The sequence below is a fragment of the Streptomyces sp. CB02058 genome, assembly GCF_001905505.1.
Classification (GTDB): domain Bacteria; phylum Actinomycetota; class Actinomycetes; order Streptomycetales; family Streptomycetaceae; genus Streptomyces.
Window position 1 is genome coordinate 171205 of the sequence record NZ_LIPG01000008.1, and the last position, 207411, is coordinate 378615.

Here is a 207411-nt window from a genome sequence, read left to right on the forward strand (position 1 = left end):
GTCCGCGCGCCCGGGCAGCCGGGCGGCGACGGTGGCGGGCAGGGCGCCCGCGAGCACGTCGTCGATCTCCACGGCGACGACGCGGTCGGCCGCCTCCAGCAGGGCCAGGGTCAGTGAGCCCAGGCCGGGCCCGACCTCGACCACCACGTCGTCGGGCCGCACCTCGGCGGTCCGGACGATCCTGCGGACCGTGTTGGCGTCGATGACGAAGTTCTGGCCGCGCTGCTTGGTGGGGCGTACGCCCAGCGCTGCGGCCAGCTCGCGGATGTCTGCGGGGCCCAGGAGGGCGTCGGGCTCTGTGGTGCTCACCCGTCAAGCCTACGGCCGCCACGGGGCCGGGAGTCCGCCGCCCGGCAGCGGCAGGGGCAGGGACCCGTGCGCCTCCCGAAGGACCACGACCTCGTCACCGTCGTCGAGCCCGGTGCCCGGGGCGGGGGCGACGAGGTCGCGGCTGCCGAGCCTGACGCCCTCCGCGTCGAGGAGCTCCCCGACGTCGTCCGCGAAGGTGTGCAGGGTGCGGGAGGTGCCGTCCACGCTGACGCTGACGGCCTTGTCCTGGGCGAGGAAGGCGGCGGTGCCGCCGGCCAGCACGGCGAGGACCAGGGCCCGGGGAACGAGCCGCAGCAGCCCGTCGGGGCGGCTCCGGTGGCGCCGGGCAGCGCGGTGCCCCCCGGGCTGCCCGCGTACGGCCGGCTGCCGGGGCACCAGCGGGGTGTCCAGCACGGTCGGGTCGTGGACCGGCACGCGGCCGGGCCGCAGCCCGGCGACGATCGTCCGCTCCTCGTGCAGGGAGCGCGGCGGCGCCGGGGCCGGGACCCGCGCCGGGGCCTGCCCCGTACGCCGGCCGCCGCGTGCTGCACGGTGACTGCCCTGCGAATGGCCCACGACGCTCCAGAGACTCCGGCTGCCGACCCCGTTGCGCGGGCACGATAGCCGAGGTCCCGTCACCGTCCAAAGTCGTACGATTACCCAACGTGTCGGGCGGGGCGGGCGGCGGAGCTCAGAAGTCGAACGCCCGCGCGGTGTTGTCGTAGACGGCCGCCGCGAGGGTGTCCTCGTCGGTGCCCCGCACCTCGGCCATCGCACGCAGCGTGACCGGGATGAGGTAGGGCGCGTTGGGCCGTCCGCGGTAGGGGGCGGGGGTGAGGAAGGGCGCGTCCGTCTCGACGAGCACCAGCTCGGCCGGGGCGACGGCGAGCGCGTCGCGCAGCGGCTGGGCGTTCTTGAAGGTGACGTTGCCCGCGAAGGACATGAAGTAGCCGGCCGCCGCGCAGATCCGGGCCATCTCGGCGTCCCCGGAGTAGCAGTGGAAGACGGTCCGCTCCGGCGCGCCCGCCTCGGCGAGGATCCGGAGCACGTCCGCGTGGGCCTCCCGGTCGTGGATGACCAGGGCCTTCCCGTGCCGCTTGGCGATCTCGATGTGGGCCCGGAAGGACTCCTCCTGGGCGGCGATGCCCTCGGGGCCGGTGCGGAAGAAGTCGAGGCCGGTCTCGCCGACCGCGCGGACGTGTGCGAGGGCGGCCAGCGCGTCGATCTCGGCGAGCGCCTCGTCCAGTGCCGCCTTCCCGCCCGGCTCCCGGGCCCCCTGGCGGGCCGTGCCCTCCGGGTCGCCGTGCACGATGCGCGGCGCCTCGTTGGGGTGCAGGGCCACGGCGGCGTGGACGGAGGGGTGCGCGGCGGCGGTCTCGGCGGCCCAGTGAGAGCCCTTCACGTCGCAGCCCACCTGGACGACGGCGGTGACATTGACCGCCGCGGCCCTGGCAAGACCCTCCTCGACGGTTCCGTCCTGCATGTCCAGATGGGTGTGGGAATCGGCGACCGGAACCCGGAGGGGTTCGGGGAGCGGCGGGGCGTCGGTACGGCTCATGCCCCGACTCTACGAGGGCACGGGCCTCCTCTCACGGCCGGTGGGGCCGCTCTCACCGGCGCTGGAAGGGGTGGAGCAGATCGGACAGCTGCCAGTGGCGCGTGGCGGGGGCGGGCACGGCGGTCGCCGCGACCTTCTCCGCCTCCGCCTCCGGACGCACGTCCTTCCGGTGCTGGAGCAGCTGCTGGACGGTGGAGACCCGGCCGGCCCGCATGATCCGGACCACATGGCCGCCGCAGTTCGCGCAGGTCGGGGTGGAGAGCGGCGAGGGCACGCGCTCCCCGTCCGCCTTGTAGACCACGAAGGCATGGCCGGAGCCGTCGACGTGGTGCTCTATCTCGTAGGACTGTTCCCAGCCGTACCCGCACCTCATGCAGGCGAAGGCGTACGCCTCGTGGACGGTGGCTGCTGCGATCTCACTCATGCCTGCTCCTCTTGTCCGATGGACAAGCACTCCGGACAAGCACTCCGGATGGTGCGTTCCACCCTCAAGTGGACGCCTCCACCCGGTGGCGGCGCACCAGGTCTGCCGAGTGTTGGAACGGTTTTGGCCGATCCGTGGGCCAAGGGCCCGGTACGCGGCTCGCGCTTTACATTTCAGGCTAGTCCCTTGCCCTGATCCTGGCCGGTCCGAGCAGCGTTCTTTGCCGCCACCACCGCATCGAACACCTCGCGCTTGGGCAGCCCCGCCTCGGCGGCGACCGCGGCGATGGCCTCCTTGCGCCGCTCCCCCGCCTCCTCGCGCACCTGCACCCTGCGCACCAGCTCGGCGGCGTCCAGGCCCTCGTTCCCGGAGTCCGTCGCGCCCTCGACCACGACGGTGATCTCGCCGCGCACGCCCTCGGCCGCCCAGACCGCCAGCTCGCCCAGCGGACCGCGCTTCACCTCCTCGTACGTCTTGGTCAGCTCCCGGCAGACGGCGGCCCTGCGGTCCGCGCCGAACACCTCGGCCATCGCGGCGAGGGTGTCGTCCAGCCGGTGCGGCGCCTCGAAGAAGACCATCGTGCGGCGCTCGTCGGCGACCTCGCGGAGTTTGCCGAGCCGCTCGCCCGCCTTGCGCGGCAGGAAGCCCTCGAAGCAGAAGCGGTCCACGGGCAGCGCGGACAGGGCCAGCGCGGTCAGCACGGCGGACGGCCCCGGTACGGCGGTGACCTTGATGTCCCGCTCCACGGCGGCGGCGACGAGCCGGTAGCCGGGGTCGGAGACGGACGGCATCCCCGCGTCGGTGACGAGCAGGACGCGCGCCCCGCCGGCCAGCGCCTCGACCAGTTCCGGCGTGCGCGCGGACTCGTTGCCCTCGAAGTAGGAGACGACACGCCCCGTCGTGTGGATGCCCAGCGCCTGGGTGAGCCTGCGCAGCCGCCTGGTGTCCTCGGCGGCCACGACATCGGCCGTCTCCAGCTCGGCGGCGAGCCGTGGCGGGGCGTCCGCCACGTCGCCGATGGGGGTCCCTGCGAGTACGAGCGTTCCAGTCGTTCCAGTCACATCGGCCATCCTCCCAGCACCGGACGCACCACTCGCACAGATGCGTTCCCTACGATGGCGCGGTGACGAGTACTGCGCCCGAGGCCCAGCAGGGCAACGACGCCGGGGATCACACCGGCGACCAGCCGCATTCCTGGCAGCAGCGGCTGCGCCGCTTCGGCCATTCCCCCAGGCCGGAGGCGGGGCTGCGCGAGCGCCTGATCCCGCCCTACACCCGGCCGGGCCGCCAGTTCTGGAACGTACTCGCCGTGCCACCGGTCCTCGCCGGTCACCTGGTGCGCTGGTCCGCCTGGGGCGGACCGCTGCTGGTGGCCGCGGTCGCCGGGGTACTGCGGTTCTGGAACCTGGGCAGCCCGAAGGCGGTGATATTCGACGAGACGTACTACGCCAAGGACGCGTGGGCGCTGGTCAACCAGGGGTACGAGGGGTCCTGGCCCAAGGACATCGACAAGCAGATCCTCAACGACCCCTCCTCGGTGGACATCCCCGTGGACCCGGGTTACGTCGTCCATCCACCGGTCGGCAAGTGGATCATCGGGTTCGGCGAGCAGCTCTTCGGGTTCACCCCGTTCGGCTGGCGCTTCATGGTGGCGCTGCTCGGCACCGTCTCGGTCCTGATGCTGTGCAGGATCGGCAGGCGGCTGTTCCGCTCGACGTTCCTGGGCTGCCTGGCCGGCACCCTGCTGGCCGTGGACGGGCTGCACTTCGTGATGAGCCGCACCGCGCTGCTCGACCTCGTGCTGATGTTCTTCGTGCTCGCCTCCTTCGGCTGCCTGCTCGTCGACCGCGACTGGGCGCGCCGCAAGCTGGCCGCCGCCCTGCCGGTGGACGAGGAGGGGATCCTGCGCCCCGACGCCCGGATCGCCGAAACGCTCCGCCTCGGCTGGCGGCCCTGGCGGATCGCGGCCGGTCTGATGCTCGGCCTGGCCTTCGCCACGAAGTGGAACGGCCTCTACATCCTGGCCGCGTTCGGCGTGATGGCGGTGCTCTGGGACGTCGGCGCGCGGCGCACGGCGGGCGCCGTGCAGCCGTACAGGGCGGTGGTCCTGCGGGACCTGCTGCCCGCGTTCGTCTCCACGGTGCCGGTCGCGATCGGGACGTACGTCGTCTCCTGGACCGGCTGGATCGTCACGGACAAGGGCTACTACCGCAACTGGGCCGCCACCGAGGGCAAGGGCGGCAGCTGGACCTGGCTGCCGGACTGGCTGCGCAGCCTGTGGCACTACGAGAACCAGGTCTACGAGTTCCATGTCGGCCTGACCTCCGGCCACACCTACCAGTCCAACCCCTGGAGCTGGATCGTCCTGGGCCGCCCCGTCTCGTACTTCTACGAGGAGAAGACGGGCTGCGCCACGTCCGCGACCGGCAAGTGCGCCCGCGAGGTCCTGGCGCTGGGCACCCCGCTGCTCTGGTGGGCGGCGTGCGTGGCGCTGCTGTACGTGCTGTGGCGCTGGTTCTTCCGCCGCGACTGGCGGGCGGGCGCGATCGCGTGCGGTGTGGCGGCGGGCTGGGTGCCCTGGTTCTTCTACCAGGAGCGGACGATCTTCCTCTTCTACGCGGTCGTGTTCGTCCCGTTCCTCTGTCTGGCGGTCACGATGATGATCGGCGCCCTGCTGGGCCCGGCGGCGGGAACGGGCACCAGACACCGCCTGGGGATGGACAAGGCCGACCCCACGGGCGAGCGCAGACGCACCCTGGGAGCGATCGCGGCGGGCGTGCTGGTGCTGCTGATCGTCTGGAACTTCGTCTATTTCTGGCCGATCTACACGGGCACCTCGATCCCCGAGGACTCCTGGCGCGACCGGATGTGGCTGGACACCTGGGTGTAGCGGGCCGGCCCTCAGGGAGCCCAAAGCCTCCGCGCCCGCGTGTGATTGACTCCTGGCATGGCCCCGTCCCCGCGTCCGACCGCTCGGCCGTGACCGATCCGGTCGCGGCCACGCGGCCCCGTAACCGCAGGCAGCTCATCGTCGAGGCCGCCGGCCGGGTCTTCAGCGAGCACGGCTACCACGCGGCGTCCATGGAGATGATCGCGGCCGGTGTGGGCATCACCGCGGCGGCCCTCTACCGGCACTTCCCCAACAAGTACGCGCTGTTCGCCGAGTGCGCCGACGTCACGGCGGAGCGGCTCGTCACCGCGCTCGACGAGGTGCCCTCCGGGGCGCCCCTGGCCGATGTGGTCACGGCCGTCACCCGGGTCACCGTCGCCCATCGCGCGTCGGGCGGTGTGTACCGGTGGGAGGCCCGCTACCTGAACCGCCAGGACCGCCGGCAGCTCACGGCGAAGTTCGGCCACGTCGTCCGGCGCGTCGAGGAGGCGGTGCAGCGCGCGCATCCGCTGCCCGACGGGCGGCTGCGGGCCCTGGCGGCCCTCGGTGCGATCGGGTCGATCACGATGCACCACACGTCGATCGCCCAGCGCCGGGCCGAGGAACTGCTGTCGGCGTCCGCGCTGCGCGTCGCCGCGACCGATCCCGCGGCGGCCCGGAGGCAGGGCGGGCGCCCCGTCGAACTGCCCGCCCTGCCGGTGCCGCGCACACGGCGCGCGGAGATCCTCGCGGCGGCCGTCCCGCTGTTCGCACGGGACGGGTTCGCCAGCGTCACGAACGGGCAGATCGCGGAGGCGGTGGGGCTGGCCCCCTCCGCGCTCTACCGCCACTACTCGGGCAAGGTCGACATCCTGGCGACGGCATGCCTCCAGGCGGCGCGGCTGCTGGCCCAGGGAGTGGAGCAGAGTCTCCGGGAGGTGGCCGGACCCCACGACGCCGTCGTCGCGCTTGCGGCGACGTATGTGGCGTACAGCTTCGAGTACACCGAGCTCAACAGCGTCGCCGAGGCCGAACTCGCGGGCCTGCCCGCCGACCTGCGGCGGTCCCTGGTCCTCGCACAGCGGGAGCACATCGCCGTCTGGGAACAGCAGTTGCGGCTGGCCCGTCCGGAGCTGGACCCGCGCCAGGCCCGGGCGCTGGTGCACGCGGGCTTCGGCGTGGCGGTCGAGGCGGGACGGGGGCTGCGGTGGCGGGACGGCCAGGAGAACCGCGAGGCCGTCACCACCCTGGTCGTGGGCGCCCTGGGGCTCTGAACGGGCACTGCGCCACGGGTCACGGGCACCCGGGTGCCGTGGACTCGGGGGCACCCGGGTGCCCGCCCCTCGGCACGGCTGCCGGGGCGGGCGCCCGGGGAACCGTCCGGCGGGTCAGCCGGGCCTGTTCCCGGTCGGGATCGTGATCGGGGTGGTGGTGGAGGACGAGCCCTTGTTGAGGAAGAGCATGGCGAGGGCGCGCACGAACTGGTCGAACATGTAGAAGGTGCCCGGCATGACGGGCGACAGCCCCTCACGGAACAGGATGAAGGCCGGCCACACGGTGCGGACCAGGGCCGCCGCCGCGTAGTCGCGCGGGAGTTTCAGCCAGTCGCCGACCTCGTTGCTGAGGACGTAGCGCACGAACTCGTTGAGGAACCCGCGTGTGACGCCGAGATCGATCTCCGCGGTCAGACCGAGCAGCACCTCGGCCAGGTCGAGGCCCTCGGGCGTCGGGGCGAGGATCGGGGTGAGCACCTGCGCCGACTGCGCTTCGGCGGCGGCCCAGGTCTTCGGGATGTACTCCTCCGGCACACCGAGGAGGTAGATGGCGACCTGCCACGAGTGCAGGAACGCCTCCTCGTCCGCGGCCGACATCGGGACCCGCCAGTCGACCAGCTTCTTGTGCACGAAGGTGCCCAGGCTGTGGAAGGTGACCAGGATGTCGGCGACGCTGATCGGGATGTTCTGGTCGGCGCCCGCCTTCCAGTGCGGCGACTGCGGCAGCAGGGTCCGCACCGCGCCGTGCACCAGTCGCGTCTTGTTGGCGGTGACGACGAACTGCCCCGTCGGTTTGAAGGCGTCCAGCTGCGAGAGGTCGTAGCCGAAGGTGAACGTCTTGGCCGCGCGGTCCTTCATGTCGGCGCCACCGAAGGACCAGTAGACGCTCCTGGCCTCCCTCGGGATCACGGTGCTCATGATCCCGCTGCCGAGGCCGTACAGCATGAACAGGTACGTGTCCTTGCGCCGGTTGAAGTCGGCGGCGCGGGTCAGCTTGGTCTGGTCGGCCCACGAGGGCAGTTTGTTGACCGTCCGCAGGTGCGCGGCGAGTTCGGCCGGGAGCCCGCTGGGCAGCGCGTCGCCGTTGTTGACCCAGCTCGCCATCGCGGTGTTGACGGCGGGCACTTGGCCGTTCTTGAGCAGCGAAGCCATCAGAGGGTCCGTCGCGCTGTCCCAGATGTACTCCGGATCGAGCCCCGCGCCCGCGCCCGCCACCGAGTCCGCCGACGCCCACGCCCAGGCCTTGGCGGGGTCGGCCACACCCACGAGGCCGAGTGCGACACCGAGCGACAGAACGCTTCGCCTGTTGAGATTGGTCATTTACTTACCCACTTCCGAGCTGGACCAGAAGGCACTATGGGCCTTTTCTGGCTTGCGAGTTGGGCTACCACCACGTTTCGGATCCTGCTGAGTTATGTGATTCTGAATTAACATAGCGAGCCGCGACACCGTGGGCAATGGTCATGACGGACGCCGCTCCCCAGGCCCTGGACGCGGCGCCTCCGGATCCAGGTCAGGACCGTCCCGGGGTGCATCGCGGTCCGGTAACAACCTCCTCCGGGGGCACTCGCGTCCCGTATGGTGCCGAGGGAAGGCTCTCCTTGAACGTGTTCAAGGAGAGGCGACGGGGAGGGGGACTGCACAGATGCGCAGTGGGGCGAAGGTCGCCATCGTCGGCGGAGTGTTCGTACTGGTGGCCGGAGGACTCGGCTACGGGGTGTACGACGTGGTGCTGGGGGGCGGGGACACCGGGGGGACGGAGACCGCCTCCGCGTCCTCGGAGGTGAGGACGGGCCCGCTCGGCAAGGACGAGATCAAGGAGACCGCGGGGGACTTCCTCAAGGCGTGGGCGTCGGGCGACGCCTCGGCCGCCGCGCTCCTCACGAACAACGAGACCGTGGCGGAGCCGCTGCTGACGGGGTACGCCGAGGACGCCCACGTCACCGAGGCGGTGATCACACCGGGCGTCGCCGTCGGCACGAAGGTGCCGTACACGGTGAAGGCGACGGTGTCCTACGAGGGGAAGACCAAGCCCTGGTCGTACTCCTCCGAACTGAGCGTGGTGCGCGGGCTGACCACCGGCAAGGCCCTCGTCGACTGGCAGCCCACGGTGATCCACCCGGAGCTGACCGAGGGCGCCACGCTGCGGACCGGCGAGTCGGAGACCGCGGCGGTCGAGGCGGTCGACCACAACGGCAAGGTGCTCGACAAGGAGACGTACCCGTCGCTCGGGCCCGTCCTGGACAGCCTGCGCGAGAAGTACGGTGACAAGGCGGGCGGTTCACCGGGCGTCGAGACCTGGATCGAGCCCTCGGACGCGCAGCTTCCGAACACCACGCTGCTGACGCTCGCGAAGGGGAAGCCCGGCAAGCTGCAGACGACGCTCGACGCGGACGCCCAGGCGGCCGCCGAGCAGGCGGTCAAGCAGTTCAGCGGGGCCTCGGTGGTCGCGGTGAAGCCGTCCACGGGCGCGATCCGCGCGGTGGCCAACAACCCGGCGACCGGCTTCAACGCGGCGATGCAGGGGAAGCAGGCGCCCGGTTCCACGCTGAAGATCATGACGGCGGCGATGCTCCTGGAGAAGGGCCTCGTCACGGCGAACGGCCCGACCCAGTGCCCCAAGGACGTCATGTACCAGGGGCGCTCGTTCCACAACCTGGCCAACTTCGACCTCCCCGACTCCAGCAGCTTCACCACCAGCTTCGCCCGCTCGTGCAACACCGCTTTCATCAAGCTGATCGACGACACGCACGACGACGCGGCGCTGTCCAAGGAGGCCCGTGACGTCTTCGGGATCGGCCTCGACTGGAAGACCGGTGTCGTCTCCTTCGACGGGAGCGTGCCCGCGGAGAGCGGCGGCGAGGCCGCGGCCCAGTACATAGGCCAGGGCACCGTCCAGATGAACGCCCTCAACGTCGCGTCCATCACGGCCACCGCCCGCACCGGGACGTTCCGCCAGCCGGTCATCGTCCCGCAGTCCCTGGACGACCGTCCGCTGGCCACCGCGTCCCGCTCGCTCTCGCAGAACGTCACCGGTCAGCTGAACTCCATGATGCGGGCCACCGCCGCCTGGGGCACCGGCCAGAAGGCCATGGCCTCGGTCGGCGGCGACAAGGGCGCCAAGACCGGCTCGGCCGAGGTCGACGGACAGGGCACGTCCAACAGCTGGTTCACTGGCTTCAGCAACGACCTCGCGGCAGCGGCGGTCGTCCAGTCCGGCGGCCACGGCGGCGACGCCGCGGGTCCCGTGGTCGCGGCGGTGCTGCGCGCGGGGTCGTGACCCGCGGGTTCCAGGAACGGATCGACCGGCCGGGCCGGCGGCGGATCACGCCGCCGGCCCGGCCTGCTTCCCGCCGTCGCCCCGCCCGCGCCGCCGGCGCGCCGCGATCGCCTCGGGGTCGATGTCCGGGCGGGACCACTGCGCCGCGAGGGCGAGGCTGGTGGCGCGTCCGTCCGCGACGTGTTCGTGCGCCAGGCGCGCCGCGCGGTCGGCGTCGCGGGCCGCGATGGCCTCGTACATCTGCTCGTGCTCCGCGCACTGCTGGGCCGGGTCCCGCAGCGCGGTCAGCCGGAACAGCCAGTGCATGCGCGCCTCCAGGGGCCGCATCACCCCGCTGAGCAGCGCGTTGGAGGCGAGCTCCACGATGCCGGTGTGGAAGGCCGCGTTGGCGGCGGCGATCGCCGCGCGGTCGTGCGCCCGCGTCGCGGCCCGGGCGGTGGCGAGCCCCTCCGCCAGGCGCGCCAGCCCGTCGTCGTCCGCCCGCTCCGCCGCCAGACGGGCCGCCAAAGACTCCAGTGATTCGCGTACGTCGAAGAGATCGCGCACGTCGCCCGGCGTGAACGGCGCGACGAGCGCGCCCCGGTGCGGCACCAGCAGCACCAGCCCGTCGGCCGCCAGAAGGCGCAGCGCCTCGCGCAGCGGGATGCGCGAGACCTCCAGCTCCGCGGCGAGATCGCGCTCCACGAGCCTCTCCCCCGGCTGGAGTTCGACCTCGATGATGCGTCGCCGCAGGGTCTCGTACGCACGGTCGCGCAGCGAGGGACGCCCCTCGTCGGACGGTCGGGCTGCTGTCACCAAGGCTTTTCCTCCGCTGTCGGACCGGTCCCACCGTAAGCGGACGGCCCGGCGGGGCCCTTACTGCTAACCGCTCGCTAACACGACGGCAACAAACGACCCGGAAACTGGGGCGCCATAGCGGTATACCACTAACTGGCTCGCGGGCCCCGTCTCCTGGAGGCATCCCAGTGGCACCATCCCGAACGCTTCTCTCTCCCGTCACCGTCGCCGCCTCCGTCATGTCGGGGCTGCTCCTGCTGTCCGGCTGCGGCGGCTCCTCCTCGGCCGGGAGCGAGGGCGACGGCGGCAAGCTCAAGGTCGGCGTCCTCTTCCCCGGTTCGCTCTCCGACGACGGCTTCATGGGCTCGGCGTACCTCGGCTACCAGCGCGCGGCGAAGAAGCACGCGGACACGGTGGAGTTCAGCAAGGTCGAGCAGGTGGCGACCGCCGACTACGAGAAGGCGCTGGTCCGCTTCGCCACCGACTCCGACCTCGTGATCTCCCTCGGCGGGCAGACCGACGCCGATGTGCGCAACGTCGCGGCGCGCTTCCCCCAGGTGAAGTTCGCCGAGATCGGGGGCCCGGCCGACGGCAAGCCCCTCGCGAACCTCTCGCTGTACGACCCGCAGCAGGCCGAGGGCGCGTTCCTCGCGGGGGCCGCGTCCGCCCTGCTCTCCAAGACCGGCACGGTCGGCTTCATCGGCGGCGCGGAACTCCCGGCCATCGTGAACGCCGCCAAGGAGTACGACAACGGCGCCCGGGCGGCCGACCCGAAGGTGAAGGTCCTCGCCCCGCAGTACGTCGGCGACTTCAACGACGTCGCCAAGGCCAAGCAGTCCGCACTCGCCGACTTCGGCGCCGGGGCGGACGTCCTGGGCCAGATCCTCAACCTCGGCCACAAGGGGGTCGCCCAGGCCGCCGGCCAGCGCGACGGGGCGCTCATCGGCGGCCCGATCGCCCACAAGTGCGGGTCCGACCCGGCCTACGCCGGATATGTGGAGACGGACATCGGCGCGGAGATCGAGTACGCGGTGGACCACCTGGTCGCCGGGGACTGGAAGGCCGAGGCCGTCCACTTCGGGCTGACCTTCGAGGATCCGCAGAACGACATCGTGCTCTGCGACACCAGCGACCCGGCGGTCACCCAGAAGCTCGACGAGCTGAAGCGGAAGATCACGGCCGGCGAGATCACCACCCGATGAACGCCACCGCTCCCGCACTGGAGATATCCGGACTCACCAAGTCCTTCGGCGCGATGCGCGCCCTGGACTCGGTGGACCTCGTCGTCGGCGCCGGCACCGTGCACTGCGTGCTCGGGGAGAACGGCGCGGGCAAGTCGACCCTCTGCCACATGGTGGGCGGCTCGCTGGTCCCGGACGAGGGCACCCTGCGCCTGTACGGCTCGCCCTACGCCCCCCGCCGGCCCGCCGACGCGCTCGCCGCCGGGATCGCCATGGTCCACCAGCACTTCAGCCTCGTACCGACACTGACCGTCGGCGAGAACCTGCGCCTGCTGCGGCTGCGGGACCTGCCGCGGCGGGTGGCCCGGGTGCGCGAGGAGTACGGGCTCGAACTCGACCTGGACGCGCGGGTGAGCGAGCTGCCGGTCGGGGTGCGCCAGCGCGCCGAGATCGTCAAGGCGCTGCTGCGCGAGCCCCGGCTCCTCGTCCTGGACGAGCCCACCGGGGTGCTCGGGCCCGCCGAGACGGACGCGCTGCTGGAGACCTGCCGCCGGATCGCGGGGGCGGGGCACGCGGTGGTGCTGGTGACGCACAAGCTCGGGGAGGCGGCACGGGCCGGGGACGCCGCGACCGTGCTGCGCGCGGGGCGGGTGTCCGGCGGCGGCCCGCTGTCCGAACTCCCGCCGGAGCGGCTGGTCCCGCTGATGATCGGCAGGCCCGCCGACTCGCTCGGGGCGGGCCTGGCCGGGACGATCGGCCTGGCGCTCGACGGGGACACTCCGGAAGAGGCGTCCGGGGCCGAGGACCTGACCGATGCCGCCGGTGCCGCCCCGGAGCTCAACGGTGTCGTCCGCGAGCCTGCCGATGCCGCCTCGGAACCCGCCGGAGCCGCCCCGGAGCCCGCCGGTGCCGTCCGGGACGGCGCGGCGAAGGCACTGCGCATCCGTGAGGTCAGCGTGCGGCGCCCCGACGGGACCCACGCGCTCGACGCGGTCTCCCTGGACGTCGGCTTCGGCGAGATCGTCGGGATCGCCGGGGTGGAGGGCAACGGGCAGAGCGAGCTCATGGCCCTGCTCGGCGGCTCGCTCGCCCCCGGCTCCGGACAGGTGGAGCTGGACGGTCGCGATGTCACCCGCGCCGCGCCGCGCGAGCGGAGCCGGGCCGGTCTGGGCGTGGTGCCCGAGGACCGGCTGCACGAGGGGTGCGTGCCCCGGCTGCGGGTCTCCGAGAACCTGTTCCTCGGACGGCTCGACCGCTTCCGCCGGTACGGGGCGTTCCTCGACCGGCGGGCCATGGCACGGGCCGCGGAGTCGGTGCTCACCGAGCACGGCATCCGCGCCGACGGCCCGGGCGCGCCGATGTCGTCGCTGTCCGGCGGCAACCAGCAGAAGGTCGTCCTGGCCAGGGAGCTGGCGCTCGACCCGCTGGTCTGCCTCGCCTCGGCGCAGCCGACCCGGGGCCTGGACATCGGGGCGGTGGGCGCCGTGCACTCCCGTATCCGGCAGGCGTCCGCCGCGGGGACCGGGGTGCTGGTGGTCTCCAGCGAGCTGTCCGAACTCCTCGTCCTGTGCGACCGGATCGCCGTGGCCTACCGGGGCAAGCTGCTCGGCCCCATCGACCCGTCGGAACCGGACGCCCGGGAACGGATCGGCGCCCTGATGCTCGGCGCGCACCCCTCGGACTCCGGAGCGGGGAGCGAAGCCGGCGCGGACGGAGGCGTCCCCGTGTCCGCGCTCGGCGACGCACCCGGCCGCTGAAACGGGGCGCCGGAGCGCAACGAGCGCCGGTCCGGGACGAGCGCCGGCAAAGAACGGCGAGCGGGTCCGGGACGAGCACTGACCGGGACCGGCGAGCGCCGGACCGAAAGCACGCCGTACCGAAAAGGGCGCTGCCCGGGCGCTCACCGAGGGCGCGCGCACGCCCTCAGACCCGGCGCCCCCGCACCCCGGCACACGCCCCCGCAGCATCAGCGCACCGGCGCTCTCCCCGGCCCCGGCCGCGCGCCTCCCGACCATCCGCAACCCGTAAGCCCGCAGAACCCGCAAGGAGCCGCCATGCCGCCCCCACCGCCTCCCCCGTCCACCACCTCCCCGGCCCCGGCCCGGACCTCCGCCCCCGCTCCCGCCCCGCGTGGCGCGGGCGCCCGTCTGGTCCCCGTGCTGCGGCACCCCGTCGCCGTCGGCGTGCTGGCCGTCGTGCTCGCCGGACTGGCCGGGCTCGGGCTCGTCATGGGCGCCGGTACCCAGCCCGCGGTCGCCTGGGACGCGCTCGTCGAGGGCATGTTCGGGTCGTCGTACGCCATCGGGAGCTCCCTCAACTCGGCCGCCGTACTGGCCCTCATCGCCACCGGGTTCACCGTCGCCCACCGCGCGGGCCTGGTGAACGTGGGCGGCGAGGGCCAGCTCTGCGCGGGCGGGCTGGCCGCCGCCGCCGTGGGCGGCACCCTGCCCGCCGGGGTCCCGGCCGCGCTCGCCGTTCCGCTCGTCCTGGCCGCCGGCTGCCTGGCGGGCGGCGCCTGGGCCGGGATCGCCGCCTGGCTGCGGACGAAGCGCGGGACCAGCGAGGTCATCACCACGCTGCTCCTCAACTTCATCGGCGTGGGGCTCGTCTCGGTCGCCGTCCACGAGGAGGCGCTGCTGCGCCAGCCCGTGACCTCGTCCGAGACGCTGCCGCAGTCCGCTCCCCTGCCCGAGGGGGCCCGGCTGCCGCTGATCGGCGGCCTCGAGTCCCCCGCGACGGCGATCGTCGTGATCGCGGCCGTCGCCGCCGTGCTCACCGGTGTGGTGCTGCGGCACACCCCCGTCGGGCTGCGGCTGCGGTCCGTGGGCCACTCCCCCGCCGCCTCGGCCCGCCTCGGACTGCCCGTGGCCCGGCTGGAGGGCGGCAGCCTGGCGTTCGCGGGCGCCGCGGCCGGACTCGCGGGCGCGGGCCTCGTCGCCATCGCCCCCTATGTGCTGGCCGAGCACTTCTCCTCCGGCTACGGCTTCTCCGGACTGGTGGTGGGACTGCTCGCCCGGGGTTCGCTCACCGCCGTGGCGGCCGTGTCGCTCCTCTTCGGATTCCTCACCAACGGGGGCATCAACCTCCAGCTCGCGGCGGAGGTCCCCGCCTCCTCCGTACAGATCGTGCAGAGCCTGCTCGTCCTGTTCGTCGCCGCGGCCATGTTCACCACCACACGTGACAGGAGCGGCTCATGAGTGCCGTCGTGGAGGAGCTCGCCTCCGGTGGGGTGCGCCTGGCCGTACCCCTGCTGCTGGCCTCGTCGGGGGAGCTGCTGAGCGAACGCGCCGGCGTGCTCAACCTCTCCGTCGAGGGCATGATGCTGACCGGCGCCTTCGCGGGCGCGGCCGGCGCCCTGGCCTCGGGGAGCGCGGAGGTGGGCGTGCTGGCGGCCCTCGTCGCCGGGCTGCTCTTCGCGGGCCTCCAGGCGCTGCTCAGCGTCGTCCTGCGCGCCGACCAGATCGTCACGGGCATCACGGCGAACGCCCTGGCCCTCGGCGCGACGACCTACGGTTCGCGCGTGCTGTTCGGCGACGGGTCGGCCGACTCGGTGCCCGGGTTCGACCCGGTCGCCGTGCCCCTCCTGCACGACATCCCCGTCCTCGGCCCCGCCCTCTTCGAGCAGACCGCGCTCGGTTACGCCGCCTTCCTCGTCGCCGGTGGCCTCGCCCTGGCTTTCAGCAGGCGTACGGGGTGGGGTCTCGCGGTCGACGCGATCGGTGAGGACGCGACCACCGCGGACCGCTGCGGCCTTCCGGTGCGGACCGTACGGTTCGCCGCAGTGCTGCTGACCGGCGCCGTATCGGGCCTGGCGGGGGCGCAGTTGGCCCTGTCGGAGGTGCACGCCTTCAGCGACAACATGACCGGCGGCATCGGCTATCTCGCCGTCGTCGCGGTGATCGCGGGCCGCTGGCGGGCCTGGCCCACGATCGTGGCCTGTCTCTTCTTCGGTGTGGCGCAGTCGCTCCAGTTCGTGGCGCCCGCGCTGGGACTGCACCTGTCCGCGCCGCTCCTGACGACACTTCCGTACGTCATCGCGCTGCTGGCGGTGAGCGGCCTCGTCGGCCGCAGCCGGGCGCCCTCGGGGCTGACCGTCCCCTTCCTGCGCGGCAGCTGACCGGCGGCCGGACGGCCCGCGGCCGACCGGCCGCCGGCCGGACCGCCACGACTCCCACGATTCCCCTTGAGGACAGAGGACTTACGAGATGACGCTGATCCTGACCCGCTCCGACATCACCGCCCTGCTCGCCGACGTGGGCGAGGAGATCGAGGCGGCGGTGGCGGAGTGCCACCTGGATCTCGCCCTGGGCAGGGCCGTCCTGCCGCCCCCTCCGGCCATGCCGTTCCCGGGGTCGGACGGGACCTTCCTCGCGATGGCTTCCGCCTCCGCCCCGGCCGGTCTCGCCACCGTGAAGCTGCTGGCCGACCTCCCCGCCAACCGCGCCCTGGGGCTGCCCGTGCAGCGTTCGTCGGTCCTCGCGGTGTCCGCCGGGACGGGGGCGTGCGAGGCGCTCCTCGACGGCGCCGGGATCACCCGTGCGAGGACCGCGGCCGCCACCGCGGTCGCCACCCGGGCCCTCGCCCGGCAGGACTCCCGTGTCCTGGGGCTCGTCGGCACCGGGCCGCTGGCCCGCGCCCACGCCCTCGCCCTGCTGCCGGGCCGCGCCTACGAACGGGTGGTGCTGTGGGGCCGCCACCCCGGCCGGAGCGCGGAACTGGCCACCTGGATCACGGAGGAGCTCGGTGTGGAGGCGAGCGTGCTGTCCGGGCCGCGCGCCGTGGCGGAGTCCTCGGACGTCCTGTGCACGCTGACGCCGTCCCGGGAACCGCTCGTCGAGGGTGCGTGGCTCTCCCCCGGCCAGCACATCAACGCCGTCGGCGCCCCGCCGCGCCCCGACCACCGGGAGATCGACACGGCGGGCGTGGTGCGCTGCCGGATCGTCGTCGACGCCTGGTCCACGGCCCGCGCCAAGTCCGGAGAGGTCCTGATCCCGCTCGCCGAGGGCGCGCTCACCGAGGACGACTTCCGCTGTGAACTCGGCGAGGTACTCGCGGGAGTGAAGCCCGGCCGCACCTCGGACACCGAGCTCACGCTGTTCGACTCGGTGGGCGTCGGCCTCCAGGACCTGGCCGTGGCCCGGCTGCTGATCGACGCCGCACGGGTGCGGAACGTGGGGACCGTGATCGAACTCAGCGGCTGACCCGCGCACGTGACGATCGGCACAGGCGGCCGAAAGCCTGTGGTCCGTGCGAGGCCCCGTTCGTTAGCGTGCGGGGCATGAGCACTTCCGACACCACCGGTATCCCGGCCGTCCCCGCGTCCTCCGAGGCCCACCCCCGTTTCGCCGAAGCCCTCCGGGAGCTGGGCCTCCAGGTCGAGGTACGCCGCTTCCCCGAAGCCACCCGCACCGCTGCAGAGGCCGCGGCGGCGATCGGCTGCGAGCTCAGCCAGATCACGAAGTCCCTGATCTTCGAGGCGGACGGCGTGCCGGTCCTGGTCCTGATGGACGGCTCCTCCCGGGTGGACGTGGAGCTCGTACGGACCGAGCTGGGCGCCGGGAAGGTCGGCCGGGCCAGGGCGGACCTGGTCCGGGAGACCACCGGTTACGCGATCGGCGGCGTACCGCCCTTCGGGCACCGTACGAAGACGAGGGTGCTGGCCGACCGGGGGCTGCTGGCGCACCCGGTCGTATGGGCTGCGGCGGGCCATCCGCACGCCGTGTTCCGGATCGAACCCGCCACCCTGATCGAGCTCGCGGGCGGGACCCTGGTGGACGTGCGCGAGCAGTCCGCGTGACCCCGCTGGTGGCGATGGCCGTCCTGGCCGCCGCGATCACGCACGCCAGCTGGAACGCCATCGCCCACGCCATCCGCGACCAGCTGCTGTCCTTCACCCTGATCTCCGGCGGCGGGGCGCTGATCGGCGCCCTGCTGGCCTGCTTCGCGCCTCTGCCGGCCGCCGGTGCCTGGCCGTTCCTGCTGGTCTCGGCGGCTCTGCACGTGGCGTACATGCTGCTGCTGATGCGCTCGTTCACGCTGGGCGACTTCGGCCAGATGTATCCGATCGCCAGGGGCACGGCCCCGCTGGTGGTGACGGTGCTCGCCGCCGTCTTCGTCGGGGAGCGCCCGGACGGCTGGGCGACGGCGGGCGTCGCGGTGGCCTCGGCGGGGCTCGTCGGGCTGGCGCTGTGGGGCATCCGCGGCTCTGGGAAGCGTCCGCACGGACCGGCGGTCCTGGCGGCCCTGGCCACCGGTCTGGCCATCGCCGGATACACCACGGTCGACGGTGTCGGGGTGCGCGCCTCCGGGACACCGCTGGGCTACATCGCCTGGCTGATGATCCTGGAGGGCGTCGCCATCCCGGCCTACGCGTTCTGGCGGCGCCGGGGACAACTGGTGGGCCAGCTCACCCCGTTCGCCGCTCGTGGGCTCCTGGGTGCGGCGCTCTCGGTGTCCGCCTACGGCCTCGTCCTGTGGGCGCAGACGAAGGCGCCCCTCGCGCCGATCGCCGCGCTGCGCGAGTCCTCGATCATCGTCGGCGCCGCGATAGGCACCCTGTTCTTCAAGGAGCGGTTCGGCGCCCCGAGGATCGCGGCGGCCGGTCTGATGGTGGTGGGCATCGGCCTGATGCTGCACACGAGTTGAGCACGGCCGGTGGAGCGGCGGGGTCCGGCCCGGCCGCTCCACCGCTCCGTACGGCAGCGGTCACCCGGCGAGCGCGGCCGGCAGCTCCACGACCACCTCGGTGTCCTCCAGGTCGCCGGTCGGCCGGAAGCCGAGCGAGGTGTAGAGGCGTGCCGCCGCCGTGTTGCCGGGCTCGTAGGAGAGCCGGATCACCTCGCAGCCCTCGCGCCGCGCCAGCCACCCGGCGAGCGTGCGCACGGCCGCGCGGCCGAGGCCCTTGCCCTGCTCGGAGCCGTCCACGAGCATCCCGCCGATCCAGTACGAGCCGTCGTCGTCCCGGGCCCACATCACATGCCCGGTCACGGTCTCGTCCCCGTAGACCGCGAGCGAGTGCCAGGTGTCCTCGTGCAGGGTCAGCAGCAGATAGCGGGCGGCCAGCGCGGGCGCGTGGTCGCGCTGGCCGTCCAGGGGCGCGATGTCGGCCACCGCACGCCAGTTGCCGCCGTCGACGCCGCGCAGCGTGACGCGGCGGCCGGTCCGGTCCGCGAGGCCGTGGTCGATGAGGACGTCGTCGGTGCGTGCGGGGCCGGTGTGCGCGTGGCCGGTGTGTTCGTGGCCGGTGTGTTCGTGGTCGGTCATCCGGGCAGGCTAGGCAGCCTTCTCCCGCTCCGGCGAACCCTTTTCAGGGCTCCTCGGTCATCGCCGCGCGGAAACCGGTGTTGACGGCGAGGAGGCCCCCGTCCACCCGCAGCGTCGTGCCGGTGATCCAGGCCGCGTCCGTGGAGGCGAGGAAGGCGACGGCGGACGCGATGTCCGCCGGTTCGCCGATCCGGCCGAGCGGGTAGAGGGCGCTCGCCCGCGCCAGCGCCGCGTCCCGGCCCGCCCAGGCCTCGGTGCGGATCGTGCCCGGCGCGACGAGGTTGACGCGGACACCGCGCGGTCCCGCGTGGCCCGCGAGCGTACGGGTGAGACTCGCGAGGCCCGCCTTCGCGGCGCTGTAGGCGTGGCCGCCGAAGTCCTGTTCGCCGTTGACCGAGCCGATGTTGACGATGGCGCCCCGGCCGGAGTCCACCAGGTGCGGCAGCGCGGCCCGCGAGCAGCGGTAGGGGCCGCTCAGCGTGATGTCCAGGGTGCGGGCCCAGGGTTCGTCGGCCTCGTCCTCGAAGAGCGCGGCATCGTCGTGGTTGGCATAGGCGTTGTTGACCAGCACGTCGAGCCGGCCGAAGGCGCCGGCCGCGTGGGCCACCGCCGCCTCGACCGCCGTCCGGTCGCCCACGTCGCAGGCCAGGGACTCGGCCGTACCACCCGCCGCGCGTATCCCGGCCGCCGCCCGCGCGGCACGGTCCCCGTCCAGATCGGTGACCAGGACGGCCGCGCCCTCGGAGGCGAGCCGGTGGGCGGTGGCCGCGCCGATGCCCTGTCCGGCGCCCGTGACGAGCACGGCGTACCCGTGGAAGCGTGGAGGAGTCATAGAACCGACCGTACTGCCCTGACCAGGGCCTGGGCACGGGGGTCGGCGGTGACTCCCTTCTGCAGACCGTTCGTCACATAACCGAGCGCGATGCCCGTTTCGGGGTCCGCGAAACCCAGGGAGCCGCCCCTCCCCGGGTGCCCGAAGGAGCCGGGTCCGAGCAGCGGGGCGGCCGGGCCGTGCAGCATGTAGCCCAGGCCGAAACGGGTGTTGACGACCAGGACCCGGTCCGGGCCCGCGGACTCCTCGGTGCGGGCCAGGGTGAGCGTGGCGGGGGCGAACAGCCGCTGTCCGTCGACCTCGCCGATCATCGCGGCGTAGCAGCGGGCGAGGCCCCGCGCGGTGGCGACCCCGTTGGACGCGGGGAGTTCGGCGGCGCGGTAGGCCGGGTCGTTCTCGTCGGGGAAGGGGTCGATCGCGCCGAAGGCGCGCCGGGTGAGGGAGGCCGGGTCGGCGTAGGCCTCGACGACGGAGCGCTTGGGGCGCACCCGCAGCGTGCCGCTGCCCTCGGCCGGCGGGGGTTCGACGGGCCCGATCCGCCCGATCCGGTGCGCCTCGTCCTCGGGGAGCCCGAACCAGAAGTCCAGGCCGAGCGGCCGGGCGATCTCCTCGGCGATCCAGCGGCCGATGGTGCGCCCGGTGACCCTGCGCACCAGTTCGCCGATGAGCCAGCTGTAGGTCTGGGCGTGGTAGCCGTGGTCCGTTCCCGGCTCCCACAGGGGCTGTTGGGCGGCGACCGCCTGCGGCCCGGAGACCTGGTCGGCCGCCTGCGCGGGGGTCAGCGTGCCGTCGAGCGCGGCCAGTCCGGCGCGGTGGGCGAGGAGATGGCGTACGAGGACGCGCTCCTTGCCGTTCGCCTTGAACTCCGGCCAGTACGTGCCGACGGGCGCGTCCAGGTCCACCTGCCCGCGCTGGTGCAGCAGCAGCGGCACGGCGGCGGCGACGCCCTTCCCGGCCGAGCGGACGATCTGCACGGTGTCGACGGCCCAGGGTTCGGCGCCGTCCACGTCTCTCGTGCCGGCCCACAGGTCGACGACCTTGCGGCCGTGGCGGTAGAGGGCGACGGCCGCTCCCCGCTCCCCGCGCTGTTCGAAGTTACGGACGAAAGCGTCCCGTACCGCCTCGAATCCCGGCGCCACCGTGCCCCGTACGTCCACGCCTGTTCCCGTGCTCCCGCTCATCCCCCCATGGTGCATCGCGCCGCAGGTGGAACGGGTGCCGGGTCACCATCTGTTCATGGACGCGGAACGGACACGGAACGCGGGTCGAAGCCGAACGGGAGCTCCAGCCGGTGCCTGCGCATGAGCGCGTCGTCGCAGAGCAGATCCTGCGTCCGGTCGTCGGCGGCGATCACCCCTTCGCTGAGGATGACGGCGCGCGGGCAGAGTTCGAGGGCGTACGGCAGGTCGTGGGTGACCATCAGCACCGTGACGTCCAGGGACCGCAGGATGTCCGCGAGTTCACGGCGGGACGCCGGGTCCAGGTTGGAGGAGGGCTCGTCCAGGACGAGGATCTCCGGCTCCATGGCGAGGACGGTGGCGACGGCGACGCGGCGGCGCTGGCCGAAGGAGAGATGGTGCGGCGGCCGTGCCGCGTACTCCTCCATGCCGACGCGCCGGAGCGCCGTCATGACCCGCTCCTCCAGCTGGGGGCCGCGCATGCCGGCCGCGGCGGGCCCGAAGGCGACGTCCTCGCGGACGGTCGGCATGAAGAGCTGGTCGTCGGGGTCCTGGAAGACGATGCCGACGCGGCGGCGGATCTCGGCGAGGTTCCGCTTCTCGACGGGTGTCCCGGCGACCCGGACGGTGCCGGCTCCGGCGTCGAGGATGCCGTTGAGGTGGAGGACCAGAGTGGTCTTGCCCGCGCCGTTGGGGCCGAGGAGCGCGACGCGTTCGCCGCGGGCCACGGTCAGATCGACGCCGAAGAGGGCCTGGTGGCCGTCGGGGTAGGCGTACGCGAGGCCGCTGACCTCCAGGGAGGGCACGGGGGCGGTGGGCAGGCTCATAGGGTCCATCCCAGCAGACATACGACGAGGGCGAGCACGGGGAGTGCCGCGGAGTGCGCCCACTGGGTGCGGGTGGCGGTCACCTCGTCGATCACCGGCATGGTGCCCGTGTAGCCGCGGCTGACCATAGCGAGGTGCACGCGCTCACCGCGTTCGTAGGACCGGATGAAGAGGGCGCCCGCCGTCTTGGCGAGGACGCCCCAGTGCCGTACGCCGCGGGCCTCGAAGCCGCGGGAGCGGCGGGCGACCGACATCCGGCGCAGCTCGTCGGTGACGACGTCGCCGTACCGGATCATGAAGGAGGCGATCTGGACGAGCAGCGGGGGCAGCCGGAGCCGCTGGAGACCCAGCAGCAGGGACCGCAGGTCGGTCGTGGAGGCGAGGAGCACGGAGGCGGCCACGCCGAGGGTCCCCTTGGCGAGGACGTTCCAGGCGCCCCAGAGTCCGGCGACGCTGAGGGAGACGCCGAGCACCTCGGTCTGCTCACCGGGCACCACGAACGGCATGAGCAGCGCGAACGCGACGAACGGCACCTCGATGACCAGGCGCTTCAGCAGGAAACCGGCCTGGATGCGGGCCGTCGCGGCGACGGCGGCGAGCAGCGCCGCGTACAGCGCGAAGGCCCAGACGGCCTCGCGCGGGGTGGACACGACGACCACGACGAAGCCGAGCACGGCCACGAGCTTGCAGTGCGGGGGCAGGGCGTGGACGGGCGAGTGCCCGTGCCGGTAGAGCTTGTGCGCGTGGCCGGCGCCCATGTCAGACGGTCTCGGTGGCGCGGGGCTGGGGGGCCTCCGGCGTACGGCGCTTGCGGACCGCCCAGAACACCCCGCTGCCGACGGCGACGGTGACGCCGACGCCGATCACTCCGGCGAGGCCTCCGGAGATCCGCGCGTCGGTGATGTCCTTGACGCCGTAGTCGGCGAGTGGGGAGTCGGCCGCGTCGTGTTCCTGGACCTTCTCGTCGATGCCCTTGTCGGCGGCGACCTTCTCCAGCCCGTCGGGGTTCGCGGAGGCGTAGAAGGAGACGAAGCCGGCGAGGACGAGGGCGGCGGCCAGGCCGGTGGCCCACACCGTGCGGGTGGAGCGGGCGGCTGCCGGGACGGGGGCGGCGGCCGGAGCGGCGGGCGCGTCGACGAGCTCACCGTCGACGCGGAGCTTCAGCGGGGCGGCGAGCCCGCGGGCGCCGTGCACCAGGTCGGGGCGTACGGCGATGACGGCGCCGACGGTCAGCGCGGTGATGGCCGCCTCCCCGATGCCGATCAGGACGTGGACGCCGACCATCGCGGTGAGGACCTTGCCGATGGGCACGTCGGTGGTCCCGCCGACCGCGTAGATCAGGGTGAAGGCGACGGCGGCCGCCGGCACGGAGACCAGCGCGGCCACGAAGGCGGCGGCGGTCGTGGAGCGCCGGGTGCGGGGCAGCACACGGGTCAGCCCGCGGAAGAGGCCGTAGGCGACGACGACGGTGACGACGCCCATCACCGTGATGTTCACGCCGAGCGCGGTGAGGCCGCCGTCGGCGAAGAGGATGCCCTGCATCAGCAGGACCACCGCTATGCAGAGCACCCCGGTAAAGGGCCCGACCAGGATCGCGGCCAGCGCCCCGCCCAGGAGGTGCCCGCTGGTGCCGGCGGCGACCGGGAAGTTCAGCATCTGCACGGCGAAGATGAACGCGGCGACGAGCCCGGCCAGCGGGGCGGTCCGCTCGTCCAGTTCCCGCCGGGCGCCCCGGAGGCTGACGGCGACCGCGCCTGCGGCGGCGACGCCCGCGACGGCGGAGACGGGTGCGTTGATGAATCCGTCGGGTACATGCATGGAGTGGCTCCGCTTTCGGGCGTTACTGCGGGCGGGGTCGGGAACCGCTCAATGATAGAGCCCTGTTGCAAACAGTTCGCAAGAGCGCAGGGATGCCAACTGATGACGCCCTCGTGATGCCCAAATGGGAAAATATGGGACATTAGGGGGAGCGATATTCACACAGGAGGAGCCGGCCATGTCCCTCGTGATCCAAGAACACGCCCGCGCCCGGCTCATCACCGACGGCCCCGACCCCCGGCTCGTCCCCGTCGAGCTGCGCTGCGACCCGGCCGATCCACGCACCGTCCACGTCCGGCTTCCCGGCGGCGTCGACTGGGCCTTCGGCCTCGACCTCCTGGAACGCGGCATGCGATCCCCCGTGACGCGGGGGGACATACGGGTCTGGCCGTGCGGCCGGGCCCAGATGGTGCTGGAGCTGCACTCGCCGGACGGGGTCGCCGTCTTCCAGTTCGACAACGCGCCCCTGATCCGCTTCCTGTCGCGGACCCGCGCGAGGACGCCGAAGCGACCGCCGGCCGCCACCCCGGCCGCCCCCGCCTCACGCGCCTGACCCGCCCGACCGCGGGCAGAAACTCCAGGCCGGGGCGGAGGCGCCCGGCCCCTGGCACGACGAGAGCCCCCGTGCCGCGTGCACGGGGGCTCTCTGTCGCCCCGGTCCCCCGTCCCCACAGGTAACCGGTGCTCCGGGGCCGCGTTCCGCTCAGACGCGGCCCCGGGGTTCATGCGGCTCGTACGACGCGAGCCGTGTGTCAGACGCGGACCAGTTCCCGCTCGTCGCCACCCTCGGCCGGGCCGTCGGAGAGCTCCTTGCGGAGGCCCTCACCCTCGACGTCCACGTTGGGCAGGACACGGTCCAGCCAGCGCGGCAGCCACCAGGCACGCCTGCCGAGCAGGGCGAGCACCGCGGGCACGATGGCCATCCGCACCACGAAGGCGTCGAAGAAGACGGCGATGGCCAGCGAGAAGCCGATCATCTTGATCATCGACTCGCTGGAGCCGATGAAGCCGGCGAAGACGGCCATCATGATCACCGCGGCTGCCGTGACCACCCGGGCCCCGTGCTTGAAGCCGGTGACGATCGCCTGTCCGGGCGTCTCCCCGTGGACGTACGCCTCACGCATCCGCGTGACCAGGAAGACCTCGTAGTCCATCGCGAGACCGAAGACCACACCGACCATGAAGATCGGCATCATGCTCATGATCGGACCGGTCTGCTCGACCCCGAAGAGCGAGGCGAGCCAGCCCCACTGGAAGACCGCGACGACCGCGCCCAGGGCGGCGACGACCGAGAGCAGGAAGCCGAGGGCCGCCTTGAGCGGTACCAGGATGGAGCGGAAGACCACCATCAGGAGCAGGAAGGCCAGGCCGACCACGAGCGCCAGATACGGCAGCAGCGCGTCGTTCATCTTCTCCGAGAAGTCGATGTTCATCGCCGTGGCGCCGGTGACCAGCACCTCCGCGCCGGTGTCGCCCTTGATGTCCACGCCCGCGTCACGGATGTCGTGGACCACGTTCTCCGTGTCGGTGGAGCTCGGCCGGTCCTTCGGGACGACCGTGATGGTCGCGGCGTCGCCGGCCTTGTTGAAGACGGCCGGGGTGACGGCGACGACGTGGTCGATGCCCTCGATCTCCTGGGAGACCCGGTCGACAGCGGTCTTGCCGTCCGTGCTGCCCTTGGTGTCCACGACGACCAGCAGCGGACCGTTGAATCCGGGGCCGAAGCCGTCGGACAGCATGTCGTAGGCCTGGCGCTGCGTGGTGCTCTTGGGCTGGGAGCCGTCGTCCGGCAGACCCATCTCCAGCGAGGCGGCCGGTACGGCGATCGCGCCGAGGCCGATGACTCCGGCCAGCAGCACCCACACCGGCTTGCGCAGCACGAACCGCGCCCAGCGGGTGCCCATGTTCGGCTTCGCATCGGGCTTGTTCTCCGCCTCGGCGGCCTTGCGCGCCTTGCGCCCCATGACCCGCTTGCCCGCGAAGCCCAGCATCGCCGGGACGAGGGTGAGCGCGATGAGTACGGCGATCCCGACCGTGCCCGCGGCGGCGAAGCCCATCTTCGACAGCATCGGGATGTTGACGACGGCCAGGCCCACCAGCGCGATGACCACGGTCAGACCGGCGAAGACGACGGCGGAACCCGCCGTGCCGACGGCCCGCCCGGCCGCTTCCTCGCGCTCCCTGCCCTCGGCCAGCTCGGCACGGTAGCGGGAGACGATGAAGAGCGCGTAGTCGATGCCGACCGCGAGGCCGATCATCATCGCGAGCGTGGAGGTGGTGGAGCCCAGGTCCAGCACGTTGGCCAGCGCGGTGATCGTGGAGACCCCGATACCCACCCCGATGAGGGCCGTCAGCAGCGGGAGCCCGGCGGCGATCAGCGAGCCGAAGGTGATGACCAGGACGACGGCGGCGATGGCGACACCGATGATCTCGGTGGCCCCCGTCTCCGGCATCACCTGGAGGGCGTCACCGCCGATCTCCACCTTCATCCCACTGCTCTGGGCGTCGTGGCCCACGTCCTCCAGCGCCTCACGCGTCGCGTCGGTCAGCTCCATGGAGCTGACCTTGTACGACACGGAGATGTACGCGGTCGAGCCGTCCTTGCTGACGGCGTTCGCCGTGTACGGGTCGGCGACGGAGGCGACCTGGTCCGAGCCGGACTTCAGCTCGCCCACGATGTCCTGGATCTCGGCCTTGTTGGCGCCCGCGGTGACCTTCTCGCCGTCGGGTGCCTGGAAGACGACCCGGGCGGTCGCGCCGTCGGCGCTGCCCCCGGGGAAGCGCTCGTCCAGCAGGTCGAAGGCCCGCTGGGCCTCCGTGCCGGGGATGGAGAAGGAGCTGGAGGTGGCGGTGGCCGCGGAGGAGGCGCCGAATCCGGCCAGCGCCAGCAGCGCCACCCAGATCAGGGCGACATAACGGCGGCGCCGGAAGGCGAGCCGTCCTAGTTTGTACAGGAATGTAGCCACGGAGGGGGTACTCCCGGTCAGGTCGTTGAGTGGAATGGGGCGTGAGGAACCAGCCCGACGACGAGAGCGGCGTGTCAGGTGGAGCGTCGGGGAGAGGTCGTACGGACGAGAAGGGGACGTCAGACGCCGAGGGCGGGGAACACCACGGCTTCCGCGTAGTCGGTGAGGAACGCCTGGTCGACGGGGCGGCCCTCGACCAGCTCACGAGCGGCGAAGGCACCGATCATCATGTGCGGGACATAGGAGACCGCCGGATTGTCCGGACGCACTTCACCCCGGTCGACGGCACGCCTGATCATCAGTCCGAGACCGGTGAGTTCCGGCTCGATCATCAGCTCACGCAGCGCCTGGAGCAGATCGGGGTTGCTGTGGACGGCCTGGCCGAGTCCCCGCATCAGCGCGGAGCTCTTCTCCATCTGGCAGTCGTCGGTCCGCAGGAGCGCGGCCTGGAAGTCTCCGCGCAGGGAACCGGTGTCGATCTCGCCGAGCTGCACCGGCTTGTTGTGCCGGAGCGCCTTGACGACGAGTTCGGCCTTGCTCCCCCACTGGCGGTAGAGGGTGGCCTTGCTGGAGCGGGTTCGGGCGGCAACGGCGTCCATGGTCAGGGCTTCATAGCCGACCTCGCCGAGCAGATCGAGCACAGCGGCGTACAGCTCGCTCTCGCGTTCGGGCGTGAGCCGGCTGCGTGCCATGGGTCGACCTCCTCTTGAATTGCGCCTGCTGGATGGTACGCCAGCCGAAGATCAACTAGCGGAACGAAACCGTTTCGTACACTTCGAAGGTACCCCCTCCCCGAGCGAAACGAGACTGTTTCGCTTGTGTCGTGCACCACAAGTTGCCGCGGGCCCTTCGCGCGGAAAGCATTGGAGGGTGAGTGACGACGTCGCGTATCTCCGGTTCCCGCACATCCACAAGGACTTGCTCTGCTTCGCGGCGGAGGACGACCTCTGGGTCTCCCCCCTCGCCCCGGCCGGACAGCGGCCGGGGCGGGCGTGGCGGCTGACTGTCGACCGGACCAGAGTCAGCCATCCGCGCTTCTCGCCGGACGGAAGCCGTATCGCCTACACGACCTGGCGCACGCTCGACCCGGAGATCCACATCGCCCCCGTCGAGGGCGGGCCCGCCCGCAGACTCACCTACTGGGGCTCGACCGACGCCCGGGTCTGCGGCTGGAGCCCCGACCCGGGCGACTCCTCCCAGATCCTCGCCGTGTCCTCGCACAACCAGCCGTTCTCGTACTTCTCCTGGGCCTACAGCGTCCCCACCGACGGCAGCCCCGGCGGCAAGCTCCCCTGGGGTCCGGTCTCCGACATCGCGGTCGCCGACATCGACGGCGAGCGGCGCACCCTGCTGCTCACCGGGAAGCCGCCGCACGAGCCGGCGGCCTGGAAGCGCTACCGGGGCGGGGCGACAGGCCGGCTGTGGCTGCACGGCAAGCGCCTGCTGCCGGACATCGGCGGGCATCTGGACGCGCCGATGTTCGTCGGGCGCCGGATCGCGTTCCTCTCCGACCACGAGGGCGTCGGCAATCTGTACTCCTGCCTGATGGACGGCACCGATCTGCGCCGGCACACGGACCACGACGCGTTCTACGCCCGGCACGCCTCCAGCGACGGCAGCCGGATCGTCTACCAGTGCGGCGGCGATCTGTGGCTGGTCGACGATCTGGAGTCGCCGGGGGCCGTGCCCAGGAAGCTGGAGGTCAGGCTCGGCGGCCCCCGGACCGGACGGCGTACGTACCAGGTGCCCGCGGCCAGCCATGTCGACTCGCTGTCCGTGGACGAGACGGGCCGGGCGAGCGCCGTCTCCGTGCGCGGCAGCCTGTACTGGCTCACGCACCGCGACGGCCCGGCCCGCACGATCGCCGACACCCCGGGCGTGCGCGTCCGGCTCCCCGAGATGCTCGGCAGCAGCGGTCAGGTCGCGTACGTCACGGACGCGGAGGGCGAGGACGCGGTCGAGATCGCCCACCTCCCCCGGGCCAGCGGCGACCGCCCGCCGCGCAGGCTGGCCGCCGGCCGGCTGGGCAGGGTTCACGAACTGATCTCGGACCCGGAGGGCGAACGGCTGGCCATCGCGTCGAACGACGGCCGGCTCCTGCTGCTGGACGTCACGGACGAGGAGGAGACGCTCGACCTGGACGGGGACGAGCACTCCCCGCCCGGGGACTCCTCCGACGAGGCGGCACCGTCCGGGGCGGCCGAGACGGAGCCCTCCGGAGCCGCCACCACCGAGCCCACCGACGCCACCAGCGCCACCGACGGTCCGGAACCCTCCAAGGCCGTCGCCCCGCCCAGGACCCTCGCCCCGCCGGGTGCTCTCGGTCTGCCGGGGGCCCTCGATCCGCCGGGAGCCGACGGGTCCCGCGTCACCGAGCTGATCCGCTCCGTCAACGGCCCCGTCCGCGATCTGGCGTTCTCGCCGGACGGGCACTGGCTGACCTGGTCGCACCCCGGTGTCGGCCGGTCGCTGCGGCAGATCAAGCTGGCCAGGATCACCGGCCCGGACGCCCCGGTGATAGTGGATGTCACCAACGGCCGCTTCGAGGACGAGAACCCCGTCTTCACCGGCGACGGCCGCTATCTCGCCTTCCTCTCCTGGCGTGGATTCGACCCGGTGTACGACGTCCACACCGGCGACCTCTCGTTCCCGCTGGGCTGCCGGCCCTATCTCGTGCCCCTCTCCTCCGCCACCCCGTCCCCCTTCGCCCTGCTCCCCGACGGGCGGCCCGCGGCGGGCGGACTGGACCCCGTGGACATCCCCGACGGCGCGGTCGAGGGGCCGACGGTCACCGTGGAGTTCGAGGGCCTGGAGAACAGGGTGACGCCGTTCCCCGTGTCGGCGTCCAAGTACTCCGCGCTGCAACCGGTCAGCGGCGGCGGTCTCGTCTGGCTGCGCTGGCCGATCTCCGGCGCGCTGGGCGAGACGTTCGCCAACCCGGCGGACATGTCGGGGCGGCCCACCCTGGAGCACTTCAACATCGCCAAGGCCCGCAAGACCGAACTGGTCGGCCACCTCGACTGGTTCGCGGTCAGCGGCGACGCCACCCGGCTGGTCGTCATGGACGACGGCGAGCTGCGCGCCGTACCGTCCAACGAGCCCGGTGACAACGACTCCACGGTCTACATCGACCTGCGCCGCATCCTGCACGACGTCGACCCGGCGGCCGAGTGGCGCCAGGCGTACGGAGAGGCGGGGCGCATCATCCGCTCCTACTTCTGGGAGCCGGACATGTGCGGCATCGACTGGGAGGGCGTACTGGACCAGTACCGCCCGCTGGTCGAACGGGTCTCCTCACCCGACGAGTTCGCCGATCTGCTGCGCGAGGTCCTGGGCGAACTGGGCACCTCGCACGCGTACGTCTCGCCCGCCCGCCGCAACGAGGGCCCCCCGCACTACCAGCGGGCGATCGGCCTGCTGGGCGCCAACCTCGTCTGCCGCGACGGGGACTGGACGGTGCAGCGCATCCTGCCCGGCGACTCGTCGGACTCCAAGGCACGTTCGCCGCTGGCCGGTACGGGAATCCGCGAGGGCGCCGTCCTCACCCATGTGGACGGCCGGCCCGTCGACCGGGTGGCGGGCCCGTACCCGCTGCTGACGGCGGCGGGCGGCACCACGGTCGAGCTGACGTTCCGCCCCGCGGGGGGCGAGTCCGGCGGACGGTCCCGCCGGATCGCGATCGTCCCGCTCGTCGACGAACGGCCGCTGCGCTACCAGGACTGGGTGGCCAAACGCCGCGAGGTCGTACGGGAGTTGAGCCATGGGAAGTGCGGCTATCTGCACATCCCCGACATGGGCGGCTCCGGCTGGGCGCAGTTCAACCGGGACCTGAGACTCGAAGTGGCGCGCCCCGCCCTGATCGTCGACGTACGGGGCAACGCGGGCGGGCACATCAGCGAGCTGGTCGTCGAGAAGCTCACCCGCACGATCCTCGGCTGGGACCTGACCCGCAACGCCCAGGCCGTCTCGTACGCCTCCAACGCGCCCCGGGGGCCCGTGGTGGCGCTCGCAGACGAGGCGACGTCCTCCGACGGCGACATGATCACGGCCGCGTTCCGGCTGCTGAAGCTGGGGCCGGTGGTGGGGCAGCGCACCTGGGGCGGTGTGGTCGGCATGACCGGGCGGCACCGGCTGGGCGACGGCACGGTGATCACGGTGCCGATGAACGCGGCCTGGTTCGACGCGTACGGCTGGTCCGTCGAGAACCACGGCGTCGAGCCCGACCTGGAGGCACTGCGCACCCCCCTGGACTGGGCGGAGGGCCGCCACGCGGTACTGGACGACGCGGTCAGGGTCGCCCTGGACCTCCTGGGCGCCCACCCGGCGGCCACACCCCCCGGCTACGGCTCGGCCCCGGACCTGCGCAGGCCCCCGCTCCCCCCGAGGTGACCGAGCCCGACCTGCCGGCCGCCCACACCGCCCCAGGTGCGCTGACCCACCAGCCGCCTCAACCCACCCCGGCGAAATCAAGCCCCTCCAGCCGCTTCAAGCCCACCCCAGCAAAATCAAGCCCCTTGGGGGTCCCCCCGGACGAAGTCTGGGGGGAGTTTGAGGAGCGGGGTCCGGGGCAGAGCCCCGAGACCTGCACCGCGCGCACCTCGCACGCACACCCCGCGCCGCACGCACACCCCGCGCCGCACGCGCACCGCACCCGCGCACGCGCACGCGGAAGGGGCGTACCCGGCACCCGGGTACGCCCCAACAGACCTCAGACGCGCAGTGCGTCAGCGACCGGAACGCTCACGCGCCTGGTCCGCGGCGTCCTGCGCACGGTCCCGCGCCTCGGGCCGACGGCCCTGCGCCTGGTCCGCGCCACGGCGCGACGCCTGGCCGGCCGAGCGCTCACGCGCCTGGCCCTGCTGCTTGCCGCCCGCCTTCTGCTGCTTGGCCTGGTCGGCAAGCTCCTGCGCCTTGTCCTTGAACTGGTCTGCGATACCCATGCTGTTCACTCCTATGTGGGTGCGTGGGGGATGGCCCCGGTGGGGCCTCGCTCAGACTTACACACCCGGACATTCAGCGCATTTCGATCATCCCCGCCGGACTCGCGCCTCCCGGTCGGCCTCTCCTCCGGCTCCCACGAGCCCTTTGCCCACGCCGTCCAGCCGGGACCCGAAGCGCTTCATCTCGCGCTGCCCGATGGTCCCCGTCACCGACGGCAGGTACCCCCGGATCGACTGCATCCCCCGCAGCCACCACTGCGCGTACACGTGCGGGGAGCGCCGTTCGATCCCGGCGACGATCCGGTCGACGGCCGGGCCCAGCGGATAGGTCCGGTTCGTCGGCCACGGCAGCCGCTGCCTCAACTCCCGCATGACGTCGTCCTCGTCGGCCCCGCGCACCATGTCCGTGTCGGTCCAGGACAGATAGCCCACCCCGACCTTCACGCCCCGGTGGCCGACCTCGCCGCGCAGGCAGTGCGCGAACGCCTCCACGCCCGACTTGGACGCGCAGTAGGCGCTCATCATCGGCGCCGGGGTGATCGCGGCGAGCGACGCTATCTGGAGGAAGTAGCCCCGGCTCTCCATCAGCACCGGCAGGAACGCCCGCGCCGTGACCGCGCCACCGATCAGATTCACCTCGATGACCCGCCGCCATGCCTCGGGGTCGGAGTCCACGAGGGGACCTCCGGTGGCGACGCCCGCGTTCGCGACGACGATGTCGATCTTCCCGAAGCGTTCCTTGACCTCGCCCGCGACCCGGCTCATCGCCTCGTGGTCGGTGACGTCCGCGTACCAGTGGTCGCTCGGGGAGTGCAGCCGCTCCGAGACCTTCTTCAGCTCGTCCGGTTCCAGCCCGACCAGCGCCAGCGTGGCTCCGCGCGCCGACAGCTTCCTGGCCAGCAGTTCACCCACGCCCCGCGCCGCGCCCGTGACGACGACGACCTGTCCTTCGAGACTCCGCCTGCCGCTCATGCGACCTCCTCCTCGCTCACGGCTGCCGCCGTGCTGCCCGCACCTTCCACAGTGACGTACTCGGCCACCAGCTCGCGCAGCTTCCTGGTGACCACTTCGGGAGCCTCGACCGGAGTCATGTGCCCCATGCCCGCCAGTTCGGTGAGCCCGAGGCTCTGCGGCAGTGCCGCCTCTATGGCCCGGGCGTGCACGGGCGGCGTCAGCCGGTCCTCCGTGCCCGCTATCACCGCGGTCGGCAGCCGCAGCTCCCGCACGCGTGCCTCCAGGTCGAGCTCGGCGAGCACGTGCCCCCAGGCGACGCGTGCCCCGCGCGGACACGCGTGCACGATCCTGGCACAGGCGTCGACCCGCTCCGGGGCCGAACCACGGCCCATCGTCGCGTACTTGAGGATCGCCTTCGACACGGCGTTGACCGGCCCGAGCGGTGCGCGCGCCCCGAGGACCGCCGCGGTCATCCGGGTGCGCAGGGCGCCCGCGCGGATCGGCAGCACCAGCGACTCGGCGGTCAGCCGCGAGCTACCGGTGCTGCACAGCAGCACGGCCGCTCCGTGCTCCCGCACCGCCGCCCGGCCCGCCGCGGCCATCAGCGTCATCCCGCCCATGGAGTGCCCGCCGAGCACCGCCTTCTGCCCCGGCGCGAGCGTGGCCCTGAGCACGGCCTCCAGGTCGTCGGCCAGCGCACGCGTGCTGTATCCACCGGACCCCGCGGCGGGCGTACGCCCGTGGCCCCGCTGGTCGTAGACGACGACCCGGTGGTCCACCGCCAGGTCCCGCACCTGGGCGTCCCAGAAGCGCGTGTTGCAGGTCCAGCCGTGCGCGAGGACCACGGCGGGCGCGCCCTCCGGGCCGTGCAGCTCGGCGTGGACGCGTGAGCCGTCCGCGGAGACGACGCCCAGTTCGCGTACGGGCACGGGCGGGATGTGGGCGGAGTGCGTCAGCCGGCTCATCGCGCCGCCTCCTCGGTCACGGCCTGCGGGGCGGAGCGCGTGACGGGCGGACGGACGATCTCGTACTCGGCCAGGTCGACCGCGCGCGTGGCCCGCCGGAACTCCGCCGTCGTGCCGGGCCAGACCGTGGTGTTGCGCCCGTTGGCGTCGAGGTACCAGCTGGTGCAGCCGCCGGTGTTCCAGACGGTCCGCTTCATCCGGTCCTGCACCCGCCGGTTCCAGGCGCCGACGGCGGAGGGCCGCGCGTCGAGCGCCGCGCGCCCGCCGAGGACGTCCAGCTGGCGCAGGTAGTCGGCCATGTAGTTCAGCTGGGACTCGATCATGAGGATCATGGAGGAGTTCCCGAGCCCGGTGTTGGGGCCGATGATCGTCATCCAGTTGGGGAAGCCGGCCGCGGTCGCACCCCGCAGCGCCTGCATCTCGTCCTTCCAGGACTCGGCGAGGGTGATGCCGTCGGCGCCGACGACCCGGGAGGCGATCGGCATGTCCGTCACATGGAAGCCGGTGCCGAGAATGATCACGTCGGCCTCGGTCTCCGTACCGTCCGACCCGACGAGGGTGGAGCCCCGCACCTCGGACAGCCCGGAGTCGACCACGTCGACATTCGGCCGGGCGAGCGCCGGGTAGTAGGCGTTGGAGAGCAGGATGCGCTTGCAGCCGATGCGGTACGAGGGCGTCAGCTTGGCCCGCAGTGCGGGGTCCTTGATCGCCCGCGCCATGTTCGACTTGGCTATGGACTCGACGAGCCCGAGCTGGTTGGGGTGCTTGGTGAAGGCCCCGACCTGCAACTCCCGTATGCCCCACAGGAGTCCGCGGCGGGCGGTGGCGGTGAAGGGCAGCGCGCGGTGCAGCCACTTCTCGGCCCCGCTGATGGCACGGTCCATGCGCGGCATGACCCACGGCGGAGTCCGCTGGAAGAGGGTGAGCCGGCCGGCCCGGGGCTGGATCTCCGGGACGATCTGGATCGCGGAGGCGCCGGTGCCGATCACCGCGACGCGCTTGCCGCTCAGGTCGTAGTCGTGGTCCCACCGGGCCGAGTGGAAGACCTTCCCCGGGAAGTCGGCGAGCCCGGGGATGTCCGGCAGCTTCGGGTCGGAGAGCGGACCGGTGGCGGAGACCACGGCGTCGGCGGTGATCGTCGCCCCGTTCTCGGTCTCGATCACCCAGTGCAGCTCGTCGTTGTCCCAGCGCATCACCGTGACCTCGTGGTTCAGCCTGATGTGCGGGCGCAGACCGAAGGTGTCGGCGACGTGCTCCAGATAGGCGCGGATGTGCTGCTGCCCGGAGAAGGTGCGCGGCCAGTCGGGGTTGGGCGCGAAGGAGAAGGAGTAGAGGTGGGACGGTACGTCGCAGGCACAGCCCGGGTAGCTGTTGTCCCGCCAGGTACCGCCGACGGCTCCGGCCCGTTCGAGGACCAGGAAGTCGGTGATCCCTTCGCGGCGGAGCCGGACCGCGGCCCCGAGGCCGCCGAATCCGGATCCGATCACCGCCACTCGTACGTGCTCGTGCTGGGCCATGCTGCCGCCTCCCCGCGGTACGTACACGACTCTGCCAGCAATCACTGGCATTGTTGGGAGGGTAGAGCAGCTCCGTACTGATGGGTAGGGGGCGGGACAAGGAAAGTTACCGGCGGTACAACATAGGGTGCGGGTGTGGCTGAAGGACGCGAGCACCGCGAGTACCGCATGGAGGAGCTGGCCCGGGAGGCCGGCATCACCGTGCGCACCCTGCGCTTCTACCGGGAGCGCGGCCTGATCCAGCCGCCCCGCCGCGAGGGCCGTATCGCCTGGTACGACGACCACCACCTGGCCCGGCTGCGCACCATCACGGGCCTGCTGGAGCGGGGCCACACCCTCAACGGCATCGCCGATCTCGCCGCCACCTTCGACAGCGGCCGCGACGTCGCCGAGGTCCTGGGCCTGGGCGAACCCACCGAGGAGACCCCGGTCCGGCTCACACCCGAGCAACTCGCCGACTACTTCCAGGACCAGGCCACGGCGGAGAACCTCTCCGCCTCCATGGAGCTGGGCTACCTCGGGATCGACGGTGACGAGATCGTCCACATCAGCCGGCGGCTGCTGGACGCCTCGTCCGAGCTGGTGCGGGCCGGGGTCCCGCTCGATGCCGTGCTCTCCTCGGGCCGCCAGGTCCGTGAGCACGCCGACGCCCTGGCCGACCTCTTCGTACGCGTCCTGCGCACCCACACCACGGACAGCGACCCGGAGCAACTGCGCACGCTCGCACACGCGGTGGTGGACGCCGAGCTGTCGATGGCGCTGGACCGCCGCCTGCGCGACGCCAAGGCCGCGGACGGCGACTAGGAGTTGGGCGGCGCGTGCGAACCGCGTCGTGATCCGCCGGAGCACGCGCCGCGACGGCGGCGCGGGGGCTCCGCTCCACAGGGAACCCGATCCGGATCGCCGACGTCGAACGTCCGATCAAGGGAGCTCGCCACGCACACGGTCTCAACGCCGTGCTGAGCGACGGCGAGGTCGGTCGGCAGAGAGGAAACGTTTCTCCTCTCTGCGCATCCACCGAGGGGGGACACACATGATCCGGAGCGGACGATCCGCCGGCTTGCTGATGGCGGCAGCCATGGTGATGTCGGGAGCCGCGTGCACGGCCGGGGGCGGCGGGGACGAAGGGCTCTCCTGCGCCGGCCGGTACACCTACCAGGACAGGACGTATCAGGACGTGGGCGGCGCCACGTTCACGCCCGGCAAGAAGCTCGGCGTCGCCACCCAGCCGCCCTGCGACGACACCGGCGGCCAGGACAAGAGCGAGGTGCCGGTGACGACGGGGACCGCCTACGAAGTGGACGGCATCCCACCGGAGGTCGCCATCGCCGTCGGGGACGCACCGGGGACGGCCACGCTCTTCGCCGTCGACTCCGGCCCGGACCTGCCGCCCGAAGTACGGGGACTGATCGACGGCTCCTGATCCGGGACGCGGGGTCCGGTGCGGCACCGAAGCCGCCGGCGCCGGACCCCGCACGCCGGCGGCGCATGCGGGGGCTCCGCGCCGGTCGCGCAACGGAGCCACCGCTCAGGACACGGCCTACCGCTCGTACGTGGCGGTCACCGGCGCGTGGTCGCTCCACCGCTCGCCGTGCGTGGCGGCGCGCTCGACCCAGCCCTTCACGGCCCGGGACGCGAGGCCCGGCGTCGCCACCTGGTAGTCGATCCGCCAGCCCGCGTCGTTGTCGAAGGCCCGGCCGCGGTAGGACCACCAGGAGTACGGGCCCTCCTCGTCCGGATGCAGCGCGCGGACCACGTCCACGTACTCCGCCTCGTCGAACACCCGGGTCAGCCACGCCCGCTCCTCGGGGAGGAAGCCCGAGCTCTTCTTGTTGGCCTTCCAGTTCTTCAGGTCGGCCTCGCGGTGGGCGATGTTCCAGTCGCCGCAGACCAGGACCTCGCGCCCCTCGGCGGCGGCGCGTGCCTTCAGGCCCTGGAGATACGGGAGGAAGGCCGCCATGAAGCGCTCCTTCTCCTCCTGCTTCTCGGTGCCGACCTCGCCGGAGGGCAGATACAGACTGGCGACCGTCACACCCGGGAGGTCCACCTCGGCGTAACGGCCGGAGGTGTCGAATTCCTCACTCCCCGGGACCCCGAAGCCGCCGAAACCGATCTGTACGCGCTCCGGCGCACGCCGCGTGTAGACGGCGACCCCCGCGCGCCCCTTGGCCGCGGCCGGGGCGTACACGACGTGCCAGCCCTCGGGCTCACGCACCTCGTCGGGCAGCTGCTGGGCTTCGGCACGGACTTCCTGGAGGCAGATCACATCGGCCTCGGTCCGGCCGAGCCACTCGACGAAGCCCTTCTTCGCGGCGGCGCGGAGCCCGTTCACATTGACCGTGGTAACACTCAGCATCCCCGTACAGTACCTACATCCGGAAGGTGCATACCTGTACCATGACTCGCATGAATATCCAGACTCGGCCTTTCGACCACCCCGACGCCGTCAAGCTCAACGACCAGGTGCAGCTCGAATATGCCGAGCGCTACGGCGACGAGGGCGACATCACACCGCTCGACGCCACGATGTTCGATCCGCCTCGCGGACTCTATCTGCTCGCCTACGACGAGCAGGGCCGACCGATGGCCACCGGCGGCTGGCGCAGCCAGGAGCGGAACGACGAGGGCTACTCCGACGGCGACGCCGAGATCAAGCGGATGTTCGTGATACCCGAGGGCCGCGGGCAGGGCATCGCCCGCCGCCTCCTCGCCGCGCTGGAGGCCGACGCACGCGCGGCGGGCCGCACCCGCATGGTCCTGGAGACCGGCGACCAGCAGCCCGAGGCGATCGCGCTGTACACGTCGAGCGGCTACACGTCGTGCCCGAAGTTCGGGCACTACCGCACGTACGACAGCAGCATCTGCATGGCCAAGCCGCTGTGACGGCCGCCTACGGCACGCGCGCCACACCCACGTAGAACCCGCTCCGCTCGTACACCGGCGCGGGCTCCTCCTGGTACCACTCGGGCGCCGTCACGAGCCCCGGCCCGACCAGCTCCAGCCCCTCGAAGAACGGCTCGACCTCCGCACGCGTACGCATCCGCAGCGCGATCGCGCCCTTCCTGTACGCGGACTCCGTCTCCTGCCTGAGCTCCGGGTGCTGATCGGCGGTCCCGTGCGACAGGACGAGATGGCTCCCCGAGGGCAGCGCGCCGACCAGCCCCCGGGTGATGCCGTACGGGTCCTGGTCGTCGGGCAGGAAGTGCATCAGCGCGATGAGGGACAGCGCGACGGGCCTCGTGAAGTCCAGCAGCCCCGCCGCCCGTTCGAGGATCTCCTCCGGCTGCCGCACATCGGCGTGGATGTAGTCGGTCGCGCCCTCGGGACTGCTCACCAGCAGCGCTTCCGCGTGGCGCAGGACGATGGGGTCGTTGTCCGCGTAGACGACCCGGGCCCTCGGGGTGACCGCCTGGACGATCTGGTGGAGGTTCGGCGCGGTGGGGATGCCCGTGCCGATGTCCAGGAACTGGTCGACGCCCTGCCGGGCCAGCCAGGCGGAGGCCCGGTGCATGAACGCCCGGTTCCGCGCCGCGTTGGCCCGCGCCTCGGCGGGCAGCTTCTCGGCGACCTCCTGGTCGACCGGGTAGTTGTCCTTGCCGCCGAGCAGCCAGTCGTAGACCCGGGCCGGGTGCGGCTTGCTGGTGTCGACGGGGGAACTGGGTATACCGGCTGTCACAGGACGCCCTCCACACGGAACCACGAACAGGCGCACCCCGCTCCGGCCCCGGGCGCCCCCAACAGCGGTCACCACAAGGGCGGATGAGCGAGGACCGACCAGGTTACCCGGCGGTCGTCCCGAGCGGGTCCGCCCCGGTGATCGCTCAGCCGCCGCCGGGGACCGCCCGGAGCCGGCCGGGACGCAGGATCACCTCGCTGCCGATGGGGGTGAATCCGCAGGCCAGGAAGGCGCGGAGCGAGCGGGCGTTGCCCGGCGACACGGCCGCGAAGACCGGCTCGCCCTCGGGCACGAGGGAGAGCGCGTCGGTGAGGAGCCCCCGCCCGTGACCCCGGCCGGGAGCGCGGAGTTCGATGCTCAGCTCGCGGCGGCCGGCGAGCCCGTGGGCCAGCGTGACCAGGCCCCGTCCGTCGCCGTGGACCGTGACATCGGTGCGCAGTTCACGGGCGTACAGCACCCGGGGGTGGGTGTCCTCGTCCTTCAGCTCCGCGAGACGTGGCGCGCCTCCGGTGCCCCGGGCCGTGAGCATGGCGTCGGTGAGCCCGATCCGCCCGTCGGGACCGGCGAGGTACCGGAGGAAGGCGGGTTCCGCGGAGGCGCCGAATCCGTGGGGATTCCCGGCGTGGACCTCGGCGGCGGCCAGGGCGGTGGCGACGACCGCGTGCCCGGTGAAGGCGACGGAGCACTCCAGCCCGCCGGTCAGCGGCGGAAGCACCGTCACGCCTCCGTCGGACGGCGGGAACCTGCCGTCGGCGGCCTCGGTGAAGTAGGCCAGGAGCGGATGCGGCTCAGTCATGAGCGGCCACCCGGGTCGCGAGGAAGTCCAGCAGGGCGGCGTTGAAGCGCTGGGGCTGCTCGGCACCGGGAAGATGCCCCGCTCCCTCGATCACGGTCAGGACCGCGCCGGGGACCAGCCGTCGGATCGCCTCGGCGTCCGCCACGGGCGTATAGGCGTCGTCCGCGCCGACGACGATCCAGACCGGCACCCGGACACCCGCCAACGTGTCCCGGTAGTCGGGGCGTTCGGCCCGCCCGCGCAGCGCCGCCGCGGCCCCGCGGGGGTCGGTGGCCCGCATCATGCCGAGGACCCGTGCGGCCACGTCCGGCATGGCGTCGACGTTGTACGCGGCGAGCATCCGGCCGATCACCTCGTCCGCGTAACCGTCCATGCCCTCGGTGAGCAGCCTGTCCGCCAGACGGTTGCGGAACTCCTTGCCCTCGTCGGTCTCGGCGGGGGCGGAGGTGTCGGACAGGACGAGGCCGCGCACCCGCCCCGGGTGCAGGCGCTGGAACTCCATGGCGATCTGGCCGCCCATGGAGACACCGCCGACCACCGCCTTCTCGATGCCGAGGTGGTCGAGGAGCGCGGCGAGGTCGTCGGCGAAGTCGGAGAGGAACACCTTCCCGGGTGTGACGCCGCTGCGGCCGTACCCGCGCAGATCGGGGGTGACGACCCGGTGTCCTGCCCCGGTCAGCGCTTCGGCCTGGGGCGCCCACAGGGTGCGGTCGAAGGGGTGGCCGTGGATCAGGAGGACCGGCAGCCCGGCCGGGGGCCCGAGGTCGTCGTAGCCGATCACGGTGGATCGCAGGGTGACGGTGCTCATGCCGGGCACCCCTGACGCCGGGCCGCACGCGCGGCGGCGTCCACGGTCTGTTCCAGCAGGACCGCGATGGTCATCGGCCCCACCCCGCCCGGTACCGGAGTGATCAGACGGGCACGGGCGGCGGCGCCCTCGAAGTCCACGTCACCGACGTTGCCCGCGTTGTACCCGGCGTCCATCACCACCGCACCCGGCTTGACGTCCTCGCCCCGGATCAGCCGGGGACGCCCCACGGCCGCCACCACGACGTCCGCCTCCCTGACGACCGCTGCCAGATCCGCCGTACGGGAGTGGCAGTACGTCACCGTGGCGTCCCTGGCGAGGAGGAGCATCCCGGCAGGCTTGCCCAGGATCGCGCTCCGGCCGACCACGACCGCGTGCTTGCCGGACAGCTCGACGTCGTACGCGTCCAGCAGGCGCATGATGCCCCCGGGTGTGCACGACACGAAGCCGGGCAGCCCGAAGCTCATCGCGCCGAAGGAGTGCGTGGTGACGCCGTCGACGTCCTTCTCCGGCGCGATGGCCTCGAAGGCGGCGCGCTCGTCGATGTGCGGACCGACCGGGTGCTGGAGCAGGATGCCGTGCACCTGCGGGTCCTCGGAGAGCGCGGTGAGCGTGTCGACGAGCTCCGCGGTCGTGGTGGCGGCGGGGAGGACGACGCTGCGGGACGTGATGCCGGCCTTCGCGCAACGGGCCTGCTTCATGCGTACGTACGTGACCGAGGCGGGGTCCTCCCCCACGAGCACCGTCGCCAGGCAGGGCTCGACCCCCTGGCGTCCGAGCTCCGCCGCCTTCGCGGCGGTCTTCTCGACGAGGCGCCGGGCGAGCCCGGTGCCGTCCATGAGCTGTGCGGTCCGTGTCGGGGACATGGTCGCCTCCAGGCGTGGTTGACCACTCGCCCAGGCGCACGGCATCCGACGCGTTCGTCAGGCCGCTCCCCGGTGGTACTCCACCTCAGCGCCAGTCACGGCCCGCGCAGAACCTTAGTCGAGACCGGTGCACGGCGAGGGGCACGTCCGACAATCGATGGCGCGGGAAACCGGGTTCAGCTGCTCTCGGAGCCGGAGCGTGTCCGGGTCCGCCCACCCGCCCGGGGAACTCCGGTGCGCAAACGACGGGATCCCGCCCGATCTCGCGATCGGACGGGATCCCGTGTGTGCGGTGGACCTGTGGGGATTTGAACCCCAGACCCCCTCGATGCGAACGAGGTGCGCTACCAGACTGCGCCACAGGCCCTTGCAACGAGTGAAACTCTAGCACCCTCATCGGGGTGCTCGGAAATCCGTATCCCGGCAGGTCACCGAGCCGGGTCCGGCGCCGGTCTCACTCGTTGGCCGCGCGCGGCCGGTCCTCACCGTCGTACTGGTCGAAGAGGGGGGTCCGGCCGCGGTCGCGCGTGCGCCTGGGCGGGTTCGCCCGGCGCCGCGGGGCCGGCTCGGCTTCGGGTGCGGCGGGGTCCGCGGCGCCCGTGCGGGTCGGCTCGGCGGAGCTGGAGCGGGAGGCGCTCCAGGTCTCCGGGTCGCCGACCTCCACCCCGCCCGTGGCGCGCGGGGCGACCGGGGCGGTGACGTACGTCGGGAGCGGGACCGGGACCGGCTCCCAGCTGTCGCCCTGGGCCGGGCCGCGTTCGCGCTGCTGGTCGACCCACTCGGCGTGGTCCGTCTGCTCGACGAGGGCGCGGCGGCCGGCCTCCTGCGGCGAGACGGTAGGCGCGGGCGCGGGCGCCTCGGGCTCCTCGTCGGGCTCGGCGGGAGCGGACGCGGCGGGCTGCTGCCTGCGCGGGCGGTTCTCGCGCAGCCGCTGCGCGGCGTCCTCGGCGCGGCGCCGGTCCATGGTGAAGACGAACCGGCGGCGCTCCTGGGCACGCAGATGCACGATGTACGAGCTCAGCAGCACAGCCGGAACGGCGGGCGCCCACAGGAAGCGGAGACCGCCGACCGCCGCGACGACCGCGCCGAGCGTGAACGCCATGAACAGCACCGTGGTCGTACGCCGACGACGCGCCAGGACCTGGGAGCGCTGCCGGCGCGCCCGCTCGGATTCCGCGCCGGAGGGACGCGGGCGCCGTCCGGGCGCGGGCCGCGCCTGCCGGTCGCGCGGGCGCTCCTGGTCGGGCCGTTCGAGCGCGGGGTCGCGCAACCGGGCTTCGGTATGTGCCGGAGGCGCGGAAAAGGCCCGGACGTCGACGGACTCCAAACGGTCCGTGACGGCATCCGGGTCCGCGTCGCCAGGCGCCTCCTCGGCATCCCGCTCCCGCAGCTCCTTGGCGTAACGGCGCTCCATGGCCGCCCGTCCGGACAGCAGCCGGATGGCGGTGCTGAAGCGTTCCGTCGGACGGGCCTCATTGAGCTCGTCCTGCCTGCGGAGCCACATCGGCACCAAGTAGGCGGCCCAGGCACCGACGATGACTGCGTAGATGAGGCCGCTGCTGCTCACGCTCACACCGTAGAGGGGTTTGCACGGCAGCATCCGCCAATTGGCCCGGTGTGTCGCACGATCCAGCTCATATGACGGACTTTTTTTGCGATTGTTCGGCTCAACGCCCGGCGAAAGTGATGCCGATTACTGGCGGAGAGCGATCAAATTCGAACACTTATTTTATTTCTCCGGGCGTGCGAGGCGTTTCCGGTGTACCCGGCCGCACCCTGCGCCAACGTCGCAGGAGCCCGTCGGGCACCTCCTCCGCGGTGAGCGCGAAGATCAGATGGTCCCGCCACGCGCCGTCGATGTGGAGATAGCGTGGACGAAGCCCTTCCGAGCGGAATCCGAGTTTCTCCACGACCCTTCTGCTGGGGCCGTTCTCGGGCCGAATGCACACCTCGATCCGGTGCAGTCCTACCGTGCGGAAGCAGTGGTCGACGGCGAGTGCCACCGCCGTCGGCATGACCCCGCGGCCCGCCACGCTCTGGTCCACCCAGTAGCCGACGTGACCCGAGCACATCGATCCCCAGGTGATGCCGGCCACCGTCAACTGCCCCACGAGACGCCCCTCGTACTCGATCGCGAAGGGCAGCATCCGGCCCGCGTTCGCCTCGGCGCGCAGGTGGCGGATCATCTGACGGTAGGTGGGGCGCTGGGCCACGGGGCCGCCCGGCGCGGGCGGCGGGACGGTCGCCTCCCAGGGGCGCAGCCAGTCGCGGTTGCGCCGGTTGACCTCGCGCCAGGTGCTCTGGTCGCGCAGTTTTATCGGCCGGAGGGTGACGGCGCCGTCGGTCAGGATCACCGGCCAGGTCCGGACGTTCAGTTCAGGCTCCCCGGTCGGGGGTGATCGCCACCGCGCAGCTGGTCGACGGCGTGCACCAGGAGCCTGCCGAGGACCGCGAGCCCGTCACGCACGCCGCCCGTCGAACCGGGCAGGTTCACGACGATGGTGCCGCCCGCGATGCCGGCGAGGCCCCGCGAGAGCGCGGCGGTGGGCACCTTGTCCCTGCCCTCCGCCCGGATCGCCTCGGCGATGCCCGGGATCTCGCGGTCCAGGACGCGGCGGGTGGCCTCGGGGGTGCGGTCGGTGGGCGAGATGCCCGTACCGCCCGTGGTGACGATCACGTCGTAACCCGCCGCCGCGCCGGACCGCAGGGCCGCTTCCACCGGGTCGCCGTCGGGCACGACCTGGGGGCCGTCGACGGTGAACCCGAGTTCCGCGAGCGCCTCGGCGATGAGCGGGCCGCCCTTGTCGGCGTACACACCGGCGGAGGCCCGGTTGGAGGCGGTCACGACGAGGGCGGCGTAGGGAGAGGTCAACGCGCCGCCGAGCGGCGCCGCCGCACCGCCGGGCTCCGGGACGCCGCCTGACGCGGGGGCACTGCCGGGCGCGCTCATGCGTCCGCCCCCTCCGCCGCGGGGCGCCGGTAGTCGCCGGACTTGCCGCCCGACTTCGCCTCGACCCGGACGTCCGTGATCACCGCGCTCTTGTCGACCGCCTTGATCATGTCGATCACCGTGAGCGCGGCCACCGAGACGGCGGTCAGCGCCTCCATCTCGACCCCCGTGCGGTCCGTCGTCTTCACGGTGGCCAGGATCTCCACCGCGTCGTCGGCCACACTCAGATCGACCTTCACCCCGGAGACGGCGAGGGGGTGGCAGAGCGGGATCAGATCCGGGGTGCGCTTGGCCCCCATGATCCCGGCGATCCGCGCGGTGGCGAGCGCGTCGCCCTTGGGGACGCCCTCACCCCTGAGGAGTTCGACGACACGCGGGGACACGAGGACCCGGCCGCTGGCACGGGCGACGCGTGCCGTCACGTCCTTCTCCGACACATCGACCATGCGGGCGGCCCCCGCCTCGTCGATGTGCGTCAGCCTGTTCTGCGTACTCAACTCACTCCGCCTAGCGGTAGGGCGCCGGTTGCCCGCGCGTCCCGCGCGAAGGCGCGGGCCGGGGCCCCGAGGGGCTTCCCCCGGTACGGCACAGCGCCAGATACCGTACCGCCACAACGCGCGGGTCAGCGGAGGAGGATCACCTCGGTCCGCGTGCCGGGCTCGGCCGATGTGACGTCCTCGGGCAGCACGATCAGCGCGTCGGCCTGGGCGAGCGCGGCGATCAGATGCGATCCCGGCCCCCCGACGGGAGTCACGGTGCCCGCCTCGGCGTCGTACGTCCCGCGCAGGAACTGACGCCTGCCGGACGGCGAGGAGAGCGCCTCGTCGGTGCTGAGCACGGCCTGGACCCTGGGGCGGTGGACGTCCGGGAGACCCATCAGCGTCAGGATCGCCGGGCGGACGAACAGCTCGAACGAGACGTACGAGGAGACCGGGTTGCCGGGCAGCGCCATCAGCGGCGTGTGGTCGGGCCCGATCGATCCGAAGCCCTGCGGCTTGCCCGGCTGCATGGCGAGCTTGCGGAAGTCGACCCCGCCGCCGGCCCCGTCCTCGTCACCGGCGTCGCCGACGGAGGACAGCGCCTCCTTGACCACGTCGTACGCGCCGACGCTCACGCCACCCGTGGTGACGACGATGTCGGCGCGGATCAGCTGGTCCTCGATCGTGGCCCGCAGCGTCTCCGCGTCGTCGGCGACCGCGGGGACGCGGTAGGCGATGGCCCCCGCGTCCCTGGCGGCGGCCGTCAGCGCGAAGCTGTTCGAGTCGTAGATCTGGCCGGCGCCCAGCTCCTCGCCCGGCTGCGCGAGCTCGCTGCCGGTGGAGAGCACGACGACGCGCGGACGCGGGCGCACCCGCACCGTCGAGCGGCCGATCGCGGCGAGCAGCCCGATCTGCGGCGGCCCGACCACCGAACCCGCCCGCAGCGCCAGGTCCCCGGGCTGCACGTCGCTGCCCCGGGCCCGGACATGGGCGCGGGGCTTCACGGAACGGTGGATCCGGACCTCGCCGCTCGCCCCCTCCGGGGACTCGCTGTGGGCCCGCATGGCGGCGGCCGGACCGCCGCCCGTGCCGCCGTCGGTCCACTCGACCGGGACGACGGCCTCGGCGCCCGCGGGCAGCGGGGCACCGGTCATGATCCGTGCGGCCTCACCGGGGCCGACGGACCGCCCCCCGGCCAGACCGCCGTCCCCCGCCGCGACATCGCCGATGACGGTGAGGACGGCGGGGAACTCCTCGGTGGCACCCTCGACATCGGAGATCCGGACGGCGTATCCGTCCATCGAGCTGTTGTCGAAGGGCGGCAGCGCGACCTCCACCACGACGTCCTCGACCAGGACGCAGCCCTGGGCGTCGGGCAACTGCAGCTCGATGGGTTCGAGCGGCCTCACCGCGGCGAGGATGTCGTCCAGGTGCTCGTCCACCGACCAGATCGTGCTGCTCAAGCTCTTACAACTCCTCGGTGACGTAACTGCGGAGCCAGGTCCGGAAGTCCGGGCCCAGGTCTTCACGTTCGCACGCGAGTCTGACAATGGCACGCAGATAGTCGCCCCGGTCACCGGTGTCATAGCGGCGGCCCTTGAAGACGACGCCGTGCACCGGGCCGCCGATCTTCTCGTCCTCGGCCAGCAGCTGGAGGGCGTCGGTGAGCTGGATCTCGCCGCCGCGGCCGGGCTCGGTCCTGCGCAGTATGCCGAAGACGGCCGGGTCCAGGACGTAGCGGCCGATCACCGCGAGATTGCTGGGGGCGTCGGCGGGGTCGGGCTTCTCGACCAGTCCCGTGACGCGCACGACATCGCCGTCGGCGGTGGGCGCGGTGGCCGCGCAGCCGTACAGGTGGATCTGCGCGGGGTCGACCTCCATCAGCGCGACGACGCTGCCGCCCTCACGCTCCTGGACCTCGACCATCCGCGCCAGCAGGGGGTCGCGCGGGTCGATGAGGTCGTCGCCGAGGAGCACGGCGAACGGCTGGTCACCGACGTGCGGCGCGGCGCACAGGACGGCGTGGCCGAGGCCGCGCGGGTCGCCCTGGCGTACATAGTGCATGGTGGCCAGGTCGCTGGACTCCTGGACCTTGGAGAGCCGTTCGCCGTCCCCCTTGCGGGTCAGCGCGGACTCCAGCTCGTAGTTCCGGTCGAAGTGGTCCTCCAGGGGACGCTTGTTCCGGCCGGTGATCATCAGCACGTCGGAGAGCCCGGCGGCGACGGCCTCCTCGACGACATACTGGATGGCGGGCTTGTCGACGACAGGCAGCATCTCCTTGGGAGTGGCCTTGGTCGCCGGCAGGAACCGGGTACCGAGACCTGCAGCTGGAATGACAGCCTTGCTGATCCTGGGGCGCGACTGATTCATGCGCAGAACTGTATCCGGTGCCTATGGGCGGAAGATGAGCGTCCGGTTAACTTCGTTCTCATTCATCCACATAAACGAACCTATGTGAGCGCCCGTTGAACCACGATATGTCCCGAAAGCAATCATTGCGGCGTGAACTGATCGCCGCACGGCGGCTCCTCACCCAGGAGGACGTCAGGGAGGCCGCCTCGGTTCTCGCCTCCGCGGCCGTGGATCTGCCCGAGCTGACAGGCGCTCAAACCGTGGCGGCCTATGTGTCCGTCGGGCGCGAACCGGGAACGCACACGCTCCTGGACGTCCTGCGCGCACGGGGCGTCCGCGTGCTGCTGCCGGTGCTGATGGCGGACAACGACCTCGACTGGGCCGTGTTCGAGGGACCGGAGCACCTCGTGCCCGCCGGCCGGGGCCTGCTGGAGCCGGACGGCCCCCGCCTCGGGCCGCGGGCGGTCCTGGAAGCGGACGCGGTCCTGCTGCCGGGACTGGCGGTGGACGGGCGCGGGATGCGTCTGGGACGCGGCGGGGGCAGCTACGACCGGGTGCTGGCCCGGCTCTCGGCGGCCGGGGCGCACCCCGCGCTCGTCGTCCTGCTGTACGACGACGAGGTGGTCGCGCGGGTCCCGGAGGAACCGCACGACCACCCCGTGGACGCCGTCGTCACGCCGGCCGGAGCCAGGCGCTTCGGAGGATTCGGAGGATAGGGCCGTCCCGGGGTCCGCCTGCGGGTACTACGGGACAGCCCTCAGGCTCCGGCGGCTGTCGCGCCCGGGCCCGCGGAGACGGCACCCGAGGGGGCCGAACCTGCCGGGACGGCGCCCGCGGGAGCCGTCCCGTCCTGCGCGGCCGAGGGGCTCGCACCGCCGCCCCGCCGTACGGTCTGCCCGCCCGGCGCCGCGGCCTCGCGCGGGGCGCGCAGGAGGACGAAGGCGAGTACGGCGGCCAGGAAGGTCAGTGCCGCGGCGACGATCAGGCACAGGCGCATGCCGTCGAGGAAGGACTCGCCGACGGCGGCCCACACCCGTCCCGCCTCCGCGCCCAGCGGCACGCCGCCCGCGCCGCCGAGGCCGTCGGCCCTCACGGCCTCCTCCACACGGGCGCCCGTCGCGCCGGAGACCCCGGCGTCGGCGAGGTGGCCGGGCAGGGCCGCGGCGGCGCGGCTGGTGAGCAGGGCACCGAGGACGGCCGGGCCGAGGGCGCCGCCGACCTGCCGGAAGGCGTTGTTCCCCGCGGCGGCCATCCCCGCGAGCGGGTGCGGGACGGACCCCACGGCGGTCGCCGTCATGGGCGTGGTGACCAGGCCCATGCCGAGGCCCAGCAGGATCAGCCGCCAGGACAGCGCCCCGAAGGACGTGTCGGCCGCCACGCCCAGCAGGGACACCATGGAGGCCGTCACCATGAGCAGCCCGACGGTGATCATGCCGCGCGTGGAGATCCGGTGCATGAGCCGTCCGGCCGGACCGCTGACGATCAGCGACGTCCCCGTCATCAGGAGCATCCGCCAGGCCGCGTCGAGGGTGTCGAGGTGCTGGACCATCCCGAAGTACAGGCTCAGGACGAAGAAGAACCCGATCATGGCCATGAACATCACCATGGCGACCAGGGTCGTCGCGGCGAATCCCGGGCTGCGGAACAGGGCCAGGTCGAGCATGGGGCTGTCGGAGCGGCGTTCGACGAGCACGAACAGGACGCCGCTGACCACCGCCACGGCGAGCGCCACCAGGACCTGGACGTCGCCGAAGGAACCGGCTCCGCCCTCGATGACGCCGTAGACGAGCCCGGTGATCGCGAGGGCCGCGGTGATCTGGCCGGGCCAGTCGAGGCGGCGCCCGTGGGGGGCACGGGAGTCCGCGAGCAGCCGTACGGCGATGGCGAAGGCGATCAGGGCGACCGGGATGGGCGCCACGAAGATCCAGCGCCACTCGGTGTGGGACAGGACGGTGCCGGCGAGGACCCCGCCGACGGCGAGCGCTCCGAGCAGGCACATCGCCCATATGCCGATGTACTTGCCGCGCTCCCGGAAGTCGGGCACGGCGTGGCTGATGAGGGCGAGGGTGGTGGGCAGGAGGGCGGCGGCGCCGAGACCGGACAGTGCCTGGCCGATCCACACGACGTGCACGGAGCCGGCGCTCAGCGCGGTGGCCGCACCGGCGGCCGTCAGCAGGAGACCGGTGAGGAAGACCTTCTTGCGGCCGTGGACATCACCGAACACCCCTGCGGTCAGGATGAACGCGGCCATGGGCAGGACGAAGGCGTCCGAGACCCAGGACAGTTCGGCGGTCGAGGCACCCAGCGCCTCCTGGATGGCCGGGAGGCTCACCGACACCGTCGTCACGGGCAGATAGGCGACGAAGACGCCCAGACAAGCCATCAGGATGGTGGCGCGCCGGTGGGAGACCTGCGGCGCGGGCGCCGGGCGACCGGACACGGTGGTCGGGCCCGGCACGGTGGCCGGACTGCTGTGGGACACGGGAAGAGCTCCTTCTGCGCATGCGGCTGCATGGGCGGCCGCCCGGCGACCTCGTCGCGCCGAGCCGGACCGCCGGGGCACCGGTGCGGCACGGGTGTGCACCGCAGCGGTGACCCGACGGCCTCACCGTGCGCCTTCGGGGGCGTGCGCGGTGGTCCGTCCGGTCGGAACCAGGCCGCGTCGGGACGACGGGCCGGACCTGTGCGCGCTCCCGCGGCCGGGACGGCCGCGCGGTGGGGCGGGGAGGCGGGCGCGGCGGCACGACGGACGGGGCGCGGTGAGGCGCTTCCGACGTGGTGGGACGCGGTCCGGTCTCCGCCGCCCGGCCGCGGGCGGCACCGGGCTTCCTTGCCCGGGACCGTGACCGACGACGGGTCTGCGCGCGGCAGTCCGGCCGCACCTGATTCCTCGCCCAGTCTCCGGCAGGCGCGCCCGAACTCCCCTCTCGACCCTGACGCCGCGCACGAAACTGGCATCGAGGGCCTGGACGATGGATATTTGCTCCATGCTCGACGCCGTGGACTCACATATCCTCCATTCGCTCCAGATCGCGCCCCGGGCGCCGTTCCGTCTGATCAGCGAGGTCGCGGGAGTCTCCGAACAGACGGTGGCACGGCGCTTCCAGGCGCTGCGGCGGCGTGGAGTGGTGCGCGTGATGGGCCTGGTGAACCCCGCGGTCCACGGCCGCGCCTCGTGGGTCGCGCGCGTCACCTGCCGTCCGGACCGGGTCGACGCGATCGCGGAGGCGCTGACCCGTCGGCCCGACGTGTCCTACTCGCACCTGGCGTCCGGCGGCGCCGAGATCATCTGCACCCTGAACGCCCCGATCGCCGCGGACCGCGGCCCGGATCTGCTGCCGCGCCGCCTGCAGCGGTCCTCCGGGGTGCTCGGAGTGGACCTGTCCCTGCTGCTCCACTCCTTCTCCGCGCCCTGGGCGCACTGGACGGGCTTCGGGCCTCCGCTCAGCGAAGAAGCGGTCGCCCTGCTGACGGCGCACGCCCCGCCGCCCGAGCCCGGGCCCGGGGCCTCGCCCGTCCCGCCGAAGGAGGAGGACCTGCCCCTGCTGGCGGCGCTCGCCGAGGACGGCCGCGCGAGCCACGCCCACCTGGCCGAAGTCACGGGCTGGTCCACGCACCGGGTCGGTCGCCGCCTGGAGACCCTGGAGGAGGCCGGAACCCTCTACTACGACGTCGATCTGCTGTCCCAGCGCCTCGGCTGGAACCTCCAGGCCACCCTGTGGCTGCGTACGGCCCCGGCGCATCTGCACCAGGTGGGCTCCGCGCTCGTCCACCACCCGGAGGTCGCCTTCGCCGGTGCCATCGCGGGCGAGCACAACCTCATGGTCATCGTCATCTGCACCGACGCACAGGACTTCTACCGCTATCTGACGACGAGCCTCGCCACGGTCCCCGGTATCGACGCCTACACGGTCAGCATCCGCGTACGCCACCTCAAGCAGGCGGCCTCCCTCATCAACCAGGGGCGGCTGGTGCACTACCCGGGCGTGGGGTGAGGGGGGCGGGAACGGCCGACGGGCCGCCCACCCCGTGCAGGAGGTGGGCGGCCCGTCACCGCTCGCCGGGACCGTCAGGCCCCCCTAGGGTTTCTTGAGCGTCAGGGTGTCGGTCGTGGACTGCTTCACGGCGTCCTCCCCGAAGGACCAGTCGAGCAGTTCACCGTCGACCCACTTGTCGGTCTGATCGGTGTAGTGCGCGCTGAAGGCGTGCCCCGACGCACCGGTGAGGTTGATCCAGCGGGACTTGTCCCACTCCCCCACGTTGACGACCATCCGCATCGACGGGACCCAGATGACCCCGTAGCCGCCCGCCGCGTTCCAGCCGGTGGCGTTGACGGCCGCCTCACCGCCGCCGAGGTCCCAGGGGCCGCGGTTGAGGGCCCGCTGCAGGATGTCGGGGCCTTCGGTGCCGAGCGTCTGGTTGCGCAGGGTCAGCCGGTGCAGCCGGCCCCAGCTCCAGGTGGTGATGTCCTTGCCGAGCTTGGCGGTGAGCTCCCAGCGCGCGTCCTCCATGGCGCGGGCGAAGAGCTCGTCACGGCTGTCGATGGCCTCTTCGCGGCCCACGGCCGGGACCTTCCACCACTCGTTGTCCTGGTCGTCCAGGATGTTCAGGACCACCTCGGACCAGCGGTCGCCGCCGTCAGGCTGCGCCGCGTCCGGGGCGCGCTGGCCGCATTCGCGTACGAGCTTGTCCTGCTCGTCCACCGGCCCGGTGGAGCCGGCCGGCTCCACGTAGATGCAGTCGCCCTTGGCGCGCATCTCCTTGGGCAGCTTGTTGCCGAAGGCCAGCAGGAGGATGTGGCGCCAGACGCCGTTGAAGTAGGCGGCGGCGGCCGAGTCGGAGTCCTGGACGAAGTCCCAGCCCTCCAGGAGCTTCTGCGCCTCACGGACGCTCGTGTCTGAGACGGAGATCTTCTTGAGCTCCGGCACCAGCTCCGCGGCGATCGCGCTCTGGTCGTCCATCTGCATCGTCTGCATGTCGTCGGTGGAGATCTTCTCCCCGCCGGCGATCTTCTTCTCGATGAGGTCGTCGATCCGCTGGCTGCGGGTGCCGTAACCCCAGTCCTTGGTGAGCATGTGCTTGTAGTCGTCGCCGATGACCGCCTGGTTGGCGGTGACGATGTAGCCCCGCTCCGGGTTGTACTCGTACGGCAGCTCGGCGAACGGGATGGGTTCGTCCTCCCAGCCGTACTTCGAGCTCCAGCCGGGGCTGGGCGTCGTGCCGTCACCCTGCAGGCGGACCGGGATCTTGCCGGGCGCCTGGTAACCGATGTTGCCGTCGGTGTCCGCGTAGATGAGGTTCTGCGACGGCACCTCGAAGTGGGAGGCGGCCGTCTGGAAGGTCTTGAAGTCCTTGGCGCGGTTGAGCTCGAAGACCGCGTCCATCGACTTGCCGGGCTCCAGTGCCGTCCACTTCAGGGCGACCGCGTAGCCGTCGCCCCGGTCGGGGGCGGAGTTGGTGACGGGGGCCTTCTTGCCCACCTTCTCCAGTTCGCCGCTGCGGTCGGAGACCAGCGGACCGTTGTTGGTCTCGCGGATGGTGATCTTCCTGTCCTTGCCGCCCGCGACCTTGATGGTCTCCTCACGGGTGACGAAGGGCTCGGTCTTGCCGTCGTACTGGTAGCCGTCGTCCGAGACCTTCTCCAGGAAGAGGTCGGTGACGTCGGCGCCGAGGTTGGTGAAGCCCCAGGCGATGTCCTGGTTGTGACCGATGATCACACCGGGCATCCCGGAGAAGGTGTACCCGGCCGTGTCGTACTGGCAGGTCTCGGAGACCTGACGGCAGTGCAGCCCCATCTGGTACCAGAGCGAGGGCAGCTGCGGCGCCAGGTGCGGGTCGTTGGCCAGCAGGGGATTGCCGGTCGCCGTGTACTTGCCGGAGACGACCCAGGAGTTCGACCCGATGCCGTTGCCGTTGGGGCCGAGCAGCGCCGGGATCTCGTCCAGGGTGTCGGAGAGCGCGGAGAGCTGGGTGTTCAGGCCCTCCGTCGCCCCCTGGGGGGTCTCCGCACCGATGGAGTCGGACGGCTCGGCCTCGGGGTCGAACTCGCCGGTGACGGGCGAGACCGCGCCCTGGTCGACGATCGGCCGGTTCTTCTCGAACGGGTAGTCCGGGTAGAGCTCCTTGATCTGGGCCGCGCTGAGCCTGCTGGTCATCAGCGAGCGGTCGATCTCGTCCTGCATGTTCCCGCGCAGGTCCCAGGCCATCGCCTTCAGCCAGGCGACCGAGTCGACCGGGGTCCACTCGGTGGGCTTGTAGTCGTTGGTCAGCCCGAGAGCGGCGTACTCGACGGAGAGGTCCTTGCCGTCCTTGCCGGCCAGGTAGGCGTTCACCCCGTCCGCGTACGCCTGGAGGTTCTTCTTGGTGCTGTCGTCCAGGACGGTGTCGTACTCCTCCTGCGCGACCTTGCGCCAGCCCAGCGTGCGCAGGAAGGCGTCGGTGTCGACCTGGCCGGAGCCGAACATCTCGGAGAGCCGCCCCGAGGTCATGTGGCGGCGTACGTCCATCTCCCAGAAGCGGTCCTGGGCCTGGACGAATCCCTGGGCGCGGAAGAGGTCGCTGTCGGTGTCCGCATAGATCTGCGGGATGCCGTAGCTGTCGCGTCTGACCTCGACGTCACCGGTCAGACCCTCCAGCTCGATCGAGCCGGTGGTCTGCGGGTACGAGGCCCGGACCGTGTCTACGGACCAGTACGCGCCGTACCCGACACCCGCGACAAGCGCCAGCACCAGGACGAGCACGAACAGGCGGGCGCGTCGCCCCTTCTTCCTGCCGGTCTTCTTCGCAGCGGAAGACCCGGAAGGGGCGGTTGTGTTGGCGGGCATCGCTGTCCTTCGAGGGGCAGGGTGGTCCTGGGAGTGCAGGAGCAACCATAGGCGCCCCGCCGAAGCCACTCGGACGCGGTATGGGGATGCATCCATTTGCGCACCGATTCGCACGAACACTCGAAGGCGTCAAGAAAACGTTAAAGATTAGGTAAGGTAACGAAGTACCGGCCGCCGGAGAACGATCCGGGAGGCGCACGCAGGGAAGGAACGGACCCTGACTGTCCACGCGCTCAACGAACTTCTGCTCGTCTGCTCACTCGTCCTGCTGGTCGCCGTCGCGGCCGTACGCATCTCGTCGCGCAGTGGGCTCCCCAGTCTGCTCCTGTACCTCGGCATCGGGATCGCCATAGGGCAGGACGGCATCTTCGACGTCAAGTTCGACAACGCCGAGCTGACCCAGGTGATCGGCTACGCCGCCCTGGTCGTCATCCTGGCCGAGGGCGGCCTGGGCACGAAGTGGAAAGAAGTGAAACCCGCGCTTCCCGCGGCGGCCGTCCTGTCGACCGTCGGTGTGGGCATCAGCGTGGGCATCACCGCGAGCGCGGCGCACTATCTCGTCGGCCTCGACTGGCGGCAGGCACTGATCATCGGCGCCGTCGTCTCCTCGACCGACGCCGCGGCCGTCTTCTCCGTGCTGCGCAAGGTCCCGCTCCCCTCCCGGATCACCGGTGTCCTGGAGGCCGAGTCGGGCTTCAACGACGCCCCCGTGGTCATCCTCGTGGTCGCGTTCTCCGCCGCGGGCCCGGTGGAGCACTGGTACGTACTGGTCGGCGAGATAGCCCTGGAGCTGGCCATCGGCGCGGCCATCGGCCTCGCGGTGGGCTGGCTCGGCTCCTTCGGACTGCGCCATGTGGCACTGCCCGCGTCCGGGCTCTACCCGATCGCCGTCATGGCGATCGCGGTCTCCGCGTACGCCACGGGCGCCATGGCCCACGGCAGTGGCTTCCTGGCCGTCTACCTGGCCGCGATGGTCCTCGGCAACTCCAAGCTCCCCCACTGGCCCGCCACCCGGGGCTTCGCCGACGGGCTCGGCTGGCTGGCGCAGATCGGCATGTTCGTCCTGCTCGGTCTGCTGGTCACCCCGCACGACCTGCTCGACGACTTCTGGCCGGCCGTGGTCGTGGGGCTCGTACTGACCGCCGTCGCACGGCCGTTGTCGGTCTTCATCAGCCTGGCGCCGTTCCGGCTGCCGCACCGCGAGAAGGCACTGATGTCCTGGGCGGGGCTGCGCGGCGCCGTGCCCATCATCCTGGCGACCATCCCGATGGTGTCCGGGATCGAGGGCAGCACCAGGGTCTTCAACATCGTCTTCGTGCTCGTCATCGTCTACACGCTGATCCAGGGCCCGACGCTCCCCTGGCTGGCGAAGGCCCTGAAGATCGGCGACGACCCCTCCGAGACCTCGGACCTCGGCATCGAATCGGCGCCCCTGGAGCGGCTGCGCGGTCATCTGCTGTCGGTCGAGGTGCCCGGCAGGTCCAAGATGCACGGCGTGGAGGTCGGGGAACTGCGGCTGCCCGCGGGGGCCGCGGTCACCCTCGTCGTGCGGGACGGCAAGAGCTTCGTCCCCGCGCCGTCGACCGTCCTGCGCCATGGCGACGAACTGCTGGTCGTCGCGACCGACCCGGTGCGCGACGCGACCGAGGCACGGCTGCGCGCGGTCGGCGAGGGCGGCAAACTGGCCGGCTGGCTGGGCACCGGCGGGGCGGGGCGGCAGGGGATCGCCACCGCGGAGCCGCCCCACCTCGTGCGGCTGGCCAAGAGGCTGGGCATGGGCGGGGACGGCCACCCGGAGGTCAGGGCCGGCGAGAAGGCCGGCAGCAGGCGCACGCACCACTGACCGGGGCGGCTCCCGGGGGCGATCCGGGAGCCGTACGCGATCGCAGGTGCGGCAGGGGCGGTGCCTGTAACATGAAGGACCGGATCTCGTGATCCGATCGATTCGAACCTGATCAACCAATTCTGATCGACCAACTCTGCCTGACGCAGAGCTGGCGCGACCGTATGGCGGTCGTGGCGCCTTCGCCTCTGGAGCGAGCGCCCGGCATCTACCGCAGTCCCGCGCGAAGAGGACAGCTCTCGGCAGCCCCCGCACGTCCCCGCACCGCTGTGCGCGGATGCCCCCGGGCGCACGGCCACCAGGCGGCAGAAAGGCAAGGACCGTGGCGTCCACGGTCTCCGACCGCCCCGGTTACGGGCAGTTGCTGCGCACCCCCGGTGCGTGGACCTTCCTCCTCCCGGGCTTCGCCGCCCGGCAGCCCTTCGCGATGCTGACCATCGGCATCGTGCTCCTGGTCCAGCACACCACCGGCTCCTACGGCAGCGCGGGCGCCGTGGCCGCCGTCTCCGGTGTCTCCATGGCCCTGTTCGCTCCGCAGAGCGGCAGGCTCGCCGACCGCTTCGGGCAGCGGGCCGTGCTCCTGCCCGGCGTCCTCGTGCACGCCGCCTCCGTCTGTGCCCTCACGGCGCTCGCGCTGGCGGACGCGCCCCTGTGGGCACTGTTCCTGGCCGCGGTGCCCACCGGGGCGTCCATTCCCCAGGTCGGGCCGATGGTGCGGGCCCGCTGGGCCGCCCTGCTCGGGGCCGCCCCCGGGCGCCCCGCCTCCCCGCTGATGTCCACGGCCGCCGCCTTCGAGTCCGTGACGGACGAGTTCACCTTCGTCGTCGGACCGGTGCTCGCGACGGCGCTGTGCACCGGCGTGCACCCGGCGGCCGGACTGCTCGCCGAGGCCGCGCTGACCCTCTTCGGCGGTGTCCTGTTCGCCGCCCAGCGCTCCACCCAGCCGGCTCCCCGGAGCGCCGCCACGGCGGCCGAGCCGCACCGCTCGGCCCTTTCGGTCCCCGGGGTCAGGGTCCTCGCGATCGCCTTCCTGGGCATCGGCTCGGTCTTCGGCGGCATGCAGGTCTCCCTGACCGCCTTCGCCGAGGAGATCGGCAACCCCGGCGTGAACGGGCTCCTGTACGGGATCTTCGCGGCCGGCAACATGCTGGCGGGCATCGCCTGCGGGGCCGTCGCCTGGAAGAGCGGCCCGCGCCGCCGGCTGATCGTCGGGTACTTGGCCCTGACCCTGACCGCGTCCGGGCTCTGGGCGGTGCACTCCGTGCCGCTGCTGGCCGGACTGGGCCTGCTGGTCGGGCTGTGCATCGCCCCTGCCCTGATCAGCGGCTACACCCTGGTGGACGCGCTGGTCCCGGCGTCCGCCAGGACCGAGGCCTTCACCTGGCTGACGGGCGCCGTGGCGCTCGGCCAGGCGGCGGCCGTCACGGTGGCCGGGCAGCTCGCCGACGCCCACGGCGCGAGCACGGGTTTCGTGGTCCCGCTCGTCGGTACGGCGCTGGCGCTGGCGACCCTGCTGGCGCTGCGCACACGGCTGGCGCCGCGGTCCGAAGGGCGGACGGTGGCACGTGGGATCGGTCACCGCGAGCCGGTCACGGTGGACTGATCGCTCGGAATACGTCAGTATGGAGCGTCGTTAGCACTCATTGAGTGAGAGTGCCAGGAGGAGCAAGTGCCGACCTATCAGTACCAGTGCACCGAATGCGGCGAGGGCCTCGAAGCGGTGCAGAAGTTCACCGATGATGCCCTGACCGTGTGCCCGAACTGCGAGGGACGCCTCAAGAAGGTGTTCTCGGCCGTCGGCATCGTCTTCAAGGGATCCGGTTTCTACCGGAACGACAGCCGCGGCTCCTCGTCGAGCAGCACGCCGGCCACGTCGTCGTCCTCCAAGACGTCCGACTCGTCCACCGGGTCGTCCGCGTCGAAGCCTGAATCGAAGCCGGCCGCCTCGGCGTCGACCTCGTCCTCGGCTTCCTCCACGTCGTCGAGCGGTACGTCGGCCGCCTGACGCCGGCCCGACGTGGGCAGCCCTCCGGGGCGGCCCGGCCGTGGGCAGCACGTCGAGGGCAGCCCGCTGAAGGCACCGCGCTGAGGGCGGCGCGCACACCACACGCTTCACCAGGACCCCGCTGATTCGATCAGCGGGGTCCTGGTCGTGCGCGCCCGTTACTGTGACCGCATGGCGAACGCGGAGACGAACGCAGCGGACATCGGTGTCATCGGCGGATCGGGTTTCTACTCCTTCCTGGAGGACGTGACCGAGATCGAGGTCGACACCCCGTACGGACCCCCCAGCGACTCCCTCTTCCTGGGTGAACTCGCGGGCCGCCGGGTGGCCTTCCTCCCACGTCACGGCCGCGGCCACCATCTGCCGCCGCACCGCATCAACTACCGCGCCAACCTCTGGGCCCTGCGGTCCGTCGGCGCACGCCAGGTGCTCGGACCGTGCGCCGTGGGCGGCCTGCGACCGGAGTACGGGCCGGGCACCCTGCTCGTACCGGACCAGATGATCGACCGCACCAAGGCCCGCGTCCAGACGTTCTACGACGGAGTGCCCCGCGCCGACGGGGTCCGGTCGAACGTCGCGCACCTCGGCTTCGCCGACCCGTACTGCCCCCAGGGACGCAGGGCGGCCCTGGCGGCGGCACGCGGACGCGACTGGGAGCCGGTGGACGGCGGAACCCTGGTCGTGGTCGAGGGCCCGCGCTTCTCGACCCGGGCGGAGTCACGCTGGCACGCGGCCATGGGCTGGTCGGTCGTCGGGATGACGGGGCACCCGGAGGCGGTACTCGCCCGTGAACTGGAGCTCTGCTACACGACCCTGACCCTGGTGACGGACCTCGACGCGGGGGCCGAGGCCGGGGAGGGCGTCAGCCACGCGGAGGTGCTGGAGGTGTTCGCGGCCAACGTGGACCGGCTGCGCACGGTGCTCTTCGACACGGTGTCGGCGCTGCCCGCGAACGAGGACCGCGCCTGCGTGTGCGCGCACGCGCTGGACGGCATCGACACGGGGATCGAACTGCCTTAGCCCGCCTGGGTTCCGGGTCCGCTGACTGCTTCCTGTTGCCTGCTCGGCTGGTTGGCTGCTCGGCTGCTCCGGCCGGGCTGGTCGGACTGGGCAGAGCTGGCCGGGCTGGTCGGACTGGCCGACTGGGCAGGGCTGGGCAGAGCTGGCAGGGCTGGGCAGAGCTGGCAGGGCTGGGCAGGCGTTACGAGCTCCTGCTCCGTGGAGTGCGACTCGTACGGGTGACCAGGTTTTCCACATCCCGGGGGTTGTCCACAGGGCCGAGCGGGATGTGCGTCGAGCGTGGATCGTGAGGGGAGTCCGGCGGGGCATCCCCCGGACTTCCCTCACTGCAGGTGGTGTTGGCCATGGTCCCGTCGGTGCCCGCTACGCGTCCCGCCCCTCCCGCACCCTGCGGGGTGCCCCCCTTCGCGCCACTGAGAGTGCGGGGTGGCGGGCGCCGGTTCCGGCGGGTGCTGCGCGGCCGACGTCGCGCGCTGGCCGCCGGGTTCGCGCTCGCCTCGGCCGCGCTCGCCGCCTCGGGGACGGGCGGCGGGAAGGGTGCGGCGGCCGTCGCCGGTGACGCGCCACCGGGGCCGGAGCAGCGCCGGGCCGTGCGGCTGGTGTCCGCTCCGGTGCGGATCGCCGACGCGGCGACGGTGGGGCTGCTGCGGCCGGGCGACCGCGTCGATGTCATCGCGGCGGTCGACGGGAGCTCCGGAGCCAGAGTGGTGGCACGCGACGTACGGGTGGCCCAGGTTCCGCACGATGCCGGGGGCACCTCGTCCCCGGGGGCGGACATCGAATCGGGCATGGGCGACGGCGCCCTGGTGGTCCTGTCGGTGGAGCGGCACACGGCGACGGCTCTGGCCGGTGCGGGTGTCTCGGGACGGCTCGCGGTGGCGGTCTCCCATGCCGAATAGAACAGACGTCATGGGAACTCACTCGCGGGGGGTACCGGATTGGACAGTGCGCTCCTCTGCCGCCTTATGTGGCGGGGCAGTCGGTCCCACCTCGCGCGGCGGGACCGTCGGCTCCCCCCACGGAATGTTCAGAGGAAGGCTCACGCGTGAGCGAGAAGAAGGTCAGTCTGCTGGAGGGGTTCAAAGCCTTCCTGATGCGCGGCAATGTGATCGACCTCGCGGTCGCCGTCGTCATCGGTGCCGCCTTCACCAACGTGGTGAACGCGATCGTCAAGGGAATCATCAATCCGCTGGTCGGTGCGTTCGGCACCCAGGACCTGGAGCGGTACCGCTCCTGCCTCCGGGGCCCTTGCGGTGTGGACCCGGTGACCGGCGACGCGGAGGGCATCGAGATCCTCTGGGGCTCGGTCCTCAGCGCCGGACTCAGCTTCCTGATCACCGCCGCCGTCGTGTACTTCCTGATGGTGATGCCGATGGCGAAGTATCTCGCCCGGCGCGCCGCCGCCCAGGCCGCGAAGGAGGGCGTGCAGGAGACGCTGGAGGTCAGCGAGCTGGAGGTGCTCAAGGAGATCCGGGACGAGCTGATCGCACAGCGGGGCCGGGCCTAGCCGCCCGGTGGCGAGGGCCCTGGCCGGAATCAGATGTGGTGGGGCGGCTTCTCGTCCAGGAAGCGCGCCAGATCGGCGGCGCTGCCACCCGCAGGAGCCCGCTCACCCCATCCCTGGTCCGTATCGTCCGTGGACTGCCGGTCCAGCGGATCGTCGAAGATCAGAGCCGGCGGCTTGGGCCTGGACTCCTGCGGCGGCTGCTCCTGCGGCTGCGGCGGCTTCGAATCTCGCGGTCCGGGGGCGGGGGCGGTACTCATACCTCCAGGGTACGGCCGCGTTCACCGGTCCTTCGGATCGATGAGCCACAGCCCCAGCACGACGAGGAACGACAGGCACAGGAAGCCGGCGCCCCACCAGGCCGTGCCCGTGTCGCCCTCCATCCACACGTTGACGACCTCGGTCAGCGCCCACAGCTGGCCGACGACGACGCTCAGCGCCAGGAGCAGCCGGGCCGTCAGCTTCGCGGAGCGCTCGGGTTCCTGCTCGGTACCGGCCCCCGGGCCGGGGCCGGTGTGGCTCACCCGTGGATCGGCGTATCCACTGGTGGGCCGGATCTGTGGATAGCGCTCGTGGACGGGGCGGTTCAGCTCGGCCCTGGCGCTGCCCGGGTGGTATTCGGGATACGCGGTTCCGGCCGGCTCGGGGGGCCTCGGGGGCTCGACCGGGTCCAGGGGCTCGGTCATGACCGCCTCCCCGCCGGGGCATCGGACGCGCCCGGCGAGGCGCTCTCCGGAGCCGGCGCGGGCGGTGCCTCCGCGCCGCCTCCGGTGCCGGGGCAGCCGATCCGGGACGCCAGGTCGGGGCGCTCGTCGGCGAGCTGGCGGCAGAGCCCCGCCTCGATGCTCTCCCCGGACCGGGTGGTGCCCACGGCCCAGACGCTGCCGTCCTCCAGCTCGGTCAGCGCCACCTTGGGCAGTCCGCGGGGCGGCGGCCCGGCGGTGACCTCACCGGTGCGGGCGTCGAAGACCCCCTCGTGACAGGGGCAGTAGAGCTCGCCCTCGGTGCCGCGGTCCTTGCGCCAGAGCACGGCGCAGGCCAGGTGGGTGCAGACGGCGGAGTAGCCGACGAGGGTGCCGTCGTTCATCCGTACGGCGACCGCCCGGTCCTCGTCCCCGGGGTAGCGGAAGGCGAGCGATTCGCCGGGCAGCAGCTGGGCGGCGATCTGCTTCGGGGCCGGCGCCTTCCCGTCGTCCGGGTCGCCGTGGCGGTGGAGGATGCCGCCGGCCACGGCCAGACCGCCCACGGCCAGGCCGCCGGAGACGGTGGCGACGATCCGGAGGTAGTCCCGCCGGGTGGTCAGCGAGTCGGCGGCGATCCTGTCGTGCAGGGCGTCGCGGGGGTCGTTGCCGGAGTTGTGGTCGTTGCCCGGCTGCTGCTGCTCGGTGACGCTCATCGGCGGACGTCCTTCCCGTTGATCTCGACGACGGGGAGTCCGCCGGGTACCGGCCACTGGACCCGGTCGGCGGGCACGACCATGGCCACGCCGGTGCGGACCTCGCTCTCGCCGAAGACGAAGGTGTCGGCGACCTGCACACCGGGGCGTTCCGCCTGGAGTTCCTCGACGGTCCCGTAGAAGAGGGCACCGGTCGGGCAGACGGTGGCGCACATGGGCGCGAGTCCGTAGGCGGTGCGGTCGTAGCAGAGGTTGCACTTCATCTGCAGCTTCGCCTGGAGGTCGATCTTCGGGACGCCGAAGGGGCAGGCGTTGACGCAGTTGGCGCAGCCGATGCAGCGGGTGGTGTCGGCCTGCTGCACGACTCCGTCGGCGGTGACCAGGATCGCGTCGGCCGGGCAGACCTCGGCGCAGGGGGCCACGGGGTCCTCGCAGTGCATGCAGACCGTGGGAAGGGAGGCGACGGAGGAACCCTCGTCGGTGTAGTCGAGGTGGATCATCGACTTGCCGCGGTGGGAGTCGCATTCCCGGCAGGCGGAGACACAGGCCTGGCAGCCGATGCAGCGCCCCGGGTCGATGAAGATCGTTCGGCCCATCATCCGGGCATCAGCCCCTCTCCGAGGTGCCGCGGCCCTGCGGGGCCGTGGGCGGCAACGGGTCGGTACGGGAGACCTGGGTCTCGGGGTAGGCGACGTGTCCGGGTGCGACCGGGGGCGCGGGGACCTCGTCGATCTCTGCGGCGTGCTCGATGCGGCACGCGCAGACCTTGTACTCGGGGATCTTGGAGCGGGGGTCGAGGGCGTCGATGGTGAGGGCGTTGGCCGCGGTGGGGACGGGCCAGTGGTAGGGGATGAAGACGGTGTCCGGCCGGATCGCCTCGGTCACGAGGGCGGGGAAGACCTCGCTGCCGCGCCGGGTCACGACGCGGACGGGTTCGCCGTTGCGGAAGCCGTGGGAGGGGTGCACCTCCGCCCATGGGCGCGGGGTCTGTTCGACGAGGCCGCCCAGCCGCCGGGTCTGGTTGCCGGACAGGAAGTGGGCGACGGTGCGTCCGGTGGTCAGCGTCATCGGGTGTTCGTCGTCGTACGGGTCGGCCGGCGGGTGCCACTCGACGACCTGCAGATGGATCTTGCCGTCGGCGTGGTAGGTCCTGCCGTCCTCGAACAGCCGGGGGGTGCCGGGATGGTCGGTGGAAGGGCAGGGCCAGGGGATTCCGCCGGTCTCCTCCAGCCGTTCGTAGGTGATGCCGGAGTAGTCGATGGTGGTGCCCGCGGAGGCCCTGCGCAGTTCGTCGAAGACGTCGCGGGAGCCACCGAAGGCGAATTTGTCCCCGGCGCCGAGGCGCCGGGCGATCTCGCACATCACCCAGGTGTCGGTCCGCACGCCGGACGGCGGTTCCTGCGCCTTGTTGTGCTTGACGACCCTCGCCTCGGCGTTGGCCATCACTCCCTCGTCCTCGGCCCAGATGGTGACGGGGAAGACGACGTGCGCGTTGGCGGCGGTCTCGGAGAGGAAGAAGTCGAACTGGGCGTGGAACTCGGTGGTGTCGTACCCCTCCTTGACCACGGCGTAGTTGGGGAGGGAGACGAAGGGGTTGTTGCAGATGCCGATCAGGCCGCGGATCTCCTGGCGCTGCATCTGCCAGACCATCTCCATCATCGAGGTGCCCGCGGGTGGGAGTTCGGACTCCTCGATGCCCCAGATCTCGCAGATCTGCCGGCGGTGGTCCTCGTTGAGGATCGAGCGGCCGCCGGGAAGGAGGTCGGCCTTCTGGCCGTGCTCACGGCCGCCCTGCCCGTTCCCCTGCCCGGTGAGGGTGCCGTAGCCGGCGCCGGGCTTGCCGATGTGGCCGGTGGCGGTGCAGAGGTTGATCACGCTGAGGCAGTTCTCCACGCCCTGCGTGTGGTGCTCGATGCCCCGGGCGTGCCAGGCCATGGCCTTGGGGGCGCGGGCGAAGGCACGGGCGACCTGGACGACCTGCTCGGCGGGGATCCCGCAGATCTCGGCGGCGCGGGACGGCGGGTACAGGGCGGCGTTGGCCTTGACCTCCTCCCAGCCGGTGGCATGGGCGGCGAGGTAGACCTCGTCGGTGAGGCCCTCCTCGATGACCACGTTGAGCACGGCGTTGAAGAAGGCGGAGTCGGTGCCCGACTTCAGCGCGACATGGATGTCGGCGGTGCGCGCGACCGCCGTCTCGCGCGGGTCGATCACGATCAGGGTGGCCCCGCGGTCCCGGGCACCCCAGACGTACTGGGTCAGCACGGGGAAGCACTCGCCGACGTTGGCCCCGGCGAGCAGGAGGCAGTCGGTGAGGAGGATGTCGGAGAACGGGTTGCCGGCCCGGTCGATGTTGAAGGCGAGCTTGTTGGCGCCCGCCGCGCTGACCATGCAGAGCCGGCCGTTGTAGTCGACGTGCCGGGTCTTGAGCGCCACCCGGGCGAACTTGCCGACCAGATACGTCTTCTCGGAGAACAGGCTGGCGCCGCCGAGCACCCCGAAGGCGTCCCTCCCGTGGGCCTGCTGGATGCGCTTGATCTCGGAGACGGTGAAGTCGAGCGCCTCGTCCCAGGAGACCTCCCGCAGTTCCTCGTCACGGGAGCGGCGCATGAGGGGCGCGGTGAGCCGGTCGGGGTGGTTGACCTGCTGGTAGGCGTTGATGCCCTTGGGGCAGAGCCGCATGCGGTTGATGTCGTGGTTGCGGGGCTCCACGCCGAAGACCTTGCCTCCGCCGTCCACGCGGAGATACATCCCGCACTGGACCCCGCAGAAGCAGCAGTGGGTGGGGACGAGCGTCTCGCCGGTCTGGTCGGCGTGCCAGCGGTCGGCCGGGATGCCGCCCGCGTCCCGGAACCCCCGGGTGCCCGGCGGGGCGAGGGAGGGGTCGAGGGGGATCACCGTACGGCCGTCGGCGGCGTGGGGGTCCGCGGTCACTTGTAGCCCTTCTTCACCTGGGAGAGATATGCGTTGCCGCGCAGCACCCGCTTGCAGCGCGGGCAGTATTCGGCCCATTCGTCGAAGCCGAGTTCGAGGTCACGCATCGTGCCGCGCAGGTTGTCGACGTAGGCCCCGGTGTCGATGGGCTCCTCGCAGCGGCGGCAGGCGAAGACCTCGTCGCCCTGGCGCGACGTGTATTTGAAGAGCTGCATGCCGACCGCCGCCGGGCGCTGAACGATGTGGAAGAACTTCCCGAAGGGGATGTAGATGAGGGTGAAGACCACCGACACCATGTGGAGGATCGCCAGGAACTCGTATCCGCCGCCGTGCAGGAAGATCGAGGAGAAGGTGAGCAGCAGCCCGGTCACGGAGATGATGATCAGGGCGAGCAGCGGGACCAGGTCGTAGGCGAAACGCTGCCCGGTCATGGCGCCCCGGTCCTTCATCCGGCGCCAGAGGAAGTAGCCGGCGCCCGGGATGACCAGGACGGCGGCGAGGTCCAGGCCGTGGAACATCACCCAGCCGATGAAGCTCAGCGAGTCGAATCCGAGGACCTTGATTCCCCAGATGCGCATCTCGTAGCCCGGCCCCGAGCCGCTTCCGGACGTGAAGGTGAACCAGCCCCAGACGAGCGGGAAGGTGACCAGCGCGGCGATGACGCAGCCCCAGAAGATCAGCTGGTGGGCCACCCAGCGGGCGTGCGACCGGGCACCGAGGAACTTCTGGAAGCCCAGGTACGTCGCGATCATCTTCGGCAGGGCGGTGGGGGCCTTGCGGAAGTTCTCGGCCGAGAAGAAGCTCCGCCAGCCGTTGACGAAGAGCCGCCGGGCGCCCGGCGCGGAGACCCAGACCGTGTAGCGGTAGGCGACGCCGAAGGCGAGGAAGACGCTGGCCACGGTGTACGGGAGCAGCGCCGAGTCGAAGTCGTGCAGCAGCCGGCTGCCGAACACGATCGCGAGGATCATCAGTCCGGAGACGACGGCACCGGCCAGGGTCGCCCTGCCGTTGACGGACCTCGGAAGTGCCTGAGCGGCCTTCGTGACGGCTGCGGGCCCCCGGTGCGGCTGCCGGACGTCCGGACCGCCAGGGGGGTCGGTAGGAGTGCCAGGGGCGGGCTGAACCCCTGCGGCGGGCGGTTCTGGTGGCTCGGTCACCCGGCCACCGTAGGTCCGCAAGGAGCGTTCGGTCCCGTTTTGTGCCCCTATGGGGTGAGCGCGTCGCCCACCCGGCCCGCGTCAGGCGGTCCGCGCCCCCACCGCCGCTCCTCCGGCGGCCACCGGTACCTTCGCCGGTACACGCACCGCCCCTTCGCACCGCACCGAGGAGCCCGTGATGACCGAGCACGCCGAGGACCTGCCCGTTCCTGGCCCGCTGGACGCGCTGACGGACGTGGCCGGAATCCGTGTCGGGCACGCCCGGGTGCCGGGCGAGGGCGCGCTGAGCGGGACCACCGTCGTCCTCGCCCCCGAGGGCGGCGCCGTGGCGGCCGTGGACGTGCGCGGCGGCGGCCCCGGCACCAGGGAGACGGACGCGCTCGATCCGCGCAATCTGGTGCAGCGGGTCGACGCGGTCGTCCTGACCGGCGGCAGCGCGTTCGGGCTCGACGCCGCGTCCGGCGTGATGGCCTGGCTGGAGGAGCGCGGGCGCGGCGTCCGGGCAGGCCAGGACCCCTCCCAGGTGGTGCCGGTGGTCCCGGCCGCCTGCCTCTTCGACCTGGGCCGGGGCGGCGCATGGCGCGCCCGCCCCGACGCCTCGACCGGCCGGGCGGCCGTGGAGGCCGCCGCCGCGTCCGAGCCCGGCTCCCGGGTCCCCGAGGGCACGGTCGGGGCGGGCACGGGCGCGGTGGCGGGCGCGGTCAAGGGCGGCGTCGGCACGGCGAGCGTGCGACTGCCCTCCGGGACCACGGTCGCCGCGCTGGCCGTGGTCAATGCCGCGGGTTCCGTCATCGACCCCCGGACCGGCGTGCTGTACGGGGAGTACGGCGCCGGAGAGCCGCCCGCGCACCCCGCCCCCGCCGTCCACGAGGCCGCGCGCCGACGGCTGGACGAGATCCGGGAGGCGCGGGAGCGGACCGGGCGGGGGGACAACACCTTCAACACCACCATCGCCGTCGTCGCCACCGACGCGGCACTGACCCGCGCCCAGGCGCAGAAGCTCGCGGGCACGGCGCACGACGGCCTGGCGCGCGCCGTGCGGCCGGTCCACCTGCTCAGCGACGGGGACACCGTCTTCACCCTGGCCACCGGCCTGCTGCCCCTGCCCCCGGAGCCCGTCGCGGCGCTCAACGACATCCTGGCGGCCGGGGCCGACGCCCTGGCCCGCGCCATCGTGAAGGCCGCCCGGGCCGCCACCGGGGTCGACGGCCCTGGCGGCACGTTCCCCTCGTACAGCGAGCTCTACGGCGGCCCCGACGCGGGGCCGGGCGGCGGGTCCGGGGGCGGGAACGAGACCGGCTGAGGGGCGAGTCGCACAGGGCGCTCCGACACGTGGGAACTTTCTGCGTGAGCGGTACGTTTTTTGCGAACCCCGGTCACGATGTCAGACCCAGGGACTACGTTATGCACGCATCGGGTAACACGCGGCAACGGCCTGGAGACAGCACCTTGAGCGATCCGTACGAGACAACCGAGCAGCACCTCGAGCGACTCCTGCGATGCGCCCTCAACTCCTTCGATCTGTCGGACACCACGGTCGACCGGCTCGGGACGGCGCTGGCGCACAGCAGCGCCCTGCACTCGTCCCACCACAGCGCCGTCCTGCACCGTGAGACCTACCGCCACACCTACCTCCTCTCCGACGGCACCGCGCTCACCCTGTGGGAGCTGGTGCACGGCGGCGGCAGGGACACCGTCGCGCCCCTCCGCCACGAGCTCTACGACGACGAGGGCGACGCTCAGATCGCCGCCGCGCGCCTGGACGGCACCTTCTGGGACACCCCCGCCTTCGGTGACGACAGGCTGCGGGAGGACCTGGAGGCGCTCACGCTCCTGCTGAGCGTCCCCCCGGTCCCGCTCCCCCGCATGTACGCCCCGGACAATTCGGCGGACCACGCCCGCCGCGTCCTGCGCCGCGCGGAGAACGGCGACCGGCCGGGGGCCGCGAAGGCCGGGCTGCTCCGGGCCGCCTTCGCCCACCACATCACCCAGATCTTCGGCCGCCAGTGCCGGGTCGACGGCCAGGACGCCGGCTTCACGCTCTACGAGCACGCCTTCCTTCTCCTGGACGGCAGCGAGACGAGCCTGTGGGAGGTCGAGCACACGGCCACCCCCGACGGCCGCCACATGTGCGAGGTGTACGAGGACGAGCACGCCGCGCGCCGCGCCATGGAGAACCGCAGCCGGATCTGCTGAGGGGCCGCATCCGCCGAGCAGCCCGGTTCCGCCGAGCGCCGGGACCTCCTGAGCGCCCGGGTCCGCCGAGCAGCCGCGCCTCCGAGCGGCGGGATCTTCCCAACAGGACGGAACCTGACCTGTTGGGAAGGCATCCTGTGCCCATGACGGATACCGCGGCCCGGCTGCTGACCCTGCTGTCGCTGCTCCAGACCCCGAGGGAGTGGCCGGGCCGCGAGCTGGCCGACCGGCTCGAAGTGAGCGCGCGCACCATCCGCCGCGACATCGACCGGCTCCGCGAGCTCGGCTATCCCGTCGAGGCCTCGCGCGGTTCGGTCGGCGGCTACCGCCTGGTCGCGGGCACCGCCATGCCGCCGCTGCTGCTGGACGACGAGGAGGCCGTGGCCATCGCGGTCGGGCTGCGGGCCGGTGCCGGGCACGCCATCGAGGGCGTCGACGAGGCGTCCGTACGAGCGCTGGCGAAGCTGGAGCAGGTCCTGCCGTCGCGGCTGCGGCACCGGGTCAACACCCTGCAGAACGCCACGGTGCCGTTCACCCGCGGCGACGGCGCGACCATCGACCCCAGGACGCTCACCGTGATCGCCTCGGCCGTCACCGCCCGGGAACGGCTGCGCTTTGCCTACCGCTCGGGCGACGGCACGGCCTCGAAGCGGCAGGCCGAGCCGTACCGGCTGGTGAGCACGGGCAGCCGCTGGTACCTCGTGGCGTACGACCTGGTCCGAGAGGACTGGCGCACCTTCCGGGTGGACCGGGTGAGCGAGCCGTTCCCCACCGGCGCCCGTTTCACCCCGCGTGAACTGCCCGCAGGGGACGGGCACGCCGCGGAGTTCTTCGCCCTGTCGATGTCACGGGCACAGCCGCAGCTGTTCCTCGACGTGACGTTCCACGCCCCGGCGGGCACCGTGGCGGCCCGGCTGCCGGCGGGGCTCGGCACGGCGGAGCCGAGCGGCGACGCCAGCTGCCGGCTGCGTGCGACGACCTCGGACTCGCTGGAGTGGGTGGCCCTGCGGCTCGCCATGGTGGACTGCGAGTTCCAGGTGCACGGGCCCCCTGAGCTGGTGGAGCACATCGCCGGCCTGGGCGCCCGTCTGACCCGCGCCGCCTCGGACGGGCCGTCCGGCCCCTGACATGGATGAGCCCCGGCGCCGGGGGGGGGTGGGCGCCGGGACTCAGCTCATGGGACCGGAAAGGAGACCGGTCGTCGGGCCGGTGCGAACCGGCTTGATGGGGAGATTACGGGTTATCGGCTCACGCCGCAGCGTCAAAGCCCGTGTCGTGAGCCATTCGCTTCAATTCGAGCAACGCGTGCTTCTCGATCTGGCGGATCCGCTCCCTCGTCAGACCGTGCTGCTTGCCCACCTCGGTCAGGGTCCGCTCCCGGCCGTCCTCGATCCCGTACCGCATCTTGATGATGGAGGCGGTGCGGTTGTCGAGCTTGCCGATCAGGTCCTCGAGCTCCTCGCTGCGCAGCAGCGTCATCACGGACTGCTCGGGCGAGACGGCGGAGGTGTCCTCCAGGAGGTCGCCGAACTGCGTGTCGCCGTCGTCGTCGACCGACATGTTCAGGCTGACCGGGTCACGGGCCCAGTCCAGGACGTTGCCCACGCGCTCGGCGTTGGAGTCGAGCTCGGCGGCGATCTCCGCGTGCTCCGGGTCGCGCCCGTGCTCGCGGTTGAACTCGCGCTGCACACGGCGGATCCGGCCGAGCTCCTCCACGAGGTGGACGGGGAGCCGGATGGTGCGGGACTGGTCGGCGATGGAACGGGTGATGGCCTGCCTGATCCACCACGTGGCGTACGTCGAGAACTTGAAGCCCTTGGCGTAGTCGAACTTCTCGACCGCGCGCACCAGGCCCGCGTTCCCCTCCTGGATCAGGTCGAGCAGCGGCAGACCCGCCCTCGGGTAGCGCCTGGCCACGGCAACGACGAGCCGGAGGTTGGAGCGGATGAACACGTCCTTGGCGCGCTCGCTCTCGGCGACCAGCGCCTCCAGCTCCTCACGCTTCGCTCCGCCGGCTTCGCTCTCCACCACTCCGTCGAGGATCTGCTGGGCGTAGACGCCCGCCTCGATCGTCTGCGAGAGCTCGACCTCCTTGGCGGCGTCGAGCAACGGTGTGCGAGCTATTTCGTCGAGGTACATGCCGACCAGGTCGCGATCGGCGATCTCCCCGCCAGAGGCGCGAACACTGCTTGCCCGGTCGGTCCCACCGGTGCTGGCGGACGAACGACGGGCGACGGCACGGGTTGCCATGCGTGCTCCCTTGCTGAGTAGGTCGCGACACCCTTCCGGGTGCCCTGCATCCGATGGAAACAACGACTGGAATCCGGACAGAATTCCCACGACGCCCATTCACTTTCGAGATCATGCAGTACCCTGTCGCCCCCCAATGGAGGACAGATGCCGCAGATACCTACAGAAGTGCAGGTCAGGCCGGGCGTGGAAGCCGATCTGCACTCCCTCACGGACATCTACAACCACTACGTCCGTGAGACCGCGCTCACATTCGACACAGCCGCCATCTCTCCCGAGGACCGCCTGCCCTGGTTGCGTTCCCACCCGGAGGACGGCCCTCACCGGCTGCTGGTTGCTTTGGACCCGGCTACCCCTGACAACGCGCGGCATGTCCTCGGCTATGCCACCAGCAGCCCGTACCGCCCGAAGGCCGCGTACAGCACCTCGGTCGAGGTGAGCGTGTACCTCGCTCCGGGCGTCACGGGCCGCGGCGTCGGCACGCTCCTCTACAAGGCGCTCTTCGAGGCCCTGGCGGACGAGGACATCCACCGGGCCTACGCCGCGATCGCGCAGCCGAACGAGCCCTCGGTCCGGCTGCACGAGGCCTTCGGCTTCCGCCACGTCGGCACGTACACCGAGGTGGGCAGGAAGTTCGGCAGGTACTGGGACGTCTCCTGGTACGAGAAGCCGCTGCTCAGCCGAACTGCACCGAGCGCTTCGCCAGGCCCATCCAGAAGCCGTCGATGACGCTGCGGCCCTGATCGAGCTCGCTCTCGGCCGCGCCGAGCGTCACGAACAGCGGCGCGAAGTGCTCGGTGCGGGGATGGGCCAGCCGGCCCGCCGGTGACTTGTGCTCGAAGTCGAGCAGCGCGTCGATGTCCTGCGCCTGGAGCGCCCGGTGCCCCCAGTCGTCGAACTCCGACGACCAGCCGGGGGTGCCGCCGGCGTGCCGCAGGGCCGCCAGGTTGTGCGTGAAGAAGCCGCTGCCGACGATCAGCACGCCCTCGTCGCGCAGCGGGGCGAGCTTGCGCCCGATGTCCATCAGCTTGCGGGGGTCGAGCGTCGGCAGGGAGATCTGCAGCACGGGGATGCGGGCGTCGGGGAACATCTCGACGAGCGGCACGTACGCACCGTGGTCGAGGCCGCGGTCGGGGATGTCCTGGACCGGGGTCCCGGCGCCGCGCAGCAGCTTGCGTACGTCCTCGGCGAGCTGCGGGGCGCCCGGGGCGGCGTACCGCACCTGGTAGTAGTGCTCGGGGAAGCCCCAGAAGTCGTAGACGAGCGGCACCGTCTCGGTGGCACCGAGGGCGAGCGGGGCCTCCTCCCAGTGCGCGGAGACCATGAGGATCGCCTTGGGGCGCGGCAGCCCGGCCGACCAGGCGGCCAGCTCACCGGGCCAGACCGGGTCGTCCGCGAGCGGCGGTGCGCCGTGCGAGAGATAGAGGGCGGGCATGCGTTCCTCGACGACTGTCATGACACTCCCATTCCTCTGCCGATCAAGGTATGTGTGTTCTCTACAGGCACCGATGACGGGCACCTGCGGCAGCACCGGGAATTCGGCAGATCGACTCTTCGAAGCAGGCTCTTGAATCTTCAAGCTCCTACTACCGGAGACCTTAGCTCTATCTAGTTCAACTTTCAAGAAAAGGTCGTACAGTGGAGTACATGACCACGGCAACCACCGGCGGGCCCCGTTGGCTCACCGCCGAAGAACAGAGCGTCTGGCGCGCTTACCTCCACGCCACCACGCTCATGGAGGATCACCTCGACCGCCAGTTGCAGCGCGATGCCGGCATGCCGCACATCTACTACGGACTGCTCGTGCAGCTCTCGCAGGCCCCCCGCCGGCAGAAGCGCATGACCGAGCTGGCCAAGGACGCCAAGATCACCCGTTCCCGTCTCTCGCACGCCGTCGCCCGGCTGGAGAAGAACGGCTGGGTCCGCCGCGAGGAGTGCCCCTCCGACAAGCGCGGCCAGAACGCGGTGCTCACCGACGAGGGGTACGAGATGCTGGCGCGCTCCGCGCCGGGCCACGTCGAGGCCGTACGGCAGGCGATGTTCGCCCGGCTCACCCCCGAGCAGGTGGTGAGCCTCGGCGAGATCATGCAGGTCATCGCCGCGGGCCTGCAGCCGGAGGGCACGGACGCGGATCTGCCCTGGCTCCGCTGAGCGGAACCAGGGCAGGAGTCCCGGGACGCCGGGGCCGCCGGGCGTCACGCCCGGCGGCCCGGCACCCGGTTCAGTGCGCGACGACCGGGATCTTGTACTCGTCCTCGACCCCGTCCGCACGGCCCGAGCCGTCGGCGGGACCGGCGGAGCCGGAACCGGGGCGGCCGGTGTTGATCAGGGTCACCGCGATCGCCGAGGCGACGACCAGGATGCCGACCGCCCACCAGATCGCCGCGGCGAAGCCGCTGACCATGGCCTGCAACTGGAGCAGCTTCGGGTCGCTCGCACCGGCGGCGTGATCGACGACGTAGGCGGTGGTTGCACTGGCGGCGATGGTGTTGAGCAGCGCCGTACCGATGGCGCCACCGACCTGCTGCGAGGTGTTCACCATCGCGGAGGCGACGCCCGCGTCACGCGGCTCGATGCCGTGCGTGGCCAGGGACATGGCCGGCATGAACGCCGTACCCATGCCCAGGCCGAGCAGCAGCTGGCCGGGCAGGATGACGGCCGCGTACGAGGTGTCGGTGTCCAGCTGGGTCAGCAGCAGCATGCCGACGGCCGCCACCAGGAAGCCGGGGCCCATCAGCAGCCGCGGCGGGACCCGGGTCATGAGCCGGGCGCCGATCTGTGTGGAGCCGGTGATCATGCCCACGATCATCGGCATGAACGCGAAGCCGGTCTTGACCGGGGTGTATCCCTTGACCACCTGGAGGTAGTACGTCAGGAAGAGGAACAGCCCGAACATCGCGATGATGGCGAGGCCCAGCGAGAGGTAGACGCCTCCACGGTTGCGGTCGGTCACGACGCGCAGCGGCAGCAGCGGCGACTTCACGCGCGACTCGGTGATGACGAAGGCCAGCAGCAGCACGGCGGCGGCCACGAACATGCCGATGGTCAGCGAGTCCGACCAGCCGGCCGCCTCGGCGCGGGTGAAACCGTAGACCAGTGAGACGAGACCCAGCGTGGACAGCACGACGCCGGGGATGTCGAGCGGCGCGCGATTGCGGCCGCCGACCGGCTCACGGATGACGAGATAGGCGCCGACGGCGGCGACGATCGCGAACGGGATGTTGACGAAGAAGGTCCAGCGCCAGTTCAGGTACTCGGTGAGGAAGCCGCCCAGGATCAGGCCGACCGCGCCACCGCCACCGGCGATGGCTCCGTAGATGCCGAACGCCTTGGCGCGCTCCTTGGCGTCGGTGAACATCACGGCGAGCAGGGAGAGGGCCGCCGGTGCGAGCAGTGCGCCGAAAACACCCTGAAGGGCACGGGAGCCGAACATCATCGCCTCGCCGGTGGCGGCGCCACCGAGCGCGGAGGCCGCGGCGAAGCCGATCAGGCCCACGACGAAGGTGCGCTTACGGCCCCAGAGGTCGGCGATGCGCCCGCCGAAGAGCAGGAGCCCGCCGAAGGCGAGGGCGTAGGCGGTGATGACCCACTGCTTGTTGCCGTCGGAGATGCCCAGGTCCGTCTGGGCCGAGGGCAGGGCGATGTTCACGATGGTCGCGTCGAGCACGACCATCAGCTGGGCGAGGGCGATGAAGGCCAGCGCTTTCCAGCGGCTGGGATCCGGAAGTGTGCCGGCTGTTTTCGACATGGGAGTAGCCACCTAAGGACACGAGGAATTGCGGTATCTGCGGCGCGGGCCGTGGGCGGACCGGCGTACGAGACCGAAAAAGGGCGAGCTGTGCTGACGACCGGACCCGGTCGGGTCCCGGCCTGCTTCATGGTCGTGGTGTGTCGGCCTCTGGGGGCCGTGAGTCTTCTGGGTCTGCTGGGTCTCCGGTGCGCGGGCGTCAGCGCCCGCGGCGCAGGTCCTCCAAGGTCGCCGCCGATCCGGGCAGTTCGGAGCGGGCCGGGGATTCCAGGCCGTCGAGGAAGAGCTGCAGATGGCGGTGGGTGAACCGGTCTATGTCCAGGCAGGCGATGCCGGGCAGGGGCCGGGTGAGCTGGGAAAGGGCGACGAGTACGTCACCGACGGCGATGTCGGTGCGCAGCCTCCCGGCGGACATGGCGCGCTCCACGAGTCCTTCGACGGCCCCTTCGAGGCGCCGGCGCTCGGCGAGCAGTTCGGGGTGGTCGTTGTCGAAGCCGCCGGAGAGCATCGGGCACAGGGCGCCGATCCGCTCGTCGGCCGCCGCGTGCACGAAGCGGCTGAGCGCGACGAACGGGTCGGGCTCGGCCGCCACGGCCTCCTCCAGCCGCTCGGTCGTGCGGCAGGTGACGGCGAGGACGACCTCATGGATCAGAGCGGCCCGGTCGGGGAAGTTGCGGTAGAGCGTGGCGTTGCCGACCCCGGCACGCCGTGCGACCTCGTCGAGCGGCACGTCCGGCCCGAACTCGACGAACATCTCACGCGCGGCCGCGACGATCCGCTCCCGGTTGCGCAGGGCGTCGGCCCGCGGACGGGGCGTGCGGCGCGCTGCGGCACAGGATGCGGTTCCGGCGACGGTCTCCACGACTGCTGCCCTTCCCTTGCGGTGTGTGGCCGGCCCTCGGAATGAACCGGGGACCGCTTCCCCGTTTCACGGGGACACAGGTGCAAACGGGGAAGGGATCCCCGGTTATTTCCCGACCATATGTGACCTGAGTCACACATGGGCCCGGTCTTGATATCACTCGACCGGCTCACCCAGCGAGCGGGCCCCCACCGCCCCGAACAGGCTGATCGCCAGAGCGCAGCCGGGGCCGGCCGGCTGCCGCGGCACCGAAGGCGAGCCCTATGCAGCAGCCCCGCCACCGGATACGCGGATACCGTCGCCCCCTCGCGCTCGCCGGAGCGTCCGCCCTGGTCATCGCGACGATGGCATCGGCCAGCTCCACGCTCCCCCTCGCCAGCCGCGCCTCGGCCGGACCGGCCTCCGCCCCCCGTGGAACGGGCCTCGCCCCGTGCCGAATACCCACGACCATGGGCGTACAGATGTCGGAGGGGATGCCCACACCTCCTGGATACGCGCGCTCCACCGGGCAGATCAGGGCCCTCAACCTGATGATCGACTTCCCCGACGCACGGGCGACGGAACCGGTGGAGGACCGGCTCGCGGAATTCTTCCCGCAGACCTCCGACTGGTTCCGCACCAGCTCCTACGGCCGGCTGACCTATCTGCCGGAAGCCCCCGTCAAGGAATGGCTGCGGATGCCGCTGCCCTTCTCCGAGTACGGGATCGAGCGTGGCTCACCGTACGAACCGGGCTACCGCAAGCTCGTCAAGGACCTGGTGGGCGTCGCCGATCCGAAGGTCGACTTCTCGGACTACGACCTGGTCAATGTGCTCGTCACCCCGAACGCAGGGCCCTCCGCTCTGGACACCGTCCTGTCCGTGACCTTCTCTGGCAACGACGACGCCCCGTTCGCCGACGGCGTCCCGCTCGCCAACACGTCCTTCGTCTACAGCCGCCAGGACGACGGCTCGGGCTCGTACGCGGAGACCGGCTACCGGGTCCTGCCCCACGAGAACGGCCATGTCTTCGGGCTGCCCGACCTCTACACGACGGAGGGCGGCGGCTCCGTGGGGCACTGGGACATCATGTCCGAGGACTGGGGGGCCAACAACGACCTCCTGGGCTGGCACAAGTGGAAGCTCGGCTGGCTGGGCAGCGACCAGATCAGCTGCGCCGCCATGCCCGGCACCAGCGAACACACCCTGGAACCACTGGCCACGCCCGGCGGCCCGAAGCTGGCCTTCGTACCGCTGAGCGGGCAGTCCGGTTACGCCGTGGAGGTGCGCACCGCCGAGGGCAACGACGAGGCGGTCTGCCGGCCCGGGGTCCTCATCTACAAGGTGAGCTCCGACGTGGACACCGGCCAGGGGCCGGTCTCCGTCGAGGACAGCACGGAGGACAGCGGCGGCTGCACCCGGCGGCCCAACGTCCACGCCGAGCTCTCGGACGCGGCCTTCGAGCCGGGTGAGACCTTCACCGACCGGACCAACGGCATACGGATATCCGTGACGGAGAAGGACGCCGACGGGAACTACCGGGTCCGGATCACCCGCCCGTGAGCCCCCGGGACCCGTCCTCGCCCAGCCGCTCCCGAACCGCACCCCGCAGCTCCCGCTTGAGAACCTTGCCCGTGGCGTTCCGCGGCAGCGGCTCCCCCGTCACCAGCACATGGGCGGGGACCTTGAACGCGGCCAGGGCCCGCCCCACGTGCGCGCGCAGATCGTCCGCCGTGACCGGCGAACCGGAGCGCAGCCGGACGACCGCCGCGACCTCCTCCCCCAGCACCGGATGCGGAACGCCGAGCACCGCCGCGTCCTCGACATCGGGGTGCTCGTGCAGAGCGGCCTCGACCTCGACGCAGTACACGTTCTCGCCGCCCCTGACCACCATGTCCTTGATCCGGTCGACGACGGCGACCCGCCCGTCCCGGACGACGGCGAGATCCCCCGTACGGAACCAGCCGCCGGTGAACGCCCCCGCCGTGGCCTCCTCATCGCGCCAGTAGCCACGGACCAGGGACTGCCCGCGCAGCCACAGCTCGCCGGTCCCGCCGTCGGGGACCTCCGCCCCGTCCGGGCCGGCGATCCGTACCTCGGTGACGGGCGTCGGGGTGCCGACACAGTCGGGATGCGCCCGGTACTCGGCCCCGAAGTTGGCCAGCACCCCGCCGCTGGTCTCGGTCAGCCCGTAACCGTTGCGCGGCTCGATCCGCTCCCCGTGCCGGGCGGTGAGCCGCGCGACCAGGTCGGGCGGGGCCGCCGCCCCGCCGGTGTTCAGCATCCTCAGGCTCTCCAGGGAGTCCCCGGCGCCGTCCGCCGCCGAGAGCAGCTGGAGCGCGGCGGCCGGTACCCCCGCGTAGTGCGTCACCCCGTGCCGCCGGATCAGCCGCAGGGCCTCGTCTGCGTCCCACTTCGGCATCAGGACGAGGGTGCCTCCCGCCGCCATCGCGGCGTACAGGCTGGTGAACGCCGCGACGTGGAAGAAGGGGAACGTCATCAGCGTCACCGGCGCGGGCCCCTGTCCCGGGAGGACCCCGCGGCCCAGCGCCGAAGCCGCCGCCTGGTAGCGCGGGTTGAGGGCCGCGCCCGCCTGCGCGAGGTGGGTGGCCACGGCACCCTTGGGCCGCCCGGTGGTCCCGGAGGTGTAGATGATCGTGGCGTCGTCCTCCGGCCGGATCTCCACGTCGGGAGGCGCCGCCCACGGATCGGGCTCCGGGAAGTCCTCGTACCGCTCGGCCCCGGCCACGCCCTCCCCCGTGCCGTGGAAGACGACGAAGCGGGCCCCGGCACGCTCACCCCAGGCCCGGACCTTCGGCAGCTGCTCCCCGTCGACCAGCAGCACCCGCGGCTCGCAGTCGTCGAGGGCGTACCCGAACTCCCCCTCGGTCCACCACGCGTTGAGCGGCACGGCGACGAGCCCGGCGAGCTGCGCCGCCCAGAACGCGATCTGCCACTCGGGGTGATTACGCATGGCCACCACGGCCCGGTCGCCGGGCCGCAGCCCGTACTCCTCGGTGAACCGCCGGGCGAGCGCGGACGCTGCCGCGAAGAACTCCCCGTACGAACAGCTCCGTTCACCCGAAATGAGGAACGGCTGCTCGCCGAACGCCCAGGTGGTCTCCACGAACTCCCGGAGGGTGCGCGGTCCGTTCGCATAGACGAGCACTCCGTCCTCACCCCTCACGACGGCGAAGGGGGCACCGGGGCCGGTCAGCGATGCCTCGACACGGGCGCGGTCGGCCGGGGAGCTGTTGGGATCGGTGTGCGGCACGAAGGGCCTCTCCACGTACTGGCTCGGCGACCCGGCGAAGCTATGCCCGCGCCCAGCCCCCGTCAACCGGCTCGCCCCGGGGCGCGGGGCCGGACGGGGACGGCGCCGGAGCGGCCCGGAGGCCACCGGTCGCGGGGCAGCCCTCCCGATTGCCTCCGCACCGCGCTCCACCGCATCCGCACCCGCACCCGCCGGCAGGCGACGGACGCTCCCCCGGACGCCGGCGCGGACCACGGCACAAACCCGAGGGAGTGACCTCGGCCCACCCGCTACACTGACGGCGGTGGCCCGATCCCCAGGGGTTGGATCACCACAAACCTGTCGGCAACCGACGAAGCCCACCGCCCACCCGGGCCGGGCCCATGAGACGGTTTCCGGCGGTTCCCCGCCTTCGTAGCTCAGGGGATAGAGCACCGCTCTCCTAAAGCGGGTGTCGCAGGTTCGAATCCTGCCGGGGGCACAGCACAGAGGGCCGGTTCGGAGGATTGATCCTCTGAACCGGCCCTTTGCCGTGAACGCGGCTGTGCCACGGATGGGGCCCAGGGCAGCACGCGAGTGCGGCGCTACAGTCACCGGATGAACCCCCAGGAGCAGGTGAGCTGCGCGTTCTGTATGGAAACCACTGATATCGGCGTATCCGGTGATGGCGTCACGTTGGAGATCACGCGGGCCGGGGAACAGAGCAGGCAGTTCGTCTGGGCCCACCTGAGCTGCCTCGACGAGCGACTTCACCAGCAGATCACCCGGGGCCCATGGCTCGACGACTAGAGGTGCGCCCCTTTGGACCTCTCGTACGGGGCCGTTCCTGCGAGAGGAACGGGCAGTTGATCTCCGGATGCGCGACGAGAACGCAGCAGCCGTAGCCGCCGGGTGTGGCGGCTACGGCTGTGACGCGCGGTTCTCCGTGCTTCGGCGACCCGGCGGCTCAGCGCCGCCGACCCGCCGGTTCAGCGCTGGCGGCCAGGCAGCGGCACCTTGGACCAGTCGGTGTCCGAGGCCAGGTAGAAGCCCGGGTACGCCGGCTGGTTGTACGTGGTCTGCTGCCGCGCCACCTCGGCGCGGTACTGGGCGTCGTGCATCAGCGTGTACATCTTGTGCCCGGTGACCTCGGTGCTGAGGTACATCCGGATCGCCGAGCTGTCCGCCGTGCGCACCAGCATCTCCTCGCGCCAGTCGCCGAACACGTCTGCCACCAGCGAGGGGTTGCCCTTGGTGCCGTTGTTGGTCCTGGTGTCCGTGGCGGTCAGCAGGGTGCCGCGCCGCCAGTCGTTCACCGTGGGCGTGGCATCGCCCGAGCCGTCGACCAGCTGGGTGGTGAGATCGCCGGCCCACCTGATGCTCATGTTGGTGCCGGGGGTGGTCGTCGCGACCGGTTCGCCGGCCGCGGTCCACAGTCCGGAGCCGTCCGAGCCGCCCGGCATCGAGGCCCAGGTCTCGAGGCCCGGGTGACTCGGGTCCACATCGCCGACCATGCCGCGGCCGGTGTCCCGGCCGCTGTACGCGCCGTACAGCACCTCGCCGGTCGCCGCGTCGCGCAGCGCGTAGCCGTAGGGCGCCGAGGTGCCGCCCTCGTGCACGGTGTAGATCTCCATGCCGGGGCGGTCGGGGTCGATGTCGGTCACGTGCATGGCGTCGCCGTGGCCGAGGCGTGCGTTCTGGCCGGGGGCCGGGCTCTGGGCCGGCATGGTGTCGAAGGAGCTGTAGAGCAGGCTGCCGTCGTCGTCGATGGTGGCCGAGCCGTAGACGATCTCCTGGCGGCCGTCGCCGTCCACATCGGCGGCGCTGAGGGAGTGGAAGCCCTGGGTGGTGAGGGTGCCGAACTCCGGGTCGGTGCCGTCGACGCCGTGCGGTGAGTCGTTGAACGGGTTGGACATCGGGGTGAAGCCGCTGTCCACGTTCCAGTCCTTGCGCAGACTGCGGCCGTCCCAGCGGTAGGCGACCAGGGTGGTGCGGGTGTAGTAGCCGCGGGCGAACACCGCGGAGGGGTGCCGGCCGTCGAGGTAGGCGACGCCGGACAGGAAACGGTCGACCCGGTTGCCCGGCTCGATCCGGCTCATGGCGTAGTCGCCCCACATCAGTCCGTCGTCGTGCCGGCCGGGCTCGTAGCGGACGGTGTCCAGCTCGCGGCCCGTGGCGCCGTCGAAGACGGTCAGGTACTCGGGCCCGTCGAGGATGAACCCCTCGAAGGCGCGCAGATTGTTCCTGGTGCTGCGGCTGGGCGCGTAGACATCGATGAAGTAGTCCACCAGCGCCTCGGCGTCCGCCTGGGAGAGCGGGTAGGTGTAACGGTCCTCGATGCCGAACGCCGACTCCAGGGTCGCGGGCCAGTTGCCGGCGGCGACCTCGGGCTGCTTCTGCCAGTCGCGGAACATCCCGACCAGGTGGTCGCGGTAACCGGCCGCGCTCAGCCGGTAGTCGTCGGTGTTCGCGTACCCGGCCCTGATGTCGGCGCGGGGCATGGTGATGTACCGCTCGGAGGCGACGCTGCCGTCCGCGCGGTAGCGGATGCTCTTGGTACCGGGGGCGGTCTTGAACATCATCTCCGAGCGGCCGTCGCCGTCGAAGTCGTAGACCAGGAACTGGGTGTAATGAGCGCCCGCCCGGATGTTGGGGCCCAGGTCGATCCGGTTCAGCAGCGTGCCGTCGAAGCGGTAGGTGTCGATGTAGGTACGGCCGGTGTACCCGACCTGGGAGACGTCCTTGGAGTTGGACGGGTCCCACTTGACGACGTACTCGTACTGGCCGTCGCCGTCCACGTCGCCGACGCTCATGTCGTTGGCGGAGTAGGTGTACGCCTCGCCCGCGGGCGTGACGCCGCCGGCGGGCTTGCGCAGCGGCAGGTCGTAGTACCCGTCGGCCCACGGCGAGACCGGGTCGCTGCGCCGGGCCTCCCGGCCGTCGACGATGGCGGCGACGCGGTACTCCGCGCCGGAAGCGCCGTCCCGGTCGAGGTAGTTGGTGCTGTCGGTGACGACCGCTATCGGCCTGCCGTCACGGTAGACCCGGAAGTCGGCGCCGGACAGGCCGGTTCCAGTGTGCCCGGTGGCCTCGGAACCGAGCAGCCGCCAGCTCAGGAACACTCCCTCGGCGCTGGACACGGCGACCAGTCCCCGGTCCAGCCGCTCCAGCTGCGCGCCCTTTGCCCCTTGCCCCGCCCGCCCGGACTGGCCTGCCTGCGCCTCGGCTCCCATACCGGCGACCAGCACCCCCGTCAGAAGCGCGACGGCCCATCTCCGTGTCTTCATCGACAACCTTCTTCCGTGGGGTTGATTCGTTTCATTGATTCGTTTCAATGCTGGCCAGGCGCGACAGTACGAGGGTGCCGAGTACCCGTCAAGACTTCGCACAGCGACCGGGATCCACCGCCGGAGCCGGGCCGCGGTCACCGTCGCCGGACAGCAGCGGCCCGATCGGGGACGGCGCTCGCTCCGCGCGAGGAGGAACGTCATGTCACGCGTACAGCTCGCGCCGCGGGTCCCCTGCCTCCGGGACTCGGTCGCCCCCGTCGCCGCCGTGCTGGACCGAGACATCCGCCGGGACCGCGGGCGCCTGCGGCGAGGACCGGGCGGGACCGCGAGCACCGTGAGAGACCAGGTCAGGAGCCCTCCCCGCTCGGAGGAGGGGAGGGCTCCCGCGGTCGCGGCACACGTCCTACCGGGCGTTCAGGGTGCTCTTCAGGCTCATCAGGCGTTCGTGCCATGTGCAGACCAGTTCGTGGAAGCCGCCCGCGCTCCGGCTGCGAGCCGAATGCAGCCGGGACTCCGCGAGGTTCAGCCATCCGCGCCGCCCGCTCTCGCCCGGGAACGGCGCCACGGAGTTGTCGAGTTCCGCGGCCCAGGTGATGGTCTGGCCCCGCAGGAAGGCGGTGTCGACCTTCTCGCTCCTGCTCTGGCTGGTCTCCATCACCCTGCGCCCGTCGAAGCAGTTGTACGCACGCCAGGCGTCGACGAGAGCCTCCGTCCGCCCGCGCTCCGCGCTCAGGATGGAACGGCGCAGATAGAGACTCCCCAGGGACTTCAGGACGTCGGTGTCCGTGAAGTTCTCCTCCAGCAGGTCGTCGACCGCGAACGAATCGGACGGGTCCGTGGTGTCGTCCCACTCCTCAGCGTCCGAGTAGGCCGTCTCCTCGACGCCGGGCTCCCCTCCCGCCGGCTCCGCCGTCCCGTTCCGTCGTTCGTTGAGATGGCGGCCCATGTTGCCGACGTAGTCGTCGCCGATGAGCTCGGAGAACTTCGAGTCGGCCAGGTCCCAGTCGACCGGCCTGTCGAGTTCGAGGGCGATGCGCGCCGACAGCAGCGACACCCGGTGGGCCTGCGAGTGGAGCCCGGCCACCTGCTGGAGGTAGTCCGACGCCGTGCGCAGCGCGGTCACCCGCGCCTCGGCGGGCATCCCCGCCTCGTAGAGCGCCTGGCTCAGCAGGCACTCCGAGGCGTCGATGAGACCACGGCGGAAGCGGTCCCCGTCCCGCTCGTCCTGGGCCACCTTGGCGTACAGCTTCGCCGCCGCGCCGTACTCCCAGATGTACCGGTGGTACTTGGCGCGGGCCCGGTCGACGTCCGGGTTCCTGGGGAACGCCTCCTTCGCCTCGTCCAGGAGCTGCCACACCGGCGCGTGGTCGACCTCCTGCGGGTGCTTGGCGTAGATCGCGGTCCAGTGCTGGTATTCGCGGGTGAGCCTGTAACGGGCGTCGTACAGCCCCCATGTCCTGCCGTAGACCCGCTCGTGGGCCTGCAGTGCCTTGGAGCGCAGCCGGTGCACCTGGTCCGCCCGCACGTGCTCGGGAGAGCGGCCGGTGTTCCATCGCGCGTGCAGGGCCATCGACTTCGCCGCGACCGGGAGGCTGCCCTCCCTGCGCCAGTCGCTGTCCAGGCACCAGAGGTGCAGCAGAGCCATCAACTGGTTGCCGTACCGCACCTCCTGGCCGCTCTCCAGCCAGGCGCGGACCTCCTCGACGGCTGCGGCGTACTCCGGGAGCAGGTTCCGTCCCCGGCCGCCGCCGAACCAGTCCTGCTTGGTACGGAGCAGCCGGAGCCAGGTCCTGTACACGTGCCCGGAGGGGAACGCCTTCGCCACCTGACGGGCGATGTGGATACCGCGCTGGAGGTTCTGCCGCGCCGCGGGCAGGTCGTTGCGCTCCCGCAGCGCATAGGCCAGGAAGGCGTAGGCCTCGGCGAGTTCGATCATGTGATCCGCGTCGACGGCGCTGGCGGGGCCGGTCTGCGCCGCCGCGTTCCCCGTGCCCCGGCTCTGGAGCAGGGCGAGCACCTCCCGGGCGCCCGCGTACTGCAGCTCCGAGTCGGCGTGGCGCGAGTGCACCTGGCGCAGGAAGCCGACGGCCTCGGACAGCAGGGACATCGCCCACTCGTCCCGGGGACCCCACGCCTCCTCCAGCGCGAACATGGTCTTCTCCGCGAGGTCCAGACGCTCCCGGTCGTCCCGGATCTCCTGCGCGTAGGCGTGCCCGCTCATCAGGAGGTTGTGCGTCCACTGCTGGAGGCGGTCGGGCATCCCGACGGCCAGCAGCGTGTTCTCGCGCGCGAGGCCGTACGCCGAACGCAGGGCCAGACGCCGCTCGCCCGCCGTCACCGCCGTCGCACGGCGCAGCCCCGCCAGACGGTAGTTGAGCCAGTTCCGGGTCTGGCGCGCCCGCGCGTCCGGCGCCGGGGGCAGTGCGTCGAGGAGCCGCTCCACCAGCACGAGCGTCTGACCCGCTCCCTCCCTGTCGTCGGCCGTGACCTGGGCGGCGCCCGTGTTGAGCGTCCAGGAGATGGACCAGAGCAGGTGGTTCAGCCGGAATTCGTCCCGGTTCTCGACGGCGGCCGCCAGTTGCCGCGCCAGCCTCACCCGGGCGGGGACGATCTCCGCGAACACGCGGTACCGCCGCGCCCCGTGGAAGCCGCACTGGTCGACCGCGCGCAGGACGTGCCAGGGCGTGGCCTCGCCGCACGCCTCCAGCAGGGACACGGCGTACTCGAAGACGGCGAGGAACCTCTTCCCCGCCTCGGGATCCTGCGCCGAGGCGCGGGAGGCGAGGTTCAGGCGCCCGGCCGCGGCGTACAACTCGCCGATGCGCTCCCACGGCCGCGGCTCCCCGCCGCTCGCGGAGGGCCCCGTGCCGCCCGCCCCGGAGGTGACCGGGACGGCTGCCGTGTCCTGCGGAACGGAGGTCAGCTCGGCGGGCGGGGCCGCGTCGATCGTCTGCGCCACCGGGAGCAGGAGCGCGTCGGTGTACTGGCTGTTGACGTACAGGCCGAGCAGATAGCGCAGGCCCGCCAGCGCGTCGGGGACATGGCAGTCCAGCCATCCCGTCGCCCTGCGCAGAACCTCGATGACCTGCGGCACCTCTTCCGAGGACCCGTCGGCCCGCCCGTCCGGCAGCACCGCGGACGCGAGCAGCCGGGACGCCGCCGTGAGCCGCTGGTCGAGATCGTCGAGCGCGCCGCTCACCCCGGTCTCGGCGGCGGAACGTACCGTACGGCGCAGATCGGACCTGAGCGCCTCCCGGCTGACCGGGCTGATCTCCAGGCAGGGCACCGAGGGCGCGGCGTCGGCGGCCGGCCGCCACGGGACGAGGACGCCCTCGTTGAAGAGCACCCGCAGCACGTTGTTGGGCAGGCCGACACCCTGCAGGACGTCGACGGACAGAGGCAGGTCGTTCATCACGCCCCACACGGTGAGGACGGCGTGCGCCTCGGTGCTCTCCGCACTCTCCAGCATGGACCAGGCCTTTTCCAGTGCACCGGCGATGGTCGGCTCCGCGGCTTCCATCAGCGCCTTGTCGAAGTCCTCGGGCGGGACCTCCTGTGCTGCCGCGGAGGCCGTGTCACGCCCTGCGAGGAAGCTGTCGAAGTCGTCGTTGCGGTGATCACTGGCCACCAGGCGGACGGCGCGCTCGATGATCCCGGGGCGGCGGATTATGTCGTCGTAGCTGACGAGCTCCAGCGCCTCGACGTCCGTGACGAGATTCTCCGCGGTGAGCCAGTCGCCGATCAGCCGCAGCGCGTCGGGGGTGGTCAGCGCGGGCACGGGGAAGGGCTGCGGGCGCCAGCGCCCCTCGTCGAACTCGACGGGGTCGGTGCTCTCCACGATGACCGCGGCCCGCTTGAAGACGTCGTGCCCGAGCAGCTCGGCGAGCTCACGCTTGAGCTCGGGGCGGCCGAGGTCGATGTGGGAGGCCTTGATCACGAGGATCAGGCTCCTGCCCTTGACCTGCCGGGGCAGCACGAGGTCGAGCAGACGGTCGGTCCGGGGCTCGGAGACCGCCGAGATCTCGCTGTCCTCCAGGGTCTGGTGCAGCGCTCGGGCGATCGCCTCCATCAGGGGCTTCTCGGCCGCCGAGCTGGGCTCGATCTCCAGCACCGCGGGCGGGAGGGAGAGCTGGCTCCATGTGTCGGACCGGGCCACGAGCGCGGTGAGCACGGCGGACTTGCCCACCTGCTCCCGGCCGGTGACGGGCAGGACGCGGCCCGTGCGCACCAGCCGGCCGGCCTTGTCCAGCAGCTCGTCACGGCCGATGAAGGGCGTCGGCATCGGCAGCGGGTCGGGGCCCAGATACCGGATCTTCTCGGCGCGCGAGGAGCCCGGGGCACCACCGCCCGACGGCGGCCCGGAGAGCTCGGCGGCCTCGTAGAACTCCTCGTACCCGCGGTTCTTCACCCAGGGCAGCTCGCCCACCGGAGAGCTGTTGGTGACCGGCTGGGGATAGCCCTCTTCCTCGAGCAGCTCGGTGACCCGGGCCAGGAGTTGCGCCGGGCTCCAGAACTCCTGGTCGGCGGGGCCGCCCTTCGCGAGGCAGCTGATGAGGGCGCGGCCGAAGGCCGTGAACTCCTGCCCCTGGGGCGACTTGGCCGTCCTGTTCGCCTCGCAGGCCGCGATGACGTGGCAGCCCTCCGGCGGTTCACCGGCCACATGCTGCTCGAAGGGCAGAGAGCCCATGGCCAGCCCGGCGTGGCAGCAGTCGATCAGCACGATCTTGCTCTGCGCACGTCCCGAGTTCACCGCCTCCATCAGCTCGGCGAAGTCGAGCATGGTGCTCGGCTGACCGGCCTTGGAGAACGGGAGCGGCAGCAGGAGCCGGCCCTTGCCGTTGACCCCGTGCCCCGCGAAGTAGAGGACGAAGGTGTCCTCGGCCTCCTGGGAGGCCTCCCGGACCACTTCCAGCAGTTCCTCGCGTGTGCAGTCGTTCGCCGTGACCACGCTGCAGTGGCCGAAGCTGACCCCCCACACGTCCGTGTCGCGCAGCTGTCTCCTGATCTCCTTGGCCGTGCGCTCGACCGCGTCGAGATCGGTGAAGTCACCGTCGGTGAAGGTTCCGGACGCGATCAGAACGGCTCGCGACGCATTGGCCCTGGGCAGCTGGGTCGTCATGAACTACTCCAGCGAGCCGCGCAGTTCACGAAGAGCGACCTCAGCCGTCTCGGGATCCCGCGCCTCGATGGTCACCGTCTTCGTGCCGTCGGGAGCGTCCACGCGCTCGATCCGGAGCGCCGGCCTGTCCTCCACCGGACGGGGGTCGTTCCCCGACCTCCAGTAGTCGATGAGCGACTGCGCCAGTACGCCGATGAGCCCCGCGTCGATCGTGAACTGCAGGCAGTCCGTGAGCAGCCCCATGTCGCCGGGGCGCGTGGGCGCGTGCTCGCGCGCGATCAGCACGCGCCGCAGCGCGCGTTCCGACCGGAGCCACTCCTCGAGCGCCTCCAGGTCCTGCGCGTTCGCGTCCACGAGACGAAGCTGGATCTGCACGTGCCCCCCTGAACCAACGATCCACCAAGCACTGAACGCTATCAGCCGTGATGCGGCATGAGAGCTGCTTCACATCGATTTCCGGTCACCGGCGGAGCGGCCACCGGGGAGCACGGCTTCGTTCCTTCGCCTCGTCGGCGAACCGGAGCGCGCGGGGCGGGCCGGAGCCGCCCCTTCGCCGTGCCGGTCCCTGCCTCACCCGCCCCGCCCGGTCGTGGCCCCTAGGATCCGCGCATGACATCGGGATTGACGCATCAGCAGGTCCTTCGAGGGTGGCTCCTGACGACGTTGGGTGAGCACCGCGGCTCCATGCCCACGAAACAGGCACACGAGCGGATGGAGGAGCGGTACGGATCAGCCCTGTCGGAGGCGGACTGGAATCTCACCGATCGGGGCGACGAGCACACCTGGTGGAACAGGACGAGGTACGAGCGGAAGAACATGGAGCGCGAGGGCCTCCTGGTGTCGGCCAGGCAGTCGCGGGGGATATGGACCCTGACGGAGGCCGGGTGGGAGGAGCTCCGCCGGCTTCGGGCCGCCGATGTCGTCCCCGAGCCGGCCGAAGTGGTCTCCACCCCCTCACCGGACGGTCCCGCCACCGAGCCGCGCGGGCGAGAGGCCCCTCACCGAGCGGAGACGACCACCCAGCGCATCGTCCGGAGCACCGCCGTGGCGGACTACGTCAAGCGGCTTCACGCCTACACCTGCCAGGTATGCGGTACGCGAATAGCCACCCCTGGGGGTGCGTATGCCGAAGCGGCGCACATCCAGGCTCTGGGACAGCCCCACTCCGGACCCGACGTCGCCGCCAACGTGCTGTGCCTGTGCCCCAATCACCACGTGCTCTTCGATTTCGGCATGCTGAGCATCTCCGACGACCTGATGGTGACCGATCACGCCTCCGGCGCCCGGAATCAGCGCCTCAGAGAGGTGCCGGAGCATCGGATAGGGCGTGAGTACCTCACGTACCACAGGAACTGTCACCGTCGAGCGTGACGGAACCCGGGTCGCCCCCGCGACCTCGTCCTCGTCAGACCCGTGCAGCGGCTATGTCCGTACCCAGCCGGTCGATGGAGTTCACGTAGCCGTGGAAGCCGGGCCGGCTCCATCGGGAGACCGGGCCGGGCGGGGAACTGCGCGACGACCGGGCGCCGTACGAGCGCGGCTTCGGTCCTTCGTCTCGTCGGCGAACCGGAGCGCGCGAGGCAGCCGGAACCGCCTCTGCGTCAGGCCGGACCGGGGTGCGGGCCGTCCGAGCGCGATGCCGCACGTCAGCGGCAGGACGCCTTCACCTGCGCCGCCGCGTGGTGCGCGCCGACCAGTGCCGTGTCGCCCCAGTCCCGGCCCCGGTCGGTCAGGTGCACGGCAAAGGTGTCGCCCTTGACCGGGTAGGTCCCGGCGGCGACGGCGCTCCCCCGGTGCTCGGGCTGGCGCACCGAGAAGCCCGTGTAGGCGGAGTCCGGGTCGTGCGGGTCGGAGAGGACCCGGTAGACGGAGGGGTCGCCCGCCACGTCCTTGTCGCGGACGCTCCGGGGCACGAAGACCGTCAGGGCGCACTCGCGGAACCCGTCGCCGAGCCGCCAGGACCAGACGGCGCTGCTCCCCCGCTCCTCGGCCGGGCTCCCCGACATGGGGACGGCGCTGAACCGCCCGTCGCACGAACTCCCCTCGAAGCCGCCCGACTCGACCGTGTACCAGCCCGCGTCGCCGCTCTCGAAGCGCCCGTGCTCCGCGTAACCGCCCGTGGTGCAGCCGGGTCCGGCCCACTCCGAGAAGCGGTAACGGCCCGTCTCCTCAGGGGGGTCGGACGGGGCCTCACCGGGAAGCCGGGGGCCGGACGGGGCGTCACCGGGAAGCCGGGGGCCGGACGGGGCGTCACCGGGAAGCCCGGGGTCGGCGGGGGCGATCCTGGTGGGTGCCCCGCCGCCGATCGGTGCCGGTACGGCGCCCGCGCGGCCCGCGGCCCCGGGGCGCCCGGCGTCCTCTCCGGCTCCCGTCGCGAGCAGCGACACGGCGGTGGCCAGGCTCCCCACGGCCACCACGACTCCTGCCGCGAGCAGCACCTTCCGGCGCCGGGGCAGGACGGAGATCCGGCCCGTCAGCGTCTCCCGCGCGATCCAGGAACCGCTGCCTCCCGGCGAGCGCGCCACGGAACCGCACCGGGGGCAGGCCAAACCCGGCAGCCGGCCGATGTGTTCCGTGCCGCACTGTTCGCACCTCATGGCAGGACACCTTGCCAGTGCCGCCCTCCCGGAGGGAGAGGTCCCGCACGATCAGCGGAGTTCCTCCGGGCACGGCGTCCCCGGCTGGAACTGGTAGGGGGCCGCCAGCCGGTAGACCCCGGGGCGCGGGGCGAGGAGCTCGGTCCACTCGTCACCGTACCCGTCCTCGTCCACCTTGATCAGGCAGCCATGGGCGTTGGTGAAGTCCTTGGGGGCGTTCCCGTCGTCCGCCGAGCGCTTCTTGGACTCCTCGGTCTCCTGCGGACGCTCCACGCTCTTGCCCTCGCCGTCCACGACGGCGAGCCAGCGCGAGTACGGGATGCGGATCAGGACACGGCCCGCCGACCGCACCCGGATCGTCAGCTCGTCGGCGCCCGCCTTCTCCACCGTCGCGGGCGGATCGGCCAGCGGCGCCGGGTCCAGGACCCGGAACAGCTTCCAGTTGGCGTCGCTCCAGACCGCCTTCAGATACGGCTGCCCCTTCTCGACGAGCGCCGCCTCCTGCGCCGCACCGCTGGAGTCCGGCTTCCCGGCGGGCAGCACCACGTAGTGCACGGCCCAGCGGTCGAGCCACTCGCGGTAGTTCATGGCGTCGAGGGTGTCGTCGTAGAAGAGCGGGTTGCGCTTCATGTCGGCCTGCCGGTTCCAGCCGCGGGCCAGATTCACGTACGAGTCGAGCGCCGACGCCTCGCGGTGGCTGCTGGCCGGGACCACCTCGACCCGGCCGCGCTCCGCCCCGGCCTTCTGGAGCTGGTTGACCAGGGGGGCCAGCTCGCGGTTCCAGGAGGCGGTGGGGGCGGTACGGACGATGTCGTCGACGCCCTTGAAGCCGATCCAGAAGTTCAGTCCGGCGAAGGCGATGACCAGCGCGTACCAGCGGCGGGTGCGCGGTGCCGTGTACGGGAGCGCGGCGAGCAGCACGACCCCGGCGAACAGCATCGCCATGCGCGAGACGTTCGAGCCGATCTGCGAGTCGACCACATAGGTGAGGAGCGTCCCGACGCCGTACACCGCGGCGGCCGTGCGCACGGTGTACCAGTCCCGGGGCACGAGCACGAACACCAGGACGGAGAACACGAACGGCAGGGACAGGGTCCCGAGCGACATCGGCTGCGTACCGGAGAAGGGGAACAGCCACGCCGACAGCACCACGACCACGACGGGCGGCAGGCCGATGGCGTACGCCCCCGGGCGCCGTTTGTTCAGGAAGAGCGCGGCGGCGACCACGCCGAGGAAGAGCCCGGCGACCGGACTGCCCGCGGTCGCGAGCGCCGCGAGCGGCGCGGCGACGACGGCCTTCGCCCAGCGCCGGTAGCGCCAGCGGTGGGGCCAGCAGAAGACCGCGGCCACCGCTCCCAGGGCGAACATCATGCCGAGCCCGAACGTCACGCGCCCGGACAGGGCGTTGCACAGGTAGGCGAAGACCCCGGCGAGCGCGCACGCCAGGGGGTTGCGGACGGCTGGCACCCTGACCAGGATCAGCGCGGTCAGCGCCGAGGACACCGTGCCGGCGATCATCATCGTCGTACGCACGCCGAGCACCGACATCAGATACGGCGAGACCACGCTGTACGAGACGGGGTGCATGCCCCCGTACCAGGCGAGGTTGTACGCCGTGCCCGGGTGGCGGCCGACGAACTCGGCCCAGGCGTCCTGGGCGGCGATGTCGCCGCCGCTGTTCGCGAAGAAGAAGAACCAGAGCAGATGGGCCACCGCGGCGATCGCGGCCGTCAGCAGCACGGGATGGCGCAGGACACGGCTCCGTATCGAGCCGTCGGGCCCGCTGTCGCCCCTGTCGGGCTGGGCCGGAATCCGGAGGGAGATGCCCTCGGTGAGCGGACCGTCCTTGGCCCGTGTCGGCTCAGCGGTGGTCACTGCGACTCTCCCCGTCCTTGCCCGGGCCTGCCGAACCTCGATGCACCGCACGGCCTCGTCCGTACCGAAGGACGCGTCCCGGCGCCCACTCGTTGCCCCTGGGACGCTAGCACGCAGCGTTTTCCGCGCGCTGCCCCACCGGCCGACGGCCCCTGCCCCCTCCGGCGGCCGGAGGGGGCAGGGGCCGTACGGGCCGGTCAGGTGATGCGGGTGAACTTGTCGCCGAAGCCCGGCTCCGTCATCTCGCTCTGGAGGGCTACGGGGGCCGAGACCTTGCCCGTGCCGGTGCCGACCGCCACCTGGCCGACGACCGTGCCCGCCTTCGCCGTCTGCTGGAGCGGCTCGTCACCGCCACCGAGTTCGAGGTCGACCTCGAGCCCGCCCCAGCCGACCGCCTTCAGGTCCTTGGTGGCGACCACGGGTGTCCGGGTGCCGAAGCCGTTGTCGACGTAACCGACGACCTGCCCCTTCTTGACGACGGTGGCGGAGTCGACGCCCTTCTGCGCGGCCTGGATCAGCTTGAGGCTGTTCTGCCTCGCGCGCTCCAGCTTCGCGTCCAGCGTGCCGTCGAGCGTCGCTCCCATCACCGCACCGATGATGCGCCGGGACTTGCCGTCGACGACCGTGTCGGCCGTCCACAGCAGGTTGCCGCCGGCCGGGGTGGACGAGCCGGTCTTGATCCCGCTGACGCCGGGCTCCAGCAGGATGTAGTTGTTGTTGTAGATCCTGCCGACGTTCGGGATGTCGGCCTGAGGCTGGTTCACGATCTCCCGGAAGACATCGCTCTGCATGACCGCCTTGCCCAGCTTGATCTGGTCGGCGGGCGTCGAGACGGTGGAGGACTTGAGGCCACTCGGGTCCGTGTACGTCGAGTTGGTCATTCCGAGATCCTCGGCCGCCTGGTTCATCTTCTCGACGAAGGCCTTCTCGGTACCCGCGTCCCAGCGGGCCAGCAGCCGGGCGACGTTGTTCCCCGAAGGAATCATCAGCATCTCGAGCATCTGGTACTCGGAGTACTTCTGACCCTCCTCGATCGCCACCCGCGACTCGTCCTCGAGGCTCGCCTCCTCGCCGGCGCGCTTGTCCACCTCGATCTGCTCACCGGTCTGCTTGCCGGTGATCGGGTGCTCCTTGAGGATCACGTAGGCGGTCATCACCTTCGCCATGCTCGCGATCGGCGCGGACTTCTCCTTGCCGTACGAGCCGATCGCGCCGACGCCCTCGACCTCCACGGCACCCTGGCCCTCCGCGGGCCACGGCATGTCCAGCTTCTCGCCGCCGAAGGTGTACGTCGGGGAGACGGTGAGCGTCAGCGTGGGCTCGGGAAGCGGGCGTACCGCCTGCGCGATCGCAAAGATGATCACGACGAGCAGCAGCAGCGGCGTCCAGATCTTGACCCGCCTGACCGCGGTGCGGACCGGGGTCTCCGGGGGCGGCGGGGTGTTCGTGAGCTCGGCGAGCAGGTCGAGCGGAGGCAGGGGCGGCATGGGCTGCTGCCTGGTCCGCTCGGCCTCGGTGAGCCCGGCCCCGGGGGCACCGGGGGTGCCGGGGGCCGCCGAGACGTCCGGGGTCACGGTGGGGCCGACGACGGGTTCGGGGCGTACGTCGTCCGAGCGCAGCGGGACGAACTTGCTGGTCCGCTCGGCGGGAGCCTCGGGGGCATCGGAACTCTTGGCCGCCCAGGTGGGCTTCCGGGTGCCCTCCTTCGGGGTGCTCTCCTTCGGGGCGCCCTCCCTCGGGGGGATCTTCAGCGCGGTCGTGGGCTGGTCGACCTGCTGGGGCCGGAGGGCCTTGAAGACGGTGGTCGGATGATCGATTCCTCGCTGGTCACCCTTGGGCTCGGCGTCCTCGGAGGCCTCGTCGTCGTCCCGCTCGCCGGAGGCGTCGGCGGAGGCGTCGGCCTTGTCGTCCGCGCTCGGCTTGTCGGCCTTGGCCGCTGCGTCGTTCTTGCCGGCCGCGTCGGACTTGCCCGCCGCATCGCTGCGGCCGGCCGCGTCGGACTTGTCGGTCTCGGCACCCTTGTCGGCCTCGGCCGTCTTGTGAGCCTGGTCAGCCTTGCCGGCCGTGGCCCCCTTGTCCGGTGCGGAGGACTCCTCGCGGGTTTTCGGGATGCGCGGAGCGTCGGCCGAAGTGCTGCCGCTTCCGGCGGGGGTGGTGCCGGCCGGTGCGTCGTCCTCGTCGGCCGGGACCGCGTCGGCCGCGGCGTCGCCGTCCGGCTCTTCGCTCCCGGTGTCCGACGGGGCGCCGGCGGCGGCGCCGGCCGCCTTGCCGTCACCCTCGGCAGCCTGGCCGGCGCCGTCAGCCTTACCGCCCTGACCTGCTTCTTCGTCGTCACCCTCGGTCGCGACCCATGCCGCGACGGCGGCCCGCAGCCGGGAGTCGGTCGGCTCGGAACCCGAAGGGGAACCGGAACCGGAAGCGGCACCCGCTTCGGGCTGCTCGTCCGGCTCGGCATCGGACCCGGACGCGTCGGCCCCGGGCACGTCGGCGTCGGACGCGTCGGGGTCGGCACCCGCGTCGCGCTCGGCATCGGCGTCCGAAGCGGTCTGCGCCTGCGGCTCCGCGTCCGGCTCCGCGTCCGCGTCGGGCCGCGAACCGGCCTTCCCGCCGTCACCCGCCTCCGCAGTCGTGTCCACCGCGTCCGCAGGCGCCGCGTCCGCCGCCGCGGGCGCTCCGGCCGCCCCGTCGGCCTCCGGAGCCTCCCCAGGACCCTCAGGGGCCTCCTCGGCGCCCTCTGCGCCCTCCTGAGCCCCCTGAGCGCCCTCGGGCGCCCCGAGCTCCTCGGAGCGCGGCAGACGGAAGACCGCCGTCCTCTCGTCCTTCGCGGCGTCCGTCGTCCCGCCCGCCGTACTGCCGCCCGCCGAGGCGACCGGTTCACGGAGGACGGCGAGACGCGGATCGCGTTCCTCGGCCGCCCCTGAAGCCGTCCCCGACGACTTCCGCTGCTCCGACCTGTCGGGGGACTCGCCCGCCACCGATACCTCCTTGATGAGCCGCGGGGACTAGCCCGCACTGTCCGAACCATGTACCAGTGTCCTGTGTGAACCCCTGGCCGAGCCGCTAGACGAGAACGACATACCTAACGGTTCCCTTACAAAGCACCCAGGCACTCTCGACAGACCAATGTGAGAGGGGTCACCCTGTCATTCATCCACGCGGGGAGGCATGGATGGGCAGGAGCCGCAGAACAATTCCGGAGGAGCTTCTGCTGCTCGCTCTGGACCCGACCACGGGTACCACAGCGCAGCCGCAGTCGCTCGACCTCGGCCTGGCCGGGGCACAGCTAGTAGAGCTGGCTCTGGCAGGACGGATAGCCCCTGACGGGGATCGTATCGCCGTGGTGATGCCACGGCCGACAGGAGATCCAACTCTGGACTCCGCACTGGAACTGCTGCGCCGTCGTGGCAGTCCGGTTCGGGCGGTCCACTGGATCGGCGGGCCCCGACTGGGACTTCGCCAGATCTATCTCGCTCATCTGGAGCGGTGCGGCATGGTTCATGCCGTGGCGGGCCAGATGTGCGGAGTGCTGCCGACGACTCGCTACCAGGCGACGGACACGGCGATCAGCCGGGACATCAGAGCCCGGCTGGACAGTGCGATCCGCACCGGTGTACCGCCGGACCCGCGGACCGCGGCGCTCGCCGCACTGGCCCACGCGGTCGGACTCGGCAAGCACCTGTACCCCGGGAACGAGGGGCGCTCTTCGCGCTCCCGGCTCCGGGACCTGATCAGACACGACCCGATGGGCGGCCTCGTGGCGCATGCCGTGATGGACGTCCAGAACGGTGTGGCCGTCCAGCCGCGCCGCAATCAGCAGGCGGCAGGTGTGCCGTTGCAGCCGCAAGCGCAAGCGCGACGCGGAAGCATGGCGCACACCTCGGTCCACTGACAGCACGACCGCGCGGACAGTTGCGCGGAGTACCGAATACCGCCGCACCGACGTCCCCATGACCCGGTTCGGGAGCCGCACCAGGCGCGGGGCAGCCGGATCCACCGGCTGCCCCGCGCTGTTGCGTGCGCTGATCGCGTGTGGCCATTTCCCAGCGCGGCCGGTGCCCCGGGTGGCAATCTGCTGAGCAAGCAGATACACACAGCTACAACAGCTGCATAGCCGGAGGTGCCGTTCCCGTGCCGACCAACGTCAATCCCACCGTCAGGCGACGCCGGCTGGGCCAGGAACTGCGCCGCCTCCGTGAGATCAAGGGCATGACGGCCGAGGAGGTCGCGGAGCGCCTGCTGGTCTCGCAGTCGAAGATCAGCCGCCTGGAGAACGGCCGCCGTTCCATCAGCCAGCGCGACGTGCGCGATCTCTGCGGGGTCTACGAGGTCGAGGACCACCGGGTCGTCGACTCGCTCATGCAGATGGCCAAGGACTCCCGCCAGCAGGGCTGGTGGCACGCCTTCGGCGACATCCCGTACAGCGTCTACATCGGACTGGAGACGGACGCCGAGTCCCTCCGGGTGTACGAGCCCCAGGTCGTCCCAGGGCTTCTGCAGACCCGGAGCTATGCCGAGGCGCTGATCAACGGAGCGCTGCCCGAGGCGCCGCCGTCGGACATCGAGAAGCGGGTGAACGTCAGGGCGCGACGACAGGACCGCGTGAACTCGCCCGAACTCCCCCTGCGGCTCTGGGCCGTCATCGACGAGTCCGCCCTGCACCGGCTCGTCGGCGGCAAGCAGGTCATGCTCGAGCAGCTGGAGCACCTCATCGAGCAGTCCCAGCTGCCCCATGTGACCGTGCAGGTGCTGCCCTTCGACATGGGGGCACACCCGGGCATCAACGGGCAGTACGCCATTCTGGAGTTCCCCGACGCGGCGGACTCCAGCGTCGTCTACATCGAAGGGGTCACCAGCGACCTCTACCTGGAGAAGGCGAACGACGTGCAGCGCTACAGCGTCATGTACGAGCACCTGAGGGCCCAGGCGCTGAACGTGGACCAGACCCGGCAGTTCATCGGGGACATCGCGAAGAAGTACACACGGTGAAGTCGCCGTGAGGGGGCGGGGGCGGGAAGATACACCGCCGCCACCTCGCAGCGGAAGACTCGCATGGAATATGCCATCCGGTCGAGTGAACGGCCCCACCACCAAGCGATGTTGGCGAGTAGCGTCGATCACGCCAACAGGAACGAAGTTGGTGCCACTCACATCAACTCTCTGAACCGGAGTGAACATGGCTATTCTTCAGGGTGCTACGGATAACTGGACGAAGTCGTCGTACTCCGGCGGCAACGGGGCGTGCGTCGAAGTGAAGTCACCCCTCACCCAGGCCATCGACGTGCGCGACTCGAAGGCCCCCGAGGGCCCCTCGCTCACCTTCGTCCCGGGAGCGTGGAACGCCTTCGTGCGTGACGTCGCGTCGGGTTCGATCAACGCCTGACCGACCCGCCCGACCGGTACGCCGGCCGGTTTCGCGCCGCCCCGTGTCCGGTCGTCGCACACGACCGCCAGGAGCCCTCTCGACTGGCCCGCCGTCCTGGCCGAGGGGGCTCGGCCGTGGGCCGGACACAGCGCCCGCCGATCGACGTACCACAAGCATCACGTGTTCAGCTTTTCCTCTTCTCCGGCCGCACGGGACCCGCATCCCGTGCGGTCGTTCTGCGTTCTCGGGCGTTCCTGAGTCTGTAGCGTCAATCTCTGCACAGCCTGACGAAGTGCCCGCTCATCGTGAGCCGTGGTCACGTTCACGACAACGCCCCGCAAGGTCAAGAAAACGCAAAATCGTGCGCCTTGCTGATCAGCGTTCACATCCCTGACCGTGAAAACCTTGACCGAGGACCCGGACAAGCGGTTCAATCCCCGAAAGCCCCCGTTCCCGCGCGGGGACCCGCTGAACGGCCGTACTGACGAAGTGCGTTCCCGTTCACAAGGCGGACCCCTGGAGGGGGCACATGAACAGTCTCGACTGGGCCGTGCTCATCGGTTACTTCGGTGTGATGGTCGCGATCGGACTCTGGTCGCACAAGCGCGTGGACAATGTCAGCGACTTCTTCACGGCCGGCGGCAAGATGCCGTGGTGGCTGTCGGGCATATCGCACCACATGTCCGGTTACAGCGCGGTGATGTTCACCGGCTACGCCGGTATCGCGTATCAGTACGGCGTCACGTCCTTCGTGACGTGGTCGCTGCCGATCGCCATCGGCATCGGCATCGGGGCGAAGCTCTTCGCGCCCAGGCTCAACCGGCTGCGCTCGCGGCTGCACGTCGCCTCGCCGCTGGAGTACCTGAAGAACCGCTACAACATCCAGACCCAGCAGGCGCTGGCCTGGTCCGGGCTGCTGCTGAAGATCGTGGACGTCGGTGCCAAGTGGGCCGCCATCGCCACGCTGCTCTCCGTCTTCACGGGCATCTCCCTCACCCAGGGCATCTTCATCACCGGTGCCATCACCGCCGTGTACTGCACGGTCGGCGGGCTGTGGGCCGATGCGCTCACCGAGCTCGGGCAGTTCGTCATCCAGCTCTTCGCGGGTATCGCGATGCTGGTCATCGTCCTGAACGAACTGGGTGGGTTCAGCTCGCTGTGGACCGTCTGGGACAAGCTCCCCGAGGGCCACACGGACCCGACGGCCGGCCCGTACACCACGACCTTCCTGCTGGCGTACCTGTTCATCAAGACCTTCGAGTACAACGGCGGCATGTGGAACCAGGCCCAGCGCTACATGGCCACGGACTCCGCACGCTCCGCGACCCGTTCGGCCCGCCTCTCCGCGGTCCTGTGGCTGGTCTGGCCGGTCGTCCTGTTCTTCCCCATGTGGGTCGCACCGCTGCTCGTCGAGGCCAAGAAGCCGGACGCCTCGGACAGTTACGCCCTGATGACCGAGCAGCTGCTGCCGCACGGTCTGCTCGGCCTGGTCGTCGTCGGTTTCTTCTCGCACACGATGGCCATGTGCTCCTCCGACGCCAACGCGATCTCGGCGGTCTTCACCCGGGACATCGCGCCGGTCCTCTCCAAGGCGGCCCGCACCTGGAGCAACCGCAGCGGGCTGCTGGCCGCGCGGCTGTCCACACTCGCTTTCCTCGGTCTGTCGATGGCACTGGCGACGCAGATCAACTCGCCGACGTTCAAGGACATCATCTCGGTCGTCATCAAGTGGGTGGCCGGTCTGATGGGCCCGATCGCCATTCCGTTCATGCTCGGCATGCTGCGCAGGTTCCGCAGGTCGGGCCCGACGGCGGCGCTCACGAGCTGGGCAGCCGGTCTGCTCGCCTTCTACTTCACCAACTACAACTTCGACGGTTCGGTGAAGACGGACGTCGCGCTGCAGTACCAGGTGGCGCTGCCGCTCGCGATCTCACTGGTGCTCTACATCGTCATCGGCTTCATCAAGCCCGAGGACACCCCGGAGCGCGACGCGCTGATCGAGATCATCAACTCGGACGACGGAGGCCCTGCGGGCGGAGCGGCAGCGGCGGGCATTCCCCAGCAGAAGGGTTCCGAGGGCACGGGTGTCCACGAAGGCGTGAGGGACTGACCCGTCCCCGGAACATCCCTGTACGCGGGGACGTATGTGCCGGGGACGCGGGAACGGTGGGCGGACGCGGCGGCGTCCGCCCATCTCCGTCTTCCGCCCGCCTCCCGCTCAGTCCCGGGGGTAGCGGGCCAGCCAGCCGGGCGCCACGGCGGTCGGGCCGTGCAGGGCGGGTCCCTGGGTCATCTCCATCGCGAAGTCGTCGGAGAGTTCGAGGAGCGTCGAGCGCCCCTCCAGCTCCGCGAGCCAGGCGGGCGGCAGCGCCGTCTCCCCGTGCAGCGCCCCCAGGAGCGCCCCGCAGACCGCCCCCGTGGCGGCCGAAGGACCGGAGTGGTTCACCGCGAGCCGCAGCCCGTGGCGTACGTCCTCGCCGACCAGCGCGCAGTACAGCGCCACGGCGAGCACCTCCTCCGCGGAGTCCGTGTCGCCGAGCGCCTCGATGAGCGCGGGTCCCGGAATCCCCTGGCGTACGGAGCCGAGGGCCTGCCGGAGCCCCTCGGTGACCTGCTCGCTGCCCGGCCGTTCGGCGAGCAGGGCCAGCGCGTGCTGGACCGCGCCGTCCAGGGTCTCGCCGCGGGCCAGCCCGTGCACCATCACGGCGAGGGCCCCGGCCGCGAGCTGGGCGGTGGCGTGGCCGTGGGTGTGCGCGGCGCACTCGACGGCCAGCTGGAGCACGAGCTGCGGCTCCCAGCCGACGAGCAGCCCGAAGGGCGCGGAGCGGGTGAGCGCGGCCGAGTCCCGCGCGGCGGGGTTCTTGGGGACGGCGAGGGTGCCCATCGTGGCGTCGCCGAAGCCGGCCAGGCACTCCCGGGTGGGGGCGCGGCGGGTGTACAGCCACTCCTCCCGGGCCAGCCATCCGTTGTCCTTGCGGCGCTCGTCGGGCCCCCAGGCGCTCTGGGTGGCGGCCCAGCGCAGATGTGCGCGGTGCACGTCGGTGGGCGGGTGCCAGGCGCCGGTGTCGCGGCGGACCTGGGCGCGGATCAGCCCGTCGACGGTGAAGAGGGTCAGCTGGGTGACGGCGGTGACGGCGCCCCGTCTGCCGTGAGCGGGGACGAAGTCGGCCACCCCGTCCACACCGTGTGCGGCGCGGATCGCCTCCAGGGTCAGCCCGGAGACACCCGCGCCGAGCGCGTCCCCGATGGCTCCGCCCAGCAGTGATCCCCGTACCCGGCTCCGGAAGTCCTGCTGCTGGACACGGCCCCAGACAGCTGTGGTCCCTGTGCTCACCGTGCCCCTTCCGTCCGGCTTACCGTGTGCGACTGCGCAAGCACTGTAATCGAACGGATGGAGCGGTTCAGGGGCGGAACGGAATGTACCCACTGGTACGCGAGAGCCCCTGTGCGCCGCTTTCCTCATGGTTTCCGGCGCGGCTTTCCGGGGCGGATCGGGGCACGGCTCCACACAGAAACCGGATGCCCTTCAGTTCTTGACCTACAGGTCCAATAAGGTCTACCGTTCACCACATGGCACGACCCAAGCAGTTCGATCCGGAAGTCGCCGTCGATCAGGCCATGGAGGTGTTCTGGCGCAAGGGTTACGGCGCCACCACCCCCCAGGACCTGGTGGACGCGCTCGGCATCGGCAAGGGCAGCCTGTACAACACGTTCGGAAGCAAGCACGCCCTCTTCGAGCGGGCACTCCGCCGCTACCGCGACAGCCAGACCCAGGCACTGGCGGAGATGATCGAGGCACCCGGCCCGGTCAAGGAACGCCTGCGCAAGGTCCTGACGCTCCTCGCGGAGATGGACCTGGCCGACCCCGACCGCCGCGGCTGCATGGCGGTGAACACGGCGGCGGAGCTCGCCGGAACCGACGAGGCGGCCGCCGACATCGTCCGCCGCACGCTCGACATCACCGAGGGAGCCTTCCGCGCGCTGGTCGAGGAGGGGCAGCGCCGGGGGGAGATCGCCCCCGACCGCGACCCGGCCGCCCTGGGCAGCCTGCTGCTCAACACCGTCATCGGCATGCGGCTCATCGCACGCGTCACCGAGGGCCCCGACCGGCTCTCCCGGGTGATCGACGCGACGATCGACTCGCTCTGACCCTGCACCACACCCGTCCCGCCAGGGCCGGGTCTTCTTTTGGACTCATTTTGTACCCACAGTTAAAGAACTGGAGACACGCCATGGATCTCAACCTCACCTCCAAGACCGCGGTCGTCACCGGTGCCGGCCGGGGCATCGGGCTCGCCACCGTCCGGACGCTGGTGTCCGAGGGCGTACGCGTCATCGGGTCGGCCCGCACCATCACGCCCGAGCTGAAGGAGACCGGAGCGCTGACGGTGTCTGCGGACCTCAGCACCGCCGACGGCGTCGCGGCCCTCATGGCCGAAGCGCACACGGAGTTCGGCGCCATCGACCTCCTGGTGAACAACGTCGGAGGCGGGGACGACGTGGAGCCCGTCGGCTTCCTCGACACCGACGACACGCAGTGGACCGGCACCTTCGACATCAATCTGCTCAGCGCCGTCCGTGCCACCCGCGCGGCGCTGCCCGGCCTGATCGAGCGCCGCGGCTCGATCGTCAACGTCTCGTCCATCAACTCCCGGCTGCCGGCGGCCGGCCCGGTCGCCTACAGCGCGGCCAAGGCGGCTCTCACCGCCCTCGGGAAGTCGCTGGCCGAGGAGTTCGGCCCTCAGGGGGTACGCGTCAACACCGTCTCCCCCGGTGTGGTGCGCACGGCCATCTGGGACGACCCGGACGGCTTCGGCGGCAAGGTGGCGGCAGCCGCCGGGGCCGAGCACGCCGCGTTCCTCGAACAGATACCGCAGGCCTTCGGCATCACGACCGGACGCATCACCGAACCGCATGAGGTCGCGGCCCTCATCGCGTTCCTGCTCTCGGACGTGGCCGGCAACATCACCGGTGCCGACTTCGTCATCGACGGCGGGACGGTCAAGGCGATCTGACCCCGCCTTCACCCGCCCGGGGCGCGGAAGTCCTCCCGTACGGACAGGACTTCCGCGCCCCGGGGCGCCCTCCCCGCCCACCGGGTTCATCAAGGGCGTCCAGGAGGAGCGGAGAGCATGAGCCGCATGCGTCGCCCACACGGCTCACCCCGCGGCGTCCAGCGTCGGGTAGTCCGTGTAGCCCGTCTCCCCGCCCACGTACATCAGGTACGCGTCCCGGACCTGGTTGACCGGGGCGCCCGTACGCATCCGGCGGATCAGGTCCGGGTTGGCGAGGAAGGGGCGGCCGAGCGCGATCACGTCGGCCCCGGCGGCGAGCAGCCGTTCGCCGTGGGCGGCGCCGCCGTCCTCCGGGATGTGGTCCTTCGGCAGTACGGGGTTGGCGATCAGGGTGCCCGGCCAGTCCTTCCGGATCCGCTGGAAGACGGGGTCCTCCGGGTCGGCGTACCCCACGTGGAGATACGCCAGGCCGCGGTCGGCCAGGGCCGCCAGGAGCGCCGGGTAGATCTCCTCGGTGTCGCCCTCCACCATGCCGTTGACCGTGCTCCACGGAGAGATCCGCAGGCCCACCCGCTCGGGCCCGATCTCCGCCGCCACGGCCTCGACGACCTCCACGACGAAGCGGATGCGGTGGGCCACGGGGCCGCCGTAGGCGTCGGTGCGCCGGTTGGTCCCCTGGCCCAGGAACTGGTGGAGCAGATGGCCGTTGGCGCTGTGCACCTCGACGCCCTCGAAGCCCGCCTCGATCGCGTTGCGGGCGGCGGTGGCGAAGTCGGCCACGGTGGTCCTGATGTCCTCGGCGGTCATCTCGCGGGGTACGACCGAGGGCACGCGCCCGGCCGGGGTGTGGATCGTCTCGGGCAGCGCGATCGGCGAGGGGGCGACGGGCGTCAGTCCGCTGGTGTCGGGGTGGCCGGCGCGCCCGCCGTGCTGGATCTGGAGGAACATCTGCCCGCCCTCCGCCCGGACGGCCTCGGTCACCCGGCGCCAGCCCTCGACCTGGGCGGGGCTGTGGATGGCCGTGATGTTCGGGTAGGTCTGCCCCACGGGGTTCGGCGTGGACGCCTCGGCGATGATGAACCCCGCCGAGGCGCGCTGGGCGTAGTAGGTGGCCATGAGCGGGGTCGGGACGCCCTCGGCCGTGGCACGGTTCCGGGTCAGCGGGGCCATCACGAGGCGGTGGGGAAGGGTGAGCGGGCCGAGTGCGACGGTCTCGAAGAGCTTCCTGGGGGAAGTGGCTGCGTTCGTCATGCCGGAACGGTAAGAATTGACACCGGTGTCAGGTTCAAGTCCGGAGGCGAGGAGTCCCATGCGAATCGGCGAACTGGCCCGGCTGACGGGCGTGAGTGAGCGCTCCCTGCGCTACTACGAGGCCCAGGGGCTGCTGACCGCCGACCGTACCCCGGGCGGCCACCGCGACTACCCGGACTGGGCGGTCGACCGTGTGATCCGTATCCAGGAGTTCTACGCGGCCGGACTGTGCAGCTCGAAGATCGCCGAGCTGCTGCCGTGCGTACGGGACTCGGACGGCGGACCCTCCGCGATCGCGACCCCGCGCCTGGTCGGCGACCTGTCCATCGAGCGCGACCGCATCGACCGGAAGATCGAGGAGCTGCGCCGCTCCCGGGAGGTGCTGGACGACGTGATCGCGACGGCGGCGGGCGAGACCCCGAGCGAACAGCGCACCGCGCGCCACCCGTCCTGAATCGTCCCGTACGGACATGTACCGCTGACGGTCGGGTCGGGCCGTTCGGGAAGTCGCTCCGATTCAGGAGCCGCCTACTCCTCGGCGAAGACGTCCTCGGCCGACCGGGCGGTGGGAGCCCGCAGAAGCCAGCGGTTCAGGGTGTCGAGGTCGCCGCAGGTGGTGATCCGTTCACGCGCCTCGTCCGACACGTCGACGCCCGCTTGCGCGAGGAGGAGCAGGATGCCCTGCGCGATGCCTTCCGTCCGGCCTTCCGTCCGGCCTTCCGTCCGGCCCTCGTCCCGGATTTCCTCTGCCATGAAGGACTTGTAGAAAGAGAGGTCCACGGCCACCAGGTTCCTCCACTGTTGTGCGGCCGGGCGGTTGCCCAGGCCTTGTGCGGTGAGTTCGACAAGGGGATCGGCGATGACTTCCGGTACGTCCCGCAGAGCGGTGGACAGGGTTTTCAGTATGGCACCGATGTCCGGATCAGCGGCATGTGTGATCGCCGCCAGAGTGGTGAGCGCCAGATCCTTGCGGGCCTCGGCGACATCGGTGATCACCGGCATGTTGTGCGGGCCCGCGACGAGCGGGAGCAGGGTGAGCGCGGGCCACTGGCGAGGGCCGATCGGGACCGGGCGGGAGGCCCATTCCGCGGTCGCGCGGTCCTGACAGACAACCAGCAGCAGTGGCGGAAGCCGGTATTTCGTGTACAGGTAGGACAGGTAATAGGCCCAGCTCGCCGGTTTGTCCGTGTCCTTCTTTCCTTGAGCCTCGATGGCCAGGAGAAGCGGCTCATCGTTCTCCGTGTCCAGCCGCAGCAGCGTGTCCACACGCCGTTCAAGCGGACGGTTCTCGGTCAGGTCGGTAGGCATCACGGTGACCGAGACGGGTGGGGAGATCGTGATCCCCAGCACTTCCGAGACACGGGAGAAGAGGCCCGGGTGCTCCTGGAAGATGCGGTGCATCGCCTCATGGGGCGAACTGACCATGTGGGGCTCCTGCGAGTGGCTTTGATGCTCGAAGCACCACCGAGCACCAGGTCCGATCTTGCCTGGAGCATATGCCTGAGGCGTCGCCCATCCCCGCCTGAAAGGGTCAATTCATCCATGTGGGTGACGTATGCGGAGAAGCAGTAGCGAGCAGCTGCTTCCGGAGCCCGGCCGTGCGGCTCCGGAAGCAGCCCGCGCCCCGCGTCAGCCCTCCAGCACCGGCAGCAGCTCCGGCAGATGGCCGTCCGATGCCGTGGCGGCCTTGACGCGCTCCTCGGGCACCTCGCCGTACAGCGTCGTACGCGGCTTCGCCGGGCGGTCCGCCAGGTCGGCGATGGCGACGAGGTCCTGGATCGAGCGGTACGAGCCGTAACCGGAGCCCGCCATACGGGAGATGGTCTCCTCCATCAGCGTCCCGCCCAGGTCGTTGGCGCCCGAGCGCAGCATCTCGGCGGCGCCCTCCGTGCCGAGCTTGACCCAGCTGGTCTGGATGTTGGTGATGTGCGGGTGGAGCAGCAGGCGGGCCATCGCGGTGACGGCGCGGTTGTCGCGGTCGGTGGGACCGGGACGGGCGATGCCAGCCAGGTAGACCGGGGCGTTGGTGTGGATGAAGGGCAGGGTCACGAACTCGGTGAAGCCGCCCGTCTCCTGCTGGAGGCGGGCCAGCGTCCTGAGGTGGCCCAGCCAGTGGCGGGGCTGGTCGACATGGCCGTACATCATCGTGGACGAGGAGCGCAGGCCCGTCTCGTGCGCCGTCCTGATGACCTCCAGCCAGGTGGCGGTGGGCAGCTTCCCCTTGGTGAGGACCCAGCGGACCTCGTCGTCGAGGATCTCCGCCGCCGTGCCCGGGATGGAGTCGAGGCCCGCCTCCTTGGCGGCGGCCAGCCAGTCGCGGATGGACATGCCGGTGCGGGTCGCGCCGTTGACGACCTCCATCGGCGAGAAGGCGTGGACGTGCATGCCGGGCACGCGCTCCTTCACCGCGCGCGCGATGTCGAAGTACGCGGTGCCGGGCAGGTCCGGGTGGATGCCGCCCTGCATGCAGACCTCGACCGCGCCGACGTCCCACGCCTGCGCCGCCCGGTCGGCGACCTGGTCCAGGGAGAGGGTGTAGGCGTCGGCGTCGGTACGCCGCTGGGCGAAGGCGCAGAAGCGACAGCCGGTGTAGCAGACGTTGGTGAAGTTGATGTTCCTGGTGACGATGTAGGTGACGTCGTCACCGACCACGTCCCGGCGCAGGGTGTCCGCGATGCGGCACAGCTCGTCCAGCGCCGGGCCGTCCGCGTGGAGCAGGGCGAGGGCCTGGTCGTCGGTGAGCTTCGTGGGGTCGTCGGCGGCCTGGCTCAGCGCCTGGCGCACGTCGGTGTCGATCCTGGACGGGACCATGCCGGGGGCGGCGGCCTCACGCAGGGCCTCCCAGTCGCCGTACACCTCGTCGAAGTCGTCGCGCCGGTCCCCGGTGCGGCCCTCCGTGTCGATGGTGCGGTGCAGATCGGTGCGGCCGGAGGCGTTGAAGCCCTCGTCGGGCTCCTGCCAGGGCAGCCCGGCCGGGATCGCGCCCTCCTTCGCCAGGCCCGTCTCCGGGTCGGCGAGGGCCCGCACGTGCGGGAGGAGGCGGGGGTCGAGCCAGGGCTCGCCGCGCTGGATGAACTCCGGGTAGATGGTGAGGCGTTCGCGGAGCTGGAAGCCGGACTCGGCCGTACGCGCGGCGAGTTCGTCGATGTGCGGCCAGGGGCGCTCGGGGTTCACATGGTCCGGGGTGAGCGGTGAGACGCCGCCCCAGTCGTCGATACCCGCGCCGATCAGCAGGGCGTACTCGGCGTCGACGAGATTCGGCGGGGCCTGGATGCGCGCCGAGGGGCCGAGGATGTGGCGGGCGACGGCGATCGCCGCTGCCAGCTCCTCCAGTTCGGCGTCCGGCATCCCGCGCATCGCCGTGTCCGGCTTGGCGCGGAAGTTCTGGACGATGACTTCCTGTATGCCGTGATAGGCGCGGGCCGTCCTGCGCAGCTCGAAGAGGGAGTCGGCCCGCTCCTCGTACGACTCGCCGATGCCGATCAGGATGCCCGTGGTGAACGGCACGTTGGACCGGCCGGCGTCCTCCAGCACCCGCAGCCGGACGGCCGGCTCCTTGTCCGGGGAGCCGTAGTGCGGTCCGCCCTTCTCGGACCAGAGCCGGGTGGCCGTGGTCTCCAGCATCATGCCCATGGAGGGGGCGACGGGCTTCAGCCGCTGGAGGTCCGTCCACGTCATCACACCCGGGTTCAGGTGCGGCAGCAGCCCCGTCTCCTCCAGGACGCGGATCGCCATGGCGCGTACGTACGCGAGGGTGTCGTCGTAGCCCTCCGCCTCCAGCCACTCCCGGGCCTCGGGCCAGCGGTCCTCGGGCCGGTCGCCGAGCGTGAACAGGGCCTCCTTGCAGCCCATTTCGGCACCCTTGCGGGCGATGTCGAGGATCTCGTCCGGCGACATGAACATCCCGTGCCCCGCCTTGCGGAGCTTGCCCGGCACGGTCACGAAGGTGCAGTAGTGGCAGGTGTCGCGGCAGAGCCGGGTCAACGGGATGAAGACCTTGCGTGAGTACGTGATCACACCCGGCCGGCCCGCGGCTTCGAGGCCCGCGTCCCTGACCCGGGCGGCGGACGCGGCGAGGTCGGTCAGGTCCTCCCCCCTGGCCTGGAGCAGGACGGCGGCCTCGGCCACATCGAGGGCGACGCCGTCGCGAGCCCGCCGCAGGGCACGCCGCATGGCGTTGGTCGTGGGGCGCTGAGCATCGGTCATGAACCGAGCATACGAGCGCGGCACCCGGTCCGGACCAGGGCCTCTGCAGGGCGTAACCAGCTGTTCACCGCTGGCGCCTTGACCGTTATGCACCACTTGCCCCGTAGGCTCGGAGAGGTGATGGAAACGATCGTCTTCGACATCGGAGAAACCCTCGTCCGCGACGACCGCCTCTGGGCCTCGTGGGCCGACTGGCTCGGAGTCCCGCCGCACACGGTCAGCGCGCTGGTCGGCGCCTCGGTCGTGCAGGGCCGTGACGCCGCCGACGCGCTGCGGGTGCTGCGCCCCGGCATGGACGTCACCGAGGCGTACCACGCCCGTGCGGCGGCGGGGCGGGGCGAGCACCTGGACGAGACGGACCTCTATCCCGACGTCCGCCCCGCCCTGGCCGAACTGCGCGCGCTCGGGCTGCGGGTCGTCGTCGCGGGCGACCGGACGGCGCGGGCGGGAGAGCTGCTGCGGGCGCTGGACCTGCCGGCCGACCTGGTCGTCACCTCGCAGGAGTGGGGCGCGGCCAAGCCGGATCCGGAGTTCTTCGCCCGTGTGCTGGAGGTGTCGGGAGCCGCTCCCGAGGCCACTCTCTACGTGGGCGACCACCCGGCCGACGACCTGTTCCCCGCGAGGTCGGCGGGCCTGCGCACGGCGCACATCCGCCGCGGCCCGTACGGTCATTGGTGGGCGGACCACCCGGACGTCCTGGAGACGGCGGACTGGCGCGTCGACTCCCTCACCGAGCTGCCGGCGCTGCTCGGCGGGATCGAGCGGCGCGAGATCCCGGTCGCGGAGTCGCAGGGCTGAGCGCCCCCTCGGGGCCGGGCACCGCCACAGGGGCCGGGCGTCGCGCAGGAGCTGGGCGTCAGTCCTCGTCGCCGCTGAGCGAGAGCCGCAGCCGGTCGCTCGCGAGCCGCATGTGCTCGGCCATCGCCGCGTCCGCGCCCTCCGGGTCCCCCGCCCTGATCGCGTCGAGCACGGCGCCGTGCTCGTGCAGCGTCCCGCTGACCGTTCCCTCGATGTCACCCGCCCGCTCCATCCACACCTGGAGCAGGGCCCGGATGGAGTGCAGGATGTCGCTGAGCACCGTGTTGCGGGCGATGTTCGCGGTCTCCAGGTGGAAGGCGATATCGGCGTCGATGAACGCCTTGACGTCCGTCCCCGCCTCCCGCATCCGCTCCAGGTGCTCCTCCAGCCGCTCGACGTCCGCCTCGGACGCGCGGTCGGCGGCCAGCCGCGCCGACATGCCCTCCATGAAGGTGCGGACCTCGACGAGGTCCTGCGTGCGGCGCTGACCCAGCATCAGACCCCAGTTGATGGCGCGCGGCAGGAACTCCGAGGTCCCCTCGCGGACGTACGAGCCCGAGCCCGGCCTGATCTCGATGATGCCCAGCACGTCCAGCGCCGAGAGCGCCCCGCGCACGCTGGAGCGCGCGACGCCCAGGGCGTCGGCGAGCTGACGCTCGGCGGGCAGTCGCGTGCCCGGCTTCAGGTTGCCGTCGGACAGGTGATCAAGGAGCCGCTTGGCCACCTCACTGACCGAGGACTCCCTGACGACGGGGCGCAGAAGTGACGTGAAATCGGGCTCTTCGGGCTGCGTGGACACGCTGACCAGTACATCAGACGGGGCGGCGGAACCCCGGAGCGGGCGGACGATAACGCGCTCATCGGTCCAGGAGAAGAGCTCAGGGGAGCGACCTACGTCACTTTGGTAAATTGGTGACCAATTTAGGATCCGGGGCTAGCTTGGAGTTGTTCACCGGCCGGAAACACGACCTTCCACGGCTCGCCTTCACCGGCCGGAGTAGACACAGAACCGGACAAAGCGGTCCGCAAGCGAGGAGTCTTCCATGGGCGCGACTGCGCATTCCGCGATCGAGAGATCAGCGATCAAGAAGGTCTCGATCCGTCTCGTCCCCTTCGTGGCCCTGATGTTCTTCGTGAACTACCTGGACCGGACGGCCGTCTCCTTCGCCGAGCCGAACGGCATGGGCCAGGACCTCGCACTCACCGCGGCGCAGTTCGGCTTCGCCTCCGGCGTCTTCTTCATCGGCTACATCATTCTCGAAGTGCCCAGCAACATGGCCCTGCACAAGTTCGGCGCCCGGCGCTGGCTGGCCAGGATCATGGTGAGCTGGGGCGTCGTCGCCCTCCTCTTCACCTGGGTGCAGAACAGCGAGCAGCTGTACACGCTCCGCTTCCTGCTCGGTGTCGCCGAGGCCGGGTTCTTCCCCGGCGCGATCCTCTTCCTCAGCCAGTGGGTGCCCTCCCGGCACCGTACGAAGGTGCTCGGCCTCTTCTATCTGGCACAGCCGCTGACCACCGTCATCGGCGCCCCGCTGGCCGGCTGGTTCATCAACCAGCACGGGCTCTTCGGCCTCGAGGGCTGGCGCGTGATGTTCCTCGGCGTGTCCGTCCCGGCGATCCTGCTGGGCGTCATCGCCTGGTTCTACCTGATCGACAAGCCGGCCGACGCGAAGTGGCTGACCGCGGAGGAGAAGACCTGGCTGACGGACGAGCTGGCCGCGGAGAACGCCGGGAAGACCGGCGCCGACGAGGAGACCGGCCACGGCAAGCAGGCCCTGAAGGCCGCCTTCACCAACGGCCGCGTCTGGACGCTCGCCCTCATCTACTTCGGCTTCATCTACGGCCTGTACGCCCTCGCCTTCTTCCTGCCGACGATCATCAACGGCTTCCAGGACCAGTTCGGCACGACGTTCAGCGTCATGGACAAGGCCCTGATCACGGCCATCCCCTATCTCCCGGCCGCGATCGTCCTCTACTTCTGGTCCCGCCACGCCACCCGGCACGGGGTCCGCACCTGGCACATCGCGGGCCCGGCGGTCGTCGGAGGGATCTCCATCCCCCTCGCCCTCTACATGGGCTCACCGGCCGCCACGGTCGCCGTCATCACCGTCACCGCGTGTGCGATCTTCGCCGCGCTGCCGGTCTTCTGGTCCGTCCCCTCGCAGTTCCTGACCGGCGCGGCAGCCGCCGCCGGTATCGCCCTGATCAACACCGCGGGCAACGTGGCCGGCTTCGCCGCCGGTTACGTCACCGGCTGGCTGAAGGACTTCAGCGGTGCCTACTACCTGCCGCTGTTCCTCGTCGGGGCCTTCATGCTCATGTCCGCCGCGCTGATGCTGTGGCTCGCCAACCGGTCCAAGGGCCAGGGCGCGAACCACGGCCGGCCTCTCGCAGAGGTTCGCTGATGACCCGCCTGTCCAACGACCCCGCCGCCTTCGCCGACGAGGCGCTCGAAGGCTTCGTCGCCGCCCACCCCCGCCGGGTCCGCCAGGTCCCGGGCGGGGTGGTCCGGGCCACCCGGACCCCTCCCGGCCAGGTCGCCGTCGTGGTCGGCGGCGGCTCCGGCCACTACCCGGCCTTCTCCGGCCTGGTCGGCCAGGGCCTCGCCCACGGCGCGGCGGTCGGCAACGTCTTCGCCTCGCCCTCCGCCCACCAGGTGCTCCAGGTGGCGCGGGCCGCCGAGACCGGCGGCGGCGTCCTCCTCGCGTACGGGAACTACGCGGGCGACGTCCTGCACTTCGGCCAGGCGGCCCGGCGGCTGACCGCCGAGGGCATACCCGCCCGCACGCTCGGCGTCACGGACGACATGTCCAGCGCCTCGCCCGACGAGGCGCACAAACGCCGTGGTGTCGCCGGTGACCTGGTCGTCTTCAAGACGGCCGCCGCGGCGGCCGAGGCGGGGCTCCCGCTGGACGAGGTGACCCGGATCGCCGAGCTGGCGAACGCCCGCACCCGGTCCTTCGGTGTCGCGTTCTCCGGCTGCACACTGCCCGGCGCGGACCACCCCCTCTTCACCGTGCCCGAGGGCCGGATGGCCGTCGGCCTCGGCATCCACGGCGAGCCCGGCATGGGCGAGCGGCCCGTGCCGACCGCCGACGAGGCGGCCGAACTCCTCGTCTCCACCGTGCTCGGCGAACTCCCCGAGGGCGTCGCCTCGCCGCACGGGCAGCGGGCCGCGGTGATCCTGAACGGCCTCGGCTCCGTGAAGTACGAGGAGCTGTTCGTCGTCTACCGCAGGGTCGCCCAGCTCCTCGCCGAGGCCGGGATCGAGGCCGTGGACCCCGAGGTCGGCGAGCTGGTCACCAGCTTCGACATGGCGGGCGTCTCGCTCACCCTGTGCTGGCTCACCGACGAGCTGGAGCCCCTGTGGACGGCCCCGGCCGACGCCCCCGCCTATCGCAAGGGCGTCGTCGAGGCCGCGGACCCGGTCACCGCGCACGTCACGGCACAGGACGCCGAGGACACCGTCCCACCGGCCTCCGACGCGTCCCGGGAGGCGGCCCGCACCGTCCTCGCGGCCCTGCGCGTCCTCAAGGAGACCGTCGACGACCACGCCGACGAGCTCGGCCGGATCGACGCGGTCGCAGGTGACGGCGACCACGGGATCGGCATGCAGCGCGGCTCCACCGGGGCGTACGAGGCCGCCACCCGCGCCGAAGCGCTCGGCGCTGGAGCGGAAACGCTTCTGCACAGGGCCGCCGACGCCTGGGCCGACCGGGCCGGCGGCACCTCCGGCGCCCTGTGGGGCGTGATCCTCCGGGCCGTCGGCACCTCGCTCGGCGACACCGAGCGGCCCTCCGCACCCGTGGTCGCCTCGGGGGTCGCGCAGGCCGCCGCCGGTGTGATGGAGCTGGGCAAGGCGGAGGTCGGCGACAAGACGATGGTCGACGTCCTCGTCCCCTTCTCCTACGCGCTCACGGCCGCCGCCGATGCGGGGCAGCCGCTCGCCACCGCCTGGGACACGGCCGCGTACTCCGCGCACGCCGCCGCCGAGGCCACCGCGGACCTGCTCCCCCGGATGGGCCGCGCCCGCCCGCACGCCGAGAAGAGCCTCGGCACTCCGGACGCCGGAGCCCACTCGCTCGCCCTGATCGTCCGCGCCGTGCACGGCGTGTTCGCACCCACCCTGGAGAACCACTGATGTCCGAGAAGCTCCGTATCGTCGTCGGCTCCGACGACGCCGGCCACGCGTACAAGGAAGCGCTCAAGAAGGACCTGGAGGCCAGCGGTCTCGTCGCCGCCGTCACCGATGTGGGCGTCGACGCGGACGGGCACACCGCCTATCCGAAGGTCGCCATCGCCGCCGCCGAGATGGTCGCCCGCGGCGAGGCCGACCGCGCCCTCCTGGTCTGCGGCACCGGCCTCGGCGTGGCCATCGCCGCCAACAAGGTCAAGGGCGTCCGGGCCGTCACCGCGCACGACTCCTTCTCCGTCGAACGCGCGGTCCTCTCCAACAACGCCCAGGTCCTCACCTTCGGCCAGCGCGTCGTCGGGCTGGAGCTGGCCCGCCGGCTGGCCGCCGAGTGGCTGACGTACCGCTTCGACGAGGCGTCGGCCTCCGCCGCCAAGGTCGCGCTGATGGACGACTACGAGAACAAGAACGACGAGAACCAGCAGGAAGCCGCAGCCTGATGTCCGCCGCGCAGAACGCCGTGCAGAACCCCCGGGTCACGATCGGGGTGAGCCTGAAGATGTACTTCGGCCACCACGAGACCCTCAACTGGGCCCGCGCCATCGCCTCCCTGGCCGCCCGGCACCCGGCTGTCACCGGCGGCACGGCCGAGCTGTTCGTGCTGCCCGCCTTCCCCGCGCTCGTCCCGGTCACCGGCATCCTGGCCGGTACCGAGGTGCGGACCGGGGCGCAGGACCTGGCCACCGAGGACTCCGGTCCGTACACCGGCGAGGTCAGCGGCGCCCATCTGCACGAGATCGGTGCCCGCTACGCCGAGGTCGGCCACGCCGAGCGCCGCCGGCTCTTCGGCGAGGGCGACACGGTCGTCGCCGCCAAGACGGCCGCCGCCCTGCGCAACGGCCTCACCCCGGTGCTCTGCGTCGGCGAACTCGACCAGGTCGCCCCGGCGGAGGCCGCCGCCCGCACGGTCGCCGAGGCCGACCGCATTCTGGCCACGGCCGCCCACGAGGGCCCCCTCGCCCCGGTGATCCTCGCGTACGAACCGCAGTGGGCCATCGGCGCGCCCCGGCCCGCCTCACCCGGGCACATCCGGACGGTCTGCGAGGCCCTCACCACCTGGCTCGCCACCCAGCCCGCCCTGGCCGGCAGCCGCGTGATCTACGGCGGAAGCGCGGGCCCCGGCCTGCTGACCGAACTGGGCACGGGCGTCGACGGGCTGTTCCTCGGCCGCTTCGCCCACGACCCGGCGGCGGTGGAACGCATCCTCGACGAGACGCTGGAAGGCGCGGCACAGGAAGGAGCCCTGGCATGTCCTACGGCCTGAGCACCTACGCCTACTTCTGGCGCATCTCGGACAAGGCGCCCCGCCCCCTCACGCTCGACGAGATGCTCGCGCAGACCCGGGAGCTGGGCGGCGAGGTCTTCCAGATCTGCGACTACCCGCTGATCGAGACGTACGACGACGAGCGGCTCGACGCCCTGCGCGCCACGGCGGCCGGCCACGGCATCACGCTGGAGCTCGGCACCAGGGGGGTGCGCACCGAGCACCTCGCCACCTATCTCCGCATCGCGCGGCGTCTGGGCGTCACCCTGGTCCGCTCCATGATGAACACGGCGGATCACCGGCCGACGGTCGCGGAGGCCACCGCCCTGCTGCGCGAGGCCGTCCCCGCCTACGCGGCGGCGGGCGTCACGCTCGGCCTGGAGACCTATGAACAGGTCTCCACCGACGACCTGCTGGCCGTCGTGCGCGGTGTGGACAGCCCGCACCTCGGCGTCGTCCTGGACCCGGGCAACAGCGTGGCCCGGCTGGAGCGCCCGGTGGACGTCGTCGAGGCCACCGCCCCCTACGTGGTGAACATCCACGTCAAGGACTTCTCGTTCTCCCGCCGCGACGGCTGGGTCGGCTTCACCTTCGCCGGCTGCCTTCTCGGCGAAGGCCTGCTCGACCACCGCCACATGACCGACACCGTCGGGGCGGACGAGCGGGGCATCAACCAGATCGTGGAGCACTGGCTCCCCTGGCAGGGCGATTTCGAGGAAACCGCCCGCCTGGAGGACCAGTGGACCCGGCACAGCATCAACACCCTTCTGAGGAGCAAGTAATGGCCACCGGATCCAGGACCGTCGCCGTCATCGGGGCCGCAGGCAAGATGGGCCAGCGCGTCTCCAACAACCTGGTCGAGAGCGACTTCACCACCCTCTTCGCCGAGAACTCCCCCAAGGGCCAGGAGCTCATCCGTGAGCTCGGCCGCGAGCTGACGGACAGCGCCGACGCCGCCGCCCGGGCCGACGTCGTGATCCTCGCCGTCCCGGACGTCGTCCTCGGTACGGTCTCCGAGCAGCTCGTCCCGGTCATGAAGCCCGGCGCGATCCTGCTGACGCTGGACCCGGCCGCCGCGTACGCCGGTCTGCTGACCCGTCGCGCGGACGTGCACAACGCCGTCGCGCACCCCTGTCACCCGTCGGTGTTCCTGGAGCGCACGACGAAGGAGGAGTGGGCGGACACCTTCGGCGGCATCGCGGCCCCGCAGGAGGTCGTCGCCTCCTTCGAGCCCGCCGCCGAGTCGGCCGACCCGGACGCCCAGCAGCTGGCCGAGGCCGTCATCTCCACCATGTACGCCCCGGTCGTCGAGGTGCACTGGGTGACGGTCAAGCAGCTCGCCGTCCTGGAACCGACCCTCGTCGAGACGATCGCCTGCATGGTCGGCGCCCTGCTGACCGAGGCCCTCCACGAGACCGTCCACACGGTGGGCGTCCCGGAGAAGGCGGCCCGCGCCATGCTGCTCGGCCACACCCAGGTCGCGCTGGCCAACACCCTCAAGGGCTCGAACCCGTTCTCCGACGCGTGCCTGATCGCGATGGACTACGGCCGTGAGTCGATCGTCCGCGACGACTGGAAGAACGTCTTCAAGGACGACGAGCTCGACAAGGTCATCACGCGGATGCTCAAGATCAAGGAGATCAGGCGCTGACCCGGTCCTGACCACCGGCGTCACCGCTCAGGTCCCCGCGAAACCGGGCCGGGCTCTCCATCAGGGGTGGAGGGCCCGGCCCTTTCGCGTGCCCGCGCGGACCACACCCCGTAACCTCCCACCGGTCAGGAGGACTTCACAGGGTGCGATCACACGGGGGCAGCACATGACATACGGACGCGCGGCGATACCGGCTCTGGCCGGGGCGCTGCTGCTCACGGCTCTGCTGTGGTGGGCGGGGGCGAGCGTGAACGCGCTGCACCTCCAGGGCACGGCCGAGGCGCTCGGCGGCAAGACGGTCGCCGACCTGGAGTACTGGCTCAACCCCTGGTCGTACGACCCGCCGGAGTCGGTACGTCTGGGCACCCTGGCACAGGGCGGGACCGGCTCCGACTACGCCGCCCTGTACGGGACCGCGAATCAGATCCGGTTCGCCGCGGTCTTCGCCTTCTTCGTGCCGGGGGCGCTGCTCCTCGTCCGCAGGCTGCCTCCGGTGGACCGCCGGCTGCCGGCGACGCTGCTGACGGTGTGGGCCTGGGGCCTGGTGGCCGGGACCCTGGCGGTCACCGTCTCCGCGCCCTGGGTGATCGCCTCGCAGGGGCGCGGGAGTTACCGCTTCCTTCCCCAGCTGGCCGGCATGATGACCGCCGGACGGCAGATCCTGGTGCCCCTCGCGCTGGTCGCCGCGCTGGTCACCGTACTGATCGCCCGGATCACCGCCAAGGGCGCCGGCGACCTGCCCCGGGCGGCCGTCCCGGCGCGCGCCGCCCGTACGGCTGCCACCGTGGGAACCCTCGTCGTCGCCGTCTCCCTGGTCGTCCTCTCCTACCAGCCGGTCGCCGGGCGGATCCAGTCCGTCTCCCTGTACGGACGGCTGCTCTCCGAACCGGGTGACTTCCTGCGCCAGTGGCTGCTGCTCGGCGGCTGGGACGGCCCGGCGGGCACCTCGATCAGCACCTGGCTGCTGTACCGCACCGCCGACGGGCTGTTGCTCGCCGTGGTCTGGTGCGCGCTGCGGTGGGTGCCCGGACTGCTGACCCGGGCGACGGTCCCGGCGACAGCGGCGGTGACGGTCTGCGCGACCGTCATCGGGCTGCTGGCGGGCCAACTGCTGCGGATCGCGGTGGACTCGACGGGTCTGGCCATGCTCTACGGACCGGTGCACCTGATGTCGGCCCTCGGGACCGGGGTCCCCGCCGCCCTGTTCGTCGGCTCGGTCGCGGGCGTCCTGGCGGCCCCGCCCCTGCGCCGGGCGGGCACCCGCGCGGAGGCCGGGCCGCCCGCACCGCTGCCGGACCACGCCGCCGTATGACGGAACCGCCCGCCCGGCGGTGCGCCGGGCGGGCGGTGACGGACGGCGCCGGTCCTACTTCCCGAGCACCGCCTGCATGACCTTCTTGGCGATCGGGCCGCCCAGCCCGCCACCCGAGATGTCCGAGCGGGAGATGTCCATCGCCGTCGGGTCGATGAACACCGCGACCGCCACCGACTGGCCGTCGGACTTCTTGCCGTACGAGACGAACCAGCCGTACGGGACTTCCTTGGTGACGTCGTCGCCGCGCTGGGCCGTACCCGTCTTGCCGCCCACCGTCACGCCGTCGATCAGGGCGCGCTGCGCACTGCCCTCCTTGGCGGTGAACTCCATCATCTCCTGGACCTTCTTCGCCGTCTCCTCGGAGACCGCCTGGCTCTTGAGCTCGGGCTCGTGCTTCTCCAGGGTCGACAGGTCCGGGCCGCGCAGCTCGTCGACGATGTACGGCTGCATCAGCTTGCCGTCGTTGGCGAGGGCCGCCGTGACCATCGCCATCTGCATCGGGGTGCTCGTGAGGCTGCCCTGGCCCATGCCGGTGAGGGCGGTGCCGGGCTTGTCCAGCTCGGCCGGGTAGAGGCTCTTGGTGGCGAGCATGTCTCCGAAGGCCTCGGAGTAGACGTCCTCGTTGAAGCCGAACTTCTCGGCCGTCTCACGCATCCCCTCGTCGCCCACCTCCAGCGCGGCGTCCAGGAAGACGTTGTTGCAGGAGTACTGCATGGCCGTCTTCATCGACGCCTTGTTGCACGTCGCGTCGCCCGCCTCGCTGCTGATAGTGCTCGACGACAGCGGCAGCTTGTACGGGGAGGCCGCCTTGCTCGGCGCGTTCACGTCGGTGACGACACCGTGCTCCAGGGCCGCCGCCGCCGTCAGGATCTTGAAGGTGGAGCCGGGCGGGAAGGTCTCGCGCAGCGGGCGGTTGGCCAGCGGCTTGCTCTTCGCGTCGACCAGGGACTGGAACTTGTCGCCCTCCTTGAAGGAGTTGCCGGCGAAGACCGAGGGGTCGTACGAGGGTGTGGAGACCAGCGCGAGGACCTTGCCGGTGGCCGGTTCGAGGGCGACGACCGCGCCCCGGGCGTCGAGGTCCGTCAGGCTCTTGTAGGCCGTCTCCTGCGCCTTCGCGTCGATGGTGGTGATCACATCGCCGCCCCGTCGCTCCTCACCGGTGAGGATGTCCTTGGCGTGCCGGAAGGCGAAGCGCTCGTCCTGGCCGCTGAGGATGCTGTCGTACGTCTTCTCCAGGAGGGACATGCCCTGCGCCTGGGAGGCGTAGCCCGTGACGGGGGCGTACATCGGGCCCTGCTTGAAGGTGCGCTGGTACTTGAAGTCGGTCCCCTCGACCTCCTTCGAGCCCGTGATCGCCTTGCCGTCCACGATGATGTCCCCGCGCGGGGTCGCGAACTGGGTGATCTTGACGCGACGGTTGTGCTCGTGGGTGGCGAGCTCCTCGCTGTCGGCGAACTGCAGCCAGTTGGCCCGTATCAGCAGAGCCAGCATCAGCAGCCCACAGAAGACGGCTATGTGCCGCAACGGCCTGTTCATCGTGCTCCCGCTCCCAGGCAGCCGGGCACACACGCACACGGGCCGCACCATCGATGTCCGGAGGTGATAGATGCGATTTTAGCGCCGATGGTTCCTCCGAAGGATCACGCCGCCGGTTTCACGGAGACGGGCGCCGCACCGGGCCGGAACGGACCGCGCGCTTCCGCACCGGGCCCGGACGGACCGCGCGACGCTCCCGCACCGGCCCGCATCGCCGGACGGCACCGAGACCCCGGACGGCTCGGCCGCCGCCCTCTCAGAGGTACGCCGCATAGGCGTCCAGCGCCCGCAGCACCTCCGGCTCCGCGGCCGGGGGCAGCTGGAGCACGACCTCCTCGACGCCCAGTTCCGCGAAGTACTCCAGCTTCCCCGGGGCGGGGATCACCGCGTACGGGACCACATGGAGCTGCTTCGGGTCGCGCCCCGCCTCCTCCCAGGCCGCGCGCAGCTTCGGCACGGACTCCGACAGGCCGCGCCCGCCGATCGGCAGCCAGCCGTCCGCCTCCCGGGCGATCTGCGCGAACAGCTTCGGCCCGGCCGCCCCGCCGATCAGGGTGCGCGGGCCGCTCACGGGACCGCGCGGCTCCTGCACCGGCTTCGGATAGGCGTGGCTCGCCCGGACCGAGCCGAACTCACCCTCGTACGCCGTCGGTTCGTCCGCCCACAGGGCCCGCATCAGGGCAAGCCGCTCGCTGCCGAGCGCGCGCCGGGTCGGCCACTCCACGCCGTGGTCGGCGGCCTCCTCCACGTTCCAGCCGAAGCCGATGCCGAGCGTCAGACGGCCGCCCGAGAGGTGGTCGAGGGTGGCGGCCTGCTTCGCGAGGTCGATGGGGTCGTGCTGGGCGATCAGCGTGATGCCCGTGCCGAGCGCCAGCCGCTCGGTGACCGCCGCGGCCTGCCCCAGGGCGACGAAGGGGTCCAGGGTGCGGCCGTATTCGGCCGGCAGCTCGCCGCCCGCCGGGTACGGCGTCTGACGGCTCACCGGGATGTGGGTGTGCTCGGGCAGATACAGCCCGGCGAATCCCCGCTGCTCCAGCTCACGCGCCAGCCGAACCGGCGTGATCGTCTCGTCGGTGAGGAAGATGGTTGTGGCGATCCGCATGCGAGGCACCTCCGTCGTCGTCCGTGACGGCTCCAAGTCCGTGACGGCTCCCACGGTATGCGTTCCCGCAGGCCAACCGCGATACCCAGGGCCCTGTTCCGGCCGCAACTCCCGCCGGATTCCGGCCGGAAGCAAAAACTTAGGCTAGCCTAAGTTTCATTCGTTCCGCGGTCACGGGAGGGCATTCATGGGTCACGGCTGGGAGGGCGTCGTCCTCAAGCTGTTCCGGGGGCGGGACTTCACGTTCACCGTCACGGGAACCGAGCGTGTCACGGAGGACTTCCTCCGGATACGGGTCACGGACGGCGGACTGCTCGAGGCGACGGGCGGCGCGCATCCCACCATGTGGGTCAGGGTCTGGTTCGAGCGGGACGGCAAGCCGCACCAGCGCGCCTACACCCTCGTCGACCCGGATCCGGCCACCGGGACGTTCAGCCTGGAGTTCGCCCTCCACGACGGGACGGCCAGCGACTGGGCCCGCGCCGCGCAGCCGGGCGACACCGTCGACGCGACACTTCAGGGCACCCGCTTCGCCCTGCCCGAGCCCCGGCCCGCCCGGCTCTTCCTGATCGGCGACGCGGCCTCGCTCCCGGCGATCAACTCCCTGCTGGACGCGCTCCCCGGCACCCCGGCGACGATCTGGTTCGAGACCGCCCACGACCCGGCCGGCGAACTGCCGCTCCGCCTGGACCCGGCCCACCACACCGTCCACACGGTCCCGCGCCACGACGCGGGCGCCCGGCTGGTCTCCGAGGTGAAGTCGGCCCTGCCCGCACTGCTCGGCTCCGACGCCTCGGACGCGTACGTCTGGATCGCCTGCGACACGGCGACGACCCGGACCCTGGGGTCGTACGCCCGCAAGGAGCTGGCCGTCCCCAGGGACCGGGTCGACGCGCTGGGTTACTGGCGCGCCGGCTGACCGCCTCAGTCGCTCACCACGAGCGCCGGGGTCTCCTTCGTCAGCACCTCGCCGCGGAAGAACGCCGGGCCGCGGCGGCGCATGGCCTCCATCAGCACCACGCCGAGCAGCAGCAGCCCGACGCCGATGACGAAGACCGAGCCGACGCCGAACACCGAGGAACCCGAGCCGTAGGCCGGGTCCCACATGTCGTACAGCGTCTTGCCGAAGACCGCCGTGAGCAGGACGCCGCCGACGACGGGGAACAGGCCCTTGAAGACGAGGTCGCGCGCGGAGCGGGTCAGTTCGGTGCGGAAGTACCAGGCGCAGGCGAAGGCCGTCAGCGCGTAGTAGAAGCAGATCATCAGGCCCAGCGCGTAGATCGTGTCGACCAGGACGTGCTCGCTGACCAGGGTCATCACCGTGTAGAACACACCGGTCGCGACGCCCGCCACGACGGTGGCCCTCCCGGGCGTCCGGAAGCGCGGGTGGACCCGGGCGTACGAGGCGGGCAGCGCCTCGTAGGCCGCCATCGCCAGGACCGTGCGCGCCACCGGGATGAAGGTGGTCTGCAGGCTCGCGGCGGCGGAGGCCAGCACCGCGAGGAAGAGCAGGACGCCGAGGCCGGGGCCCATGACCGGACCGGCGAGGGCGGCGAAGACGTTGTCGGAGGTGTCCGGGTTGGCGAGGGCGGCGAAGACGTTGTCGGAGGTGTCCGGGTTGGCGAGGCCGAGCCCCGAGTCACCGGTGCCGACGGCCATCTGGGCCGCGATGCCGGTGGCGAGGTAGGAGCCGACCAGGACGACCATCGCGATGAGGGCGGCGCGGCCGGGTGTCCTGTCGCTGCCCGTGGTCTCCTCGTTGGCGGTGAGACAGGTGTCCCAGCCCCAGAACATGAAGATCGAGAGGGACAGGCCCGCCGTGAAGGCGGCGAAGGACTGGACCGCGAACGGGTTCAGCCAGGACCAGGAGAAGTCCAGCGACGTCGCGGCGAATTCACCGCTGCCCGCCTTGCGCACGGCCATGGCCACGAAGACGGCGAGGACGACGAGCTGGAGCGCCACGAGGGTGTACTGGATGCCCTTGGTGGCCGTCATCCCCCGGTAGCTGACGGCCGTGGCCGCGGCGATCAGGAGCAGACAGGTGAGGATGTGGACCGGCTTGCTGTCGTCCAGGGCCGCGACCGCGTCGCTGCCGGAGATCTCGCCGGCCAGCAGCCAGAAGTAGGAGGTCGCGACGCCCGCGAGGTTGGACAGGACGATGATCGTCGCGATGACCAGGCCCCAGCCGCACATCCATCCCAGGCGGGGCCCGAAGGCCTTCACGGTCCAGGTGAAGGAAGTGCCGCAGTCCGGCACGGCCTTGTTGAGCTCGCGGTAGGCGAAGGCGACCAGCAGCATCGGGAGGAACCCGGCCAGGAACACGGCGGGCATCCGCACCCCGACCTCGCCCGCGGTGGAGCCGAGGGTGGAGGTCAGGCAGTACACGGGGGCGACGGTCGAGATGCCGAGGACGGCGCTGCCCATCAGCCCGACGGAGTTTCCGCCGAGGCCCTTCTCGCGTACGCCACCGTCGGCCGGGGCGCTTCCCCGTACCGTGTCTCCGGCCTGTGGCCGCGCGTCCAGCTCAGTCATGGAGAGGACGCTATGTGCTGCGGTTTCCACATCCGGAGGATGAGACTCCGACGTCTCACCCTTGACTCGCCACCACCCAGCGGCAATTGAGCGGACACATCGAAGGCGCAAAGTAAACACAGCCTTGCATTCAATGACCCCGAACGCATCGGCTTTGTATACGGGAATCGCACCACCGCCCGATTTATGACGGTTCAAAAATTTCCCGTCGCCGACGGTCGGGCCCCTTCATCGAGGCCCCTCCGCCGGCGCGGCCGGGAACCCTACTTGCGGTACAGCTCCTCTATCTCCGCGTCGAAGTCCCGCGCGACGGCGTCCCGCTTGAGCTTCAGCGAGGGGGTGAGATGGCCGCTCTCCTCGGTGAAGTCCCGCGGCAGCACCGTGAACTTGCGGATGGACTCGGCGCGTGAGACCAGCCTGTTGGCCTCGTCGACCGCGCGCTGGAGGGCCGAGCGCAGCTCCTCGTCCTGGACGAGTTCCTTCAGGGGGACGCCCTCCTTCTTGCGCATCCGGCGCCAGTGGGCGAGGCCGTCCGCCTCCAGCGTGATCAGGGCGCTGATGAACGGCCGGTTGTCGCCGACCACCATGCACTGGCTGACCAGCGGATGGGCGCGCAGCCAGTCCTCCAGCGGGGCCGGGGTGACGTTCTTGCCGCCCGAGGTGATGATGATGTCCTTCTTGCGGCCGGTGATCGTGAGGTAGCCGTCCTCGTCCAGCGCGCCCAGGTCACCCGTGGGGAACCAGTTGTCCTCCAGATACGGGACGGCCTCGGCCCGCTCGGTGTCCCAGTAGCCCTGGAAGACCTGACCGCCGCTGAGCAGGACCTCGCCGTCCTCCGCGATCCGCACGGCGGTGCCCGGCAGCGGCCAGCCCACCGTGCCCAGCCGGGGTTTGAGGGGCGGGGTGACCGTGGCCGCCGCGGTGGTCTCGGTCAGCCCGTAGCCCTCGAAGATCTGGATGCCGGCCCCCGCGTAGAAGGCGGCGAGCCGGGACCCGAGCGGGGAACCGCCGCAGATCGAGTACCGGACATGACCGCCCAGCGCGGCGCGGATACGCCGGTAGACCAGCGGGTCGTACAGGGCGCGGGCGGCACGCAGGCCGAGGCCCGGGCCGGGGCCCGTGCCGTGTTCGGCGGCCTCGACCGCCTCGCCGTACCGCTGCGCGATGCGGGCCGCGCGGTCGAAGGAGGAGGCACGGCCCATCTTCTCCGCGGTGGCCCGGCCGGTGTTGTAGACCTTCTCCAGGACGTACGGGATGGCCAGCAGGAACGTCGGCTTGAAACCGGCCAGGTCCGCGAGCAGGTCCTCGGTCTGGATGGACGGCGCGTGCCCGAGGCGTACGCGGGCGCGCAGACAGCCGATCGCGACCATCCGGCCGAAGACGTGCGAGAGCGGCAGGAAGAGGAGAGTCGACGCGGGCTCCTTGGACACCGACTTGAAGACGGGATGGAGCAGCTCGATGGCGTTGTCGACCTCGGCGAAGAAGTTCCCGTGGGTCAGCACGCAGCCCTTGGGCCGCCCGGTGGTGCCCGAGGTGTAGATGAGCGTGGCAGGGCTGTCCGGCTCCAGGGCGGCGCGGCGGGCGACGACGGCCGCGTCCGGGACGTCCTTGCCGAGCGTCTTCAGCCGGCCTATGGCGCCCGTGTCGAACTGCCAGAGGTGGGTGAGGTCCCCGAGCTGCTGGCGCTCCTGACTGACCAGCCTGCCCTGCTCCTTGGACTCCACCGCGCAGGCGACGGCTCCGGAGTCCTGGAGGATCCAGCGCGTCTGGAAGGCCGAGGAGGTGGGGTAGATGGGCACGGTGACCAGCCCGGCGGCCCAGGCCGCGAAGTCGAGCAGCGTCCACTCGTAGGTCGTACGGGCCATGATCGCGATCCGGTCACCGGACTGGAGGCCCTCCGCGACCAGGCCCTTCGCGACGGCCAGCACCTCGTCGGCGAACGCGGCCGCGGTCATGTCCTGCCAGCGGCCGTCCGCCTGCTTGCGGCTGAGGACGGCTTCGGCCGGTGCCTCCCGGGCGTTGTCGAAGGGGATCTCGGCGAGCGATCCGCGCCGCACGGGCGGCGCGAGCGGCGGCACGGAGACCTCCCGTACGGTGCCGTCCGCCGCCCTGACCTTGGTCGGCTCGACCAGGACGGGAACGGCGGGCGCGGCGGTTGCTGCGGCGGGGGCGGGCGTGGACACGAGCGGCTCCTCGACGTGGGGGCCGGCGTGGGCCCCGTCCCTGAGGGGGGCCTGCGCCGGGGCGGCTGCTGGGTGCGCGGGGTCGTTCACGTACGGGCGGGCGGGTCGATCACGGACGGGGGGCTCGGGGCGTTCACCGCCCCGTACCGGCGGGCGGGTCGATCACGGACGGAGGGCTCGGGGTTCGGGGCGTTCGCGGACAGGCGGGCGGGTCCCGCCGTCCCGGGCGGGCGGGCGGGTCCCGCTGCCACGTACGGGCGGGCGGGTCCCGCCGTCCCGTGCGGGGCTCAGGGGCGTTCCAGGATCGCGGTGACTCCCTGGCCTCCCGCGGCGCAGACCGAGATCAGGCCCCGGCCGGGGCCCTCCCGCTCGGCGAGGAGTGCGGCCAGCGTCGCCACGATCCGGGCCCCCGTCGCGGCGAAGGGGTGTCCGGTCGCGAGCGACGATCCGACCACATTCAGCTTGTCCCTGTCGACGGGGGCGAGGCCCTGCTTCTCCCAGGCGGCCAGCGTGGCGAGCACCTGGGAGGCGAACGCTTCGTGGATCTCGAAGAGGTCGAAGTCCTCGATGCCCAGACCGGCCCGCTCCAGCATGCGCGGCACGGCGTACGCGGGCGCCATCAGCAGCCCGTCGTCACCGTTCACGTAGTCCACGGCGGCCGTCTCGTACAGCGACAGGAAGGCCAGCGGCCTCAGACCGCGCGCCTCGGCCCACTCCTCGCTCGCCAGCAGCACGGTGGCCGCGCCGTCGGTGAGCGGGGTCGAATTGCCCGCCGTCATCGTCGCGTCGGGATGCCCGGCGCCGAACACCGGCTTCAGGGTGGCGAGTTTCTCCACCGTGGAGCCGGGACGCAGGTTCTGGTCGCGGTCCAGGCCGAGGTACGGGACGACGAGGTCGTCCAGGAAGCCCCGGTCGTAGGCGGCGGCGAGCCGCTGGTGGCTGGTGGCGGCCAGCAGGTCCTGGTCCTCGCGGGTCACCCCCCACTTCCTGGCGGTGACCGCCGCGTGCTCGCCCATCGAAAGCCCGGTGCGCGGCTCGGCGTTGCGCGGGATGTCCGGGACGAGATGCCGGGGCCGGACGGCGGCCAGCGCCTTCATCCTGGCGCTCGCCGACTTCGCGCGGCGCGCCTCCAGCAGGATCCTGCGCAGCTGGTCGTTGACGCCGAGGGGCGCGTCGCTCGTGGTGTCCGCGCCACCGGCGATCGCCGAGTCCACCGCACCCAGCGCGATCTTGCCGGCTGCGGCGATCACGGCCTGGAGACCGGTGCCGCACGCCTGCTGGATGTCGTACGCGGGCGTACGCGGGTCCAGGGCGGAGCCGAGGACGGTCTCGCGGGCCAGATTGAAGTCCCGGCTGTGCTTGAGGACCGCGCCGGCGACGAACTCTCCGACCTGTTGCCCGCCCAGACCGAACCGCTCGACGAGACCGTCCAGCGCGGCGGTCAGCATGTCCTGGTTCGACGCTCGCGCGTAGGGACCGTCGGAGCGGGCGAAGGGGATGCGGCTGCCGCCGATGACCGCGACCCGGCGCGGCTGCGGAAGCGGGAGGGGAATCAACTCGACCAACTCATCTCGACATCTCCTGACCCTTGAGTAACCTTACTCAGGAGTAAATCTACGACCGAGCAGGAGTCCAGACAATGGCCGACCGCTATCTGCACTTCACCGGCACGGCGCCCGGCCGTTTCCTGACGCGCAGGCTGGGCCTCCCGCAGCCCGCGCCGCTGCGCCGCTGGACGCTGGAAACCCCTTCCCTCGACGGGCCGTTGCTCCACCTCACCGCCGGGAAGCCGGCCCACCCCGGCACGCTCGGCCCGGTGCTCGCCGCGACCGGCCTGAAGGTCACCGAGCAGGCCGACCGCCCGGCGGGCATCGTCCTGGACGCGACCGGAGTCACCACGGCCGCCGGGCTCGCCGACGTACACGCCGCACTGCACCCCGTCGTGCGCTCGCTGGCCACCGGGGGCCGCGTCGTCGTGCTCGGCACCTCCCCGTCCCCCGACGACCACCACCAGGCGGCGGCGCAGCAGGCCCTCGAAGGGTTCGTGCGCTCCCTCGGCAAGGAGATCGGCAAGGGCGCCACCGTGCAGCTGGTGCGGCTCGCCCCCGGTGCGGACCCCGCGTCGGCCGAGTCCACCCTCCGCTTCCTGCTGTCGCCCCGCTCCGCCTACGTCAGCGGCCAGGTCGTCGAGCTCAGCGCCGACGCACCCGGCGAGGTCGCCGACTGGGCGGCCCCGCTCGGCGGGCGCACCGCGCTGGTCACCGGCGCCGCGCGCGGCATCGGCGCGGCCGTCGCCTCCGTCCTCGCCAGGGACGGCGCCCAGGTGTTCTGCCTGGACGTGCCGCAGGCGCGGGAGGAGCTCACCCGCACCGCCGACCGGCTCGGCGCGACCGCCCTGCCGCTGGACATCACCGCGCCCGACGCCGCCGAGCAGATCGCCGCGGCCGTCCCCGGCGGACTCGACGTCCTCGTCCACAACGCGGGCATCACCCGTGACCGCAGGCTCGCCAACATGGCGGCCGACCGCTGGGCCTCGGTCATCGACGTCAACCTGGACAGCGTCCTGCGCACGACGGACGCCCTCATCGGCTCGGGCACCCTGCGCCGGGGCGGCCGCATCGTCGCGACCGCGTCCATCGCCGGGATCGCGGGCAACAACGGCCAGACCAACTACGCGGCCAGCAAGGCGGGCATCATCGGCCTGGTCCGCTCACTGGCCCCGCGCGCCGCCGCCGAACACGGCATCACCGTCAACGCGGTCGCCCCCGGCTTCATCGAGACGAAGATGACGGCCGCCGTGCCGCTCTTCATCCGGGAGGCGGGCCGCCGGATGAACTCCCTCTCCCAGGGCGGCCTTCCGGTCGACGTGGCCGAGACCACCGCCTGGTTCGCCCAGCCCGCCTCCGGCGCGGTCAACGGCCAGATCGTGCGGGTCTGCGGCCAGAGCCTGCTGGGGGCCTGATCCATGACCGGCCTCGGCATGTCCCTCGTACGCGGAGCCGTCACCTCGCCGTTCAAGCGGGCCGGGCGCGAGGACGCCACGCTGCCTTCCGGCCCCGAGGTGCTCCCGCCCGTCCGCATCGCCCCCGGCCCCCTCGCCGCGTACAGCAGGATCTGCGGCTTCACCGAACCCGGCGTCCTGCCGCTCACCTACCCGCATGTGCTGGGCTTCCCGCTCGCCATGCGGCTGATGACGGACCGCGCCTTCTCGCTGCCGGTGCTGGGACTGGTCCACACCTGGATCGAGATCACCTCGCACCGGACGCTCCACCCACAGGATGAGCCGGAACTCACGGTGTACGCCGCAGGGCTGACACCCCATCGGCGCGGGACGGAGGTGACGATGACGACCGCGGCGCGGCTCGGGGGCGAGCTGGTCTGGGAGTCCCGCAGCGGCTACCTCTCCCGGCACACGACCACCGGGCACGTCCCCTCATCGACCCCGCCCGCCACCCCCGGGGAGCTGCCCGCCGTGGCGCAGTGGCGGCTGCCGACGGACCTGGGGCGGCGTTACGGCGCCGCGTCGGGCGACCGGAACCCCATCCACCTGCACCCGGTGACGGCACGGCTGTTCGGCTTCCGCCGGCACATCGCACACGGCATGTGGACCCTGGCCCGCTGCGTGGCCGCGGCCGAGGAGGAGCCCGGCCGTGTCCGGAGCGTCAGGGCGGATTTCAGAGCGCCGGTCCTGCTGCCCGCCACCGTGACGTACGCCGCCGAGGACACCGCCTTCCAGCTGCGCGACGGCGACCGCGTCCACCTCACCGGAAGCCTGGCCCGCTCGCCGGAAGTGTGACCCCCGAGGCTGCTCCGGGAGGGCCGGCTCAGTCCTCCCGGGGCACCCAGCCGCGCCCGTGCATGAGGTTCTCCAGACCCGCCCAGGAGAAGTTCATCAGTGTCGCGGCGGCCTCCTTGGCCGAGACCCCGGGCGTGACGTTCGCCCACCCCGCGAGCGCCTCGGCGGCCCCCACGAGGGCCTGCGCGAGACCCGCCACATCCCGGTCCGGCAGTGCGCGATCACGGTGCGCCTCGCGCGCGGCGGCCCCGATCAGACCCGTCACGAACGCAACGATCTCCTTGCGCAGCGCCCCCACCTCGCTGACGAACGGCTCGCCGTGCGAGCTCGCCTGCTGGTGCAGCACCGCCCAGCCGTCCGGGTTCTCCGCGGTGTGCGTGAAGAACCCCCGCAGTCCTTCCCACAGTTGCCGGTCGGCGGGCAGCCCCGGCTCCACCGCGGACTGCACCGCTTCCACCAGCGCTTTTGCCTCGCGGCGGATGCACGCGGTGAAGAGCTCCTCCTTGGAATTCAGGTACAGATAGACCAAGGGCTTCGAGACACCGGCCAGTTCGGCGATCTCATCCATCGAAGCGGCCCGGTATCCGCGCTGCCCGAAGATCCGCACGGCCGCGTCCATCATCTGCTGCTCACGCACCGCACGTGGCATCCGTTTGCTCTTCACTGCACTCACGTCGGACATCCCTCCCGCCCCCTCTGCGCTACTCCTCGGTAAGAGTACGGCTCGGCATGATCCCCCGCCGTCACGATGGAACGCACCCGGACACGATGGCCGGTAGTGGTCCACCGATCCTGACGGGCACTCCCGTACGTCTCAGGGCCCCCACGGGATCAATCCCGCGGCTGACGCGTCCACACGATTCCGCCTCCTAGTGTCCCTCGTATGACGATCGGACTCCGCAGAACGACGGCAGCCGCGGCCCTCGCCGCCATGGTCCTGCTGGCCGCCCCCGCCGCCACCGCACACGCCTTAGCGGGCCCCGGAACGGCACCCGTCCCGACGACGAGCGCCACCGCCACCGCGCTGGAACTGCCCCGCCCGACCGGCCCGCACGCCGTCGGCACCGAGGTGCTGCACCTCGTCGACCACAGCCGTACCGACCCCTGGGTCCCGGCGGCGGGGGCCCGGGAGCTGATGGTGTCGCTCCACTACCCCGCCCGCCCCGGCAGCGGAGGCGCCTCCGCCCCGTACATGAGCACCGAGGAAGCGCGGCTGATGCTGGTGCAGCGCGGGCTGGAGGACATCGTGCCCGCCGCCACCCTCAGCTCCACCGCCACCCACGGCCGCCAGGCAGCCCGCCCCGCCCCGGGCCGGTTCCCCCTGGTGCTGCTCTCCCCCGGTTTCGGGCAACCGCGCGCCACCCTGACCTCCCTCGCCGAGGACCTGGCGAGCCGGGGCTACGTCGTGGCGAGCGTCGACCACGCCTACGAGTCCTCCGGAACCTCCTTCCCGGGCGGGCGGGTCCTCACCTGCGCCGCGTGCGACGCGGACAACGCCACCCCGGACGAGGCGGCGGCACGCGCCCTGCGGAAGAGGGTCTCCACCGGCCGGGCCGCCGACCTCGCCTTCGTGCTCGACCGGCTGACCGGCCCCCGTCCCGCCTGGGACCACGCCCGCACGATCGACCGCCGCCGGGTCGCGGCGGCCGGCCACTCCATCGGCGGCAGCGCCGCGGCCTCCACGATGCTCGCCGACCCCCGCGTGGACGCCGGGATCAACATGGACGGCACCTTCTTCGAGGAGATCCCGGCCACGGGCCTGGGCAGCCGCCCGTTCCTGATGCTCGGCACCCGGGCCGGCCACAGCCCCGGCACCCTGGACACCTCCTGGAACGACGGCTGGAAGCGGCTCGACGGCTGGAAGCGCTGGCTGACCGTCAAGGACTCGGGACACTTCACCTTCACCGACACCCCGTACCTGGCCGAACAGGCGGGCCTCCCGGTGGACCCCACGGCCCCCCTCTCCGGCACCCGCTCGTCGGAGATCACCCGGACCTACGTCGCCGCCTTCCTCGACCAGCACCTGAAGGGCGACGCCCAGCCGCTCCTGGACGGCCCGGCACCGGAGAACCCCGAGGTGCTCTTCAACAACCCCTGACCCGCACCGGGGCCCGTCCGCGCTCAGGCCCGGCGGGGTTCGATCACCCCATGCGGATCACGGAGCCAGACACGCTGCCCCGGCCGGTCACGGTCAGCCCGAACTGTTCGTGACCGGGCCGGCCGAGGGCGTCGTACTCCAGCCAGGACTGCTCGATGTCCTCCCAGAGGAGCCCGGGGCCGTACTGCAGGACGTCCCCTCCGGTCTCGGCGGTGGCGGCGGCCCCGTCCTCCCGGGTCGCCCACACCCGGGCACCGTCGGCGGTGTCCTGGTGGACGAGCCGTACGCCGGGCAGCCGGGCCCCGGCGTACAGCGCGAACCCGAGCGTGAGGAGCCGGGCCGGGTCCACACCCGCGGCGCGGGCCCGGCCCCCCGCCCCGTCGACCCGATGCGGGCCCGCGCGGTGCGCCCGCATCGGCATGTACGACGCGCCCCCGCAGAACGGGCCGAGCGCGGTGCCGTCGTCCTGCACATGCAGCTGGACCAGGGCGCCGGACCAGAAGTCCCGCGCGAGCGGGGCGACGACGATCCCACCGGCCCTGACCTGCCGGACGAGGGCGTGCGGGACATACCGGAGCGCGCAGGTCGCGATCAGCCGGTCCACCGGCCCCGTACCCGGCCACGGCTGCTCGCCGTCCCCGACCCGCAGATGCGGCCGGTATCCCGCGCCCGCCAGGAACTCCGCCGCCTGCCGCGCGACGACGGGGTCCAGCTCGACGCTGTGCACCCGCTCGTCACCGAGCCGCTCGGAGAGCAGCGCGGCCACGTATCCCGTGCCGGTACCGATCTCCAGCACACGGTGCCCGTCCTCGGCCTGGAGCAGCCCGAGCATCCGCGCCACCATGGACGGCTGACTGTTCGACGAGGTCGCGATGCCGGGCCCGTCCTCGGCCCCGTCGTCGAGCTGGGTCACGACCGGCTCGTCACTGTTGACCAGGGCCAGCCAGTGGTCCGTCCCGACGACCGGCTCACACCGGTCGGGAAGCTGCTGCCAGACGTCGGACGGGATGAACAGGCTGCGCGGCACGGCATCGAAGACCTGCCGCCAGCGGCCACCGAGCAACCCTCGGTCGGCGAGGTCCTGGACCAGGTCCGGATACGTACGGACGCCCTGCGCCGCGCTCACGACAGCGGAACGCGCGTGGGCCCGCTGCCGTCCGGGGACGGCGGGGTGGGCGGTGGGGTCCAGGGCTTGTCGGAGGGCGCGCCGCCGTGCTTGCCGTCGTCGGCTCGTGCGGTGGTCATGTTTCTCCTTCGTGGGTGGTGGGAAGCGACCGGCAGCTCCGGCCGGGTTCATGGGGTGTGGCAGGCACAGGCGCAGCGATGCACTTCGATCGGGTGCTCCCACATTGGTGCACCGGGAAGCCGTAGTTCGCCCGGCCCGGGACATTCACGGTGCTCACCGATCCGGCACGGCGATGCGAGTCCCGCCTCGGGCGGCACCGTCTTCACTGCTGCCGTGCCGTGGGTGCCGTGCGCACGCAGCGCGGACACGCGCAGTCCGGCAGGACGGACGAGGCCATGGGCTGTGCCAGAGGCACGACTTCGGCCTCCTCACGCACCACCCGGACCGCGCCGTCGCGGTTCACCTCGTACACCTTGATCGTCATCGTCACCACAATGCCCTTCCACTACTCTGAGTTGCCGGTCATCACTGCGTCTACGACGTTAGGGAGCGGGGGCCGCCGCTTGAACTGACCACGGGTACGGGTGATCGGCTGCGGCCGAAGGGGCAAGGGGGACGCCATGGGAACCGGCTCGCGCACCACCCTGACCAACAGTCGGGGAACGTTGCACAGGAGCCGCGGCGGCCCGGTGTCCGGGTACGTTTTCAGGCTGATCCGGGAGCAGTTGGGCCACACCCAGGACACGCTCGCCGAGCGGTTCCGGATCTCGTCCGACGCGGTTGCGGGCTGGGAGTCGGGCCGCCGCCCCCTGACCGCCGTACCGGTAGGGCAGATGCTCGTGTATCGCCACCAGCTCCTTCAGCTGGGCAGCTCACCCTCCCTGCTTTTGACCCTGGAGCGGGCCATGGAGGCGGATGTGCTCCTGGCCGGCGCCCTGGACGAGGAAGTCCCGGCTGAACACGGCCCGCTCGGCGCATGGGTCATGCAGCGTGACCTGGTCGAGGTCCTGTCCTGGCCACTCAACGGTGTCACCCCGACACCATTGCGAACTTTGCCGGACCCGCCACGACCGCGCCGGGGTCCGGTGCCGCACGGACCGGAGCTTCCCACCGACGACCGCCGCCGCTTCTTCTCCCGCATGCGCAGGTCCGCCGAGCAGGCGCGCGGCAGCGAGCACTTCCTCATGCGCCGCCAAGCCCTCTACCTGGCCGGATACGACGACGCACCTGACACCTCCGCGTGGCTGGCCCAGCAGCAGCGGACCGAGCGCCCGGACGGCTGGCTTGCCGGCTGGCTCAACTCCCGTTCCGTCGCGGCCGTCGCCGCCCGGCAGGGAGACCAGGAACGGATGGGGTACTTCATCACCACCAGCCTCGCCGACGACGACGCGGGCGAAGCGGCCAATCTGAACTACTGGGCCTACTGGATCGGCGAGGCACCGCACATCCAGCTGTCCGACGACTTCATCGCCGCCCCGGACACCGGCCTATGGCAGGGCGACAGACTCATGCGCCATCTCGTGCGTGGCCTGACCCCGCAGCACGGGTTCTTCGACCTCAACGTCCACACCCTCTGGACACTGGTCGCTGCCCGTCCGAACCTGCTGCGTCCAGGGATTCCGGGCGGGCGCGATCTACGCCGGGCCCTCCCTTTGATGTTGGATAGCCGGGAGTTGTCGACGCGCGCGCGCCGGGAACTCGAAGGCATCCGGTACGCGATCCGCCTCGCCGAGGCGTGAGAGGAGACGGGCGTGGCTGACGACCTGTCCGCAGTGGGGCGCTTCTTGTACGAGGCCGGCACGCTCAAGCACACGCGCCGAACCGGCTGGTGGATGGCAGGAGTCAACGATCCGGAGAGCGTGGCCGAGCACTCGTGGCGTACCTCGTTGATCGCGTCGGTCATCGCGAAGCTCGAAGGCGCCGATCCCGCGCAGGCCGCGTTCCTCGCCGTCTGGCACGACACCCAGGAGACCCGTACCGGGGACGTCAACCACCTGGGGAAGAAGTACGCGCCTGCGGGCGACCCGCAGGACGTCACCGCCGATCAGACGGCGGGCATGCCCGAGGCCCTGGCCTCCGCCATCCGGGAGCTGGTCGCCGAGTACGAAGCCAAGGAGTCACCGGAGGCGGTATGCGCCCGGGACGCCGACAAGCTGGAGTGCATGCTCCAGGGCATCGAGTACAAGGCGCAGGGCTACGAGAACGCGCAGCGCTGGATCGACAACAGCAGGGGCCGCCTCGTCACGGAGACCGGGAAGCGGCTGGCGGACGAACTCCTCCGGCAGGGAACGCTCGACTGGCTGCGCACCGCCATCGGCGAGACCAGCAGCTGACCCCCGGACACACGAAACCGCCCCGCCCCCGGCCTGAGCCGGAGGCGGGGCGGTTTGCCGCGCGGGCGCGGGTGCCGCTAGGCGGTGGCGGGCACGGCCGTGGGACGGGTGTCCTCGGGCTCGGGCTCGTCGACCGGGGAGGACGACGCCGAGTTGTACGCGTCGTGGTCGAGGATGTTCTCGCGGGCCGCGACGATGACCGGGACCAGCGCCTGACCAGCCACGTTCGTGGCCGTCCGCATCATGTCCAGGATCGGGTCGATGGCCAGCAGCAGGCCCACGCCCTCGAGCGGGAGGCCCAGCGTCGACAGGGTGAGGGTCAGCATGACCGTCGCGCCGGTGAGACCGGCGGTGGCCGCCGAGCCGATCACCGAGACGAACGCGATCAGGATGTAGTCACCGATGCCCAGCTGGACGTCGAAGATCTGCGCGATGAAGATCGCCGCCAGCGCCGGGTAGATCGCGGCGCAGCCGTCCATCTTGGTCGTGGCGCCGAACGGGACGGCGAAGGAGGCGTACTCCTTCGGGACGCCGAGGCGCTCGGTGACCTTCTGGGTGACCGGCATCGTGCCGACCGAGGAGCGGGAGACGAAGGCGAGCTGGATCGCGGGCCAGGCGCCCTTGAAGAACTGGAGCGGGCTGACCTTGGCGACCGTGGCGAGCAGCAGCGGGTAGACGCCGAACAGCACGAGGGCGCAGCCGATGTAGACGTCGGCGGTGAAGGTCGCGTACTTGCCGATCAGGTCCCAGCCGTAGTCGGCGATCGCGTAGCCGATGAGGCCGACGGTGCCGAGCGGGGCGAGGCGGATGACCCACCACAGGGCCTTCTGGAGGAGCTCCAGGATGGACTCGCTGAGGGTGAGGATCGGCTTGGCCCTGTCGCCGAGCTGGAGCGCGGCGATACCGGCGACGGCGGCCATGAAGACGATCTGCAGGACGTTCAGCTCGGTGAAGGGCGTGATGACGTCCGTCGGGATGATCCCGGTGAGGAAGTCGAGCCAGGAGCCGGCGTGCTCGGGCTTGGCGCCGTCCTTCGGGGTGAGGCCGGTGCCGGAGCCCGGGTTGGTGACCAGGCCGATCACGAGGCCGATGGCCACGGCGATCAGCGACGTGATCATGAACCAGAGCAGGGTGCGGGTGGCGAGCCTGGCTGCGTTGTTGACCTTGCGCAGGTTGGTGATCGACACCAGGATCGCGAAGAAGACGAGGGGCGCGACGGCCAGCTTCAGGAGCTGGACGAAGATGTGGCCGACCTGGTCGAGCGTGGTGTAGAGCCACTCGATCTCGAAGCTGCGGGTGAGCCAGCCGAGGAGTACACCGAGGACCAGACCGGCGACGATCTGGATCCAGAACGGGATGCTCGGTATACGGAAACCGGAACCGGACGGCTTGCCCGCCGTGGTCTCGGCGGGGGGCGCGGAATTCGCGGACACGGACACACTCCAGACGGGACGCATCGGGACGTACGGAGTCAGACGTACGGACGTGCGGTCGAACAGGGGGGACGGGGGTGCGGCGCCCGCGTCAAGGGCGGCGCCGCTGCATGATGCCGGTTCAGACGTTGCGGCAACAGACCGCGGACATACAGCGGCAGAGATCGACATGCAGGCGCACCACGAGCGGGACGCCCGAGGCGTGGTGGGTGCGCACTGCTGTAATCATGTCGAACACGTTAACACTGAAACTTTGAGAACCTCAAAGCTCCACTTCTCGATCACATTCGGGCGGAAGAGGTCCGGACATGCGTGAACCCCGGTGCGGGAGCGGCTGCTCCAGTACCGGGGTTCTGTGCGTACGGTCGCGTGTGTGAGGAAGCTTACGCGGGCCTTACTGGGCCACGCTGTCCTCACGGGTGCGGTTCGCGTCGAGCCGGGCCTTGGTCCGGTCGACCTTCGAGATCAGCTGCTCGGACATCTCGTCGCGCTGCTTGCGCAGCAGGATGAAGCTGAGGGGGGCGGAGAGCAGCAGGCCGAGGAGGATGACCCAGACGGCGTTGGAGCCGCCGACGCCCGAGGGCAGCACACCGAAGTGGACCGCCACACCGGCGACGAAGAAGCAGCCGACGAAAATCAGCAGGCGCATCGCGGTGTACCGGATCGTTGCGCTCGGCTTGGCAGCGGACACGACTGGCCTTCTCTCTACGTCCGGTGTTCCTGCGTGCAGTCTGGAATCGTGCCCGACCAGTGAAGCATGCCCCGAATTCGATCAGTTCGCAGGGTTGCCCCTGACGCCGTCCGGTCGGCTCGCGGGGCTGTCCCGAACGCTGCCCCGTCGACGCGCGGAGGCGCCCCCGACGTCCCGCGCGCCGCTACCGGAAGAGCGGGAGCAGCATGATGATGTCGTCGCGGTAGTCGTCCTCGGCGACGCGGATGGCGCCGGGGACCCGGCCCACCTCCTTGTATCCGCAGGAGGCGTAGAAGCGGTCCGCGCCGGTGCCTCCGCGGCAGGTGAGCCGGATGGCGTCGATGCCCTCGATACCGCGGGCGGCGTCGGCGGTGACGGCCATCAGGTCGCGCCCGTAGCCCTTGCCCTGGTGGCGGGGGTGGACCATCACCGTGTAGGCGCCGATCCAGTGCCGCATCAGCCGGTGGGTGTTGTGGGTGAGGAACGCGGTGGCGGCCACCGTGCCGTCCTCGTCGCGGCCGACGACCAGGCGGGTGCGGCCCTCGACCATCGCGGCAAGGTGCTTGACCAGCTCGGGCCGCACCTCGTCGGCGGTGACGGGCGGCACGAAGCCGACGGCCCCTCCGGCATTGCTGACATCGGCCCAGAGCGCGGTGATGTCGTCCCGCAGGGCCCGGTCGAACGCCGGGTCCACTTCAAATGTAAGCGCCATACAAATAGATTAACCCTTACGATCCGCGCGCTTCACATGCGTCCAGCACGCGAGAAAGCCCCGGCCTGGGGACGGTGGGCCGGGGCTTTCGGACAACGGGACGCCCTGGCACCCCGGAGGGTGCCGGGCGTACGGCGTCAGACCCGCATGGGCTGCGGCGTCTCGCGACGCCCGGCGTCCGGGCCCGGGTACTCCCGGAGGATCTCGTACCGGGTGTTGCGCTCCACGGGCCGGAAGCCCGCGTCCCGGATCAGGTCGAGCAGGTCCTCACGGCCGAGCTTGTTCGGCGTGCCGTAGTCGTCGGCGTCGTGGGTGATCTTGTACTCGACGACCGAGCCGTCCATGTCGTCGGCGCCGTGCTGGAGCGCGAGCTGGGCGGTCTGCACGCCGTGCATCACCCAGAACACCTTGACGTGCGGGACGTTGTCGAACAGCAGCCGGGAGACCGCGAAGGTCTTCAGCGCCTCGGCGCCGGTCGCCATCGAGGTCCGCGCCTGGAGGGTGTTGCGGACCTTGCCGTCCTTCATGTCCACGAAGTCGTGCTGGTAGCGCAGCGGGATGAAGACCTGGAAGCCGCCGGTCTCGTCCTGCATCTCCCGCAGCCGCAGCACGTGGTCGACGCGGTGACGGGGCTCCTCGATGTGCCCGTACAGCATCGTCGCCGGGGTCTTGAGACCCTTCTCGTGCGCGAGACGGTGGATGCGCGACCAGTCCTCCCAGTGGGTGTTGTGGTCGACGATGTGCTGGCGGACCTCCCAGTCGAAGATCTCCGCGCCGCCGCCGGTCAGCGACTCCAGACCGGCCTCGATCAGCTCGTCGAGGATCTCGGAGGCCGAGAGCCCCGAGATCGTCTCGAAGTGGTGGATCTCCGTGGCGGTGAACGCCTTGAGCGCCACCTCCGGCAGGGCTTCCTTGAGCGCGCTCAGGGAGCGCGGGTAGTAGCGCCACGGCAGCGTGGGGTGCAGCCCGTTGACGATGTGCAGCTCGGTGAGGTTCTCGCCCTGCATCGCCTTCGCGAGCCGGACGGCCTCCTCGATGCGCATCGTGTACGCGTCCTTCTCGCCCGGCTTGCGCTGGAACGAGCAGTACGCGCAGGACGCGGTGCACACGTTGGTCATGTTGAGGTGACGGTTGACGTTGAAGTGGACGACGTCGCCGTTCTTCCTCGTACGCACCTCGTGAGCCAGCCCGCCGAGCCATGCCAGGTCGTCGGACTCGTAGAGCGCGATCCCGTCCTCGCGGGTCAGCCGCTCGCCGGCCCGGACCTTCTCCTCCAGCTCGCGCTTGAGTCCCGCGTCCACTAGGGCGCCTCCCATATATCTACGTAACAGACTCCGGCAACCGTACTCCCCCGCCCCGCGGGCGGCGGCACCCCCATGCGCGGCTCAGCGGCTACGCCTCCTCGGGCAGCTCCCCGACCCGGTTCTCCCATTTGGTGGAGAGCACGACCGTCGTCCGGGTGCGGGAGACCCCCTTGGTGCCGCTGAGCCTGCGGATGGTCTTCTCCAGCCCGTCCACGTCGCCGACCCGGACCTTGAGCATGAACGAGTCGTCGCCCGCGATGAACCAGCAGTCCTCGATCTCGGCGAGGTCCTTCAGCCGGTGCGCGACGTCCTCGTGGTCCGCCGCGTCGGAGAGTGAGATGCCGATCAGCGCGGTGACGCCCAGTCCGAGCGACGCGGCGTCGACGGTCGCGCGGTAGCCGGTGATGACCCCGGCGGTTTCCAGCCGGTTGATGCGGTCGGTGACGCTGGGCCCGGAGAGCCCGACGAGCCGCCCCAGCTCGGCATACGAGGCCCTGCCGTTCTCTCTGAGGGCCTGGATGAGCTGCCTGTCCACCGCGTCCATATGACTGAAACCTTCCATTGTTCAGCAGTACCGCGAGTTTACGTGTAGAATTTAAGGCGCAACAGGGGTTACACCCTGCAAATCTTTCCCATCAGCCAAGAAACGCTTTCGAATCTTCAGGAGTGAACGACACCGTGTACTCGATCGAGATGGCCTACGCCCGGATGCGCGAGCTGCAGGACCTGGCCAACCGCTCGCGTGCCCATCAGCCCGCCGCCGCCCTGCGCGTCGACAGGACCCGCGCCCCGCGCGTGGGCAGGAAGAAGCGCTGACCCCACCGCGTCAGTCCCGGGAGGCGCCACCGAGCTCCCCCTCCCACCGGCGGTACAGCTGGTGCGGCACTCCCGCCGCGTCCAGCACCCGCCCCGCGACGAAGTCCACCAGATCCTGGATGTGCGTCGCACCCGCGTAGAACGCCGGAGAGGCGGGCAGCACCACGGCGCCCGCCTCGTCGAGCGCCACCATCTGCTTCAGCGTCTGACCGCTGAGCGGGGTCTCGCGCACCGCCACGACCAGCTTCCGCCGCTCCTTGAGCGTCACGCTCGCGGCCCGCTGCAGCAGGTCCTTCGAAAGCCCCAGCGCCACCCCGGCCACGCAAGCCGTCGAGGCCGGCACGATGAGCATCCCCTTGGCCGGGTACGACCCCGAGGAGGGCCCGGCCGCGAGATCGCCCGCCGCCCAGTGGCGTACGCCGCCGATGTCCGGCCGGAAGGTGTCCGGCTTCCCGTCCGCGCCCCGCGCCAGCCAGGCCCGCAGATCGTCCTGCCAGTGGGCGTCGCGGAAGGCGATGCCCGTCTCGTCCAGGAGCGTCAGCCGCGAGGCGCGGCTGACCACCAGATCGACGCTCTCCCCCGCGGCCAGCAGTCCGCGCAGCACCGATGCCGCGAAGGGTGTGCCCGATGCGCCCGATACCCCGACAATCCAAGGCATGCGCTGCTGCTGACTCGCTGAAGTCCCGGCTCTCACACCGCCGAGCCTATCCGGCGCCCCGGCCCAGGAACTGAGCGAGGGCCCCCGCACGTTGCAACGGATGAGGGAACAGCCATGGACAGGGGGTGACCATGACGGTCACACGCACCGGCGTCACCGCACGGACCGTCACGGCCGGAGCGGTCATGCTCGGCTGGATCGCGCTGCTGTGGGTGCTGGAGGGCATCGACACGGCGACGGGGAACTCCCTGGACACCTATGGCATCAGCCCGCGCGAGGCGTCCGAGCTCGCCGACATCGTGCCGTCCGCCTTCCTGCACAGCGGCTGGGAGCACGTGGCGTCCAACAGCGTCCCGCTGCTGGTCCTCGGCTTCATCGCGGCCCTCGGCGGGATACGCAGATTCGCCGCCGTCGTCCTCGTGGTGATCGTGACGTCCGGCCTCGGCGTCTGGCTCACCGCCCCGCCGAACACGGTGACGCTCGGCGCGTCCGGTGTGGTCTTCGGCCTGCTCGGCTATCTGCTGGTCCGCGGCTTCGTGGACCGGCGCCCGCTGGACATCCTGGTCGGCGTACTCATAGCCGCCGCCTACGGCTCCCTGCTCGTGGGCGTGCTGCCGACCGACTCCGGCATCAGCTGGCAGGGTCATCTCTTCGGCCTGGTGGGCGGGGTGGCGGCGGCGTTCGTCTTCCGCCGCCCCCGCCGCCCCCGGGACCCCGCGGGCTACGTCACGGTGTGAGGGGTCACCTCACGGCGTGAGGCCCCGCACCAGCAGGTCGAGCAGCGCGCAGGCGAACAGCGCGATCCCGATGAAACCGTTGACCGAGAAGAACGCCCTGTTCAGCCGGGACAGGTCGTGCGGCCGCACGACGCGGTGCTCGTACACGAAGGCCACGGCGACGATCGCCATGCCGATCCAGTAGAAGATCTCCGCGTCCGTCGCGAGGCCGAACCACACCAGCATCCCGGTCGTCACCACGTGGCAGACCCGCGCGCCCCACAGCGCGGCGGGGATGCCGAAGCGCGCGGGGAAGGAGAGCACACCGTGGGCCCGGTCCGCCTGCACGTCCTGGCAGGCGAAGATCAGGTCGAAGCCGCCGATCCAGATCCCGACGGCGAGCCCCAGGATCACCGCGTCCCACGACCAGCTTCCGGTCACCGCCAGCCAGGCGCCGATCGGGCCGATGGCCTGGGCGAGGCCCAGGATCGCGTGCGGGAAGTTCGTGAACCTCTTGCCGTACGGGTAGACCACCATCGGCACGACGGCGACCGGCGCCAGCGCCAGACAGAGCGGGTTGAGCAGGGCGGCGGCGCCGAGGAAGACGACGACGGCCACGATCGCGCCGACCCACGCCGACTTCACCGAGACCGCGCCGGTCACCAGCTCACGGCCGGCGGTGCGCGGATTGCGGGCGTCGATCTCGCGGTCGATGATCCGGTTCGCCGCCATCGCGAAGGTGCGCAGACCGACCATCGCGACGGTGACGAGCAGCAGCCTGCCCCAGTGGATGTTGCTGTCCAGCTGGAACATCGCGGTCAGGGCGGCGATGTAGGCGAAGGGCAGCGCGAAGACCGAGTGCTCGATCATCACCAGCCGCAGGAACGCCTTGGTCCTGCCGGGCGACTGAGGCACCGCGGCTGCTGAGGCGGAGGCGCTCACAGACCGTACTCCTTCCACCGGCGGTCGACCTTCGCCGCCGTGTCCGGGTCGGACTCGACCATGTCCGGCCAGCCCCCGTCCCGGGTGTAGCCCTCCTGGGGCCACTTCTTCGTCGCGTCGATGCCCGCCTTCCCACCCCAGAACTGCTGGTAGGAAGCGTGGTCTAGGTGGTCGACCGGGCCTTCGGTGACGGTGAGGTCCCGGGCGTAGTCGGTGTTGCCGAGCGCCCGCCAGGCGACCTCGTGCAGATCGTGGACGTCGCAGTCGGAGTCCACGACCACGACCAGCTTGGTCAGGGACATCATGTGGGCGCCCCAGATGGCGCTCATGACCTTCTGGGCGTGCTTCGGGTACTTCTTGTCGATCGAGACGATCGCGCAGTTGTGGAAGCCGCCCGCCTCCGGCAGGTGGTAGTCCACGATGTCCGGAACGATGATCTTGAGCAGCGGCAGGAAGAAGCGCTCGGTGGCGCGCCCCAGCGGGCCGTCCTCGGTCGGCGGCCGGCCGACCACGATCGACTGGATCAGCGGGCGCTTCCGCATCGTGACGCAGTCGATCTTCAGCGCGGGGAACGGTTCCTGCGGGGTGTAGAAGCCGGTGTGGTCGCCGAACGGCCCCTCGGGCAGCATCTCGCCCGGCTCCAGCCAGCCCTCGATGACGACCTCGGCCTGGGCGGGGACCTGGAGCGGGACGGTCTTGCAGTCGACCATCTCGATCCGCTTGCCCTGGACGAAGCCGGCGAAGAGGTACTCGTCGATGTCCCCGGGCAGCGGCGCCGTGGAGGCGTACGTGACCGCCGGCGGCGCTCCGAAGGCGATGGCGACGGGCAGCTTCTCGCCGCGCCGGGCCGCGACCTGGTAGTGGTTGCGGCTGTCCTTGTGGATCTGCCAGTGCATGCCGATGGTGCGCTTGTCGTGGCGCTGCAGGCGGTAGAGCCCGAGGTTGCGGATGCCCGTCTCCGGGTCCTTGGTGTGCGTGAGGCCGAGGTTGAAGAAGGAGCCGCCGTCCTTCGGCCAGGTGAAGAGCGCGGGCAGCTGGTCGAGGTCCACGTCGTCGCCGGTGAGGACGACCTCCTGGACGGGGGCGCTGTCGGACTTCACCTTCTTCGGCGGGAGGTGGGTCACCGCGCCGAGCTTCCCGAACGCCTCGCGGATGCCGACGAAGCCCTGCGGGAGCTCCGGCTTGAGGAGGCCGCCGATCTTGTCGCTGATCTCCGCGTAGGACTTCAGCCCCAGCGCCTTGAGCAGCCGCCGGTCCGTCCCGAAGACGTTCATGGCCAGGGGCATCGACGCCCCCTTGACGTTCTCGAAGAGCAGCGCGGGCCCGCCCGCCTTGTTCACCCGGTCGACGATCTCGCCGACCTCCAGATACGGGTCGACCTCGGCCTTGATGCGCTTGAGATCGCCCTCGCGCTCCAGAGCCCGGAGCAGGGAGCGAAGATCGTCGTAAGCCATAACGCCCAGTATCGGCCACCCGCTACCCTGGGCCCGTCACCGGGGGCGGGACAGCGCCTCCTCATCTCTTCTCGGGGGATCCCTCACGATGCTCAGGGCCTTGATCTATCTTCTGCCGCTGGCACTGACGATCTACGCGTTCATCGACTGCCTGAACACCCCCGAGGACGAGGCCAAGCACCTGCCGAAGGTGGCCTGGGTCTTCATCATCCTGCTGTTCTGGATCGTGGGCCCGATCGTCTGGCTGGCCGCGGGCAAGCTCCGCAACGCCCCGGCCGGCGGCCGCACGCCCTCGGAGTGGCACCGCAGCCACCGCACCACCTGGGTGGCGCCCGACGACAACCCGGACTTCCTGAAGTCGCTGAAGGACGAGAACAAGAAGGACGAGTCGCTCCTCAAGGACTGGGAGGCGGACCTGCGCCGCCGCGAGGAGGAGATCAAGCGCCGGGAGAACGGCACGGGCCCCGACGACGCGGCCGGCCCCGCCACGTCATGAGGTGACGGGCCGCCGCACGGCGGTCACGAGGACAGCAGCCGTCCCAGCCGGTCGAGCAGGGGCAGCAGCGCGGTGCGCTCCTCGGGGGTGAGGGCCTCCAGGGCGCCGTGCACCACGCGCATCTCGGCGCGGATGCGGTGCGCCAGCTCGGTGCCCTCCGCGGTGCGGGAGGCCACCTTGGAACGGCGGTCACCGGGCGCCGGGGTGCGCGTCACGAGGCCACGCGCCTCCATGCGCCCGATGAGGCCGGTGGCGTTGGACGCGTCGCACACCAGATGAGTGGCCAGGGCGCTCATGGGCATGGGCTCGCCGAGCGCGATCAGCGCCCGGGCCTGCGAGGTGCTGAGGCCGTGGCGCGCCGCGACGGCGGTGAGGTCGTCGTAGTGGCCGCGGACGACGACCGCGAGGGGTTCCAGCAGTTCGTCCGGAGTAGGGACGGCGCGGGGTGCCGGTTCCGTCGTCATGGTCGGTCATCCTTCGATCGGTGCACATGCTTCGAAGGCCCGGGGCCTTCGACGCCACGCACCCGCATTCATTTGACATGCTCAACTTTGGGCCGTTACATGAACGGTATTGCTTGAGCATATCAAGCTTCACTGTTCACGCGCCTCGCGTCTCGTAGGGAGCACCCCCATGCCCTCCGTACTCTTCGTCCTCACCGGTGCCGACCACTGGACACTCAACGACGGCACCACCCACCCCACCGGCTTCTGGGCCGAGGAACTCGCCGCCCCGCACCGCGTCTTCACCCAGGCCGGCTACGACATCACCTTCGCCACCCCGGGCGGCGTCGCCCCCACCGTGGACGCGGCGAGCCTCGCCGCCGAGGCCAACGGCGGCCAGGAGCAGGCCGACGCCATCGCCTCGTACCTCGCGTCCATCGACGAGACGCTCCGCATCCCCGCCCGGCTCGAGGACACCGTCCCCACCTCGTACGACATCGTCTTCTACCCCGGCGGCCACGGCCCCATGGAGGACCTGGCCGTCAACGCGGCGTCCGGCAGGCTGCTCACCGCGGCCCTCGACTCCGGCACCCACGTGGCGGTCCTGTGCCACGCCCCCGCCGCCCTGCTGGCAGCCCGGCGCGAGGACGGCAGCTGGCCCTTCGCCGACTACCGCCTGACCGGCTTCAGCAACGCCGAGGAGACCCAGGCGGGCTTCGCCGCCAAGGCGCCCTGGCTGCTGGAGAACCGTCTCGTCGAGCTCGGCGCCCAGTACTCCGCCGCCGAGCCGTGGGCGGTGCACACCGTGCACGACCGCACTCTGCACACCGGCCAGAACCCCGCCTCCTCCGAGCAGCTGGCGCGCGAGATCGTGGCAGCCCTGTGAGCGCCGGAGCCCGCGCCGCCGAGACGCCCGCCGATGTCGTCGCCCGCCTCCGCGCCGCCTTCCGCACCGGACGCACCAGGGATCTCGACGAGCGCACGGACCGGCTGACCCGGCTGCGCGCGCTCCTGACCGAGCGCGGCGACGAGCTGGCCGAGGCCCTCCACGCGGACCTCGGCAAGAGCCGCAAGGAGGCGTACCGGACCGAGATCGACTTCACGGTCCGCGAGATCGACCACACCCTGGAGCATCTGGCCGACTGGCTGCGCCCGGAGCCCGCCCCCGTGCCCGCGGTGCTCGCCGGGGCCACGGCGAGCACCGTGCGCGACCCGCTCGGCGTCGTACTCGTCATCGCGCCCTGGAACTACCCGGTGCAGCTGCTGCTCGCCCCCGTCGCCGGCGCGCTGGCCGCGGGCAACAACGTGGTCGCGAAGCCCAGCGAGCTGGCACCCGCCACCTCGGCGGCCATAGCCCGGCTGCTGCCCGAGTATCTGGACCCCGACACGGTCACCGTGGTGGAGGGCGGCGTCCCGGAGACCACCGCGCTGCTCGCCGAGCGCTTCGACCACATCTTCTACACGGGCAACGGCACGGTCGGCCGGATCGTGATGACCGCGGCGGCCCGGCACCTCACCCCGGTCACCCTGGAGCTGGGCGGCAAGTCGCCCGTCTTCGTCGACCGCGGCACGGACCTGCGGACGGTGGCGGCCCGGCTGGCCTCGGGGAAGTTCCTCAACGCCGGCCAGACCTGCGTGGCCCCCGACTACGTCCTGACCTACCCGGAGACCGCGCCCGCCCTGGCGGACGCGCTCGCGGCGGCGGTCGAGGGCCTGTTCGGGCCGGACGCGGCCGGCCACCCGGAGTACGGGCGCATCGTGAACGAACGTCACTTCGACCGGCTCGTCGGCCTTCTCGGCTCCGGCCGTACGGTGACCGGCGGCACCCACGACCGCTCCACCAAGTACATCGCGCCGACCGTCCTGGCCGACGTGCGGCCCGACGCCCCCGTGATGCGCGAGGAGATCTTCGGCCCGGTCCTGCCGATCCTCACCGTGGACGGGCTCGACGAGGCCATCGCCTTCGTCAACGACCGGGACAAGCCGCTGGCGCTGTACGCGTTCACCGACGACCCGGCCGTCCGGGAGCGGCTGCTGGCCGAGACCTCGTCCGGCGGCGTGGGCATGGGCCTTCCGCTGGCCCATCTGACCGTGTCGAACCTGCCGTTCGGCGGGGTCGGCGAGAGCGGCATGGGCAGCTACCACGGCCGGTACTCCCTGGACACCTTCAGCCACCGCAAGGCCGTCCTGGACACCCCGCTCGGCTGACACCCGTACGCACGCCGGGAGGGCGCGACCGCACCGAAGCGGTCGCGCCCTCCCGGTTGTGTCCCGTACCGGTCAGACTCCGGCGTAGGAGTGCTTGCCGGTGACGAAGATGTTCACGCCGTAGTAGTTGAAGAGCCAGCAGCCGAAGGCGATCAGCGCCAGGTAGGCGGCCTTGCGCCCCTTCCAGCCCGCCGTCGCGCGCGCGTGCAGGTAGGCGGCGTACGCGACCCAGGTGATGAAGGACCAGACCTCCTTGGGGTCCCAGCCCCAGTAGCGGCCCCAGGCGTCGCCCGCCCAGATCGCGCCCGCGATGATCGTGAACGTCCACAGCGGGAAGACCGCGGCGTTGATGCGGTACGAGAAGGTGTCCAGGGACTTCGCCGCGGGGAGCCGCTCCAGGACCGAGGTGGCGAACTTGCCGGGGGTCCCGCCGTTGGCGATCTTGTTCTCGTAGCTGTCGCGGAAGAGGTACAGCAGCGTGCCGACGGCCCCGAGGTAGAACACCGCGCCGCAGATGATGGCCGTCGAGACGTGGATCCACAGCCAGTAGGAGTGCAGCGCCGGGACCAGCTGGTCGCTGTCGGTGTAGAGCGTGGTGGTCGCGATGCCCAGGTCCAGCAGGACCGTGGTGACCAGCATCAGGCCGATCCAGCGGACGTTCTTCTTCAGCGCCAGGAGGATCAGGTAGGCGCCGACCACCACCGTGGAGAAGGTGATCGAGAACTCGTACATGTTGCCCCAGGGGGCGCGCTGCACGGACATGGCGCGTGCGACGACGCCGCCCGCCTGGACGGCGAAGGCGACCACGGTCAGGGAGACCGCGATCCGCCCCCAGAGGTCCCCCTTGAAGGTGCCGCCCGCCGCACCGGGGCCGTCCGGCACGTCGCGGGTCCCGGCGGCCGAGCGCGTGACGATCGTGGGGCGGTCCAGCACGGCGGTGCCGCCCTGCTGCGCGACCTTCACCGTGACGGCGGGAGCGCCGGCGGCCGAGTCCTTCTTCAGCGCGGCGGCCGTGCGGCCGACCTTGCTGCGGCTGCCCAGCACCCACTCCGCGATGTGGGCGAAGAAGGCCAGCGTGTAGACGGCCATCGACGAATAGATCAGCGTGTTGCTGGCATTCGCCAGGCTCTCGTTGGTTGCGGCGGCGAGATTCACTTCTCAGCCCCTTCGGCAGGTTCTTCGGAGGGTTGTCCGGGCTCGGGTTCGGGTCCGGGCGCGGTGGGGGCCATGGTGTTGAGCGCGAGCGCGAGACCGCCCAGCTCCTCGGGGAGCTTCGCGGAGTCGCTGCGGCCCAGGCCGGCCATCTCGACGACGGTGACCCCGTCCGCCCCCCGCACGGCCCGCACCCACACCCGGCGGCGCTGGATGAAGAGCGATCCGGCGAGACCGACGATGGCGGCGACGGCCCCGGTGAGGGCCCAGCCGGCGGCGGGCTGGCGCGCGATCTGGAAGCTGGCCCACTCCTCGACGCTCTCGAAGGTGATCGAGCCCGCGCCGTCGGGCAGCTTCATGGTCTCGCCGGGGCGGAGCCGCTTCTTGAGCTGGTCGCCGTTGCTGTCCTTGAATTCCTTCATCTTGGACGTGTCGAGCTGGTAGACGTTCTGCGGCAGTCCGGAGTCCACGCCCAGGCTGCCGTAGTAGCCGTTGAGCGCGAGGACCGGGTAGTCGAGGCCGGGGTACTGCGAGAACATCGTGCCCTTGCCGTCGCCGGCGAAGGTCGGGACGAAGAAGGCCTGGAAGCCCAGCTGGGACTTCTTGCCGTCGGCGTCCTTGTAACCGTCCATCACCTTGATGGCACCGGTCGACGTGACGTTGTTGTCGATGGGCAGCAGCGGCACCGCGGTCCGGTAGACCTCCTTGCCCTTGCCGTCCTTGACGGAGATGACCGGCGCGTAGCCGTGCGCGTTGAGGTAGACCTTCGTGCCGTCGACGACCAGCGGCTTGTTGACCTCGATGACCTTCTTCTTCTCCTCGCCGTCCGCGCCCTCGGCGTAGGTCACCCGGGCCTCGTAGGTCCGGGCCGTGCCGCGCTGGGGACCACTGCGCTCGTACGTGCCGACGAAGTCCTCCAGATCGAAGCTGAAGGGCGTGAGGTCGTCGGTGTCGAAGAGCGAGCCGGACTTGAAGTCGTCGTACTGGGTGATCGTGTTGGCGAAGCCGTCACCCTCGACGACCAGCTTGCCGCCCTCGGACTTGAAGAGCTGGCCGCACGCGAAGGCGATCAGCATGACGATCAGCGCGATGTGGAACATGAGGTTCCCGGTCTCGCGCAGATACCCCTTCTCGGCGGCCACCGCGTCGCCCACCTCGTGCGAGCGGAAGCGCCGCTTGCGCAGGACGGTGAGCGCGGCGGCGCGGACCTCCTCGGGAGCGGCCTCGGTGCGCCAGGTCGTGTAGGCGGGCAGCCGGGTCAGCTTCCGGGGCGCGCCGGGCGGGCGGCCGCGCAGCTGGCCGATGAACTGGCCGGTGCGCGGGACGATGCAGCCGATCAGCGAGATGAACAGCAGGATGTAGATCGCGGAGAACCACACCGAGCTGTAGATGTCGAAGAACTGCAGCGCCTCGTAGACCGGGGTGACCGTGGTGTGGGCCTCCTTGAAGGTCTGCACCTTCAGTTCGTCCACGCTGTTCTGCGGGATCAGCGAGCCGGGGATGGCGCCGAGCGACAGCAGGAAGAGCAGGATCAGGGCGACCCGCATCGAGGTGAGCTGCCGCCAGAACCAGCGGGCCCAGCCGATGACGCCCATGGCGGGCACGGAAGCGGCGGACTCTTCGCGCGGGGCGGTGGAGAGCTGTTCTCCGGCCTGGCCGAGGTCGCGCTCGTCCGTGGTGTTCAGGTTGCTCATGAAAACTCAGATCCCCACAGTGAAGCCGTCGGACCAGACTCGCATCTCCTGCATGAGCGCGTCCCAGGCGCCCGTCAGCAGGAGCACTCCGGTCACGATCATCATGCCGCCGCCGATCCGCATGACCCATGCGTAGTGGCGCTTGATCCAGCCGAACGCCCCGAGCGCCTTGCGGAACGCGACCGCGGCCAGGACGAAGGGCACTCCGAGACCGACGCAGTACGCCACGGAGAGCAGCGCGCCGCGCCCCGCGGTCCCCTCCTGGAGGGCCAGCATGTTGACGGCCGAGAGGGTCGGGCCGAGGCAGGGCGTCCAGCCGATCCCGAAGAGGGCTCCGAGCAGCGGGGCGCCCGCCAGCCCGGTCACCGGCTTCTTGTGGATGCGGAACTCGCGCTGCGTCATCCACGGCATCAGGCCCATGAAGAAGATCCCCATGAGGATCATCAGCACGCCGAGGACCTTGGAGAGCGTCCCGCCGTACTCCTGGAGGGTCTGCCCGAAGTAGCCGAACAGCGCCCCGCTGGAGACGAAGACGACGGTGAAGCCCAGCACGAACAGGGAGGCGCCCGTCACGGTCCTGCCCCGGCGGGCGTCCGCCAGATCCGTGCCGCTGACCCCGGTGACGTAACTCAGGTATCCCGGGACGAGCGGCAGGACGCACGGGGAGAAGAAGGAGACGAGCCCGCCGAGCAGTGCGATCGGCAGGGCCACCAGGAGGGCGCCGCTGAAGACTGTGGTGTTGATTCCGGTTGCCGCGGCCAGTTGGAGCACGGCGTCACTTCTCCGCGATCAGCGGGTCGATCATCTCGCGCAGCTTCGTCTCGTCGATCGCGGCGAGCGTGCGGGCCGCGAGCTTCCCGTTCCGGTCGATGACCACGGTCGACGGGATGGCCTGCGCGTTCAGGGTGCCCTTGGGGAAGCGGAGCAGCAGCTTCCCGGTCGGGTCGAAGAGGCTCGGGTAGGTGACGCCGTAGTCCTGCTCGAAGTTGACCGCGGCGGCCCGCTGGGTGTCGCGGGTGTTGATCCCGATGAACTGGACGTCCTGGTCCGCGGTGTCCTTGGAGACCTTCGCGAAGTGCTTGGCCTCCGCGCGGCAGGGTCCGCACCACGATCCCCAGACGTTGAGGACGACGACCTTGCCCTTGTAGTCGGCGACGTCGAGGGCCTTGCCGTCCAGGGTCGTGCCGTCGAGCTTCGGCGCGTCGGTGCGTTCCCCCTCGGCGACGGTGGAGATACCGCCGCTGCCGGTGACGAAGTTCGTGTTGCCGCCGCCGCCCGCCTTGGTGCCTTCACCGCAAGCGGACAGGGTCAGGGCACCGGCCACGGCTGTGGCGGCGAGCAGGGTGAAGCGGCGTCGGGGTGCGCGGCCAGAGCTCATGTGAAAAGTTTCGCATGGCAGTTCCGGGGATCTTCCGCGCCCCCCTCGCTGCCCGTAAAGCCCCTTGTCAGGCTTGTTTAAAGAAGGTGTTCCAGCCGCCGTCGGGCGTCTGTCCGACCTGAAGCGTACGAAGCTTCGCGAGCACCGCCGGATCCTGTACGTCGAGCCAGTCGACGAACTGCCGGAAGGAGACGAGGCGCACATCCGGCTTGCCGGCGATCCGCTTGAGCACTTCTTCCACGGCGTCCATATAGATGCCGCCGTTCCACTCCTCGAAGTGGTTGCCGATGTAGAAAGGCGCGCGATTCGTCTCATAGGCGCGCTCGAACCCGGCCATATACGCCTCGGTGGCCTGGGTGCGCCAGCCCGGATAGCGCGACGGCATGCCGTTGGTCGAATTCTGCGACTGGTTGGCGAGGATGTTGTAGTCCATGGAGAGGACTTCGAAGGTGTGGCCGGGGAACGGAATGCCCTGGAGGGGGAGATCCCATACTCCCTGGCGCTTCTCGGGCCACATCTGGGTGCCGCCGGGCGAGCTCGCGTCGTAGCGCCAGCCCAGCGCTTTCGCGGTGGGCAGCAGATTGTCCTGGCCGAGGAGACAGGGGGTGCGGCCCCCGATCAGTTCCTTGCGGTAGTCGAACGGCAGCGGGTCGACATCCGTCCAGCCGGAGTTCGTACGCCATTCGGTGACGAAGGAGACCGCCTGATCGATCTCGCTCTGCCATTGCGCCGGCGTCCAGTTGCCGACGGAGCCGGAACCGCCGCAGAAATGCCCGTTGAAGTGCGTACCGATCTCGTGCCCGTCGAGCCATGCCTCGCGGACGTACTTCAGTGTCTGCTTGACGTGGTCGTCGGTGAGATAGCCGATGTCCGAGGCGCCCCTGGGGTTGTTGGGCGGGCGGTAGAGGGACTTCTTCGACTCGGGCAGCACATAGAGACCGGAGAGGAAGAAGGTCATCGCCGCTTCGTGTTCCCTGGCGAGTTCGAGAAAGCGCGGGAAGAGGCCGTTGCCCACTTCACCCGCCCCGTCCCAGGAAAAGATCACGAACTGCGGGGGCCTCCGACCGGGTTCGAGCGGCACGGGGGCGGCGGGCTGATTCGGCTGCTTTCCGGTGTCGGCGGTGGAGCCGTCACCGATCAGCCTGACCTTTTTCTCGGGTGGTCCCCCACCATTCCCGTGGGTCCCTTTGCCACCCTTGGCGCCCTTCTCGGGCTCCGGCCGTCCGCCGTCCGAAGAACCGAGGGAGCCGCAGCCGCTCATCGACAGTGCGGCTGCGGCTCCGAGTCCGGCCCCGAGCAGGCCCCTTCGGTTGATTTCGCGCATAGCGTCCCCATCTGCGGTCGTATTACCTCAAGGCCATACAAACTGGCGATGGCTTAGATGAGGAAAACAACACGGGGGTTCCGCTGATAATCATAAAAGTTGTCACGTGAACAGACCCTTACAGGTGCTGCACACGACAGACAGAACAGCGCACCGGAAGGGGCCCGGCACGCGGCCCGCGGGTGCTACGCGCCGAACGCCTTGGACTTGCCCTTGACCGGCTTCGCACCGGCGAGCAGATGCGCGGGCACCAGGTCCCTGGCCGGCTCGGTGTACCCGACGGACACGATCTTGTCGCCCTGGTACGTGAAGCTCGTCAGCGAGGCCAGGGTGCACTGCCGCTTGCGCGGGTCGTGCCAGAGCCTGCGCCGCTCCACGAAGCTCCGCACGATCCAGATCGGCAGCTGATGGCTGACGCAGACCGCCTCGTGCCCCCGCGCCGCGTCGCGCGCCGCGTCCAGGGCCCCCATCATCCGGACGACCTGCTCGATGTACGGCTCGCCCCAGGACGGCTTGAACGGGTTGGTGAGGTGCTTCCAGTTGTCGGGCTTGCGCAGCGCGCCGTCGCCGACTCCGAAGGTCTTGCCCTCGAAGACGTTGGCGGCCTCGATGAGACGCCCGTCGGTGGCCAGGTCCAGGCCGTGCGACTTGGCGATCGGCGCGGCCGTCTCCTGGGCGCGCTCCAGCGGGGAGGCCACGACATGCGTGATGTCGCGCTTCTCCAGGTGCTCGGCGACCCGGTCGGCCATCCTGCGGCCGAGCTCGGACAGGCTGTAGCCGGGACGGCGCCCGTAGAGCACGCCCTCCGGGTTGTGCACCTCGCCGTGGCGCATCAGATGGACGACGGTGATGTCCCCGTCCTCGTACTCGCTCATGCCGTGGCCTCCGATGCGGCGCGGGCGGCCGCGGGCAGCGCCGCCGCGATCCGCTCGATCGCCCGCGCGTCGTGGGCGGTCGAGACGAACCAGGACTCGAACGCGGACGGAGGCAGATACACGCCCTGCTCCAGCATCGAGTGGAAGAAGGCGGTGAAGCGGAACGCCTCCTGCTTCTTCGCGTCCTCGTAGTCACGGACGGGCTCGTCGGTGAAGAAGACAGAGAACATGTTGCCCGCCACCGACACCGTGTGGGCGACGCCCTCCTTGGTGAACGCCTCGCCGACCAGGGAGCGCAGCTCCGCGGAGACCGCGTCGACCTTCTCGTACGCCGCGTCGTCCAGCAGCCGCAGCTGGGCGAGGCCCGCCGCGGTGGCGACCGGGTTCCCGGAGAGGGTGCCCGCCTGGTAGACGGGGCCCGCCGGGGCCAGGTGCGCCATGACGTCGGCACGGCCGCCGAAGGCCGCCGCCGGGAAGCCGCCGCCCATGACCTTGCCGAAGGTCATCAGGTCGGGCCGCACCCCGTCGATGCCGTACCAGCCGGCCTTCGACGTACGGAAGCCGGTCATCACCTCGTCGGAGATGTACAGCGCGCCGTTGGCCGCACAGATCTCCTTCAGTCCGGCGTTGAAGCCGTCCAGCGGCGGTACGACGCCCATGTTGCCCGGCGACGCCTCGGTGATCACACACGCGATCTCGCCCGGCTGCGCGGCGAACGCGGCGCGCACGGCCTCCAGGTCGTTGTACGGCAGCACGATCGTGTCGCCGGCCTGCGCCCCGGTCACGCCGGGCGTGTCGGGGAGGCCGAAGGTGGCGACCCCGGAGCCGGCGGCGGCCAGCAGCGCGTCGACGTGGCCGTGGTAGCACCCGGCGAACTTCACGACCTTGGCGCGGCCGGTGAATCCACGGGCGAGCCGGATCGCGGACATGGTCGCCTCGGTGCCGGACGACACCAGGCGCACCTGCTCGACGGGCTCGATCCGGGCCACGACCTCCTCGGCGAGCGCGACCTCGCCCTCACCCGGCGTACCGAAGGAGGTACCACGGGCGACCGCTGCCTGGACGGCGGCGATGACCTCGGGGTGCGAGTGGCCGAGAATCATCGGTCCCCACGAACACACGAGGTCGACATACTCACGACCGTCGGCGTCAGTGAGGTACGGACCCGTACCGGACACCATGAACCGGGGCGTACCGCCCACGGCACGGAAAGCACGCACGGGGGAGTTCACGCCACCGGGCGTCACACGGGACGCACGGTCGAAAAGCGTCTGCGAAACTGGGGCTTCGTATGAATACGCCACTTTGGTCCTGATCTGCGATTCGGGGTTCGGGGGGCCTGGCCGGAATTCCCGGCCGCCGGTGAGCAGGGAGCGCGCTCTCCCCGTATGAGGCTCGTACAACGAAAGGGCGTCAGTCTCCTCGCGTCTGCGAAACTGGGGCGTCATAGGGAAAGCTCACCCATGCCATGGTGTCAGAGGCGTGCACGGTCTTGCGGACAGGTGTTTCACCGCACGCCCGTGGGGGAGGTCACTGACGATGATCGGGTTGCGCGGCGGGGCTGTGTCTCCTAAGAAGTAGTCGGGTGGATGAGATATGCATCGCGGTGGCGGAGTGGGCGAAGGGACCGACGACCTGGGGCCCGAGCCTGCCCGGCGAGGGCGGCACCGGCGCAAGGCCGAACGCGAGGCCGAGCGCGTACGGGACGACCGGGCGGGCGGTGTCGACGGTTCGGGGAGCAGGAGCAGTGGACGGGTGGGGGTGACCTACAAATACTTCGGTGCCCCTGACGGGGCCACCGCCGCACGGGTGCCCATTTCCATGCGCCCCGAGGAGCTCGGGGGTGACGAGCTGGGCATGGGCGGCATGTTCAGCAAGATCAAGCCCGAGACGGTGGCGGCCATGGTCCTCACCGGCATACAGGGCATACCCCTGAACAAGGTCCCCCCGCTGGAGCTGGTCGTCCTCCATCCCGACTACGCGGTCGTCAAGCTGCCGATGACGGTCGTCGACCCGCTGCGGGACGTCGGCGAGGAATCGGTCGGCGCCGCGGCCTTCATCTGGTCCACGGTCCCGGACCGCGGCGGACCGCGCGACGCGTTCAACGTCTACCAGCTGCTCCACGAGTGGCAGGACTTCTCCCACCGGCTGCACGACGCCGGGCACCAGGCGTACTGCCTGGTGTGGCCCTGACGCGGGCCACCCGAGCGGGCTGGGCGCCACGGCGAACCCCCCGGGCGCCGCGGCGCGTCACGCGGCCGGAAGTCCTCCGGGCACCGCGGCGGTCCCGGGAGCGGGCAGGTTCCGCCCCACCCGCATGCGCGTGTGACTCCCTCTCCGGCTCCGGCGCATCACACCGCCCGGCACCGCCTCCCGGGGCTTCCTGGCGGTCCTCGTGGGCCCTGTCACCACGCGTGCCCCCACCACGTCCGCGGTGTAGGAGGATGTGACGCATGTCGGCAGATGAACTGCATGTGGTCGTGGAGACCACCGATGACGGTGTCGTCGTGATCCGTGTCCGAGGGAGCCTCGACGGATGGTCGGACTCCTCCGGCCTGGTCGAGGCTCTGGAGAAGGCCGCCGGCGGCGGCGGACGGCTGACCGTGGCCGATCTGTCCCGGCTGGAGTTCGCCGACTCCACGGGCCTGCACGCCTTGTTGAGCGCCCAGCGCAGGCATACCGCGTCGGGAGTACGGCTGGTGCTGGCGGGCCCGCTCGGTGCGGGAGTACGCAGGCTCTTCGAGGTCTCGGGCACCGCCGGTGCCTTCAGCTTCGCGGACACGGTGGACGCGGCGCTCACATGCTGACCCCCGTGTCCGGGGCCGCGCCGTTCGCCCTTCGCCCGCACGGCGGGCGAATGACTCCGGCCCCGCCGGGCAGGCGCGGAGTGTCATGAACGGGGAGCAAGAAGGACTGCGTGGCGGCGTGAGTCCGGCCGATGGGCCGGAGGAAGCCGTCAGCACACCTGCCCCGGCGGCACCGGCGGACGAGAGTGCGGCGCATCCGGCCGGCACCCGGCTCGCGGAGCCGCCGGCGGACGGCAGCGGGCCGGATGCGCCGGTCGACGCGGAAGAGCCGCCGGGCGTGCCGCGGAACGCCGCTGCCGCGCGCGCCATCGTCACCCGCCTCCTGGAAGCGTGGTTCCGCGGACGGGACGGAGAGGGTCCGGCCGACTTCGTCGTGACGGACGCGCTGCTGGTGACCTCGGAGCTGGTGACCAACGCCGTCAGGCACGGCGGCGGGCTCACCGGGTTCACGGCGGAGATCACCGACGACGGACTCCTCCTCACCGTCGGCGACGCGAGCACCGAGGCGCCGGTCGTCATGGAACGCGACCCGCGGACGGCTCCCATCGGCGGCTACGGCTGGCCGTTGGTGCGCCGGCTGACGGAGCGGGTGTCGGTCAGGCACCACCTCGGCGGCAAGAACATCGTCGCCCTGATCGCCCTCTCCTGAGCAGGGTGTCCGTGCGGGCGGGCCAGGGCAGTTGGCATAATTTCCCGCATGGTCCGTGATCCTCTCGACAACTCCACGCCCGCCGCGTCACCGGTGGTGGCGGCCGAAGGTGAGATCAACGGCTGCTGGGTCGTCCGGGCGCGGGGCGAGATCGACTGCGACAGCATCGATCCGCTCTTCATCGCCATGTGGCAGGCCGTGGCCGGGCACGAGGTCGTCGTGCTGGACACGTCCGCGATCACGTTCGCGGACTCGTCCTTCCTCAGCCTGCTCATCGAGACGCACCAGCAGACCCGGTTGCGCGTCGCCGCCCCGAGCGCGGCCGTGACACGGCTCCTGCGGACGGCGGGTGTCGACCGGGTGATCAAGACGTATCCCACGCTCGACGCGGCCCTCGCCTCGCCCCCGCCCTCCCGGTCGGCGTGACGCCGCTTCAGCTCGACGGAACGGTCGGCGGGCCGTCCTCCGCGTGAGCCTGCCCGGCGAGCCGGGCGGAACCCTGCGGCCCGAAGATCTGCCGGATGCCTGTGACCTCCAGGATCCTGCGAAGGAACGCGGGCTGGTTCACCAGGTGCAGCACCACACCGCGGGACGACGTGCGGCGGTGGATCATGAGGAGGCTCGAGACGCCCATCGAGTCGCACAACCGGAGCTGCGCACAGTCCAGGGTCAGGTCGCGCAGGCCCGGGTCGGCCGAGAGGCAGGCCTGGGCACGCTCCACGAGTTGCTCGCACGTGTCGTGGTCGAGGTCACCCGACAGGCGCAGCAGGACGCTCCCGGGGCCGGCCTCAGCGGTCAGGGAGAAGGGTGGACTGGTCAGATCGGTCATCCGAGGCTCCGGTGGTATGGCCGGCCGGTGCCAGGAGCGCGTCCAGCGCCGTGCGCGCCTGGCCGAGCAGCCGGGTGGATCGGGGGAAGTCCTTGAGCTCCGCCCCCAGGACGTCGAGGACCGGCAGCAAGGAGCCCGCCGGGACTCCGCGGGCACCGAGGATGCCTCCGGTCCAGGTCAGAAAGCCGGCGAAGAGGTCGTCGTCGTCCATGTAGAGGGCCACGCCCAGGTACTCGACGATGTGGGAGATGTCCTGCGCGGTGTGCTCGCGTTGCTGCTCCGTGTAGGACGCCGACTCGGGGAAGCGGCTCTCGAGCTGGGCCAGCACCTCACGTACGAGCTGGGGCCTGCTGCGGACCACGAGGGTGTACTCCTGGTCGCCCAGGTGCGGCAGATCGTCTATCTGCTGCCTGCCGACCGCCATGGCCGGGACCGCGATGCCGTCCGCGATGCGGCGCGCCGCGGAGCGTGCGTCGGGCGCCCAGGCGTCGGCGCCCAGGCGGCGCGCGTGCTGGCCGGCAGCCCCGAAGGCCGCCCCGCCCGCCAGCACGGGCACCCCCACGGCCTGGCAGGCGGTGATCGCCGCGTGCGCGGCGGGCAGCCGGGTGGGGATCGAGGAGGACAGTGCGACGACGTCCGCTCCGTAGGTGTGCAGGTGGGCGATGAGGTGCGGCGTGGGCACCTGGGCGCCGAGGAAGTCCACCTGCCAGCCGCGCAGGGTCAGCACCTCGGCGAGCAGACGCGCCGGCAGCACGTGCCACTCCTGGTCCACACAGGCCACGGTGACCCGCCCGAGGCTCGGCGTGGCGCGCGCGTCGGGGCGACGGTGGGCGAGCGCGGCGATGATCCGCTCGGCTATGGCACTCGCGGCGTGTTCCTGCGCGACGCTCAGGCGGTTGGCCGCCCACTCGGCACCCACCCGCGCCTGCACGGGGGCGATGACGTCCAGCAGTGCGGTCTCCGCGTCGAGACCGTCGTCGAGCGCGGTGAAGAGCAGATCGGCGGCCGCGCGTTCGTTCCGACCGGTCACCGCGGCCCACAACTCGGCCTGGAGACCGCTCAGCCGGGGCGCGGCAGGCGTGTACGTGTTCATGCGGTGTACCTGCCCCGGGTGTGCCCGTCCACCGCGCTGAGGTGGGTGGTCGGCGGGGCGGTGATCGCGACGAGGGCCATGTCGTCGTGTCGGCCGTCGTGCAGCCACTGGGACGCGAGCATCTGCACCCGCTCGACCACGGCCTGGCCGGGCATGCCCGCGCACTCCGACACGACGCGCATCAGCCGCTCCTCGCCGAACAGCTCGTCACCGAGCGGACCGCCCCGCGCCTCCGTGACTCCGTCGGTGTAGAGCAGGCAGGTCTCGCCGGGATCTAGATGGATCTCCACGGTGCTGGCCTCGATGTGGGGCAGCGCCCCGACCAGGGTGCCGCGGGTGTCGATCTCTTCGACCCGGCCGTCGTTGCGGACCACCAGGGGGGAGGGGTGGCCGGCGGAGGTGAGGCGGAGCCGCACCCTGTTCTCCACGCGCTGGACCGAGGCCAGCACCAGGGTCGCGAAGCGGGTGTGGTGCGAGTTGAGGAGCGCTCCGTTGAGCAGCCGCAGCATCCGCTCGTGGTCGCCCGCCATCGGCGTCAGCGCCTGCAGTGTGTTACGGATCTTGCCGGTGAGCACGGCCGCGTCGAGGCCCTTGCCGCAGACGTCGCCGAGGACGGCGAGCGAGGGCTCCTCCTGCGTACTGCCCGGATGCACGTCGTAGAAGTCGCCGCCCACCCGGTCCCGCGCCGAGGCGGGCTGGTAGCCGCCGGCGAACTCGACGCCGTTCACACAGTGCAGCTGAGGGGGCAGCAGGTCCCGCATGAGGGTCCGGGTGATGTCGCTCTGCTCCGCGTACAGCCGCGCGGCGGAGAGGGCGGCGCCCGCCCGGGCGGCGAACAGCCGGGCGAAGACCTCCTCGTTCGCGTTGAACTCGGCGGAGTCGGCGCTGCGCAGCAGCACCAGGACCCCGGCCGGGACGCCGTGGCCGGGAAGGGGCGTGACGGCGGCCGACCCCACGGAGCCGGTGAAGTCGTCCGGGATGAGCCAGTCGGGCAGCGCCCCGGGGTCGATCCATCGGGAGGGTACTGGCGGGAAGCCCTGCAGGGCCTCGCTCAGGCCGGGCACCTGGGAGGGATCGGCCGCCACCGTTCCGCGGACCGCGGCCCGGCCCCTGACCGCGTACGCCATGGGCAGCTTCCGGCCCGCGGCGGGAGCCACGACCACGGCGGCGTCCGCGAGGTGCTGGGAGGCGAGTTGGGCGGTGGCGCGCATGCAGCGGTCCGTGTTCAGCGACGCCAGCAGGACGTTCGACGCCTCGGCCAGGAAGGTGGTGCGCTCCCGTTCCGTGGCGAGCGCCTGCTCGGCCATGCGCCGGTCGGTGTCGTCGACCAGCCACCACACCACGTTCCCGTCCACGCCCGGGGTCGGATGCGCCTCGAAGCTCTGGGCTCCGATCTCCCCCCGGTACACGGGCCGGTGCGGTTCACCGGCCGGAGATCCGGCGGGGTTAACCGTCTCGTCATGAGCACGGGCCAGCCAGTACGGCGCCGTCTGTGACAGCGTGTCGCCGAGGGCCGCGCCTTCGAGCAGCGAGGCGGCGACCGGATTGAAGCCGACGACGACTCCGGAGCTGTCGGCGACGATCACCGGGTACGGGGCGGTGCCCCAGACGTCGGACGCGGACCGTTGGTGAGTCTTCGTGGCGATGTGTTCCTTCGGAGGAGCCATGAGGGGGGACCCGCCAGGGGCGAGTCGCACCACCTTCCAACTGGACGAAAATTACTTTCCCTTCGGCAACCATTGCCCATGCGCCCTGCGGATGGCAAGCCGCCCCCCGCGCCACCGGGACCCCTCGGCGGCGCGGGAGGCAGGCGCGGCCCGGCCCCTCGACGACCCCGCACATCAGCCCTGCCGGAATTCTTCACCGGGCACACACACTCCGGGACGTGCGGTGCCCACAGGTGAGAGCGGGGCGGTCCCTCAGCCCGCCCGGGGGCGCCCGTGCCAGTCGAGGCACAGGACCAGCGCGTCGTCCACGACAGGAGCGCTGCCCCGGTGCCCCAGCAGCGCCTCCAGTACGGCCCGGGGCACCTGCGACGCCGGCAGGAGCCGCGTTTCGGTGATCGCCCTGGCGAGTGCTCGCAGGCCGTACTTCTCGCCCGCGGGTGACAGGACGTCGTACACGCCGTCGCTCACGAAGAACAGCCGGTCACCTGGCTGCACCTCGAAGTTCTGCACCCTGTAGACCGTGTCCTGGAACATGCCCAGCGGCATCTGGGCCTCCAGCTCGACCGCTTCGACGACCCCGCCGCGCAGCCGCCAGATACGGGGCGACCCCGCGTCGATGATCTCCGCCTTCCCGGTGGGCAGATGGAAGCGGAGCAGCAGGGCCGCCAGGTGACGGCTCCCGTGGTGCTGGCCGAACACGGCCTGATCGGCCAGGTACGCCTGATCGACGAGATCCAGGCCGGCCCGCCGGGCGTTGCGCAGGGCGTTGACCGCCAGATTGGTGAGCAGCGCCGCGTCGATGCCCTCACCCATCCCGTTGTTGACGGTCAGTACGAGGTCGTCGGCCGACGCGGACCAGTCGTAGCTGTCACCGTGAACGGCGTAGGCGGGCTGGAGCTGGGCACCGATGCTGTACTCGTCGCGGGCGCACGACCGCCCCGGCAGGAGCTGCCACTGCATCTCCGCGGCCAGGGTCAGACGCTCCGCCCTGCGGGCCCGCAGGAACAGGTCGGTGTCCCGTTCCGCGACGACGACCTCGTGGGCCAGCGCCTGCGCGCAGGCGCTCAGATCGTCCAGCGCGTCACCGCCGGGACCCGCACCCTCGCTGTCGGGCAGGGTGACACTCAGCACTCCCAGCCGGTCACCCCGCACGGTGACGGGCAGGTGCACGGTCGTGGTCGAGGCAACCGGGTCGTGGACGCAGTGCGGCTCCTGCGCACCGAACGCCCGCCCGGCACCGCCGTCGTGGACCGGCACCGGCCCACTGGAGTGATGCATCTCACCTACGGGCTGGAGCCAGGACGTCGCGTAGTCCGCAAGCAGCAGCTCCACCCCCAGGGCATGGTGTCGCAGCTCGATCCGGGTGCGCAGCACCTCGACGATCCGGTGGGGCGCGGCCTCACGCAACAGGCGTTCGACCGCGCTGGGTCTGTCCACTTGTACAGGTCTCGCTTTCGTTGACATATCTTCGATAACACGGTTGCTCACACCGGCCAGCCGGCCCGGCCCACAGAGCCCACTCGGAGTGTCACATGAGCGAGGATCCCGTCCCGGACCCCCAGGACGTATCGGACGCCTCCCTCGACGCCGGGCACCTGCGGGAACTCCTCGAGGACGCGTGGGAACGCGGCCGGGAGGCATTCGACACGGCACCGGTCTCGCCCACCCAGACCCGGGTGCTGTACGTCGTGGAGCGGGAACCGGGCATCAACATGCGCGACCTGGGGCGGCACCTCGCGATGGCGGCACCCTCGGTGAGCCGCCTGTGCGACCGGCTCCAGGCCGCCGGATTCCTCCGCAGGACACCCCGGGTGGAGGACCGCCGCGAGATACAACTGCGGCTCACCGACGTCGGCCAGGCGCATCTGCGCGCCCTCAGGCACCGGCGGGAGCAGTACCTGCGGCAGACCATGGACGGCATGCCACCAGCCGCACGCCGTGCGCTGACCACCGGGCTGACGGCCTTCTGCGAGGCGTCCGGAGGACCACCCCGGACGGCGAGCGGCAGCCCGCACGAACGCCGGCGTACCGCGTAGCCGGGCGCACGGCAGGGCCCACGTCGCGGTCGGGTGTACGGGCGGCCCGGCCGGTGCGCGGCAGAGGAGCCCGTCGCCGGGGCGCCGCGCGGGCGGTGCCTGTCAGGTGCTGCCGGTGAGTTCACCGCTCAGGGAGCTGTGGAGACGGGCGCTGCGCTCGTTGAGCCCGACGATCTCCACGCTCTTCCCGCGCTGCTCGTACTTCGTGGTGATGGCGTCCAGGCTGGCGACGGCCGAGGCGTCCCAGATGTGCGCGGCGCTCAGGTCGATCACGACCCGGCCGGGATCGGCGGTGTAGTCGAAACGTCCGACCAGGTCGTTCGACGAGGCGAAGAAGAGTTCGCCGGTCACCGAGTAGGTGATCCGGCCGCCGTCCTGGTCGGTGGCGGTGGTGACGTCGGCGAGGTGGGCGACCCGCCTGGCGAAGATGACCATCGCGGTGATCGAACCGACGACGACACCGACGGCCAGGTTCTCGGTGGCGACGACACAGACCACCGTGATCACCATGACCGCGATCTCACCGGCCGGCATCCGCTTCAGCGTCCTGGGCGCGATGGAGTGCCAGTCGAAGGTCGCGAAGCACACCATGATCATGACGGCGACGAGGGCCGCCATCGGGATACGGGAGACGAGCGGCCCGAACGCGATGCACAGCACCATCAGGAAGACACCCGCCATGAAGGTCGAGAGCCGCGTGCGGGCACCGGAGACCTTCACGTTGATCATGGTCTGGCCGATCATCGCGCAGCCGCCCATGCCGCCGAAGAAACCGGTCACGATGTTGGCGATCCCCTGGCCGATCGACTCCCGGGTCTTGCTGGAGTGGGTGTCGGTGATCTCGTCGACCAGCTTGGCCGTCATCAGCGACTCCATCAGGCCGACCAGCGCCATGGCCAGGGCGTAGGGCGCGATGGTGGTCAGCGTGTCCAGGGTGAAGGGCACGTCCGGCAGACCGGGCACCGGCAGGGACGAGGGCAGCTGCCCCTTGTCACCGACCGTCGGTACGGCGATGCCCGCGGCCACGGTGATCGAGGTCAGGATGACGACGGAGACCAGAGGGGCGGGGACCGCCCTGGTGATCCGCGGGAAGAACACCATCAGGGCCATACCGCCCAGGACCAGCGGATACACGGGCCAGGGGACGTCGCTGATCTCGGAGACCTGGCCCATGAAGACCAGGATCGCCAGCGCGTTGACGAAGCCGACCATCACGCTGCGCGGCACGAACCGCATCAGCCGGGCGACGCCCAGGGCGCCGAGCACGATCTGGAAGATCCCGCCCAGGATGACGCCCGCCACCAGGTAGCCGAAGCCGTGCTCCCGGTTGAGGGGGGCGATGACGAGCGCGACGGCGCCCGTCGCGGCGGAGATCATCGCGGGCCTGCCGCCGACGAAGGAGATGACGACGGCCATCGTGAACGCGGCGAACAGACCGACCGCGGGATCGACACCGGCGATGATCGAGAACGAGATCGCCTCGGGGATCAGCGCCAGGCCCACGACGAGACCGGCCAGGGTCTCCCTGCGGAAGACCTTCGGGGACAGCCAGGGCGGCCGGGAGAAGCGGGGCAGACCTGCCAGGGGCAGTACGGATGAGGGCAAGAGAAGCGTGACCTGTCGTTGCTCGGGCACACCCGGTCGACCGGGGGGGCATGCGTGACATGCGGATCGGATCGGTGAGCGGCTGTGAGGGACGCGCGCTCCACGGGGCACCGGAATCGGCCGGAGGCGTCGTCGGCCCCGGTATCCGGGCGACGAACAACTCTACCCTAACGTTAGAGTAGGGATGGAAACGCCGTCCTCCCGTGGTCACGGCGGGAGTCGAAAGGGCACAGTGAACAGCCAGCACATGCAGATCGGCGAGGTCGCACGGCGCACCGAGCTGTCCCTGCGCACGATCCGGCACTACGAGGAGTCCGGGCTGGTGGTGCCCTCGGCCAGGTCGCGGGGCGGGTTCCGGCTGTACACCGAGGGCGATGTGGCCCGGCTGATGGTCATCCGCCGGATGAAGCCACTGGGTTTCACGCTCGACGAGATGCGGGACCTCCTGGAGGCGGTCGACCGCCTCGACTCCGGCGACGAACCCGGCGGGGACGAGCACGACGCGCTCCTGGAGCGGGTCCGGGCGTACGAGCGGGCGGCGGCCGAGCAGGTGGCGAAGCTGCGGACCCAACTGGCACGGGCCGAGGAGTTCGCGCTGACCCTGCGCACCCGGCTGGAGCCGAGCGGCCGGCCGGACGAGGTCCGGGACGGTTCACCGGACGACCTGGAGCGCGCGGGCCCGCCGGACATGTGACACCGGAGCCGTCGCGCGGGCCCTACGACGCCGGGGCACGGTTTCGAGGTCGCTCTTCGGCCATTCATTGGCCGAAGAATGATCTTCAGCCGAACGGGCCACCCTGCCGATGCAAGGAGCACCGACTCCCGAGGAGGCCGCCCGGCATGGATGACCTGCTGCTGACCCTGGCCGTCCCGGCCGTGGTCCTCGCCAGTGGGGTGTACGCGGTCTGCGACTGCCGCCGCCGGCGCCGGAAGCCCCCGCCGCCGTACACCCGCCGCGCATCCGCCCTGGCCGCACGCGAGACGGTGGACCGGGCCGAGGCGGTCGTCGACCGCGCGTACGCCGCTCTCGGCAGGCTCTACGCCGACCCGGCCACCCCGCACCCCGCGGACGGCTCCCCCACCGTCAGCGGCGCGGCGGGCTCCAGCCGGGATCGCGGCCCGTTTCGGCCAGCATCCGCTCGAAGGCCGTAGCCCCTGGCGGCGGCGGGAACGCCTCGCCGAACACCTTCATCTTCCGGGCCTGCGGAGCCAGCTCGGCGAACGCGGGTCCCATCTCGGCCACCGAGTCCGGGTCGGGCGTGAAGTCCTGGCCCGTCGCTCGGGCCAGGTCCCAGGCGTGGACGGTCAGATCGCCCAGCACCATGAACCCCACCGTCCTGGCGGGCAGCCCCATGCCTCCGCTCACCCCTTCCTCCGTGCCCGGCTGCGCCCATGCCTTCACCAGCAGCGCCGTCTCGTCGTCGAAGCGGCCTCGCCAGTCCCCGGTGACGAAGTCCGGTGTCCGGCTGAGGTCCACCGGCTCCTTGGCGGCCAGGACCTGGAAGTTCGCGACCACCCCGAAGAGATGATTGACCAGGGCACGTACGTCGTACTCGCTGCACGGTGTGGCGCGGGACAGCTGGTCGTCGCCGATTCCCCGTACGACGGGACCCGCCTGCGCGGCGGCTCCCTCCAGTAGTTCGCTGATCGTCTTCATGCTTCCGACGATGCACCCCGGCGGCCCGGGTGTCTTGAAGAAACACGACAGCGGCACGGCGGCAGCCGTTCTACGATCCCCCCATGGCCGGACCCGGACGCGAGACGCGGGGCATCGTCGATGCCCCCGACCTGTTCACCCGCGTCCGCTTCCGCCTCCGCGATCCGGCCCCTGAGCTGCGGCCCCATGTGGAGCACTACTGGCTGATCGACTGGGATCTCCAAGAGCCGTACACCTCGCAGGTGGTGCCTCACCCCTGCGTCCACCTGGTCTTCCAGCGCTCCGAGTCCGGCGGTCCGGCCGAGCGCGCGGGCACGGCCGAGGTCTACGGCGTCGTCCAGGGGCTGTTCAGCCAGCGGCTGGAGGGCAGGGGACGGGTCTGCGGCGTGAAGTTCAGGCCCGGCGCCTTCCGGCCGTTCTCCCCGGGCCGGCCCGTGTCGGACTGGACAGGACGCAGGGTCCCCGCCGACGAGGCACTGCCGGCCCCCGAGGGCGGACCACCGGCCTCCGTGATCGCACCGGACGTGCTGGGCCCCGCGGACGAGGACGCCCGGGTCGCGGCACTCGACGCGTATCTGCTGCCGCTCCTGCCGGCGACGGACCCGCAGGCGGAACTCGCGAAGTCGCTCGCCGAACGCGCCCGCACGGACCGCTCCCTCCTCCGGGTCGACGCCCTCGCCCGGGCGGGAGACCTGTCGGTGCGTTCGCTGCAGCGGCTCTTCTCCGGCTATGTGGGGGTCGGACCCAAGTGGGTCATCCTGCGCCACCGCATCCACGAGGCGCTGCAACGCGCCGAGAAGGACCCGGAACCCGACTGGGCGCGACTCGCCGCCGATCTCGGCTACAGCGACCAGGCGCACCTGGTCAGGGACTTCACGGCCACGGTGGGAGTCCCTCCGACGGCCTTCGCACCGCGCTGAAGCCGGTCCGTTGTCGGTGCCGCGTCCTACAGTCGGGCCATGGACACACGTACGCCCCGGCCCGCCCCGGCCCTCGTCGAGATCGTGGCCTGGTCGGCGGACGATCTCGGGCTGCTCCGACTGGCCAATGCCCCGGAGCTGATGGACCACCTCGGCGGCCCGGAGACCGAGGAGCAGTTGATGGTCCGCCACGAACGCTATGTGGCACTGAGCGCGGACCGGACGGGCCGGGGCAGGATGTTCCGGATCAGCCTGGCCGCGACCGGCGAGCCCGTGGGCACGATCGGCTTCTGGGAGCAGACCCGGCAGGACGAGCAGATCTACGAGACGGGGTGGGCGGTCCTGGCCGGCTACCAAGGACTCGGCATCGCCTCGTCGGCCACCGCGGCGGTGGTGGAGCACGCACGGGAGGCGGGCAAGCACCGCTATCTGCACGCCTATCCGTCCGTCGGCAACGGCGCGTCGAACGCGGTGTGCCGCAAGAGCGGCTTCGTCCTACTCGGCGACTGCGACTTCGAATACCCGCCCGGCCACCCGATGCGGGTGAACGACTGGCGGCTGGACCTCGCCACCTCCTGACCGGGGCGCCGGAAACCCTTCGCCGCACTGCCGCCCGAATGGCATCCTGACCAGGTGAACGGACCCGAGATCACCCTCGAAGTAGCCCCGGAACTGCGGCTCTTCGTCGCCCACGACCGCCGCCTGGGACGCACCGCCGTCACCACCGACGGCTCGTCGACCCTCGGCCATGTCGTGGAGTCGCTCGGCGTCCCGCTCACCGAGGCCGGACAGCTCCTCGTCGACGGCTGCCCCGTCCCCGCGTCCCACATCCCGGGCGCGGGCGAGCTGGTCGAGGTGCGGGCCGTGCGCCGTCCGCAGCCGGTGCCGGGCGCGCCCCTGCGCTTCCTGCTCGACGTGCACCTGGGCACGCTCGCGCGACGGCTGCGGCTGCTGGGCGTGGACGCGGCCTACGAGAGCGAGGACATCGGCGACCCCGCGCTGGCCGCCCTCTCCGCGAAGGAGCGGCGCGTCCTGCTCTCCCGCGACCGGGGGCTGCTGCGGCGCAGGGAGATCTGGGCGGGGGCGTACGTCTACAGCGACCGTCCCGGGGAGCAGCTGCGCGATGTCCTGGGCCGGTTCGCGCCCGTGCTCGCGCCGTGGACCCGCTGCACCGCGTGCAACGGGGAGCTGGCCGCGGCGGACAAGGACTCCGTGAGCGCCCTCCTGGAGCAGGGCACGCAGGCGTCCTACGACGTGTTCGCGCAGTGCACGGCCTGCGACCGGGTGTACTGGCGGGGTGCCCACCACTCCCATCTGGAGGCCATCGTGGCGGACGCCGTGGCCGAGTTCGGCGGCACGGGCAGTGAGGCCCCCACCGCCTGAGGCCCTCCGCTCCCCCTGCTTCTGCCGGAGCCCGCGCGCCGGGCTCCGCGCGTGCCCGGCCGGGCTTGGCGGGTGCCCGGCCGGGCTCCACGACTGCTCCCCCCGTGCTCCTCGGCCGCTCGGCCTGGCCCCACGGCCGCTCCCCCGCGCTCTACGGCCGCTCGGCCGTCAGATAGCGCTGGACCGTGGGCCCGAGCCAGCCGATGACCTCGTCCCGGGACATCGCGGCGGCGGGCTCGATGCGCAGGACGTACCGCGCGAGCGCCATGCCCAGGATCTGCGACGCGACGAGCGCCGCCCGGCGGGGCGCGTCGGCCGGATCGGGGCAGACACCCGCGGCCACGGGACCGAGCTGTTCGGCGAAGACGGCCCGCATCCGCTCGGCTCCCGCCTCGTTGGTGACCCCGACCCTCAGCAGGCCCGTCAGCACGTCGTCCTGCTCCCAGCGGTCCAGGAAGTGCCCGACGAGAACAGCGCCGATGTGCTTGCCGGGCAGGGCTCCGAGCCCGGGCAGCCGCAGTTCGATCGCGGACGCGGCGGCGAAAAGTCCCTCCTTGGAGCCGTAGTAGCGCATCACCATCGACGGATCGATCCCGGCGTCACGGGCGATGGCCCGGATCGTGGCGCGCTCGTACCCGTCGGAGGCGAACCGCTCACGGGCGGCTTCGAGGATCGCCGCCTTGGTGGCGTCGGAGCGGCGTGGAGCGGGGGAAGGGGTGTGCGCTGTCATGCCAACGATCGTAGGCCAACAACCGTTGACACGCCAGATCCACCCGCTCTACAGTTGCCAACAAGCGTTGACCAACAACAGTTGGCCAACAATCGTTGGCATTCGCTCGGGAGACCGCCATGACCGGTACATCCAGCTCGGAATCCAGCTCCACCACCCTCGACGTCCTCATCGTGGGCGCCGGCCCCACCGGCATGCTCCTGGCGGGCGACCTCGCCGCCCAGGGCCTCTCCGTCACCGTCGTCGAGCGACGCCCGCGCGAGGCCGGCACCCTGACCCGCGCCTTCGGCGTGCACGCCCGCACACTGGAGCTGCTCGACTCCCGAGGTCTTGCCGACGCGCTGGTCACGACCGGCACGACCCTCGACGAGCTGCGGCTCTTCGGCCGGCTCTCGCTCGATCTCTCCCGGCTGCGGACCCGCTTCCCCTTCCTGCTCATCACTCCGCAGTACGAGGTGGAGAACCTCCTGCGACACCGTGCGCTCGAGGCGGGCGTGGAGTTCCGCTACGGGACGGAGCTGCTCGGCCTGAGCCAGTCCACGGACAACGGCACGGTCACCGCGGAGATACGCGACGCCGAAGGGGTCCGCTCCACCGTCGAGGCCGGATACCTCGTGGGCACCGACGGCGTGCACAGCTCCGTCCGCAAGGCCCTCGGGCTCCCGTTCCCCGGCGAATCGGTGATCCGGTCCATCGTCCTGGCCGACGTCCGGCTCGCCGAGACGCCTCCCGGACTGCTCACGGTCAACGGCGTGGGTGACGCCTTCGCCTTCATCGCCCCCTTCGGCGACGGCTGGTACCGCGTCATGGGCTGGAACCGCACCCGCCACGTCGACGACAGCGAGCCCGTCGAGCTCGAAGAGCTGCGCGAGATCGCCCGCCGCGCCCTCGGCTCCGACTACGGGATGCACGACGCCCGCTGGCTCTCGCGCTTCCACAGCGACGAACGCCAGGTGCCCGCCTATCGCGTGGGCCGGGTCTTCCTGGCCGGAGACGCCGCCCATGTCCACTCACCGGCGGGCGGCCAGGGCATGAACACCGGCCTCCAGGACGCGGCGAACCTCTCCTGGAAGCTCGCGGCCGTGCTGCGCGGGCAGGCCGCAGACCCCGAGACCCTGCTCGACAGCTATCACGCCGAGAGGCACCCGGTCGGCTCCCAGGTCCTGCGCAGCAGTGGCGCGATCGTGCGCCTCGCGATGGCCCGCACGCCGCTGGAGCGGTCCTTCCGCTGGGCCGTCACCCGTCTGCTGTCCGTCGTGCGGCCGGCCTCGGACAAGGCCATGGGACGGATCTCCGGCATCGGCATCGCATACGGAGCGCCGAAGGGCAGCCACCGCCTCGCGGGCACCCGCGCGCCCGATGTCCAGCTCGCCGAGGGCCGTCTGCTGGAGCTGCTGCGCGAGGGCGGGTTCGTGCTGATCACCCCTCCGGACGCGCCCGCCCCGGCCGGTCCGGCGCCCCTCGTCCACGCACACTGGACGAGCGACCGCACCACCACCCTGCTCGTCCGCCCCGACGGATACATCGCGTGGGCGAGCGAGCGCCCCGACCCCGAGGCGCTGGAGCAGGCCCTCGCCCTGAGCCGATGACCGCCCGCCCGGGCCCATCAGGGCTCCCCGGTTCAGAACGCGTATCTGTCGCCCGTGGCGGGGGCCAGTACCTCGTGGGTGTCGTTCCGCCGGTTCCGGTCGCTCGCGCCGCCATTCCACAGGGTGTCCACCCGCACGACCACCTCGGCCGGGCGGCCCGTGAGGCGGAGGCCGACGGTGGTGCGCCGCGCCTCACCGGCCGCGGGCAGCGGTCCGGTCGAGCAGAGCACGGTGCGGCTGTCGCCGCGCAGGCAGCCCGGGGGCAGTTGCTGTGCGGCCGCGAGCGGCACGGAGAAGCGCAGCCGGACCGTCACGTCCGCGAGTGGGGACGGCCCCCGGTTCCCGGTCCTCAGCAGGACGCCGAGCCGGTCGCCCCAGAGCGAGACCCGGCCGTGGTGGGCCGTGTCCGCCTCCGGAGCGATCCCTCGGGGCGCCGGTTCGGCGACGGCGGACAGCCCGGGGCCACCGAGCACCACAGCGGCCGTCAGCGCCGTCGCGACCGACATCTTCAGCACAGCTCTACGCGTCACTCCCATGCGCAGAACATACCGATAGCTCCCAATCATCCATATTTAAGGATCGGTTCGCCGCGCCTCCCCCCACTCGCACGGCCCACCCCGCACGGAGCCCGACGGCTCCCGTACGGCACATGGCGCACCGGCCCCGAGCCCACCGCCCGCTTCAACGCCCGCTCCGCCGCCCGGACCCACCGGGCCGTGGCCGGAGCGCCGATCCACCGTGCCCGCACGGCTCCGGCCGTGCACGGCCCCTCGGACCGTGCACGACCCCCGCGGACCGTGCACGACCCCCGCGACCGCTGAACGGGCCCCCGGCGCACCCGCCTATCCTGGCCCCGTACCGATCAGCTGTCCGAGGAGTTCGCATGGCCGCCACCCCCATCGCCGTCATCACCGGCGCGAGCAGCGGCATCGGTGCCGCGACCGCCAGGCAGCTGGCCGCCGCCGGATACCGCGTGGTGCTCACCGCCCGCCGCAAGGACCGCATCGAGACGCTCGCCGCCGAGCTCACCGACGCGGGCCACCAGGCGACGGCGTACGCCCTGGACGTCACCGACCGGGCGGCGGTCGACGAGTTCGCCACCGCGTTCCGCTCCCTGGCCGTGCTGGTCAACAACGCGGGTGGCGCGCTGGGGGCCGACCCGGTCGCGACCGGCGACCCCGCCGACTGGCGTCAGATGTACGAGACCAATGTGATCGGCACGCTCAACGTCACCCAGGCGCTGCTGCCCGCCCTCACCGCGAGCGGCGACGGCACGATCGTGGTCCTCTCCTCGACGGCGGGCCTCTCCACCTACGAGGGCGGTGGCGGTTATGTGGCTGCCAAGCACGGCGAGCACGTCCTGGCGGAGACCCTGCGCCTGGAGATCGTCGGCACCCCGGTCCGCGTGATCGAGGTCGCGCCCGGCATGGTCAAGACCGAGGAGTTCGCCACCACCCGCTTCCGCGGCGACACCGAGAAGGCCGCCAAGGTCTACGCCGGTGTCGACGCCCCGCTCTCCGCCGACGACGTGGCCGACACCATCACCTGGGCCGTCACCCGCCCCAGCCACGTCAACATCGACCTCCTGGTGGTCCGCCCCCGCGCCCAGGCCTCCAACTCCAAGGTCCACCGCACCCTCTGACAGTCACGCCGACGGCTGGGACGAGCCCCGGACCTCCGCCACAGGGGGCCGGGGCTCGTGCGCGTCACGGGGCACTCGGGTGATCGGCCATTCGGCTGCGGTCGCCTCGCACGCGGTACCGGCCCGCTGTGTCGTGGACACGAGTGCGTGCCGAGATCAGGCCATCGGCGGTCTCGGGCGCCCGGACACCACAGAGAGGCCGGAGCATGCCCATACGTCCCCTGCGCGGATTCATAGCGGCTTGGCGGCGTCATGCTGCCGCCATCGCCGCGGTGATGTCCTGCTCGACGCTGCTGACCGGGCAGGAAGTCGCTGCCGACGCTGCGCCCGTATCCCCGCCGCCCGCCCCGCGGCTGGACTGGAGGCCCTGCGTCCAGGGCAGCCCCTTCGACTGCGCGACCGCGAAGGTGCCTCTGGACTACGGGAAGCCGGGCGGTCGCACCATCGAGCTGGCCGTGGTCCGGCGGAAGGCGACCGGCCCCGGGCGGCGCGTCGGCACCCTGTTCTTCAACCCCGGCGGCCCCGGCGGCCCCGGGACGGTCCAGATGCCGCAGAACTACGAGTTCTTCCCGCGCGAGGTGCGCGAGCGGTTCGACATCGTCAGCTGGGACCCCCGCGGAATCGGCAGCAGCACCGCGGTGAACTGTTTCGCGGGTCCCCAGGAGGCCGCCGACTGGAACGCGAGCAAACCGACGGGCTTCCCGGTGGGCGAGGAGGAGCGGACGGAGTTCGTCGCCGCGTACGCGGATCTGGCCCGGCGCTGCGAGCGGAAGGACCCCGAGCTCCTGAGCCATGTGTCGACCGCCGACACCGCTCGCGACCTGGACCTGCTCCGCCGGTCGGTGGGCGAGCCCCAGCTCAACTACTACGGGATCTCCTACGGCACGATCCTGGGCGCCACCTATGCCAACCTCTTCCCCGGCAAGGTCCGGGCCATGACCCTCGACAGCAACATCCGCCCTGGGGCCTGGACGAACGACGCGTCCGACGATGCCCGCCTGACGACGTTCCTGCGCATCGGCTCGGACCGCAGCGCGGCGGCGACCCTGAACGAGTTCCTCGATCTGTGCGGTTCCACCACCACCGCACGCTGCGCCTTCTCCGCAGACACCCCGGAAGCCACCCGGGCCAAGTTCGGCCGGCTGACCCAGCGGCTGCGGAAGGAGCCCGTGGACACATGGACCTATGCCCGTACGGTCGCCGAAACGGTGAACAGCCTCTATCTCGTCAGCGGGTGGGCGGATCTCGCCGGCCGGCTGGAGGCCCTGTGGCAGGGCCGCGTACCGGAGCCGACGCCCTTGCCACCCGCTCCGCCGGTCCCTGAGCCGAATCCGTACGTGGGCGAGGAACAGGCGGCAGCCGTGCTCTGCGGTGACAGCCCGAATCCGCGTGACCCCGGTGTCTACCCCGCACTGGAGGAGGCCTCCGCCGCCCGCGCCGGCGACACAGGGCGCTTCTGGACCTGGGCGACGGCGGGGTGCACCGCCTGGCCCACCTCCCCCGACCGCTACACCGGCCCCTGGAACAAGCGGACAGCGCACCCGATCCTGGTGGTCGGCACCACCTACGACCCCTCCACGGCCTACCCGAACTCACCGGCCATGGTGGAAGAACTGGCCGATGCCCGCCTGCTCACCAACGAGGGGTACGGGCACACCGCACTGCTCAACCCCAGCACCTGCGTCCAGGAACACGAGAGCCGCTACTTCATCGACGGCACGCTTCCATCGGCCGGAACAACCTGCCGGCAGGACACGCCGCCCTTCTCCGCGCCCAAGCCGAGCGGCGGCGTCGCCACCGGCGGCGGTGCGATGGCCGGCAGCGCCTCCTGAGCCCGCCCCCGCTCATCGCGGAAGGCCCCGGACCGCGATCGGTCCGGGGCCTTCCGTCCGGATGAAGCCCGGGTGGAGTCCGGGAGTGCCGGGTGAAGTCCGGGAGTGCCGGGTGGAGTCCGGGAGTGCCGGGTGGAGTCCGGGAGTGCCGGGTGGAGTCCGGGTGGAGTACCGGGCTCAGCCCTTCACGCACACGACCTGCTTGAGCTTCGCGACGACCTCGACCAGATCGCGCTGCTGGTCGATGACCTGCTCGATCGGCTTGTACGCGGCCGGGATCTCGTCCACCACACCGGAGTCCTTGCGGCACTCCACCCCACGCGTCTGGTCCTCCAGGTCCTTCGTGGAGAACCTCCGCTTCGCCGCGTTCCTGCTCATCCGCCGCCCCGCGCCGTGCGAGGCGGAGTTGAACGACTTCGCGTTCCCGAGGCCCTTCACGATGTAGGAGCCGGTCCCCATGGACCCGGGAATGATCCCGAACTCCCCGGAGCCCGCGCGAATCGCGCCCTTCCTGGTGACCAGCAGATCCATGCCCTCGTACCGCTCCTCCGCCACGTAGTTGTGGTGGCAGGAGATGACCGGTTCGAACGTGACTCCGGCCTTCTTGAATTCCTTCCGGACCACGTCCTGGAAGAGACCCATCATGATCGAGCGGTTGTACTTGGCGTACTCCTGCGCCCAGAAAAGATCGTTGCGGTACGCCGCCATCTGCGGGGTCTCGGCGATGAATACCGCCAGGTCACGGTCGACGAGCCCCTGGTTGTGCGGAAGCTTCTGAGCCTGTCCGATGTGGAAATCGGCGAGTTCCTTGCCGATGTTCCGGGACCCCGAGTGCAGCATCAGCCACACCGACCCCGCCTCGTCCAGGCAGAACTCGATGAAGTGATTCCCGCTCCCGAGCGTGCCCATCTGCTTCGTCGCACGTTCCTGGCGGAATTTGACGGACTCGGCGATCCCGTCGAAACGGGACCAGAAGTCGTCCCAGCCCGCCGTCGGGAAGCCGTGCAGCCTTCCCGGCTCGACCATGTGGTCGTGCATCCCCCGGCCCACGGGAATCGCCTGCTCGATCTTCGAGCGGAGCCGCGAGAGGTCGCCGGGCAGGTCGTTGGCCGTGAGCGACGTCTTCACCGCGGACATCCCGCAGCCGATGTCCACGCCCACCGCGGCCGGACAGACCGCACCGTGCATCGCGATCACGGAACCGACCGTCGCCCCCTTGCCGAAGTGGACGTCCGGCATGACGGCGAGGCCCTTGATCCAGGGCAGCGTGGACACGTTCCGCAGCTGCTGCATCGCGACGTCCTCGACCGAGGCGGGATCCGCCCACATACGGATGGGAACCTGCGCACCCGGCACCTCTACATACGACATAACTCCTCGATTCCCCCGAAAAAGACTGAAAGCGCAAAACTGGCGCCAAGGTCGCCATAAAGGTCGGCCGACCGGCATGCACAGCGGCGCGTGCGATACACATTGTGTCCATCGGCCGCCATCGAGCGGCAACCCGTTTTCGTACCGAAGGGAGCCTGGGACCGTGCGACACATGGCGTACGTACCCGGCGTCGCGCTTCTCGTAGCGCTCGTCGCCGGCTGCAGCGCCGGCTCCGACGCCGACGACCCCGACGCCGACAGCAAGCCCGGCAGCCCGACGGTCACGGCCGCGCCCCCCGGGAAGTACCGGACGCTGCCCGAATCCTGCCGCGCCGTACCGCGTTCCACCCTCAAGGACCTGCTGCCGGGCGCCGCCGACCTGTCGGAGGAGCAGCAGGAGAAGGTCTACGAGGGCACGGCCACCGTCACCTACGACACCGACCGCAAGGTCGGCTGCCGCTGGAAGTCGGACGCACCGGACGCCTCCCGGAACCTCTCCATCGACTTCGAGCGCGTCGTGTCCTACGACCCCGCCGTGAGCGACGACGACCGCGCCCGCGAGGTGTACGCGAAGAAGCAGGATGCCGCCGCCCTCCCCACCTCGAACGGTGTCACCCCCAGCGAGACCCCGAGCGGTTCGGCCTCCGGCTCTCCCAGCAGCACGGCCTCCGGCTCCCCGGGCGGCACGTCCTCCGCCTCCCCCTCCGCCGACCCGTCCGGCAGCACCACCGGCACGGACCCGGACGAGGACCTCCGGCCGCGGCTCCTCGACGAGCTCGGGGATGCCGCGTTTCTGGACGATGTGCTCACCCGTGCGGGTTCCACCGCACAGCACCGCACCGTGAGCGTGGTATTCCGCACATCGAACGTCATCGTGACCGTCCATTACGCGGAGCAGCCCACCGACGTCACCGGGGTTCCCGACAGCCGCGAACTGCAGGAGAAGGCCCAGGCCCTGGCGCGGAAACTGGACGAGACCCTCAGCGACTGACCTGCCCGCGACAACCACCCGCCGGGGTCCGTCGCGCTCCCCGCGGCCTCCGGCCGAAGGCGGCATCCGGCCGCCGTCCGTCGTACCGTGGCCCCCGACCGGCGTAACGAACCGGCCGACGTGACGGCCCACCCGGCCGCGACGACCGCCCTGCCGACCGATGTGACGTACCGCCCGACCGCCCGCACGACCGAGACCCGCCGTGCCGTCCGAGTGAAGGAACCATGCACCGATCAGCCCCGCGACTGTCCCGCATACTCGCCTGCGCCGCCGTTCCGGTGATGCTCGTCGTCGCCGGCTGCTCGTCGGACTCCGGCGACTCGAAGGACTCGGGCTCCTCGACCGCTCCGAGCGCGAAGAAGACGGAGCCGACCGTCGAGCCCGCGAAGTTCGCGACGCTGCCCGACGCCTGCTCCTCGATCGCCAGGAAGACGATCGAGGACCTGGTTCCCAAGGCCAAGAGCAAGGGCGGCACCCCGGGCAAGTCCAGCGACACCGCCACCCGCGGCGGCTGCTCCTGGAACGGCCTGGACGACAACGGCGTCAAGGGCTCGCAGTACCGCTGGCTCGACGTCGGCTTCACCCGCTTCGATTCGGACCAGTCCCTGGGCAGCGGTGCCAAGCGGGCCACGGACGAGTACACGAAGCAGGTCTCCAAGGCCCAGGCGACCGAGGGCGCGAAGGATGCCGCGGCCAAGCCCGCCTCCGGCATCGGCGAGCAGGCCACCTCCGTCACGTACAGCCTGACGAAGTCCAAGGAGGACTTCGAGTACGCGACGGTCATCGCCCGCACGGGCAACGTCGTCGTCAGCGTCACCTACAACGGTGCCGGTTTCGCCGGCGCCAAGACGCCCTCCGCCGCCGACATCCTCAAGGACGCCCAGAAGGCCGCCAAGGAAGCCGCCTCCGCGGTCGGCGCCGACGACGCGAAGTCCTCGGCCTCCCCGTCCGCCAAGGCGTCGTCCTCCGCCAAGTCCTCCGCCTCCGCCATGCCGTCGTCCTCCGCGAAGGCCGCGTCGAAGACGACGGCGAAGGCGAAGGCGACGGCCAAGTCGTGACCAACGCCCCGCAGGGACCCGAACTCCCCTGACCAGAGGGCATTTCACGAAGCCCGGTACTCCCGCGAGTACCGGGCTTCGCCCCCTCCCCGCGCAACACCCCCGGCCGGCATGTGCCAGGCTGTGCCCGCGCCGGATGCCGAAAGTGGAGCCGGTTCATCGAAGTCGGGAGGGGATCGCGGGTGGCCGCAATGCAGCTGACACGCACACACCGCGTGCTCATCGGGGTCGTCGTCGCCGGCGCCGTGCTCATCGCCGCGATCGGGTTCGCGGGCTCGTACGCCGCCGTACGCGAACTCGCGGAGGAGAAGGGCTTCGGCCAGTTCTCGCTGGTCTTCCCGATCGGCATCGACGCCGGTATCTGTGTACTGCTCGCGCTGGACCTGCTGCTGACGTGGATGCGCATCCCGTTCCCGCTGCTGCGTCAGACCGCCTGGCTGCTCACCGCGGCGACGATCGCCTTCAACGGCGCCGCCGCCTGGCCCGATCCGCTGGGCACCGGCATGCACGCGGTGATCCCGATCCTGTTCGTCGTCGCCGTCGAAGCGGCACGGCACGCGGTCGGCCGGATCGCGGACATCACGGCGGACAAGCACATGGAGGGTGTCCGCCTCACCCGCTGGCTGCTCTCCCCCGTCCCCACCTTCAAGCTGTGGCGCCGGATGAAGCTGTGGGAGCTGCGCAGCTACGAGCAGGTCATCAAGCTCGAACAGGACCGGCTGATCTACCAGGCCCGCCTCCAGGCCCGCTTCGGCCGCAACTGGCGGCGCAAGGCCCCCATCGAGTCGATGATGCCGCTGCGCCTCGCCAAGTACGGCGTCCCGCTCGCCGAGACCGCCCCGGCCGGCCTCGCCGCCGCGGGCATCGAACCGGCCCTGCTGCCGCCCGCCCCGGCAGAGCTCGAAGCCGAGCAGCAGCGCCAGCTGCCGTACGCCCCGCAGGCGCAGAACCCGCAGACGCAGAACCTCCAGGCGCAGAACCAGCAGTCCCGGAACCCGCAGCTGGAACAGCAGGAAGAGCTGGAACAGCCGGCCCCCTCGCAGCAGCAACAGCAGCCGCAACAGGCCGCCCAGCACCCCCAACAGCCCCAGCCGTACCCCCAGGAGGGCCCCGGCTCGCACGACAGCCCCTGGTTCGCGGCCCCCCAGGTGCCGGAGGACGCGTACGAGAGCGCGTACAACCCGACGTACGTCGAGGGCCTGGAGCCGACCCCGGTGATGATCCCCTCGGGTCCCGGCGGCCGGACCCGCCCGCTCGGCAACGTGGGCACGATCGGCGCGTTCCCGCACCCCCGCGCCGCCGAACCCGAGTCCGGCCGGCAGCACGAGCAGGAGCAGGAGCAGCAGGACCAGGAAGGCCCCCAGGACCCGCAGCGCGAGGACCTGGCCCAGCAGGACGACCCCGCCGAATGGGCCGAGGCCGAGATCGAGTTCAGCGAGATCGCGTACGAGGTGTTCACCGCGTACACGCACCAGCACCAGAACTACCCGAGCGCCGAGGTGCTCGACATACACCTCTCGGACGGCCACAACGTCCGCCACCCGCGCAGCGCCGCGCTGCTCCGCCGGCTGCTGCCCGGCTTCAAGCAGCGCTTCGACAACGAGATGGCCGCGGACCACATCGCGTGACGAGCGGCCACCTCGCGTAGCGAGCGGCCACATCGCGTGGAGCGTGGAGAACAGCAGCGCGGAACGAGAACGGGCGGGCCGCACGGAGCGGCCCGCCCGTTCTCACACCCGGGGTGTCACGCGCCCAGCAGCGTCCGCACCCGGTCCGCCCCCACCGCGAGCAGCAGCGTGGGCAGACGCGGCCCGGTGTCCCGGCCGACGAGCAGCCGGTACAGCAGGGCGAAGAAGGAACGCTGGGCGACCTTCAGCTCGGGCGTCGGCTTCGCGTCGGGCTCCAGGCCCTCCATCACCTTCGGCACGCCGTAGACGAGCGTGGTCAGCCCGTCCAGCGACCAGTGCGAGTCGAGCCCTTCCAGCAGCAGCCGCAGCGACTCGCGGCCCTGCTCGTCCAGGGAGCCGAGCAGCTCCTTGTCCGGCTCGTCGCGGACGATGGTGCGCGACTCGGCCGGGACCTGGGTGGTGATCCAGTTCTCGGCGCGGTCGAGCCGGGGCCTGGCCTCGTCGAGCGAGGTCAGCGGGCTCGAAGGGTCGAGCTCGCTGAGGATGCGCAGCGTCTGGTCCTCCGCACCCGCGGTGATGTCGGCGACGGACGCCAGCGTGCGGTAGGGCAGCGGGCGGGGCGTGCCGGGCAGCTCCCCGGCGGCCGTTCCGACGGCCCGGGCGTAGGCGGCGGCGTCGGCGGGCAGCACCGTGCCGTCGGCCACCTTGCGGACCAGCGAGTCCCACTCGTCGTAGAGCCGCTGGATCTCCTGGTCGAAGGCGATCTTGAACGACTGGTTCGGCTTGCGGCGCGCGTACAGCCAGCGCAGCAGCGGCGCCTCCATGATCTTCAGCGCGTCGGCCGGGGTCGGCACGCCGCCCTTGCTGGAGGACATCTTCGCCATGCCGGAGATCCCGACGAACGCGTACATCGGGCCGATCGGCTGAACGCCGTCGAACACCTCGCGCACGATCTGGCCGCCGACGACGAAGGAGGAGCCCGGCGAGGAGTGGTCCACGCCACTGGGCTCGAAGATCACGCCCTCGTACGCCCAGCGCATCGGCCAGTCGACCTTCCAGACCAGCTTGCCGCGGTTGAACTCGTTGAGCCGGACCGTCTCGGCGAAGCCGCAGGCCGAGCAGGTGTAGTTCAGCTCGGTCGTGTCGTCGTCGTAGGAGGTGACGACCGTGAGGTCCTTCTCGCAGTTGCCGCAGTAGGGCTTGTACGGGAAGTAGCCGGCGGTGTTGGAGCTGCCGTCGTCCTCGTCGGCCGCGCCGGAGCCCTCGGCGGCCTCCAGCTCGGCCTCGTCGACCTTCTTCTGCTGCTGCGGCTTCTTGCCGCCCGCCGCGCCGTCCTTCTTGGTGCGGTAGCGGTCCAGGACGGCGTCGATGTCGGCACGGTGCTTCATCGCGTGCAGGACCTGCTCGCGATAGGTGCCCGCCGTGTACTGCTCGGTCTGGCTGATCGGGTCGTACTCGACGCCGAGCTCCTCCAGCGCCTGCACCATGGCGGCCTTGAAGTGCTCGGCCCAGTTCGGGTACGCCGACCCGGCCGGGGCGGGCACCGAGGTCAGGGGCTTGCCGATGTGCTCCTGCCAGGAGTCGTCGACACCCTCGACGCCGTTCGGCACCTTGCGGTAGCGGTCGTAGTCGTCCCACGAGATCAGGTGGCGCACGGTGTACCCGCGGCGCCGGATCTCGTCCGCGACCAAGTGCGGGGTCATGACCTCGCGGAGGTTCCCCAGGTGGATCGGGCCCGACGGGGAGAGGCCGGACGCGACGACGACCGGTTTGCCAGGCGCACGTCGCTCCGATTCGGCGATGACATCGTCCGCGAAGCGGGAGACCCAGTCGGTCTCGGTGCTGCTCTGACTCGAAGCCACGGTCGGCACGTCCTTCTCTCGTGTAGGACTCGTAGGGGACGCCCACGAAGGGCACCCCCATTCTCCCAGGTGCCGCCCGTAGCGCGAAAACGGCTTTACGCCCCGTGGGATACTGGGGTGATCCTTTGTCTCCTACGGAAACGGCAGCCGTCTCATGGCTTCGGTCCCTTCCCTCGCTTCCACGCTCCAGCAGCAGCTCGCGGACGCCCTGACGGCAGCCCTGCCGGATGCCGGCACCGCGGACCCGCTGCTGCGCCGAAGCGACCGGGCCGACTTCCAGGCCAACGGCATCCTCGCGCTCGCCAAGAAGCTCAAGGGCAACCCCCGCGAGCTGGCGACCCAGGTCACGGCAGCCCTCCCGGCCGGTGAGCTGATCAAGGACATCGAGGTCTCCGGCCCCGGCTTCCTCAACATCACCCTCACCGACCGGGCGATCGTCGAGACCCTCGCCGCGCGGGCCGCCGACGGCGACCGGCTCGGCGTCCCGCTGAAGGCCGCCCCCGGCACCACCGTGATCGACTACGCCCAGCCGAACGTGGCCAAGGAGATGCACGTCGGCCACCTGCGGTCGGCGGTCATCGGTGACGCCATGGTCCAGATCCTGGAGTTCACCGGCGAGAACGTCGTCCGGCGGCACCACATCGGCGACTGGGGTACCCAGTTCGGGATGCTCATCCAGTATCTGTTCGAGCACCCGGACGAGCTGAAGCACGAGGGCGACGAGGCGGACGGCGAAGCGGCCATGTCCTCGCTGAACCGCGTCTACAAGGCCTCACGGGTCCTCTTCGACTCCGACGAGGAGTTCAAGGCCCGCTCCCGTGACCGGGTGGTGGCCCTCCAGGCGGGTGACCCGGAGACGCTGGCGCACTGGCAGCGCTTCGTCGACGAGTCGAAGATCTACTTCTACTCCGTCTTCGACAAGCTCGACATGAAGATCGACGACCCCGACATCGTCGGCGAGTCCGGCTACAACGACATGCTGGAGGAGACCTGCCGGATCCTGGAGGAGACGGGCGTCGCCGTCCGCTCCGAGGGTGCGCTCTGCGTGTTCTTCGACGACGTGAAGGGCCCGGACGGCAACCCGGTCCCGCTGATCGTCAAGAAGACCAACGGCGGCTACGGATACGCGGCCACCGACCTCTCCGCGATCCGCGACCGGGTCCAGGGCCTCAAGGCCGACACCCTGGTCTACGTGGTGGACGCCCGGCAGTCCCTGCACTTCAAGATGGTCTTCGAGACGGCCCGCCGCGCCGGCTGGCTCAACGAGGACGTCAAGGCGCACCAGCTGGCCTTCGGCACGGTCCTCGGCAAGGACGGCAAGCCCTTCAAGACCCGTGAGGGCGTCACCGTCCGGCTGGAGGACCTCCTCGACGAGGCCGTCGAGCGGGCCACCGCCGTGGTCCGGGAGAAGGCCGAGAAGGTGGGCCTGACCGAGGACGAGATCGTCGAGAACGGCCGGTTCGTCGGTGTCGGCGCCGTGAAGTACGCGGACCTGTCGACCTCCGCCGTGCGGGACTACAAGTTCGACCTGGACCAGATGGTCTCGCTGAACGGCGACACGTCGGTGTACCTCCAGTACGCCTACGCCCGGATCCGCTCCATCCTGCGCAAGGCGGGCGACGCGAAGCCCGCCGCGCACCCGGAGCTGGACCTCGCCCCGGCCGAGCGCGCGCTCGGCCTGCACCTGGACCAGTTCGGCGCGGTGCTGGACGAGGTCGCCGAGGGGTACGAGCCGCACAAGCTGGCCGCGTATCTCTACCAGCTGGCCTCGCACCTCACCACGTTCTACGACCAGTGCCAGGTGCTCAGCGACGAGAACGCTCCGGAGGTCGTCGAGAACAGGCTCTTCCTCGTCGAGCTCACCGCCCGCACCCTGCACCAGGGCATGAAGCTGCTCGGCATCAGGACGCCCGAGCGCCTCTGAGCACTCCGCGACAGCGCGACGGCCCCGTACACCTCACGGTGTGCGGGGCCGTCGCCGCTCCATGAGCCGTCAGTGCTCCGCAGACACCCACTGCGCCGTGTCCGCGCGGTAGTAGTACTCCGGCCGCGCCGCGATGCTGCTCGTGCGGAACGGCTTGCCCTGGTCGTCGATGCGCAGCATCCCGCTCCTGCCCCCGCTGGTCCACTCCAGCTCCAGGTACCAGGTCACGTCGTGGCCCTCCACATGCGCGTCCAGGTGGAACACCTCGACATCCGTGGAGCTCACCCGGTACGGGAAGTCCTTCGCGGGGACGACCACCCCGGCGTCCTCCCCCGCGACCGGCTTCGAACGCGGACGGCTGTCGTCCAGGTCGATCTCGAACGTCTGGGGGGTGATGCCCCCGCCGCAGCCGTTTCCCATGGAGTACGCGTTCCAGGGGAGCGCCGCCTCGCGCCCCAGCACCCGCACGTGCAGGGCGTTCAGCACGACCGCCTCGCCCGACCTCCCCTGGAGCGTGAGTTCGAGCTTCATGTCACCGCCGTCCACGCCCCCGAGAGCCCGCGCCCAGCTGCGGGAGTCCTGGGACGGGGGGTTCGGCGGCACGTCGTCGGGCTCCTGGTCGAGGAGGTAGTACTGCCCGCACGGCGACTCCCAGTTGTACGAGCTGATCGTGGCGTGCACGGGCACGCCGCTCCCCGTGGTGGCCCCGGAGCTCACCGAGGGGGTCGCGGACGGACTGCGCCCGGCCGATGCGGTGGCGTCCTCGCTGGGCTTCGCCGATGTGCCGACCCCCTTGCCCGGCTTCGCGCTGCCGCTGACCCGACCGCTGGGTACGACCTGCGCGACGCTGGGCTCAGCCCGCGTACGCCCGTCGTCGGACGGCCCGTCACCCGCGAGGCTCCGGACGGCAAGGGCGGCGGGCACGGTGAGCGCCACGACGGCGACCGCGGTGAGCAGGACACGCGTCCTCCTCGTCGGCCGCCGGCGGCCGGGCACGCGGTCGCCGGGATGGGGCGCCTCTGGCGTCACGTCCTGCGCGAAGGACTCCGCTTCGGGCCCCGATCCGACCTCTGCTTCAGGCTTCGTCCGGGGCTCCGGTTCGTCCTCCGCTTCAGGCCGATCAACTGATTCCGCTTCTGCCGCTGCCACCGGTTCGGCCACTGCATCGGGACGTGCCTCGGCCACCGGCGCGGTCTCCGCCCCGGGAGGGGCCGCAGCCGCCTCGGGCCGTCGCGTCCCCCGCCGCTTGGCCTCGTCGGCCAGGATCCACTTCCGGTGCAGCGCCACCAGTTCCTCGGACGAGGCCCGGCACACCCGCGCGAAGCGCTCGACGGGTGCGTACTCATGAGGGACCGCGTCACCGTTGCAGTACCGGTGGACGGTCGACGTGCTCATGTGGAGCTTCTGCGCGAGCGTCCCGTAACTGAGCCCGGACCGCTCCTTCAACCCCCTGAGCAGCTCCGCGAAGTCCTGGATCTCTGTGCCCACCCCGACCGTTCCCCTTCCGTTCCTTCCCGGAAAGGCGTTCCAGGGAGGTGATGTTCCCGCAGGTCAAAGGGCATACGAACGTTCCAGCGTCCCGCATGCCCCGGCAGCCGTTGCGACCGGAATCCGGGGCTGGAAAGGATGTGGACACACCGCGGCGTTCCCCGCGACTCGCACATCCCACCCTCACCCGTCCCGGGAGCCTCGTTGCGTACTCGACCTGAAATCAGCCTGACCGACGCGGTCGCCACGGGAGTGCTGATCGCCTGCATCGCGGTCGTCATCGCACTCCTGTAACGCCTCTGATCATGCGTCACCGCTCAGTACACCCGCCCGCACCTCAGGGCGCCAAGTCGGCGCCCCGGGCACTCATCACCTTCGAACGGGGAGAACCACCCATGCGTAACCTTCGCTTCCGCCGCGCCGCCCGCACCTCCGTCCTCGGCGTCGCCGCACTGGTCGCGGCCCTGTCCCTCACCGCCTGCCAGAGCGACAGCCCGGAGCCGTACGACGCCCTGGACACCGCTTCCCAGCAGCCGGCCGACGGCAACTCCGAGGCCCCGGCGGCGAACACGGACAAGAAGCCGGCCGAGGACTCGGACTCCACCGGTTCTGATTCCGGTTCCGGCACCGAGAAGGATTCCGGTTCCTCCGGCGCGAAGCCCGCCGCGAAGCCGGCGGAGCAGGCCGCCGACAGCGGCAGCACCGGCGGCGCCCTGCCCACCTGCACCGGCGCGAACACCAAGCTCACGATGACGAGCGTCAAGCGCCCCATCAACCACATGCTGCTCACGATGACCAACACCGGCTCGAAGGCCTGCAACGCCTACTACTACCCCTTCCTCCGGTTCGGCGAGGCGCAGTCCGTCCCGCAGACCGTCGAGGACAGCAAGCCGCAGGCCGTCGTCACCCTCACCCCCGGTCAGTCCGCCTACACGGGCGTCATGACCTCGTCCGCCGACGGCAGCGGCACGGGCGGCTACTCCACCAGGGACCTCTCCGTCAGCTTCCAGGGAGCGAAGGAGGGCGGCTCCACGGGCAGCGCGGTGAACGTCCCGCTCGGCAAGGAGGTCTACGTCGACAGCAGCCTGGCCGTCACCTACTGGCAGACCGACATGAATGACGCCCTCATGTACTGACCGGGAGGGTGACGCCGTCCCGTTCACCGGACGACGGTCACTCCGCGCACATACCCTCGGGCAATGCGTCGACCCGTACAGATTTCTTGTACGGGTCGACCATGCGTGAAGCACGCACGAGGGCGGGGAGTCCGACCGTATGCACCCCAGGAAACGGCAGCGCAAGAACGCGTCCGCCATGAAGCTCGTCGGCAAGCTGGTCGGCCTGTTCCGCATCACGGCGGACCTCACCCAGGCCCAGCTCGCGGACCGCGCCTCCGTCCAGGTCGAGACGATCGCCTCCATCGAACAGGGCCGCCGCGCCCTCCTCCCCGACCTGGCCCGTCGGCTGGACCAGCTCCTGAGCACGAAGGGTGCGCTGGAGACGGCGGTGGACAACATGCCGGAGATCGATCTGATCCCGGCGTGGGCGGAGCAGTACATGGACCTGGAACGGGAGGCGCTGGCGTTGTCCTGGTTCGAGAACCAGGTACTGCCGGGGTTGCTCCAGACGGAGAGCTACGCGCGGGCGGTGTTCCGCAGCAAGGTCCCGGTGATCGGCAGGGACGAGATCGAAGCACAGGTCTTGGCTCGGACCGACCGCCAGAGCATCCTGCACCGCGCCGTGCCCCCGACCATCAGCTTCATCGTTTCTGAGGCCATCCTCCGGGACCGCCTCGGTGGTGATGAGGTACACGCGGATACACTGCGCCACCTGCGCACTTGTGCGTCTCTGCCGGGCATCACACTCCAGGTGATGCCCCTCGGCCGCCAGACTCACGCGGCGCTCGCCGGCCCGTTCATTCTGCTCGAAACACCGGACTACCAACATCTCGGCTACACGGAAACCCAGCGTGGTAGCCAACTCGTCGCTGACCCGGATGAGGTCAGCATCCTGGCGCAGAAATATGCGATGCTGCGAACGCAGGCTCTGAACATCGAGGACACGGGGTGCCTGCTGGACCGGCTGCTAGGAGAGCTATGAGCACCGCACTTGAGTGGTTCAAGTCCAGCTACAGCAGCGACGAGGGCGGGGCCTGCCTCGAAGTCGCCTACGACTGGCACAAGTCGAGCTACAGCGGCAGCGACGGCGGCGAGTGCGTCGAGGTCGCCGCCCACCCCTCCGCCGTCCACATCCGCGATTCCAAGAACCCCGAGGGCCCCACCTTCACCGTCGCCCCCACCGCATGGTCGGCCTTCGCCGCGTACGCCGCGCGCGGCTGACGACGTACCCGGGGTGGTGCCTGAGTACGAGCGCCCATGTGCCACCCCCGCCCGGCCGAGTTGACTCGTACGCATGTCGGACGACCTTCTCAACCCCCGTGTGCCCTACGCCTGGGCAGCTCCACTGATCTCCACGCTCGTCACGCTGCCCGCGTCGGGTGTCGCCCTGCTCTTCGGCGGCTTTTCCCCCATGGCGTGCGACTCCTGCAACGGCGCGCGGGCCGCCCGCTTCACCGACTCGTTCAACGCGGCCTGGGCGGTCCTGTGCACCGGCCTCGTACTGGCCCTGGTGGTCCTGGTGGCCGCCTGGGCCGTGCCCTGGCGTCAGCAGCAGACCGGGACGCGCGTGTTCCTCGCCGTGGCGGCGCCCAGCGTCGTCGGTGTCGCCTTCGTGGCCTTCATGGCTCTCGTCGACTGGCCCTGACCTGACGACCGGCCACCCCGGGGTCCCTGTCAGTGGCAGAGCCTAGGGTGACCGGCATGGCGAACCTCCCGAACCAGCTGTACAGGCTCCCGCTGCCGGCGGGCACCCTCGTGGACACCACGGCCGACGGATCGTGGCACGAACCTCTGCTCTGGTACGCCGACGAGCCCGCGCGGCCGGGCGACTGGGCCCGGCTGCGGGCCGTCGGACGCCCGCTCGGCCTGCTCCCGGTGCTGATCGACACCGGCCGGCGCGACGAAGGCCCCCAGGACTGGGATCTCCGCCCGGCCGACACGTCCTACCCCGGCGACCACGACGCCGAGGAGGTCCTCATCGAGTCCTGGGAGGCGTATGCCGACGACGAGCTGGAGGAGGCCGCCGAGTGGCCGGGGCCGGCCCCGGTCCCCGCCGCGAGCACACCGGAGACCCCGGACGAACTGGCCGCGGAGATAGCCGACATGATCACCGGTACGGCCCGGCTCGCCCTCGTGCCCGCCCGGCGCAGCGCGGACATCCCGGCGGCGATCGGCTGGTCCGGCCCTCTCAACCACGAGAACGACGTGGCCAGGCTGTGCGCGGTTCTGCGCTCCTGGGAGGACCGCTTCGAGATCAGGGTCGTGGAGCTCGGCTTCGACACCCTGAAGGTGTCCGTGGGACGGCCTCCCACCACCGAGGCCGAAGCACGCGCCCTCGCCGCCGAGCACTTCGCGTTCTGCCCGGACAACATCCAGGAGGCGCCTCCGAACGGCCTGGACGTCTACGCCGAGAAGCACCTCCTGGGCCAGGAGACGTGGTCCTTCTGGTGGGACTGACCAGGGGGCTCACCTTCCGTACCCCAGGGGCGCGTCGAACCGGACGCCTCCCTGATATCCGGATGCCCGGCAGCCAGGAGAGCGGGTAGCGTCGCAGTCTTCGGCCGGCGGAAGCCACCGGAGTCCCTGAGGTCGTGCTGACACCGATGAACCGCGAAACCACTTCCACTCACCTCCGGCTCCACCGGGCTCTGGACCGGTTGACCGTCACCTTCCGGGGAATGACCGCTCACCCCGACGAAGTTCAGTGCACCTGCCACTGGGGCAGCGAGGAAGAGCTCGCCCTGTTGAAGGTCCCGGAGGTGGAACTCGACCCGGACCTCCTGCGCCGCACCTGGGACGCCCCCGACTGGGGCGATCACGGTTCCGTGCTGCGCCGCGTCCTGCCCCAGTTCGCCAAGGCTCTGACCAGCGGCGACGTGAAACCCATGTTCGGCATGTACGAGGTCGGCACGTCGTTCGCCCGAGGCCACTGGCAGCAGTGGCCGGAGCCCCAGAGACTGGCGGTCCAGGAGTTCCTGGAAGCCTGGTGGGCCCATACCCTCGTCGACCCGGAGCCCCCGGTCCCCGCCCACGAGCTCCTCGCGCTGTGCGTCGAGGCGTCCTGCACACTCACTCCGTGGCTCGACACCTGGGAGGCGCTCGACCATCGGGTCGCCGACCGGCACCTGGCCGAAGCGGCTGCCCGCTGGGAGTACGAACTGCTGGGGGACGAGCTTCCGTGGGACGGGTGGCACACGGACGAGGACGCCCTGCGCGTCGAGCTCGCCGCCTGGCTGGTCCGACACGCTCCCGCGCGGCTCCGCGCCCAGGAAGCTCCCGAGGAACTGCTGCACCGGATACGGCTCATCGGGCTCACCGGTCCTGCCCGCTGGGAGGACCCGCACTGGCCCGACCGCGTCTACTGATACCGGCACCGGCACCGGCTCAGGGCATTTTGAGCAGGTCGCGAAGTCCGGCGACGTACGTACGGACATCTCGCTCGGCGGGCAGGCCCTCGATGGCCGGTGCCGCCTCGCATCCCGGCCGGCGGCAGGAGCGGCAGAGTCCGTCGGTGAGGGCTCCGGGGCGTCCTGGGGCACCGCACTCCGTGCACTCCATCATCGCCCGGGGCACGGGAGCGCCGGACGCGGGAGGTTCCGGGGCGGCGGGCACCCGCGGCGGGAGCTTGCCGGTGAGACGGCAGCGGACGAAGCCGACCGGCGAGTCGACCTGCGGGGGAAGCCCGGCGGCCAGGGCGTGCTTCAGGTACTCGGCGTCCACGCCACGTGCGAACCACTCGACGGCCAGCGGCTCCAGGACCGCGCAGTCGGCGGCCGAGAGCGCCAGCCGGGCGTCCACGCGCCCCAGTTGGGCCAGTGCGGCGTACGCGGGCGAGGGGCCCTCCGACGCGGGAGGAGCGGGCTTGTGTGGCGGCTGCTCCGGCGAGTGCGGGGCAGGCACCAGGGTCCGCTGTCCCGGCACAGGCGGGACGGGTGCATGCTGCGGCGCGGGCGGGACGGGTGCCTGCTGCGGCGCGAGCGGGGCGGGTGCCTCCGCACGCTCCTGCGTCCGCTGCTGCGGAACCGCAGGGGCCAACGACCTGTCGTCCACGGGCTCGACGGCCGTCGCCCGTTCCTGCTGGGTGCCGACGAGGGCCGCCCACCACTCGTTGTCCCGCGCGGTCCGGGACCAGAACGTGCGGAAGACCCAGCGCACTTGGCCCCCCTCACCCCCGACCAGGCACCGCACGCGGCGCAGATACCCGGCGATCGAGAGGGCCTTCAGCGCCGAGGCCACGGCCTGCTGCCCGTAGAGCGGAAGTTGTTTGGCCAGCCCCTTGACGTCCATGGCGGCACCCTCGGGCAGGTGATCGATGAACCCGGCGATACTGCGCTCCCGCAACGGCAGCAGTCCGAAGTCGTCCGCGCATCGCGGCTGTTGGTCCGGGGCGGAACGCTTGCCGTAACCAGGATGGGCCATCGGGTACGGACGCGAGGAGGCAGGGGCGCGCAGGGCGGGACTAGGCTGCTCGGTAGCCACGGGATCGCTCTTCTCGATCTTGGGGTGAGACCCCGGCCTGGTGTTGTCAGCACCGCGTCGGGGTCGTTCGTTTCCGGCACCGTAAGCAGTCGCGACTCTCCGCCGCAACTCGCTCACAATTAGTCATACTTGCTGCTCGTGACGGGTCCGGGAGGTCAGGGAGGTTCTCCCCACCGTCTTTTTCCCTACCGGATGTAAGAAGGCGCTCGGCTCTCGGAGCCCGCATCCCGGCCCTCGAATCCCGAAACCCGAGCTTCGAGCCCGGAGAGCCGTCAGCATCCCTCGAACGAGTGAGACGACCGGTCCGGCGCTCGAACCCCGGCCCTCGAACCCCGGCCCTCGGATCCCGAAGCTCTGGCCCCGAGCCACGGGCCCGATGCCGGCGCCCCGCAGGCCTCACTCCGGCGCCGGCACCCTGGCGACCACGAAGCCCTCACCGTCCTGAAACTCGATCAGCACCCCCTGATCCACGAGGAAGACCCAGCACTCGGGACAGTCCAGGAGGGGGGCGGCGTACTCGCCGACCAGGGCGAGGTCCACGGCGACCGACGGCACGCACAGATTGCCCGGGAACACGATGCCCAGACCGCCCCCGCCGTACTCGCCCACCAGCCTGCACAGCTCGGCGGCGTCGAAGCCGCAGGTCCGTTCCAGGACTTCGGCCCCGCTCCAGTCCAACCGGGTCGACCCGACCGAGCCGAAGCGATTCAGGCTCAGCGCGGCGAACGCCCTGTCCTCCCGGTACGACAGCACCATCGCCGAAGGCGCGGCGGCGTACAGCAATGCCTCGACGGCCTCGCGCTGCGTCCCGTAGCTGTCGATCGCGCCCACACCCGCCCCTCAGACGAACCGCGAACTGCTCACCGGCCCGGCCGAGTGCAGCCCCGCCCGGTAGCCCCGCAGCCAGGTGCCGCGCACCCCCGCGACGAAGGCGGCCAGCACCTCGTCGGAGTCGGACGGTGTGGCCCCGTCCCCCTCCTCCGGCTTCGGGTCCGCCGCCACGATCTCGGCGGCGATCTCCGCCTCCGGCCGGGTGTCCGGCTCCCCGAACCCCATCTCTCCGTCCTCACCCGGCGTCAGGCGCTCACCCCACGGGGCAACGACCGACTGGTACAGGAAGGTGACGCTGTCGGCGGCGACGGCCGGCGGGTCGGTCCAGCAGCTCGCGTGCTCATGCAGGACCTGTCCCGGAACCCTTTCGCAGAGCTGCGCGACGACCTCGCCTCCCCCGTCCGCCCGCGCCGTCTCGTCGAGGTCGTGGGCGATGACGACGGTGTCCTCCCGGCCCGCTTCGAAGGGGACCGCGGGAAGACCCAGCACCTCCGCGGCGGCCAGCCCCAGGATCCGGCTCCCCCGGTCCGGCAGCAGCGACACCGAACGCGGGCGGACCTCCGCGGCGGCGAGCACCGCCCGCAGCCGGAGCAACCCGCGGTGACACAGTTCATGGCTGTCCTGCGTCCAGGCGTAGCGCCCCGTCATTCCTGCGTCGAAGCCGAACGGCGACAGGGTCCCCAGCACCGTGCCGCCCATGACGTACTGCCAGCCACGCAGATCCGACCCGTCGAGCGGACTCACCACCTCGGCACCCGCCGCGCGCTCCAGCATCAGGTTCTGCCGGTCCCGCGCCCCCAGCCACAGATCCTCGTCCGGGGCACCCAGACGCCCGTGGTGCAGACGGGCCGGACCGAGGTCCCCCGCCAGCAGGGAGTTGAAGACCAGGAGATAGCGGTCCGGCCAGTCGGCCAGCCCGTCCTCGTGGGCGAGCAGCACATCGGCCGCCTCCCGGTGGCGCCCTTCGCGCTCGTACGCGGAGACCAGCTCACGCAGGAGTCCCGCCGAGCCCGGCGCCAGCCTCAACGCCTCGCGCAGCGCGGGTATCGCCAGATACGGCACCCCGCGCTCCACACAGGCGTACCCGTAGTCGTAGAGCGACTTCACCCGGTCGGGTTGCTTGGCCAGCGCCCCGGCGGCCTCGGCGAGGTCGCCGAAGCCCGCGGCCTCCGCCGCGCGCCCCACGACCGACGCGACCTGCTCCAGAGGCGCCGACGGCACCTGCCGCAACGCTCTGAGCGCCCCGGGGACATCACCCCCGTCGAGGCACTCCCAGGCGGCGGCCAGCTCGGGGGACGTGGGACGGTGATTCCTGCGTGCGAACATGAGCGGGATCCTGTCCTCCTACCCGCCCCGCGCACAACCGAATTGGCCGGAGCCGGAGACGCTCTGCTCTCAACGCCCCAGCCGCTGCGCGACCTCCGTCGCCCAGTACGTCAGGATCATCCGCGCACCCGCGCGCCGGATGCCCGTCAGGCTCTCCAGGATCGCCGCGTCCCGGTCGATCCAGCCCTTCTCGGAGGCGGCCTCGATCATCGCGTACTCACCGCTGATCTGGTACGCCGCGACCGGCACGTCCACCGCGTCGGCGACCTTGGCGAGGACGTCGAGGTAGGGGCCGGCCGGCTTGACCATGACCATGTCGGCGCCCTCCTCCAGGTCCAGCGCCAGCTCCCGCATCGACTCGCGCAGGTTCGCCGGGTCCTGCTGGTACGTCTTGCGGTCGCCCTTCAGGGAAGAGCCGACCGCCTCGCGGAAGGGGCCGTAGAAGGCCGAGGAGTACTTCGCGGTGTAGGCGAGGATCGACACGTCCTCGTACCCCGTCTGGTCCAGCGCGTCGCGGATCACCCCGACCTGGCCGTCCATCATCCCGCTCGGGCCCACCACGTGCGCGCCCGCGTCGGCCTGCACCTGCGCCATCTCCGCGTACCGCTCCAGCGTCGCGTCGTTGTCGACACGGCCGTCCTCGGTCAGCACCCCGCAGTGGCCGTGGTCGGTGAACTCGTCCAGACAGAGGTCGGACATGATCACCAGGTCGTCCCCGACCTCTTCCCGCACCGCGCGCAGGGCGACCTGGAGGATGCCGTCCGGGTCGGTCCCCGCCGTGCCCCGGCCGTCCTTCTTCTCCTCCAGCGGGACGCCGAAGAGCATGATCCCCGAGACACCCGCCGCGACCGCGTCCACGGCGGCCTTCCGCAGCGTGTCCAGGGTGTGCTGCTGGACGCCGGGCATGGCCGAGATGGCGACCGGGGCGTCGATGCCCTCGCGTACGAACGCGGGCAGGATCAGATTCGCCGGGTCGAGCCGGGTCTCGGCGACCATGCGCCGCATGACGGGGGTCGTCCGCAGCCGGCGGGGCCGCGAGCCGGGGAAGTTTCCGTAATCGGTCATCCTTCGAGACTAGACCCGCACACATCGCCGATTTACCGACAGTCCACCCGGAAAAAACGGGACCGGAAGCCATCCGGGGGCGAAGAAATCCGTCGACAGCCCCCCGGCCTGTCCGGCAGAGTGCCCGTCCGTGACGAGCAGCGACCTGTGGGACCACGAGACCGCCGAACGCTACGACGCCGGGGAGGCCCCGAGATCCACCGCCGCCTTCCTCCGGCCCACCCTCGACCTCCTCGCCGGACTCGCCGGCGACGGCCCAGCCCTGGAGTTCGCCATCGGGACCGGCCGCGTCGGCATCCCGCTCCGCGAACGCGGCGTACCCGTGACCGGCATCGAGTACTCCGAGCCCATGGCCGCCGTACTCCGCCGCAAGATCGACGAGGACCGGCTCCCGGTCCACATCGGGGACATGGCCACCACCAAGGTCCCCGGCACGTTCTCCCTGGTCTACGTCGTCTACAACACCATCGGAAACCTGCTCACCCAGGACGAGCAGGTCGAGTGCTTCCGCAACGCCGCACACCACCTGGAGCCCGGCGGCCGGTTCGTCGTCGAGCTCGGTGTGCCGCCGCTGCGGCTCCTGCCCCCGACCCAGATCGCCGTGCCGTTCGACGTCTCCGAGCAGCATCTCGGTTTCGACACCTTCGACCTGGCCGAGCAGCTCCTCGTCTCGCACCACTTCTTCCGCGAGGAGGACGGCCGCTACCGCAGGGGCGCCTCCCGGCAGCGGTACGCCTGGCCGGCCGAGCTCGACCTCATGGCGCGCATCGCGGGACTCCAGCTGGAGCGCCGGGTCGCCGACTGGGAGGGCACCCCGTTCACCCAGGACTCCGACGGACACGTCTCCGTCTGGCGCAAACCGCTCTGAGACCGGGAACCCACGCATGAGGGGCCGGTCGCTCCCCTCGGGAAGCGACCGGCCCCTCGCCCGTACCTACGCTCAGGTGGTCGTCCGGCGACGCCGCGCGCCGGGGCGCCGCTCGCTCGGACGGGTCACCGGGTCGCCGGCCTCCTTGGCCGCGTCCCGGCGCTGCGCGCCGAAGTCCGCCAGCGCCTGGGCCAGCTTGTGGACCGAAGGCTCCGGCGACAGGACGTCGACCCGCAGGCCGTGCTCCTCGGCGGTCTTCGCCGTCGCCGGGCCGATGCACGCGATGACCGTCACGTTGTGCGGCTTGCCCGCGATACCGACCAGGTTGCGGACGGTCGAGGACGAGGTGAAGAGCACCGCGTCGAAGCCACCGCCCTTGATCGCCTCACGGGTGTCCGCCGGCGGCGGCGACGCGCGGACCGTGCGGTACGCGGTCACGTCGTCGACCTCCCAGCCCAGCTCGATGAGCCCGGCCACCAGGGTCTCCGTGGCGATGTCCGCCCGCGGCAGGAACACCCGGTCGATCGGGTCGAAGACCGGGTCGTACGGCGGCCAGTCCTCCAGCAGACCGGCGGCCGACTGCTCGCCCGACGGCACCAGGTCCGGCTTCACACCGAAGTCGACGAGCGCGGCGGCGGTCTGCTCACCGACGGCCGCGACCTTGATCCCGGCGAAGGCACGGGCGTCGAGCCCGTACTCCTCGAACTTCTCCCGTACGGCCTTCACCGCGTTCACCGAGGTGAAGGCGATCCACTCGTACCGGCCGGTGACCAGGCCCTTGACCGCCCGCTCCATCTGCTGGGGCGTACGCGGCGGCTCGACGGCGATCGTCGGGACCTCGTGCGGCACGGCACCGTAGGAACGCAGTTGGTCGGAGAGCGACGCCGCCTGCTCCTTCGTGCGCGGCACGAGCACCTTCCAGCCGAACAGCGGCTTGGACTCGAACCACGCGAGCTGGTCGCGCTGGGCGGCGGAGCTGCGCTCCCCGACCACGGCTATGACGGGCAGGTGCCCCTCCGGCGAGGGAAGGACCTTGGCCTGCTTGAGGACCTGGGCGATGGTGCCCAGCGTCGCCGTCCAGGTGCGCTGGCGGGTCGTCGTCCCCGCGATCGTGACGGTGAGCGGGGTGTCGGGCTTGCGGCCCGCGGAGACCAGCTCACCGGCGGCCGCGGCCACCGAGTCCAGCGACGTCGACACGACCGCGGTCGCGTCGCTCGCGCCGACCTCGGACCAGCAGCGGTCCGAGGCGGTACGCGCGTCGACGAAGCGCACATCGGCACCCTGCGCGTCACGCAGCGGCACACCGGCGTACGCGGGCACGCCCACGGCGTTCGCGATACCGGGCACGACCTCGAAAGGCACACCCGCGGCAGCGCAGGCCAGCATCTCGGCACCCGTGTTCCCGTCCATGCCCGGGTCACCGGTGACGGCACGGACGACCCGCCTGCCGCCCTTCGCTGCCTCCATGACAAGATTGGCGGCATCCCTGAGAACGGGTACTCCGGCGGGTGTTGACGACATGTCAACAACCGTCAGCTCAGGCGTGCTTACCCCTGCCCGCGCATGGCAGCGGACGACGTCGAGAACCTCGGGTTCGGCGACAAGGACGTCCGCGCTCGCAAGCGCCTCGACGGCGCGCAGTGTCAGCAGCCCCGGGTCGCCGGGACCGGCGCCGAGGAAGGTGACATGCCCTGAGGACAGGACAGGGAAGTCGGATACGACAGGGCCGGTGGGGCTCAAAGTGCTCGCTCCCCCATAAGACCGGCCGCACCCTTGGCAAGCATCTCGGTCGCGAGCTCGCGACCGAGGGCCGCCGCGTCGTCGTGCGACGTGGGGACGGGACCGGTGATGGACAGCTGCACCAGGGAAGTGCCGTCGGTTGAACCGACGACACCGCGCAGGCGCAGTTCGTTGACAACCTGCCCGTCGGCCAGGAGATCGGCCAGCGCACCCACAGGTGCGGAACAGCCGGCCTCCAGGGCGTTGAGCAGGGCGCGCTCGGCGGTCACGGCGACCCGGGTGTACGGGTCGTCGAGCTCGGCGAGAGCTGCGGCGAGGTCCGTGCTGCTTTCAGCACATTCGATCGCCAGTGCTCCCTGGCCGGGAGCGGGCAGGACGGTGTCGACCGGCAGGAAGCCGGTGACCTCGTCCGTGCGTCCGAGGCGGCTGAGCCCGGCGGCGGCGAGTACCACCGCGTCCAGCTCCCCGCTTCGTACGAATCCGATGCGCGTATCGACGTTCCCGCGGATCGCGACGGTCTCTATCTCCAGACCGTGCGAGCGGGCGTACGCGTTGAGCTGCGCCATGCGGCGCGGCGAACCGGTACCGATGCGGGCGCCGGGCGGCAGCTCCTCGAAGCTCAGCCCGTCCCGGGCGACCAGCGCGTCACGCGGGTCCTCGCGCTCCGGCACGGCGGCCAGGACGAGACCCTCGGGCTGCGTGGTCGGCAGGTCCTTGAGCGAGTGGACGGCGAAGTCCACCTCACCGCTCAGCAGCGCCTCGCGCAGGGTCGCGACGAACACACCGGTCCCGCCGATCTGCGCCAGGTGCTCCCGGGAGATGTCGCCGTACGTGGTGATCTCGACGAGCTCGACGGCACGCCCGGTCACCTCACGGACCGCATCAGCGACCATGCCGGACTGCGCCATGGCGAGCTTGCTGCGCCGGGTGCCCAGCCGCAGGGGTGGTTTGGTCTCCCCGCCCAGGGGTGAGTTGTCGGTCATGACCGCCCTCTATTCGGGTCGTTCAGGTCTGCCCGTGAGACGGCGGCCACCGTCTGCGGGTCGAGGTCGAAGAGTTCCCGCAGCGCATCGGCGTACCCGGCGCCGCCGGGCTCGCTCGCGAGCTGCTTGACCCGCACGGTGGGCGCGTGCAGGAGCTTGTCGACGACGCGGCGCACGGTCTGCGTGATCTCGGCGCGCTGCTTCTCGTCCAGGTCGGGGAGTCGTCCGTCGAGCCGCGCGATCTCCGCGGCCACCACATCGGCGGCCATGGTGCGCAGGGCGACGACGGTCGGGGTGATGTGGGCGGCGCGCTGGGCGGCACCGAAGGCGGCGACCTCGTCGGCGACGATGGTGCGCACCTGGTCCACATCGGCGGCCATCGGGGCGTCCGCGGACGCCTCGGCGAGCGACTCGATGTCGACGAGGCGCACACCGGCGATGCGGTGGGCCGCTCCGTCGATGTCGCGCGGCATCGCGAGGTCGAGCAGGTGCAGCCGGACGGGACCGGTACCGGCGGGGTACGCGGACACCCGGCGCACGGCCCGGTCCTGCGCGGCGGCGGAACCGTTCTCCACCCACGCGGCGTGCTGGTCCAGCTCGTCGGGCACCGCCGCGGCGGGGGCCTCGGGGGCCTGCGCGGCACTCTCGTACGCGACACCGAGCGCGCCGGCGACGGCCTCGGCGGTCAGGACGAGCCCCGTCGCCCCGGTACAGGAAACCACCACGTCGGCACGTGTCAGTTCGTCCGCGACCCCGTCCATCGCGACGGCGCGGGCCGTCGGCACCCCGGCCTGGCCGAGGATCTCGACGAGCCGGTCGGCACGGGCGCGGGTCCGGTTGGCGACGACGATCTCCTCGACGCCGGCCCGGGCCAGGGTGGCGGCGGCGAGCGAGGACATCGAGCCCGCCCCTATCACCAGGGCGCGCTTGCCGGCGGCCCACTCGGTGACCTCGGCGCCGTCGGCCAGCTGCTCCAGGCCGAAGGTGACGAGCGACTGCCCGGCCCGGTCGATCCCGGTCTCGCTGTGGGCGCGCTTGCCGACCCGCAGAGCCTGCTGGAAGAGGTCGTTCAGGAGGCGGCCCGCGGTGTGGAGCTCCTGCCCCCGTGCGAGCGCGTCCTTGATCTGGCCGAGGATCTGGCCCTCGCCCACCACCATCGAGTCCAGCCCGCACGCCACCGAGAAGAGGTGGTGGACGGCGCGGTCCTCGTAGTGCACATAGAGATAGGGAGTGAGCTCGTCCAGACCGACGCCGCTGTGCTGCGCGAGAAGCGTGGACAGCTCGGCGACACCCGCGTGGAACTTGTCCACGTCCGCGTACAGCTCGATGCGGTTGCAGGTGGCCAGGACGGCGGCCTCGGTCGCGGGCTCCGCGGCGAGGGTGTCCTGAAGCAGTTTGATCTGGGAATCGACAGCCAGCGACGCCCGCTCCAGCACGGAGACGGGGGCGCTGCGGTGACTCAGTCCTACGACCAGGAGACTCATGCCGGCATCACGGCGGGCATGTCCCCGTCAGGTCCCTTCCGGCCGGTGGGCGTGGCGCGCATCGGCGGCGCCTCGTCCGCGTCGGCGTCGTCATCGGACGCCCTGCCGTCGGCAGCGGCCTCCTCGCCGGCCTTGCGCTGCTCGTGGAAGGCGAGGATCTGCAGCTCGATCGAGAGGTCGACCTTGCGCACGTCCACGCCCTCGGGCACGGAGAGCACCGTCGGCGCGAAGTTCAGGATGGAGGTCACCCCGGCGGCCACGAGCCGGTCGCAGACCTGCTGGGCCGCGCCGGGCGGGGTGGTGATGACACCGATGGACACACCGTTGTCGCTGATGATCCGGTCCAGGTCATCGGTGTGCTGGACGGCGATCCCGGCCACGGGCGTACCCGCCATGGCGGGGTCGGCGTCGATGAGGGCGGCGACCCGGAAGCCCCTGGAGGCGAACCCGCCGTAATTGGCGAGCGCGGCGCCGAGGTTACCGATACCGACGATCGCCACGGGCCAGTCCTGGGTGAGCCCGAGCTCACGGGAGATCTGGTAGACGAGATACTCGACGTCGTACCCGACACCACGCGTGCCGTAGGACCCCAGGTAGCTGAAGTCCTTGCGCAGCTTCGCGGAGTTGACCCCCGCCGCCGCGGCGAGTTCCTCGGAGGAGACCGTGGGAACCGAGCGCTCGGAGAGCGCCGTCAGTGCGCGGAGATACAGCGGAAGCCGGGCGACGGTGGCCTCGGGAATTCCTCGGCTACGGGTCGCCGGTCGGTGAGTTCGGCCAGTTGCCACGGTGCTCCTGCGGGATGAGCGGGGCTGCAGGCGGCCGTATGTCCTATGACCGCCCCGTCGACAGCAGGCTATGTCTTTGTGAACGCGTGCACAAAGATAGTGTCCGTTTTGTCTGGTCAAAGTGACCGGGGTCACGCATATTCCCAGCGTGGTCCCGGAACCAGGGACGACATCAGCCCGTTGCAGGCCCGAAGGGGGCAAGACGGTACACACTCCTCATGTCCACGCCCCCCGAGACCACTCAAAACGCCCACGATGTTAACCGGGTTTCGCCAAGGAGTCCCCCTTACGTTCCCAGCGCCGTGCGCAGCCTCGCCGGGTCGACCCGCCAGAAGGTGTGCTGTTCGCCGTCGATCAGGACCACCGGGATCTGCTCCCAGTACTCCTTGTACAAGGCCTCGTCCCGCGTGATGTCCTTCTCCACCCAGGACGCCCCGGTCTCCTCGCACACCTCGCTCACCACCAGCCGGGCGTCGTCGCACAGGTGGCACCCGGGCTTCCCGACGAGGGTCACCACCCGGTCCGCGGGCTTCTTCTTCGTACGACGCAGCAGAGCACTCATACCTTCATTCTGCGCCCCCGCGAGCTCCCGCAGAGGCCCTGCGAGTGCGCGGAATCACCCGTTTAACACCCCGGCCCCGGAGAGTTCACACCGCCGCATCCCGCCGGGTCGGGAACTGCGGAACAGAATGGCTATGCTCACGACATGGCCGCTCTTGGATGGCTCACACCCCGCAGGCGCCCCGCCACGGCACGCAGCGTGCTCGCAGGCGAGGCCGCAGCCGAGGCAGCGCGGAAGTCGGCGCTCACCGCCGAGGCCGAGGAGCCGACGGCCGCCGAGGAGGAGCGGGAACCCGCGTTCCCCGTCGCCGGGGACGAGCGGGCCGCCGCCTTCTTCGACCTGGACAACACCGTCATGCAGGGCGCCGCGATCTTCCACTTCGGCCGCGGCCTCTACAAGCGGAAGTTCTTCCAGCGCCGCGAGCTGACCCGGTTCGCCTGGCAGCAGGCCTGGTTCAGGCTGGCCGGGGTCGAGGACCCCGAGCACATGCAGGACGCCCGCGACAGCGCCCTGTCCATCGTCAAGGGCCACCGCGTCTCCGAGCTGATGTCCATCGGCGAGGAGATCTACGACGAGTACATGGCCGACCGCATCTGGCCCGGCACCCGCGCCCTCGCCCAGGCCCACCTCGACGCGGGCCAGAGGGTCTGGCTGGTCACCGCCGCCCCGGTGGAGACCGCCACGATCATCGCCCGCCGCCTCGGCCTCACCGGCGCCCTGGGCACGGTCGCCGAATCGGTGGACGGCGTCTACACCGGCCGGCTGGTCGGCGAACCCCTCCACGGCCCGGCGAAGGCCGAGGCGGTGCGCGCACTGGCGGCGGCCGAGGGCCTGGAGCTGGAGCGCTGCGCGGCGTACAGCGACTCGCACAACGACATCCCGATGCTCTCCCTGGTCGGCCACCCGTACGCGATCAACCCGGACACCAAGCTGCGCAAGCACGCCCGCGCCCTCGACTGGCGGCTGCGCGACTACCGCACCGGCCGCAAGGCGGCCAAGGTCGGCATCCCGGCCGCGGCAGGCGTCGGTGCCCTGGCCGGCGGGACGGCCGCCGCCGTCGCGCTCCACCGCCGCCGCCGCTGACCCCCACCCCCCTCCCCCGTCTTCGCTGCCCGGACGCTCCCCGCGCCCGGGCAGCGGCACGCCCGGGGTCGTACGGCCAATCGGGAGCGGAACAGCGGGCACGCACACCCATCGCTCCGGCCAGTCGCGTTGCGTGCGCACGACCACAACCCGTCGCCGCCGCAGGCAGATACCGAAGCGATTCGATCAATAACCGGTCACGATGTGCTACTTGAACCGTCACTTAGAGGTTACGGAAGCGACGTAATCGATGATTTGAGCAACTGGGTGTAGCACGGCCTGTACGAAGCGTTATTCTCCTCAGACGCACAAGGAGCCCGCCACCCGCTACCACGAGTGACGGTTTTCGAACTGCACGTGATGGAAGCTCTGCCTCTGGGAGTCCCGTGTACCCACACGTCGGGGTTGACACCTCGGGCCTGGCTACGCTGCGCGCAACGGTCCTCGACCTCTTGCGCGGCTTCGTCCCCACCGCGTACGCCGTCCCCCAATTTGCCACCCCTGCACCTGCCGGTCCCTGCTACGCGCTGGCCGAACGCAGCGCTGCCGTCGGAAGACGCAGCAGCCGCGGCGCCGCGACCGCTGCGTCGTCGGCTCCCGTCCGCCGGCCGACGGCGGACAGCGACAGCGCGCGCATGATGGATCTCGTCGAGCGCGCGCAGGCCGGTGAGGCCGAGGCCTTCGGCCGCCTGTACGACCAGTACAGCGACACCGTGTACCGGTACATCTACTACCGCGTGGGAGGCAAGGCCACAGCGGAGGACCTCACCAGCGAGACGTTCCTGCGCGCACTTCGCCGCATCTCCACCTTCACCTGGCAGGGCCGCGACTTCGGCGCCTGGCTGGTCACGATCGCCCGGAACCTTGTCGCCGACCACTTCAAATCCAGTCGTTTCCGACTGGAAGTGACCACCGGCGAAATGCTCGACGCCAACGAGGTCGCGCGGAGCCCGGAGGACTCCGTCCTGGAGTCCCTCTCCAACGCCGCGCTGCTGCAAGCCGTACGCCGGCTCAACCCGCAGCAGCAGGAGTGCGTCACCCTGCGGTTCCTCCAGGGCCTCTCGGTCGCCGAGACCGCCCGCGTCATGGGAAAGAACGAGGGCGCGATCAAAACCTTGCAATACCGAGCCGTGCGAACACTCGCACGACTTCTGCCCGACGACGCCCGCTGACGTCACCATCCGTGACGTGTTCGTGACACACCGATCGGATCATCCTCAGTCCGTAACCCAACTGCCGCGCCACTCGTTGTGCCGGATGCAGGCCCCCTGTCGCCACGCCAGACCGTTTCCACTCGCTCGATCGTGTGGAAACGCCTCCGGTGGGGCAACCTTCCGAACCCTCAGGGGAGTCGACCGTCATGACGAGAGGAGGTGCCGCCAGTGATCGCAAACGTTTCGGCACACCGGCGGGCGAACGCCTTCGCCCAGGCCCTGGACGAGCAGTCCCCCCAGGGTGCGGCGGCCGCACAGCCCGAGGACCCGGCCCAACCGGCCGACCACGGAAAGCTGTTGGCCCTGGCGAACGGCCTCGGTGAGCTACCCGAGCCGGAATTCGATCCCGAGGTCAAAGTGGTGCAGCGAGCGCAGCTCCTCGCGGCCATGGAGACCATGTTCGCCGAAGGCGGTGCGTCCACGGGCCCTACGGTGCCCGAACAGCGGAGCAAGGGAGCCCACCGGGCCTCCCCCATCCGGAGGCTGCGTCCCCGCTCCCGCTGGGCGAAGGGCCTCACCGCGGGCGGGCTCACGGTCGGTGTGGCCGCGGGAGCATTCGGCGGTGTGGCCGCTGCCAGTTCCGACGCCCTGCCCGGTGACTCCCTCTACCCGCTCAAGCGCGGCATGGAGGACATCAGCCTCGGCATGGCCGACGGCGACGCCGCCAGGGGCGAGGCCTACCTCGACCAGGCGTCGACCCGCCTCGGCGAGGCCCGCAGGCTGATGGAGCGCGGCCGCGCGGGCGAGATGGACCACGAATCGATCGGCGAGGTCAGGCGCACGCTCAACGGCATGACGCACGATGCCACCGAGGGCCACCGCCTGCTCCACAGCGCCTACCAGCGCGACGGAGCCATCGGCCCCATCCAGACCCTGGACTCCTTCTCGCGCTCGCACCGCGCGACCTGGAGCAGCCTCCGCGACCGGCTGCCGGTCCAGCTCAACGACGTCGGAGAGAAGGTCAGCTCCGTCTTCGAGGCCATGGACCAGGAAGTCGCACCGCTGAAGTCCCTGCTGCCCCGCACCCCTGGCACCACCGGGGACGCCCCCGCGGAAGACTCCCGCCAGGGCGAGCCCGGATCGTCGGCCCCCGGCCGTACGGCACCTTCCGCCTCCTCGGCCCCGGAGGACAGCGCCTCCACGAGCTCCTCGCCGAAGCCCTCCGGCTCCGGCAGCAGCTCGTCCGACGGCCTGCTCGGCGGCGGCACGGGCGACGGACTGCTGGACGACCTCCCGACGGACGGCACCACCCCGTCGTCCCCGGGCGGCAGCTCCGGCTCGTCCGCGGCACCGGACGTCACCCTGCCCCCGCTGCTCCCCGGCCTGCTGCCCGGCCTGGGCATCGAGGGCGAGGACGTCGAGCCGTAAGCACGTGCGCACGACCGAGGGGGCCGTCCGATCGGGGCGGCCCCCTCGGTCACGCGGAAAGCCCCTGGGTCAGAAGAAGACCGACCGGCGCTGCACCAGCAGCTTGTACAGCGTGTGCTGGATCTGTTCCCGCACCTGGTCCGTCAGGTTGAACATCAGCATCGGGTCCTCCGCCGCCTCGGGCGGATACCCGTCCGTGGGGATCGGCTCCCCGAACTGGATGGTCCACTTCGTCGGCAGCGGCAGCGCACCCAGCGGTCCCAGCCACGGGAACGTCGGCGTGATCGGGAAGTACGGAATCCCCAGAATCCGCGCCAGCGTCTTGGAGTTGCCGATCATCGGGTAGATCTCCTCGGCACCCACGATCGAACACGGCACGATCGGCACCCCGGCCCGCAGCGCCGTCGACACGAAACCGCCCCGCCCGAAGCGCTGGAGCTTGTACCGCTCACCGAACGGCTTCCCGATGCCCTTGAAGCCCTCCGGCATCACCCCCACGACCTCGCCGGCCTGCAGGAGCCGCTCCGCGTCCTCCGAGCACGCCAGGGTGTGACCGGCCTTCCTGGCCAGCTCGTTGACCACCGGGAGCATGAAGACCAGATCCGCCGCGAGCAACCGCAGATGCCGCTCGGCCGGATGGTTGTCGTGCACCGCGACCTGGAGCATCAGCCCGTCCAGCGGCAGCGTCCCGGAGTGGTTGGCCACGATGAGCGCCCCGCCGTCCGACGGGATGTTCTCGATGCCCTTCACCTCGACACGGAAGTACTTGTCGGCGAGGGGGCGCAGCACCGACATCAGGACCTGGTCGGTCAGCTCCTCGTCGTAGCCGAACTCGTCGACCTCGTAGTCACCCGTGAGCCGCCTCCGCAGAAAGGCAAGCCCGCCCGCGACGCGCCGGTCCCAGCTGCTCCCGGGGGCGGGCCTGTCGGCCCCCGGGGCGGCCTCGGCGGCCCCCACGGGCACCTGCCCGCCCGGCAGGGCGCTCACGGGCGCCGGACCGGCGGAGGCGGGCACCTGGACCCGGCCGCCGCCCGGCAGCACACCTCTGCGCCGCCCCGCGCCGGAGCGCGAACGGTCGTCGTCGAAGGGAATGACCTTGGCGTCCGCCATCGTCGGTCGCGCTCCTCTACCTGGCGCCGTGCGTCGAATGTGTCGTACCGGCCGCTCCCCCGCCGAGCGGCAGCTCGGCCAGCCGGCCCACCGCCCTGCCCACCCGCTCCGGAGGCAGCAGCCCGGGGCCCCGGCTCCGCGCGAACTCCGCGAACGTCTCGGCGGTGGTGAACTTCGGCCGGAAACCCAGCGTTTCCCGCATCTGGACGGTCGAGACGACCCTGCCGTGGGTGAGCAGCCGGATCTGCTCCGGCGAGAAGTCCGTCATCCCGATCGTACGGAGCGCCGAGCCCACCCAGGTGACGGCCGGCAGCAGCAGCGGCACGGTCGGCCGCCCCAGCCTCCGCGAGCACTGCGAGAGCAGCAGCACCCCCTCGCCCGCGATGTTGAACGTGCCGCTGTTCAGCGTGCCCCGCCGGGGCTCACGCGAGGCGATCTCCAGTACGTCGACGACGTCGTCCTCGTGCACGAACTGGAGCCGGGGATCGTAGCCGAAGACCGTGGGCAGCACCGGCAGCGCCAGATAGTCGGCGAGCGGCGAGTCCGGCTCCGGGCCCAGGATGTTCGCGAACCGCAGCACGCACACCGCCACGTCCGGCCTGCGGCGTGCGAATCCGCGTACGTATCCCTCGACCTCCACCGCGTCCTTGGCGAAGCCACCGCTGGGCAGGGACTTGGGCGGCGTCGTCTCCGTGAAGACCGCGGGATCGCGCGGGGCGGAGCCGTAGACGTTGGTACTGGACTTCACCACGAGCCGCTGCACCGTCGGGGACTTCTGACAGGCACCGAGCAGCTGCATCGTGCCGATGACGTTGGTCTCCTTGACCGTCGTCCGGCCACCGGCGCCGCTCGCCTTCGCCGACACGTCCAGATGCACGACCGTGTCGACGGAATGCTCTGCGAGGACCCTGGTGATCGCGGACTGCCGGATGTCCGCCAGGACGAATTCGGCGTCACCCAGCTGATGCCCGGGGGCGACCGCGTCGACGGCGATCACCCGGTCCACACCGGGATCGCGCTGGATGCGCCGCACGAAGCGGCCACCGAGCTGCCGGGCCGCGCCTGTGACGAGCACGATCTTCCCCAAGATCCGCGCCTTCCGTCGTTCGATCACCGAGCGGGGTCTTCCCCTGGCCGTCACGGTAGTCGGTGGATGTTGCCCTGTGATGACCCCAGGCGGCCTTTACCGAACCGATGACGGAATACCACCGGAACGCACACACTCCCGGCCCTGGTCACGGGCCCGGAGAACGGCCCGGGAAACGCACCGAGGCCCTTCCGCCAGGACGGCGGAAGGGCCTCGGATTCACGAACTGCGTTCGCTTACTTCTTGTTGCGACGCTGAACGCGCGTGCGCTTGAGCAGCTTGCGGTGCTTCTTCTTGGCCATCCGCTTGCGCCGCTTCTTGATAACAGAGCCCACGACTACCCTCGCTTACTTCATCTTCACTGGTGCGGGGCGTCTGGGCCCACACGACCTACGTCGGCCTAGCCTACCCGCCACCGCGTGAGGGGCGTAATCCGAGGGCAACCTCAGGCTGACTCCACCCCCACGAAGGACTCACGGAGATACTCGTGAACCGCTTGCTCCGGCACCCGGAAGGACCTTCCCACCCTGATCGCCGGCAGATGACCGCTGTGCACCAGCCGGTACACGGTCATCTTCGACACCCTCATGACCGACGCGACTTCCGCCACGGTCAGAAACTTGACCTCGTTGAGAGGCCTCTCGCTGTCAGCAGCCATGACCCACCTGTACCTTCCGCACGAGACGCGCACCGGCTTCCCCTCCGGTGACTCTTCGTCGCTGTGCGCTCACTCCCCAGATTAGGGGCGGGTGATGCGAGTGGGGAAGAGGTGAGACGATCGGCCGCCTACTGTGACAGACACGCCCGATTGAGTACATACCGAGTAAGAGGGCGGTAGTAGTCGGACTGCACGGCGTCATCAAGCGGAACGGCGACGGACACCCGCCCCTCCGCCTCCCCCACGAACAGCGCCGGATCATCCGTATCCGCCAGGCCGATGGCCTCGATGCCCAGCTGACCTGCTCCGCAGACCCATCCGTGGTCCCCCACCACCAGCTCCGGCAGCACCCCCCGGCTCTCCACAACCTCCTCCAGCACCGCCCGAACCGGCAGCGGAGAGTGGGTGTGCGCGCCGGTGACACTCCCGGGGACCCGCACGCCCGGTTCGCGCACCAGCGCGACACCTTGTACGTAGTCCAGGTTGTACGTGCGTACGCCGAACCGGGTCGTTATGTCGACACATCGCCCCTGCGCGGGGGTGAGCACCGCGCACCCGGCCGCCGACAAAGCGTCTGCCAGCCCGGCGTAGAACCCGAGCAGCCGGTGCGGATGCCCCGTGCCGAACAGCACCGGAGCCCGTCTCGCCACCGCCCGCCCGAGGCACCGCGCGAACGCGTCCAGCGCCGCGAGCGTCCGTTCGGGATCGATCACATCGGGCCCCGACACATGGCCGGGATCGTCCGAGACACCGCACTTGTCGGCCATCAGCCGTAACAGCTCGGGTTCTCCCCACACCCGCTCCGGATCGAGTCCGAGCAGCACACGGGGGTCTCTCGCCGCGAACAGCCGATAACTCCGCAGACTCGTCTCCCGGGGCGTGGCCACGGGCCCGGCCAGCCGGGCCGCCAGCAGGTGAGCGCGCAGCGCTCCGGTGCTCAACACCCTCCCGATGCTCCCGCAAGCACCACGTCCGCGGGCTGGAAACCCGCAACCGCACCACCGTTGGCGTAACGGCCCCGGGAAGGCCCGTGACCCTCCCTCAGGCCAGCAGCCCCCGCAGCGGGAACGCCGAGCGCCTGGTCGCCAGCACCGCCTGGTCCAGCCGGTCCGCCGGGTCGTACCCGTCCTCCCACGACTGCCAGGACGGCGTACGCCCGTCCGTCATCCGAGCCGGCCCCAACTGGCGCGTACGGGCGTAGACCTCGTCCCTCCACGACGACGGGATCACCGACTCCGGGTCCACCGGAGCGTGCGCGGCGATCCCCACGAGATGCGTCCAGGACCGCGGCACCACATCCACCACCGCGTAACCGCCCCCGCCGAGCGCCACCCAGCGACCCTCCTCCGCATAGGCGTGGGCAAGCTCATGGCAGGCCGTCATCACCGCACGCTGCGCGTCCAGGGACACCGCGAGATGGGCCAGCGGATCCTCGAAATGCGTATCGGCACCGTGCTGCGTCACCAGCACCTGGGGCCGGAAGTCCGCCAGCAGCTCGGGCACCACCGCGTGGAACGCCCGCAGCCATCCCGCGTCCCCCGTCCCCGCCGGCAGCGCCACATTCACCGCACCGCCCTCACCAGCACCGGCACCGGTCTCCTCCGGCCACCCGGTCTGCGGGAACAGCGTGCGCGGATGCTCGTGCAGCGACACGGTCAGCACCCTGGGGTCCTCCCAGAAAGCCGCCTGCACCCCGTCCCCGTGGTGGACGTCCACATCGACGTACGCCACCCGCTCAGCGCCCAGTTCCAGCAGCCGCGCGATCGCGAGCGCCGGGTCGTTGTACACACAGAAACCCGAGGCCGCCCCGGGCATCGCGTGGTGCAGCCCACCGGTGAAGTTCACCGCGTGCGCGCTCCGCCCCCGCCACACCGCCTCCGCCGCACCCACCGAGAGCCCCGCGATGAGCGCGGACGCCTCGTGCATTCCGGCGAACGCCGGATCGTCGACGGTCCCCAGGCCGTAGGACTGGTCGGCGGCCCTGGGGTCCGCGGACGCGGCACGCACGGCGTCCAGGTAGTCCCCCCGGTGCACCAGCCGCAGCGTGGAGTCACCCGCCGGCTTCGCCGACCGGACGTCCACCGCCCCCTCCAGCCCGAACGCCCGCACCAGCCCCATCGTCAGGGCCAGTCTGACCGGGTCCATGGGATGGCCGGCCCCGAAGTCGTATCCCGTTACTGCCTCATCCCACATCAGCTGCGCGCGCCCGCTCATGCCCGCCACCGTATCGGGCGGGCTCAGCGCCGAACGACCGGGCGTACACGAGCGTCGCGAGGACCAGCACCATGGGCACGAGCATCGCCCCGCGATAGCTCCACGCGTCGCCGAGCGCCCCCACGAGCGGCGACCCGACCAGGAAACCCACGTAGTTGAAGACGTTCAGCCGGGCGACCGCCACATCGCTCGCCCCCGGGAACATCCGCCCCGCCGCGGCGAACGTCTGCGGCACGATCACACAGAGCCCGAGCCCCAGCAGCGTGAAGCCGAGCATCCCCCACCAGGCCCCCGGCGCCACCGCCACCACCGCGAACCCCAGGGCGGCCACCACACTCCCGCCCCGCACCACGGCCACCGCCCCGAACCTCCGCACCCCGAGGTCACCGACGGCACGCCCCAGCAGCGTGGTCACCATGTAGACGTTGTACGGCACGGTCGCCAGCTGCTCCGAACTGCCCAGCACGTCCTGCAGATACTTCGCGCTCCAGTTGGAGACCGTCGAGTCCCCGATATAGGCGAACGCCATCACCAGACAGAGCGGCATCAGCAGCTTGAACGGCACGGACGCGCCCTGCCCTCGGCCTCCCGGCTCGGCGCCCGGAACGCCCCCGGCGGCCTTCCCCTCCGCGTACCACCGGCTCCCGATCAAAGCCGCGGGCAGCAGCACGGCCACCGCGGGCAGATAGGACACCAGCAGCGAGAGATCCCAGTGCGCCCCGGCCCAGGCCAGCGACGCCCCCGCGATCCCGCCGAGGCTGTAGGCGGCATGGAACCCGAGCATGATGCTGCGCCCGTACGCGCGCTGGAGACTGACGCCCATCATGTTCATCGAGGCGTCGAGGGCGCCCACGGCCAGCCCGAAGACTCCCAGCGCGACAGCCGCCTGCCACAGCTCGCTGCCGGCGCCCACGGCGAGCAGGGCCAGCATCACGACGGGCTGCGCCCACCTGAGCACGACCCCGGGCCGCACCCGGGCCACCACCTTCTCGGTGGCCACACTGGCGGCCCCCGCCAGGACAGGTACGGCGGCCAGGAAGACGGGCAGCAGGCCGTCGGATATCCCGTACCGGTCCTGGATGGCGGGGATGCGCGTCACGAGCAGAGCGAACGTCACCCCTTGCACCAGGAAGCTCAGGGCGAGTGAGGCTCTGCCGTACCGCAACCGCGCATCCGTCATGGCCGCGAGCGTAGAGCTCGGATCTACCGCTGGGTAGATCGATCAGGCGAGAAGTTTGGGGAGCTGCGACATGTCGGCGAAGTGCGCGGTCACGCCGCCGAGCCGGTCCGCCGGCATCATCGACGTGAATCCGTACACGTCCATCCCGGCCGCGCGGGCCGCCTCGACGCCGAGCGGGCTGTCCTCGATCACGACACACCGCTCGGGGGCGACGCCCATCCGTTCGGCGGCGTGGAGGAACAGGTCCGGGGCGGGCTTCCCCCGCCCGACGTCCTCGGAGCTGAAGACCCACTCGTCCTCGAACCACTGGTCGAGCCCGGTGTTCCGGTGCCCTGCCGCGATCTTCTGGTGGCTTCCGGACGAGGCGACGCAGTACGCCACCCCGTCGGCGACGAGTTCGCCCAGCAGCTCCTCGACCCCGTCGACGACGGCGAGCTGTTCCGCCTGGAACGCTTCGAGGGTCCGCCTGTGCAGCTCCTCGTCGAAGTCGGCGGGCAGCTTCTGACCTGTCCGCTCCTCCACCAGGTCGTGGACGCGGTGGATGGCGGCCCCCATGTAGTCGCGGAGCGACTCCTCGTACGAGGTGGGGTGACCGAGCTCCGTGAGGTAGCCGGCCAGGATGGTGTTGGAGATCGGCTCACTGTCGACGAGCACGCCGTCGTTGTCGAAGATGACCAGTTCGTAGCGCATGGTTCGACACTAGACGCTCAGAACGCAGAAAAGCCCCGTGCCACAAGGGCACGGGGCTTTCCC

General features: G+C 71.3%; 190 protein-coding genes, 2 tRNA genes, 1 pseudogene and 1 riboswitch (1 of these 194 only partly in view). Of the genes and pseudogenes, 85 read left to right on the top strand and 108 right to left on the bottom strand.

What is annotated here, in order from left to right:
• From rsmA to rsmI, 5 genes are all read right to left on the bottom strand, one after another.
• Positions 1-309: the 5' portion of a 16S rRNA (adenine(1518)-N(6)/adenine(1519)-N(6))-dimethyltransferase RsmA gene (gene rsmA / locus AMK10_RS34065; protein WP_073753193.1), read on the bottom strand. 564 nt of this gene lie to the left of the window's left edge; only the first 309 of its 873 coding nucleotides appear in the window; its start codon is at positions 307-309; its stop codon lies off the left edge, out of view.
• Between the two features lie 9 nt (positions 310-318).
• Entirely contained in the window at positions 319-885 is a 567-nt protein-coding gene (locus tag AMK10_RS38825; RefSeq protein ID WP_073753195.1) for a ubiquitin-like domain-containing protein, read from the bottom strand.
• A 115-nt stretch (positions 886-1000) separates the two neighbouring features.
• Complete coding sequence (locus AMK10_RS34075) at positions 1001-1867, bottom strand: TatD family hydrolase (protein WP_073753197.1); 867 nt, start codon at positions 1865-1867, stop codon at positions 1001-1003.
• Positions 1868-1919: 52 nt separating this feature from the next.
• Complete coding sequence (locus AMK10_RS34080; RefSeq protein ID WP_073753199.1) at positions 1920-2291, bottom strand: hypothetical protein; 372 nt, start codon at positions 2289-2291, stop codon at positions 1920-1922.
• Between the two features lie 173 nt (positions 2292-2464).
• Positions 2465-3361 carry a 16S rRNA (cytidine(1402)-2'-O)-methyltransferase gene (gene rsmI / locus AMK10_RS34085; protein WP_073753201.1) on the bottom strand — a complete coding sequence of 299 codons (897 nt, stop codon included), beginning with the start codon at positions 3359-3361 and terminating at the stop codon, positions 2465-2467.
• 53 nt (positions 3362-3414) lie between these two features.
• Here rsmI and AMK10_RS34090 point away from each other — a divergent pair, with 53 nt between their 5' ends.
• Both AMK10_RS34090 and AMK10_RS34095 read left to right on the top strand, forming a co-directional pair.
• Positions 3415-5181: a dolichyl-phosphate-mannose--protein mannosyltransferase gene (locus AMK10_RS34090; RefSeq protein WP_073753203.1), complete on the top strand. Its 1767-nt coding sequence runs from the start codon at positions 3415-3417 to the stop codon at positions 5179-5181.
• 89 nt (positions 5182-5270) lie between these two features.
• Entirely contained in the window at positions 5271-6434 is a 1164-nt protein-coding gene (locus AMK10_RS34095; protein ID WP_241839764.1) for a TetR/AcrR family transcriptional regulator, read from the top strand.
• Positions 6435-6548: 114 nt separating this feature from the next.
• Here the strand turns inward: AMK10_RS34095 and AMK10_RS34100 are convergent, their stop codons facing one another.
• Positions 6549-7754 (bottom strand): oxygenase MpaB family protein, encoded by a 1206-nt coding sequence (locus AMK10_RS34100; protein WP_073753205.1) that lies wholly within the window; start codon positions 7752-7754, stop codon positions 6549-6551.
• 325 nt (positions 7755-8079) lie between these two features.
• Between AMK10_RS34100 and AMK10_RS34105 the strand changes: the two genes are divergently transcribed.
• Positions 8080-9714 (top strand): penicillin-binding transpeptidase domain-containing protein, encoded by a 1635-nt coding sequence (locus tag AMK10_RS34105; protein WP_073753207.1) that lies wholly within the window; start codon positions 8080-8082, stop codon positions 9712-9714.
• A gap of 45 nt (positions 9715-9759) precedes the next feature.
• Here the strand turns inward: AMK10_RS34105 and AMK10_RS34110 are convergent, their stop codons facing one another.
• Positions 9760-10509, bottom strand: coding sequence for a GntR family transcriptional regulator (locus AMK10_RS34110; protein WP_073753209.1), 750 nt, complete (start codon positions 10507-10509; stop codon positions 9760-9762).
• A gap of 170 nt (positions 10510-10679) precedes the next feature.
• Between AMK10_RS34110 and AMK10_RS34115 the strand changes: the two genes are divergently transcribed.
• The 7 genes from AMK10_RS34115 (at position 10680) to AMK10_RS34145 (ending at position 18317) form a co-directional block, all read left to right on the top strand.
• Positions 10680-11693 carry a BMP family protein gene (locus AMK10_RS34115; protein WP_073753211.1) on the top strand — a complete coding sequence of 338 codons (1014 nt, stop codon included), beginning with the start codon at positions 10680-10682 and terminating at the stop codon, positions 11691-11693.
• Complete coding sequence (locus AMK10_RS34120; RefSeq protein WP_079180980.1) at positions 11690-13429, top strand: ABC transporter ATP-binding protein; 1740 nt, start codon at positions 11690-11692, stop codon at positions 13427-13429. The genes AMK10_RS34115 and AMK10_RS34120 overlap by 4 nt, the downstream gene beginning before the upstream one ends.
• Before the next feature lie 297 nt (positions 13430-13726).
• Positions 13727-14869 carry an ABC transporter permease gene (locus tag AMK10_RS34125; RefSeq protein ID WP_079180981.1) on the top strand — a complete coding sequence of 381 codons (1143 nt, stop codon included), beginning with the start codon at positions 13727-13729 and terminating at the stop codon, positions 14867-14869.
• Positions 14866-15789 carry an ABC transporter permease gene (locus tag AMK10_RS34130; protein WP_073753213.1) on the top strand — a complete coding sequence of 308 codons (924 nt, stop codon included), beginning with the start codon at positions 14866-14868 and terminating at the stop codon, positions 15787-15789. The genes AMK10_RS34125 and AMK10_RS34130 overlap by 4 nt, the downstream gene beginning before the upstream one ends.
• Before the next feature lie 88 nt (positions 15790-15877).
• Positions 15878-16873, top strand: coding sequence for an ornithine cyclodeaminase family protein (locus AMK10_RS34135; RefSeq protein ID WP_073753215.1), 996 nt, complete (start codon positions 15878-15880; stop codon positions 16871-16873).
• A 77-nt stretch (positions 16874-16950) separates the two neighbouring features.
• Complete coding sequence (locus tag AMK10_RS34140) at positions 16951-17469, top strand: YbaK/EbsC family protein (RefSeq protein WP_073753217.1); 519 nt, start codon at positions 16951-16953, stop codon at positions 17467-17469.
• Entirely contained in the window at positions 17466-18317 is an 852-nt protein-coding gene (locus AMK10_RS34145) for an EamA family transporter (RefSeq protein WP_073753219.1), read from the top strand. The genes AMK10_RS34140 and AMK10_RS34145 overlap by 4 nt, the downstream gene beginning before the upstream one ends.
• A 60-nt stretch (positions 18318-18377) precedes the next feature.
• Here the strand turns inward: AMK10_RS34145 and AMK10_RS34150 are convergent, their stop codons facing one another.
• From AMK10_RS34150 to AMK10_RS34175, 6 genes are all read right to left on the bottom strand, one after another.
• The gene (locus AMK10_RS34150; protein ID WP_079180982.1) at positions 18378-18935 is read right to left on the bottom strand and encodes a GNAT family N-acetyltransferase; all 558 of its coding nucleotides are present in this window, start codon (positions 18933-18935) and stop codon (positions 18378-18380) included.
• A 43-nt stretch (positions 18936-18978) separates the two neighbouring features.
• A complete protein-coding gene (locus AMK10_RS34155) occupies positions 18979-19767 on the bottom strand; it encodes an SDR family NAD(P)-dependent oxidoreductase (RefSeq protein ID WP_073753221.1) in 789 nt (262 codons plus the stop codon).
• Positions 19764-20924, bottom strand: a complete 1161-nt coding sequence (locus AMK10_RS34160) for a serine hydrolase domain-containing protein (RefSeq protein WP_073753223.1) — start codon at positions 20922-20924, stop codon at positions 19764-19766. The genes AMK10_RS34155 and AMK10_RS34160 overlap by 4 nt, the downstream gene beginning before the upstream one ends.
• 77 nt (positions 20925-21001) lie before the next feature.
• The gene (locus tag AMK10_RS34165; RefSeq protein ID WP_073753225.1) at positions 21002-21772 is read right to left on the bottom strand and encodes an energy-coupling factor ABC transporter ATP-binding protein; all 771 of its coding nucleotides are present in this window, start codon (positions 21770-21772) and stop codon (positions 21002-21004) included.
• Positions 21769-22530: a cobalt ECF transporter T component CbiQ gene (cbiQ, locus tag AMK10_RS34170; protein ID WP_073753228.1), complete on the bottom strand. Its 762-nt coding sequence runs from the start codon at positions 22528-22530 to the stop codon at positions 21769-21771. The genes AMK10_RS34165 and cbiQ overlap by 4 nt, the downstream gene beginning before the upstream one ends.
• Before the next feature lies 1 nt (position 22531).
• Positions 22532-23590, bottom strand: coding sequence for an energy-coupling factor ABC transporter permease (locus AMK10_RS34175; RefSeq protein ID WP_073753230.1), 1059 nt, complete (start codon positions 23588-23590; stop codon positions 22532-22534).
• Between the two features lie 178 nt (positions 23591-23768).
• On the opposite strand from AMK10_RS34175, the gene AMK10_RS34180 reads away from it, so the two are divergent.
• Positions 23769-24143 (top strand): SsgA family sporulation/cell division regulator, encoded by a 375-nt coding sequence (locus AMK10_RS34180; RefSeq protein WP_073753232.1) that lies wholly within the window; start codon positions 23769-23771, stop codon positions 24141-24143.
• Positions 24144-24342: 199 nt separating this feature from the next.
• On the opposite strand, the gene AMK10_RS34185 is transcribed toward AMK10_RS34180, so the two are convergent.
• Both AMK10_RS34185 and AMK10_RS34190 read right to left on the bottom strand, forming a co-directional pair.
• Positions 24343-26556, bottom strand: a complete 2214-nt coding sequence (locus AMK10_RS34185; protein ID WP_073753234.1) for an MMPL family transporter — start codon at positions 26554-26556, stop codon at positions 24343-24345.
• A 119-nt stretch (positions 26557-26675) separates the two neighbouring features.
• Positions 26676-27248 (bottom strand): TetR/AcrR family transcriptional regulator, encoded by a 573-nt coding sequence (locus tag AMK10_RS34190; protein ID WP_073753236.1) that lies wholly within the window; start codon positions 27246-27248, stop codon positions 26676-26678.
• Positions 27249-27426: 178 nt separating this feature from the next.
• On the opposite strand from AMK10_RS34190, the gene AMK10_RS34195 reads away from it, so the two are divergent.
• Positions 27427-30945, top strand: a complete 3519-nt coding sequence (locus tag AMK10_RS34195) for a S41 family peptidase (RefSeq protein ID WP_073753238.1) — start codon at positions 27427-27429, stop codon at positions 30943-30945.
• Positions 30946-31280: 335 nt separating this feature from the next.
• Here the strand turns inward: AMK10_RS34195 and AMK10_RS34200 are convergent, their stop codons facing one another.
• From AMK10_RS34200 to AMK10_RS34215, 4 genes are all read right to left on the bottom strand, one after another.
• Positions 31281-31496, bottom strand: coding sequence for a hypothetical protein (locus AMK10_RS34200; RefSeq protein WP_073753240.1), 216 nt, complete (start codon positions 31494-31496; stop codon positions 31281-31283).
• 87 nt (positions 31497-31583) lie between these two features.
• A complete protein-coding gene (locus AMK10_RS34205) occupies positions 31584-32468 on the bottom strand; it encodes an SDR family oxidoreductase (protein ID WP_073753242.1) in 885 nt (294 codons plus the stop codon).
• On the bottom strand, positions 32465-33415 hold the full coding sequence (locus AMK10_RS34210) for an alpha/beta fold hydrolase (RefSeq protein ID WP_073753244.1): 951 nt from the start codon (positions 33413-33415) through the stop codon (positions 32465-32467). The genes AMK10_RS34205 and AMK10_RS34210 overlap by 4 nt, the downstream gene beginning before the upstream one ends.
• Positions 33412-34932, bottom strand: a complete 1521-nt coding sequence (locus AMK10_RS34215) for a flavin-containing monooxygenase (RefSeq protein WP_073753246.1) — start codon at positions 34930-34932, stop codon at positions 33412-33414. The genes AMK10_RS34210 and AMK10_RS34215 overlap by 4 nt, the downstream gene beginning before the upstream one ends.
• 168 nt (positions 34933-35100) lie before the next feature.
• Here AMK10_RS34215 and AMK10_RS34220 point away from each other — a divergent pair, with 168 nt between their 5' ends.
• Together AMK10_RS34220 and AMK10_RS34225 are read left to right on the top strand one after the other, a co-directional pair.
• On the top strand, positions 35101-35736 hold the full coding sequence (locus AMK10_RS34220; protein WP_073753546.1) for a MerR family transcriptional regulator: 636 nt from the start codon (positions 35101-35103) through the stop codon (positions 35734-35736).
• Positions 35737-35998: 262 nt separating this feature from the next.
• On the top strand, positions 35999-36355 hold the full coding sequence (locus AMK10_RS34225; protein ID WP_241839777.1) for a DUF6281 family protein: 357 nt from the start codon (positions 35999-36001) through the stop codon (positions 36353-36355).
• Positions 36356-36472: 117 nt separating this feature from the next.
• Here AMK10_RS34225 and AMK10_RS34230 read toward each other — a convergent pair whose 3' ends face one another.
• Positions 36473-37288, bottom strand: a complete 816-nt coding sequence (locus AMK10_RS34230) for an exodeoxyribonuclease III (RefSeq protein WP_073753250.1) — start codon at positions 37286-37288, stop codon at positions 36473-36475.
• 50 nt (positions 37289-37338) lie between these two features.
• On the opposite strand from AMK10_RS34230, the gene AMK10_RS34235 reads away from it, so the two are divergent.
• On the top strand, positions 37339-37815 hold the full coding sequence (locus tag AMK10_RS34235) for a GNAT family N-acetyltransferase (RefSeq protein WP_073753252.1): 477 nt from the start codon (positions 37339-37341) through the stop codon (positions 37813-37815).
• 7 nt (positions 37816-37822) lie between these two features.
• On the opposite strand, the gene AMK10_RS34240 is transcribed toward AMK10_RS34235, so the two are convergent.
• The 11 genes from AMK10_RS34240 to galU all read right to left on the bottom strand — a co-directional run bounded on the left by AMK10_RS34240 (position 37823) and on the right by galU (position 46877).
• Positions 37823-38608 carry an SAM-dependent methyltransferase gene (locus AMK10_RS34240; protein WP_073753254.1) on the bottom strand — a complete coding sequence of 262 codons (786 nt, stop codon included), beginning with the start codon at positions 38606-38608 and terminating at the stop codon, positions 37823-37825.
• Between the two features lie 145 nt (positions 38609-38753).
• The gene (locus AMK10_RS34245) at positions 38754-39404 is read right to left on the bottom strand and encodes a GNAT family N-acetyltransferase (protein ID WP_073753256.1); all 651 of its coding nucleotides are present in this window, start codon (positions 39402-39404) and stop codon (positions 38754-38756) included.
• Positions 39397-40212: an alpha/beta fold hydrolase gene (locus AMK10_RS34250; RefSeq protein ID WP_073753548.1), complete on the bottom strand. Its 816-nt coding sequence runs from the start codon at positions 40210-40212 to the stop codon at positions 39397-39399. Before AMK10_RS34250 ends, AMK10_RS34245 begins: the two co-directional genes overlap by 8 nt.
• Positions 40209-41078 (bottom strand): bifunctional 5,10-methylenetetrahydrofolate dehydrogenase/5,10-methenyltetrahydrofolate cyclohydrolase, encoded by an 870-nt coding sequence (locus AMK10_RS34255; protein WP_073753258.1) that lies wholly within the window; start codon positions 41076-41078, stop codon positions 40209-40211. The genes AMK10_RS34250 and AMK10_RS34255 overlap by 4 nt, the downstream gene beginning before the upstream one ends.
• Positions 41079-41099: 21 nt before the next feature.
• Positions 41100-41187: riboswitch (ZMP/ZTP riboswitch) on the bottom strand.
• 184 nt (positions 41188-41371) lie between these two features.
• A tRNA-Ala gene (locus AMK10_RS34260) sits at positions 41372-41445 on the bottom strand.
• A gap of 87 nt (positions 41446-41532) precedes the next feature.
• Positions 41533-42645 carry a divisome protein SepX/GlpR gene (gene sepX, locus AMK10_RS34265; RefSeq protein ID WP_443333129.1) on the bottom strand — a complete coding sequence of 371 codons (1113 nt, stop codon included), beginning with the start codon at positions 42643-42645 and terminating at the stop codon, positions 41533-41535.
• A 157-nt stretch (positions 42646-42802) separates the two neighbouring features.
• On the bottom strand, positions 42803-43432 hold the full coding sequence (locus AMK10_RS34270) for a GNAT family N-acetyltransferase (protein WP_073753262.1): 630 nt from the start codon (positions 43430-43432) through the stop codon (positions 42803-42805).
• A 17-nt stretch (positions 43433-43449) separates the two neighbouring features.
• Positions 43450-44028, bottom strand: a complete 579-nt coding sequence (locus AMK10_RS34275) for a MogA/MoaB family molybdenum cofactor biosynthesis protein (RefSeq protein ID WP_073753264.1) — start codon at positions 44026-44028, stop codon at positions 43450-43452.
• A complete protein-coding gene (moaC, locus tag AMK10_RS34280; RefSeq protein ID WP_073753266.1) occupies positions 44025-44525 on the bottom strand; it encodes a cyclic pyranopterin monophosphate synthase MoaC in 501 nt (166 codons plus the stop codon). Before moaC ends, AMK10_RS34275 begins: the two co-directional genes overlap by 4 nt.
• Positions 44526-44650: 125 nt before the next feature.
• Positions 44651-45970, bottom strand: a complete 1320-nt coding sequence (glp, locus tag AMK10_RS34285) for a molybdotransferase-like divisome protein Glp (protein ID WP_073753268.1) — start codon at positions 45968-45970, stop codon at positions 44651-44653.
• 4 nt (positions 45971-45974) lie between these two features.
• Positions 45975-46877 carry a UTP--glucose-1-phosphate uridylyltransferase GalU gene (gene galU / locus AMK10_RS34290; protein WP_073753270.1) on the bottom strand — a complete coding sequence of 301 codons (903 nt, stop codon included), beginning with the start codon at positions 46875-46877 and terminating at the stop codon, positions 45975-45977.
• Positions 46878-46984: 107 nt separating this feature from the next.
• On the opposite strand from galU, the gene AMK10_RS34295 reads away from it, so the two are divergent.
• The gene (locus AMK10_RS34295) at positions 46985-47575 is read left to right on the top strand and encodes a 5-formyltetrahydrofolate cyclo-ligase (RefSeq protein WP_073753272.1); all 591 of its coding nucleotides are present in this window, start codon (positions 46985-46987) and stop codon (positions 47573-47575) included.
• Between the two features lie 41 nt (positions 47576-47616).
• Here AMK10_RS34295 and AMK10_RS34300 read toward each other — a convergent pair whose 3' ends face one another.
• Positions 47617-49242 carry an MFS transporter gene (locus tag AMK10_RS34300; RefSeq protein ID WP_073753550.1) on the bottom strand — a complete coding sequence of 542 codons (1626 nt, stop codon included), beginning with the start codon at positions 49240-49242 and terminating at the stop codon, positions 47617-47619.
• A 604-nt stretch (positions 49243-49846) separates the two neighbouring features.
• Between AMK10_RS34300 and AMK10_RS34305 the strand changes: the two genes are divergently transcribed.
• Positions 49847-50854 carry an Lrp/AsnC family transcriptional regulator gene (locus AMK10_RS34305; RefSeq protein ID WP_073753274.1) on the top strand — a complete coding sequence of 336 codons (1008 nt, stop codon included), beginning with the start codon at positions 49847-49849 and terminating at the stop codon, positions 50852-50854.
• A gap of 84 nt (positions 50855-50938) precedes the next feature.
• On the opposite strand, the gene AMK10_RS34310 is transcribed toward AMK10_RS34305, so the two are convergent.
• The gene (locus AMK10_RS34310) at positions 50939-53683 is read right to left on the bottom strand and encodes a penicillin acylase family protein (RefSeq protein WP_073753276.1); all 2745 of its coding nucleotides are present in this window, start codon (positions 53681-53683) and stop codon (positions 50939-50941) included.
• Positions 53684-53927: 244 nt separating this feature from the next.
• Between AMK10_RS34310 and AMK10_RS34315 the strand changes: the two genes are divergently transcribed.
• The 6 genes from AMK10_RS34315 to AMK10_RS34340 all read left to right on the top strand — a co-directional run bounded on the left by AMK10_RS34315 (position 53928) and on the right by AMK10_RS34340 (position 60058).
• The gene (locus tag AMK10_RS34315) at positions 53928-55526 is read left to right on the top strand and encodes a potassium/proton antiporter (protein WP_241839779.1); all 1599 of its coding nucleotides are present in this window, start codon (positions 53928-53930) and stop codon (positions 55524-55526) included.
• Positions 55527-55848: 322 nt separating this feature from the next.
• On the top strand, positions 55849-57129 hold the full coding sequence (locus AMK10_RS34320) for an MFS transporter (protein WP_073753280.1): 1281 nt from the start codon (positions 55849-55851) through the stop codon (positions 57127-57129).
• A gap of 66 nt (positions 57130-57195) precedes the next feature.
• Positions 57196-57531 carry an FmdB family zinc ribbon protein gene (locus AMK10_RS34325; RefSeq protein WP_073753282.1) on the top strand — a complete coding sequence of 112 codons (336 nt, stop codon included), beginning with the start codon at positions 57196-57198 and terminating at the stop codon, positions 57529-57531.
• Positions 57532-57702: 171 nt separating this feature from the next.
• Positions 57703-58551: an S-methyl-5'-thioadenosine phosphorylase gene (locus AMK10_RS34330; protein ID WP_073753552.1), complete on the top strand. Its 849-nt coding sequence runs from the start codon at positions 57703-57705 to the stop codon at positions 58549-58551.
• A 344-nt stretch (positions 58552-58895) separates the two neighbouring features.
• Positions 58896-59450 (top strand): RcpC/CpaB family pilus assembly protein, encoded by a 555-nt coding sequence (locus AMK10_RS34335; RefSeq protein ID WP_073753284.1) that lies wholly within the window; start codon positions 58896-58898, stop codon positions 59448-59450.
• A gap of 146 nt (positions 59451-59596) precedes the next feature.
• Positions 59597-60058: a large conductance mechanosensitive channel protein MscL gene (locus AMK10_RS34340; RefSeq protein ID WP_073753286.1), complete on the top strand. Its 462-nt coding sequence runs from the start codon at positions 59597-59599 to the stop codon at positions 60056-60058.
• Positions 60059-60087: 29 nt separating this feature from the next.
• Here AMK10_RS34340 and AMK10_RS34345 read toward each other — a convergent pair whose 3' ends face one another.
• The 6 genes from AMK10_RS34345 to AMK10_RS34370 are packed head-to-tail and all read right to left on the bottom strand — an operon-like array spanning position 60088 to position 65539.
• Positions 60088-60315, bottom strand: a complete 228-nt coding sequence (locus AMK10_RS34345; protein WP_073753288.1) for a hypothetical protein — start codon at positions 60313-60315, stop codon at positions 60088-60090.
• A gap of 21 nt (positions 60316-60336) precedes the next feature.
• Entirely contained in the window at positions 60337-60741 is a 405-nt protein-coding gene (locus AMK10_RS34350; protein WP_073753290.1) for a hypothetical protein, read from the bottom strand.
• A complete protein-coding gene (locus tag AMK10_RS34355) occupies positions 60738-61451 on the bottom strand; it encodes a QcrA and Rieske domain-containing protein (RefSeq protein ID WP_073753292.1) in 714 nt (237 codons plus the stop codon). Before AMK10_RS34355 ends, AMK10_RS34350 begins: the two co-directional genes overlap by 4 nt.
• The gene (locus AMK10_RS34360; protein ID WP_073753294.1) at positions 61448-62050 is read right to left on the bottom strand and encodes a 4Fe-4S dicluster domain-containing protein; all 603 of its coding nucleotides are present in this window, start codon (positions 62048-62050) and stop codon (positions 61448-61450) included. The genes AMK10_RS34355 and AMK10_RS34360 overlap by 4 nt, the downstream gene beginning before the upstream one ends.
• Positions 62051-62057: 7 nt before the next feature.
• Positions 62058-64382, bottom strand: a complete 2325-nt coding sequence (locus AMK10_RS34365) for a molybdopterin oxidoreductase family protein (RefSeq protein WP_073753296.1) — start codon at positions 64380-64382, stop codon at positions 62058-62060.
• Positions 64379-65539, bottom strand: coding sequence for an MFS transporter (locus AMK10_RS34370; protein WP_073753298.1), 1161 nt, complete (start codon positions 65537-65539; stop codon positions 64379-64381). The genes AMK10_RS34365 and AMK10_RS34370 overlap by 4 nt, the downstream gene beginning before the upstream one ends.
• Before the next feature lie 178 nt (positions 65540-65717).
• Here AMK10_RS34370 and AMK10_RS34375 point away from each other — a divergent pair, with 178 nt between their 5' ends.
• From AMK10_RS34375 to AMK10_RS34385, 3 genes are all read left to right on the top strand, one after another.
• Complete coding sequence (locus tag AMK10_RS34375; RefSeq protein WP_073753300.1) at positions 65718-66842, top strand: P1 family peptidase; 1125 nt, start codon at positions 65718-65720, stop codon at positions 66840-66842.
• 146 nt (positions 66843-66988) lie between these two features.
• Positions 66989-67735: a DUF6227 family protein gene (locus tag AMK10_RS34380; protein ID WP_073753302.1), complete on the top strand. Its 747-nt coding sequence runs from the start codon at positions 66989-66991 to the stop codon at positions 67733-67735.
• Positions 67736-67878: 143 nt separating this feature from the next.
• Complete coding sequence (locus tag AMK10_RS34385) at positions 67879-68862, top strand: helix-turn-helix transcriptional regulator (protein ID WP_073753304.1); 984 nt, start codon at positions 67879-67881, stop codon at positions 68860-68862.
• Positions 68863-68983: 121 nt separating this feature from the next.
• Here AMK10_RS34385 and AMK10_RS34390 read toward each other — a convergent pair whose 3' ends face one another.
• On the bottom strand, positions 68984-69985 hold the full coding sequence (locus AMK10_RS34390) for a sigma-70 family RNA polymerase sigma factor (RefSeq protein WP_073753306.1): 1002 nt from the start codon (positions 69983-69985) through the stop codon (positions 68984-68986).
• Positions 69986-70132: 147 nt separating this feature from the next.
• On the opposite strand from AMK10_RS34390, the gene AMK10_RS34395 reads away from it, so the two are divergent.
• Positions 70133-70714, top strand: coding sequence for a GNAT family N-acetyltransferase (locus AMK10_RS34395; RefSeq protein WP_073753307.1), 582 nt, complete (start codon positions 70133-70135; stop codon positions 70712-70714).
• Here AMK10_RS34395 and AMK10_RS34400 read toward each other — a convergent pair.
• Entirely contained in the window at positions 70662-71441 is a 780-nt protein-coding gene (locus AMK10_RS34400; protein ID WP_073753309.1) for a dioxygenase family protein, read from the bottom strand. The two genes, AMK10_RS34395 and AMK10_RS34400, sit on opposite strands and share 53 nt — an antisense overlap.
• Before the next feature lie 182 nt (positions 71442-71623).
• Here AMK10_RS34400 and AMK10_RS34405 point away from each other — a divergent pair, with 182 nt between their 5' ends.
• The gene (locus tag AMK10_RS34405; protein ID WP_079180983.1) at positions 71624-72136 is read left to right on the top strand and encodes a MarR family winged helix-turn-helix transcriptional regulator; all 513 of its coding nucleotides are present in this window, start codon (positions 71624-71626) and stop codon (positions 72134-72136) included.
• Positions 72137-72206: 70 nt separating this feature from the next.
• On the opposite strand, the gene AMK10_RS34410 is transcribed toward AMK10_RS34405, so the two are convergent.
• On the bottom strand, positions 72207-73733 hold the full coding sequence (locus AMK10_RS34410) for an MFS transporter (protein WP_073753311.1): 1527 nt from the start codon (positions 73731-73733) through the stop codon (positions 72207-72209).
• A 199-nt stretch (positions 73734-73932) separates the two neighbouring features.
• Positions 73933-74595 (bottom strand): TetR/AcrR family transcriptional regulator, encoded by a 663-nt coding sequence (locus tag AMK10_RS34415; RefSeq protein ID WP_073753313.1) that lies wholly within the window; start codon positions 74593-74595, stop codon positions 73933-73935.
• Positions 74596-74858: 263 nt separating this feature from the next.
• Between AMK10_RS34415 and AMK10_RS34420 the strand changes: the two genes are divergently transcribed.
• Positions 74859-76136 carry a M6 family metalloprotease domain-containing protein gene (locus AMK10_RS34420; RefSeq protein ID WP_073753315.1) on the top strand — a complete coding sequence of 426 codons (1278 nt, stop codon included), beginning with the start codon at positions 74859-74861 and terminating at the stop codon, positions 76134-76136.
• On the opposite strand, the gene AMK10_RS34425 is transcribed toward AMK10_RS34420, so the two are convergent.
• On the bottom strand, positions 76123-77847 hold the full coding sequence (locus AMK10_RS34425; protein ID WP_073753317.1) for a class I adenylate-forming enzyme family protein: 1725 nt from the start codon (positions 77845-77847) through the stop codon (positions 76123-76125). The genes AMK10_RS34420 and AMK10_RS34425 overlap by 14 nt on opposite strands.
• A gap of 387 nt (positions 77848-78234) precedes the next feature.
• Between AMK10_RS34425 and AMK10_RS34430 the strand changes: the two genes are divergently transcribed.
• Positions 78235-78307, top strand: a tRNA-Arg gene (locus tag AMK10_RS34430).
• A 116-nt stretch (positions 78308-78423) separates the two neighbouring features.
• Positions 78424-78615 (top strand): hypothetical protein, encoded by a 192-nt coding sequence (locus AMK10_RS34435; RefSeq protein ID WP_143195004.1) that lies wholly within the window; start codon positions 78424-78426, stop codon positions 78613-78615.
• A 179-nt stretch (positions 78616-78794) separates the two neighbouring features.
• Here the strand turns inward: AMK10_RS34435 and AMK10_RS34440 are convergent, their stop codons facing one another.
• The 3 genes from AMK10_RS34440 to AMK10_RS34450 form a co-directional block, all read right to left on the bottom strand.
• Positions 78795-81092 (bottom strand): rhamnogalacturonan lyase, encoded by a 2298-nt coding sequence (locus AMK10_RS34440; protein WP_073753321.1) that lies wholly within the window; start codon positions 81090-81092, stop codon positions 78795-78797.
• Between the two features lie 406 nt (positions 81093-81498).
• Positions 81499-86214, bottom strand: a complete 4716-nt coding sequence (locus AMK10_RS34445; RefSeq protein ID WP_073753323.1) for a caspase, EACC1-associated type — start codon at positions 86212-86214, stop codon at positions 81499-81501.
• A 3-nt stretch (positions 86215-86217) separates the two neighbouring features.
• Entirely contained in the window at positions 86218-86589 is a 372-nt protein-coding gene (locus tag AMK10_RS34450; RefSeq protein ID WP_073753325.1) for an effector-associated constant component EACC1, read from the bottom strand.
• A gap of 234 nt (positions 86590-86823) precedes the next feature.
• On the opposite strand from AMK10_RS34450, the gene AMK10_RS34455 reads away from it, so the two are divergent.
• Complete coding sequence (locus tag AMK10_RS34455; protein ID WP_073753327.1) at positions 86824-87585, top strand: HNH endonuclease; 762 nt, start codon at positions 86824-86826, stop codon at positions 87583-87585.
• Positions 87586-87860: 275 nt separating this feature from the next.
• Here the strand turns inward: AMK10_RS34455 and AMK10_RS34460 are convergent, their stop codons facing one another.
• The 3 genes from AMK10_RS34460 to AMK10_RS34470 form a co-directional block, all read right to left on the bottom strand.
• Positions 87861-88739, bottom strand: coding sequence for an adhesin (locus AMK10_RS34460; RefSeq protein WP_073753329.1), 879 nt, complete (start codon positions 88737-88739; stop codon positions 87861-87863).
• 123 nt (positions 88740-88862) lie between these two features.
• Entirely contained in the window at positions 88863-90686 is a 1824-nt protein-coding gene (locus tag AMK10_RS34465; RefSeq protein ID WP_073753331.1) for a hypothetical protein, read from the bottom strand.
• A gap of 197 nt (positions 90687-90883) precedes the next feature.
• Positions 90884-93661: a D-alanyl-D-alanine carboxypeptidase gene (locus AMK10_RS34470; protein ID WP_073753333.1), complete on the bottom strand. Its 2778-nt coding sequence runs from the start codon at positions 93659-93661 to the stop codon at positions 90884-90886.
• A gap of 194 nt (positions 93662-93855) precedes the next feature.
• Here AMK10_RS34470 and AMK10_RS34475 point away from each other — a divergent pair, with 194 nt between their 5' ends.
• The 4 genes from AMK10_RS34475 (at position 93856) to AMK10_RS34490 (ending at position 98158) form a co-directional block, all read left to right on the top strand.
• Positions 93856-94575 (top strand): GOLPH3/VPS74 family protein, encoded by a 720-nt coding sequence (locus tag AMK10_RS34475; protein WP_073753335.1) that lies wholly within the window; start codon positions 93856-93858, stop codon positions 94573-94575.
• Between the two features lie 239 nt (positions 94576-94814).
• A complete protein-coding gene (locus tag AMK10_RS34480; protein WP_073753337.1) occupies positions 94815-95672 on the top strand; it encodes a helix-turn-helix domain-containing protein in 858 nt (285 codons plus the stop codon).
• A 187-nt stretch (positions 95673-95859) separates the two neighbouring features.
• Positions 95860-96066, top strand: coding sequence for a DUF397 domain-containing protein (locus AMK10_RS34485; RefSeq protein WP_073753339.1), 207 nt, complete (start codon positions 95860-95862; stop codon positions 96064-96066).
• Between the two features lie 511 nt (positions 96067-96577).
• Positions 96578-98158: a sodium:solute symporter family protein gene (locus AMK10_RS34490; RefSeq protein WP_073753341.1), complete on the top strand. Its 1581-nt coding sequence runs from the start codon at positions 96578-96580 to the stop codon at positions 98156-98158.
• A 108-nt stretch (positions 98159-98266) separates the two neighbouring features.
• Here AMK10_RS34490 and AMK10_RS34495 read toward each other — a convergent pair whose 3' ends face one another.
• The gene (locus AMK10_RS34495) at positions 98267-99382 is read right to left on the bottom strand and encodes an ADP-ribosylglycohydrolase family protein (RefSeq protein WP_073753343.1); all 1116 of its coding nucleotides are present in this window, start codon (positions 99380-99382) and stop codon (positions 98267-98269) included.
• A gap of 236 nt (positions 99383-99618) precedes the next feature.
• Here AMK10_RS34495 and AMK10_RS34500 point away from each other — a divergent pair, with 236 nt between their 5' ends.
• Both AMK10_RS34500 and AMK10_RS34505 read left to right on the top strand, forming a co-directional pair.
• Positions 99619-100197 (top strand): TetR/AcrR family transcriptional regulator, encoded by a 579-nt coding sequence (locus AMK10_RS34500; RefSeq protein WP_073753345.1) that lies wholly within the window; start codon positions 99619-99621, stop codon positions 100195-100197.
• Between the two features lie 83 nt (positions 100198-100280).
• A complete protein-coding gene (locus AMK10_RS34505) occupies positions 100281-101063 on the top strand; it encodes an SDR family NAD(P)-dependent oxidoreductase (RefSeq protein WP_073753347.1) in 783 nt (260 codons plus the stop codon).
• Positions 101064-101207: 144 nt separating this feature from the next.
• Here the strand turns inward: AMK10_RS34505 and AMK10_RS34510 are convergent, their stop codons facing one another.
• Positions 101208-102314, bottom strand: a complete 1107-nt coding sequence (locus AMK10_RS34510; RefSeq protein ID WP_073753349.1) for an alkene reductase — start codon at positions 102312-102314, stop codon at positions 101208-101210.
• Between the two features lie 58 nt (positions 102315-102372).
• On the opposite strand from AMK10_RS34510, the gene AMK10_RS34515 reads away from it, so the two are divergent.
• Positions 102373-102768 carry a MerR family transcriptional regulator gene (locus AMK10_RS34515; protein ID WP_073753351.1) on the top strand — a complete coding sequence of 132 codons (396 nt, stop codon included), beginning with the start codon at positions 102373-102375 and terminating at the stop codon, positions 102766-102768.
• Between the two features lie 74 nt (positions 102769-102842).
• Here AMK10_RS34515 and AMK10_RS34520 read toward each other — a convergent pair whose 3' ends face one another.
• Together AMK10_RS34520 and AMK10_RS34525 are read right to left on the bottom strand one after the other, a co-directional pair.
• Positions 102843-103739: a hypothetical protein gene (locus AMK10_RS34520; RefSeq protein WP_073753353.1), complete on the bottom strand. Its 897-nt coding sequence runs from the start codon at positions 103737-103739 to the stop codon at positions 102843-102845.
• A gap of 204 nt (positions 103740-103943) precedes the next feature.
• Complete coding sequence (locus AMK10_RS34525) at positions 103944-106520, bottom strand: bifunctional FO biosynthesis protein CofGH (protein ID WP_073753355.1); 2577 nt, start codon at positions 106518-106520, stop codon at positions 103944-103946.
• Positions 106521-106640: 120 nt separating this feature from the next.
• Here AMK10_RS34525 and AMK10_RS34530 point away from each other — a divergent pair, with 120 nt between their 5' ends.
• The gene (locus AMK10_RS34530; RefSeq protein ID WP_267077898.1) at positions 106641-107318 is read left to right on the top strand and encodes an HAD family hydrolase; all 678 of its coding nucleotides are present in this window, start codon (positions 106641-106643) and stop codon (positions 107316-107318) included.
• 58 nt (positions 107319-107376) lie between these two features.
• Here the strand turns inward: AMK10_RS34530 and AMK10_RS34535 are convergent, their stop codons facing one another.
• Entirely contained in the window at positions 107377-108117 is a 741-nt protein-coding gene (locus tag AMK10_RS34535) for a FadR/GntR family transcriptional regulator (protein ID WP_073753359.1), read from the bottom strand.
• 244 nt (positions 108118-108361) lie between these two features.
• Between AMK10_RS34535 and AMK10_RS34540 the strand changes: the two genes are divergently transcribed.
• From AMK10_RS34540 to AMK10_RS34570, 7 genes are all read left to right on the top strand, one after another.
• The gene (locus AMK10_RS34540) at positions 108362-109723 is read left to right on the top strand and encodes an MFS transporter (RefSeq protein WP_073753361.1); all 1362 of its coding nucleotides are present in this window, start codon (positions 108362-108364) and stop codon (positions 109721-109723) included.
• Entirely contained in the window at positions 109723-111459 is a 1737-nt protein-coding gene (locus AMK10_RS34545; protein ID WP_073753363.1) for a dihydroxyacetone kinase family protein, read from the top strand. Before AMK10_RS34540 ends, AMK10_RS34545 begins: the two co-directional genes overlap by 1 nt.
• Complete coding sequence (locus AMK10_RS34550; protein ID WP_073753365.1) at positions 111459-111950, top strand: ribose-5-phosphate isomerase; 492 nt, start codon at positions 111459-111461, stop codon at positions 111948-111950. Before AMK10_RS34545 ends, AMK10_RS34550 begins: the two co-directional genes overlap by 1 nt.
• Positions 111950-112774: a triose-phosphate isomerase family protein gene (locus AMK10_RS34555; RefSeq protein WP_073753367.1), complete on the top strand. Its 825-nt coding sequence runs from the start codon at positions 111950-111952 to the stop codon at positions 112772-112774. The genes AMK10_RS34550 and AMK10_RS34555 overlap by 1 nt, the downstream gene beginning before the upstream one ends.
• Positions 112759-113556 (top strand): sugar phosphate isomerase/epimerase family protein, encoded by a 798-nt coding sequence (locus tag AMK10_RS34560; RefSeq protein ID WP_073753369.1) that lies wholly within the window; start codon positions 112759-112761, stop codon positions 113554-113556. The genes AMK10_RS34555 and AMK10_RS34560 overlap by 16 nt, the downstream gene beginning before the upstream one ends.
• Entirely contained in the window at positions 113556-114425 is an 870-nt protein-coding gene (locus AMK10_RS34565) for a phosphogluconate dehydrogenase C-terminal domain-containing protein (protein ID WP_073753371.1), read from the top strand. Before AMK10_RS34560 ends, AMK10_RS34565 begins: the two co-directional genes overlap by 1 nt.
• 166 nt (positions 114426-114591) lie before the next feature.
• Entirely contained in the window at positions 114592-115737 is a 1146-nt protein-coding gene (locus tag AMK10_RS34570) for a hypothetical protein (protein ID WP_073753373.1), read from the top strand.
• Positions 115738-115791: 54 nt separating this feature from the next.
• On the opposite strand, the gene AMK10_RS34575 is transcribed toward AMK10_RS34570, so the two are convergent.
• Positions 115792-117276 carry a peptidoglycan D,D-transpeptidase FtsI family protein gene (locus AMK10_RS34575; RefSeq protein ID WP_073753375.1) on the bottom strand — a complete coding sequence of 495 codons (1485 nt, stop codon included), beginning with the start codon at positions 117274-117276 and terminating at the stop codon, positions 115792-115794.
• 256 nt (positions 117277-117532) lie between these two features.
• Positions 117533-118378 carry an LLM class F420-dependent oxidoreductase gene (locus AMK10_RS34580; RefSeq protein WP_073753377.1) on the bottom strand — a complete coding sequence of 282 codons (846 nt, stop codon included), beginning with the start codon at positions 118376-118378 and terminating at the stop codon, positions 117533-117535.
• Between the two features lie 187 nt (positions 118379-118565).
• On the opposite strand from AMK10_RS34580, the gene AMK10_RS34585 reads away from it, so the two are divergent.
• A complete protein-coding gene (locus tag AMK10_RS34585) occupies positions 118566-119297 on the top strand; it encodes a siderophore-interacting protein (protein WP_073753379.1) in 732 nt (243 codons plus the stop codon).
• 5 nt (positions 119298-119302) lie between these two features.
• On the opposite strand, the gene AMK10_RS34590 is transcribed toward AMK10_RS34585, so the two are convergent.
• From AMK10_RS34590 to AMK10_RS34600, 3 genes are all read right to left on the bottom strand, one after another.
• Entirely contained in the window at positions 119303-120910 is a 1608-nt protein-coding gene (locus AMK10_RS34590; RefSeq protein ID WP_073753381.1) for an APC family permease, read from the bottom strand.
• A gap of 263 nt (positions 120911-121173) precedes the next feature.
• Positions 121174-123093, bottom strand: coding sequence for an AMP-dependent synthetase/ligase (locus AMK10_RS34595; RefSeq protein WP_073753383.1), 1920 nt, complete (start codon positions 123091-123093; stop codon positions 121174-121176).
• A 287-nt stretch (positions 123094-123380) separates the two neighbouring features.
• Entirely contained in the window at positions 123381-124658 is a 1278-nt protein-coding gene (locus AMK10_RS34600; protein ID WP_073753385.1) for an acetyl-CoA C-acetyltransferase, read from the bottom strand.
• Positions 124659-124732: 74 nt separating this feature from the next.
• On the opposite strand from AMK10_RS34600, the gene AMK10_RS34605 reads away from it, so the two are divergent.
• Positions 124733-126055, top strand: coding sequence for a 3-oxoacyl-ACP reductase (locus tag AMK10_RS34605; RefSeq protein WP_073753387.1), 1323 nt, complete (start codon positions 124733-124735; stop codon positions 126053-126055).
• A gap of 3 nt (positions 126056-126058) precedes the next feature.
• Positions 126059-126889 carry a MaoC/PaaZ C-terminal domain-containing protein gene (locus tag AMK10_RS34610; RefSeq protein ID WP_073753389.1) on the top strand — a complete coding sequence of 277 codons (831 nt, stop codon included), beginning with the start codon at positions 126059-126061 and terminating at the stop codon, positions 126887-126889.
• A gap of 28 nt (positions 126890-126917) precedes the next feature.
• On the opposite strand, the gene AMK10_RS34615 is transcribed toward AMK10_RS34610, so the two are convergent.
• Complete coding sequence (locus AMK10_RS34615; protein WP_073753556.1) at positions 126918-127538, bottom strand: TetR/AcrR family transcriptional regulator; 621 nt, start codon at positions 127536-127538, stop codon at positions 126918-126920.
• 234 nt (positions 127539-127772) lie between these two features.
• On the opposite strand from AMK10_RS34615, the gene AMK10_RS34620 reads away from it, so the two are divergent.
• Complete coding sequence (locus tag AMK10_RS34620) at positions 127773-128987, top strand: alpha/beta hydrolase family protein (protein WP_073753391.1); 1215 nt, start codon at positions 127773-127775, stop codon at positions 128985-128987.
• A gap of 23 nt (positions 128988-129010) precedes the next feature.
• Here AMK10_RS34620 and AMK10_RS34625 read toward each other — a convergent pair.
• The 3 genes and pseudogenes from AMK10_RS34625 to AMK10_RS37870 form a co-directional block, all read right to left on the bottom strand.
• Positions 129011-130113: pseudogene (locus AMK10_RS34625) on the bottom strand (methyltransferase domain-containing protein).
• The gene (locus AMK10_RS38560; RefSeq protein ID WP_274535368.1) at positions 130110-130232 is read right to left on the bottom strand and encodes a hypothetical protein; all 123 of its coding nucleotides are present in this window, start codon (positions 130230-130232) and stop codon (positions 130110-130112) included. The pseudogene AMK10_RS34625 and the gene AMK10_RS38560 overlap by 4 nt, the downstream one beginning before the upstream one ends.
• Positions 130233-130435: 203 nt before the next feature.
• Positions 130436-130597, bottom strand: coding sequence for a hypothetical protein (locus tag AMK10_RS37870; protein ID WP_198959854.1), 162 nt, complete (start codon positions 130595-130597; stop codon positions 130436-130438).
• A 205-nt stretch (positions 130598-130802) separates the two neighbouring features.
• Between AMK10_RS37870 and AMK10_RS34630 the strand changes: the two genes are divergently transcribed.
• Together AMK10_RS34630 and AMK10_RS34635 are read left to right on the top strand one after the other, a co-directional pair.
• The gene (locus tag AMK10_RS34630; RefSeq protein ID WP_241839768.1) at positions 130803-131852 is read left to right on the top strand and encodes a helix-turn-helix domain-containing protein; all 1050 of its coding nucleotides are present in this window, start codon (positions 130803-130805) and stop codon (positions 131850-131852) included.
• A 12-nt stretch (positions 131853-131864) separates the two neighbouring features.
• Positions 131865-132446, top strand: a complete 582-nt coding sequence (locus tag AMK10_RS34635) for an HD domain-containing protein (protein WP_073753393.1) — start codon at positions 131865-131867, stop codon at positions 132444-132446.
• A gap of 77 nt (positions 132447-132523) precedes the next feature.
• On the opposite strand, the gene AMK10_RS34640 is transcribed toward AMK10_RS34635, so the two are convergent.
• The 5 genes from AMK10_RS34640 to AMK10_RS34660 form a co-directional block, all read right to left on the bottom strand.
• Complete coding sequence (locus tag AMK10_RS34640) at positions 132524-133903, bottom strand: dicarboxylate/amino acid:cation symporter (protein WP_382564691.1); 1380 nt, start codon at positions 133901-133903, stop codon at positions 132524-132526.
• A 370-nt stretch (positions 133904-134273) separates the two neighbouring features.
• Entirely contained in the window at positions 134274-134570 is a 297-nt protein-coding gene (locus AMK10_RS34645) for a DUF4229 domain-containing protein (protein WP_073753397.1), read from the bottom strand.
• A 184-nt stretch (positions 134571-134754) separates the two neighbouring features.
• On the bottom strand, positions 134755-135282 hold the full coding sequence (locus AMK10_RS34650; RefSeq protein WP_073753399.1) for a GNAT family N-acetyltransferase: 528 nt from the start codon (positions 135280-135282) through the stop codon (positions 134755-134757).
• A gap of 137 nt (positions 135283-135419) precedes the next feature.
• Positions 135420-136583, bottom strand: coding sequence for an aminofutalosine synthase MqnE (gene mqnE, locus AMK10_RS34655; protein WP_031098411.1), 1164 nt, complete (start codon positions 136581-136583; stop codon positions 135420-135422).
• A 91-nt stretch (positions 136584-136674) separates the two neighbouring features.
• Positions 136675-137130 (bottom strand): Lrp/AsnC family transcriptional regulator, encoded by a 456-nt coding sequence (locus AMK10_RS34660; RefSeq protein ID WP_073753401.1) that lies wholly within the window; start codon positions 137128-137130, stop codon positions 136675-136677.
• Positions 137131-137252: 122 nt separating this feature from the next.
• Between AMK10_RS34660 and AMK10_RS37555 the strand changes: the two genes are divergently transcribed.
• Positions 137253-137402, top strand: coding sequence for a hypothetical protein (locus AMK10_RS37555; RefSeq protein WP_158070918.1), 150 nt, complete (start codon positions 137253-137255; stop codon positions 137400-137402).
• Between the two features lie 10 nt (positions 137403-137412).
• Here the strand turns inward: AMK10_RS37555 and AMK10_RS34665 are convergent, their stop codons facing one another.
• Complete coding sequence (locus AMK10_RS34665; RefSeq protein WP_073753403.1) at positions 137413-138060, bottom strand: UbiX family flavin prenyltransferase; 648 nt, start codon at positions 138058-138060, stop codon at positions 137413-137415.
• 131 nt (positions 138061-138191) lie between these two features.
• On the opposite strand from AMK10_RS34665, the gene AMK10_RS34670 reads away from it, so the two are divergent.
• A complete protein-coding gene (locus tag AMK10_RS34670; protein ID WP_073753560.1) occupies positions 138192-138797 on the top strand; it encodes a rhomboid family intramembrane serine protease in 606 nt (201 codons plus the stop codon).
• A 9-nt stretch (positions 138798-138806) separates the two neighbouring features.
• Here AMK10_RS34670 and mqnP read toward each other — a convergent pair whose 3' ends face one another.
• Both mqnP and AMK10_RS34680 read right to left on the bottom strand, forming a co-directional pair.
• On the bottom strand, positions 138807-139718 hold the full coding sequence (gene mqnP / locus AMK10_RS34675; protein WP_073753405.1) for a menaquinone biosynthesis prenyltransferase MqnP: 912 nt from the start codon (positions 139716-139718) through the stop codon (positions 138807-138809).
• Positions 139715-141172: a menaquinone biosynthesis decarboxylase gene (locus AMK10_RS34680; protein WP_073753407.1), complete on the bottom strand. Its 1458-nt coding sequence runs from the start codon at positions 141170-141172 to the stop codon at positions 139715-139717. Before AMK10_RS34680 ends, mqnP begins: the two co-directional genes overlap by 4 nt.
• 88 nt (positions 141173-141260) lie before the next feature.
• Here AMK10_RS34680 and AMK10_RS34685 point away from each other — a divergent pair, with 88 nt between their 5' ends.
• Complete coding sequence (locus AMK10_RS34685) at positions 141261-141668, top strand: PLD nuclease N-terminal domain-containing protein (protein ID WP_073753409.1); 408 nt, start codon at positions 141261-141263, stop codon at positions 141666-141668.
• Positions 141669-141691: 23 nt separating this feature from the next.
• On the opposite strand, the gene AMK10_RS34690 is transcribed toward AMK10_RS34685, so the two are convergent.
• Complete coding sequence (locus AMK10_RS34690) at positions 141692-142132, bottom strand: MarR family winged helix-turn-helix transcriptional regulator (RefSeq protein WP_073753411.1); 441 nt, start codon at positions 142130-142132, stop codon at positions 141692-141694.
• 169 nt (positions 142133-142301) lie between these two features.
• Between AMK10_RS34690 and AMK10_RS34695 the strand changes: the two genes are divergently transcribed.
• Positions 142302-142997, top strand: a complete 696-nt coding sequence (locus tag AMK10_RS34695; protein WP_073753413.1) for a type 1 glutamine amidotransferase domain-containing protein — start codon at positions 142302-142304, stop codon at positions 142995-142997.
• Entirely contained in the window at positions 142994-144319 is a 1326-nt protein-coding gene (locus AMK10_RS34700) for an aldehyde dehydrogenase family protein (RefSeq protein ID WP_073753415.1), read from the top strand. The genes AMK10_RS34695 and AMK10_RS34700 overlap by 4 nt, the downstream gene beginning before the upstream one ends.
• A 72-nt stretch (positions 144320-144391) precedes the next feature.
• Here the strand turns inward: AMK10_RS34700 and ccsB are convergent, their stop codons facing one another.
• From ccsB to hemL, 7 genes are all read right to left on the bottom strand, one after another.
• Positions 144392-145474 (bottom strand): c-type cytochrome biogenesis protein CcsB, encoded by a 1083-nt coding sequence (ccsB, locus tag AMK10_RS34705; RefSeq protein ID WP_073753417.1) that lies wholly within the window; start codon positions 145472-145474, stop codon positions 144392-144394.
• On the bottom strand, positions 145471-147165 hold the full coding sequence (gene resB / locus AMK10_RS34710) for a cytochrome c biogenesis protein ResB (RefSeq protein WP_073753419.1): 1695 nt from the start codon (positions 147163-147165) through the stop codon (positions 145471-145473). Before resB ends, ccsB begins: the two co-directional genes overlap by 4 nt.
• Before the next feature lie 6 nt (positions 147166-147171).
• Positions 147172-147936, bottom strand: coding sequence for a cytochrome c biogenesis CcdA family protein (locus tag AMK10_RS34715; protein WP_073753421.1), 765 nt, complete (start codon positions 147934-147936; stop codon positions 147172-147174).
• Between the two features lie 4 nt (positions 147937-147940).
• Positions 147941-148543 (bottom strand): TlpA family protein disulfide reductase, encoded by a 603-nt coding sequence (locus tag AMK10_RS34720; protein ID WP_073753423.1) that lies wholly within the window; start codon positions 148541-148543, stop codon positions 147941-147943.
• Between the two features lie 67 nt (positions 148544-148610).
• Complete coding sequence (locus AMK10_RS34725; protein WP_073753425.1) at positions 148611-149867, bottom strand: hypothetical protein; 1257 nt, start codon at positions 149865-149867, stop codon at positions 148611-148613.
• A gap of 185 nt (positions 149868-150052) precedes the next feature.
• On the bottom strand, positions 150053-150742 hold the full coding sequence (locus AMK10_RS34730) for a histidine phosphatase family protein (protein WP_073753427.1): 690 nt from the start codon (positions 150740-150742) through the stop codon (positions 150053-150055).
• On the bottom strand, positions 150739-152046 hold the full coding sequence (gene hemL / locus AMK10_RS34735; RefSeq protein WP_073753429.1) for a glutamate-1-semialdehyde 2,1-aminomutase: 1308 nt from the start codon (positions 152044-152046) through the stop codon (positions 150739-150741). Before hemL ends, AMK10_RS34730 begins: the two co-directional genes overlap by 4 nt.
• A gap of 292 nt (positions 152047-152338) precedes the next feature.
• Here hemL and AMK10_RS34745 point away from each other — a divergent pair, with 292 nt between their 5' ends.
• From AMK10_RS34745 to AMK10_RS34760, 4 genes are all read left to right on the top strand, one after another.
• Positions 152339-152935, top strand: coding sequence for a hypothetical protein (locus AMK10_RS34745; protein WP_079180985.1), 597 nt, complete (start codon positions 152339-152341; stop codon positions 152933-152935).
• A gap of 260 nt (positions 152936-153195) precedes the next feature.
• Positions 153196-153549 carry an STAS domain-containing protein gene (locus AMK10_RS34750; RefSeq protein WP_073753433.1) on the top strand — a complete coding sequence of 118 codons (354 nt, stop codon included), beginning with the start codon at positions 153196-153198 and terminating at the stop codon, positions 153547-153549.
• 118 nt (positions 153550-153667) lie between these two features.
• Entirely contained in the window at positions 153668-154198 is a 531-nt protein-coding gene (locus AMK10_RS34755; RefSeq protein ID WP_241839769.1) for an ATP-binding protein, read from the top strand.
• Positions 154199-154246: 48 nt separating this feature from the next.
• Complete coding sequence (locus tag AMK10_RS34760; protein ID WP_073753435.1) at positions 154247-154624, top strand: STAS domain-containing protein; 378 nt, start codon at positions 154247-154249, stop codon at positions 154622-154624.
• Positions 154625-154631: 7 nt separating this feature from the next.
• Here AMK10_RS34760 and AMK10_RS34765 read toward each other — a convergent pair whose 3' ends face one another.
• The 4 genes from AMK10_RS34765 to AMK10_RS34780 form a co-directional block, all read right to left on the bottom strand.
• Complete coding sequence (locus AMK10_RS34765; protein ID WP_073753437.1) at positions 154632-155027, bottom strand: STAS domain-containing protein; 396 nt, start codon at positions 155025-155027, stop codon at positions 154632-154634.
• Positions 154987-156120: a cobalamin B12-binding domain-containing protein gene (locus AMK10_RS34770; protein ID WP_073753439.1), complete on the bottom strand. Its 1134-nt coding sequence runs from the start codon at positions 156118-156120 to the stop codon at positions 154987-154989. Before AMK10_RS34770 ends, AMK10_RS34765 begins: the two co-directional genes overlap by 41 nt.
• On the bottom strand, positions 156117-157787 hold the full coding sequence (locus AMK10_RS34775; RefSeq protein ID WP_079180986.1) for a PP2C family protein-serine/threonine phosphatase: 1671 nt from the start codon (positions 157785-157787) through the stop codon (positions 156117-156119). Before AMK10_RS34775 ends, AMK10_RS34770 begins: the two co-directional genes overlap by 4 nt.
• A gap of 252 nt (positions 157788-158039) precedes the next feature.
• Positions 158040-159224, bottom strand: a complete 1185-nt coding sequence (locus AMK10_RS34780) for a PP2C family protein-serine/threonine phosphatase (RefSeq protein WP_073753441.1) — start codon at positions 159222-159224, stop codon at positions 158040-158042.
• 95 nt (positions 159225-159319) lie between these two features.
• Here AMK10_RS34780 and AMK10_RS34785 point away from each other — a divergent pair, with 95 nt between their 5' ends.
• On the top strand, positions 159320-159823 hold the full coding sequence (locus AMK10_RS34785) for a MarR family winged helix-turn-helix transcriptional regulator (protein WP_073753444.1): 504 nt from the start codon (positions 159320-159322) through the stop codon (positions 159821-159823).
• Positions 159824-159925: 102 nt separating this feature from the next.
• Here the strand turns inward: AMK10_RS34785 and AMK10_RS34790 are convergent, their stop codons facing one another.
• On the bottom strand, positions 159926-161428 hold the full coding sequence (locus AMK10_RS34790; RefSeq protein ID WP_073753446.1) for a SulP family inorganic anion transporter: 1503 nt from the start codon (positions 161426-161428) through the stop codon (positions 159926-159928).
• 232 nt (positions 161429-161660) lie between these two features.
• Here AMK10_RS34790 and AMK10_RS34795 point away from each other — a divergent pair, with 232 nt between their 5' ends.
• Entirely contained in the window at positions 161661-162122 is a 462-nt protein-coding gene (locus AMK10_RS34795) for a MerR family transcriptional regulator (RefSeq protein WP_073753448.1), read from the top strand.
• Between the two features lie 146 nt (positions 162123-162268).
• The gene (locus tag AMK10_RS34800; RefSeq protein ID WP_073753450.1) at positions 162269-162580 is read left to right on the top strand and encodes a hypothetical protein; all 312 of its coding nucleotides are present in this window, start codon (positions 162269-162271) and stop codon (positions 162578-162580) included.
• Here the strand turns inward: AMK10_RS34800 and AMK10_RS34805 are convergent.
• On the bottom strand, positions 162513-163085 hold the full coding sequence (locus tag AMK10_RS34805; RefSeq protein WP_073753452.1) for a TIGR03086 family metal-binding protein: 573 nt from the start codon (positions 163083-163085) through the stop codon (positions 162513-162515). The two genes, AMK10_RS34800 and AMK10_RS34805, sit on opposite strands and share 68 nt — an antisense overlap.
• A gap of 83 nt (positions 163086-163168) precedes the next feature.
• Between AMK10_RS34805 and AMK10_RS34810 the strand changes: the two genes are divergently transcribed.
• The 3 genes from AMK10_RS34810 to AMK10_RS34820 are packed head-to-tail and all read left to right on the top strand — an operon-like array spanning position 163169 to position 165388.
• Positions 163169-164005, top strand: a complete 837-nt coding sequence (locus AMK10_RS34810) for a helix-turn-helix domain-containing protein (protein ID WP_073753454.1) — start codon at positions 163169-163171, stop codon at positions 164003-164005.
• A gap of 39 nt (positions 164006-164044) precedes the next feature.
• Positions 164045-164584 (top strand): GNAT family N-acetyltransferase, encoded by a 540-nt coding sequence (locus AMK10_RS34815; protein WP_073753456.1) that lies wholly within the window; start codon positions 164045-164047, stop codon positions 164582-164584.
• Between the two features lie 54 nt (positions 164585-164638).
• Positions 164639-165388 (top strand): Mut7-C RNAse domain-containing protein, encoded by a 750-nt coding sequence (locus AMK10_RS34820; protein WP_073753458.1) that lies wholly within the window; start codon positions 164639-164641, stop codon positions 165386-165388.
• A 151-nt stretch (positions 165389-165539) separates the two neighbouring features.
• On the opposite strand, the gene AMK10_RS34825 is transcribed toward AMK10_RS34820, so the two are convergent.
• A complete protein-coding gene (locus tag AMK10_RS34825; protein ID WP_073753460.1) occupies positions 165540-166118 on the bottom strand; it encodes a TetR/AcrR family transcriptional regulator in 579 nt (192 codons plus the stop codon).
• 119 nt (positions 166119-166237) lie between these two features.
• Between AMK10_RS34825 and AMK10_RS34830 the strand changes: the two genes are divergently transcribed.
• Complete coding sequence (locus AMK10_RS34830) at positions 166238-167707, top strand: FAD-dependent oxidoreductase (protein WP_073753462.1); 1470 nt, start codon at positions 166238-166240, stop codon at positions 167705-167707.
• 32 nt (positions 167708-167739) lie between these two features.
• Here AMK10_RS34830 and AMK10_RS34835 read toward each other — a convergent pair whose 3' ends face one another.
• A complete protein-coding gene (locus AMK10_RS34835) occupies positions 167740-168243 on the bottom strand; it encodes a hypothetical protein (protein WP_107428558.1) in 504 nt (167 codons plus the stop codon).
• 347 nt (positions 168244-168590) lie between these two features.
• Here AMK10_RS34835 and AMK10_RS34840 point away from each other — a divergent pair, with 347 nt between their 5' ends.
• Both AMK10_RS34840 and AMK10_RS34845 read left to right on the top strand, forming a co-directional pair.
• Entirely contained in the window at positions 168591-169349 is a 759-nt protein-coding gene (locus AMK10_RS34840) for an SDR family NAD(P)-dependent oxidoreductase (protein WP_073753464.1), read from the top strand.
• A 206-nt stretch (positions 169350-169555) separates the two neighbouring features.
• A complete protein-coding gene (locus AMK10_RS34845) occupies positions 169556-171181 on the top strand; it encodes an alpha/beta hydrolase (protein WP_073753466.1) in 1626 nt (541 codons plus the stop codon).
• A gap of 177 nt (positions 171182-171358) precedes the next feature.
• Here AMK10_RS34845 and AMK10_RS34850 read toward each other — a convergent pair whose 3' ends face one another.
• Positions 171359-172552 (bottom strand): RtcB family protein, encoded by a 1194-nt coding sequence (locus AMK10_RS34850; RefSeq protein WP_073753468.1) that lies wholly within the window; start codon positions 172550-172552, stop codon positions 171359-171361.
• 172 nt (positions 172553-172724) lie between these two features.
• Here AMK10_RS34850 and AMK10_RS34855 point away from each other — a divergent pair, with 172 nt between their 5' ends.
• The 3 genes from AMK10_RS34855 (at position 172725) to AMK10_RS34865 (ending at position 176229) form a co-directional block, all read left to right on the top strand.
• Complete coding sequence (locus AMK10_RS34855; RefSeq protein WP_073753470.1) at positions 172725-173543, top strand: hypothetical protein; 819 nt, start codon at positions 172725-172727, stop codon at positions 173541-173543.
• A 224-nt stretch (positions 173544-173767) separates the two neighbouring features.
• On the top strand, positions 173768-174601 hold the full coding sequence (locus tag AMK10_RS34860) for a DUF3558 domain-containing protein (RefSeq protein WP_073753472.1): 834 nt from the start codon (positions 173768-173770) through the stop codon (positions 174599-174601).
• A 182-nt stretch (positions 174602-174783) separates the two neighbouring features.
• Complete coding sequence (locus tag AMK10_RS34865) at positions 174784-176229, top strand: DUF2637 domain-containing protein (RefSeq protein WP_073753474.1); 1446 nt, start codon at positions 174784-174786, stop codon at positions 176227-176229.
• Between the two features lie 116 nt (positions 176230-176345).
• On the opposite strand, the gene lysS is transcribed toward AMK10_RS34865, so the two are convergent.
• Positions 176346-178100, bottom strand: coding sequence for a lysine--tRNA ligase (lysS, locus tag AMK10_RS34870; protein ID WP_198959855.1), 1755 nt, complete (start codon positions 178098-178100; stop codon positions 176346-176348).
• Between the two features lie 145 nt (positions 178101-178245).
• Between lysS and argS the strand changes: the two genes are divergently transcribed.
• A complete protein-coding gene (gene argS, locus AMK10_RS34875) occupies positions 178246-180015 on the top strand; it encodes an arginine--tRNA ligase (RefSeq protein WP_073753478.1) in 1770 nt (589 codons plus the stop codon).
• A 69-nt stretch (positions 180016-180084) separates the two neighbouring features.
• Here the strand turns inward: argS and AMK10_RS34880 are convergent, their stop codons facing one another.
• Positions 180085-181503, bottom strand: a complete 1419-nt coding sequence (locus AMK10_RS34880) for a helix-turn-helix domain-containing protein (RefSeq protein ID WP_073753480.1) — start codon at positions 181501-181503, stop codon at positions 180085-180087.
• Positions 181504-181898: 395 nt separating this feature from the next.
• Here AMK10_RS34880 and AMK10_RS34885 point away from each other — a divergent pair, with 395 nt between their 5' ends.
• The 6 genes from AMK10_RS34885 (at position 181899) to AMK10_RS34910 (ending at position 185986) form a co-directional block, all read left to right on the top strand.
• Positions 181899-182639, top strand: coding sequence for a DUF4232 domain-containing protein (locus tag AMK10_RS34885; protein ID WP_073753482.1), 741 nt, complete (start codon positions 181899-181901; stop codon positions 182637-182639).
• A 178-nt stretch (positions 182640-182817) separates the two neighbouring features.
• Entirely contained in the window at positions 182818-183603 is a 786-nt protein-coding gene (locus tag AMK10_RS34890; RefSeq protein WP_241839770.1) for a helix-turn-helix domain-containing protein, read from the top strand.
• Complete coding sequence (locus AMK10_RS34895) at positions 183600-183842, top strand: DUF397 domain-containing protein (protein WP_073753486.1); 243 nt, start codon at positions 183600-183602, stop codon at positions 183840-183842. The genes AMK10_RS34890 and AMK10_RS34895 overlap by 4 nt, the downstream gene beginning before the upstream one ends.
• Positions 183843-183915: 73 nt before the next feature.
• Positions 183916-184266, top strand: coding sequence for a hypothetical protein (locus tag AMK10_RS34900; RefSeq protein ID WP_073753489.1), 351 nt, complete (start codon positions 183916-183918; stop codon positions 184264-184266).
• A 56-nt stretch (positions 184267-184322) separates the two neighbouring features.
• Positions 184323-185078 carry a DUF4253 domain-containing protein gene (locus AMK10_RS34905; protein WP_073753491.1) on the top strand — a complete coding sequence of 252 codons (756 nt, stop codon included), beginning with the start codon at positions 184323-184325 and terminating at the stop codon, positions 185076-185078.
• A gap of 221 nt (positions 185079-185299) precedes the next feature.
• Positions 185300-185986, top strand: a complete 687-nt coding sequence (locus AMK10_RS34910; RefSeq protein ID WP_241839771.1) for a hypothetical protein — start codon at positions 185300-185302, stop codon at positions 185984-185986.
• 19 nt (positions 185987-186005) lie between these two features.
• On the opposite strand, the gene AMK10_RS34915 is transcribed toward AMK10_RS34910, so the two are convergent.
• The 4 genes from AMK10_RS34915 to hemB all read right to left on the bottom strand — a co-directional run bounded on the left by AMK10_RS34915 (position 186006) and on the right by hemB (position 190322).
• Entirely contained in the window at positions 186006-187100 is a 1095-nt protein-coding gene (locus AMK10_RS34915) for a MarR family transcriptional regulator (protein WP_073753493.1), read from the bottom strand.
• Positions 187101-187496: 396 nt separating this feature from the next.
• Complete coding sequence (locus tag AMK10_RS34920) at positions 187497-187931, bottom strand: hypothetical protein (RefSeq protein ID WP_073753495.1); 435 nt, start codon at positions 187929-187931, stop codon at positions 187497-187499.
• A gap of 9 nt (positions 187932-187940) precedes the next feature.
• Positions 187941-189257: a hypothetical protein gene (locus tag AMK10_RS34925; protein WP_073753497.1), complete on the bottom strand. Its 1317-nt coding sequence runs from the start codon at positions 189255-189257 to the stop codon at positions 187941-187943.
• A gap of 69 nt (positions 189258-189326) precedes the next feature.
• Positions 189327-190322: a porphobilinogen synthase gene (gene hemB, locus AMK10_RS34930; RefSeq protein WP_073753499.1), complete on the bottom strand. Its 996-nt coding sequence runs from the start codon at positions 190320-190322 to the stop codon at positions 189327-189329.
• A 130-nt stretch (positions 190323-190452) separates the two neighbouring features.
• Between hemB and AMK10_RS34935 the strand changes: the two genes are divergently transcribed.
• Positions 190453-191190 carry a class I SAM-dependent DNA methyltransferase gene (locus AMK10_RS34935; RefSeq protein ID WP_073753501.1) on the top strand — a complete coding sequence of 246 codons (738 nt, stop codon included), beginning with the start codon at positions 190453-190455 and terminating at the stop codon, positions 191188-191190.
• A 72-nt stretch (positions 191191-191262) separates the two neighbouring features.
• Here AMK10_RS34935 and AMK10_RS34940 read toward each other — a convergent pair whose 3' ends face one another.
• From AMK10_RS34940 to AMK10_RS34960, 5 genes are all read right to left on the bottom strand, one after another.
• Positions 191263-192930 (bottom strand): uroporphyrinogen-III synthase, encoded by a 1668-nt coding sequence (locus AMK10_RS34940; protein ID WP_073753503.1) that lies wholly within the window; start codon positions 192928-192930, stop codon positions 191263-191265.
• Positions 192927-193913 carry a hydroxymethylbilane synthase gene (gene hemC / locus AMK10_RS34945; protein WP_073753505.1) on the bottom strand — a complete coding sequence of 329 codons (987 nt, stop codon included), beginning with the start codon at positions 193911-193913 and terminating at the stop codon, positions 192927-192929. Before hemC ends, AMK10_RS34940 begins: the two co-directional genes overlap by 4 nt.
• Positions 193910-195397 (bottom strand): glutamyl-tRNA reductase, encoded by a 1488-nt coding sequence (locus tag AMK10_RS34950; protein WP_073753507.1) that lies wholly within the window; start codon positions 195395-195397, stop codon positions 193910-193912. The genes hemC and AMK10_RS34950 overlap by 4 nt, the downstream gene beginning before the upstream one ends.
• Positions 195394-196182, bottom strand: a complete 789-nt coding sequence (locus tag AMK10_RS34955) for a redox-sensing transcriptional repressor Rex (protein ID WP_073753509.1) — start codon at positions 196180-196182, stop codon at positions 195394-195396. The genes AMK10_RS34950 and AMK10_RS34955 overlap by 4 nt, the downstream gene beginning before the upstream one ends.
• Positions 196183-196468: 286 nt before the next feature.
• Positions 196469-196744 (bottom strand): glutaredoxin family protein, encoded by a 276-nt coding sequence (locus tag AMK10_RS34960; RefSeq protein WP_073753511.1) that lies wholly within the window; start codon positions 196742-196744, stop codon positions 196469-196471.
• Positions 196745-196888: 144 nt separating this feature from the next.
• On the opposite strand from AMK10_RS34960, the gene AMK10_RS34965 reads away from it, so the two are divergent.
• The 3 genes from AMK10_RS34965 to AMK10_RS34975 all read left to right on the top strand — a co-directional run bounded on the left by AMK10_RS34965 (position 196889) and on the right by AMK10_RS34975 (position 200409).
• The gene (locus AMK10_RS34965) at positions 196889-197827 is read left to right on the top strand and encodes an HAD family hydrolase (protein ID WP_073753513.1); all 939 of its coding nucleotides are present in this window, start codon (positions 196889-196891) and stop codon (positions 197825-197827) included.
• A 386-nt stretch (positions 197828-198213) separates the two neighbouring features.
• Positions 198214-198999 carry an ECF subfamily RNA polymerase sigma factor, BldN family gene (locus AMK10_RS34970; protein WP_073753515.1) on the top strand — a complete coding sequence of 262 codons (786 nt, stop codon included), beginning with the start codon at positions 198214-198216 and terminating at the stop codon, positions 198997-198999.
• A 210-nt stretch (positions 199000-199209) separates the two neighbouring features.
• On the top strand, positions 199210-200409 hold the full coding sequence (locus AMK10_RS34975; RefSeq protein WP_073753517.1) for a DUF5667 domain-containing protein: 1200 nt from the start codon (positions 199210-199212) through the stop codon (positions 200407-200409).
• Positions 200410-200478: 69 nt separating this feature from the next.
• On the opposite strand, the gene AMK10_RS34980 is transcribed toward AMK10_RS34975, so the two are convergent.
• The 8 genes from AMK10_RS34980 to AMK10_RS35015 all read right to left on the bottom strand — a co-directional run bounded on the left by AMK10_RS34980 (position 200479) and on the right by AMK10_RS35015 (position 207348).
• Positions 200479-201519, bottom strand: a complete 1041-nt coding sequence (locus AMK10_RS34980) for a lysophospholipid acyltransferase family protein (protein WP_073753519.1) — start codon at positions 201517-201519, stop codon at positions 200479-200481.
• Between the two features lie 16 nt (positions 201520-201535).
• A complete protein-coding gene (locus AMK10_RS34985; RefSeq protein ID WP_073753572.1) occupies positions 201536-202606 on the bottom strand; it encodes an NAD-dependent epimerase/dehydratase family protein in 1071 nt (356 codons plus the stop codon).
• 236 nt (positions 202607-202842) lie between these two features.
• On the bottom strand, positions 202843-202941 hold the full coding sequence (locus AMK10_RS34990; protein ID WP_003948845.1) for a 30S ribosomal protein bS22: 99 nt from the start codon (positions 202939-202941) through the stop codon (positions 202843-202845).
• Between the two features lie 110 nt (positions 202942-203051).
• A complete protein-coding gene (locus AMK10_RS34995; RefSeq protein WP_158070919.1) occupies positions 203052-203264 on the bottom strand; it encodes a helix-turn-helix domain-containing protein in 213 nt (70 codons plus the stop codon).
• A 128-nt stretch (positions 203265-203392) separates the two neighbouring features.
• On the bottom strand, positions 203393-204208 hold the full coding sequence (locus AMK10_RS35000; protein ID WP_073753523.1) for a phosphatase: 816 nt from the start codon (positions 204206-204208) through the stop codon (positions 203393-203395).
• 97 nt (positions 204209-204305) lie between these two features.
• Positions 204306-205478: an acetoin utilization protein AcuC gene (locus AMK10_RS35005; protein WP_073753574.1), complete on the bottom strand. Its 1173-nt coding sequence runs from the start codon at positions 205476-205478 to the stop codon at positions 204306-204308.
• A complete protein-coding gene (locus AMK10_RS35010) occupies positions 205447-206658 on the bottom strand; it encodes an MFS transporter (RefSeq protein ID WP_073753525.1) in 1212 nt (403 codons plus the stop codon). The genes AMK10_RS35005 and AMK10_RS35010 overlap by 32 nt, the downstream gene beginning before the upstream one ends.
• A 42-nt stretch (positions 206659-206700) precedes the next feature.
• On the bottom strand, positions 206701-207348 hold the full coding sequence (locus tag AMK10_RS35015; RefSeq protein ID WP_073753527.1) for an HAD family hydrolase: 648 nt from the start codon (positions 207346-207348) through the stop codon (positions 206701-206703).
• Between the last annotated feature and the right edge of the window lie 63 nt (positions 207349-207411).

Coding starts and splice junctions, on each gene's coding strand:
- AMK10_RS34075 (WP_073753197.1), bottom strand. CDS start 1,867: ATGAGCCGTACCGACGCCCCGCCGCTCCCCGAACCCCTCCGGGTTCCG.
- AMK10_RS34080 (WP_073753199.1), bottom strand. CDS start 2,291: ATGAGTGAGATCGCAGCAGCCACCGTCCACGAGGCGTACGCCTTCGCC.
- rsmI (WP_073753201.1), bottom strand. CDS start 3,361: ATGGCCGATGTGACTGGAACGACTGGAACGCTCGTACTCGCAGGGACC.
- AMK10_RS34100 (WP_073753205.1), bottom strand. CDS start 7,754: ATGACCAATCTCAACAGGCGAAGCGTTCTGTCGCTCGGTGTCGCACTC.
- AMK10_RS34105 (WP_073753207.1), top strand. CDS start 8,080: ATGCGCAGTGGGGCGAAGGTCGCCATCGTCGGCGGAGTGTTCGTACTG.
- AMK10_RS34120 (WP_079180980.1), top strand. CDS start 11,690: ATGAACGCCACCGCTCCCGCACTGGAGATATCCGGACTCACCAAGTCC.
- AMK10_RS34125 (WP_079180981.1), top strand. CDS start 13,727: ATGCCGCCCCCACCGCCTCCCCCGTCCACCACCTCCCCGGCCCCGGCC.
- AMK10_RS34130 (WP_073753213.1), top strand. CDS start 14,866: ATGAGTGCCGTCGTGGAGGAGCTCGCCTCCGGTGGGGTGCGCCTGGCC.
- AMK10_RS34135 (WP_073753215.1), top strand. CDS start 15,878: ATGACGCTGATCCTGACCCGCTCCGACATCACCGCCCTGCTCGCCGAC.
- AMK10_RS34140 (WP_073753217.1), top strand. CDS start 16,951: ATGAGCACTTCCGACACCACCGGTATCCCGGCCGTCCCCGCGTCCTCC.
- AMK10_RS34150 (WP_079180982.1), bottom strand. CDS start 18,935: ATGACCGACCACGAACACACCGGCCACGAACACACCGGCCACGCGCAC.
- AMK10_RS34155 (WP_073753221.1), bottom strand. CDS start 19,767: ATGACTCCTCCACGCTTCCACGGGTACGCCGTGCTCGTCACGGGCGCC.
- AMK10_RS34165 (WP_073753225.1), bottom strand. CDS start 21,772: ATGAGCCTGCCCACCGCCCCCGTGCCCTCCCTGGAGGTCAGCGGCCTC.
- cbiQ (WP_073753228.1), bottom strand. CDS start 22,530: ATGGGCGCCGGCCACGCGCACAAGCTCTACCGGCACGGGCACTCGCCC.
- AMK10_RS34175 (WP_073753230.1), bottom strand. CDS start 23,590: ATGCATGTACCCGACGGATTCATCAACGCACCCGTCTCCGCCGTCGCG.
- AMK10_RS34180 (WP_073753232.1), top strand. CDS start 23,769: ATGTCCCTCGTGATCCAAGAACACGCCCGCGCCCGGCTCATCACCGAC.
- AMK10_RS34190 (WP_073753236.1), bottom strand. CDS start 27,248: ATGGCACGCAGCCGGCTCACGCCCGAACGCGAGAGCGAGCTGTACGCC.
- AMK10_RS34200 (WP_073753240.1), bottom strand. CDS start 31,496: ATGGGTATCGCAGACCAGTTCAAGGACAAGGCGCAGGAGCTTGCCGAC.
- AMK10_RS34205 (WP_073753242.1), bottom strand. CDS start 32,468: ATGAGCGGCAGGCGGAGTCTCGAAGGACAGGTCGTCGTCGTCACGGGC.
- AMK10_RS34210 (WP_073753244.1), bottom strand. CDS start 33,415: ATGAGCCGGCTGACGCACTCCGCCCACATCCCGCCCGTGCCCGTACGC.
- AMK10_RS34215 (WP_073753246.1), bottom strand. CDS start 34,932: ATGGCCCAGCACGAGCACGTACGAGTGGCGGTGATCGGATCCGGATTC.
- AMK10_RS34220 (WP_073753546.1), top strand. CDS start 35,101: ATGGAGGAGCTGGCCCGGGAGGCCGGCATCACCGTGCGCACCCTGCGC.
- AMK10_RS34225 (WP_241839777.1), top strand. CDS start 35,999: ATGGCGGCAGCCATGGTGATGTCGGGAGCCGCGTGCACGGCCGGGGGC.
- AMK10_RS34230 (WP_073753250.1), bottom strand. CDS start 37,288: ATGCTGAGTGTTACCACGGTCAATGTGAACGGGCTCCGCGCCGCCGCG.
- AMK10_RS34235 (WP_073753252.1), top strand. CDS start 37,339: ATGAATATCCAGACTCGGCCTTTCGACCACCCCGACGCCGTCAAGCTC.
- AMK10_RS34245 (WP_073753256.1), bottom strand. CDS start 39,404: ATGACTGAGCCGCATCCGCTCCTGGCCTACTTCACCGAGGCCGCCGAC.
- AMK10_RS34250 (WP_073753548.1), bottom strand. CDS start 40,212: ATGAGCACCGTCACCCTGCGATCCACCGTGATCGGCTACGACGACCTC.
- AMK10_RS34255 (WP_073753258.1), bottom strand. CDS start 41,078: ATGTCCCCGACACGGACCGCACAGCTCATGGACGGCACCGGGCTCGCC.
- AMK10_RS34275 (WP_073753264.1), bottom strand. CDS start 44,028: ATGAGCGCGCCCGGCAGTGCCCCCGCGTCAGGCGGCGTCCCGGAGCCC.
- galU (WP_073753270.1), bottom strand. CDS start 46,877: ATGAATCAGTCGCGCCCCAGGATCAGCAAGGCTGTCATTCCAGCTGCA.
- AMK10_RS34295 (WP_073753272.1), top strand. CDS start 46,985: ATGTCCCGAAAGCAATCATTGCGGCGTGAACTGATCGCCGCACGGCGG.
- AMK10_RS34300 (WP_073753550.1), bottom strand. CDS start 49,242: ATGGCTTGTCTGGGCGTCTTCGTCGCCTATCTGCCCGTGACGACGGTG.
- AMK10_RS34305 (WP_073753274.1), top strand. CDS start 49,847: ATGCTCGACGCCGTGGACTCACATATCCTCCATTCGCTCCAGATCGCG.
- AMK10_RS34310 (WP_073753276.1), bottom strand. CDS start 53,683: ATGCCCGCCAACACAACCGCCCCTTCCGGGTCTTCCGCTGCGAAGAAG.
- AMK10_RS34330 (WP_073753552.1), top strand. CDS start 57,703: ATGGCGAACGCGGAGACGAACGCAGCGGACATCGGTGTCATCGGCGGA.
- AMK10_RS34335 (WP_073753284.1), top strand. CDS start 58,896: ATGGTCCCGTCGGTGCCCGCTACGCGTCCCGCCCCTCCCGCACCCTGC.
- AMK10_RS34345 (WP_073753288.1), bottom strand. CDS start 60,315: ATGAGTACCGCCCCCGCCCCCGGACCGCGAGATTCGAAGCCGCCGCAG.
- AMK10_RS34350 (WP_073753290.1), bottom strand. CDS start 60,741: ATGACCGAGCCCCTGGACCCGGTCGAGCCCCCGAGGCCCCCCGAGCCG.
- AMK10_RS34355 (WP_073753292.1), bottom strand. CDS start 61,451: ATGAGCGTCACCGAGCAGCAGCAGCCGGGCAACGACCACAACTCCGGC.
- AMK10_RS34360 (WP_073753294.1), bottom strand. CDS start 62,050: ATGATGGGCCGAACGATCTTCATCGACCCGGGGCGCTGCATCGGCTGC.
- AMK10_RS34375 (WP_073753300.1), top strand. CDS start 65,718: ATGACCGAGCACGCCGAGGACCTGCCCGTTCCTGGCCCGCTGGACGCG.
- AMK10_RS34385 (WP_073753304.1), top strand. CDS start 67,879: ATGACGGATACCGCGGCCCGGCTGCTGACCCTGCTGTCGCTGCTCCAG.
- AMK10_RS34390 (WP_073753306.1), bottom strand. CDS start 69,985: ATGGCAACCCGTGCCGTCGCCCGTCGTTCGTCCGCCAGCACCGGTGGG.
- AMK10_RS34395 (WP_073753307.1), top strand. CDS start 70,133: ATGCCGCAGATACCTACAGAAGTGCAGGTCAGGCCGGGCGTGGAAGCC.
- AMK10_RS34400 (WP_073753309.1), bottom strand. CDS start 71,441: ATGACAGTCGTCGAGGAACGCATGCCCGCCCTCTATCTCTCGCACGGC.
- AMK10_RS34410 (WP_073753311.1), bottom strand. CDS start 73,733: ATGTCGAAAACAGCCGGCACACTTCCGGATCCCAGCCGCTGGAAAGCG.
- AMK10_RS34420 (WP_073753315.1), top strand. CDS start 74,859: ATGCAGCAGCCCCGCCACCGGATACGCGGATACCGTCGCCCCCTCGCG.
- AMK10_RS34435 (WP_143195004.1), top strand. CDS start 78,424: ATGAACCCCCAGGAGCAGGTGAGCTGCGCGTTCTGTATGGAAACCACT.
- AMK10_RS34440 (WP_073753321.1), bottom strand. CDS start 81,092: ATGAAGACACGGAGATGGGCCGTCGCGCTTCTGACGGGGGTGCTGGTC.
- AMK10_RS34445 (WP_073753323.1), bottom strand. CDS start 86,214: ATGACGACCCAGCTGCCCAGGGCCAATGCGTCGCGAGCCGTTCTGATC.
- AMK10_RS34455 (WP_073753327.1), top strand. CDS start 86,824: ATGACATCGGGATTGACGCATCAGCAGGTCCTTCGAGGGTGGCTCCTG.
- AMK10_RS34475 (WP_073753335.1), top strand. CDS start 93,856: ATGGGCAGGAGCCGCAGAACAATTCCGGAGGAGCTTCTGCTGCTCGCT.
- AMK10_RS34485 (WP_073753339.1), top strand. CDS start 95,860: ATGGCTATTCTTCAGGGTGCTACGGATAACTGGACGAAGTCGTCGTAC.
- AMK10_RS34490 (WP_073753341.1), top strand. CDS start 96,578: ATGAACAGTCTCGACTGGGCCGTGCTCATCGGTTACTTCGGTGTGATG.
- AMK10_RS34500 (WP_073753345.1), top strand. CDS start 99,619: ATGGCACGACCCAAGCAGTTCGATCCGGAAGTCGCCGTCGATCAGGCC.
- AMK10_RS34505 (WP_073753347.1), top strand. CDS start 100,281: ATGGATCTCAACCTCACCTCCAAGACCGCGGTCGTCACCGGTGCCGGC.
- AMK10_RS34510 (WP_073753349.1), bottom strand. CDS start 102,314: ATGACGAACGCAGCCACTTCCCCCAGGAAGCTCTTCGAGACCGTCGCA.
- AMK10_RS34515 (WP_073753351.1), top strand. CDS start 102,373: ATGCGAATCGGCGAACTGGCCCGGCTGACGGGCGTGAGTGAGCGCTCC.
- AMK10_RS34520 (WP_073753353.1), bottom strand. CDS start 103,739: ATGGTCAGTTCGCCCCATGAGGCGATGCACCGCATCTTCCAGGAGCAC.
- AMK10_RS34525 (WP_073753355.1), bottom strand. CDS start 106,520: ATGACCGATGCTCAGCGCCCCACGACCAACGCCATGCGGCGTGCCCTG.
- AMK10_RS34530 (WP_267077898.1), top strand. CDS start 106,641: ATGGAAACGATCGTCTTCGACATCGGAGAAACCCTCGTCCGCGACGAC.
- AMK10_RS34540 (WP_073753361.1), top strand. CDS start 108,362: ATGGGCGCGACTGCGCATTCCGCGATCGAGAGATCAGCGATCAAGAAG.
- AMK10_RS34545 (WP_073753363.1), top strand. CDS start 109,723: ATGACCCGCCTGTCCAACGACCCCGCCGCCTTCGCCGACGAGGCGCTC.
- AMK10_RS34550 (WP_073753365.1), top strand. CDS start 111,459: ATGTCCGAGAAGCTCCGTATCGTCGTCGGCTCCGACGACGCCGGCCAC.
- AMK10_RS34555 (WP_073753367.1), top strand. CDS start 111,950: ATGTCCGCCGCGCAGAACGCCGTGCAGAACCCCCGGGTCACGATCGGG.
- AMK10_RS34560 (WP_073753369.1), top strand. CDS start 112,759: ATGTCCTACGGCCTGAGCACCTACGCCTACTTCTGGCGCATCTCGGAC.
- AMK10_RS34565 (WP_073753371.1), top strand. CDS start 113,556: ATGGCCACCGGATCCAGGACCGTCGCCGTCATCGGGGCCGCAGGCAAG.
- AMK10_RS34570 (WP_073753373.1), top strand. CDS start 114,592: ATGACATACGGACGCGCGGCGATACCGGCTCTGGCCGGGGCGCTGCTG.
- AMK10_RS34575 (WP_073753375.1), bottom strand. CDS start 117,276: ATGAACAGGCCGTTGCGGCACATAGCCGTCTTCTGTGGGCTGCTGATG.
- AMK10_RS34580 (WP_073753377.1), bottom strand. CDS start 118,378: ATGCGGATCGCCACAACCATCTTCCTCACCGACGAGACGATCACGCCG.
- AMK10_RS34585 (WP_073753379.1), top strand. CDS start 118,566: ATGGGTCACGGCTGGGAGGGCGTCGTCCTCAAGCTGTTCCGGGGGCGG.
- AMK10_RS34590 (WP_073753381.1), bottom strand. CDS start 120,910: ATGACTGAGCTGGACGCGCGGCCACAGGCCGGAGACACGGTACGGGGA.
- AMK10_RS34605 (WP_073753387.1), top strand. CDS start 124,733: ATGGCCGACCGCTATCTGCACTTCACCGGCACGGCGCCCGGCCGTTTC.
- AMK10_RS34610 (WP_073753389.1), top strand. CDS start 126,059: ATGACCGGCCTCGGCATGTCCCTCGTACGCGGAGCCGTCACCTCGCCG.
- AMK10_RS34615 (WP_073753556.1), bottom strand. CDS start 127,538: ATGCCACGTGCGGTGCGTGAGCAGCAGATGATGGACGCGGCCGTGCGG.
- AMK10_RS34620 (WP_073753391.1), top strand. CDS start 127,773: ATGACGATCGGACTCCGCAGAACGACGGCAGCCGCGGCCCTCGCCGCC.
- AMK10_RS38560 (WP_274535368.1), bottom strand. CDS start 130,232: ATGACCACCGCACGAGCCGACGACGGCAAGCACGGCGGCGCGCCCTCC.
- AMK10_RS37870 (WP_198959854.1), bottom strand. CDS start 130,597: ATGACGATCAAGGTGTACGAGGTGAACCGCGACGGCGCGGTCCGGGTG.
- AMK10_RS34640 (WP_382564691.1), bottom strand. CDS start 133,903: ATGCGTCCCGTCTGGAGTGTGTCCGTGTCCGCGAATTCCGCGCCCCCC.
- AMK10_RS34650 (WP_073753399.1), bottom strand. CDS start 135,282: ATGGCGCTTACATTTGAAGTGGACCCGGCGTTCGACCGGGCCCTGCGG.
- AMK10_RS34660 (WP_073753401.1), bottom strand. CDS start 137,130: ATGGACGCGGTGGACAGGCAGCTCATCCAGGCCCTCAGAGAGAACGGC.
- AMK10_RS34665 (WP_073753403.1), bottom strand. CDS start 138,060: ATGCCTTGGATTGTCGGGGTATCGGGCGCATCGGGCACACCCTTCGCG.
- AMK10_RS34670 (WP_073753560.1), top strand. CDS start 138,192: ATGACGGTCACACGCACCGGCGTCACCGCACGGACCGTCACGGCCGGA.
- AMK10_RS34680 (WP_073753407.1), bottom strand. CDS start 141,172: ATGGCTTACGACGATCTTCGCTCCCTGCTCCGGGCTCTGGAGCGCGAG.
- AMK10_RS34685 (WP_073753409.1), top strand. CDS start 141,261: ATGCTCAGGGCCTTGATCTATCTTCTGCCGCTGGCACTGACGATCTAC.
- AMK10_RS34690 (WP_073753411.1), bottom strand. CDS start 142,132: ATGACGACGGAACCGGCACCCCGCGCCGTCCCTACTCCGGACGAACTG.
- AMK10_RS34695 (WP_073753413.1), top strand. CDS start 142,302: ATGCCCTCCGTACTCTTCGTCCTCACCGGTGCCGACCACTGGACACTC.
- resB (WP_073753419.1), bottom strand. CDS start 147,165: ATGAGCAACCTGAACACCACGGACGAGCGCGACCTCGGCCAGGCCGGA.
- AMK10_RS34720 (WP_073753423.1), bottom strand. CDS start 148,543: ATGAGCTCTGGCCGCGCACCCCGACGCCGCTTCACCCTGCTCGCCGCC.
- AMK10_RS34725 (WP_073753425.1), bottom strand. CDS start 149,867: ATGCGCGAAATCAACCGAAGGGGCCTGCTCGGGGCCGGACTCGGAGCC.
- AMK10_RS34730 (WP_073753427.1), bottom strand. CDS start 150,742: ATGAGCGAGTACGAGGACGGGGACATCACCGTCGTCCATCTGATGCGC.
- AMK10_RS34745 (WP_079180985.1), top strand. CDS start 152,339: ATGCATCGCGGTGGCGGAGTGGGCGAAGGGACCGACGACCTGGGGCCC.
- AMK10_RS34750 (WP_073753433.1), top strand. CDS start 153,196: ATGTCGGCAGATGAACTGCATGTGGTCGTGGAGACCACCGATGACGGT.
- AMK10_RS34760 (WP_073753435.1), top strand. CDS start 154,247: ATGGTCCGTGATCCTCTCGACAACTCCACGCCCGCCGCGTCACCGGTG.
- AMK10_RS34765 (WP_073753437.1), bottom strand. CDS start 155,027: ATGACCGATCTGACCAGTCCACCCTTCTCCCTGACCGCTGAGGCCGGC.
- AMK10_RS34770 (WP_073753439.1), bottom strand. CDS start 156,120: ATGAACACGTACACGCCTGCCGCGCCCCGGCTGAGCGGTCTCCAGGCC.
- AMK10_RS34775 (WP_079180986.1), bottom strand. CDS start 157,787: ATGGCTCCTCCGAAGGAACACATCGCCACGAAGACTCACCAACGGTCC.
- AMK10_RS34785 (WP_073753444.1), top strand. CDS start 159,320: ATGAGCGAGGATCCCGTCCCGGACCCCCAGGACGTATCGGACGCCTCC.
- AMK10_RS34800 (WP_073753450.1), top strand. CDS start 162,269: ATGGATGACCTGCTGCTGACCCTGGCCGTCCCGGCCGTGGTCCTCGCC.
- AMK10_RS34805 (WP_073753452.1), bottom strand. CDS start 163,085: ATGAAGACGATCAGCGAACTACTGGAGGGAGCCGCCGCGCAGGCGGGT.
- AMK10_RS34810 (WP_073753454.1), top strand. CDS start 163,169: ATGGCCGGACCCGGACGCGAGACGCGGGGCATCGTCGATGCCCCCGAC.
- AMK10_RS34815 (WP_073753456.1), top strand. CDS start 164,045: ATGGACACACGTACGCCCCGGCCCGCCCCGGCCCTCGTCGAGATCGTG.
- AMK10_RS34825 (WP_073753460.1), bottom strand. CDS start 166,118: ATGACAGCGCACACCCCTTCCCCCGCTCCACGCCGCTCCGACGCCACC.
- AMK10_RS34830 (WP_073753462.1), top strand. CDS start 166,238: ATGACCGGTACATCCAGCTCGGAATCCAGCTCCACCACCCTCGACGTC.
- AMK10_RS34835 (WP_107428558.1), bottom strand. CDS start 168,243: ATGGGAGTGACGCGTAGAGCTGTGCTGAAGATGTCGGTCGCGACGGCG.
- AMK10_RS34840 (WP_073753464.1), top strand. CDS start 168,591: ATGGCCGCCACCCCCATCGCCGTCATCACCGGCGCGAGCAGCGGCATC.
- AMK10_RS34845 (WP_073753466.1), top strand. CDS start 169,556: ATGCCCATACGTCCCCTGCGCGGATTCATAGCGGCTTGGCGGCGTCAT.
- AMK10_RS34850 (WP_073753468.1), bottom strand. CDS start 172,552: ATGTCGTATGTAGAGGTGCCGGGTGCGCAGGTTCCCATCCGTATGTGG.
- AMK10_RS34855 (WP_073753470.1), top strand. CDS start 172,725: ATGGCGTACGTACCCGGCGTCGCGCTTCTCGTAGCGCTCGTCGCCGGC.
- AMK10_RS34860 (WP_073753472.1), top strand. CDS start 173,768: ATGCACCGATCAGCCCCGCGACTGTCCCGCATACTCGCCTGCGCCGCC.
- argS (WP_073753478.1), top strand. CDS start 178,246: ATGGCTTCGGTCCCTTCCCTCGCTTCCACGCTCCAGCAGCAGCTCGCG.
- AMK10_RS34885 (WP_073753482.1), top strand. CDS start 181,899: ATGCGTAACCTTCGCTTCCGCCGCGCCGCCCGCACCTCCGTCCTCGGC.
- AMK10_RS34890 (WP_241839770.1), top strand. CDS start 182,818: ATGAAGCTCGTCGGCAAGCTGGTCGGCCTGTTCCGCATCACGGCGGAC.
- AMK10_RS34895 (WP_073753486.1), top strand. CDS start 183,600: ATGAGCACCGCACTTGAGTGGTTCAAGTCCAGCTACAGCAGCGACGAG.
- AMK10_RS34900 (WP_073753489.1), top strand. CDS start 183,916: ATGTCGGACGACCTTCTCAACCCCCGTGTGCCCTACGCCTGGGCAGCT.
- AMK10_RS34905 (WP_073753491.1), top strand. CDS start 184,323: ATGGCGAACCTCCCGAACCAGCTGTACAGGCTCCCGCTGCCGGCGGGC.
- AMK10_RS34910 (WP_241839771.1), top strand. CDS start 185,300: ATGACCGCTCACCCCGACGAAGTTCAGTGCACCTGCCACTGGGGCAGC.
- AMK10_RS34925 (WP_073753497.1), bottom strand. CDS start 189,257: ATGTTCGCACGCAGGAATCACCGTCCCACGTCCCCCGAGCTGGCCGCC.
- hemB (WP_073753499.1), bottom strand. CDS start 190,322: ATGACCGATTACGGAAACTTCCCCGGCTCGCGGCCCCGCCGGCTGCGG.
- hemC (WP_073753505.1), bottom strand. CDS start 193,913: ATGACCGACAACTCACCCCTGGGCGGGGAGACCAAACCACCCCTGCGG.
- AMK10_RS34950 (WP_073753507.1), bottom strand. CDS start 195,397: ATGAGTCTCCTGGTCGTAGGACTGAGTCACCGCAGCGCCCCCGTCTCC.
- AMK10_RS34960 (WP_073753511.1), bottom strand. CDS start 196,744: ATGAGTGCTCTGCTGCGTCGTACGAAGAAGAAGCCCGCGGACCGGGTG.
- AMK10_RS34965 (WP_073753513.1), top strand. CDS start 196,889: ATGGCCGCTCTTGGATGGCTCACACCCCGCAGGCGCCCCGCCACGGCA.
- AMK10_RS34980 (WP_073753519.1), bottom strand. CDS start 201,519: ATGGCGGACGCCAAGGTCATTCCCTTCGACGACGACCGTTCGCGCTCC.
- AMK10_RS34995 (WP_158070919.1), bottom strand. CDS start 203,264: ATGGCTGCTGACAGCGAGAGGCCTCTCAACGAGGTCAAGTTTCTGACC.
- AMK10_RS35005 (WP_073753574.1), bottom strand. CDS start 205,478: ATGAGCGGGCGCGCGCAGCTGATGTGGGATGAGGCAGTAACGGGATAC.
- AMK10_RS35010 (WP_073753525.1), bottom strand. CDS start 206,658: ATGACGGATGCGCGGTTGCGGTACGGCAGAGCCTCACTCGCCCTGAGC.
- AMK10_RS35015 (WP_073753527.1), bottom strand. CDS start 207,348: ATGCGCTACGAACTGGTCATCTTCGACAACGACGGCGTGCTCGTCGAC.